Source organism: Pseudarthrobacter sp. H2 (genome assembly GCF_050157045.1).
Lineage (GTDB): Bacteria > Actinomycetota > Actinomycetes > Actinomycetales > Micrococcaceae > Arthrobacter.
In genome coordinates this window covers 677890-907120 of the sequence record NZ_CP189594.1, presented here as the reverse complement: position 1 = coordinate 907120, position 229231 = coordinate 677890, and the positions used below count along the sequence as shown (strand labels likewise).

The 229231-nt window shown below is 68.0% G+C and carries 197 protein-coding genes, 2 tRNA genes, 1 other RNA gene, 1 pseudogene and 2 riboswitches (2 of these 203 running past the window's edge); of the genes and pseudogenes, 81 read left to right on the top strand and 120 right to left on the bottom strand.

The genetic code is table 11. The features are described 5' to 3' along the window. From aroA to crcB, 10 genes are all read left to right on the top strand, one after another. Positions 1–1242, top strand: the 3' portion of a protein-coding gene (gene aroA / locus ACQCSZ_RS04235; RefSeq protein ID WP_427006836.1) for a 3-phosphoshikimate 1-carboxyvinyltransferase. Its footprint begins 183 nt before the window's first position; only the last 1242 of its 1425 coding nucleotides appear in the window; the start codon falls outside the window, past its left edge; it ends in the stop codon at positions 1240–1242. Further along, positions 1226–2341, top strand: a complete 1116-nt coding sequence (gene rsgA, locus ACQCSZ_RS04230; protein WP_427006835.1) for a ribosome small subunit-dependent GTPase A — start codon at positions 1226–1228, stop codon at positions 2339–2341. Before aroA ends, rsgA begins: the two co-directional genes overlap by 17 nt. Positions 2342–2407: 66 nt before the next feature. Further along, entirely contained in the window at positions 2408–3220 is an 813-nt protein-coding gene (gene hisN / locus ACQCSZ_RS04225) for a histidinol-phosphatase (protein WP_211878496.1), read from the top strand. Positions 3221–3452: 232 nt separating this feature from the next. Continuing rightward, positions 3453–4817: a glutamyl-tRNA reductase gene (locus ACQCSZ_RS04220; RefSeq protein WP_427006834.1), complete on the top strand. Its 1365-nt coding sequence runs from the start codon at positions 3453–3455 to the stop codon at positions 4815–4817. A 77-nt stretch (positions 4818–4894) separates the two neighbouring features. Next, a riboswitch (SAM riboswitch) is annotated at positions 4895–5008 on the top strand. 35 nt (positions 5009–5043) lie between these two features. Beyond that, positions 5044–6513 (top strand): aminotransferase class V-fold PLP-dependent enzyme, encoded by a 1470-nt coding sequence (locus ACQCSZ_RS04215; protein WP_427006833.1) that lies wholly within the window; start codon positions 5044–5046, stop codon positions 6511–6513. Positions 6514–6619: 106 nt separating this feature from the next. After that, entirely contained in the window at positions 6620–7378 is a 759-nt protein-coding gene (locus tag ACQCSZ_RS04210; RefSeq protein ID WP_427006832.1) for a class I SAM-dependent methyltransferase, read from the top strand. Positions 7379–7564: 186 nt separating this feature from the next. Then, a complete protein-coding gene (locus tag ACQCSZ_RS04205; RefSeq protein WP_427008250.1) occupies positions 7565–8824 on the top strand; it encodes an Nramp family divalent metal transporter in 1260 nt (419 codons plus the stop codon). A gap of 10 nt (positions 8825–8834) precedes the next feature. Continuing rightward, the gene (locus tag ACQCSZ_RS04200) at positions 8835–9548 is read left to right on the top strand and encodes a metal-dependent transcriptional regulator (protein WP_427006831.1); all 714 of its coding nucleotides are present in this window, start codon (positions 8835–8837) and stop codon (positions 9546–9548) included. Positions 9549–9562: 14 nt separating this feature from the next. Further along, positions 9563–10012 carry a fluoride efflux transporter FluC gene (locus ACQCSZ_RS04195; protein WP_427006830.1) on the top strand — a complete coding sequence of 150 codons (450 nt, stop codon included), beginning with the start codon at positions 9563–9565 and terminating at the stop codon, positions 10010–10012. Further along, a complete protein-coding gene (gene crcB, locus ACQCSZ_RS04190; RefSeq protein WP_427008249.1) occupies positions 10012–10380 on the top strand; it encodes a fluoride efflux transporter CrcB in 369 nt (122 codons plus the stop codon). Before ACQCSZ_RS04195 ends, crcB begins: the two co-directional genes overlap by 1 nt. Here crcB and ACQCSZ_RS04185 read toward each other — a convergent pair. After that, entirely contained in the window at positions 10283–11764 is a 1482-nt protein-coding gene (locus ACQCSZ_RS04185) for an MFS transporter (protein WP_427006829.1), read from the bottom strand. The two genes, crcB and ACQCSZ_RS04185, sit on opposite strands and share 98 nt — an antisense overlap. Positions 11765–11912: 148 nt before the next feature. Between ACQCSZ_RS04185 and ACQCSZ_RS04180 the strand changes: the two genes are divergently transcribed. Both ACQCSZ_RS04180 and ACQCSZ_RS04175 read left to right on the top strand, forming a co-directional pair. Next, a complete protein-coding gene (locus tag ACQCSZ_RS04180; RefSeq protein WP_427006828.1) occupies positions 11913–12284 on the top strand; it encodes a hypothetical protein in 372 nt (123 codons plus the stop codon). Positions 12285–12333: 49 nt separating this feature from the next. Then, positions 12334–12471 (top strand): hypothetical protein, encoded by a 138-nt coding sequence (locus ACQCSZ_RS04175; protein WP_211878526.1) that lies wholly within the window; start codon positions 12334–12336, stop codon positions 12469–12471. A gap of 364 nt (positions 12472–12835) precedes the next feature. On the opposite strand, the gene ACQCSZ_RS04170 is transcribed toward ACQCSZ_RS04175, so the two are convergent. From ACQCSZ_RS04170 to ACQCSZ_RS04100, 15 genes are all read right to left on the bottom strand, one after another. Next, complete coding sequence (locus tag ACQCSZ_RS04170) at positions 12836–13102, bottom strand: type II toxin-antitoxin system RelE family toxin (RefSeq protein ID WP_427006827.1); 267 nt, start codon at positions 13100–13102, stop codon at positions 12836–12838. Positions 13103–13108: 6 nt separating this feature from the next. Beyond that, positions 13109–13390 (bottom strand): type II toxin-antitoxin system Phd/YefM family antitoxin, encoded by a 282-nt coding sequence (locus ACQCSZ_RS04165; RefSeq protein ID WP_427006826.1) that lies wholly within the window; start codon positions 13388–13390, stop codon positions 13109–13111. 307 nt (positions 13391–13697) lie between these two features. Next, positions 13698–14066: a transfer-messenger RNA gene (gene ssrA / locus ACQCSZ_RS04160) on the bottom strand. Between the two features lie 127 nt (positions 14067–14193). Then, positions 14194–14664 (bottom strand): SsrA-binding protein SmpB, encoded by a 471-nt coding sequence (gene smpB, locus ACQCSZ_RS04155; protein WP_427006825.1) that lies wholly within the window; start codon positions 14662–14664, stop codon positions 14194–14196. 63 nt (positions 14665–14727) lie between these two features. Then, positions 14728–16062, bottom strand: a complete 1335-nt coding sequence (locus ACQCSZ_RS04150; protein ID WP_427006824.1) for a peptidoglycan DD-metalloendopeptidase family protein — start codon at positions 16060–16062, stop codon at positions 14728–14730. A 110-nt stretch (positions 16063–16172) separates the two neighbouring features. Beyond that, positions 16173–17087: a permease-like cell division protein FtsX gene (gene ftsX, locus ACQCSZ_RS04145; protein WP_427006823.1), complete on the bottom strand. Its 915-nt coding sequence runs from the start codon at positions 17085–17087 to the stop codon at positions 16173–16175. After that, positions 17084–17899: a cell division ATP-binding protein FtsE gene (ftsE, locus tag ACQCSZ_RS04140; RefSeq protein WP_427006822.1), complete on the bottom strand. Its 816-nt coding sequence runs from the start codon at positions 17897–17899 to the stop codon at positions 17084–17086. The genes ftsX and ftsE overlap by 4 nt, the downstream gene beginning before the upstream one ends. 182 nt (positions 17900–18081) lie before the next feature. Then, positions 18082–19197: a peptide chain release factor 2 gene (gene prfB, locus ACQCSZ_RS04135; protein WP_427006821.1), complete on the bottom strand. Its 1116-nt coding sequence runs from the start codon at positions 19195–19197 to the stop codon at positions 18082–18084. 127 nt (positions 19198–19324) lie between these two features. Further along, complete coding sequence (locus ACQCSZ_RS04130) at positions 19325–19738, bottom strand: pilus assembly protein TadG-related protein (protein ID WP_427006820.1); 414 nt, start codon at positions 19736–19738, stop codon at positions 19325–19327. 86 nt (positions 19739–19824) lie between these two features. After that, positions 19825–20274: a hypothetical protein gene (locus ACQCSZ_RS04125; protein WP_427006819.1), complete on the bottom strand. Its 450-nt coding sequence runs from the start codon at positions 20272–20274 to the stop codon at positions 19825–19827. Then, entirely contained in the window at positions 20255–20722 is a 468-nt protein-coding gene (locus ACQCSZ_RS04120) for a TadE family protein (protein WP_427006818.1), read from the bottom strand. The genes ACQCSZ_RS04125 and ACQCSZ_RS04120 overlap by 20 nt, the downstream gene beginning before the upstream one ends. Before the next feature lie 3 nt (positions 20723–20725). Next, a complete protein-coding gene (locus tag ACQCSZ_RS04115) occupies positions 20726–20992 on the bottom strand; it encodes a hypothetical protein (RefSeq protein WP_427008484.1) in 267 nt (88 codons plus the stop codon). Between the two features lie 134 nt (positions 20993–21126). Then, positions 21127–22068: a type II secretion system F family protein gene (locus ACQCSZ_RS04110; protein WP_427006817.1), complete on the bottom strand. Its 942-nt coding sequence runs from the start codon at positions 22066–22068 to the stop codon at positions 21127–21129. Then, a complete protein-coding gene (locus ACQCSZ_RS04105; RefSeq protein ID WP_427006816.1) occupies positions 22065–22919 on the bottom strand; it encodes a type II secretion system F family protein in 855 nt (284 codons plus the stop codon). The genes ACQCSZ_RS04110 and ACQCSZ_RS04105 overlap by 4 nt, the downstream gene beginning before the upstream one ends. Continuing rightward, a complete protein-coding gene (locus ACQCSZ_RS04100; RefSeq protein ID WP_427006815.1) occupies positions 22919–24142 on the bottom strand; it encodes a CpaF family protein in 1224 nt (407 codons plus the stop codon). Before ACQCSZ_RS04100 ends, ACQCSZ_RS04105 begins: the two co-directional genes overlap by 1 nt. A 520-nt stretch (positions 24143–24662) precedes the next feature. Between ACQCSZ_RS04100 and ACQCSZ_RS04095 the strand changes: the two genes are divergently transcribed. From ACQCSZ_RS04095 to ACQCSZ_RS04075, 5 genes are all read left to right on the top strand, one after another. After that, on the top strand, positions 24663–26774 hold the full coding sequence (locus ACQCSZ_RS04095) for a GH25 family lysozyme (RefSeq protein WP_427006814.1): 2112 nt from the start codon (positions 24663–24665) through the stop codon (positions 26772–26774). Between the two features lie 490 nt (positions 26775–27264). Continuing rightward, positions 27265–29136 carry an LGFP repeat-containing protein gene (locus ACQCSZ_RS04090; RefSeq protein ID WP_427006813.1) on the top strand — a complete coding sequence of 624 codons (1872 nt, stop codon included), beginning with the start codon at positions 27265–27267 and terminating at the stop codon, positions 29134–29136. Next, entirely contained in the window at positions 29123–29752 is a 630-nt protein-coding gene (locus tag ACQCSZ_RS04085; protein ID WP_427006812.1) for a hypothetical protein, read from the top strand. The genes ACQCSZ_RS04090 and ACQCSZ_RS04085 overlap by 14 nt, the downstream gene beginning before the upstream one ends. 64 nt (positions 29753–29816) lie before the next feature. After that, positions 29817–32996: a hypothetical protein gene (locus ACQCSZ_RS04080; protein WP_427006811.1), complete on the top strand. Its 3180-nt coding sequence runs from the start codon at positions 29817–29819 to the stop codon at positions 32994–32996. Between the two features lie 193 nt (positions 32997–33189). Then, positions 33190–34461, top strand: coding sequence for a hypothetical protein (locus ACQCSZ_RS04075; protein ID WP_427006810.1), 1272 nt, complete (start codon positions 33190–33192; stop codon positions 34459–34461). A 19-nt stretch (positions 34462–34480) separates the two neighbouring features. Here the strand turns inward: ACQCSZ_RS04075 and ACQCSZ_RS04070 are convergent, their stop codons facing one another. Both ACQCSZ_RS04070 and ACQCSZ_RS04065 read right to left on the bottom strand, forming a co-directional pair. Next, positions 34481–35713 carry a glycosyltransferase family 4 protein gene (locus tag ACQCSZ_RS04070; protein ID WP_427006809.1) on the bottom strand — a complete coding sequence of 411 codons (1233 nt, stop codon included), beginning with the start codon at positions 35711–35713 and terminating at the stop codon, positions 34481–34483. A gap of 2 nt (positions 35714–35715) precedes the next feature. After that, positions 35716–36741 (bottom strand): polysaccharide biosynthesis protein, encoded by a 1026-nt coding sequence (locus ACQCSZ_RS04065; protein ID WP_427006808.1) that lies wholly within the window; start codon positions 36739–36741, stop codon positions 35716–35718. Positions 36742–36902: 161 nt separating this feature from the next. Here ACQCSZ_RS04065 and ACQCSZ_RS04060 point away from each other — a divergent pair, with 161 nt between their 5' ends. Genes ACQCSZ_RS04060 through ACQCSZ_RS04050 form a run of 3 tightly spaced genes read left to right on the top strand, consistent with a single transcriptional unit; the run spans position 36903 to position 40141 of the window. Further along, positions 36903–37643, top strand: coding sequence for a glycosyltransferase family 2 protein (locus tag ACQCSZ_RS04060; protein ID WP_427006807.1), 741 nt, complete (start codon positions 36903–36905; stop codon positions 37641–37643). Then, a complete protein-coding gene (locus tag ACQCSZ_RS04055) occupies positions 37643–38074 on the top strand; it encodes a DUF2304 domain-containing protein (protein ID WP_427006806.1) in 432 nt (143 codons plus the stop codon). Before ACQCSZ_RS04060 ends, ACQCSZ_RS04055 begins: the two co-directional genes overlap by 1 nt. A gap of 45 nt (positions 38075–38119) precedes the next feature. Continuing rightward, on the top strand, positions 38120–40141 hold the full coding sequence (locus tag ACQCSZ_RS04050) for a hypothetical protein (RefSeq protein ID WP_427006805.1): 2022 nt from the start codon (positions 38120–38122) through the stop codon (positions 40139–40141). Between the two features lie 90 nt (positions 40142–40231). Here ACQCSZ_RS04050 and wecB read toward each other — a convergent pair whose 3' ends face one another. From wecB to glf, 8 genes are all read right to left on the bottom strand, one after another. Beyond that, a complete protein-coding gene (wecB, locus tag ACQCSZ_RS04045; protein ID WP_427006804.1) occupies positions 40232–41383 on the bottom strand; it encodes a non-hydrolyzing UDP-N-acetylglucosamine 2-epimerase in 1152 nt (383 codons plus the stop codon). Further along, on the bottom strand, positions 41380–42471 hold the full coding sequence (locus tag ACQCSZ_RS04040) for an NAD-dependent epimerase/dehydratase family protein (protein WP_427006803.1): 1092 nt from the start codon (positions 42469–42471) through the stop codon (positions 41380–41382). The genes wecB and ACQCSZ_RS04040 overlap by 4 nt, the downstream gene beginning before the upstream one ends. 28 nt (positions 42472–42499) lie before the next feature. After that, positions 42500–44449: a DUF6541 family protein gene (locus ACQCSZ_RS04035; RefSeq protein WP_427008248.1), complete on the bottom strand. Its 1950-nt coding sequence runs from the start codon at positions 44447–44449 to the stop codon at positions 42500–42502. 132 nt (positions 44450–44581) lie between these two features. Next, positions 44582–46702 (bottom strand): acyltransferase family protein, encoded by a 2121-nt coding sequence (locus ACQCSZ_RS04030; RefSeq protein WP_427006802.1) that lies wholly within the window; start codon positions 46700–46702, stop codon positions 44582–44584. A 57-nt stretch (positions 46703–46759) separates the two neighbouring features. Continuing rightward, positions 46760–47485, bottom strand: a complete 726-nt coding sequence (locus tag ACQCSZ_RS04025) for an ABC transporter ATP-binding protein (RefSeq protein WP_427006801.1) — start codon at positions 47483–47485, stop codon at positions 46760–46762. Further along, the gene (locus ACQCSZ_RS04020; RefSeq protein ID WP_427006800.1) at positions 47486–48367 is read right to left on the bottom strand and encodes an ABC transporter permease; all 882 of its coding nucleotides are present in this window, start codon (positions 48365–48367) and stop codon (positions 47486–47488) included. Next, positions 48364–50385, bottom strand: a complete 2022-nt coding sequence (locus ACQCSZ_RS04015; protein ID WP_427006799.1) for a glycosyltransferase — start codon at positions 50383–50385, stop codon at positions 48364–48366. Before ACQCSZ_RS04015 ends, ACQCSZ_RS04020 begins: the two co-directional genes overlap by 4 nt. Continuing rightward, the gene (glf, locus tag ACQCSZ_RS04010; RefSeq protein WP_427006798.1) at positions 50382–51569 is read right to left on the bottom strand and encodes a UDP-galactopyranose mutase; all 1188 of its coding nucleotides are present in this window, start codon (positions 51567–51569) and stop codon (positions 50382–50384) included. Before glf ends, ACQCSZ_RS04015 begins: the two co-directional genes overlap by 4 nt. A gap of 228 nt (positions 51570–51797) precedes the next feature. Here glf and ACQCSZ_RS04005 point away from each other — a divergent pair, with 228 nt between their 5' ends. Further along, positions 51798–55475: an FtsK/SpoIIIE domain-containing protein gene (locus ACQCSZ_RS04005; protein WP_427006797.1), complete on the top strand. Its 3678-nt coding sequence runs from the start codon at positions 51798–51800 to the stop codon at positions 55473–55475. Further along, a complete protein-coding gene (locus ACQCSZ_RS04000) occupies positions 55384–55986 on the top strand; it encodes a hypothetical protein (protein ID WP_427006796.1) in 603 nt (200 codons plus the stop codon). Before ACQCSZ_RS04005 ends, ACQCSZ_RS04000 begins: the two co-directional genes overlap by 92 nt. A 40-nt stretch (positions 55987–56026) precedes the next feature. Here the strand turns inward: ACQCSZ_RS04000 and ACQCSZ_RS03995 are convergent, their stop codons facing one another. After that, entirely contained in the window at positions 56027–56404 is a 378-nt protein-coding gene (locus ACQCSZ_RS03995) for a hypothetical protein (RefSeq protein WP_427008247.1), read from the bottom strand. Positions 56405–56817: 413 nt separating this feature from the next. Between ACQCSZ_RS03995 and ACQCSZ_RS03990 the strand changes: the two genes are divergently transcribed. Together ACQCSZ_RS03990 and ACQCSZ_RS03985 are read left to right on the top strand one after the other, a co-directional pair. Continuing rightward, on the top strand, positions 56818–57066 hold the full coding sequence (locus tag ACQCSZ_RS03990) for a WhiB family transcriptional regulator (protein ID WP_207614664.1): 249 nt from the start codon (positions 56818–56820) through the stop codon (positions 57064–57066). Between the two features lie 197 nt (positions 57067–57263). Further along, positions 57264–58940 (top strand): DUF222 domain-containing protein, encoded by a 1677-nt coding sequence (locus ACQCSZ_RS03985; protein WP_427006795.1) that lies wholly within the window; start codon positions 57264–57266, stop codon positions 58938–58940. 233 nt (positions 58941–59173) lie between these two features. On the opposite strand, the gene ACQCSZ_RS03980 is transcribed toward ACQCSZ_RS03985, so the two are convergent. Genes ACQCSZ_RS03980 through ACQCSZ_RS03965 form a run of 4 tightly spaced genes read right to left on the bottom strand, consistent with a single transcriptional unit; the run spans position 59174 to position 67607 of the window. Next, positions 59174–60643, bottom strand: coding sequence for a sensor histidine kinase (locus ACQCSZ_RS03980; RefSeq protein ID WP_427006794.1), 1470 nt, complete (start codon positions 60641–60643; stop codon positions 59174–59176). A 43-nt stretch (positions 60644–60686) separates the two neighbouring features. Further along, positions 60687–65552 carry an NAD-glutamate dehydrogenase gene (locus ACQCSZ_RS03975; protein WP_427006793.1) on the bottom strand — a complete coding sequence of 1622 codons (4866 nt, stop codon included), beginning with the start codon at positions 65550–65552 and terminating at the stop codon, positions 60687–60689. A gap of 58 nt (positions 65553–65610) precedes the next feature. Further along, the gene (locus ACQCSZ_RS03970; RefSeq protein ID WP_427006792.1) at positions 65611–66966 is read right to left on the bottom strand and encodes an AAA family ATPase; all 1356 of its coding nucleotides are present in this window, start codon (positions 66964–66966) and stop codon (positions 65611–65613) included. Next, complete coding sequence (locus ACQCSZ_RS03965; protein WP_427006791.1) at positions 66963–67607, bottom strand: hypothetical protein; 645 nt, start codon at positions 67605–67607, stop codon at positions 66963–66965. Before ACQCSZ_RS03965 ends, ACQCSZ_RS03970 begins: the two co-directional genes overlap by 4 nt. A gap of 155 nt (positions 67608–67762) precedes the next feature. On the opposite strand from ACQCSZ_RS03965, the gene ACQCSZ_RS03960 reads away from it, so the two are divergent. Next, the gene (locus tag ACQCSZ_RS03960; RefSeq protein ID WP_211877695.1) at positions 67763–67978 is read left to right on the top strand and encodes a helix-turn-helix domain-containing protein; all 216 of its coding nucleotides are present in this window, start codon (positions 67763–67765) and stop codon (positions 67976–67978) included. Between the two features lie 108 nt (positions 67979–68086). Here ACQCSZ_RS03960 and ACQCSZ_RS03955 read toward each other — a convergent pair whose 3' ends face one another. Further along, entirely contained in the window at positions 68087–68707 is a 621-nt protein-coding gene (locus ACQCSZ_RS03955) for a hypothetical protein (protein ID WP_427006790.1), read from the bottom strand. 119 nt (positions 68708–68826) lie between these two features. Here ACQCSZ_RS03955 and ACQCSZ_RS03950 point away from each other — a divergent pair, with 119 nt between their 5' ends. Further along, positions 68827–69654 (top strand): LysM peptidoglycan-binding domain-containing protein, encoded by an 828-nt coding sequence (locus ACQCSZ_RS03950; protein ID WP_427006789.1) that lies wholly within the window; start codon positions 68827–68829, stop codon positions 69652–69654. 64 nt (positions 69655–69718) lie between these two features. Next, positions 69719–70162, top strand: a complete 444-nt coding sequence (locus ACQCSZ_RS03945; protein ID WP_427006788.1) for an Rv3235 family protein — start codon at positions 69719–69721, stop codon at positions 70160–70162. 203 nt (positions 70163–70365) lie between these two features. Here the strand turns inward: ACQCSZ_RS03945 and secA are convergent, their stop codons facing one another. The 7 genes from secA to mtrA form a co-directional block, all read right to left on the bottom strand. Further along, the gene (gene secA / locus ACQCSZ_RS03940) at positions 70366–73104 is read right to left on the bottom strand and encodes a preprotein translocase subunit SecA (protein ID WP_427006787.1); all 2739 of its coding nucleotides are present in this window, start codon (positions 73102–73104) and stop codon (positions 70366–70368) included. 84 nt (positions 73105–73188) lie between these two features. After that, complete coding sequence (locus ACQCSZ_RS03935; RefSeq protein ID WP_427006786.1) at positions 73189–74493, bottom strand: winged helix-turn-helix domain-containing protein; 1305 nt, start codon at positions 74491–74493, stop codon at positions 73189–73191. Positions 74494–74525: 32 nt separating this feature from the next. Next, positions 74526–75251 carry a ribosome hibernation-promoting factor, HPF/YfiA family gene (gene hpf, locus ACQCSZ_RS03930; protein WP_427006785.1) on the bottom strand — a complete coding sequence of 242 codons (726 nt, stop codon included), beginning with the start codon at positions 75249–75251 and terminating at the stop codon, positions 74526–74528. A 143-nt stretch (positions 75252–75394) separates the two neighbouring features. Continuing rightward, entirely contained in the window at positions 75395–76456 is a 1062-nt protein-coding gene (locus tag ACQCSZ_RS03925) for a ComF family protein (protein WP_427006784.1), read from the bottom strand. 88 nt (positions 76457–76544) lie between these two features. Beyond that, positions 76545–78263, bottom strand: a complete 1719-nt coding sequence (locus ACQCSZ_RS03920) for an LpqB family beta-propeller domain-containing protein (protein WP_427006783.1) — start codon at positions 78261–78263, stop codon at positions 76545–76547. Continuing rightward, positions 78260–80203 carry an MtrAB system histidine kinase MtrB gene (gene mtrB, locus ACQCSZ_RS03915; protein WP_427006782.1) on the bottom strand — a complete coding sequence of 648 codons (1944 nt, stop codon included), beginning with the start codon at positions 80201–80203 and terminating at the stop codon, positions 78260–78262. The genes ACQCSZ_RS03920 and mtrB overlap by 4 nt, the downstream gene beginning before the upstream one ends. Then, positions 80175–80849, bottom strand: coding sequence for an MtrAB system response regulator MtrA (gene mtrA, locus ACQCSZ_RS03910; RefSeq protein ID WP_211877710.1), 675 nt, complete (start codon positions 80847–80849; stop codon positions 80175–80177). The genes mtrB and mtrA overlap by 29 nt, the downstream gene beginning before the upstream one ends. Positions 80850–81065: 216 nt before the next feature. On the opposite strand from mtrA, the gene ACQCSZ_RS03905 reads away from it, so the two are divergent. Next, positions 81066–81779, top strand: a complete 714-nt coding sequence (locus ACQCSZ_RS03905) for a DUF4166 domain-containing protein (RefSeq protein ID WP_427006781.1) — start codon at positions 81066–81068, stop codon at positions 81777–81779. An 87-nt stretch (positions 81780–81866) separates the two neighbouring features. Here ACQCSZ_RS03905 and ACQCSZ_RS03900 read toward each other — a convergent pair whose 3' ends face one another. After that, entirely contained in the window at positions 81867–82940 is a 1074-nt protein-coding gene (locus ACQCSZ_RS03900; protein WP_427006780.1) for a hypothetical protein, read from the bottom strand. Between the two features lie 2 nt (positions 82941–82942). Continuing rightward, positions 82943–83431 (bottom strand): chorismate mutase, encoded by a 489-nt coding sequence (locus ACQCSZ_RS03895; protein WP_427006779.1) that lies wholly within the window; start codon positions 83429–83431, stop codon positions 82943–82945. Positions 83432–83579: 148 nt separating this feature from the next. On the opposite strand from ACQCSZ_RS03895, the pseudogene ACQCSZ_RS03890 reads away from it, so the two are divergent. After that, positions 83580–85345 (top strand): annotated as a pseudogene (locus ACQCSZ_RS03890) (IS1634 family transposase). A gap of 77 nt (positions 85346–85422) precedes the next feature. Here ACQCSZ_RS03890 and ACQCSZ_RS03885 read toward each other — a convergent pair. The 6 genes from ACQCSZ_RS03885 to mnmA form a co-directional block, all read right to left on the bottom strand. Continuing rightward, positions 85423–86628 (bottom strand): IS30 family transposase, encoded by a 1206-nt coding sequence (locus ACQCSZ_RS03885; protein ID WP_427008246.1) that lies wholly within the window; start codon positions 86626–86628, stop codon positions 85423–85425. A gap of 848 nt (positions 86629–87476) precedes the next feature. Next, positions 87477–89180 (bottom strand): ABC transporter ATP-binding protein, encoded by a 1704-nt coding sequence (locus tag ACQCSZ_RS03880; RefSeq protein WP_427006778.1) that lies wholly within the window; start codon positions 89178–89180, stop codon positions 87477–87479. Next, positions 89177–90196 (bottom strand): ABC transporter permease, encoded by a 1020-nt coding sequence (locus ACQCSZ_RS03875; RefSeq protein WP_427006777.1) that lies wholly within the window; start codon positions 90194–90196, stop codon positions 89177–89179. The genes ACQCSZ_RS03880 and ACQCSZ_RS03875 overlap by 4 nt, the downstream gene beginning before the upstream one ends. 2 nt (positions 90197–90198) lie before the next feature. Further along, positions 90199–91290: an ABC transporter permease gene (locus ACQCSZ_RS03870; RefSeq protein ID WP_427006776.1), complete on the bottom strand. Its 1092-nt coding sequence runs from the start codon at positions 91288–91290 to the stop codon at positions 90199–90201. Between the two features lie 132 nt (positions 91291–91422). Beyond that, on the bottom strand, positions 91423–93051 hold the full coding sequence (locus ACQCSZ_RS03865) for an ABC transporter substrate-binding protein (RefSeq protein ID WP_427006775.1): 1629 nt from the start codon (positions 93049–93051) through the stop codon (positions 91423–91425). A gap of 217 nt (positions 93052–93268) precedes the next feature. After that, the gene (gene mnmA, locus ACQCSZ_RS03860) at positions 93269–94381 is read right to left on the bottom strand and encodes a tRNA 2-thiouridine(34) synthase MnmA (protein WP_427006774.1); all 1113 of its coding nucleotides are present in this window, start codon (positions 94379–94381) and stop codon (positions 93269–93271) included. A 265-nt stretch (positions 94382–94646) separates the two neighbouring features. Between mnmA and ACQCSZ_RS03855 the strand changes: the two genes are divergently transcribed. Further along, positions 94647–95897 carry an NAD(P)/FAD-dependent oxidoreductase gene (locus ACQCSZ_RS03855; protein WP_427006773.1) on the top strand — a complete coding sequence of 417 codons (1251 nt, stop codon included), beginning with the start codon at positions 94647–94649 and terminating at the stop codon, positions 95895–95897. Positions 95898–95909: 12 nt separating this feature from the next. Here ACQCSZ_RS03855 and ACQCSZ_RS03850 read toward each other — a convergent pair whose 3' ends face one another. Then, positions 95910–97139 (bottom strand): cysteine desulfurase family protein, encoded by a 1230-nt coding sequence (locus tag ACQCSZ_RS03850; RefSeq protein WP_427006772.1) that lies wholly within the window; start codon positions 97137–97139, stop codon positions 95910–95912. 49 nt (positions 97140–97188) lie between these two features. Then, a complete protein-coding gene (locus ACQCSZ_RS03845) occupies positions 97189–97917 on the bottom strand; it encodes a helix-turn-helix transcriptional regulator (protein ID WP_427006771.1) in 729 nt (242 codons plus the stop codon). An 89-nt stretch (positions 97918–98006) separates the two neighbouring features. Between ACQCSZ_RS03845 and ACQCSZ_RS03840 the strand changes: the two genes are divergently transcribed. The 5 genes from ACQCSZ_RS03840 to ACQCSZ_RS03820 all read left to right on the top strand — a co-directional run bounded on the left by ACQCSZ_RS03840 (position 98007) and on the right by ACQCSZ_RS03820 (position 102002). Continuing rightward, complete coding sequence (locus ACQCSZ_RS03840) at positions 98007–98417, top strand: hypothetical protein (RefSeq protein WP_427006770.1); 411 nt, start codon at positions 98007–98009, stop codon at positions 98415–98417. A gap of 228 nt (positions 98418–98645) precedes the next feature. Next, positions 98646–99629, top strand: a complete 984-nt coding sequence (locus ACQCSZ_RS03835) for a J domain-containing protein (RefSeq protein ID WP_427006769.1) — start codon at positions 98646–98648, stop codon at positions 99627–99629. 79 nt (positions 99630–99708) lie between these two features. After that, on the top strand, positions 99709–100176 hold the full coding sequence (locus tag ACQCSZ_RS03830) for a tRNA (cytidine(34)-2'-O)-methyltransferase (RefSeq protein ID WP_427006768.1): 468 nt from the start codon (positions 99709–99711) through the stop codon (positions 100174–100176). A 322-nt stretch (positions 100177–100498) separates the two neighbouring features. After that, complete coding sequence (gene sigK, locus ACQCSZ_RS03825; RefSeq protein WP_427006767.1) at positions 100499–101104, top strand: ECF RNA polymerase sigma factor SigK; 606 nt, start codon at positions 100499–100501, stop codon at positions 101102–101104. Position 101105: 1 nt separating this feature from the next. After that, a complete protein-coding gene (locus ACQCSZ_RS03820; protein WP_427006766.1) occupies positions 101106–102002 on the top strand; it encodes an anti-sigma factor in 897 nt (298 codons plus the stop codon). A 112-nt stretch (positions 102003–102114) separates the two neighbouring features. Here ACQCSZ_RS03820 and ACQCSZ_RS03815 read toward each other — a convergent pair whose 3' ends face one another. From ACQCSZ_RS03815 to ACQCSZ_RS03790, 6 genes are all read right to left on the bottom strand, one after another. Beyond that, entirely contained in the window at positions 102115–103527 is a 1413-nt protein-coding gene (locus tag ACQCSZ_RS03815) for a gluconate:H+ symporter (protein WP_427006765.1), read from the bottom strand. Further along, positions 103524–104090 (bottom strand): gluconokinase, encoded by a 567-nt coding sequence (locus tag ACQCSZ_RS03810; protein ID WP_427006764.1) that lies wholly within the window; start codon positions 104088–104090, stop codon positions 103524–103526. Before ACQCSZ_RS03810 ends, ACQCSZ_RS03815 begins: the two co-directional genes overlap by 4 nt. A gap of 81 nt (positions 104091–104171) precedes the next feature. Then, positions 104172–104951, bottom strand: a complete 780-nt coding sequence (locus ACQCSZ_RS03805) for a PIG-L deacetylase family protein (protein ID WP_427006763.1) — start codon at positions 104949–104951, stop codon at positions 104172–104174. A gap of 4 nt (positions 104952–104955) precedes the next feature. Then, positions 104956–105909 carry an electron transfer flavoprotein subunit alpha/FixB family protein gene (locus ACQCSZ_RS03800; RefSeq protein WP_427006762.1) on the bottom strand — a complete coding sequence of 318 codons (954 nt, stop codon included), beginning with the start codon at positions 105907–105909 and terminating at the stop codon, positions 104956–104958. Between the two features lie 16 nt (positions 105910–105925). Then, the gene (locus ACQCSZ_RS03795) at positions 105926–106726 is read right to left on the bottom strand and encodes an electron transfer flavoprotein subunit beta/FixA family protein (protein WP_427008245.1); all 801 of its coding nucleotides are present in this window, start codon (positions 106724–106726) and stop codon (positions 105926–105928) included. 275 nt (positions 106727–107001) lie between these two features. Further along, positions 107002–108741 carry a trypsin-like peptidase domain-containing protein gene (locus ACQCSZ_RS03790; RefSeq protein WP_427006761.1) on the bottom strand — a complete coding sequence of 580 codons (1740 nt, stop codon included), beginning with the start codon at positions 108739–108741 and terminating at the stop codon, positions 107002–107004. Between the two features lie 295 nt (positions 108742–109036). On the opposite strand from ACQCSZ_RS03790, the gene ACQCSZ_RS03785 reads away from it, so the two are divergent. The 5 genes from ACQCSZ_RS03785 (at position 109037) to ACQCSZ_RS03765 (ending at position 115235) form a co-directional block, all read left to right on the top strand. After that, complete coding sequence (locus ACQCSZ_RS03785; protein ID WP_427006760.1) at positions 109037–111106, top strand: TPM domain-containing protein; 2070 nt, start codon at positions 109037–109039, stop codon at positions 111104–111106. A gap of 108 nt (positions 111107–111214) precedes the next feature. Further along, positions 111215–112000 carry a PspA/IM30 family protein gene (locus ACQCSZ_RS03780; RefSeq protein ID WP_427006759.1) on the top strand — a complete coding sequence of 262 codons (786 nt, stop codon included), beginning with the start codon at positions 111215–111217 and terminating at the stop codon, positions 111998–112000. 113 nt (positions 112001–112113) lie between these two features. After that, positions 112114–113553: a cryptochrome/photolyase family protein gene (locus ACQCSZ_RS03775; RefSeq protein ID WP_427006758.1), complete on the top strand. Its 1440-nt coding sequence runs from the start codon at positions 112114–112116 to the stop codon at positions 113551–113553. Positions 113554–113895: 342 nt separating this feature from the next. After that, positions 113896–114435: an SRPBCC family protein gene (locus ACQCSZ_RS03770; RefSeq protein ID WP_427006757.1), complete on the top strand. Its 540-nt coding sequence runs from the start codon at positions 113896–113898 to the stop codon at positions 114433–114435. Positions 114436–114467: 32 nt separating this feature from the next. Then, a complete protein-coding gene (locus ACQCSZ_RS03765; RefSeq protein ID WP_427006756.1) occupies positions 114468–115235 on the top strand; it encodes a spherulation-specific family 4 protein in 768 nt (255 codons plus the stop codon). Positions 115236–115465: 230 nt separating this feature from the next. Here the strand turns inward: ACQCSZ_RS03765 and ACQCSZ_RS03760 are convergent. The 4 genes from ACQCSZ_RS03760 to ACQCSZ_RS03745 form a co-directional block, all read right to left on the bottom strand. Then, positions 115466–115542, bottom strand: a tRNA-Met gene (locus ACQCSZ_RS03760). Positions 115543–115694: 152 nt separating this feature from the next. Beyond that, a tRNA-Met gene (locus ACQCSZ_RS03755) sits at positions 115695–115768 on the bottom strand. Positions 115769–115976: 208 nt separating this feature from the next. Continuing rightward, the gene (locus ACQCSZ_RS03750; protein WP_427006755.1) at positions 115977–118991 is read right to left on the bottom strand and encodes a UPF0182 family protein; all 3015 of its coding nucleotides are present in this window, start codon (positions 118989–118991) and stop codon (positions 115977–115979) included. Positions 118992–119180: 189 nt separating this feature from the next. Further along, entirely contained in the window at positions 119181–120209 is a 1029-nt protein-coding gene (locus ACQCSZ_RS03745; protein WP_427008244.1) for a YlbL family protein, read from the bottom strand. Between the two features lie 368 nt (positions 120210–120577). Between ACQCSZ_RS03745 and ACQCSZ_RS03740 the strand changes: the two genes are divergently transcribed. Further along, positions 120578–122101, top strand: a complete 1524-nt coding sequence (locus ACQCSZ_RS03740; RefSeq protein ID WP_427006754.1) for a zinc-dependent metalloprotease — start codon at positions 120578–120580, stop codon at positions 122099–122101. A gap of 10 nt (positions 122102–122111) precedes the next feature. On the opposite strand, the gene ACQCSZ_RS03735 is transcribed toward ACQCSZ_RS03740, so the two are convergent. From ACQCSZ_RS03735 to nudC, 3 genes are all read right to left on the bottom strand, one after another. Further along, positions 122112–122795, bottom strand: a complete 684-nt coding sequence (locus ACQCSZ_RS03735) for a M48 family metallopeptidase (RefSeq protein WP_427006753.1) — start codon at positions 122793–122795, stop codon at positions 122112–122114. Further along, positions 122795–124885, bottom strand: coding sequence for an ATP-dependent DNA helicase UvrD2 (locus ACQCSZ_RS03730; protein WP_427008243.1), 2091 nt, complete (start codon positions 124883–124885; stop codon positions 122795–122797). The genes ACQCSZ_RS03735 and ACQCSZ_RS03730 overlap by 1 nt, the downstream gene beginning before the upstream one ends. Positions 124886–125066: 181 nt before the next feature. Further along, a complete protein-coding gene (nudC, locus tag ACQCSZ_RS03725; RefSeq protein WP_427006752.1) occupies positions 125067–126038 on the bottom strand; it encodes an NAD(+) diphosphatase in 972 nt (323 codons plus the stop codon). A gap of 318 nt (positions 126039–126356) precedes the next feature. Between nudC and ACQCSZ_RS03720 the strand changes: the two genes are divergently transcribed. Further along, positions 126357–127733, top strand: a complete 1377-nt coding sequence (locus tag ACQCSZ_RS03720; RefSeq protein ID WP_427006751.1) for a macrolide 2'-phosphotransferase — start codon at positions 126357–126359, stop codon at positions 127731–127733. 97 nt (positions 127734–127830) lie between these two features. On the opposite strand, the gene ACQCSZ_RS03715 is transcribed toward ACQCSZ_RS03720, so the two are convergent. Further along, positions 127831–128874, bottom strand: coding sequence for an IS110 family transposase (locus ACQCSZ_RS03715; RefSeq protein ID WP_427008242.1), 1044 nt, complete (start codon positions 128872–128874; stop codon positions 127831–127833). Between the two features lie 297 nt (positions 128875–129171). Here ACQCSZ_RS03715 and ACQCSZ_RS03710 point away from each other — a divergent pair, with 297 nt between their 5' ends. Next, a complete protein-coding gene (locus ACQCSZ_RS03710) occupies positions 129172–129333 on the top strand; it encodes a hypothetical protein (RefSeq protein ID WP_427006750.1) in 162 nt (53 codons plus the stop codon). Positions 129334–129348: 15 nt separating this feature from the next. Then, positions 129349–130026 (top strand): hypothetical protein, encoded by a 678-nt coding sequence (locus ACQCSZ_RS03705; protein WP_427006749.1) that lies wholly within the window; start codon positions 129349–129351, stop codon positions 130024–130026. Here the strand turns inward: ACQCSZ_RS03705 and ACQCSZ_RS03700 are convergent. The 4 genes from ACQCSZ_RS03700 to ACQCSZ_RS03685 form a co-directional block, all read right to left on the bottom strand. Beyond that, on the bottom strand, positions 130023–131267 hold the full coding sequence (locus ACQCSZ_RS03700; protein WP_427006748.1) for a hypothetical protein: 1245 nt from the start codon (positions 131265–131267) through the stop codon (positions 130023–130025). The genes ACQCSZ_RS03705 and ACQCSZ_RS03700 overlap by 4 nt on opposite strands. 410 nt (positions 131268–131677) lie before the next feature. Continuing rightward, complete coding sequence (locus ACQCSZ_RS03695) at positions 131678–135211, bottom strand: ATP-dependent helicase (RefSeq protein WP_427006747.1); 3534 nt, start codon at positions 135209–135211, stop codon at positions 131678–131680. Beyond that, positions 135208–138546, bottom strand: coding sequence for an ATP-dependent helicase (locus ACQCSZ_RS03690; RefSeq protein WP_427008241.1), 3339 nt, complete (start codon positions 138544–138546; stop codon positions 135208–135210). Before ACQCSZ_RS03690 ends, ACQCSZ_RS03695 begins: the two co-directional genes overlap by 4 nt. Before the next feature lie 74 nt (positions 138547–138620). Further along, positions 138621–139037, bottom strand: coding sequence for an MGMT family protein (locus ACQCSZ_RS03685; RefSeq protein ID WP_427006746.1), 417 nt, complete (start codon positions 139035–139037; stop codon positions 138621–138623). Between the two features lie 131 nt (positions 139038–139168). Between ACQCSZ_RS03685 and ACQCSZ_RS03680 the strand changes: the two genes are divergently transcribed. The 4 genes from ACQCSZ_RS03680 (at position 139169) to ACQCSZ_RS03665 (ending at position 142719) form a co-directional block, all read left to right on the top strand. Next, positions 139169–139879: a 3'-5' exonuclease gene (locus ACQCSZ_RS03680; protein ID WP_427006745.1), complete on the top strand. Its 711-nt coding sequence runs from the start codon at positions 139169–139171 to the stop codon at positions 139877–139879. 369 nt (positions 139880–140248) lie between these two features. Beyond that, positions 140249–141199, top strand: coding sequence for a substrate-binding periplasmic protein (locus ACQCSZ_RS03675; RefSeq protein WP_427008240.1), 951 nt, complete (start codon positions 140249–140251; stop codon positions 141197–141199). 21 nt (positions 141200–141220) lie between these two features. Next, entirely contained in the window at positions 141221–141985 is a 765-nt protein-coding gene (locus tag ACQCSZ_RS03670; protein WP_427008239.1) for an amino acid ABC transporter permease, read from the top strand. Continuing rightward, entirely contained in the window at positions 141982–142719 is a 738-nt protein-coding gene (locus ACQCSZ_RS03665; protein ID WP_427006744.1) for an amino acid ABC transporter ATP-binding protein, read from the top strand. The genes ACQCSZ_RS03670 and ACQCSZ_RS03665 overlap by 4 nt, the downstream gene beginning before the upstream one ends. A gap of 93 nt (positions 142720–142812) precedes the next feature. Here ACQCSZ_RS03665 and hemL read toward each other — a convergent pair whose 3' ends face one another. The 10 genes from hemL to hemE all read right to left on the bottom strand — a co-directional run bounded on the left by hemL (position 142813) and on the right by hemE (position 154082). Then, positions 142813–144144 carry a glutamate-1-semialdehyde 2,1-aminomutase gene (gene hemL, locus ACQCSZ_RS03660; RefSeq protein ID WP_427006743.1) on the bottom strand — a complete coding sequence of 444 codons (1332 nt, stop codon included), beginning with the start codon at positions 144142–144144 and terminating at the stop codon, positions 142813–142815. A gap of 23 nt (positions 144145–144167) precedes the next feature. Further along, positions 144168–145277 carry an LLM class flavin-dependent oxidoreductase gene (locus ACQCSZ_RS03655; RefSeq protein ID WP_427006742.1) on the bottom strand — a complete coding sequence of 370 codons (1110 nt, stop codon included), beginning with the start codon at positions 145275–145277 and terminating at the stop codon, positions 144168–144170. Then, positions 145277–146257 carry a porphobilinogen synthase gene (gene hemB, locus ACQCSZ_RS03650; RefSeq protein WP_427006741.1) on the bottom strand — a complete coding sequence of 327 codons (981 nt, stop codon included), beginning with the start codon at positions 146255–146257 and terminating at the stop codon, positions 145277–145279. Before hemB ends, ACQCSZ_RS03655 begins: the two co-directional genes overlap by 1 nt. Next, entirely contained in the window at positions 146254–147279 is a 1026-nt protein-coding gene (locus ACQCSZ_RS03645) for a uroporphyrinogen-III synthase (protein WP_427006740.1), read from the bottom strand. Before ACQCSZ_RS03645 ends, hemB begins: the two co-directional genes overlap by 4 nt. A 19-nt stretch (positions 147280–147298) precedes the next feature. Then, positions 147299–148297: a hydroxymethylbilane synthase gene (gene hemC / locus ACQCSZ_RS03640; RefSeq protein WP_427006739.1), complete on the bottom strand. Its 999-nt coding sequence runs from the start codon at positions 148295–148297 to the stop codon at positions 147299–147301. Further along, positions 148294–149598 carry a ferrochelatase gene (locus ACQCSZ_RS03635; RefSeq protein WP_427006738.1) on the bottom strand — a complete coding sequence of 435 codons (1305 nt, stop codon included), beginning with the start codon at positions 149596–149598 and terminating at the stop codon, positions 148294–148296. The genes hemC and ACQCSZ_RS03635 overlap by 4 nt, the downstream gene beginning before the upstream one ends. Then, a complete protein-coding gene (gene hemQ / locus ACQCSZ_RS03630; protein ID WP_427006737.1) occupies positions 149595–150308 on the bottom strand; it encodes a hydrogen peroxide-dependent heme synthase in 714 nt (237 codons plus the stop codon). Before hemQ ends, ACQCSZ_RS03635 begins: the two co-directional genes overlap by 4 nt. Before the next feature lie 117 nt (positions 150309–150425). Continuing rightward, a complete protein-coding gene (locus ACQCSZ_RS03625; RefSeq protein WP_427006736.1) occupies positions 150426–151253 on the bottom strand; it encodes a hypothetical protein in 828 nt (275 codons plus the stop codon). 116 nt (positions 151254–151369) lie between these two features. After that, a complete protein-coding gene (gene hemG / locus ACQCSZ_RS03620; RefSeq protein WP_427006735.1) occupies positions 151370–152917 on the bottom strand; it encodes a protoporphyrinogen oxidase in 1548 nt (515 codons plus the stop codon). 4 nt (positions 152918–152921) lie between these two features. After that, entirely contained in the window at positions 152922–154082 is a 1161-nt protein-coding gene (gene hemE, locus ACQCSZ_RS03615) for a uroporphyrinogen decarboxylase (protein ID WP_427006734.1), read from the bottom strand. A gap of 157 nt (positions 154083–154239) precedes the next feature. Between hemE and ACQCSZ_RS03610 the strand changes: the two genes are divergently transcribed. Continuing rightward, on the top strand, positions 154240–155610 hold the full coding sequence (locus ACQCSZ_RS03610) for a glutamyl-tRNA reductase (RefSeq protein WP_427006733.1): 1371 nt from the start codon (positions 154240–154242) through the stop codon (positions 155608–155610). Between the two features lie 69 nt (positions 155611–155679). Here ACQCSZ_RS03610 and moeB read toward each other — a convergent pair whose 3' ends face one another. Continuing rightward, positions 155680–156879, bottom strand: coding sequence for a molybdopterin-synthase adenylyltransferase MoeB (moeB, locus tag ACQCSZ_RS03605; RefSeq protein ID WP_427006732.1), 1200 nt, complete (start codon positions 156877–156879; stop codon positions 155680–155682). Between the two features lie 85 nt (positions 156880–156964). On the opposite strand from moeB, the gene ACQCSZ_RS03600 reads away from it, so the two are divergent. The 3 genes from ACQCSZ_RS03600 to ACQCSZ_RS03590 all read left to right on the top strand — a co-directional run bounded on the left by ACQCSZ_RS03600 (position 156965) and on the right by ACQCSZ_RS03590 (position 158284). Further along, positions 156965–157633, top strand: coding sequence for a TetR/AcrR family transcriptional regulator (locus ACQCSZ_RS03600; RefSeq protein ID WP_427006731.1), 669 nt, complete (start codon positions 156965–156967; stop codon positions 157631–157633). Positions 157634–157695: 62 nt separating this feature from the next. Beyond that, positions 157696–157920 carry a DUF3107 domain-containing protein gene (locus ACQCSZ_RS03595; protein ID WP_211877792.1) on the top strand — a complete coding sequence of 75 codons (225 nt, stop codon included), beginning with the start codon at positions 157696–157698 and terminating at the stop codon, positions 157918–157920. A gap of 61 nt (positions 157921–157981) precedes the next feature. After that, entirely contained in the window at positions 157982–158284 is a 303-nt protein-coding gene (locus ACQCSZ_RS03590) for a hypothetical protein (protein WP_427006730.1), read from the top strand. Positions 158285–158326: 42 nt separating this feature from the next. Here the strand turns inward: ACQCSZ_RS03590 and ACQCSZ_RS03585 are convergent, their stop codons facing one another. The 4 genes from ACQCSZ_RS03585 to thiO all read right to left on the bottom strand — a co-directional run bounded on the left by ACQCSZ_RS03585 (position 158327) and on the right by thiO (position 161521). Beyond that, positions 158327–159013: a 4a-hydroxytetrahydrobiopterin dehydratase gene (locus ACQCSZ_RS03585; protein ID WP_427006729.1), complete on the bottom strand. Its 687-nt coding sequence runs from the start codon at positions 159011–159013 to the stop codon at positions 158327–158329. Between the two features lie 86 nt (positions 159014–159099). Next, positions 159100–159927 carry a thiazole synthase gene (locus tag ACQCSZ_RS03580; RefSeq protein ID WP_427006728.1) on the bottom strand — a complete coding sequence of 276 codons (828 nt, stop codon included), beginning with the start codon at positions 159925–159927 and terminating at the stop codon, positions 159100–159102. A gap of 5 nt (positions 159928–159932) precedes the next feature. After that, entirely contained in the window at positions 159933–160169 is a 237-nt protein-coding gene (gene thiS / locus ACQCSZ_RS03575; RefSeq protein WP_427006727.1) for a sulfur carrier protein ThiS, read from the bottom strand. Continuing rightward, complete coding sequence (gene thiO, locus ACQCSZ_RS03570) at positions 160166–161521, bottom strand: glycine oxidase ThiO (RefSeq protein ID WP_427006726.1); 1356 nt, start codon at positions 161519–161521, stop codon at positions 160166–160168. The genes thiS and thiO overlap by 4 nt, the downstream gene beginning before the upstream one ends. Beyond that, a riboswitch (TPP riboswitch) is annotated at positions 161515–161647 on the bottom strand. Its footprint overlaps the gene before it by 7 nt. 26 nt (positions 161648–161673) lie before the next feature. Between thiO and thiE the strand changes: the two genes are divergently transcribed. Continuing rightward, on the top strand, positions 161674–162372 hold the full coding sequence (gene thiE / locus ACQCSZ_RS03565; RefSeq protein ID WP_427006725.1) for a thiamine phosphate synthase: 699 nt from the start codon (positions 161674–161676) through the stop codon (positions 162370–162372). 49 nt (positions 162373–162421) lie between these two features. Here the strand turns inward: thiE and ACQCSZ_RS03560 are convergent, their stop codons facing one another. Beyond that, positions 162422–163093, bottom strand: a complete 672-nt coding sequence (locus tag ACQCSZ_RS03560) for a ferritin-like fold-containing protein (RefSeq protein ID WP_427006724.1) — start codon at positions 163091–163093, stop codon at positions 162422–162424. Between the two features lie 41 nt (positions 163094–163134). On the opposite strand from ACQCSZ_RS03560, the gene ACQCSZ_RS03555 reads away from it, so the two are divergent. The 3 genes from ACQCSZ_RS03555 (at position 163135) to ACQCSZ_RS03545 (ending at position 167635) form a co-directional block, all read left to right on the top strand. Further along, positions 163135–164655 (top strand): RNB domain-containing ribonuclease, encoded by a 1521-nt coding sequence (locus tag ACQCSZ_RS03555; RefSeq protein WP_427006723.1) that lies wholly within the window; start codon positions 163135–163137, stop codon positions 164653–164655. Between the two features lie 344 nt (positions 164656–164999). Then, positions 165000–166754 carry a DEAD/DEAH box helicase gene (locus ACQCSZ_RS03550; RefSeq protein WP_427006722.1) on the top strand — a complete coding sequence of 585 codons (1755 nt, stop codon included), beginning with the start codon at positions 165000–165002 and terminating at the stop codon, positions 166752–166754. Positions 166755–166762: 8 nt separating this feature from the next. Beyond that, positions 166763–167635, top strand: coding sequence for a DNA-methyltransferase (locus ACQCSZ_RS03545; protein ID WP_427006721.1), 873 nt, complete (start codon positions 166763–166765; stop codon positions 167633–167635). A gap of 113 nt (positions 167636–167748) precedes the next feature. On the opposite strand, the gene ACQCSZ_RS03540 is transcribed toward ACQCSZ_RS03545, so the two are convergent. Beyond that, positions 167749–168594, bottom strand: coding sequence for a PHP domain-containing protein (locus tag ACQCSZ_RS03540; protein WP_427006720.1), 846 nt, complete (start codon positions 168592–168594; stop codon positions 167749–167751). 70 nt (positions 168595–168664) lie between these two features. On the opposite strand from ACQCSZ_RS03540, the gene ACQCSZ_RS03535 reads away from it, so the two are divergent. From ACQCSZ_RS03535 to ACQCSZ_RS03510, 6 genes are read left to right on the top strand one after another with little or no spacing between them, the layout of a single operon-like run. Continuing rightward, positions 168665–170248 carry an aminopeptidase P family protein gene (locus ACQCSZ_RS03535; RefSeq protein ID WP_427006719.1) on the top strand — a complete coding sequence of 528 codons (1584 nt, stop codon included), beginning with the start codon at positions 168665–168667 and terminating at the stop codon, positions 170246–170248. An 11-nt stretch (positions 170249–170259) separates the two neighbouring features. After that, positions 170260–171534, top strand: a complete 1275-nt coding sequence (locus ACQCSZ_RS03530; RefSeq protein WP_427006718.1) for an APC family permease — start codon at positions 170260–170262, stop codon at positions 171532–171534. Positions 171535–171575: 41 nt separating this feature from the next. Next, positions 171576–171914: a YnfA family protein gene (locus ACQCSZ_RS03525; RefSeq protein ID WP_427006717.1), complete on the top strand. Its 339-nt coding sequence runs from the start codon at positions 171576–171578 to the stop codon at positions 171912–171914. Between the two features lie 55 nt (positions 171915–171969). Then, complete coding sequence (locus ACQCSZ_RS03520) at positions 171970–172296, top strand: ArsR/SmtB family transcription factor (RefSeq protein ID WP_211881677.1); 327 nt, start codon at positions 171970–171972, stop codon at positions 172294–172296. Continuing rightward, positions 172293–172991 (top strand): cation transporter, encoded by a 699-nt coding sequence (locus ACQCSZ_RS03515; RefSeq protein ID WP_427006716.1) that lies wholly within the window; start codon positions 172293–172295, stop codon positions 172989–172991. Before ACQCSZ_RS03520 ends, ACQCSZ_RS03515 begins: the two co-directional genes overlap by 4 nt. Before the next feature lie 3 nt (positions 172992–172994). Continuing rightward, positions 172995–173309 carry a hypothetical protein gene (locus ACQCSZ_RS03510; RefSeq protein ID WP_427006715.1) on the top strand — a complete coding sequence of 105 codons (315 nt, stop codon included), beginning with the start codon at positions 172995–172997 and terminating at the stop codon, positions 173307–173309. A 10-nt stretch (positions 173310–173319) separates the two neighbouring features. On the opposite strand, the gene ACQCSZ_RS03505 is transcribed toward ACQCSZ_RS03510, so the two are convergent. Next, positions 173320–174219 (bottom strand): general stress protein, encoded by a 900-nt coding sequence (locus ACQCSZ_RS03505; protein WP_427006714.1) that lies wholly within the window; start codon positions 174217–174219, stop codon positions 173320–173322. A 77-nt stretch (positions 174220–174296) separates the two neighbouring features. Between ACQCSZ_RS03505 and ACQCSZ_RS03500 the strand changes: the two genes are divergently transcribed. The 3 genes from ACQCSZ_RS03500 (at position 174297) to ACQCSZ_RS03490 (ending at position 177488) form a co-directional block, all read left to right on the top strand. Continuing rightward, complete coding sequence (locus tag ACQCSZ_RS03500; RefSeq protein ID WP_427006713.1) at positions 174297–175580, top strand: magnesium transporter MgtE N-terminal domain-containing protein; 1284 nt, start codon at positions 174297–174299, stop codon at positions 175578–175580. After that, positions 175561–176286 carry a DUF1003 domain-containing protein gene (locus ACQCSZ_RS03495; RefSeq protein WP_427006712.1) on the top strand — a complete coding sequence of 242 codons (726 nt, stop codon included), beginning with the start codon at positions 175561–175563 and terminating at the stop codon, positions 176284–176286. Before ACQCSZ_RS03500 ends, ACQCSZ_RS03495 begins: the two co-directional genes overlap by 20 nt. 74 nt (positions 176287–176360) lie before the next feature. Continuing rightward, on the top strand, positions 176361–177488 hold the full coding sequence (locus tag ACQCSZ_RS03490) for an Mrp/NBP35 family ATP-binding protein (protein ID WP_427008480.1): 1128 nt from the start codon (positions 176361–176363) through the stop codon (positions 177486–177488). 58 nt (positions 177489–177546) lie between these two features. Here ACQCSZ_RS03490 and ACQCSZ_RS03485 read toward each other — a convergent pair whose 3' ends face one another. The 3 genes from ACQCSZ_RS03485 to sigE all read right to left on the bottom strand — a co-directional run bounded on the left by ACQCSZ_RS03485 (position 177547) and on the right by sigE (position 179789). Beyond that, entirely contained in the window at positions 177547–177942 is a 396-nt protein-coding gene (locus ACQCSZ_RS03485; protein ID WP_427006711.1) for a twin-arginine translocase TatA/TatE family subunit, read from the bottom strand. A gap of 81 nt (positions 177943–178023) precedes the next feature. Then, positions 178024–179130 (bottom strand): anti-sigma factor family protein, encoded by a 1107-nt coding sequence (locus tag ACQCSZ_RS03480; protein WP_427006710.1) that lies wholly within the window; start codon positions 179128–179130, stop codon positions 178024–178026. 26 nt (positions 179131–179156) lie between these two features. Further along, complete coding sequence (gene sigE / locus ACQCSZ_RS03475; RefSeq protein ID WP_427006709.1) at positions 179157–179789, bottom strand: RNA polymerase sigma factor SigE; 633 nt, start codon at positions 179787–179789, stop codon at positions 179157–179159. 378 nt (positions 179790–180167) lie between these two features. On the opposite strand from sigE, the gene ACQCSZ_RS03470 reads away from it, so the two are divergent. Then, on the top strand, positions 180168–180800 hold the full coding sequence (locus ACQCSZ_RS03470) for an O-methyltransferase (RefSeq protein WP_427006708.1): 633 nt from the start codon (positions 180168–180170) through the stop codon (positions 180798–180800). 143 nt (positions 180801–180943) lie between these two features. Here the strand turns inward: ACQCSZ_RS03470 and ACQCSZ_RS03465 are convergent, their stop codons facing one another. The 4 genes from ACQCSZ_RS03465 to ACQCSZ_RS03450 form a co-directional block, all read right to left on the bottom strand. Continuing rightward, entirely contained in the window at positions 180944–181111 is a 168-nt protein-coding gene (locus ACQCSZ_RS03465; protein WP_079550332.1) for a DUF3117 domain-containing protein, read from the bottom strand. Positions 181112–181277: 166 nt separating this feature from the next. Then, complete coding sequence (locus ACQCSZ_RS03460; RefSeq protein WP_427008479.1) at positions 181278–182459, bottom strand: hypothetical protein; 1182 nt, start codon at positions 182457–182459, stop codon at positions 181278–181280. A gap of 197 nt (positions 182460–182656) precedes the next feature. Next, a complete protein-coding gene (locus tag ACQCSZ_RS03455) occupies positions 182657–183007 on the bottom strand; it encodes a DivIVA domain-containing protein (protein WP_427006707.1) in 351 nt (116 codons plus the stop codon). A gap of 43 nt (positions 183008–183050) precedes the next feature. Then, on the bottom strand, positions 183051–183770 hold the full coding sequence (locus tag ACQCSZ_RS03450; RefSeq protein WP_427008478.1) for a TIGR00730 family Rossman fold protein: 720 nt from the start codon (positions 183768–183770) through the stop codon (positions 183051–183053). 308 nt (positions 183771–184078) lie between these two features. On the opposite strand from ACQCSZ_RS03450, the gene ACQCSZ_RS03445 reads away from it, so the two are divergent. From ACQCSZ_RS03445 to ACQCSZ_RS03430, 4 genes are all read left to right on the top strand, one after another. Beyond that, positions 184079–184834 carry an amino acid ABC transporter ATP-binding protein gene (locus ACQCSZ_RS03445; RefSeq protein ID WP_427006706.1) on the top strand — a complete coding sequence of 252 codons (756 nt, stop codon included), beginning with the start codon at positions 184079–184081 and terminating at the stop codon, positions 184832–184834. A gap of 58 nt (positions 184835–184892) precedes the next feature. After that, on the top strand, positions 184893–185774 hold the full coding sequence (locus tag ACQCSZ_RS03440; RefSeq protein WP_427006705.1) for a glutamate ABC transporter substrate-binding protein: 882 nt from the start codon (positions 184893–184895) through the stop codon (positions 185772–185774). Between the two features lie 97 nt (positions 185775–185871). Further along, complete coding sequence (locus ACQCSZ_RS03435; protein ID WP_427006704.1) at positions 185872–186522, top strand: amino acid ABC transporter permease; 651 nt, start codon at positions 185872–185874, stop codon at positions 186520–186522. After that, entirely contained in the window at positions 186519–187358 is an 840-nt protein-coding gene (locus ACQCSZ_RS03430; protein WP_427006703.1) for an amino acid ABC transporter permease, read from the top strand. The genes ACQCSZ_RS03435 and ACQCSZ_RS03430 overlap by 4 nt, the downstream gene beginning before the upstream one ends. A 98-nt stretch (positions 187359–187456) precedes the next feature. On the opposite strand, the gene dapE is transcribed toward ACQCSZ_RS03430, so the two are convergent. Further along, on the bottom strand, positions 187457–188611 hold the full coding sequence (dapE, locus tag ACQCSZ_RS03425) for a succinyl-diaminopimelate desuccinylase (protein WP_427006702.1): 1155 nt from the start codon (positions 188609–188611) through the stop codon (positions 187457–187459). A gap of 148 nt (positions 188612–188759) precedes the next feature. Here dapE and dapD point away from each other — a divergent pair, with 148 nt between their 5' ends. Then, positions 188760–189794 (top strand): 2,3,4,5-tetrahydropyridine-2,6-dicarboxylate N-succinyltransferase, encoded by a 1035-nt coding sequence (gene dapD / locus ACQCSZ_RS03420; RefSeq protein ID WP_427006701.1) that lies wholly within the window; start codon positions 188760–188762, stop codon positions 189792–189794. 92 nt (positions 189795–189886) lie between these two features. Then, the gene (locus tag ACQCSZ_RS03415; protein WP_427006700.1) at positions 189887–190738 is read left to right on the top strand and encodes a hypothetical protein; all 852 of its coding nucleotides are present in this window, start codon (positions 189887–189889) and stop codon (positions 190736–190738) included. A 55-nt stretch (positions 190739–190793) separates the two neighbouring features. On the opposite strand, the gene ACQCSZ_RS03410 is transcribed toward ACQCSZ_RS03415, so the two are convergent. After that, the gene (locus ACQCSZ_RS03410) at positions 190794–191405 is read right to left on the bottom strand and encodes a hypothetical protein (protein ID WP_427006699.1); all 612 of its coding nucleotides are present in this window, start codon (positions 191403–191405) and stop codon (positions 190794–190796) included. A gap of 162 nt (positions 191406–191567) precedes the next feature. On the opposite strand from ACQCSZ_RS03410, the gene galE reads away from it, so the two are divergent. After that, positions 191568–192581 carry a UDP-glucose 4-epimerase GalE gene (gene galE / locus ACQCSZ_RS03405; protein WP_427006698.1) on the top strand — a complete coding sequence of 338 codons (1014 nt, stop codon included), beginning with the start codon at positions 191568–191570 and terminating at the stop codon, positions 192579–192581. A gap of 153 nt (positions 192582–192734) precedes the next feature. Here the strand turns inward: galE and ACQCSZ_RS03400 are convergent, their stop codons facing one another. The 3 genes from ACQCSZ_RS03400 to fdxA form a co-directional block, all read right to left on the bottom strand. Next, positions 192735–194018 carry a citrate synthase gene (locus ACQCSZ_RS03400; RefSeq protein WP_427006697.1) on the bottom strand — a complete coding sequence of 428 codons (1284 nt, stop codon included), beginning with the start codon at positions 194016–194018 and terminating at the stop codon, positions 192735–192737. A gap of 231 nt (positions 194019–194249) precedes the next feature. Beyond that, entirely contained in the window at positions 194250–195398 is a 1149-nt protein-coding gene (gene dapC, locus ACQCSZ_RS03395; protein ID WP_427006696.1) for a succinyldiaminopimelate transaminase, read from the bottom strand. 13 nt (positions 195399–195411) lie between these two features. Next, a complete protein-coding gene (fdxA, locus tag ACQCSZ_RS03390) occupies positions 195412–195738 on the bottom strand; it encodes a ferredoxin (RefSeq protein ID WP_211880778.1) in 327 nt (108 codons plus the stop codon). 148 nt (positions 195739–195886) lie between these two features. Here fdxA and ACQCSZ_RS03385 point away from each other — a divergent pair, with 148 nt between their 5' ends. Continuing rightward, positions 195887–196135, top strand: coding sequence for a hypothetical protein (locus ACQCSZ_RS03385; RefSeq protein ID WP_427006695.1), 249 nt, complete (start codon positions 195887–195889; stop codon positions 196133–196135). Positions 196136–196442: 307 nt separating this feature from the next. Here the strand turns inward: ACQCSZ_RS03385 and ACQCSZ_RS03380 are convergent, their stop codons facing one another. The 3 genes from ACQCSZ_RS03380 to typA form a co-directional block, all read right to left on the bottom strand. Further along, on the bottom strand, positions 196443–197252 hold the full coding sequence (locus ACQCSZ_RS03380) for a type IV toxin-antitoxin system AbiEi family antitoxin domain-containing protein (protein ID WP_427006694.1): 810 nt from the start codon (positions 197250–197252) through the stop codon (positions 196443–196445). A gap of 253 nt (positions 197253–197505) precedes the next feature. Beyond that, positions 197506–197883, bottom strand: coding sequence for a hypothetical protein (locus ACQCSZ_RS03375; RefSeq protein ID WP_427006693.1), 378 nt, complete (start codon positions 197881–197883; stop codon positions 197506–197508). Between the two features lie 34 nt (positions 197884–197917). Next, positions 197918–199846, bottom strand: coding sequence for a translational GTPase TypA (gene typA, locus ACQCSZ_RS03370; RefSeq protein WP_427006692.1), 1929 nt, complete (start codon positions 199844–199846; stop codon positions 197918–197920). Between the two features lie 280 nt (positions 199847–200126). On the opposite strand from typA, the gene ACQCSZ_RS03365 reads away from it, so the two are divergent. After that, the gene (locus tag ACQCSZ_RS03365; RefSeq protein ID WP_427006691.1) at positions 200127–201038 is read left to right on the top strand and encodes an SGNH/GDSL hydrolase family protein; all 912 of its coding nucleotides are present in this window, start codon (positions 200127–200129) and stop codon (positions 201036–201038) included. Between the two features lie 96 nt (positions 201039–201134). Here the strand turns inward: ACQCSZ_RS03365 and ACQCSZ_RS03360 are convergent, their stop codons facing one another. The 8 genes from ACQCSZ_RS03360 to ychF form a co-directional block, all read right to left on the bottom strand. After that, complete coding sequence (locus ACQCSZ_RS03360; RefSeq protein ID WP_427006690.1) at positions 201135–202850, bottom strand: dipeptide ABC transporter ATP-binding protein; 1716 nt, start codon at positions 202848–202850, stop codon at positions 201135–201137. A gap of 11 nt (positions 202851–202861) precedes the next feature. Then, positions 202862–203857 carry an ABC transporter permease gene (locus ACQCSZ_RS03355; protein ID WP_427006689.1) on the bottom strand — a complete coding sequence of 332 codons (996 nt, stop codon included), beginning with the start codon at positions 203855–203857 and terminating at the stop codon, positions 202862–202864. After that, positions 203847–204776, bottom strand: a complete 930-nt coding sequence (locus ACQCSZ_RS03350) for an ABC transporter permease (protein WP_211880772.1) — start codon at positions 204774–204776, stop codon at positions 203847–203849. Before ACQCSZ_RS03350 ends, ACQCSZ_RS03355 begins: the two co-directional genes overlap by 11 nt. A gap of 214 nt (positions 204777–204990) precedes the next feature. After that, entirely contained in the window at positions 204991–206631 is a 1641-nt protein-coding gene (locus ACQCSZ_RS03345) for a peptide ABC transporter substrate-binding protein (RefSeq protein WP_427006688.1), read from the bottom strand. Between the two features lie 355 nt (positions 206632–206986). Further along, positions 206987–208765, bottom strand: coding sequence for an ABC transporter family substrate-binding protein (locus ACQCSZ_RS03340; RefSeq protein WP_427006687.1), 1779 nt, complete (start codon positions 208763–208765; stop codon positions 206987–206989). 553 nt (positions 208766–209318) lie between these two features. After that, a complete protein-coding gene (locus ACQCSZ_RS03335; protein ID WP_427006686.1) occupies positions 209319–209690 on the bottom strand; it encodes a type II toxin-antitoxin system VapC family toxin in 372 nt (123 codons plus the stop codon). Next, positions 209687–209884, bottom strand: coding sequence for a type II toxin-antitoxin system VapB family antitoxin (locus tag ACQCSZ_RS03330; RefSeq protein WP_427006685.1), 198 nt, complete (start codon positions 209882–209884; stop codon positions 209687–209689). The genes ACQCSZ_RS03335 and ACQCSZ_RS03330 overlap by 4 nt, the downstream gene beginning before the upstream one ends. 124 nt (positions 209885–210008) lie before the next feature. Next, on the bottom strand, positions 210009–211094 hold the full coding sequence (gene ychF / locus ACQCSZ_RS03325) for a redox-regulated ATPase YchF (RefSeq protein WP_427006684.1): 1086 nt from the start codon (positions 211092–211094) through the stop codon (positions 210009–210011). A gap of 129 nt (positions 211095–211223) precedes the next feature. Between ychF and ACQCSZ_RS03320 the strand changes: the two genes are divergently transcribed. Continuing rightward, positions 211224–212474 carry a DNA recombination protein RmuC gene (locus tag ACQCSZ_RS03320; RefSeq protein WP_427006683.1) on the top strand — a complete coding sequence of 417 codons (1251 nt, stop codon included), beginning with the start codon at positions 211224–211226 and terminating at the stop codon, positions 212472–212474. On the opposite strand, the gene ACQCSZ_RS03315 is transcribed toward ACQCSZ_RS03320, so the two are convergent. Next, complete coding sequence (locus ACQCSZ_RS03315; RefSeq protein ID WP_427006682.1) at positions 212471–213562, bottom strand: 4-hydroxy-3-methylbut-2-enyl diphosphate reductase; 1092 nt, start codon at positions 213560–213562, stop codon at positions 212471–212473. The two genes, ACQCSZ_RS03320 and ACQCSZ_RS03315, sit on opposite strands and share 4 nt — an antisense overlap. Before the next feature lie 136 nt (positions 213563–213698). Next, the gene (locus tag ACQCSZ_RS03310; RefSeq protein WP_427006681.1) at positions 213699–214541 is read right to left on the bottom strand and encodes a hypothetical protein; all 843 of its coding nucleotides are present in this window, start codon (positions 214539–214541) and stop codon (positions 213699–213701) included. 234 nt (positions 214542–214775) lie between these two features. On the opposite strand from ACQCSZ_RS03310, the gene xseA reads away from it, so the two are divergent. Both xseA and ACQCSZ_RS03300 read left to right on the top strand, forming a co-directional pair. Beyond that, positions 214776–216065 carry an exodeoxyribonuclease VII large subunit gene (gene xseA / locus ACQCSZ_RS03305; RefSeq protein ID WP_427006680.1) on the top strand — a complete coding sequence of 430 codons (1290 nt, stop codon included), beginning with the start codon at positions 214776–214778 and terminating at the stop codon, positions 216063–216065. 90 nt (positions 216066–216155) lie between these two features. Beyond that, positions 216156–216386 (top strand): exodeoxyribonuclease VII small subunit, encoded by a 231-nt coding sequence (locus ACQCSZ_RS03300; RefSeq protein ID WP_211880762.1) that lies wholly within the window; start codon positions 216156–216158, stop codon positions 216384–216386. 64 nt (positions 216387–216450) lie between these two features. On the opposite strand, the gene ACQCSZ_RS03295 is transcribed toward ACQCSZ_RS03300, so the two are convergent. The 8 genes from ACQCSZ_RS03295 to ACQCSZ_RS03260 all read right to left on the bottom strand — a co-directional run bounded on the left by ACQCSZ_RS03295 (position 216451) and on the right by ACQCSZ_RS03260 (position 223836). Continuing rightward, on the bottom strand, positions 216451–217305 hold the full coding sequence (locus ACQCSZ_RS03295) for a PPK2 family polyphosphate kinase (protein WP_427006679.1): 855 nt from the start codon (positions 217303–217305) through the stop codon (positions 216451–216453). Between the two features lie 102 nt (positions 217306–217407). Then, positions 217408–218628, bottom strand: coding sequence for a pyridoxal phosphate-dependent aminotransferase (locus tag ACQCSZ_RS03290; RefSeq protein ID WP_427006678.1), 1221 nt, complete (start codon positions 218626–218628; stop codon positions 217408–217410). Between the two features lie 117 nt (positions 218629–218745). Next, positions 218746–219708: an ABC transporter substrate-binding protein gene (locus tag ACQCSZ_RS03285; protein WP_427006677.1), complete on the bottom strand. Its 963-nt coding sequence runs from the start codon at positions 219706–219708 to the stop codon at positions 218746–218748. Continuing rightward, entirely contained in the window at positions 219705–220451 is a 747-nt protein-coding gene (locus tag ACQCSZ_RS03280; protein WP_427006676.1) for an ABC transporter permease, read from the bottom strand. The genes ACQCSZ_RS03285 and ACQCSZ_RS03280 overlap by 4 nt, the downstream gene beginning before the upstream one ends. Further along, the gene (locus ACQCSZ_RS03275) at positions 220448–221233 is read right to left on the bottom strand and encodes an ABC transporter permease (protein WP_427006675.1); all 786 of its coding nucleotides are present in this window, start codon (positions 221231–221233) and stop codon (positions 220448–220450) included. Before ACQCSZ_RS03275 ends, ACQCSZ_RS03280 begins: the two co-directional genes overlap by 4 nt. Further along, on the bottom strand, positions 221233–222354 hold the full coding sequence (locus ACQCSZ_RS03270) for an ABC transporter ATP-binding protein (protein WP_427006674.1): 1122 nt from the start codon (positions 222352–222354) through the stop codon (positions 221233–221235). Before ACQCSZ_RS03270 ends, ACQCSZ_RS03275 begins: the two co-directional genes overlap by 1 nt. Before the next feature lie 99 nt (positions 222355–222453). Next, entirely contained in the window at positions 222454–222906 is a 453-nt protein-coding gene (locus tag ACQCSZ_RS03265) for an NUDIX hydrolase (RefSeq protein ID WP_427006673.1), read from the bottom strand. A 21-nt stretch (positions 222907–222927) separates the two neighbouring features. Next, entirely contained in the window at positions 222928–223836 is a 909-nt protein-coding gene (locus tag ACQCSZ_RS03260; protein WP_427008477.1) for an N-acetylglucosamine kinase, read from the bottom strand. Positions 223837–223983: 147 nt separating this feature from the next. On the opposite strand from ACQCSZ_RS03260, the gene ACQCSZ_RS03255 reads away from it, so the two are divergent. Beyond that, positions 223984–225030, top strand: coding sequence for a nitronate monooxygenase (locus tag ACQCSZ_RS03255; protein WP_427006672.1), 1047 nt, complete (start codon positions 223984–223986; stop codon positions 225028–225030). 158 nt (positions 225031–225188) lie between these two features. Here ACQCSZ_RS03255 and ACQCSZ_RS03250 read toward each other — a convergent pair whose 3' ends face one another. After that, positions 225189–226172, bottom strand: coding sequence for a LysR family transcriptional regulator (locus tag ACQCSZ_RS03250; protein ID WP_427008476.1), 984 nt, complete (start codon positions 226170–226172; stop codon positions 225189–225191). Positions 226173–226297: 125 nt separating this feature from the next. On the opposite strand from ACQCSZ_RS03250, the gene ACQCSZ_RS03245 reads away from it, so the two are divergent. Beyond that, complete coding sequence (locus ACQCSZ_RS03245; protein ID WP_427006671.1) at positions 226298–227566, top strand: MFS transporter; 1269 nt, start codon at positions 226298–226300, stop codon at positions 227564–227566. Here ACQCSZ_RS03245 and ACQCSZ_RS03240 read toward each other — a convergent pair. After that, positions 227563–228726 (bottom strand): trans-sulfuration enzyme family protein, encoded by a 1164-nt coding sequence (locus ACQCSZ_RS03240; RefSeq protein ID WP_427006670.1) that lies wholly within the window; start codon positions 228724–228726, stop codon positions 227563–227565. The genes ACQCSZ_RS03245 and ACQCSZ_RS03240 overlap by 4 nt on opposite strands. Positions 228727–228858: 132 nt before the next feature. Between ACQCSZ_RS03240 and ACQCSZ_RS03235 the strand changes: the two genes are divergently transcribed. Next, positions 228859–229231, top strand: partial view of an Lrp/AsnC family transcriptional regulator gene (locus tag ACQCSZ_RS03235; protein WP_211880745.1) — the 5' portion only. It continues 131 nt past the right edge of the window; only the first 373 of its 504 coding nucleotides appear in the window; it begins with the start codon at positions 228859–228861; its stop codon lies beyond the right edge, outside the window.

The following is a 229231-nucleotide window of genomic DNA, read 5'->3' as shown; positions in this document are numbered from 1 at the left end:
CCCCTGCACTCCCGTGATTCGGCCCTGATGATCGGGGCACTCCGCCAGCTCGGTGCCACCATCACCGAGGTCCCCGGCGACGGCGCCTTCGGCCCCGACCTTCACGTCACCCCCATCCCCCTGGGCACGATCCCCCCGGATGCGCCCGGGGCCGGCGCCGCGATCGACTGCGGCCTGGCCGGCACCGTCATGCGGTTCGTTCCCCCGGTCGCTGCCCTGCGCCGGGGCGCGACCCTGTTCGACGGCGACCCCCACGCCCGGAACCGTCCGATGGGAACGATCATTGAGGCCCTGGGCGGGCTCGGCGTCACTGTCGGCGCCCCCGACGGCGGCACGGCGGCCTCGCTGCCCTTCACCGTGCAGGGCACGGGCGAGGTCCGCGGCGGCCACCTCGTCATCGATGCCAGCGCGTCGTCGCAGTTTGTCTCCGCGCTGCTGCTGGCGGGGGCACGCTTCACGGACGGGCTGCACCTGGAGCATGTGGGCGGCCCGGTCCCCAGCCTTGACCACATCAACATGACCGTGGCCGTGCTGCGCGGCGTCGGCGTGGCCGTGGACGATTCACGCCCGGACCACTGGATCGTCGCGCCCGGCAGGATCCGGGCCTTCGACCACCGGATCGAGCAGGACCTCTCCAACGCCGGCCCGTTCCTGGCCGCGGCGCTGGCCACCCACGGCACCGTGCGGATCCCGGACTGGCCTGCCGGCACCACCCAGGTCGGCGACCTCTGGCGCAGCATCCTCGCCACCATGGGCGCCACCGTGACGCTGGAGGACGGCACCCTGACCGTGACCGGCGGCCCGGAGATCAAGGGCGCGGACTTCAACGAAACTTCCGAGCTCGCCCCGACCGTCGCCGCGCTCTGCGCGCTGGCCACGGGCCCCTCGCGCCTGAGCGGCATCGCCCACCTCAGGGGGCACGAAACGGACCGGCTGGCCGCCCTCGTGGCGGAGATCAACCGCCTCGGCGGCGACGCCGAGGAAACCCCCGACGGCCTGGTCATCCGGCCCGCCCCGCTGCACGGCGGCGTCGTCCACAGTTACGCGGACCACCGCATGGCAACCGCGGGCGCCATCCTGGGGCTGGCCGTGCGCGGCGTCGAGGTCGAGGACATCGCGACCACGGCGAAGACCATGCCGGGATTCCCCGAGCTGTGGGCCGCCATGCTGGGCCAGGGCCCCGCCGGCGAAACCCGGCCGGACCCGGCAGACAAGGACGCCAGCGGTGGCACGCAGCACTGACTCCTGGGACGAATCCGACGCCCGGATCCGCCCCAACAAGAAGGGCTCCCGCCCGCGCACGAAGGACCGGCCCAGCCACGACGACGCCGTGACCGGGCGCATCGTCACCGTCGACCGGGGCCGCTACACCGCCGTCGTCGGCGAAGGCACTTCGGACGAACGCAAGATCATCGCCGCCCGGGCCAGGGAACTGCGCCGCAACCCCGTCGTGGCCGGGGACTTCGTCTCCCTCGTCGGGGACGTCAGCGGGGAATCGGACACCCTGGCCCGGCTCGTGAAAATCCAGGACCGCAGGACCCTCCTGCGGCGCAGCGCCGACGACACGGACCCGATCGAACGCGCCGTCGTCGCCAACGCCGACCAGCTCGTGATCGTGGTCGCCGCCGCCAACCCCGAGCCGCGGACCGGCTTCATCGACCGCGCCCTGGTGGCCGCGTACGACGCCGGCATCGAGCCGCTGCTGCTCGTCACCAAAGCCGATGTCAAGGATCCAGCCGAGCTGCTGTCCAACTACCGGCACCTCGATTTCCCCGTCATCATCTCCAGGACGGCGGACTCGGCCGCCTCCGGGATCGATGCCCGCTCGGACGACGGGCTGTCCGCCCGGCTGGACCGGGACGCGGTATCCGCGCTGCGCGGCTACCTCGACAGCAAGGTCACCGTCATGCTGGGCCATTCCGGCGTCGGGAAGTCCACCATGGTCAACGCCCTGACCGGCGCCGAGCGCGCCACCGGCGGGGTCAACGCCGTGACCGGCCGGGGACGCCACACCTCCTCCTCGGCCCTGGCCCTCAAGGTCAACGACGCCCCGGCCGGGAGCTGGATCATCGACACCCCCGGCATCCGGTCCTTCGGCCTGGCCCATGTGGACCCGGACCGGATCCTGCACTCCTTCCCGGACCTCGAGCCGGGCACCGACGACTGCGAGCGGGGCTGCAAGCACGACTCGACCGCCGTCAACTGCGGCGTCGACGCCTGGGTGGCGGGCGGCCATGCGGGGCCCTCGGGGCCGGCCCGGCTGGCCTCGCTGCGACGCCTGCTCGGCACGGACCCGCGGATGGAAGCCCAGGAAACCAAGGAACTGGGCAGCGTCTCCTAGCCGCCGCACCGTGCCCTGCACCGTGCCCTGCCCCCCGGGCGTCCCCTTTGGCGGTAGTTTGGAACCATGAGTCAACCCGCTTCAAGCTACAACGATGACCTGCGCCTTGCCCATGTACTGGCAGATTCCGTCGATTCCCAGACCATGAGCCGCTTCAAGGCGCTCGACCTCCGGATCGAAACGAAGCCGGACCTGACACCGGTCACCGATGCCGACAAGTCCGCGGAGGAAGCCATCCGCGGCCAGCTGTCCCGCTCCCGTCCGCGCGATGCCGTCCTCGGCGAGGAATTCGGCAGCTCCGGCCACGGCTCCCGCCGCTGGATCATCGACCCCATCGACGGGACGAAGAACTTCGTCCGCGGCGTCCCGGTCTGGGCCACCCTGATTGCGCTCGTCGACGAGGGCGAGCCTGTCGTCGGCGTCGTCAGCGCCCCGGCGCTGGGCAAACGCTGGTGGGCGGCCAAGGGTGCGGGCGCCTACACCGGCCGCTCGCTGGCCGCCGCGACCCGGCTGAAGGTCTCCAACGTGTCCCGGCTTGCGGACGCGTCCCTGTCCTACTCGAGCCTGGGCGGCTGGAAGCAGCGCGGCAACCTTGACGAGTTCCTGGGCCTTACCGAGGAAGTCTGGCGGACCCGCGCCTTCGGCGATTTCTGGTCCTACTGCCTGCTCGCGGAGGGCGCGGTGGACATCGCCTGCGAGCCCGAACTGAACCTCTATGACATGGCCGCCCTGGTGCCGATCGTCACCGAGGCCGGCGGCCGCTTCACCTCCCTGGAGGGGGAAGACGGCCCGTTCGGCGGCAACGCCCTCGCCACCAACTCGATCCTGCACTCGGAAGTCCTCAAGCGCCTCAACCCGGGCCTGGACGACCTGCTCTGACAGACGTCCGCAGCCAGGAAACACGCGACGGCGGATGCCCCCTTGAGTTCTAGCGGCGGGGGCGTCCGCCGTCGTTCTTGTCTGGGGCGTGGTCTTCCGGGCGGTCCTGCGGCTCAAGGATTCCCAAGGGCCTCTGCACGATCCTGTCCACAGCGGCGGTCTCCGCTGTGGACACGACGTGGTGCGGACATCTGTTGGGAGGCAAGCGGCCTTGTCTGGAACATTTCAGCATGTGGATCCCGGATCCTGTGACTCCGGGGGCAGCCCGGTCCTGCTGGTGCTCGTTGCGAAGTACCGTGATCTCGACATTGAATCTGCCGCCCGGCTGCACTCCGTTTCCTCGCGGCTGGCCCGGCACATCCTGGCCGGCAGTTCCGCCGTTTCCGGATCCGTGGTCTTGTCCACGTGCAGTCGCTTTGAAATCTACTGCGAGGTCTCACCTGCGGGGGACGTTGATACCGCCTGTTCCGATGCCCTGGACTCTGTCGGCCTCTGCACGGGCCTGGCCGCCGCCCTGCTCGCGTCACTGTTCGAGCACACGCATGGGGAATCGGCGACGAAGCATCTTTTCGCCGTCGTGACCGGCCTCGATTCGGTTGTTGTCGGTGAGCGCGAAGTCGCCGGCCAGGCCCGCCGTGCCCTCGCTGAAGCGCAGGCTGCGGGTACCGCGAGCGGGCGTTTGATCCGGCTGTTCCAGGCGGCCTCCCGCACGGGGAAGGAGGTGGGGGCCCGGACCGCGCTCAGCAGCACGAGCAGGTCCATAGCCTCTGTGGCCCTTGACCTTGCCGCCGCCGGATCGGGGCAGCCGGCCCTGGACGATGTGTCCGTGGTCCTCTTCGGCACCGGAGCGTACGCGGCCTGCGTTGCGGAGATACTCAGAAGCAGGCGGTGTTCAGCCACTTATGTTTTTTCCCAGTCCGGCCGTGCGGACGCCTTTGCGGCGGCCAGGGGAGGAACGGCGCTGACGGCCCGGGAACTGCCCGCAGCCGTTGCCCGGGCAGACATCATCATTGGCTGCAGCGGCACCGAAACGCGCATCGGCGCGGCCCAACTGGCAGCCTGGAGGGACGAAGCTGCCCATCCCCTCACCGTCATCGATCTCGCCCCCAGCCATGATTTCGACCCTCACGTGGCGGATCTTCCGGGCATTGAACTGATCACCCTCGAATCGGTCCGGCTGGCGGCTCCCCCGGCGGACGCGGAGGCGCTCCGCGTTGCCGGTGCCCTGGTCCGGCAGGCAGCGCGCCGCTTCGAGGAACAAGAGGCAATCCGCATGGTCGACACGGCCATCGTTGCCCTGCGCCTGCACATCCATCAAGTCCTCGAGGCTGAAATGGAGCGCGTCACGAAACAACACGGGTGCGGCGCCACGGCTGAAGAAGTGAACTCCGCTCTGCGCCGCATCGTCCGGCGCCTGCTCCACATCCCGACGGTCCGCGCCAGGGAACTGGCCACGGCCGGCCGCCAGGACGATTACGCGGCAGCCCTGGAAGCCCTCTTCGGCCTCAACGTCCAGCTCACCATCCCGCGGATACCCGGCACGATGAGCTCCGTGGAAAGCGTCCCGGCCGCTCCGGCCGCTGCGGCTGCTCTCTAGCTACATGGCGTAACAAACCGCTTCACATTGGAGCGTGGCCTTTTCCCCGGCGGCGTGGTTGTCCTAGGCTCGATGCAGGTCACGAGTGCCAGCGCTAAACCCCGGTTTGCTGGCCGGCAACCCTCCATTCGCGGTGGGGTGCCCCGGGTGACGACCTGGCCGGTCCGGAGTGGACCCGGCAAGCGCGGATCCCCGGAGCGTGGGGTCCTGTTCGAATGAGGTCCTTTTGACAACCGCCATTTTCCCCGCCGCCACTGCGATTGACTCCACTGCGCTTGACTCCACTGCGCTTGACTCCACTGCGCTTGACTCCACTGAAGGTGGGGACCCGGACGCACGGTTCGCCGTCGCGGGCCGCCCGCTCTCCGCGGTGACCGGGGCCGAGATCCAGGCCCCCCTCATCCAGGGCGGCCACGTCCGCTACGCCAACCTGGACTACGGCGCCTCGGCACCGGCCCTGTCCGTGGTGTCCGCCTACCTGAACGAGATCCTTCCGTTCTACGCGAGCGTCCACCGCGGCGCCGGCTACGCCTCCCAGATCAGCACGTCCGTCTACGAGAACGCCCGCAGCATTGTGCGCGGCTTCGTGGGCGGCCGGGCAGACGATGCGGTCATCTTCACCCGGAACACCACCGATTCCCTCAACCTGCTCGCCGGTTGCCTGCCCGTGCGCGGCGGCAAGCACACCGGCGAGGTCCTCTACCTCGACATCGAGCACCACGCCAATCTGCTGCCGTGGCAGAAGGTGCCGCACCGCAGCGTCGTCGCCGCCCCCACCCTGGCGGCCACCCTGGAGCGGCTGCGCGGGGAACTGGCGCACGGCGGGATCAGCCTGCTCGCCGTCACCGGAGCCTCCAACGTCACCGGGGAAATCCTGCCGATCCGGGCCCTGGCCGCCCTGGCCCACGAGTACGGCGCCCGGATCGTCGTCGACGCCGCCCAGCTCGCCCCGCACCGGCGCATCAACATCGCCGCGGACGACGTCGACTATCTCGCCTTCTCCGGCCACAAGCTTTACGCACCGTTCGGCGCCGGCGTGCTGGTGGGGCGCCCGGACTGGCTCGACGCCGGCACCCCGCACCTCGCCGGCGGCGGCGCGGTCCTGGACGCCAGGCTCGACACCGTCAGCTGGACCACCGGCCCGGCACGGCACGAGGGCGGCTCCCCCAACGTCCTGGGTGCCGCCACGCTGGCCCGCGCCACCGAGGTGATCGCGGCGCTGGACGAGGAGCAATGGCACGCCCATGAGAACGCCATCCGGTCCTTCCTCGTCGAGGGGCTCCAGCGCATCGACGGCGTGAGCGTGCACCAGATCTTCTCCGACACGGAACAGGGCGCCGGGACCATCGGCGTCGTGAATTTCTCGGTTGCAGGCTACGACGCAGGCCTGGTGGCGGCCTACCTTTCGGCCGAACACGGTATCGGCCTGCGGGACGGCCGTTTCTGCGCCCATCCCCTGCTCCGCCGGCTCGGGCTGCCTTCCGGTTCCCTGCGGGCAAGCTTCGGCCTCGGCTCGCGGCTGGAGGATGCGCAGCGGCTGCTCGCCGGAATCCAGGAGCTGCGGCAGACCGGCCTCGGCTGGGATTACGTGGTGGATGCCGGCCGCTGGGTCCCGTCCAACGATTCCCGCAGCTACCCGCACTGGGCACCGAACACGCCGGGCACCGCGGGCGCAGCCCCCTGCTCCCTGGATTAGGCGGCAGCCGTCCGGGGCCGGGCGTCCGGCACCGGGGACCGGCGCCCGCTGCCGCATGCGGTAAATTCGGAGGATACCCAACCGGATCTGCCGAAGGAGATCGCACGTGGCACGCGGCGGCCCCAAACTCCACCATGAGCGACGCCAGCAGCTGGGGCAGAGCTTCCAGGACGGCGGCGAGCACTATGAAAGGGTCCGCCCCGGCTACCCTGAAGAATCGGCCGGCTGGCTGATCCCACCGGGCGCGCAGGACGCCGCGGACATCGGCGCGGGGACCGGAAAGTTCACGGCACTGCTGGTCGGGCGCGGCCTGCGCACCGTGGCGGTGGATCCTTCGGCGGACATGCTGGAGCAGCTGCGCCGGACCCTGCCCGGCGTCGCCGCCGTCGAGGGCACCGCCGAGAACACCGGCCTCGAGCCGGAAGCCTTTGACCTCGTCACGGTCGCCCAGGCGTGGCACTGGTGCGATCCTCTCCTGGCGAGCACCGAAATCGCCCGGATCCTCCGGCCGCACGGCGTCCTGGGCCTGGTCTGGAACCAGCTGGACACCTCGGTTCCCTGGGTGCACCGGCTCTCCCGCATCATGCACGCCGGCGACGTCCTCAAGCCCCATTTCAGGCCCGCGGTGGGCCCGGAGTTCACCGGGCTGCAGAGCCACCTGACCCGCTGGGAGGATCGGGTGACTACCGAGGACATCATGGACCTGGCGAAATCCCGCAGCTATTACCTGGCAGCCCCGGAGGCCACCCGGACCAAAGTCCTGGACAACCTCGACTGGTACCTGCACGGGCATCTGGGCCATAACCCCGGCGGGATCCTCAGGCTCCCCTACCTGACGCAGACCTGGCGGGCCTTCCGGGGCTGACTGTTACCTGCCGCATTGCACGGGACCCCCGAGGGGCCTATTGTTTCGGTATGCCTAATAATTATTGGTAGGCATACAAAACTTCGTCCCGGCTGCCCATCAGCCCGGGACCACCGCGTCAATGCGGACGCGCCGACATCACGGGAGCTTGCAGTGCTGGAAGCAACAGGACGGGAACCACGTTCCATGGATGCGCCGGGCCGGAAAAAGCGCGGGGCGCGCCGGGCGCTGCTCGGGCTGCTCGGACCGGCCTTCGTGGCCTCGATTGCCTACGTGGATCCGGGGAATGTCGCCGCCAACCTGACCGCCGGCGCGCAATACGGCTACCTGCTGGTCTGGGTCCTGGTCGCCGCGAACATCATGGCCGTGCTGGTCCAGTACCAGTCCGCGAAGCTCGGCATCGTGACGGGCAAGAGCCTGCCGGAGATCCTGGGCGAGCGGCTCAAGCCGTTCTGGCGGCGCGCCTTCTGGGTCCAGGCCGAGATCGTCGCCGCGGCCACCGACCTCGCGGAGGTCGTCGGCGGGGCGATCGCCCTCTACCTGCTCTTCGGCCTCCCCCTGCCCCTCGGCGCCGTGATCGTCGGCGGCGTATCGATGCTGCTCCTCGCGGTGCAGGCCAGGAACAAGCAGCGGCCCTTCGAGTTCGTCATCATCTTCCTGCTGGGCATCATCACCATCGGCTTCCTGGCCGGACTGTTCATCAGCCCGCCCGACGCCGGCGGGGTCCTGGCCGGACTCATGCCCGGCTTCCAGGGCCCGGACACCGTCCTCCTGGCCGCCAGCATGCTCGGGGCCACCGTGATGCCGCACGCCATCTACGTCCACTCGGCACTCTCCCGTGACCGGCACCGCCCGAACCCGCACCTCCACGTTCCCGTGCCTGCCATGGCCCGACTGGTCAGGGCCACCCGGCTCGACGTCGTCGTGGCCCTTGCCGTCGCCGGGGTGGTCAACATCGGCATGCTGCTGCTGGCGGCGTCGACCCTCGGCGGGGTGGACGGGACCGACACCATCGAGGGGGCGCACGCCGCGATCACGGCCAGCCTGGGCCCGGTCGTCGGCGTCGTCTTCGCCGTCGGACTGCTGGCCTCCGGCCTGGCCTCCACCTCGGTGGGCTGCTACGCCGGCGGCACCATCATGCAGGGCCTGCTCAAAATCCGGATCCCGCTGATGGCACGCCGCGTCGTGACCCTGATCCCGGCCGTTGTGCTGCTCTCCGTCGGGTTCGACCCCACCTGGGGGCTGGTCCTCAGCCAGGTGGTCCTGAGCTTCGGCATCCCCTTCGTCCTTGTCCCGCTGGTCGTCCTGACCAGCAGCAAAGCACTCATGGGCCGGTTCGCGGACGGCCTGGCCCTGCGCGTCGCCGCCATCATCAGCGTGGTGCTGGTGGTGGCCCTGAACCTGGTCCTGCTGTGGCTGACGTTCTCCGGCGCCGGCGGACGGTAGGCTTGGGTCTGTGAAGACCGGTACGCCCTCCTCCTCGATCGAGGACTACGTCAAGGTCATCTACTCTTTCACGGAGTGGCAGGACAAACCCATCAGCTCCACGCAGCTCGCGCAGCGGCTGGGCGTCGCCAACTCCTCCGTCTCCGAAATGGTCCGCAAGCTCAAGGACCAGGGCCTCGTGGACCACCAGCCGTACAGCGCCATCACCCTGACGGGGGACGGCGTCCGGCTGGCGGTGTCCATGGTCCGGCGGCACCGGCTGATCGAAACCTTCCTCGTCGAGGAGCTCGGCTACCGCTGGGACGAGGTCCATGACGAGGCCGAACTGCTCGAACACGCCGTCTCCGACACCTTCATTGAACGGATGGCCGCCAAACTGGGGAACCCGGTGCGGGACCCGCATGGCGATCCGATCCCGGCGGCCGACGGATCCGTCCGGATGCCTGCCGCCCACCGGATGAACGAACTCGACGCCGGCCACACGGGCCGGATCACCCGGATCAGCGACGAGAACCCCGAGCTGCTCCGCTACCTTGCCGCCGAGGAGATCGACCTGGACGCCGAGGTTGAGGTGCTCGGCCGCAGGCCGTTCGGGGGCCCGCTCGTGGTGCGGATCGGCTCCGGCGGGACCCCGCGCGAATTCGACCTCGCCGAGGAGGTCGCGTCCGCCCTCTGGGTGCACAGCGAGGACGCCCACGCCGGCTGCAGTGTCTCCGGTCCCTGAATGCCGGACCCTGAATGCCGGACCCGGCGTCCGGGGGCCGTGCCGTGACACGCCCCGGCCTTCCGGGCTGGCGGGCCTGGGCGGCCGTCGCCGCCGGCGCGCTGCTCGGCACCGAACTGCGCTACGCCGCCGGCCAGCTCTTTCCCGAGCCGGCAGGTGCCGTGCCGTGGACGACCCTGGCGATCAACGTCGTGGGGAGTTTCGCCCTGGCCACCCTGACCACCATCTGGATCGCACGGCCCAGGACCGCCTTCTGGCTCCGGGCCGGGCTCGGTCCGGGCCTGCTGGGCTCCTTCACCACGTTTTCGGCGCTCGTGATCTCGATCGACCAGCAGCTCCGCGCCGGCTTCCATGCGACCTGGCTGGCCTACCTTGGGCTCTCGCTCGTGCTGGGGCTGGGGGCCGCGGCCGCCGGCTGGAAGACCGGCAAGGCCATCGCTGACCGGCGCGGGGACGCCTCATGATGACGGCGCTGCTGGTGGGGATCTTCGGTGTGGCCGGCGCCTTGCTGCGCTTCGCCGTCGACTCCTGGTTTGCCCACCGCCCCGGACCCCACCCGCACTGGCCCTGGGCCACGCTCACCGTGAACCTCGCCGGGTCCTTCATCATCGGCCTGTCCATCGGCGTGACCGGCCGGCTGGATCTCGGCCCCGACTGGCACGCCGTTGTCGCCACGGGCCTGGCCGGGGGCCTGACGACGTTCAGCTCGTGGACCACCGCGACGGTCCGCCTGGTCAGCGAGGGGCGGTACCGGGCCGCGGCCCTGAATGTGGCCGTGAATCTCCTCGCGGGCCTCGCGGCGGCCGCGCTCGGCGTCGCCCTGGCCGGCTAGGGCGCCGGCCGTCGACGTCCGGGTTCCGGATGCCGACAGCGGAGGTCAGCGCCCCGACGACGAACAGTGCCGCGGTTACCGCGACGGTGTTGTGCAGGCCCGACGTCGTGATCACCGGCCCGGTGATCAGCCCGGCGGCGGCGATTCCCACGAGTCCTGCGATGCGCGCGACGGCGTTGTTGACGGCCGAGCCGATACCGGCCTCCGCCGGATCCACCGCCCCCAGGATGGCGGACGTCAGCGGCGCCACGGTCACGGCCAGGCCCACCCCGAAGACCACCAGCCCGGGCAGGACCTGCCCGACGTAATCCAGCGGCAAACCCACCCTCAGCAGCAGCAGGAAGCCGGCCGCGCACAGCAGCGGTCCGGCCGTCATGAACCAGCGGGGGCCGGAACGGCCGGCGAGGGCGCCCATCCGGGCCGACAGGATGAGCAGGATGAGGGTCGAGGGCAGCAGGGCGAAGCCTGCGGCCGTGGCACGCAGGCCGGCCACCTGCTGGAGGAAGAGGCCCAGGACGAAAAAGCCCAGGGACAGCGCCCCGTAGATCGCCGTCGTCGCGAGGTTTCCCCAGCCGAAATTGCGCACGGCGAAGAGCCGCAGCGGCATCATCGGGGCCGGGGTCCTGGCCTCGTGGAGGATGAACGCGGCGAGGACCGCGGCGCCGGCGGCCAGGGGCAGCCAGACCTGCGGGGCGCCCCAGCCCAGGCTGCCGCGTTCGATGAAGGCGTAGACGATGCCGCCGAGCCCGACAACCGCCAGGATCGTTCCTGCGACATCGATCCTGCTGCCGGGGGGCCGCTCCAGCTCCAGTCCGCGCAGCCGGCGCAGCGCCGGCAACACCGCAACTGCCGGCACGATGTTGAGGAAGAAGATCACCCGCCAGGTCAGGAGGTCCACGGAGAGTCCGCCGAGCACGGGCGCCGCGACGATGGCTCCGGAGGTCCAGGCCGACCATTTGCCGATCGCCACGGACTGGGCGGGGCCGCTGAACACTGTCACGATCAGGGCGAGGGAGCTGGGCACCAGCAGGGCCCCGGCGACGCCCTGCAGGGCACGGGCCACAACCAGTGCCTCTCCGTTCCAGGCGAGGCCGCAGAGCAGCGACGTAACCGTGAAGCCGACGAGACCCCACCGCAGGACCCGCACCCGGCCGAACTGGTCCGACAGGGAACCCGCAACGAGGATGAGTGCCCCCAGGGTCAGCAGGTACCCGTCCACGACCCATTGCTGGACCACCAGTCCGCCGCCGAGTTCCCGTCCGATCGCCGGCAGGGCAAGGTTGACCACCGAACTGTCCAGAAAGGCCATGAACGACGCGACGATCGCGACGTACAGTACGCGTTTCTCGACGGCGGTCATGGCTGTGGCGGGGATTCCGGACATGGCTGCTGCCTTCCAAGCTGCCTTCCTCGCTGCCTCCCGCACTGCCTTACTCTGCCGGGCGGCACCGGGTCTGTGATGAGCCTAACACCGGGCCGCCGGGGCTGGTCCCCGGCCCTGCCGCGGCCCGGCCATCCCGTATCGTTGAAGGATGGTTACCCGACGTGAAGCAGCCCAGATCCTCGACATTCCGCTGGAAATGGCACACCGTCACGGCATCCCGTCCCGCCTTTCCGACGCCGAACTCGGCGAGCTGCTCGACAACCCGCCGGCGTGGCTGGTCCAGTCCAAGGCGAACCGGACGGGCAAACGCCCGGTCTGGGTCCAGCTGACGTGCGCCGTTTGCGGTTTCTCCGAGGCGGCCCGGCCGAAGAAGTGGTGGCCGGAGTTCACCTATGTCTGCTGCGCCGACCACGCCCCGTACGAGGTCCCGGAAGCAGCCGCGGGTCTGGTGCGCAGCGAGTACGAGGGCGTGGGGAGCCGATTCGTCGGCATCGTGGACGTCGCGGTGCCCGAGGCGTAACTTAAAAGCACGGGGCCATTCCGGGCCCCACGCCGTTAGGGAGTGGACCATGCCTGACAAATCGCCGCACAAGAGCCTGGGCAAGAAACCGGTGAAGACCATCAAGGAAAAACGCGCCGAGAAGAAGACCAAGAACGTCGCGGAGATCCACGCGGACCCGGTGGCACACATCAAGAAGCGCGGATAGCCAAGGGCCGGCCATCCGGGGCCGGCCGGCAACACAAAAGCCGTTAACCAAGGTGCCGTTAAAACCAAAAGGCCGGAAGCATCCGCTTCCGGCCTTTTGTACTGTACTACGGGGTGGAGCTCCGTCTCCGGCGCTCCCATGGTGGAGATGGGGGGAATTGAAACCGTCAAAACGGCCGAAAAGCTCCCCTCGTGAAGCAGGAACCCCCGGAAAATCAAGGGTGCTGGGTCACAAATCCGGGATCAGGCCTGTTGCACCGAACCCGACGAAGGCGAAGAACGCGGCCATGACCCACCCGCGCAGGGCGGGCACCATTCCGATGATCTTCCTCATGCTTTCTCGTCCTTTCATCAGGGCGTCGGGACTACCTGGGCCGGTACACATCGGCGCGGTGATCGATTCGCAGGACGCTGATGCTGCCATGTTCCTCATCAATGGAGTACAGGATGCGGTAGGGGCCGCGCCTGGCCGAATGGAAGCCGGCCAGGTCCCGCTCCAGGGCTTTGCCTACCCGTTGCGGGTTTCTGGACAGGTCGCCGTAGGCGAATTCGATGATGGCCGTCACGATCCGGGGAGGCACCGACTGCAAGTCCCGGCGTGCCGTGGGCGAGAAAATGACCTCATACGCCACCGGCGCTCAGCGCTGGTGCTTGGGGACGCCGAACTCTGCCCTGATCTGTTCCTCGGCGAGGCCTTTGCCCTCCGCTATGTCCTTCTGGGCCCGGGCAAGGTCTTCCCGGATGTTGGGCTGGGAGAGCCAGAACAGGGTTTCCTGCAGCGCCTCCCATTCGTCGGTTCCGATGATCACGGCCGCGGGAACACCGTTCTTGGTGATGACCACCTGGTCATGGGTCACGGATGCGGCGTCCACGAGCTCGGAGAGCCTGGCCTTCACGGCGGAAAGCGGTAGAGTTTGCATGAGTTAAGTGTAGTCTGAATTCTGGTCATAACAAGACTGGAATTTCACTGAGCGCGGACGTCATGTCGAGTAACTCGTCGTGAAACCTGAGTGATTCCTGCTTTCCATAGGTTCTCGAGCGGCCGTCTTCGGGCGTAGAACTCTTCGGCGGTTTCGCCCGTGTGTACATGAGTTCGCTCTGTACCGTTCTGTCCTCGTTCGCTTCCATGCCTGTCCCGTATCGGTGCCATTTCTCGCCAACAAAATCGGGCCTTCCGCCAACAGGCAAAAGAAAACCCCTAGATCACAAGGATCTAGGGGTTATCTTATGTGGAGATGGGGGGAATTGAACCCCCGTCCGATGTCGTGTTGTCAGGGCTTCTCCGGGCGCAGTTTGCGTCGGATTTTCTCGGCCCCGGCCATGCTGCAAACAGCTGGCTGATCCGGGCCCAGTCATCTAAGAGTCCCGTTCACCCCGATGACGGAGGTAAACAGCAGTGGCTATCTAAATGACGCCAGGATCCGGGGCAATAGCAACCTCGGGCTGACGGACTGTCTTACTGCTTAGGCAGCGAGAGCGAAGTCAGTGCGTTTTGATTCGGCACTTATTGGTTTGCAGACAGCGTTTACGAGATAATTCTGCATCCTCGGCCCGCTTCACCTGTCGCGACTAACATCGTCGAAACCGATCATCCCCGTATTTTTTTATCAAACCCGTTGGGAACCTCACGGATCCTTCCCGGACTACCAAGCATAACGCATACCCGGCCGGGATCATTCCCTGCCCCTGTTTCTGCCCTGTTGCTGCCCCCGCGGGGCTGGCACTATTTGCGGTTCCGCTCGCGCATGACCCTAAGGGCTTCGCGCTTGTCCTGCTGTTCGCGCAGCGTCTGGCGCTTGTCGTATTCCTTCTTGCCGCGTGCGACGCCGATTTCCACCTTGGCCCGGCCGTCCAGGAAGTAGAGCTGGAGCGGGACGATCGTGAAGCCCGATTCGCGGATCTTGTGCGAGATCTTGGTCAGCTGGTCCCGGTGCAGCAGCAGCTTGCGGCGCCGGCGCGCGGCGTGGTTGGTCCAGCTCCCCTGGTTGTACTCCGGGATGTGGATGCCCTCCATCCACAGCTCGTCGTTGTAGAAGGTGCAGAAGCCGTCGACCATCGAGGCATGGCCCTCGCGCAGGGACTTCACCTCGGTGCCCATCAGGGCGATCCCGGCCTCGTAGGTGTCAAGGATGTGGTAGTCGTGCCGGGCCTTGCGGTTGGTGGCCACTACCTTACGGCCACTTTCTTTGGGCACGGTAGAACTCCTCGGATCTTTCGGTGGCTCACTCCGGCCGGGGTGGCGCGGAGTCCTTCCAGTTTAGAGCAGGTTCATCGGGTCCACGGCGCGGCCGTTGAGCCAGGTCTCGAAGTGCGAGTGGCAGCCGGTGGAGTTGCCGGTGGTGCCGGAGTAGGCGATGAGCTGGCCCTGGCTGACCTGCTGGCCCGGCGAGACCGTGACGGAGGTGTTGTGGTAATAGATCGTGGTCAACGAGTTGCCCTGCACGACGCCGTGCGAGATCTTCACGTTGTTGCCGCCGCCGTCGTTGGCCCAGCCGGCCGAGTACACGGTGCCGGCCGCCGCGGCGTAGACGGGGGTGCCGCAGGCGGCACCGAAGTCGATGCCGGTGTGCATGTACCCGCCCTGGCCGTAGAAGTCGATGGTTCCGGCCGGCGTCGCGCGCCAGCCGAACCCGGAGGTGATCGGGATATTGCCCGGAAACGGGTGTTGCAGGCCGAAGGCCGACGGCGAACCCTGGGGCGGCGCGACGTACGGCTGCGTGGCCTGGCCCCTGGCGCGCGCTGCCGCGGCGGCCGCTTCGGCGATGCGCCGCTGCTCGGCTTCCCAGGCTTCGCGGAGCTTCCGGTCCCGTTCGGCGATGTCCGCCGCGACGGCGTCCTGCTGGGACTTGACCTGGGCCAGCTGGGTCTGGATGCCGGGCTTGGCTGCCTGCAGCTCGGCGTCGAGCCTGGTGGTGTCGGCGATGAGCTTGTCCACCTGTGCCTTCTTGGCTTCGGCTTCGTCCCGGGCGGTCTTCTCGCGCGCCAGCGCGGCGTCGGCCTTCGCCTTAAGGTCCGTGATTTCCGCTTCCACGGCCTCGAGACGGGCCTGGGAGTTGACGTTGGTGGCGTTCTGCTGGGTGAGCTTGTCCATCGCGGAGTTCTGGCTGCGCATCGCCTGGTCGGCCAGGTCGATGCTGTCCGTCAGGCTTCCGCCCTTGTTCGAACCGAAGAACAGCGACAGGTTGGAGGGCACGCCGCCGGACTTGTAGGCCTGGCTGGCGATCTGTCCGATCAGCTTCCTGGTGTCGGAGATCTTCTGCTTGTCGGTCTCCAGCTGCTGGGTGATCTTGGCCTTGTTCTGCTGCGCGAGATCAACCCGCGCCGCCAGGGCCTCCACTTCCTTGACGGCACCGGCCACCCTGCCCTGGGCGTCAAGGAGGGCCTGCTGCGCGCCGGGCAGCTGCCCCTGGTACAGGACCAGGTCCCCCGCGGCCTGGGCGATCTTGGAATCCACGAATTCGAGGGAATGCTGGACCCGCGCCGCCTCGTCCCGGAGTGCGGCCTGCTGGTCCTCGAGGTTGTCGGCGAACGCCACCGGGGTTGAGGCGCCCATGCTCGCCGCCAGGAGCAGCGCCAGGGCGGCGCTGACCATGCGGCTGCGACGTCCGGCAGGGACGGGCCCTGCGAGACAAGGGCGCGGACCGGGCCGTGGGGCCGGGCGAACCATCGGTGTCATAAGCATTCCCTTTTCGTTGCGCACTGCTAGACCCTCAAGTACCGGCGGAGGGTCAGCAGAGATGATGTTCCGGCCAGCAGCACGCCCAGGCCGATCAGGGCCGGGGCCAGGAGCAGCGTCTGGGCAGGTGAAATGAAGGCGGTGTCGGGATACTGCTTGGCGAGGTACTCGCCGAGGAAGAAGTGCGCCGCTGCCCACAGCGTGCCCGAGGCCAGGGCCGCACCGATGACGGCCGCGATCACACCCTCCAGGATGAACGGCAGCTGGATGACCGCCTTGGAGGCACCCACGAGGCGCATGATCCCGGTTTCGCGGCGGCGGCTGAATGCGGAGAGCCGGATCGTCGTCGCGATCAGCAGGATGGCGCAGACAATCATCACGCCGGCGACGCTCACCGCCACGAGGGACGCCGCGTTCATCACGGAGAAGAGCCGTTCGAGGAGCTGGCGCTGGTCGATCACGGATTCCACGCCGGCCTGGGAGGAGAAGGTCTCGCTGATGATCTGGTACTTTTCCGGATCCTTCAGGTTGATCCGGAACGACGCCGGCAGCTGGTCCGGCGTCACCGATTCCACGATCGGGGAATTGGAGAACTGTTCCTTGAAGTGCCTGTAGGCATCGTCCTGGGACTCGAACGCGAAGTCGTTGACGTACTGGTGGACCGCGGACGACTCGAGGAGCGTGCGCAGGTTGGCCTGCTGTTCGGCCGTGACCGGGCCGGTGGCGCAGCCGGCCGCCGTCGACCCGTCGCTGCACAGGAAGATGGCCACCTGGACTTTGTCGTACCAGTAGCCCTTCATCTGGTTGATCTGCAGCTGCAGCATCCCGGCGGCGCCGACGAAGGTCAGGGACACGAAGGTCACCAGGATGACGGAGACCACCATGGACACGTTGCGTCGCAGGCCGCTGCCGATCTCGCCGAGGACGAACGCAAGCCTCACAGCGTGCCCTCCGCCGCGGCGCGCGCTTCGGCGCGTGTTCCGCTGCGCGGGGACGCGGCCACCGGCTCCGGCCCGGGGTCCCGGCCGCTGGCATCCTTGAGCCGGCGCGACTGGCCGACCACCGGAATCATGGAGGTGTAGAGGGCCCGGGCCTCGTCGCGGATCACGACGCCGTTCTTCAGCTCCACGACGCGCTTGCGCATCTCGTTGACGATGTCGTCGTCGTGGGTGGCCATCACGACGGTGGTGCCGTTCTGGTTGATCTTGTCCAGCACGCCCATGATGCCCATGGAGGTGGTCGGGTCCAGGTTTCCGGTGGGCTCGTCGGCCAGCAGGATGCCGGGCCGGTTGACGACGGCGCGGGCGATCGCCACGCGCTGCTGCTCGCCGCCGGAGAGTTCGTGGGGCAGGCGGTTCTCCTTGCCCTCCAGGCCGACGGTCTTGAGGACCTCCGGGACGGTGTCGCGGATGACGCTGCGGCTCTTGCCGATGACCTGCATCGCGAAGGCGACGTTGGCGAACACGGTCTTCTGGGGCAGCAGCCGGAAGTCCTGGAAGACGACGCCGATGCCGCGGCGGAGCCGCGGGACGCGCCAGCTGGAAATGTTCGCCACGTTCTGGCCGGCCACGTAGACGGCGCCGGAGGAGGCGCGGTCCTCCTTGAGGACCAGGCGCAGGAAGGTCGACTTGCCGGAGCCGGAGGCGCCGACCAGGAAGGCGAATTCACCACGGTCGATCTCGAGGTTGATCGAGTCCAGCGCCGGACGCGCGGTCTGGTCGTAGACCTTGGTGACATTTTCGAAGCGGATCATGGCCCTAAATGCCCTGCAGGCACGGCCTTGCGGCCCAGTTCTGCCGCCGGGGCGCGGGCTTTCGTTTAGGGGAAGTAGGGCTCCGGCTCCTTGACTATACGCACGGGCACCGGCGCGGCGGCCGGAGCCGTGGGGGCGTGTCGCGGGATTGTCAGGGACCTCCCAGCCGAGGCGCCCCGGGCCTACCTGTCCGCGTTGCGGTTGTCGGTCCGCCAGCGGATGCCCGCGTCGATGAAGTCGTCGATCTCGCCGTCGAACACCGCCGAGGTGTTTCCGACCTCGTGCTCGGTGCGGAGGTCCTTGACCATCTGGTACGGATTGAGCACGTAGGAGCGCATCTGGTCGCCCCACGAGGCCTTCACGTCACCGGCGAAGGCCTTCTTTTCGGCGTCCTCCTGCTCCTTCTTGAGCAGGAGGAGGCGGGACTGCAGCACGCGCAGGGCCGCCGCACGGTTCTGCAGCTGCGACTTCTCGTTCTGCATGGAGACCACGGTCCCGGTGGGGATGTGGGTCAGGCGCACGGCGGAGTCGGTGGTGTTGACCGACTGGCCGCCCGGACCGGAGGAGCGGAAGACGTCGACGCGGATCTCGTTGTCCGGGATGTCGATGGAGTCCGTCTGCTCGATCAGCGGGATCACTTCCACGGCGGCGAAGGAGGTCTGGCGGCGGCCCTGGTTGTCGAAGGGGCTGATCCGGACCAGGCGGTGGGTGCCGGCCTCGACGCTCAGCGTGCCGTAGGCGTAGGGCGCCTTGACCTCGAACGTGGCGGATTTCAGCCCGGCCTCTTCGGCGTAGGAGGTGTCCATGATGGTGGTCGGGTAGCCGTGGCGTTCGGCCCAGCGCAGGTACATCCGCATGAGCATCTCGGCGAAGTCCGCCGCGTCCACGCCGCCGGCCCCGGCCCGGATGGTGACCACGGCTTCACGCTCGTCGAACTCGCCGGACAGCAGGGTGACCACTTCGAGGTCCTTCAGGGCTTTCCGGATCGATTCCAGCTCGGTGGCGGCTTCGCCCATGGAGGCGGCGTCATCCTCATCCTGGCCCAGCTCGACCAGGACTTCGAGGTCGTCGATCCGCGAGACGAGCGAATCCAGGCGTGCCAGTTCGGACTGGCGGTGCGAGAGCCGCGAGGTGATCACCTGGGCGGCCGCTGGATCGTCCCAGAGGTTGGGCTCACCGGCGCGCTCGCTCAGTTCAGCGATGTCTTCCTTCAGCGCCTCGACATTCGAAACGTTTTCGATGGAGGCGTAGGTGGCGCGCAGCGCGCGGATTTCTGCTGGAAAATCAATGTTAGCCATGGTTTTTTAACCCTACGCTATCCGTGCGAGCCGCCCGTCCGGCCCGATGCCCTATCACTTGGGGTTGCCTAAGGGCCGTGTTGGCAGCCTCTACTGATAGGGCAACCAGACTGATGGGCTTTCGGGGCTAGCGCGTGAGCCGGGAGCGCGCCGTCGAGCTCGCCTCGATCCTGATGCCGTCCGGGACCAGGAAGTTGACCACCGGCGGGTGGACGGCGGCGGTCAGGACCACGACGGCGGTGGAACCGTCCGGGCTCCCGGTGCCCGGCGCGACGGCCAGGCCGGTGAACCGCGTGAAGGAACCGTTGCGGGCCAGATGGTCGACGGCGGCGCTGCGCACCCGGCTGCCGCTGAGGACAGCGGTGGGGCTGCCGCCGGCGCTTTCGAGCTGTCCCAGCGTGAAGCTGTCCGCCGCGGCCACCGAGGCGCCGTCCGCCAGCGAGAGGAGCTTTTTGTGCTCGATGTAGACGCTGGACACGCCCGTCACGACCGTCGCGGCGAGCAGGGCCAGCAGGACGTAGCCGATGATCAGCACGCTCATCTGGCCGGCTTCGCGTTGACCCCGTGGGGGCACGGCGTGGCGGCTCCGGCGCGGGGCCGGACTCGTGCCCGGACGGCGCGAGGGCTTCATCTGAAGCGTCCGACCGTCTGGGTGGCGGAGGCGGTGAGGTGGCCCGCGGTGAGGCGGAGCGCATCGCTGAATGGCACAAACGGCAGCGGCACCGCCAGGTGGACGGTGACGGTCACGGCCGAGCCGGCGGCCGCGCAGTCCGACGGTTCGCAGCTGGTGTCCATGCTGGCGTTCTCCGCCGCTTGCCCGTAATCGGCGAGCGCCAGAAGGACGGCCTGCTCCGCGGCTGCCCGGCCGCTCGCCGCATCGGGCTGGGAGACATAGATCTTGGCGGCCTGGTCCGCGGCGCCGACGACGGCGAACGATCCGCCCTGGAGCTGTCCCACGGTGATGATGAAGTAGACGAGCGGGACCATCAGCAGCAGGGAGAGGAAGGTGAACTCGACCACCGCACTCCCCCGTTCCGCGCCGTCAGGCGCTTCCGGTTCATCGCTGGATGGCGGCATGTCCTGACACCTCCAGCAGCGCACGGGGACCAATCAGCCCGATCACCGGCAGCGGGGCACGGACGGTCACCTGCAGGGTGCGGATGCCCTGGTACGTGGATTCAGAGGTGCTGACGTCCGTGGCGAAGTCGGGATTGAGGGCCATCCCGATCAGCTGTGCCGTCCGGGCACGGGCATCCTCGGAGTTGCGGTCAGCGAGCGTACCGTAGCGGGCGCCCGAGGCCGCAGCGTCAATGAGCGTATTCCGGATATGAAGGACCAGGGTGAGCTGGATGATGGCAAGAAAGAACATCGTCAGCAGCCCGCCGACCAGGACGAAGTCCACGACCGCCGAGCCGCGCTCGCGGGCGCCGCCGCAGCCGGGGGCCACGACCGGGCAGGCCGGGGGTTCGCGCCGCCTCCGGTTCCGATAACGCCGGCGGCCCCAGCCGCCGCCCGGTGCGCCCATTGGCTACTGACCGACCTTGTTCATGGCCTGGTTGAAGAGCGCCTCGAGCGCCGGGCCCGCGAGCGCCAGGAGGGCTGCGACCAGCACGGCCGACATTAACGTAATCATCACCCAGCCCGGCACGTCCCCGCGTTCGGGATGGTCCATGCCGCTGGCAGGATGTCCGGCCCCGCTACGCTTAGCAGTCGCGCTCCCCGGGGCGGAGGGCCGCCGGAGCAGCAGACTGATGGTGCAGATCAACAATGCAATGCGGATACCGGTGTTCTTCACTGGGTCCCCTTCTTCTGTTGGTTCAAACTTTGTGTTCGCCTGCTGCGGCGCTCCCTGTCTTGTTCCGTCGCCGGTGCTGTCCATAGCTCCTGCGCTGCCCGCCTCCATGCCGGTGCTCCGGCTGCCCGCCGCCGTTACAGCCCGAGGCTGATGGCAGCCAAGCCCGGAAACACGGCGAATACCACCGTGAGCGGAAGCACCCCGAAGACGAGCGGCACCATCATCCCGATTTCTTTCTTCCCGGCGGACTCCATCAGCTCACGCTTCGCCGTGTCCCGCACATCCTGGGCCTGGGCCCGCAGCACGTCCGCGAGGGGCGTCCCGCGCTCGACTGCCACGATCATTCCGTCCACGAAGCGGACCAGGGGGCCCAGCTCGGTCCGGGACGAGAACTCCTGCAACGCTTCCACCAGGGGCTTTCCGGCCCGGGTTTCGGCGAGCACGCGCGTGAATTCCCTTGACAGTTCGCCTCTGGCACTGCGGCAAACCCGGTCCAGTGCGCCCGTGGCACTTTCCCCGGCGCTGACCGCAAGGGCCATCAGCTCCGCCATGCTCGGGAACTCCGCCATCATGCGGGCTTCGCGCCTCCTGATCCGGGCACCCAGCAGGTAGTCGCTGAGCAGGAATCCGCCAATGGCGCTGCCGAGGACAGCCACGACGGCGATGAACGGGCTGAACCGTCCGGCGGCTCCGGCGAGCAGCACCACGGCGAGGGCCAGGACAAATCCCCCAACGGCCCAAAGGAGCTGTTCAGCCCGGAAATCCACTGCCGTTCTGGCAGTGCCTGCGCGGGCAAGACGCCGGTTCAGGGCCGCAGAGCCGAGGTTGAGCCTGCCGAGTGACGCGAGTCCGTCACGGAGCACGGGGCGAAGAATACGTTCGAGCGGGCCAAAGGGTGTGATGTTCTTCGGCGCGGCGCGCAGGAGCCCGGATTCCAGGTTGTGGGACCTGAGTTGGGGATGGAGGCGGTCGACGAAAGTGATCGGTCGCATGAACGGAAGCCTGACCAGCATCAGCCAGAGGCCACTGCCGAGGACTATTCCGCACGCCGTGGCGCTCGCCATGAGCCCTGTCACCGGAGGACCCTCGCGTCTTCCGGAAGGGCCCCGATGCGCAGCATGATGGCGTACGAGATCAGCGATACAGCGAGTCCGCCGAGCAGTACGGCGGCTCCGGCCGGCGTGTTGTAGGCCGCCACCGCTTCGGGCCGGCTCGCCAGCAGCACCAGGACAATCCAGGGTGCGGCGACTGCGAGCCGTGCTGCGTTGACCGTCCACGATTGCCGGGCCTCCAGTTCGCTTCTGGTGCGGGCCCCTTCCCGCAGGAATTCGCCGAGCGTGCCCAGCAGCCGGCCCAGGTCCGAGCCGCCTACCTCCCGGGTCAGGCGGAGGGCTTCGACGATCCGGTCGGCGACAGGATCAGCCAGGCGGTCCTTCAGCCGCGTGAGGGAAGGGTCAAACTGGCCGCCCGAGCGGTAATCGGAGCCGAAGTCCAGGAACACGTGACGGAGCTCCGACGGCCCCTTGTCCGCCAGCTGGATGAGGGCCTCCGGCAACGACAGGCCCGCCCTGATGGCCGAGCGGAGGTGGTCGACGACGTCGGGCCAGACCTGGCGCAGGACGGCCGCGCGCTTCCGGGCACGCCATCGCACGACGGCCATGGGCAGCCAGCCGCCGAACAGCCCGAAACATCCCGAGATCGGCCACGAGTGGGTCCCGGCGAAGAAGACGATGGTGGTAAAGGCCCCCACGCCGAGGCAGGTGGCCAGCAGCCCCGTCGCACTGACCTTTTCTATTCCTGCCGTGCGCAGCAGATCCTCCAGCCTGCTGGTCCGGGGAGCGGCCTTGGCGCCTTGCGGTTGCTCCCACGCGGACCACCAGACCAGCAGGAGCCCGGTGCCGGCCAGAACCCCGAGGAGCGGGGCCATCAGCGAGGCTCCAGCAGCGCCGCGACGTCGTACCCGGACCGCGCAAACTTCTCCGCAGCCGGCATCGAATTGGCCTTTGGCTGCAGCTGGCCATCGATCATCGCGAAAACCATGGACGATTCGATGATGCCGTTTTCGACTCTGCGTCCCAGCGACAGAATCTCCGTCACCTGTCTGCGCCCGTTTGCGTGCCTGCTGCAATGAACCACAAGGTCGATGCAGGAAGCCACGGTGGGGACAACGAAGGCACTGGAGATGTTCTCGCCCGCGAGCAGGGGCAGCGTGCAGATCTTCGTCACCGCATCATGCGACGAGTTCGCGTGGACGGTGCACATCCCGGGCAGGCCGGAATTAAGCGCGATCAGCATATCCAGGCTCTCGGCCTCCCTGACCTCACCCGCCACCAGCCGGTCCGGGCGCATGCGCAGCGCCTCCTTGACCAGCCGGCGCAGCGGGATCTCCCCCTCGCCCTCGAGGTTCGCCTGGCGGCACTGCAGCCCCACCACGTCCCGGAGGGGAAACTGTAGCTCGAAGATTTCCTCCACGGTGATGACCCGCTCGCGGGTGCCGATGCTCGCGGCAAGGCAGTTCAGCATGGTGGTCTTGCCCGCCTGGGTCGCACCGGACACCAGGATGTTGAGTCCGCTGGCCACGGCTGCGCCGAGAAACCGGGCCGACTGCGGCGTGAGTGTGCCCAGTTCCACCAGATGCTCCAGCCTGCTGGCCTTGACCCCGAACTTGCGGATGTTGATGGCCCAGTGGCGCCGGGTCACGTCCGGGATGACCACGTGGAGCCGGGATCCGTCCGGAAGGGCAGCATCGACAAAAGGGGATGACATGTCCAGGCGGCGGCCGGAGCTCTTGAGCATCCGCTCCACCACGTCCTTGACCTGCTGGTCCGTGAGGGACACAGAGGTCAGTTCCGATTCGCCGTTGCGTGCCACATAGATTTCGCTGGGCGCGTTCAGCCAGATTTCCTCGATCGCCGGGTCGTCCAGCAGGGGCTGCAGCGCCCCGAAGCCGGCGACGGCGTCGTAGACAAATCTGCGGGCCGTCTCCAGCGGGCCGATGGGAGGCAACGGGGCCAGGAGGGCCCGCTCGTCGTAGTCGCTGACCGCCGCCTCCACGAGGCGCCGGACTTCGCCGGCCTGCCGGAGGGGATCCAGGCCCCGGCGCCGGATCAGCTCGCGGACCTCATCCTCGACAATGCGCACAGCCTCCATGCGGCCCCCAATATGACGGCCGCCCGGGATAGGCGGCGGTGCAATTGGGTTAAAGCTAGGTTCCGGCGGCCACCCCGGCAAGGCTTCTGCGGGGTGCCTGTGGATAACCGCATGGCCTGCGGCAGAACAATTTTCCCATCCGTAACACCAGAAACAGTGGTTTCAGCTTTGTCCCGGTGTTAGGGTGGGCGCGACAAGTCAGACATTCTCGGACCCGGACCGCTTTCCCTGGCATTCACCGGGACCAGACCCACATGACGCGGCTCCGCGAGCGTGTCGTTGTTCCGGAGCGAAAATGAAGCGGACCCTGTTCCCCCCCAATAATCATCGCGGCCGCCGGTTCGGGGCTGTCCTCCTGGCCGCCTCGCTTCTTGCCGGGCCGGGGCTGGCGACGCCGGCAGCCGCCGTCGAGCCGTCACCCGCGCCGTCCGCTTCCGCGACATCGTCTTCCGCAACGTCGACTACCACCACAAGTGCCCCTGTTACCCCGGACCGCACGACGGCAGGCTACCGCGCAGCCATGGCCGCAGCGACCGCTGGAGGCGGAGCAGACATGGGCCAGGGGCTTCAGACTGGCCCGTCGTTGTTGACGGGCGGCAGGGCCAGGACTCTGACAACCCAGGGGACGTGGACTCCGACCTTCGGCGTGCAGGGCCTGGACGTCAGCGAACACCAACCCTCAGTCAACTGGCAGCAGCAGTGGAACATGGGTGCCAGATTTGCCTACATCAAGGCGACCGAGGGGAACTACTATACGAATCCGATCTTCGGTGCCCAGTACGACGGGTCCGCTGGCGTGGGAATGATCCGGGGCGCGTACCACTATGCAAACCCGGCGGCGTCGTCAGGGGCGGACCAGGCCCGGATCTTCGTGCAGAGCGGCGGCGGCTGGTCCGGCGACGGCTACACGATGCCGCCGGTCCTGGACTTTGAAGGCAACCCGTACGCAGGCCAGACGATCAACGGTTTCTACCAGGGCAACATTTGCTACGACATGTCCCCCGGTGATCTGACGGCCTGGGCCCGCGACTTCAGCAACACCATGCAGGGGCTGACGGGACGGGTCCCCGTCATCTACACCGGTTACTACTGGTGGAGGGATTGCGTAGGTAACCCTCCCGGCTTCGGTGACTCCCCGCTGTGGATCCCTTCATACCCCATTTCCGCCTCCAACAACGCCGGCCCGCTTCCCAGCAGCTGGAGCAACTACAGCATCTGGCAGTACAGCAGCACGGGACCGTTTGCCGGCGATTCCAATGTCTGGAATGGCGATCTGGCCAGCCTGAAGCGGTTTGCCACGGGCGTGCCGGGCGCGGCGAGCCAGTCAATTGCCGCTGCGGCTTCTTCGGCGACGTCGCTCGGAGCTCCGGTTTCGGGGATAGTGTGCGGCCAGCCGCAAGGAGGCTGCTACCAGGACTACCAGGGCGGGGCGATCATCTGGAGTCCCGCCACGGGCGCCCGCCCATCATCCGGCGACGTGCGCGCGGCCTGGGCCCGAACCGGATTCCTCGACGGCCCGCTGGGCTACCCGACGTCGGACGTTAACTGCGGCCAGCCGCAAGGAGGCTGCTACCAGGACTACCAGGGCGGGGCGATCATCTGGAGCCCGGCCACGGGCGCCCGCCCGTCATCCGGCGACGTGCGCGCGGCCTGGGCCCGAACCGGTTTCCTTGGAGGCCCGCTGGGGTACCCGACGTCGGACGTTATTTGCGGCCAGCCCTCCGGCGGCTGCTACCAGGACTACCAGGGCGGGGCGATCATCTGGTCCCCCCGCACGGGCGCCCACCCAACCTCCGGCGACGTACGCGCGGCCTGGGCCCGAACCGGATTCCTCGGAGGCCCCCTGGGATACCCGACGTCGGACGTTAACTGCGGCCTCCCGCAGGGCGGCTGCTACCAGGACTACCAGGGCGGGGCGATCATCTGGTCCCCCCGCACGGGCGCCCACGCCTCCACCGGCCCGACCCGGGCCGCCTGGGCAACGATGAACTTCGTGGCCGGCACGATGGGCTACCCCACGGGCGACCTGAGCTGCGGGCTCCCGCAGGGAGGCTGCTACCAGGACTACCAGGGCGGGGCGATCATCTGGTCCCCCGCCACCGGCGCCCGTCCCACCTACGGGGCGATCAGGGCCCGCTGGGCAACGATGAACTTCGTGGCCGGGCCGATGGGCTACCCCACCGGGGACGTCACCTGCGGCCAGCCCTCCGGCGGCTGCTACCAGGACTACCAGGGCGGGGCCATCATCTGGTCCCCCGGCACCGGAGCCCACGCCTCCACCGGGCCGACCCGCGCCGCCTGGGCCGCCACCGGATTCCTCGCAGGCCCCCTCGGCTACCCCACGGGCGACCTGACCTGCGGCCTGCCGCAGTCCGGCTGCTACCAGGACTACAAGGGCGGCGCCATCATCTGGTCCCCCGGCACCGGAGCCCGCGTTTCGACCGGGCCCATCCGCACAGCCTGGGCCGCCACCGGCTTCGTCGACGGGCCCCTGCGCTACCCCACCGGTGACGTGACCTGCGGGCAGCCCGGCGGCGGCTGCAAACAGGATTACCAGGGCGGTGTCATCTCCTGGTCTCCGACGCTCGGTGCGAGCGTCAAGCTCACACCGCTGGCGGCCGCCAAACCGTAGGCCTGTGGCGGTCACTGCGCCGCCTGCGGAGGTAAGAGTCCCTTAGTAGGACCGCACGCGAAGGCGCTCGGCGGGGCATCCATCGGTTAGGCAGGAGGTCTCAAGCCAGGTTCCCGTGTCCGCCAGAAATGCGGATTCCCGCTAACCGCACGCCCCATAATATCGGGGATAAAGTGTCGGCGTTTTGGATTAATTTCTGGTGAACGTGCCCATTGCGACGCAAAGAATGGCGACGAACGGCTGCCGACAGAAACGCCGCTTCCCGCGCCACCGACGTCGCCGTCTCCGCTATCGCGACGTCGAATGGAGCCTGCTGGCGGAATTATTTTCCGGCAGATGATTCAATTTGGGCATGTCCGGCACTAACAGGCTTCCCCGTGCAGAATTTGCCGCTAGTCTGGTTCCGGTCAAAGGCAGCTAATTGGGGGAACAAATGAACAAGATAAGACGACACCACCGAGCGGCGTGGGCCATTATAGGATCCATTTCGTTGATTGTTGCCTTTGGCTCGCCGGCCATTGCCGAGTCCGCGCCGGCCCCCGCGCCGCTCCCGTCGGCCACCGCCACGGTGACGCCGGGCAACTCGACCGCAACGCCGTCCGCCGGTCCGAGCGACCCGGCCCACGTCACCCCTGCGCCGACGGACACCGCGCCCCCGCAACCCGGACCCGCCACCCCGGCCGTTCCCAGCGAGCCAGCCGGATCCCCCGCCCGGGCCGAAGTTGCCGCCGAAGCGAACGCGGCCCTGTCCGCAGGGGCCCAGGCAATCCAGGACCGCTGGCAGGGTCTTGGTGCCGCGACCGGCACCCTCGGTGCCGCCAAGGCGCCAGCCACCTGCGGGCTGAAGGATGGCGGCTGCCTCCAGGACTTTGCCAACGGCACCATAGCCTGGACAGCCACCACGGGCACCCAGCCTGTCAAGGGCAACATCCTGGCCCGCTGGTCCGCCCTGAACGGCGTCGACGGCAAAATGGGCTACCCCACCAACCCCGAAACCTGTGGACTCCCCCAGGGCGGCTGCTACCAGGACTACCAGGGCGGCGCCATCATCTGGTCCCCCGCCACAGGAGCCCAGCCCACGTGGGGCCCCACCAGGGCCCGCTGGGGGACCCTCAACTTCGTTGACGGCCCCATGCGCTATCCCACGGGGGACGTGACCTGTGGCCTGCCCAAGGGCGGCTGTTACCAGGACTACCAGGGCGGCGCCATCATCTGGTCCCCCGCGACCGGAGCCCAGCCGTCGTGGGGCGCTACCCGGATGCGGTGGGCAACACTGAACTTCGTGAACGGTCCCATGGGCTACCCCACCAACGCCGAAACGTGCGGCCTGCCCCGGGGCGGCTGCTACCAGGACTACGAAGGCGGCGCCATCATCTGGAGCCCGGCCTCCGGAGCCCACCCGACGTGGGGGGCCATCCGGACGCGCTGGGCAGCACTCAACTTCGTCGACGGCCCCATGGGCTACCCCACCGGCGCGGAAACCTGCGGGCTCACGCAGGGCGGCTGCTACCAGGACTACCAGGGCGGCGCCATCATCTGGAGCCCGTCCACCGGCGCCCACCCGACCTGGGGCGCCACCCGAAGGGAGTGGGGAGCACGAAACTTCGACCGTGGTTCCCTTGGTTTCCCGACCGGAAGCGAAACCTGCAGCGGGGATCAATGCGTACAGTTCTACCAGTACGGAAAGCTCAGCTGGTCGCCGCAGACCGGCATTGGTTACTCCCTTTATCCGTCTAGCTACTGTGAGTCACTGAACCGCGGAGCCACACGATACCCCGGCGGAACGTCCCGCGTTTCCTTCGCCGTCGCCGAAAACTACCCCTCAACCCGGATCTCGTTCGTCAATTGCCTCCGGCAGAACGGCAGCTACGTCACCGAATGGAGCACCACCGGTTTCGACGGCGAAAGCGGATTCGCCCGCCCCGGCGTGGCATCCGGCCCAACGAGCAACAAATACTCCCCCACGGGCTCCTTCACGGTCACCGATGCTTTCGGATTGGGCAACCCGGGAACGGCGCTCAATTACCTCACGCTGAACCCGTACTCGCGCTGGGGCGGACGCCTGAATTCGAACTACAACAAGTACTTCGAGTCCAGTTCCGACATCTTCCCGGATGAGAACATGTGGTATTACGCCACCCGCCGATCGGGCGATTACAGGCAGGGCGCCGTTATCAACTACAACCGGGCCCCCGACTCACCGATCACCATGAATGCCGGTTTCGCGATTTTCCTCCACGCGAATCCCGTCCCCACCTGGGGGTGCATTTCGCTCAGTGAAAGCGACGTCGTGCGCTACCTCCGGACCGCCGCCCCCGGCGATCGGCTCATCATGGGCGTAGGCTCCGATGTCTTCCTCTAAGCGTCTTACCGGCGGATTCGCGGCATTGCTGATCCTGAGTGCCGCCACCGCGTGCACCTCGGGTGGCCCTGCACCCAGTCCCGCACCGGGCAGCTCCACCGTGGAGGCTTCGCCCACGAACGGCCCCACGGCCCCGATCACCGCGCGGGACGGCCGGACGGTCCTGCCGACGTCGGAATCCAACGCTTGCTCGCTCTTGAGCGAGGCGGCCATTCGGGACGCCTTGGGATCAGTCGCCCAAACTCTTCAGGCGCCCCAGCCGAGCGCGGACAGGCTCCCGGACGGGACGACCCAGGACTTTTGTCTATACCCCTTCGAAAATGGTGGCCCTACAACCAACGCCGTCCTCGTGGAAGTGCGCAATTATCCGACACCGCAGGCAGCGGCAGGTTCTGATCCGTTTGCACTCCTGATGAATGCCGAAGACCTCCCGGGGCTTCGGCAGCCGGCCAAGTACGCGGTCAACAGCCTGAGTGAATCGACAGAGTTCGTCGCGGCATCCCTTGAGGGGTCGCGCGTCGTCCGACTGGTTGCAGCGCTTCCGCCGGCGAAGGCCTGGGACCGGGCTGCCGGCAGGGAGCACATGAAAAAGCTCGCGACGGCGGCAGGGCTTTAGCCCGACGGGCGGCCAAGTGATCGGGCAGCATTCTACAAAGGAAAAAATGAAGCATTTACGGACAATGGCAGCACTCCTCACAGCGTTGCTGTTTTCGGTGGCAGTTGTCACTTCGGGGCCGCTTGCCCCGGCGAATGCCGAATCCGCCCCACCCGCGCCCGCTGAGGAGCACCCTGACGGCACTCCGACATCCGTCCACACTTTTGAAACTCCTCCCCCCGCGCGGGGGAAGGGAGACGTCCCCGCCGCCGGCATCGCCACAGAGGCGTTTTCCCTCGCCCGCACAGGAGATATCAAGGTCTCCCTCGTGACCGTGCAGCTCTCGGATAAATCCGAGGCCCAGACCAACTCGATTTCCCTGGCTGCCGCCAACGCCGCCATCGGGGTGGCGAGCGGCTACTGGAAAACCATGTCAAACAACCGGCTCTCGATCTCCGTGGCCAGCACCCGCACGGGCGTCAAGTCCTCGGCTGCTTCCTGGCAGTCCTACACCCAGATCATGGAAACCGTCACGCGTGAGCTCGGCTGGGTCAGCAATCCTTACACCGCCCTGGTCGTGTTTGTCGCTTCTCCGATGCTTTCATCGGGCGCTTATGGCGCCGGCTTCAGCACGGACGGCATCAGCGGCCGAGTGCTGATGCCGCTTCCCGGCAGCCTGACCAACAGCGTGATTACCCACGAATTCGGGCACGTCCTGGGCCTCATGCACTCCGATAGCCTGCAGTGCACGAGCGGGGCAACTGACGTGGCCACCCGGGCTGACGGCACATTCGCCGACTCCAGCTGCAGCATCCGCGAATACGGCAACACCATGGATCTGATGGGCGCGTCCCAGACGAGTCAGCCGACCATCAGCTCCAGCCTGTGGCAGTTCGGCGGATTCGGTCGCGGCGACGAGATTTTCGACGCCGGCACGGTGGGAGACCGGCGAAGCTTTACCCTGACAGCGTGGGCGGGAACTGCCGCCAACCGCGCCGTCAAGTTCAGGGATGCGATCAGCGGAGAGGTCTACTACCTGGAGCTGAGACTGCCGGTCGGCTACGACACGGCTACCGCCGTCGGCGGCAACCGCGGGGTGAATATCGTTCAGAACGGCGGCCGTACGGCAGCCAGCTCGGTCATCCTCATGCCAAGCTCCAAACCGTTTGCCGGCTACTACAGTCCGCAACACGCCTGGCAGGCCGGCCAGGTCTTCACCACCCATGCCGGCACAAGGGTCTCCATCGACTGGATTTCCAGCTCGGCCGCCGGCGTGACGATCGAATCGAATTACGCTGCCGCGAGCCAGGCGATTGCGGCCGTCGGTTCCTCGGCAGGGGTGCTTGGTGCCGCGACCTCGAAGGTGATCTGCGGGCTGCGCAACGGCGGCTGCTACCAGGACTACCAGGGCGGGGCGGTTATCTGGTCTGCGGCCACGGGGGCCCAGCCCACGTACGGCGCCATCAGGGCAAGTTGGGGGTCCCTGAACTTCGTGGACGGCCCCATGGGGTACCCGACGTCGGCCGAAATCTGCGGCCTGCCCCAGGGCGGCTGCTACCAGGACTACCAGGGCGGGGCCATCATCTGGTCCCCGGCGACCGGAGCCCAACCCACATCGGGTGCAATCCGGGGCAGGTGGGCGGCCCTGAACTTCGTGGACGGCCCCCTGGGATATCCAGCCAGCGGCGTGAACTGCGGCCAGCCTGGCGGCGGCTGCTACCAGGACTACCAGGGCGGGGCCATTGTATGGTCCGCTGCGACGGGCGCCCACGCCTCGACCGGTCCCATCCGGCAGGCCTGGGCAGGCACCGGATTTCTTGCCGGCCCGCTGGGATACCCCACCGGCGAGACAACCTGTGGCCTGCCGCAGGGCGGCTGCTACCAGGACTACCAGGGCGGGGCCATCATCTCCTCCCCCGCGACGGGAGCCCGCGTTTCGACCGGGCCGATCCGCGCCCGGTGGGCGGCTCTGAATTTCGTGGACGGACCCCTGGGATACCCCACCGGAGACGTGAACTGCGGGCTGCCGCAGGGCGGCTGCTACCAGGACTACAAGGGCGGAGCGATCATCTGGTCGCCCGCGACGGGCGCCCACGCCTCGACCGGACCGATCCGGCAGGCCTGGGCAGGCACCGGATTCCTTGACGGCGCGATGGGTTACCCCACCGGCGAGGTAACCTGCGGCCTCCCGCAGGGCGGCTGCTACCAGGACTACCAGGGCGGGGCCATCATCGCCTCCCCCGGCACCGGAGCCCGCGTTTCGAGCGGGCCCATCCGCGCCCGCTGGGCGGCTCTGAACTTCGTGGACGGACCTTTGGGATACCCTGCCGGAGACGTGACCTGCGGCCAGCCCGGAGGCGGCTGCTACCAGAAGTACAACGGCGGGGTCATCTCGTGGTCCGCGGGCACCGGGGCCCACGCCTCGAGCGGCCCGATCCGCACCGCCTGGGACAATACCGGGTTCCTTGGCGGCCCGATGGGGTACGCCACAGGTGAGGTCACCTGCGGCCTGCCCCAGGGCGGCTGCTATCAGGACTTCCAGGGCGGCGCGATCATCTGGTCCCCCGGCACGGGAACCCGCGTTTCGACCGGACCGATCCGCAGCGCCTGGGCAGCCACCGGCTTCCTCGACGGCCCCCTCGGCTACCCCACCGGTGAGGTCGCCTGCGGCCAGCCCGGAGGCGGCTGCAAGCAGGACTACCAGGGTGGCGTTATCTCCTGGTCCGCGGGTACCGGAGCCCACGCCTCCACCGGCCCGATCCGCGCCGCCTGGGCCGCTGCCGGATCCCTCACCGGCACCCTCGGCTACCCCACCGGGGACCTCACCTGCGGCCAGCCCTCCGGCGGCTGCTACCAGGACTACCAGGGCGGGGCCATCATCTGGTCCCCCGGCACCGGAGCCCACGCCTCCACCGGGCCGACCCGCGCCGCCTGGGCCGCCACCGGATTCCTCGCAGGCCCCCTCGGCTACCCCACGGGCGACCTGACCTGCGGCCTGCCGCAGTCCGGCTGCTACCAGGACTACAAGGGCGGCGCCATCATCTGGTCCCCCGGCACCGGAGCCCGCGTTTCGACCGGGCCCATCCGCACAGCCTGGGCCGCCACCGGCTTCGTCGACGGGCCCCTGCGCTACCCCACCGGTGACGTGACCTGCGGGCAGCCCGGCGGCGGCTGCAAACAGGATTACCAGGGCGGTGTCATCTCCTGGTCTCCGACGCTCGGTGCCAGCGTCAAGCTCACACCCCTGGCGGCCGCCAAACCGTAGGCCTGTGGCGGTCACTGCACCGCCTGGGGAGGTAAGAGCCCCTTAGTAGCACTGCACGCGAAGGCGCCCGGCGGGGGGATCCCGGCCGGGCGCTTTTGCGCGGGCGGGCAATGTACTCTTGACTCTAGAAATCCACCAGGCTGTAGAAACGGAAGACCACCCAAAGCGTATGGCGGCACCAAAAGAGATCTCGATGAGCCCCAAACAAACTACGGGAGGCCGCCCCGCCTCAGCTGTAGGCATTGGTTCCGCTGTTTCGGCCGGTACGGGCATACTGATCCTGTTTATCGCGAGCCACGCGTTGACGAAGGAAGAGAACTCCGAGTTCTTGTCGTTCTGGGCTGCACTGTTCTTCGTTTATGGAGTGATGGGCGGCGTCCAAACAGAGTCCACCCGGGCGGCGTCCGTGGTCGCCCTCAAAGGCATCACCAAAGGGCAGCGCCACCCCAGGCTGATCACGGCCGGATTAATCGGCGGGGCCATAGTCGCGGCGGTGATAGCCGCCCTGTCCCCTGTCCTGACGGCTTTCGAGTTCTTCCACCATTCGGAAATCATCTCGCTGGGTCTCGTCCTCACTGCCATCCTCTACGCAGGACACAGTGCCTTGGCCGGCACCCTTCAGGGAAGTGGCCACTGGTCCGTATATGGCCGGTTCCTCATTCTGGACGGCCTGCTTCGGCTCGTTTGCATCGGCGCCGCAGCCGCGTGGTCGCTGGGGCTCCTGGGCTTGGAGATCGCGTGCTTTTGCGCCTTGGGTGCATGGCTCCTGCTGCTGGCCTTCTCAAGAGTCGCCCGCCAGTCGCTGCAGGTCCGCGCTGACGTGCCACTTAGGAAGCTGCTGGCCCAGATCTTCCATGCAGTGGTGTCGTCGATCTCGTCCGCGGCCCTGATAGTCGCCTTTCCGCTCCTGCTCAAACTGACCACCCCCGCTGCTGTTTTCGAACAGTCGGCCCCCCTCCTGCTGGCCATTTCCATGACCCGGGCGCCCATCATGGTGCCCTTGCAGGCTTTCCAGGGCGTGGCAATCGCACACGTCGTGAGGGCGGGATCGGAGGGATGGCGGGCCCTCCACCGGCCTATCCTCATCCTCCTGGCGGTGGGAGGCCTGGGAGCGGTCCTGGCGTTCGTGGTTGGGCCGAGCTTGATGCTGCTGTTTGGATCGGGCTACGGCGTGAGCGGCATGACGCTTGCCCTGTTGACTCTGGCATCACTGGTCATGGCCGTCCTGACTCTCACCGGGACGGCGACGCTGTCCACGGGCCACCACCGGGCGTTTTCTTCCGGGTGGGCCTCAGCGACAGCAGTTGCCATCGCCATCCTGTTGCTCCCGCTGTCCCTCGAGGTCCGGTGCATCCTGTCCCTGACCATCGGGCCGGCTGTCGGCATCCTGGTCCATCTGCTCGCCCTGCGGAGACCGCCCGCGCCATCCGGCTCCAAGCCTGTACCGTCCGGACCTGCAACCTAGGGCCCCGGCGGTCGTAGAACTATCCGTGCAGGACGAACTCTTTCAGGCGCTCCAGCACGATGCTTCTCTCCAGATTGGCGAAGTGGTAGGCCTGGCCCCGCGCTCCAAACTCCCGACGCCGGTCAGCGGACATCCGGTACATGGCCCGGATGTTGTCTGCCAGGGCCACGGCATCGGCTGCTGGTCCGACGAAGCCGCACTTGGCGTCGTCTTCCACCAGGGTACGGACCTCGCCGTCCATTGCGAGTACCAGGGGGCGCCCCGACGCGATGTAGGACATCACCTTGGCAGGAACCGTGGCCTCCAGCAGTTCACTTTTCACCAGGCAGCCCACCAGGACGTCCGCCAGGGTCGTGTACTTGGGGATGTCACCGACGGGATGGTGTCCTTCGAAGCGGAACACCTCGCGCAGGCCGCGTCGCCCGACGTCGTTCTCGACGTCGCCGCGGCTCATGCCGTCCCCCACGATGACCCAGGAGATGTCCGTCAGTCCTTCGGACCTGAGGATCTCCGCCGCTTCAATCATGGTTTCAAAAGACTGTGCAGGACTGATGTTGCCGGTAAAAAGGACCTTGAACCCGTCGCCAAGCTGCTCAGCCAGCACCGGATCATGGATCTCCTGCTCGTAAAGACTCTCGCAGGCCTGCGGCACGACGGTGATCTTGTCATCCGGGAGACCCGTAATGTCCTTGATCCGGGCGCGCATCTGTTCAGAGAGGACAACAATCTTGTCAGGTTGCCGATAGTGCCAATGGGAAATCTTCTCGGCTATCCGGCGAAAAAACTTGTTCCGGACATTCAGGACCGAGAACAGGTTCTCGGGCCACAGGTCGAGCACGTACATGGTCGATTCAATCCCGCGCAACCTGGACAGGATTATTCCGGAGATCGACATCATCACCGGGGACAGTTGATAGAGGAAGATCTTATCGTACTTGCCGAACATGAGTCGAGGCAGGTGGAAAAGACTGGCGAAAGGGAAGGAGACGTAGTTCAGGAAAATCCTCAGGCTCGAATTATCACCGCGAGGTAGTTCTGGAGCGCGGTAAATCACCACCCCGTCGTGCTCTTCCTTATACGGGCCCCTCAGGGAATAACCCGGGAAGAACTCACCTTTGGGGTAGTTCGGCAGGCCGCAAAGAACCTCCACGTCCACGCCGCCGGCTACGAAGTAGTCGCAGATGTCGTTGATCCGAAACCCCTCGGGCCAGAAGTGCTGGCCCACGACCAGGACCTTGGGTGTGTGGCCCACTGCTATGAAGCCGCCTTGATCGAAGGCAACAGATCCTGGATATAGTCAGTGGTCTTGATCTTTTCGATGATCTGATCCACGGTCAGCTGCTGCGTGTTGTGGGACGTGTACTCCTCCAGCGTTTCGCTCACGTCGTCGCCGGCGTCGAAGAACTTCTCGTAGTTGAGGTCCCTCGTGTCAGCAGGCACACGGAAGTAGTCTCCCAGGTCCTCGGATTTCGCCCGCTCTTCCCGTGTCAGCAGGGTCTCGTGCGCCTTCTCTCCGTGGCGCGTACCGATGACGTTGATTTCAGAGTCAGATTTGAACAGGATCTTCATCGCCGTGGCGAGGTCGCCTACGGACGACGCGTCCGCCTTCTGCACAAACAGGTCACCCTGGTTTGCGTGCTCGAAGGCAAAAAGGACCAGTTTGACTGCTTCGTCGAGGTTCATCAGGAAGCGGGTCATGTGGGGATCCGTCACGGTCAACGGCTTGCCGGCAAGGATCTGGTCCGCGAACAACGGGATGACGGAGCCACGTGAAGCCATCACGTTGCCGTACCTGGTGCAGGCGATCAGCGTTTCGCTGGCTTCGACGTTGCGGGACTTGGCGATGACGACTTTCTCCATCATGGCTTTGGACGTTCCCATCGCGTTGATCGGATAGGCCGCCTTGTCGGTGGACAGGCAGACAACCTTCTTCACCCCCGCGTCGATGGCGGCCGTGAGGACGTTGTCGGTGCCGAGCACGTTCGTCCGCACTGCCTCCATGGGGAAGAATTCGCAGGACGGTACCTGCTTGAGGGCTGCGGCATGGAAGATATAGTCCACACCGCGCACCGCTTCCCGGACGCTCTCAATGTTGCGGACGTCGCCGATGTAGAACTTGAGCTTGTCGTTGCTGTAAGCCTTACGCATGTCATCCTGCTTCTTCTCATCGCGGGAGAAGATGCGGATCTCGCCGATGTCTGTGTGCAGGAAGTGCTTCAGAACAGTGTTGCCAAAGGAGCCAGTGCCTCCGGTAATCAAAAGTGTCTTGTCCTTGAACAACGTGTCTCCTTGGTCGGAAGATGGTGAGGCTGCGATCGTGGCTGCAACCGTTAGATGATATCAGCGGCATGCTTCCCGGCACCCCGGAGGGACAGCGGCCGGGCAAGGAACGGGGCCCGGCCAAATTCGGCCTGTCCGCGTTTCAGCGTAGAATCGCAATCATGCTTAGCCCAGAAACCCGCCGCGTGCTCGTAATCATGCCGGCTTGGAATGAAGGCGAAACCGTGGGAACCACGGTTGCCGAAGTCCTCAATCTGAACGAGGGATACGACGTCATGGTGGTCGACGACGGATCGAAGGACGCCACGGCGTCGGTCGCCGCAGCCGCCGGCGCCACCGTCCTCCGGCTGCCCTTCAATATGGGCGTGGGCGGAGCCATGCGGGCCGGGTTTAAGTACGCCGCCCGCTACAACTACGACGCCGTCATCCAGGTGGATGCGGACGGCCAACACAACCCCAGTGAAATTGCGGCGGTGCTCAAGGGGCTGGAAACAGCAGACATTTCCATCGGCGCGCGTTTTGCAGCCAAGGGCGACTACAAAGTTTCGGGCCCCCGGCGATGGGCCATGGTGTTCCTGGCAGCCGTCATCTCCGGATTGGCGCACACGAAGCTGACGGACGTGACCTCGGGATTCCGGGCAGGCAACAGGCGCGCCATCGCCCAGTACCTGGATCACTATCCGGCGGAGTATTTGGGGGACACCATCGACTCCCTCGTGGTCGCGGTTAAGTCCGGCTGCAAAGTGACCCAAATACCGGTGGCCATGCGGGCCCGCCAGGGCGGGACCCCCAGCCACAATCCTGCCAAGTCGGCTATTTACCTCCTCCGGTCTGTGTTCGCCTTGCTGTTTGCCGTCACCCGAAGCCGGTCCAGAATCGTCGTACAGGAAGGGCCTGCCTGATGGGAAGTACTGTGGCGGCATTCATTTTTGCTCTGGTAGTGGTGGGGATTGTGCTCGAACTCGTCCGGCGCAAGATCTTCCGGGAAAAATACGCGGCACTATGGCTGATCATCGGGGTGAGCGCACTCGTCCTGGCAGGGTGGCCCGGACTGCTGTCTGACGTCAGCAAATTCCTGGGTGTCCAGGTGGCATCAAACCTGCTCTTTGCCCTCTGCATTATTCTGCTGCTCGGGGTTTGCCTCCACCTGTCGTGGGAACTCTCGGTGGTGGAGGATGAAAACCGCACCTTGGCTGAAGAGGTCGCCATTCTGAGGACCGCAGTGGAACGGCTTGAACACGACTTCAGCAACATTGAACGGCGTCCGGCGGCGCCCGACAAGCCTGCCTGGTTTCCGCGGGAGCAGTCCACCACAGGAGCAGCCGAAGACTGACCTTGTGGTCATGACCGCCTGCTGGCCACAGTCACCAAGGAAACCGTGCCCCACCTCAAGCTAGATGCAGTAAACAATGCCGGTCCCCGGGCGCTGAAGGGCACGGATGTTCTGTCGAATCCCGGAGCCGTCAGCCCTGCCATGCTATGGATCGCCGTGGTGCTCGCCTCCTTTGCTGCCTTCGCTGCTGTCGTCGCGGCCAGGGCCGCCGGAGGTCTCACCGGGTGGCACTCCCTCCTGGCCTTGGGCCTGGTGATGGTACTGACACCGACTGCCCGGAACCTGTCCCAGCGGATACTCTTCGCGGTTGTTGGACTCGCCGGAACCGCCCCCTTCATGTGGTGGTTCAGCGCCGACATCCCCCACCTCGACCGTGGAACAGCTGTGCTCGCACTCGGGGCCGCTGCCCTGGTTGGTTCCTTGACCTATACGGGCGTCCGCAGGCTGCCGTTCCGCCGCTTCCTGCCCCGGTTCCGTGCCGTCGACTCGCTCCCGCTCATAGCTGTGGTCCCCGCGGCCTGGGCTGTACAGAATTTCCTGTTCACAAGAACCTTCGAATCGACGCTTGTCGTACTGACGAACTCCTGGGACTTCGCCCCGCACTTCAACATGTTCAACATGATCCGCAACCACGGGTCAATCATTGCGTTGCTTCCTTCTGCGCCGGACGGCAGCACATGGACTGCGGCCTCCTATCCGCAGGGCTTTCACGCTCTGCTGGCTTCCCTGGCCGAGATCGTCGCCGGCCCCGAAGCGGGCGACGTCGGCCGCGAATCCATGCTTTTCCTCAGGCTCGCCGGAGTTGTCACCGTCCTCGGAACCCTCCTCGTCGTCGCCGGCCTCACCTCCCTCCCGGTGTTCCGCCGAAATTTTCTGGTCACTCTGCCCTTTGTGACGATTGCCGCCACCGCCTGGATCGTCGGCCCGGGGGCCATTCCCGTGTTCGGAGCGTTTCCCAATTTTGCTTTGGGGGTGGCACTCTGCATCGCCTGCATCGTGATCGTGGAGAAACGACGGATAACCCCTCCTGCCGTCTCGACCGCTGCCCTCATCCTTACGGTGACCGCCGTAGCCCATGGCTGGATACTGTTGCTGGTCCTTTGCCTTCCCAGCGTTGTGGTCTATGGCTTGTTTCTCCTGTGGCACCGACGGGAAGTTGGCGGGGCCCTCCTGCTTGTCCAGTCCGCGCTTGCCTCGGTGGGTGCGGCCGGCGTCATCGGCGCGCTGTGGCAACTCCGGCAGTTGTCGGCCGGCGAGGTGCTGACCACAACCGGAGGGATAGCCCTGGCGGACCCGGGGGTGGCGGTCCTGTGCATCGTCGCCAATGCGCTGGTCGCCCTGGCATTCTATTCCCGCCGAAAGGTCGGCCCGGCCGATATCCGCCGCGGAACCCTCACTTCCCTCCATGTCCTGGCGACGCCCTTGTTTGCCGCCGTTCTGCTCGTTGCCCTGGCCGTTTTTCAACTGACGCAGGCGTCCAAGGTCAGCTACTATTTCCACAAGTCTTTCCTCGCCGTCGAACTCCTGGCCATCTTCTGCACGGTCGTGGCCGCGGCAGAACTTTGGTCGCCGCTGCTGGCGCGGCACGGACGCCGGAAGACCTTCGTGGCCGCATCCTTGCTGACGGCCCTCGGCGCCACACACTTCTTCGGGCTGCCGTTCACGGGGCTCAGCGAACAGGGTTTGAAGCCGACAGCGCCCGGGGCCACGGGGGTCCTGGGGCAGGCGGAACTCCTCTCCAAACCGGCGCCGCGGCTGATCCGGAAGTTGGTCGGCATGGCCGCCATTAAGAACACGCGGCCCTTCGTCTATGTGGGCTTCGACGACGGCTTCGACCCACAGCTGGCAGCCCAATGGTCGCTGGCCCTCCAAGGCAAATGGACAGAATCCAACCACCTCGCAATTCCGATGGTCCGGCCGATGTATGACGGGCCCGCCCACGTGCCGGAAGCAATCGAGGACATCCTCCGGTCCCTGCCGGGCCTCGACGTCGTCGTTGACCCCGAGCTGGTTCCGGAGCTGCGGGCCTGGCGTCCGCAGTACGCCTCGAGGATCATCACGTACTAGGCCTGCCGCCACGGGCACCCTGGCGGGCAGAGCACCGGACACAAAAAGAGGCCACCTCCCGGTCACGGGAGGTGGCCTCTTGAGCGCCGGCTAGCGGTCGGTATCGACGGCGATTCCTGCCCGCTGGTGGTGGGTGTGGGCCGTCGATCGAATGAAGTTGACGACTCGACGCGAGGTATCGCTTATTTGGTAGTCCGCGGGAATTACGGGCGGGCCGTCCGTCTCAAACTGATCCAGAACGATCGCGATGGCGTCGACGATCGCGTCGGCCTTGACTCCGGTCGTGATGATAGCGGCGGTATCCAGTGACTCAGGCCGTTCAATGGCGTCCCGCAGGGTCACGGCGGGGAACCCCAGCAGCGAGGACTCCTCGCTGATCGTGCCGCTGTCGGAGAGGACCAGTCTGGCCTCCCGCTGCAACCGGACGTAGTCGTTGAAGCCGAACGGCGGGTGAAAACGCAGTCCCTGCTTGAGCTCTTCGGGCTGATCCTCCAGGCGCTTCCGCGTCCTCGGGTGGGTTGAGATAAGCACGGGAAGTTCGTACCGCTCGCTGACGGTCTGGAGGGCCTTGAGGATCTCGGCCAGACGCCTGGGACTGTCGACGTTTTCTTCACGGTGCACGCTGACCATGAAGTATCCCCCGGGGCTCAGGGCCTGGCGTTCGAGGACATCACTGGCAGCGATGGCGTCCGCATTCGCCAGCAGCACCTCCTTCATCGGGGAGCCTGTGAGGAGGATGCGGGAAGGGTGCAGCCCTTCCGCCAGCAAATTGCGACGGGCATGCTCGGTGTACACGAGGTTGTAGTCGGCAACATGGTCCACGAGTTTGCGATTCGTTTCCTCGGGGACGTTTTCATCGAAGCACCGGTTGCCGGCCTCCATGTGGTAGACCGGGATTTTCAGCCGCTTGGCCATCAGCGCGGAGATGCAGCTGTTGGTATCGCCCAGGACCACCATGGCGTCGGGCTTCTCCTGAAGGAGTACCTGCTCCGTCTTCGCCAGGATCGATCCGAGGACGGTTCCCAACGACGACGTGTCCGCCGCCAGGAAGTGGTCAGGCTTCCGGAGTCCGAGGTCCTCGAAGAAGACTTCGTTCAATTCGTAGTCGTAGTTTTGGCCGGTGTGCACCAGAACATGCTCGGTGCTTCTGTCCAGACGGCGGATTGTGGCAGCCAGCCGAATGATTTCGGGCCTGGTGCCAACAATTGTCAAAACTTTTAGCCTGCGGCCAGCGTCGGTCATACTTCCTCCGGGAAAGTGTCGGGAGAGGCTGGATCAAAGATTTCGTTGATCCAGAACATCGTGTAGAGCTTATCCGCTCCGGTATTTGTGATCTCGTGCGACCACATGGTCGGCATATCCACGGCGACCGGTTCCTGGCCGCTGACGCGGTACGTCACAATTTCATCGGTGAACAGTTTCCGCATCGAAATTTCTGCGGTTCCGGACAGCACGGTGAACCGCTCGATTTTACGGCGATGGTAATGCTGCCCCCGGGTCACACCGGGCACCGTCGTTGAAAACGATGACTGTCCTTCTCCCCCGGCGCTGCGGACCACTTCAAAGAAGGCGCCTCGAGCGTCTTCCTTCCGGTCCAGCGCGATGGGGAGCCGGTCGCCGACCAGGAAGGAGCGGTAGGTGTTGAAGATATCGCGCTCAAAAGAGCCGGCAATATCGGGAATCGTTCCCCTGGAGTAAGTATCGGCGGTCGCCTGGATCAAGGCCGCAACCTCGCTCACCAGCTTGGTTGTCGCCAGTCTTTGCGCGTCCTCCGGCTCGTGGAGTCCCAGGAGTACCTCCGCGGCGGTCTGTGCGTGGAGCAGCAGGAGTTCCTTGTCGTCCTGAACCTGAAGCGGCTCCCCGTTGGCTGCGAGGTGGCAGAACGTGGCGACGACAGAGTTGTAGAAGGGCATCCCGTGCTCGCCGAAAAGGTTGGGCAGCTTGACGTCGATGAAGCGGGATCCTGCCTTCTCCGCGGCGGCCCGCAGAATCTCGCCGGCCTGCTGCTTTCCGGCACCGTAAGGCGTGCCGTTGCCGGCCTGGATCGAATTCGCGAACACGATAGTCGAAGGCTTCACCGCCGCCGCGTCCAGCGCCAGGGCGAGTTGCCGGGCGAACTCCGCGTTGCCGTTCCTGACGGCTTCCTCGTCGCCGCGGTTGACGCCGGCAATGTGTACCAGCGTCGTGGAACGCTCGAGCGCTGCGATCGCCGCTGCGCGATCAAACTTCCCGCCTAAGGCTATGGCCTCGGTTTCTTCCCCCAGGGAATGGGCCAGGACGCGGGTGTGCCACCCAAGGAAGCCATTGCTCCCGGTAACCGCGATCGTCATTAATATGGTCCTTCCACTTTTGCTGCCATCACTGCCCGCAGGCCGTCAGTTTGTACAGTTTTGCCTGGCCCTGGGAGTCCACCAGCGTTGCGACACCCGATGCCTCGAGGTTGTCCAAACCCTTGAATCCGTTGTCCCCGCCATGAACTTCCCGATGGCCGAAGTCGAGCACATAGTCCACGTTCAGCCGCCGCACCGCCGGACAGACGCTCGGATCGGAGTTGGCCGCGTTGAGGTGCGTGAACACCTGCTCTGCCCCATCGGGCAAGGCGCTGAGGAGGTGGAACTGCAGGAGCTTCCGCCCGGTAAAAGCATAAGCAAGAGCGCTGCCATTCCACGGGTTTCCGGCCATGGTCGCGCCTTCCGGAACCTCCTGCGGGAGCCTGCTGATCAGGGCCATCTCGTCCGAGGAGATCAGCGGAGAGTCGTTGGTCATGCGATATCCGGCCGAGGCGGATATCGCTGCCTCGCGGACATTGGCCTGTTGCGTGCCCCCGACCAGCAGCCCGGCCAGCAAGAGGCCCACGACGCCCACGGTGAGGGCGGCCGGGCCCACCGGCCACCGTGCGGGCACGACGTTCTTCCCGAGGGGATATTTCGCCGCCAGGGGAAGGATCCACGTGTCCCAGCAGCGAACCGCGCCTACGGCGGCGAGCGGCAGAATCACCACGGGAAGCAACGAGGCCAAGCGGGGCGGGTCGTTGTACCAGACACCGGTGAAGAACGTGCGGACCGGCCCAAACGGAAATGAGGTTACTGCGACGAAGAGGCCGGCCATTACGAGGTACATACCGACGGCCCAGAGCTGCGTGCGACGCACAAGCAATGAGACCAGGCCTGCGATCGACAAAGCCATGATCGCCCAGGCGACGGGACGGCCGATGCCTGAGGCAGTCAAGACCTCTCCGATGGCCTGGCCGGTCGTTTCGACCGGTGGCCAAAAGGCGGCTACCTCCGGCGGGCGGATCGTTTTCCAGGCGACGGCCAGACCGGCCACACCCAAGGCCAGCAGCGCCACCATGCCCCCCAGCCGTGCCCACCGACGGCGGGTTCCGCGGACGATCTTTGCCGTTGCCCTGGCCCAGACCAACACGAGCGGCGGGACCATCAACGCGAGCAGCGCCATTGTACTGCTCGGGTGCGCCAACGTGATTCCAGGGAGGACCGCAAACAGCAGGAGGCAGTCAATCCACCTGGATCTGGATTCCTGGTGCGCCAGGCCGAGTGCCTGAATGCCCAGCCCGAGCGCCGTCGGCAACAGCGCGTTGCCCAGGAAATTCGGATAAAGAACACCAAAGTCGAGCAGGAGTATCGGGAAAGCACCGAAGCCGGCAGCCAGGATGCCTGCCGCAACACTGACGACGACCCGGTTTCCGAGGAGCTTGTGGGCCAGGAACATGCATCCCAGGGGCCACGCCAGGGAACCCACAACGAGATTGGTGACGTTGACGGCCACCGGGATGCTGGCACCGGTAAGGCCTGCCAGCAGGGCCACGACGTCGTGCCAGGCCGACGGGTAGAATCCTCCCCCGGTCATGGAGCTGACAGTGAACGAAGACCCCGATCCCGTGTCCTGGATATAGCGGACTGCGTTGAGGTGGAAGACATTGTCAAACGTTTGGGAGAACGCCTCAGGCCTGCCAAAAGCCCCAATGAGCCGCCGGCTGATGAGGACGGCGGCAGCAATGACAGCGGCGGCATGTCCGGCACCGGCCCACCAGTTGACGGGCCGGGGTTCACGGCCAGCATCCTTCTTCAGAAGCCAGGTGCCCGCCGCGAAAGCGACGGCCGCGACCAGGATGGTGACGACGGCGACCGGCAGAAGCGACCACCTGACATTGGCGACCGGCGCGAGCAGGGCAGAAACAGCCACGATCGAAACGGTAATAGCCGGAGCCATCGCAAAGAGGGCCATCCCGCGGACTCGACTCGTCCAGGCGACTATCGCTCCCGGGATGAAAAACAAGCCGATTGCCACGAGGGCAAGCGGGATTACAGACCACCAGGACAAAAGAATCCTCCAAAAAGCGATTTCGAACTACAGGAACAGATCGTGGGGTCCCGCCCGCCCTCAAGAATCTTACTCGACTGGGCTCCGCCGGCGGCCCAGCTAAAGCCCGAGCCTGCCTGCCAGCACCGGCGCCAGCGTCTTGGCGAACGTATTGGTCATGTGATTGTCCCGATAAACCAAGACGTTGCCGATGACGGCCGGGCAGGACCCTTGCCGGCAGAAATGCGAGGAAAGATCAATGACTTCGACACCGGGCACCTGCGCTGCGGCGAGCTTGAGCGGATCAGCAGCTTTGCCTGCCGCCGGTTGCCCGATCTGGCATTGCGTTGAATCAGCGCCGTTGATGTGGACACAATCCGGCGCCGAGAAGCTGGGGTAGGGGTTGTCCAACACCACCGCCACACGTAAGCCCGCTTGCCTCAGTGGCTTCAAGAGCTCGACGTACCCTCCTACCAGGGCATCGGGTGTGTCCCAGCCCCACTTGAGCGCCTGCCTGTAGCCATCCGGGGTCATGCCCGAGATGACGACCAGGCCTGGCCGTAGGGCGATGATCCTCTGCAACGAAACCTGGTTCTGCGCCGAGCAATTGTGGTAAACCGTCGTAGCGTCGCCGGGCGGCACAGCACTGAATGGACACCCGTTGCGGACCATCGCCCGCACCTTCCAACCGGAAGGAGTGCCGGCGAGAACGAGAGGGTCGACATACTGCGCCGCATGGGAGTCTCCGACAACGACCATGCTCTTGGCGGCGTCCGCAGCGCCGTACACGCATTCATCGTCACCCATGGCAGCGGGATCAAAAACACCGCATTCGTCTTTCCCTGTCAGCGGGACGTCTTTAAGTGCCACAGCCGGATCGGGCTGAAAGGGGTGGTCCCGCGGCACGGGAGCGGGGTGGTCCCGATCGAATGCCATCGCCCCGGGATACTCCCGCATGTTCAGCAAGCCGTTCAGTTCCTGGGACTTCGCTTCGACGATCCCCCACGGAACCAAGGCTGATGCGGAAGTCGCCACCAACAGGCCCAGTGCCATCACGAACACGCCCCGGAAGCGCGGTTGTCCGGGCATCAAAACGGCAGTCTTCAGGGACGGCTGGCTCCCGTGTCTGAACTTCTGCTCCACGAAATAGTAGGAAGCCGTCGCCAGCACCAGGCTGAGCCCTGCGATGACAGCCCCCTGGATGAGGCTCGGCGGCCGGCCCAGGTGGAAGACGTAGAAAACGACGACTGGCCAGTGCCAGAGATAGAGGGAGTACGAAATGTCGCCGATAAAGGTGGCTGGCCGGACACTGAGGAGGGCTGCGGCCGAAAATCGGTCGTTGGAGGCGGCCGAAGGCGAAGAAGCCGAGGCGAGGATCATCACCGTGGCCAGAACCGGCAACAGCGCCAGATAACCGGGAAACGACAAGGCCGTCGAGAAGCTCAGCGCCGAATAGAAAACGCCGGCGAGCCCGGCCCACCCCGCGAGATGCCGTACCGCCGCCCCCAGCGGGAACCTGGGCAGGAGTAACGCCCCGATCCCCCCGGCCCCAAGCTCCCAGATGCGCGTGCTGGTCGCAAAGTAAGCCACGTCGTGGTCTGACGCGGAAAAGGTCACGCTATGAATGAGCGACGCAATCGACACAACCGTCAGGAGGACCAGGGAAACGGTGGCGGCGTCGAACCCTCGCTTCCGGATGGCTGCCACCCCGGCGATGAGAAGGAGCGGAATCAGGATGTAGAACTGTTCTTCGACGGCCAGGGACCAATAGTGCTGCACCGGCGAGACCAGGGCAGTCGCTCCCTCGTAGCTATGGGCGCTGAAAGCCTGGTTCCAGTTCTGGACCTGCAGACCCGACATTATGATATCGATGCTGATGGATTGCCACCGGCTCTGCGGGAGCAGAACCACCATCCCGACCAACGTGGCGACCAACACAACGCTGGCCGCGGGAAGCAGACGCCTCATCCGCTTTCCGTAGAAGGAAAGAAGATTTATGGTCCCTTTTTCGGCCAGCTCCCGAACGAGCGATCCCACGATGAGGAATCCGGAAATGACGAAGAAAACGTCAACCCCAACGAATCCGCCCGGGAGGACAGTGGGCCAAATATGGTAAATAATGACCAGGCCCACCGCGACGGTCCGCAGCCCCTGGATGTCCGGCCGCAGGGAACGTCGCCTACCCGCCACCGGACCGACCCGGACGTGGCGCCCCTGGGGGGCCTGAATCGTGGGCCCCATAGACGCACAGCTCTCTTTCTGTTGGACTCGGGGGTCTGGATCTGGTCGCTGCGGGCACTAAGCCCGCAGCAGGGCCACGGCCTCTTCGATAGGTCCGTCGAACATCACGTTGCCATGCTCGAGCAGCACGCCACGCGAACAAATGCGTGCGACGAGGTCCAGGTCGTGGCTGACGACGACGAGCGTCTTGCCGTTCGCTGCAAGCTCCTGGATCTTGTCGATGCATTTGCGCTGGAACGGCTCGTCGCCGACCGCCAGGATCTCGTCAATGAGGAATACCTCGGGATCCGTATGGACGGCCACGGAGAAGGCCAACCTCAGATACATTCCCGAGGAATAGAACTTCACCTCGGTGTCAATGAACTGGCCGATCTCGGAAAACTCAACGATGTCCTCGAAGCGGTCATTCACCTGTTGTTCCGTCATGCCCATGATTGCCCCATTGAGGTAGACATTGTCACGGCCGGACAAGTCAGGATGGAAACCGGCTCCCACTTCAATCAGGCCGGCCACGCGTCCGCGAGTGCGGACGCTGCCTGAATCCGGCAGCATCACTCCCGAAATGTGTTTCAGCAGCGTGGATTTACCGGAGCCGTTGAGGCCCAGGAGTGCTACGGTTTCGCCCGTTTCAATCTCCACGGAGACGTTCTTTAGCGCATGAAACTTCTGTGACAGGTCGCCTTTGCGGCCTTTAGCAAGCCAGACGATGGCTTCCTTGATGGACCGCGTATGGCGCAGCACAAACTGCTTGCTGATATCGGAGACTTCTATTGCGTTAGCCACTCACAACTCCTGCGCGAAGCGGCCTTCAAGCCGTCGAAATGTCAGCTGGCCCAAAGCGAGGACCAACAGGGCGACCACCAGGCCCACGGGCACCCAGAGGCTAAACAAGTGCGGCGGCATGGCCGCGGAACCGTCCGTCGTCGGGAACCAGAAGGCGTAGTGAAACAGCTCGACGCCGATCGTGACGGGATTTGCCTGGTAAACGGAGAAGGCCACGGTGCCGAGCTTCTCCTGAACCATGGGCCACGCATACATTACGGGCGACGCCCAGGTGGCCACCATCAGCAGCATGTCAACGAAATTCTCGGAGTCCCGGAAATACACGTTGGCGGCGCCGAACAACAGCCCCAGCCCGGTCGCCAGCAGACCCACGATGAGGAATCCGGCGACGGCGGCCGCGAGCTGGAACAGATCCGGATGCCAGCCGGCGAAAAGGCACCCGGCTACAAGGACGACAAGCTGGGGGAAAAAGTGGACCGCCGAGACCCAGACGGAAGCCACGGGGAACAACTCGCGGGGAAGGTAGATCTTTTTGATCAGGTTGCCGTTGTTCACGATGGACCGCGCGGCGTTGCCCAAAGCCTCCGAGAAAAAGTTGATCAGCACAATGCCCGAAAACAGGTAGACCGCGTAGTTCGCCAGCCCGTCAGGATTTCTGGGACTCCGTTCGAGGCCAAGGAAAACGCCAAGAGCCACGTAGAAGACAATGAACTGGACGCCCGGCTTCACATAGGACCACAACAAGCCAAGCACCGAACCCCGGTAACGCACCTTGAGTTCCTTGCGTACCAGCAGCTTCAGCAGAAAGCGGGACTGCCGGATGTCCCGGAGGCCGCCTCCCAGGCCGGGCGTCCTGAGTTCCGTTAGGCCAACGTCGCTCACTTGATCTCGTTCTGGGTGTGCTGCTCGAACGTCTTCCTCCAAGACTCTATCGAGGTGAGCTCGGGCAGGGCGGCCTTGTACTCTTCGCTCAGGCGGCGCCAGTCCTTCAGCAGGCGGGCATGCAGGCGGCTGCTCTCGGCGAGCATCTCCCTGAGCTGCTTCGGATCCCGCTTGTACCACGAGGCACCCGTACCCTCGGCATTCGAGACTACGGCGCTGTCGTACTGCGCCATCCTCCACCAACGGTTGTCCTGGTGGGCAACTGTCGCCTGTGGCCGATCAACGCTCGATGCCTTGACGGGGCGGACAAGCTGCCTGAGGACGGTCTTTGCCGCCCACGGCAACAGCGAGATCGTGGAGGGCTGCGAGATTCCGTGCCCGCGACGTGGCGGCTTGTCCATCTTGGCCGCAGGGAATTCGTCCTGGTCCGGGCGGAACACGGAATCAGAATACTTTGCCATCATCTGCCGGATTTCGGGCAGCTTTGACGGCAGCAACTCCGGCAGCGCCTTGGGGCCGTTGAGGATGTCCTCCAGCGCCCATTGCCGCCCGTGCGCCGTGGCATACTGCATCGAGACGAGGTGCTTGACGTCCATGTACTGGGACTCCCGGACCACGCGGCCGCCATATTCATAGGGGCTGTGGAGCAGCGCCGCGACCACGCGGTTGCGGGCATGGAAGTACGCCTGCCAGCCGACCAGGTCGTCCTTGTCGATCCAGGAAACGTGCCACACGGCCGATCCCGGCAGGGAGACCGTGTTGAATCCGTGCTTCTTGGCGCGGAGCCCGTACTCGGAATCATCCCACTTGATGAACAGCGGCAATGACAGGCCGATTTCGCGGATGACCTTCGTCGGAATCAGGCACATCCACCACCCGTTGTAATCCACGTCGCACCTGCGGTGGAGCCACGACGTCTGGCGGAGGTTGGAAGACATGAAGTCATGTCCCAGGATCATGTCGTCGCTGGGAAGCGAAGGCTGGAAGCGGTAAGGGTTTACCACCTCGCCGAAGGTATGCAGAACGGTCCGGTTATAGAGGTCGAACATATGTCCGCCCACGATGGTGGGCGTCTTGCAGCGGTCAGCAAAAGTCAGCAGCCGGGTAATGCTTTCAGGTTCGACGACGACGTCGTCATCCATCAGCAGGACGTAGTCGCTGCCGTTCTCGACGGCCTCGAACATTCCGCGGGCAAAACCCCCGGAGCCGCCGAGGTTGGACTGGTTGATAATCCGCAGCTTCCCCTTGAGGGAGTCCCGGACCTCGGGAAAACCGTCGTCGTCGGCGACTTTCTGCGTGCCCTGGTCGACGAGGAGGATTTCCTGGACGTGATCCAACGCTTCGGGGTTCTCGGCGAGGATGCGAAGGTTATTGAGGCAGAAATCCGTCTTGTTCAGCGTGGTGATCTGCAGCGTGACGGACCCGGGCTGGGCGTCCTGGGCCGGACCCTGCCACTCCGCATCCAGCATGACCAGGGGTTCGGAGCCTGCCACCAGGTCGAACCAGTACCAGCCGCCGTCGCCGAACGGGGCCAGGGACAACTCGAAGAAGTTTTCCCGGACGCCTTCCACCCGGCGGGTGTCTACCCGCTGAAGTGATCCGCGCGCATTGGACTTGTATACAATGACGGACCCGGTCCCCTGGGTACGCACCTGCAGCCGGACACGGCCAACAGTGGTCCAACGGCGCCAATAGCTCGCCGGGAACGCATTGAAGTAGCTTCCGAAGGAGACTCTTTCCCCGGACCTGACGGACGTGGACCGGCGGGACAGAAAGTCCTCGGTGTGGGCTTCCTTCGTTGCACTGCTGATGGTCTGCGGCTTGGCCTGCTTGCCGTCGCGGTCACCGGCTGTCGGAAGTTGAATGCCGGTGGCCGTGCCCATGTCCAAGTAGAGCGGCACGGTATCCATTTGCGTCGGGCTCGGCAGAATGACGCGCTGCAAGGTGTCCCAGCGCTGCCCGCCATCGTTGAGCGCCTCCGGTTCAGTAACTGTGTAGCTCTTGCTCGAAGCGCTCATGCGTCCACTCCTCCGCTTTCGATCTTGGCGCCGCTTTCGAAATGCGGGCGGATCCTGTTGTCGAACATGGCCAGGGCCGAGCCGATGGCCATGTGCATGTCCAGGTACTTGTAGGTGCCCAGCCGTCCGCCGAAGAGCACGTCCTGCTCGCCGGCCGCGAGGTCACGGTACTTGAGCAGGCGTTCGCGGTCCGCGGCGGTGTTGATCGGGTAGTAGGGCTCGTCGCCCTTCTCCGCGGCGCGTGAGAACTCGCGCATGATGACGGTCTTCTCCGTCTGGTAGTCGCGCTCCGGGTGGAAGTGGCGGGGCTCGATGATGCGGGTGTAGGGCACATCGGCGTCGTTGTAGTTCACGACGGACGTTCCCTGGAAATCCTCGACGTCGAGGACTTCTTCTTCGAAGTCGATGGTGCGCCAGGAGAGGTCGCCCTCGACGTAGTCAAAGTAGCGGTCGACGGGGCCGGTGTAGATGACCGGGATCTTTCCGACCACCTTGTTCTTGCTGTACTCGTGCGACTCGTCGAAGAAGTCGGTGTTGAGCCTGACTTCGATGTTCGGGTGGTCCGCCATCCTCTCGATCCAGGCCGTGTAGCCGTTCGTCGGAAGGCCTTCGTACTTGTCGTTGAAGTACCGGTTGTCGTAGTTGTAGCGGACCGGAAGGCGGGAGATGATCCCGGCGGGCAGGTCCTTGGGATCCGTCTGCCACTGCTTGCCGGTGTAGTGCTTGATGAACGCCTCGTAGAGCGGCCGTCCGATGAGCTGGATGCCCTTGTCGTTGAGGTTCTGCGGGTCGGTGCCGGCAAGCTCGCCGGACTGTTCCTTGATCAGCTCCTGCGCCTGTCCCGGGGTGAGGTTGGCCCTGAAGAACTGGTTGATCGTCGCGAGGTTGATCGGCAGGGAGTAGACCTCGCCCTTGTGCACGCCGTAGACCTTGTGGACGTAGTTGGTGAACGTCGTGAACCGGTTCACGTACTCCCACACGCGTTCGTTGGAGGTGTGGAAGAGGTGGGCACCGTAGCGGTGGACCTCGATGCCGGTCTGCTCATCCTTTTCGCTGTAGGCGTTGCCGCCGATGTGGTGGCGGCGGTCGATGACGACGACCTTCAAGCCCAGCTCTGTGGCGGCCTGTTCTGCGATTGTCAGGCCGAAAAAGCCCGACCCTACGATGACGAGGTCAGCGGTCACAAAATCTCCTGGTTCGAATGGGGGCAGCCCAATGGTGTGCAGTGTCTGCTGCTCTAGACTACCGAGGCAGGGTATGAACCGGCGAATCGCGGCCCTCCGCAGGACCAGCCCGGCCGGCGGCAGGCGCCGTTGACGCCGTTATCCACATGGCCGGATTTCCGGGGGGCAGCTGCCCGCCGCCGCCCCTACCGTGGGACCTAGCCGACGCCGCCGGAAAGGATCCCCCCGATGATGTTCCACTGCACCCTGGTGCCGGCGCCCGGCTCGGCGCTCACCGGAAATCCGGTGGAGCTTGCCATGGCCGTTCCGGCGGATTGCGCCGGCCTGGCCCTTCAGGAAGCGGTGTCCCGGCGCTACGGGACCGGCGGGCTGTCCGTGGACGGGCTCCCGCTCACGGCCCTGACCGTCGGCACCGCCCCGCTGGTCCACGGAGCAGTCCTGGTCGACGGGCTTCCCCCCTCCTCGCCCGGATCCGGGGCCCGGGATCCGGCGGCTGCGGCGCTGGTGCTCGCCGTCCACAGCGGGCCCGGCGCCGGCACGGTCGTTCCCCTGCGGCGCGGCCGTTTCCGGATCGGGCGCAGCGGGACGGAGATCACCATCCCGGATGCCGAGCTGTCCCGCGAACACGCACGGCTGGACGTATCGGATGCTGCCGTCCGCATCGTGGACCTGAACAGCGCCAACGGGACCACCATCGACGGCAGGAGAGTGCGGGAGGGCGCGGTGACAACCGGCTCGCTGATCCGTTGCGGCAGCTCCACGATGTCCCTCATCTTCGACGGCGCATCGCCGCCATCCGGCGCCGCCGATTTAGGGATGGCGGCGGGATCCAGCGTCGCCGAGGCCCTTGTCGTCAGCAACACCGCGGCCGTCAGCAACCGGACGGCCCTGGTCCTGGCCGCGGGCCTGCCTTTGGTGATCGGAATCGGGCTGGCACTCCTGACGGGGATGTGGATGTTCCTGGCCTTCACCGCCGTCTCCGCGGTGACACTCCTCGCGCCGGTCGCCTCCGGACGCCGGCAGCGCCGGGAGCTGAAGAGCGCTGTCGCGGCGGCAGCGGAACAGGACGCGGAACGACGACGGCGGGCGGCGCCGTCCGCCGCAGGCCTCGTCCTCCACGGTGCCTTTATGCAGGCCGCCACCCCGCATCCTGCAAACGAAGGCGCGCCGGCATGGCTGCGGCTCGGTTTGGCCGAGCAGGCAGCGAATATCCGGCTGGAACCGGCCGCTCCCGGCTTCCTGGCGCCCCCGCTGGGCCTGATGCCCCTGATGCTGGACCCCTCCATCGCCGTCACCACCATCCGCGGCCCGGAACCGGCGGTGGCGGGGCTGGTCCGGTCCTTCATCATCCAGCTCGCCTGCTATCCGCTCGCCCGGCACACCCGGGTCCTCATCCACGGCTCACCGGAGTCGGAACCCCTCGCCGCCCGGTTTCTGCCCGGCGTGACACTGTCAGGCCATGCGCCTGCCGTGGCAGCCTGCCTGAACGCCGGTCCCGGCGAGGGCTACGACCGGGGGCTGCTGATCATCCTCGACGGTGCCGGGGCAATGCCGGCTACCGGGAGCGCGGCTGCCCGCGCCTCCCTGCGCGCATCGGCCGCCTCCCATGGCTGGCAGGTGATCGATTGTTCAGCGGGAGCGCGCCCCGCGGGAACGCACCCCGTGCCGGACGCGAGCATCGTTCTTGACGGGCGCACCGCCCGGCTCTCCACCGGCCGCGACGAGTCCAGCTTCGTTCCTGACCTGGTCCCCCCGCTGGTCTTTGACCGCTGCTGCCGCCGGCTCGGATCAGCCGGGCGCGCCGTCGACGCTCCCCCGCCGGCCATCCCCGGCGCCTGCGCCCTGGGCGAAGTCCTTCCGCTCTCGGCTGCCGGCATTTCCCGCCGCTGGGCAAACGCCCGCCGCACACCCGGGCTTCCTGTTCCTGTCGGCACCGGCCGATCAGGACCCCTGATCATCGACCTCCAGACGGACGGTCCCCATATCCTGGTTGCCGGCACCACCGGCTCCGGGAAATCGGAATTCCTGCGGACGCTCACGGCAGGCCTGGCCGCCAGCTACCCGCCGGACCGCATCAACCTGCTCTTCATCGATTTCAAGGGCGGCTCGGGCCTCGGGCCGTTGACCGGGCTGCCGCACTGCGTCGGGATGCTCACGGATCTGGGAACGGATGAGGTGGAACGTACCCTGGTCTCCCTGCGCGCCGAAATGCGGCGCCGCGAGGAGCAGCTCGCCGCCGCACAGGCCCCCGACCTCACGGCGTACGAGGCCGTGGATCCCCCGCTGCCCGCCCTCCCCCACCTCATCCTGGTCATCGACGAATTCAGGATGCTGGTCGAGGAAGCGCCGGCCGCATTGTCCGAACTCATGAGGGTAGCGGCGATCGGGCGCTCATTGGGGATACACCTGATCATGGCGACCCAGCGCCCGCAGGGTTCGATCACCGCCGATATCCGGGCCAATGTCACCAGCCGCGTCGCCCTGAGAGTCCAGTCAGACCTCGAATCCCTGGACATCATGGATTCCAGGCTCGCCGCAGCCATCCCCAGAGCCAGACCCGGCCGCGCCTTCCTGGTCCGGGGTACAGAGGCGCCGGAGGAGTTTCAGACGGCCACGCTCGCCCCCGCCCCGCCGCGCCCGGACGGAGGCACGGTGAGGGTATTCCCGGTCCGGGAATACCTCGCGCATCCGCAGACCGGCGCGGTGGCCGATGAGGACACCCCGGGCGCCGAGGACGCCACGCCGGCTCCGGCGCACGCGGCTGCGCCGCTGGTCGAGGAGCTGTCCCTGCTGTGGGCGGCGCTGGACGGCATCCCGCCACGCCGTCCGGTGGCGGACCCGCTCCCCCCAGTGCTGCCGTTTCCCCCGGCCGCCTCGGACTCGGACGCCGCGCTCCCGGACGCGCCCGCCGGGACTGCAGGCCACGGTGCGGCCCGGCAGGGTACAGTCCGGCCGGGTGCGCCCCGGCAGGGTGCGGTCCGGCAGGGTGCGGTCCGGCTCGGATGGGTGGATATTCCGGAAGAACAACGGGTCGCCGAGCTGCGCTGGCATCCGGCCGGACACGGACACCTTGGCCTGATCGGCGGCGCCGCAGGAACTGGCGACGCCGCCGTGGCGCTGGCAGTGGATCAGCTGCTGGCCGGGGAGGACGGCCCCCACCTCTATCTCCTCGACGCCGGCGGTGCCTTCAGCGCGGCAGCAACCTCGGCGAGAGTGGGAGCTGTAGCAGGCCTGCACGAACTCCGCCGGGCAGCGCGGGTGCTGGAACGCATTGCGGAAGAAGTGACCCGGAGACTGGGCACCCCCGCACCCGATGACCCGCCGCCCCTGGTCCTCGTCATCAGCGGCTGGGGATCGTGGGCGTCAGCAATCCGCTCCGGCCCCCAGGCCTGGGCCGAGGACCTTCTCCACGACATCGTCCGGGACGGCCCGAAGGCCGGGGTCACTGTCCTCGTCTCCGGCGAGCGCGAACTGGCGACCGCCCGGTTTTTCGGGGCCATCCCCAACCGGGTCTACTTCCCCGCCGGCACCACCGAAGAAAGCCGGCTGGCGTGGCCGCGGCTGCCGGCGCTGGAGGCCGGTTCCCGGCCGCGTTGCCGTTTTCGGCGCCTTCGTGACGGACCGTTTGTCCGGGGGCCACGGCTGCCAGCTGTTCGAACGGCCCGCGCCGGCCGGCCGGAACGTCACCGGACCGTCCACAGACGGCAGCGCCCTGTCCAGCCGGCCTTTCCGGGTCGAAGCCCTGCCCCCGCTGGTTACCGTCACCGAGGTCCTCGCCCGGCTCAAGCCGGACCCCGGACCCAGCCGTCGTGCGTTGCGCACGGGCCGCTCAGTAGCACCGGGAGGCGACCCTCCCGCGCGGTATGCCGCAAACATACCGCTGCGCATCGGGGTCGGCGGAGATGAACTGCAGCCATTCACCGTTCCCCTGCCCGGTGGCTGCGTCCTTGCCGTCCTCGGCGGGCCGGCCTCGGGCAAGAGCACCCTGCTGGCAGCCCTCCCCGGCCTTAATCCGTCCCCCCGGGACTGGCTGGCGCCGGGCCTGGGGTCAGACCCGGCCACGTTCTGGGCGGACACCCTGGCCCGGGCCCTGGCCGGCGAGGTAGCCCGGGACGCGATCCTCATGGCCGATGATGTTGACCTGCAGCCGGCCGAAACCAACAGGCGGCTGCACGAACTGAACGGCCTGGGCTGGACCGTGATCATGACGGCGGGCTTCGGTCCGGCCCTTCAGCAGCGGGTGCCCCTCGCGCTCGGCGCCCGCAGCCTGGGAAAGGGGATCCTGATTTGTCCGCGCAGCCTCACGGACGGAGACCTCTTCGGAGTACGGTTCGAACCGGAGCACGGCCCTCCGCCGGGGCGTGCCGTCGTGATCTCGGACGGTCGCGCCGCAGCGGTTCAACTGGCGTCGGCGTAGGCGTCCGGAACCTCTGCCCGGCGGGCCTTCGATGACTCCGCTACAGGGCCGGCGGCGCGCCGCCAGCCCTGGAAGCGAAGGCAATGACGCGTTTGTCGAACAGCAGCACTATCGCCGCGGCGGCCGGCAGGAGCATGGCCAGCCCCGCCAGGGGGTACCCGCCGGTCAGGGTCGGGAAGCCGATCGTGAGTGCGAAGAGTTGGGCCACGAGGGCGCCGGCCCTGGGCCAGCGGTAGCCCCGGAAGAGGAAGCGGGCCACGGCGATGAGCCAGGCGGCAAACGCCAGCAGCAGCCCCAAAGTGAAAACGGCGCCCCAGAACGAGAGCACCGGAGCCCCTGTCAGGAGCTGGATTCCGTACCAGAGAGCCGCGGCCAGCAGTGCTGCTGCTTCAAGGGAAACAATGATGGAAATGACCAGGACGCCGGCGGGCCGGGCGGCTCCCTCGGCGGGCGGACCGCCGCCGGGTACTCCCGCCGGCACGCCGGGGGGCACATCTGCCGCTTTGTCCCCGGGCACACCGGGGGCCCCGTCCGCGGAATCGCCGGCGGAATCATCGGCAGGATCGGAGGCGCTCACCGGGGGTCTTGACACACTGGCACCCTACCGGACATAGTCGACTAAATGTGCGGCCGCGGCCACTCAATGTGATGCATCGCTCACGATCCCACGGCATCTTGCAGTCAATTACCCCTTGTTTACGAGGCGTTAACATGACACGCTTAATCCAGATGACCGAGGGGGCCCGAAGGCCCCCTTTCTTATGAAGCCTTTAGTGAATAATTTCACAAAGGCATTTAACGCGTTCCCACGAAATGGAGTGACACATCAGCATGGATTGGCGTAACCGCGCAGCGTGCCTTGACAAGGACCCGGAGCTGTTTTTCCCCGTAGGCAACACCGGTCCCGCGCTCCTGCAGATCGAAGAAGCAAAAAGCGTCTGCCGGCGCTGCCCCGTCATTGACACGTGCCTCCAATGGGCCCTCGAATCCGGCCAGGACGCCGGCGTCTGGGGCGGCATGAGCGAGGACGAGCGCCGTGCGCTCAAGCGCCGCGCAGCACGGGCCCGCCGCGCCTCCTGATCCTCTCGGGGACAAGGCTCGAGCGGCCAACGCCCGTTCGGCTTCGGCAGTATGCAGCAATGGCCGCAGACCATCTGGTCCGCGGCCATTGCCCGTTAATAAGACAAACCCCCTCCTGGCGTCAGCCGGTGCCCGAGTCGCGCGGCATCACCGACCAGCTTCATCATATTGTCGGTGCCTCCTGATGTACTGAGTGTGTGGACAGCAGAACAGCGTGGAGTGCCGGAAGCAGGGAGGCCCTGGCGGCCGTCGCCGCGTCCGCTGCTGTGCTTGCCGCCTTCGCCGGCGCGGACCGCCCGGCTCCGCCCGGCGCAGACCCCCTCCGGAACGCCGACCCGCTGCGGGATCTGGCGGACGATTGCCTGGACGGACTCGCCACTGTGGCCCGGCTGGAAGCCCGGACCGCGGCGCTGAAGGTGAGGCTGGCCGCGGAATACGTGCAGGCGGCCAGGGCCCTGGCCTCCCCGGCGGCGTCCCCGCAGGAACGCACCGCCCAGGAGATGGCCGTGGTCGCCGAGGTCGCCTGCGTCCTGACCGTCAGCGAACGGACCGCCGGAGCCCTCCTGTCCGAATGCCGGGCACTGACCACGGCGCTGCCGCCGACCCTGACGGCCCTTCAGGCCGGGACGATCTCCTGGCAGCACGCCCGGATCATCGTCGAGGAAACCACCAGCCTGGATCCCGCCGGAACGGCCGCGCTGGAATCCCACTTCCTGGACCCCGACGCCTCGAACCCCGCCCGCGGGTGCCAGGCCGGGGAACTCGTCCCGTCCCGGTTCCGGGCCAAGGCACGCACCTGGCGGGAACGCCACCACCCGGTCAGCATCGAAAAACGCCACACCAAAAGCGCCGAGGACCGCCGGGTCGACTACACCCCGGACCGGGACGGCATGGCCTGGCTCTCCGCCTACCTCCCGGCCGACACCGCCACAGGGATCCGGGAACGGACCACCGCCGCCGCCCGCGCCCTCCAAGGCCCCCACGAGGCCCGGACCCTCACCCAACTCCGCGCCGACATCACCGCCACCTGGCTCCTCACCAGCCACACCACCGGCACCGGCACCACCGGCGGAACGGCCGACGGCGGCACCGGCGCCGGCGGGTGCACGGCCGAGGGTGTCCCGTCCCCGAGGGCGCAGGTCCTGATCACCGTCCCGGTCCTGTCCCTCCTGGGCGCCACCGACGAACCAGCCACCCTGGACGGGTACGGGCCGATCCCGCCGTCCATGGCCCGCCGCCTGATCACCGACGGCGCCGACTCCTTTTACCGCGTCCTGACAGACCCCCGCGACGGCGCCCCGCTGGAAATCGGACGGAGCAGCTACCGCCTCACGAAAGCCCAGCGTCAATGGCTGCGCCTCCGCGACGGCAGATGCCCCTTCCCCGGCTGCAACAACCACTCCCTGGACAACGACGCAGACCACCTCCTGGCCTGGGCCGACGGAGGCACCACCGGCATCTCCAACCTCGGCCAACCCTGCCCCAGACACCACCGCCTCAAACACAACTCCGCCTGGAAACCAACCGGAGCCAGCAAGGACAACCCACCAGGGTGGACCTCCCCGTCAAGACGGCACTACCCCAGCGAACGCCAGGACTGGGAACCACCCCACTGGCCACACCACATCCTGACCACAGACACAGGCCCGGACCAAGGCCCGCCCGCAGACCCAGGACATTATCCGGACCCGCCGCCAACCGGGCACCCCTGCCAGGACCCCGGCCAGGATCCCGGACCGGAACTGCCCCCCGACCCCTTCCCCGAATGGCACTCCTTCACCGACTGGCACCAATTCCCCACCGCAGACACGGACGATCCGGGCCGGCCAGCGCCCCTCCACGACCCCTTCCCGGAATGCTGCCTGTTCCAATGAGACCGACCGGCCAGTTGGGGGCCGTTTCAGCGCGGTTATCCAACCAAGTTGGTGGCATGCTTCCTGCCGTTTGAGCGCTGGGCCGCGGAGGACAGGATCAACCGGGCCGCGAAAGCATCCGGTCATTGGGCTGGAATTTAGCTGTCCATACAAAAGGGTCGGCCCACTCGAAAGACTTGTTAATTCATGGTGTTAATTCATGGCCGTCTAACCACCGGCCGGAGAACGCCCGTTCAGCGGGTGGCCAGGCTCAGGACAATCTGGACTGCGGTTCCGTTGCCCTCCCGGGCCTTCCACGCAATGGTCCCGCCCAGCTCGCTGGTCACCAGCGTGCGGACAATCTGCAGCCCCAGCCCCTCCGTGTAGGGCGTTTCGGGGAGGCCCACGCCGTCGTCCTCCACCGTCACCGTGAGCAGCTCCTCGCCGGTTTCGCTTTCAGAGCGGTCGGCAATCAGCCAGACCGTGCCGGTCCGCCCTTCCAGCCCATGCTCGACGGCGTTGGTCACCAGTTCGTTGATGACCAGGGCCAGCGGGGTCGCGAAGTCGCTCGGCAGTTCGCCGAACAGCCCCGAGCGCTGCGTCTTGACCTGCTGCGAGGGCGAGGCAACTTCGGCTGAGAGCCGGAACTGCCGCCCGATCAGCTCGTCGAAGTCGACGCTCTGCGCCAGCCCCTGGGACAGCGTCTCGTGCACCAGCGCGATGGTCGCCACGCGCCGCATGGCCTGCTCGAGCCCCTGCTTCGCCTCGTCGCTGACCATGCGGCGTGACTGCATGCGCAGCAGGGCCGCGACGGTCTGCAGGTTGTTCTTGACGCGGTGGTGGATCTCGCGGATCGTGGCGTCCTTCGTGACAAGTTCCATTTCCCGGCGCCGCAGCTCGGAGACGTCGCGGCAGAGGACAAGCGCCCCGAACCGCTGCTGCTCGTCGCGCAAGGGAATCGCCCGCAGGGACAGACTGACCCCGCGGGATTCGATCTCGCTCCGCCACGGCATCCGGCCGGTGACCACGAGGGGCAGCGTTTCGTCCACCATGCGCCGGTCCTTCAGGAGCCCGGCGGTCACTTCGGCCAGGGACCTGCCCTCGAGGGACTCGCCGTCGCCGAGGCGGCGGAAGGCAGAAACGCCGTTGGGGCTCGCATACTGGACGATCCCCTCGGCGTCGAGCCTGATCAGGCCGTCACCCACGCGCGGCGCGCCGCGGCGCGACCCCGTGGGCGAGGCGAAGTCGGGCCACAGCCCGAGCGTGCCCATGCGCAGCAGATCATAGGCACACTGCCGGTAGGTGAGCTCGAGCCGTGACGGCATCCGCGAGCTGGAGAGATCCATGTGGGAGGTCACGATTGCGAGCGTCCGGCCGTTGCGGACCATCGGCACGGCCTCCACCCGCAGGGCCATGTCGCTGCTCCAGTTGGTCTCGTTGGAGCGCTCGATCATGCGGCTCCCCCATGCCTTCTCGACCAGCGGCAACAGGTCCGACCTGATCCCCTCCCCCACGAAGTCGGCGTGGAACACCGTATGCGTGGTGGAGGGGCGGACGTGGGCCAGCGCCACGTAACCGAGCTCAGGGTGCGGAAACCACAGCGCCAGGTCGGCGAAGGCAAGGTCGGCGACCATCTGCCAGTCGCCGACCAGCAGGTGCAGCCACTCGGCATCCCCCGGCCCGAAATCAGCATGCTCCCTGATAGGGTCCGTAAAGATAGCCACAGCACCTCCATTTGCGACGCACGGCGGGCAGCGGGATGCCACCCTAGCGTCGGACGATTGACCTCAAGAGCCTCAATGCTACCGACAGCGAGGCCATGTCATCCGCTTCGAGGGCGTTGACCTCGTCGAACATGCTCTGGGCCCGGCCCAGCTGCTCGATGTTCTGGCCCTCCCACGCCAGCAGCCGTTCTTCGGCAGGCGACCCCGCGGGGGTCGACTCCAGCACCGCCGTCGTCATGTCCAGGACAGTGGAGTACAGGTCATCGCGGAGGGCCGCACGGGCCAGGGCCTGCCAGCGGTCCTTCCTCGGCAGCTTCGTGATGCGTTCGAGCAGGGAATCGGCATGGAAGCGGTTGAACACCGTGTAGTAGACATGGGCGATGTCTTCCACGGGCTCGGGGCTGACGCGGACGATCTTGGCGATATCCAGCAGCACGAAACTCTCGAACAGCTCCGCCCACCGGTGTGCCAGGTCTTCCGGCAGTTCCCAGCCCCGCGCCTTCTCGAGCCATGCGGCCACCCTGGCATGGTCGTCGCCACGCAGATAGTCCAGCAGCCGGGCCCGCATGGGGTCCATCAGCGGCTTGAACTCCGCCACGATCTCGGCGATCGGACGGGCGGTGTTGCCCTGGCTGAGCAGCCAGCGGACTGCCCGGTCCAGGAGCCGGCGGATGTCCAGGTGGACGGTGCTCCAGTGTTCGGTCGGGAACGACGCCGGCAGCTCGTTCAGTTCCGCGACCATGATGTCCAGCTCGTAGACCTCGCGGAGCGCCACGAAGGCCTTGGCGACGGCGGCCTCGGTGGCCGAGGTCTCCTCCATGGCCCGGAATGCGAAGGTGATGCCGCCCAGGTTGATCATGTCGTTGGCCACGACGGTCGCGATGATTTCCCGGCGCAGCGGGTGGGTGTCCAGCTCGGCGTCGAACCGTTCCCGCAGCTGCTTCGGGAAATAGTCCCGGAGCGTCGCGCGGAACCATGGGTCCTCGGCAAGGTCGCTGTCCCGCAGCGCGGTGGCAAGTTCGATCTTGGCGTAGGCCGCCAGCACCGACAGCTCGGGTGACGTCAGGCCCTGGCCCTGGTCCAGGCGCTCACGCAGCGTCTCGGTGCTGGGCAGCGCCTCGAGATCCCGCTTCAGGTCGGCTGACTTTTCCAGCCAGTCCATGAGCCGCTCATAGCTGGGGCTCCACTCGGATACGCGCATCCGGTCGTTGAGCAGCAGGATGTTCTGGTCGATGTTGTCCTCCAGCACCAGCCGGCCGACTTCGTCGGTCATCGATGCCAGGAAGTCCGCACGCTCGGCCGGGCCCAGTTTGCCCGCCGCCACCATCCGGTCGACGAAGATCTTGATGTTGACCTCATGGTCGGAGCAGTCCACGCCGGCCGAGTTGTCGATCGCATCGGTGTTGAGGATGACGCCCTGCAGCGCAGCCTCGATGCGCCCGCGCTGCGTCATGCCGAGGTTTCCGCCTTCACCGACGACCTTGACCCGGAGCTGGCGCCCGTCGACGCGGATGGAGTCATTGGCCTTGTCGCCGACCTCGGCATTGGATTCGGTGCCGGCCTTCACATAGGTGCCGATGCCGCCGTTGTAGAGCAGGTCGGCCGGGGCCAGCAGAATCGCGCGCAGCAGTTCGGGCGGGCTGAGCTGGGTGGTGCCGTCCGGCAGTCCCAGGGCAGCCCTGACCTGCTCCGAGACGGGGATGGTCTTCGCCTGGCGCGCGTACACGCCGCCGCCCGCGCTGATCAGTGACTTGTCGTAGTCATCCCAGGATGACCGGGGCAGCTCGAAGAGCCGCCGGCGCTCCGCGAAGGACACGGCCTCGTCCGGGGCCGGGTCGAGGAAGATGTGCCGGTGGTCGAACGCGGCCAGCAGGCGGATGTGCCTGGAGAGCAGCATGCCGTTGCCGAAGACGTCGCCGGACATGTCGCCGACCCCCACCACCGTGAACGGTTCCGACTGCGTGTCCAGGTCCAGCTCGCTGAAGTGCCGCTTGACCGATTCCCAGGCGCCGCGTGCGGTGATGCCCATGGCCTTGTGGTCATAGCCCACCGACCCGCCGGAGGCGAAGGCGTCGCCGAGCCAGAAGCCGTATTCCGCGGCCAGCCCGTTGGCGATGTCGGAGAAGGACGCCGTTCCCTTGTCGGCCGCGACGACGAGGTAGGAATCGTCGCCGTCGTGCCGGACGACGCCGGCCGGCGGCACGACCGTCTCGCCCTCCGCCGTCGTGACGAGGTTGTCGGTGATGTCCAGGAGCCCGCGGATGAAGGTCTTGTAGCAATCGACGCCCTCGGCCATCCACGCGGCCCGGTCCGCTGCCGGGTCCGGGAGCTGCTTCGCGAAGAAGCCGCCCTTGGCCCCAGTGGGAACGATCACGGCGTTCTTGACGGTCTGCGCCTTGACCAGGCCGAGGATCTCGGTGCGGAAATCCTCGCGCCGGTCCGACCAGCGCAGCCCGCCGCGGGCCACCTTGCCGAAGCGCAGGTGAACGCCCTCGACCCGGGGCGCGTAGACCCAGATCTCGAACATGGGCCGCGGGAACGGCAGCCCCTCGATGAGGGCGGGATTGAGCTTGAAGCTGACGTGCGTCTTGTTCTGGAAGTAGTTGGTCCGCAGCGTCGCCTGGATGAGGTTCCTGAAGGTGCGCAGCACCCGGTCGGCGTCGAGGGTTGCGACCTGTTCGATGGCGGCGTCCAGTCCGGCCCGGGCCTCGTCCTGCTTGAGCGCGCGCTCGGCGTCGTCCAGCGCGGGATCGAAGCGGGCCGCGAACAGGGCCGTCAGCCCGCGCGTCACATCGGGGTTCGCCAGCAGGGTGTCCGACATGAACCCGAAGGAGTTGGTGTTGCCCATCTGGCGCATGTACTTGGCGTAGGCGCGCAGCACGATCACCTGGCGCCAGTGCATCCCCTCACGCAGCACCAGCCGGTCGAAGCTGTCCGACTCCACGACACCGGACACGGCTGCCCCGAAGGAATCCCCGAGCAGCTGCCCGGTGCCCAGGGGGTCCACCCCGGCCGGGTATTTCAGGCCGAGATCGTAGAGGAAGAAGTCACGGTCGTCCGAGGTTTCGATCTCGAAGGGACGCTCGTCGAGGACCTCGAGGCCGAGGTTGTGGAAATAGGGCAGGATCTGGCTCAGGCTCTTGGGCTCCAGCATGTAGAGCTTGACGCGCGCGTCCTCCTCGAGCGTTGCGCCGGCACCTTCCGGAAGGTACACGTGGACGCCGGGCTTCTCCTTGACGGTTTCCCCGGCCCGTTCGGCCGCCGCGCCGTATTTCTCGAAGCGCGCAATGTCCTCCAGGGCGTCTTCCACTTCGTAGCCGACGCGGTAGCTTTCCGGGAAGGCTTCGGCCCAGATGGTTGCGAGTTCCTTGGCATCCTCGGCACCGCCGTTCTCGGCCCGCGCGCGCAGGACCTCGGCGATGCCCTCGCTCCAGGAGCGTGCGGCCCGGACCAGCCGCTTCTCCAGTTCGTCGCTGTTGACGTTGCTGACGTCCGCGTCCTTGGGCAGCCGGATCCGGAAGAACAGCCGGGCGAGCGCGGATTCGGTCATCCGGGCCTCGTAGTCGATGGACACGGCGTTGAAGGTTTCCCGCAGTTCCTGCTCGATGCGCAGGCGAACATTCGTGGTGTAGCGGTCGCGGGGCAGATAGACGACGGCCGACATGAATCTGCCGTAAATATCGGGCCGGAGGAACAGGCGGGTCCGGCGGCGTTCCTGCAGCCGCTGGATGCCGGTGGTGGTGGCCTCGAGGTCGGGAATCTCGATCTGGAACAGCTCGTCGCGGGGGTAGGTCTCGAGGATGCCCAGCAGATCCTTGCCCGAGTGCGAATCCGGCGGGAAGCCGGCGTCGTTCAGCACTGTGGCGACCTTTTCGCGGACCACGGGGATATCGCGGACGGAGCCGGCGTAGGCGCTCGTGGCGAACAGGCCGATGAAGCGGCGCTCACCGTTGACGTTGCCGGCGGCGTCGAAGCTCTTGACCCCGACATAGTCCAGGTACGCCGGCCGGTGCACCGTGGAGCGGGAGTTGGCCTTCGTGATCACGAGCGCACGCTTCTCGCGGGCCTTTTTCCGGCCTGCCGAGGTGAGGTGCTGAAATTGGTGCGGCGTGCCGGTGCCGCCGCGGAGCAGGCCGAGGCCGCTGTCATCCCGGGGTTCCAGCACGTCCTCGCCGGCCACGTTGACGAGGTCGTATTCGCGGTAGCCGAGGAAGGTGAAGTTTCCATCGTCCAGCCAGCGCAGCAGGTCCTGGGCCTGGCGCAGTTCGGCGATCTGCGCCGGATTGGATACCTTGTCCAGGTCCGCGGCGATCTCGAGCGCCTTGGTGCGCATCCTGGGCCAGTCCTCGACGGCGGCGCGGACGTTGCTGAGCACATGCCGGATACCGTCAAGCAGCCTGGCGCGCTTGCCCTCGTCGACGCGGTCGATTTCGACGGCGATCCAGGACTCCATGTGGGAGGCGTTGTCGCCCTGGGCGATCAGGTGGGAGAGGTTGGGCATCGCCGCGGTGTCTCCGCTGGAGATGCCCAGATGGGAGGGCACGCGCGAGACCTTGACCAGTCCGCCGCCCTCACGGTTGCGCGCCACCACGAACAGCGGGTGCAGCACCAGGTGGATGGGCGCCTGCTGCCGGACCAGTTCCGCGTTGACCGAGTCCACCAGGAAGGGCATGTCATCGGTGACCACGTAAACGACGCTGCAGTCGCCCTCATCGATGATGGAAATATTGGCAATTCCCGGGAGCCGTTTGGCGGCGACCCGGAGGTGGGCCTGCGCCCTTGCGGCCAGGGCTTCCTGGGCATAGCCCCGGGAATCCTCTTCCGGGAGGTGCTCGTAATAATCCTGGAGGTAACCCTCACCGGCACTGATCAAAACGGGGTGATCCTCCACGCTGGACCCAGACGACATCGACAAACGCCTCCATAAAAGCAGTAGATGGCCGCCTCATTGCGACCTTAAATCGACCCTAACCCTTTGCCCGGCGCTTTGCTCTGGAAGTAAAGACAGAGGATTCACGATTTCGCTGTGCGGGTGCACAAACCAGTTTTGCGATGGCTTTCCGGAGGGCCGATTCCGGGGCCGACTCCAGCAGCAGGGAGCCGGAGAGCAAGGCCGCGTCGCTCGCCGCGGGGTCTGCCGGAAGGAAGGCGGAAAGCGCCGGCCCCGGGCCGTACCGTTCCCACGCATCCCGCAGTTGTCGCTCCGGGGACCGTCCCACCGCGGAGGCCCGGACCTTGTTCAGCACGACTGTCGGGGACGCCTGCGGGACCGCGGTTTCCAGCTCGGCCAGCCCCCGGACGAGCCTGGGCACGCCGAGGGAATCGGCCGATCCCACGGCGAAAACGGTATCCGCCATTTCCAGGCTCCTCAGCGTTGCGGCGTTCCGGCGCGGCGCCACCGTGTCAAAGCTCAGCTCTTCATCGGCCTCCAGGCAGAAACCGGTGTCCACCACCGTCACGTCCGCGATCTCCCGCGCCCGCTCCAGCACGAGCGAGAGTGCGGCGGCCCGGAGTTCGGTCCACCGGTCCGCCCGGGTGATGCCGGTCAGCACCCGGAAGGTCCCCGACCTCGTGGCCACGGGCGCGGCGATCCTGAGCAGTGCGTCGCCGTCGAGCAGTCCCTGGTCCGCCAGCCGGCAGGCCTGGGCCAACCCCGCCGCCTCATCCAGCAGCCCCAGCATGGCTGCCACACTGGCGCCGTAGCTGTCGGCGTCGACCAGCAGCACCGATTTGCCCTCCGCGGCCAGCTCCCCGGCGATGTTCGCCGCCACCAGGGTCCTGCCCGGCGAACCAGCAGGGCCCCAGACAGCGATGATCTGCCCCTTCCCGGCGCGGGCAGGCGTGCCGCCCGTGCCGCCGTCGGCACCGTCCGCCGCAGGCCGGGTTCCCTCCCCGGGCACCGGGAAGGCGGTGTCCCTGAAGGCGCTGTCCGGGCTGGCACTGTCCGCTGCCGGCCACGGCCGCGGCCCGGCTCCGCTCAGCTGGGCCACGGCCCCCGAGATGCGGGCGGCAAGTGCCGCGGCAGGGACCCCCGGCAACTCGGTGGCGACGCCTATCCCGCGGAGCCGGGCCATCTCCCTGGGGTCCTCCGTCAGGGCCACGACAACTACTCCGACGGCGGAGAGCCGGTCAACCAGTGACGCCGTCAGTTCCTCGCTGCCCGCCGCGACGACGGCGGCGCGGGCCAGCCCGCTTTGGCAGGCTGCGAGCAGCTCCGCGAGTTCGCTGCATCTGCGGACCACGGACACCGGTCCGTGGAGGCGTTCAAGTCCACCGACCAGGTCCTCGCGGGTGTGGCCGACGGTCACCACCGGGATGCTCATCGCGACACACCTCCCGGATTCCAGACGACGGAGATCTTGGCCTTGTTCGCCTGTGCCCCCAGCAGGTTCGGCATCTGGCTGTCCGGAACGAGCACCATGACAACGGTGGACCGGGAGGAGCCCAGGGCGGTGCTGCCCGGGGTGAGCTGCGCGATCTCCGCCCCCGGCAGCAGCAGCGCCGGCTGGCCGAAGCCGTTCCGCGTATCCGGGAGGGCGACCCAGACGTCCACCCGCGAACCCGGCACGGCCTGGGCCGGCAGGCTTTCGTCAATGGTGACCGCCACGGGTTTGCGGCCGAGCCCGTCGGCCTGTCCCAGGCTCTCTCGCGGGAGCAACTGGTCCTTGCCGATCCGCTGGACAGCGACAAGCCCCTCGCCCAGTCCGGTCTCCGGCGTCAGATAGTGCTCCTCGACGTCGTCGAGGCGGACCTTGACCCGGTGCAGCTTGTCCGTGGTCAGCCTCTCGCCGACGGCGATCGGTTCCCTCGCGGCGTAGGCCTCGGTGGTCTGGTCCGCTGCGCCCACGAGCGAGATGACGCCGGCCACCGAGGCGAGAACGAGCAGAATCCCGACGAGGAGACGGGGGTCTTTCCACGATGGCTTCCTCAGCCGGGCCCCGTCCGCCACCGCGTTCACGCTCATGCGCCCTGCTCCCCCTGTAGTCGCCGCCCGGGCCGTCGGTGCCGGGCTCCCTCATTGTTGCCGCCACGCGGCCCGAACGGAAGATGTCTGCGGGTCATCCCCCGCAAATTGTGGATAACCCCTCCGGAGGACGCCAACGGTGGCAAAATGGTGTCATGCCCCGATTCCTGACCCTCGCAGACGTTGCCGAGCAGCTCCAGATCAACTCTCCCGCTGCTTACGCGCTGGTACGCAGCGGGGAGCTCAAGGCGATCCAGGTGGGCGGACGCGGCCAGTGGCGCGTTGAGGAGACCATGCTGGAGCAGTACATCCAGGAGCGCTACGCCGAGGCGAGCCGGATGATCGAAGAGGCCAAGTCCAAGTCCGGCTGAGCGGCAGGGGCACCGCACCCACGCGGCCCGGGCCCCGGATTTCCTCGTGGTCCCGGCCGCGCGGCCCTGAACCCCGACGAACCAGCGACGGATTACCGACAATGACCATTAGCTGTCTGCGCCGCGGGAGGACCTGAGGCCGGCCAGGGCCGCGAACGGTATGGTGGCCGTCTGGCGGACATTGGCCGCACGGCGGTCCTCGCCCGCGTGGGTCAGGGCCAGATCCAGGAAATCCTGCCCGACCCGGTCGATCACGCCGTGGAGCACCGACTCGGCCGGACCCCGGGCAACCAGCACGGTCAGGCTGGCCCGGTCCCTGGACAATGCGCGCAACGAACTGGCCAGGCCGAGGCGCTGACGGACCGCGGCATGCTCCGTCACGGCGAGCCGGGAGAGCCCGGAATACCGCACCGCCGATGCCTGGGGAATGAGCACCTGGTGCCGTGGCTCGTCGAGCACCATCGACTGGCTTCCGACGTGGCTCAGGACCCCCTCGAACAGGGTCCCGGACGCGAGGTGGATGCCGATCCTCAGTCCCAATGAACCGCGGAGCCGGTCCGCCAGTTCCACTGCAGCCGCGTCCGCCCGCGTCCTCTCCGCCACTTCCGCGTCAAAGTCCAGCCGCTCGCCGGCGGCCAGCTGTGCCTCCATGTCCTCAAACAGGGCGTCCCAACGCATGCCGCCAGCGTAGGCCCGGGTGCCGGGGCGGTCAATCCCGCTGCTTTCCATCCCCGTCCAGTTCCTCCCTAGAAAAAACCTATTCGATGCGGTCAAATTAGCTCAAACAGCATCAAACAACATCAAACGGCATCACGTGCCGTTCGAGATCCGATGGTGGAGGCAGCCTCATGGTCACAACGGAACCCCTGGAAACCGGGCCGAGGGGCCTCCTGCGGGCGGACGCGGCGATGGCCGCCGTGATCCTGCTGCTGGGCTTCTTCCTGGCAGCCACCGGAAACAGCCTCGTGCAGCGCTGGCGGTCCTCTTCGGCGCGGCAGCAGTCCCTGTCCTTTGAAGACCAGCTCGGAATCGTTTCCACCCTGTCGGGCCTCATCGTCATCACCTGGTGGGTGATGACGTTGATGATCGCCTTCGCGGCGGCCCTGCTGGAGCGCGGCGGAAAGACCCGGGCCGCCGCAACTGCCGGCCGGTTCAGCCCCGGCTTCATGCGCCGCCTGGCCCTGGCCGCCGTCGGGCTCCAGCTCATCACCGCACAGCTGGCCACCGCGGCAGCACCGCCGAGCCTGCCCGGCACCGGCTCGTCCCCGGGGACCGCGGTTTCCGCGGCATGGACCCCGACGCCGGTCGAATGGTTCGCGGAACACGCCGAACCGGCACCGGCCGTCCCGGCACCGGCGGTCCCCGGACCGCCACCCATTGCCGGCGGTCCGGTGGCGGATCCGCAATGGAAGCCGCTGCGCCCCGTCGTCGAGCCCGGTCCGCTCGCGTCCCGCCAGCTTCGGCCCCAGGAGCCCGCGGCGGCCCACGGGGAAGTCGCCGTCCGGGCCGGGGATTCGCTGTGGAGCCTTTCGGCCGCGGCGCTGGGAGCGTACGCGTCCGACGTCGACATCGCCGCCGAATGGCCGCGGCTGTACCAGGCCAACCGGGCCGTCATCGGCGAGAACCCCGATGTCCTGTTTCCGGGACAGGTCCTGCGGCTCCCGCCCAGCACCTGACCGCGTCCGGGAAAACCACGACATGCACGAGCAACCACAACCACAACCAGGCAAAGGAAGCACCATGAGCGCAATGACAGGGATCCGCGCAGGCGCGGCTGCCCCCGTTTCACCGGATCCGGTTTCGGCGGTCCGGCCCCCGCGCCTGCGGGTGGTTGATGAGGGCCGCGAAATCTGCGCCATCTCCCGCAGCACCGTGCAGGCCGCGATCGAAGTCCTGGCCGGGACCCGGCCGGCGCAGCAGCTTGCCCGGCGCCTTGACCAGCGGTGCCTGGTGGCCTTGCAGCATCGGGCCGCCCTGACCCGCAGGGTGGCGTCCGGAAGTTCGCCGGCTGCCGGACGGCTGCACCGAAACCCCTCCGTCCGCTCGGTCCGGGCCTGCCAGGTGTCCCCGGACGTTTACGAGGCCAGCGCCGTCGTCGTCGATGAATGGCGGGTCCGGGCGGTCGCCCTGCGGCTTGAGCGCAGCAGGCTGGTCTGGCGCATCACCGTCCTGGAGATCGGCTAAGGGCCGGTCCGCCGGCGCCGCTGGTCAAGCGCCGCTGGTCAAGGCGCGTGGTCACAGCGCGCCGGAACCCGTGCTGGGGGAACAGCAGGGCCCGGCTGGGGCCCTGGGGAAGCAGGGAAGGAGGCAGGTGCATGACGGAGGACCGGAACAAAGCGTTCCGGTCCTCCGTCATGGCAGCCGCGCGGGCAGGAGTCAGCCGCGGCTCAGCGCCGCTTCTTCCTGGCACTGCGGCGGGTGGTGTCCTGCGCTGCAGCCTTCGCCGGGTTGCCGGAGCGTCCCTGGTTCTTCGTCTCGATGCGGGTCTCGGCCGCGCCGTCCTCGCCGGGGGCGGTGTATTGCAGCTGGGCGGGCTTCTCGGGGGCCTCGAGTCCGGAGGCATGGATCTGCGGCTCGTGGTGCTCCGTATGCTGGCCTGCGGCGTCTGCGAAGACCACGTCCTCGGCCGGGGTCACCTCGACCTCCAGGTTGAACAGGAAGCCGACGCTTTCCTCGCGGATGGCCTCCATCATCGCCTGGAACATGATGAAGCCTTCGCGCTGGTACTCCACGAGCGGATCACGCTGGGCCATCGCCCGCAGGCCGATGCCTTCCTTCAGGTAGTCCATCTCATAGAGGTGTTCCTGCCACTTGCGGCCGATCACGGACAGGACGACCCTGCGCTCGAGCTCGCGCATGCTCTCGGAGCCGATCGCCTCTTCGCGTGCCTGGTAGACCAGGCGGGCGTCGGAGAGGATCTCTTCCTTGAGGAATTCAACGGTGATCCGGGACTTCCCGCCGGCCTCGTCGATCACGTCGCGCGGCGTGAAACTCACCGGGTACAGGGTCTTGAGGTTGGACCACAGCAGGTTGAAGTCCCAGTCGTCGCCGGTGCCCTCCGCGGTGGCCTCGTCGATGAAGGCGCTGATGGTGTCTTCCAGGAAGTACTGGACCTTCTCGTGGAGGTCGTCGCCTTCGAGGATGCGGCGGCGGTCGCCGTAGATGGCTTCGCGCTGGCGGTTGAGGACGTCGTCGTACTTGAGGACGTTCTTGCGCTGTTCGGCGTTGCGGCCCTCCACCTGGCCCTGCGCCGAGGCGATGGCGCGTGAGACGAGCTTGGATTCGAGCGCGACGTCGTCCGGTACGGAGCTGTTCATGAGCCGCTCCGCGGCGCCGGAGTTGAACAGGCGCATCAGGTCGTCGGTCAGGGACAGGTAGAACCGGGACTCGCCGGGATCGCCCTGGCGGCCGGAGCGGCCGCGGAGCTGGTTGTCGATGCGGCGGGACTCATGCCGTTCCGTACCCAGGACGTACAGGCCGCCGAGGTTGAGGACTTCCTCGTGTTCGTCCTTGACCGCCTGCTTGGCGGCCTCGAAGGCGGCGGGCCAGGCGGCCTCGTAGTCTTCGGAGTTTTCCTCCGGGTCCAGTCCGCGCTTTGCCAGTTCCGCGACGGCGGTGAATTCGGCGTTGCCGCCGAGCATGATGTCGGTACCGCGGCCCGCCATGTTGGTGGCGACAGTCACTGCGGCCTTGCGGCCGGCCTGGGCCACGATGGCCGCTTCACGGGCGTGGTTCTTGGCGTTCAGGACCTCGTGCCGGACGCCTTCCTTGGCCAGCAGCCGGGACAGGTACTCGCTCTTCTCGACGCTCGTGGTGCCCACAAGGACCGGCTGGCCCTTTTCGTGCCGTTCGGCAATGTCCCGGACCACGGCCTCGAACTTGACGGCCTCGTTCTTGTAGACAAGGTCGGCCTGGTCGATGCGCGTCATGTCCTTGTTGGTGGGGATCGCGACGACGCCGAGCTTGTAGGTGCTCATGAACTCGGCGGCCTCGGTCTCGGCCGTGCCGGTCATGCCCGCGAGCTTGCCGTACATGCGGAAGTAGTTCTGCAGGGTCACGGTGGCGAGGGTCTGGTTTTCGGCCTTGATCTCGACGGCTTCCTTGGCCTCGATGGCCTGGTGCATGCCTTCGTTGTAGCGCCGGCCGGCAAGGATGCGTCCGGTGTGCTCGTCGACGATCAGCACCTCGCCGTCGAGGATGACGTAGTCCTTGTCGCGCTTGAACAGTTCCTTGGCCTTGATGGCGTTGTTCAGGAAGCCGATCAGCGGCGTGTTGGCGGACTCGTACAGGTTGTGGATGCCGAGGTAGTCCTCGACTTTTTCGATGCCGCCTTCCAGCACACCGACGGTCCGCTTCTTCTCGTCGACCTCATAGTCGGTCTCCGGCTCCAGGCGCGTGACCACCTTGGCGAATTCGCTGTACCAGCGGTTCGTGTCGCCCTGGGCGGGGCCGGAAATGATGAGCGGCGTGCGGGCCTCGTCGATGAGGATCGAGTCCACTTCATCGACGATGGCGAAGTGGTGGCCGCGCTGGACGAGCTCGGACTTGTCCCACGCCATGTTGTCGCGCAGGTAATCGAAGCCGAATTCGTTGTTGGTGCCGTAGGTGATGTCCGCGGCGTACTGCTCGCGGCGCAGTGCCGGGTCCTGGTTGGACAGGATGCACCCGCTGCTCAGGCCCAGGAAGCGGTAGACGCGGCCCATGAGGTCGGACTGGTATTCGGCGAGGTAGTCATTGACGGTGATGACGTGCACGCCTTTGCCGGCGAGGGCATTGAGGTAGGCCGGAGCGGTGGCCACGAGGGTCTTGCCTTCACCGGTCTTCATCTCGGCGATGTTTCCCAGGTGCAGGGCGGCGCCGCCCATCAGCTGGACATCGAAGTGGCGCAGGCCGAGGGTGCGGGAGGACGCTTCACGGACGGCGGCAAACGCCTCCGGCAGGAGATCGTCCAGTTTCTCCCCGTCCACGTGCCGCTCGCGGAGGCGGTCCGTCTCTTCGCGCAGCTCGGCGTCGGTGAAGGTCTTGAACGAGGCTTCCAGGGCATTGATGGAATCGGCATAGTTCCGCAGCTGCCTCAGGGTTTTTTTGTCACCCGTGCGGAGAAGTTTTTCGAAAAGTGATGCCACGTGAAGTTGCTCCCAGTCTCAAGCTGCCGAATTCTGGCGTGTTCAGTCTACGGGAGAGACACCGGGCCGGTGGCCGCTGTTCCCTCAGAGCGGATACGCCGCCGCGGTCCCCGCGACAGTCCCCGCGACAGCCCCCGCGACGGCCTCGGCGAGCGCGGGTGCCAGGTCACCTGCCGGGGAGACGGCGACGCGGTCCAGTCCCAGCCACTCCGCCATGAGCTGCAGTTCGGCGGCGAGTTCGACGGCGGTGTCCGCCGGCGCGCCGGGCTCGGCATGGGCGGCCCTCGCCAGGAGCGTGCCGCCGGCCCGGTCGGCCTTCAGATCCACCCGTGCCACGATCCCGTCCCGCAGCAGGAACGGCAGCACGTAATAACCGAAGCGGCGCTTCGCCTCCGGTGTGTAGATCTCGATCCGGTAGTGGAAGCCGAACAGCTCCTCGAGCCGGCGGCGCTCAAAGACCAGGGAGTCGAACGGACTGAGCAGGGCCCGCCCGGTGGCCGCGCGCGGGAGCTTTGCCTCGACATGCCGGTACAGCGCCCTGTCCCAGCCGGCGACGGCGACCGGCCGGAGCCTGCCTGCCTCGACAAGGTGCCCCACGGAAACGGCGGCTGCCCCCATCGGCGTCCGGAAGTAGTCCGCAAAGCAGCGCACGGTCCCGATCCCGTGGGCCTGCGCGGCGGCGTCGATCAGCCGGTCCATGGCGGCGGCCGGATCCGGCTCCCGGCCCGCAGCTGGCCCGGCTGTGCCGGGAAGGAGCGTGCCGGGAAGGAGCGTGCCGGGAAGGAGCGTGCCGGGCAGGACCCTGGCGGTCAGGGTGTAGCGGCGTTCGAAGGATTCGGTCCGGGAGTCGGCGGAGACGAGGCCCTCCTCGAAGAGGTGTTCCAGGACCCGCTTGACGGCATTCCAGTTCCAGCCCCAGTTGTCCCGCAGCCGGTCCTCCACGTGGCCGAGCCGCACCGTCAGTTCCGCGGCCGTCATCGGCCGTCCGGTTGACAGGGCTTCCCGCACCGCGGCGGCGACGGCGTCCCGGACGTCCGGGTCCATCGCGGAGGCGCCGACCCACTTCCGGTTTTGCCACAGTACGAGGTCCTGGAAATGGTCCGGCCGGATGAAGCTGGCCTCGTGCGCCCAGTACTCCATCATCCGGCGCGGCGGGCGTGCTGCCATCCGGGCCAGGATGCTGCGGTCGTAGTTTCCGAGCCGGGAGAAAAACGGCAGGAAGTGGCTCCGGGACAGCACATTGACCGAGTCGATCTGGACCAGGTGCAGCCGGGCAAAGGTACGGCCCACCGCCCGTGCGCTCACGGGCCCGGCGGGCCGTGCCTTGTCCAGTCCTTGGGCTGCCAATGCGATCCGCCGTGCCTGGTCGAGGCTCAGCGGTGCCGGCATATCACTCCCTGCACCGGACGGTCTGCACCAGCTTAGGCACTGGCAGGCTCATCCTCGGAACGGTAGGCGTGGATCTGCGCGTCCTGCGGGACTTGTCCCGGTTCGCAGGTCTGGTCCAGGGAGATCACCCCGTAGGTCCATCCCTCGCGGCGGTAGACCACGGAGGGTGCTTTGGTCTCCTTGTCCACGAAGAGGTAGAAGTCGTGGCCGACCAGTTCCATGTTGTCGACGGCGTCGTCCAGTGACAGGGAGGCGGCGGTAAAAACCTTGCGGCGGATCAGCACCGGCGAGTCGCCGGCCGGAATATCGTTCTCGACGTCATACGGGGACTTCTCTGCCGCCGGCGCCTGGGGTTCCCCGGCGCGGCCCACCGCGGCATAGAGGGGCTCGGACGGACTTGCCGGCTCAAGGGTTGCCGTCGCCTCGGTGACGGACTTGGGGGTGTGCCTGCCGTGATGGACCTTGCTGCGGTCCTTGGCCCTGCGCAGGCGTTCAAGAAGTTTGTTGTAGGCGAGATCGAAAGCCGCGAACTTGTCGGCGGCGCTGGCTTCTGCACGGATCACGGGGCCGCGGCCCAGGACTGTCAGCTCAACCGTGAGCATCTCGTCGGCCTGGCGGGCCTTGGTCTCCTTGGAGACCTTTGCGTCCACCCGCTGGACCTTGTCGCCGAGCGAGGCGATCTTTGAGACCTTCTCGTCGGCGTACTCGCGGAAGCGGTCTGAGACCGTCAAATTACGTCCGCTGATCATGAACTCCATGGTGCCCTCCAAATGACTTCGGTGACACGACGGCGGCACTTCCCGGGGCCGATCTGACTGACAGTCGAGCCCCTTTCCGAGCCGCTATCGACAGGTACATCTGTTCTTGGTACCCATCTTCGACGTTAGTTCATAGCCTTCTGTTATTCATCCTTTTCCGGTTTATTTTTTTGCTCGTCACATACCGGCGCTGCCGGCAGGCCGCCGGCAGCGCCGGCAACGGACATGACCGGCGGGCGTGTCGCGGCGAGGACGACGGCGCCCCGCACCACTGCGCCTGCCTCGCGCAGGGCACGGGCGGCTTCGGCGAGCGTCGCGCCCGTGGTGAGCACGTCGTCGACGATGATGCATGGATGTCCCCTGATGTCCGGGGCCCGCGGCCCGGACCTGGCCCGCATCGACCCGCGGACGCGCTGCGCCCGGTCCCCGCGGGCCAGCCCCTTCTGGCCGCCGCGCAGGGCGCCGGGGCCAGCGGCCAGGACGGGACGCCGGGCCTTCCGCAGGGCATCGACGACGCGGAGGCCGGGAAAATCCCGGCGGCTGAGCCTGGCGAGCAGGAGATGGACCGGGCTGAAGCCCCTCCTCCGGAAGGCTCCGCTGCTGGTGGGTACCGGAACCAGGCAGAGCGGCTGTCCGCCGCCCACCGCGGCATCGAGGGCGCGGGCCAGGCCCTTCGCCAGGACGACCCCGAGCCGGCCCTGGCCATGTCTCTTGAAGGACAGCACCGCCTGCGCCAGCTCGCCGCGGTAGGCCCCGGCGGCCACCACCGGAAGGATCACGGAGCCGTCCATGTCCATCAGGGCAGGGGCCTGCCCCTCCGCCCGGAAGGGGTCCAGTGTCAGCAGGCGGACCTGCCGCTCGCAGGCCCCGCAGAGGGCGATGTCCTCCGCGCCGCAACAGACGCAGTCCACGGGGACTGCAAGTGCCAGCAGCTCGATCCCGGCCGCTGCAGCGCGGTCCGCAAACCTGGGCAGCGGGCGGATGTAGTCGCCGCGGTGCCTGGCGGCCGTGGGCGCCACCGGAGCCAGGTCCGGGTCGGCGGCGCCCGGCGGGGGCAGCCGGGGACGCGGTCCGCCGCCGCCGCGCGCATTCCCGGCGTGTTCACTGCCGGCGTCTTCACTGCCGGCGTCTTCACTGCCGGCGTCTTCACTGCCGGCGTCTTCACTGCGGGCGTCTTCACTGCGGCGGGGCGGCCATCGGGTCATGCTGCAAGCCTGGACCGTCAGGGGGCGCCGCGGAAGCCGCTGCTCCCGCTATGTGGACAAGCACCGGTGGAGGGCCGGCGGCGCAGGATCAGCCGGGGAAGGACGGGTCCTGGAGGCCCTTGAGCTGGGGTGACCAGCCGTTGCCCAGCCGCTGGAAGACACCTTCCGCTGACTGACCGAAGATCTCTTCCGGGCCGTTGCCCGCGCTGAGGGCGGTGAGACCCGGCCACGGTGCCAGTTGCTGCGGTTGCGCCGAAGCGAGGGAGAGAAGCTCCGGGGTCACGCTCTCGGCCGCCGAGCCCTTCATGACGGCCACCGTGGTGTCGTCGACCCACGCTCCCTGGTCAGGGTCGCGGCTGGTCGGCAGGGTCATCGGCGCGGTCAGATCACGGGGGGTGCCGTCCGCTGTCCTGATGATCCCCGTGACCTGGACCCTGGTCTTGCCGTTCTGTTCCGAAATCACGAGGGCCCGCGCGCCTTCCCTGGACATCCTGAACTCCTTGACCGTCCATCCGGCGAGCCAGGTCGGCGTCAGGGTCACGGCGGGCACGCTGGAACCCTGGGCCACGCCGACGGGCCGGTAGGCGAGGACCTCGGTGGCACCGTCGCCCCCCGGTCCGGCCGTCCAGGTCCAGTCGTACCGGTCGAACGACGGACGGGACACGGCGGCCCGTGTGGTCAGCACCCTGGCGGGCTGGCCGGGCACCACCGAGTACAGGGTGTCGCGGCCGGGGTTGAGGAATGCGGCGGACTGCGAGACGGGAGATTCCGCCGGGGCACGGGGCGAAAGGGCGGCGACGGGCGCGATGTCAGGAAGCGGCGAGAGCCTGTTGTTCTCGTACCGGACCAGCTCATTGTGGCTCACGGCGATCTGATGGGCCGGGACGCTCATGTTCCGTACCGGACGCCGGACCGTGCCGTTGTCTTCAACGCGCACCAGGTCCTGGTTGGCCCGGAGCTCGACGTTGATGACATCGGGCTGGCTGCGGAATGTCAGGGCCAGCTGGGTCTGCATCCGCAGCCTGTCCTCGTTGGAGGCGTCCACGAGATCCTTCGCCGTGAGATCCACCTGGGCCGCGCCGGAGACAACCGGCACCGATTCGCGGGCCAGCTTAATGCCTGAAGGGAAGGCGCTGACGACGGCGCCCTTGAGATAGGCGGCGGGGCCGCCGAGGAGGGCGCTCGTCATGGCCTTGACCGTCTTCTTCTTGATGAACCACCGGAGATCCGGCACGGCATAAGTGAAGGTGGGGTCATAGAAGTAGATCGGATACGCGCCGTAGATGACCTTGAAGGTCTCCTCCGGGATGGCCGTGCCGTCCGGGATCGCGGCGATCCTCCACTGCCCGTCCACCTGGGCCAGCGTGGCCGGAATGTTCTCCTTCGTGCCCTCGGGCAGCCGCGTGGCAACCCCGTCGGCATCCACAGAGTAGGCGAGGTCGAGTTCATAGTCGAAGACGTTCTCGACGCCGGTGGGCACCACCCTCGCGGACCGGAACACCAGCGCGCGCTGGTCCGGTTTCCAGGTGACGGACGAGGCCTGCGTGAGGTACTGGCGGGCGACGGCGTAGTCGTCCTCGTAACCGCTGCCGGCGCTGTAGAAGTCTTCGATCACCGACTCCGGGCCTGCACCTTCCCGGGGCGCGGCCGGGAAGAAGACCGGGGCGTTGGGGTTGCCGGCGCTCGCGTCCGTGCTCTTGCCCACAGGACCCGACCGCGGGATCTGCGCGCACGAGGCCAGGAGGAGCAGGACCAGCGCGAGCACCGCTGCGCCGGCCCTGGTGATGTTGCTGGAGGAACCCCTCATGACCCGTCCTTCATTCCGGCTCCCGTTTCGGCTCCCGTTTCGGCTCCCGTTTCGGCTCCGCCTGGTTCTGCCGCCGGGGCCCCGGTCCTGTTGCCCACAGTGCCAGGGACAGCGGACGGCTCCAGCAGCAGCATGGTCCGTTCGCGCCCGGCACCGGGGACGCCGACGTCGGCCGGTTCCAGCTGGAGCGGTGACTTCACGATATCCTCGCCCTGGCGCAGCGGCAGGGTCAGCCGGAAGCTGGCACCGCTCCCCTTCTTGCCCCAGGCCTGGAGCGAGCCGTTGTGGAGTTTGGTGTCCTCGGCGGCGATGGAAAGCCCGAGGCCGCTGCCGCCCGTGGTCCGGGCACGGGCGGGATCGGCACGCCAGAAGCGGTCGAAGACGCGCGCCGCCTCGGCCGGGCTCATGCCGATGCCGTGGTCCCGGACAGACACCGCAACCGCGGTGCGGTTGGCGGCGACGGAAATGTTCACGGGCCTGCCTTCGCCGTGTTCCAGGGCATTCAGGACCAGGTTGCGCAGGATGCGGTCGATCCGCCGGTCGTCCATCTCCACGATGATGCTGCCTGCGGGAGCGTTGAGGGTGACCTCCGAGCCGTACTCCGCGGCCACGGGGCCGACGCCTTCCATCACGTGGGAGATGAGCTGGACGATGTCCGTCGGCTCGGCGTCGAGAATGGCCGCGCCCGCATCAAAACGGGAGATTTCAAGAAGATCGGCCAGCAGCGACTGGAACCGCTCCACCTGGTGGTAGAGCAGTTCCGCGGAGCGCTTGTTGATGGGATCGAAGTCCCCGCGGGCGTCATAGAGCACTTCCGCCGCCATCCGCACGGTGGTGAGCGGGGTGCGGAGCTCGTGGGAGACATCGGAGACGAACCGCTGCTGCATCTGCGAAAGGGTGGCCAGCTGCGTGATCTGCTCCTGAAGGCTCGCCGCCATATGGTTGAACGACGCCCCGAGCCGGGCCACCTCGTCCTCGCCCTTGACCACCATGCGTTCCTGCAGCTGGCCCGCGGCGAGCTTTTCGGAGACCAGGGCCGCATGGCTGACCGGGCTCACGACGTTGCGGGTGACGTACCACGCCACGGCGCCGATCAACAGCAGCAGCACCGCCGCGCCGGCGAGCAGGACGTTCTGGATCTCGTTGAGGGTTTTCTGCGCCGTATTGAGGTCATAGATCAGGTAGAGCTCGTAGACCGTGCCGTTGAAGGTGACCTTGTTGCCGACGGCGATCCCGGGGCGGTCCTCGGTCCCCACCGGGAACTGCGTTGACGCCCAGAACTGGTCCTTCCCCGAATCCTGCACGGCCTTGCGCAGGTCCGGCGGGATCACGCTGATGGTGAGCTGGTCCGAGGCCCGCGATTCGACCCATCTGTTGCGGGGCTTGGTCTGTTCCGGCATCGCCTCAAAGACATAGCGGCGCTGGATCACGGAGCCCCGTCCCTCGACGGCATTCAGGGTGTCGTAGACCAGGGTGATGACGCTGGACTGGTCGGTGACCTGCGCGCCGTCGAACGTGTCCTGGACCTGCTTGACGTTGTAGCGCGTCTCGGACTCGGCCTGGGCGAGACGCTCCTGGAAGAGGTTATTGGCGATCTGGTTGGACAGGTAGGCTCCCACGACGGCGAAGGAACCGATGGCGAGCAGCAGCGTGGTCAGGACGGTCCGGAACTGCAGGGACCGCCGCCACCGCCGGTGGACGGCGCGCAGGAGGTACCGGAGGCCCGGCAGCAGCCCGACGGTGCCGGTCCGCACCAGCCGCGCGACCCGCACGCCGACAATCCAGCCGCGGCGCACCCAGATCCGGGTGCCGAACCGCAGCGCCCGCCACGCGGCGGCCGGACCGGCCGGATGCCTTGGCGCGGCGTTCCCGGGAGTGGCGTTCTCCGGGACTGCGCTGCCGTCTTCAGGCTCAGGAACCTGCTTTGTAGCCGACACCACGGACCGTCAATACTACTTCGGGGGCTTCCGGGTCACGTTCGATCTTGGACCTCAGCCGCTGGACATGGACGTTGACCAGCCGGGTGTCGGCAGCATGGCGGTAGCCCCAGACCTGTTCCAGGAGCAGTTCCCGGGTGAAGACCTGCCACGGCTTGCGGGCCAGCGCGACGAGCAGATCGAATTCCAGCGGGGTCAGCGAGATCCGGTCGCTCCCCCGGCTGACCAGGTGGCCGGCGACGTCGATGGTCACGTCGGCGATGCGCAGGGTTTCCGGCGCCTTCTGGTCGCCGGGCCTCAGGCGCGCCCGGACGCGGGCCACGAGCTCGGCCGGCTTGAACGGCTTGGGGACATAGTCGTCGGCGCCGGACTCGAGGCCGCGGACCACATCCGAGGTGTCCGCCTTGGCGGTGAGCATCACAATCGGCACGTCGGAGTCGGCGCGGATCAGGCGGCAGACCTCGATGCCGTCCATGCCGGGAAGCATGAGGTCCAGCAGCACGAGGTCCGGCTTCGAGGAACGGAAGACCTCCAGCGCCTGTCCGCCGTCAGCGCAGAAGACGGGTTCGAAGCCATCGTTGCGCAGCACAATACCGATCATCTCGGCCAGTGCCTCGTCATCGTCCACTACCAGAATGCGTGCCTTCATAATTACATATTCCCCTATTGAAATGGCTTTGTCGTATCGGGCGGATCCTCGGCATGGCGCGGGCCCTCACCAGCAGGCCGGTACAAACCTCGTCCCGGGTCCCTTCCCGCGCTTTCTGCCCGGAGGAAACCCTGCGCGTGCTGGAACATTCAGTGTCCGGTACTGCATGCTGGGGACCAGCCCCATCAGCCTGCCAGGACCACCAGGAGGTTTCCAGTGAACACCCCGATCTACCGGCTTGCCCTCGGCCACGACTTCGCCCGGCTGCAGCCGGAGCTCCAGGACTACTTCTCGCTCGCCCCGGGTTCCGGCCACTACGGCGTCGGCGAGGGCGTGTTCGACGTCGTCGGCTGCCGGCAGCCCTGGCTGCGCCCCCTGCTGCGGCTCGCCACCGGCGAGCAGGCGTTCTTCCCCGAATACGGCGAGGGCATCCCGTTCCGGATCGAGAACCATGCCCACCTGGATCCGTTCGGCCGGTCCAGCCTGACGGCGCGCCGTGAAATTTTCTTCCCCGGCACCACCCGGCTCTTCCATGACACCACCAGCTTCGATGACTCCGGCAGCCGGGCCGGGCTGGTGGACTACGTCGGCCGGTACCGGCGGCTCGTCACGGACCTCAACCTCAGCGTCACCGCGGAGGGCCGGCTGCGCGGCGTCTCTGCGGCGTCGCGGCTGTTCCTCGGGCCGCTGCGGATCCCGCTGCCGGAAGCCCTCGATGCCAGGGCCTACGCCGAACAGTGGTGGGAGCCGGCAGAGGGCGGCCAGGGGCAGCACCGGATCCAGGTCAAGGTGGTCCAGCCCCAGATCGGCCTGGTGCTGGTCTACGCCGGGCACTTCGACTACCGGCTGGAACCCTACCCCGGCGGGATCACGGCGCCGGGGTACCTTCCCCCGACCGCCCGCCCGGACCGCTGGAACAGCCGCCTCTGACCGGTGCGGGCGCCCCGGCCGGCGCTGCTGGGCCCACGCCGCCAAGGTTCCCTGGCCGAGCTTGCGAGGCTAGGGCGGCGGTGGGGACTAGCCGAGGGCCAGCTGGTTGAGGCCGTCGGCCACCTGGGTCAGCCGGGTCAGTACCGCCGTCGCGGACGACGGCGAGTGATGCGCCAGCCCGTCCGAAGGGGTGATCCGCAGCGCCCCCAGCGTGGACGCGGGAAGCCCCAGCTGCCGCCACGGCCGCCAGACGTTTTCCACGACGTCGCCGACGCGGGGCAGCCTCGCGGCCGGATCAGCCACGTCCAGCGCTCCGGCCCAGAGGCGCTTTCCAGCCTCCACGGCGCCCGCGAGCTGTTCCCATTGGCGGGAGGTGAGCGCCCGGAGCGGCACCGCGATCCCGTCGGCGCCGGCGGCCAGGATCCGGTCAAACGGGGCCTCGACTTCCGCGACGGACACCACGATTTCGGCGGCGCCGGCGGCCCGCAGCGCGTCAATGACCAGCCGCCAGGAGTCGGTGATTTCCTGGCCGGGAATGGAGCGCAGGGTGCGGTAGCCGCTGGAGGTCGGAATGGTGCCGGCCAGCACGGACGCGATCTCGGGTTCATCGATCTGCACCACGATGCGGGCCCCGGGTGCCGCTATGGCAACCCTGGACAGATAGCCGTCGACGCCGGCGGCCAGGGACGCGGCGATATCGCGCCGGGCGCCGTAGTCGATCAGGGCACGTTCCCCGTGATGCAGATGCAGGCCGGCGGCGAGGCTGAGCGGGCCGCGCAGCTGCACCTTGATGTCCGCCGCCGGGGTATCCTCGGCGCCGATCAAGTCCGCCAGGATATTGATGTCGGTGGAGAGGGCCGACCGTGCCCGCATCAGGTCCTTGCCGGGCCGGTCCACGATCCTCCAGCCGTAGGGCTGGACATCCACGGACATGTCCACCAGCAGCGACGCGGTCCGGCCGAGGGCGTCCGAGCCGACGCCGCGGTCAGGCAGCTCGGCGAGGAACGGCAGATGGGGGCTGCCGAGTTCGCCGCGGACGGTCCGCGTGGCCTCGACCGGGTCCTCCCCGGGCCAGGGGCCCGCGGCCGTCGCGGTGACTTCGGCGGGTTCCTGCGGTGTCTGGGCCTGCGATGCCTGGGTGGGCGCTGTCCGGGCGGCCATGGCTAGGCGTCTGCGGCGACGGAAGGAGCCGGGGATCCGGCTGCCCGTGCGGCGCCGCCACCGGCGGCGTCCTTGGCCCCGGCCTCCAGGGCCTCGGCATCCCGGGCTGCTGCCTGGTGGTCTTCGGCGATGGCTTCATGGTGCCGGATGACCTCGCCGATGATGAAGTTCAGGAACTTCTCGGCGAAGGCCGGGTCCAGGTGGGCTTCGGCGGCGAGGTGGCGCAGGCGTGCAATCTGGGCCGTCTCCCGGCCCGGGTCCCCGGCGGGAAGCTGGTGCGCGGCCTTCAGGAAGCCGACCTTCTGGGTGGCCTTGAACCGCTCGGCGAGGAGGAACACGAGGGTGGCATCGATGTTGTCGATGCTGGAGCGGATCGACAACAGTTCCGCCATCACCGCCGGATCCACCTGACCGGCCAGGGAACTGGCCGCGGGGTCGTAGGAATCGGCGTCAGGATCGGCATGGGGAAGACTGTGGTTCTGCTCGGTCATTGACCCAGTCTAGGCGGAAGTTACGTGGGTCTCTCGCCCGGATTCGTTGAGTTTCCGGGCGGGGGGCCCGTTTTATACGGTTTCGCGTAGTCAGAATAGTTGTCGTGTCTTTCCCGAATGTGAGGGAAAAGCACTCTAAAATGTTGTTATGATGAAGCGAGGCGGCGCGGTTCATGTAGTCAGAGTTGTGAAGTCCCATACGGACAAGCATGGCCAGGAGCGCGTATACCGGTCGGCGTACCTGCGCCGGACCTACCGCGAGGGCGGGAAGGTCCGCAACGAAACGGTCGCGAACCTTTCGGCCCTGCCCGGGCATGTGGTCGACTTCATCGACGCCGGGCTCAAGGGCCGGCACCTGGTGCCCGCGGACGCCGTGGCCACCATCACCCGGTCCCTGCCGCACGGCCACGTCGCCGCGGTCTTCGCCCAGGCCAAAGCCCTCGGCATTCCCGCTCTGCTCGGCCCGGCCTGCGGGCAGCGGGACCTGGCCCTGGCCCTGGTGATCGCCCGGGTCTGCAGACCCGGTTCGAAGCTGGCGACCACCCGCTGGTGGGCCGACACAACCCTCGCCGAAGACCTCGGAGTCGCCGGCGCCACGACCGATGAGGTCTACGCCGCGATGGACTGGCTCGCAGGCCGGCAGGAAACCATCGAGAAGGCGCTGGCGAAAAGGCATCTGTCCCCGGAGGCCAACCCGGACCGGCTCGCGTTGTTCGACCTGTCCTCGTCCTGGGTCACCGGGCACAAGTGCCCGCTCGCGGCCCGCGGCTACTCCCGCGACGGGAAGAAAGGTCTGGAGCAGATCGAGTACGGTCTGCTCACCGACCCCGAGGGCCGGCCGGTCTCGGTGCGTGTCGTGCCCGGGAACACCGCGGACCCGGCCGCGTTCGAGGCCCTCGCCAAGGACTTCAAAACCCGCTACGGCCTGGCGGACATGGTGATGGTCGGAGACCGCGGCATGATCACCTCCGCCCGGATCGAACAGCTCAAGGAACTCGGCGGACTGGGCTGGGTCACCGCGCTGCGCGCCCCGCCATCCAGGCCCTGGCCGCCGACGACGGGCCCCTGCAGATGAGCCTGTTCGACGAGCAGGACCTGGCCGAGATCGCCCACCCGGACTACCCGGGCGAACGCCTCATCGCCTGCCGCAACCCGCTCCTGGCCGCCGAACGGGCCCGCAAACGCACCGCACTGCTCGCAGCCACCGACACGGAGCTGGCCAAAATCACCGCCGCCGCCGAAGCCGGGCGGCTCAAAGACGCCGGGAAGATCGGCGTGCGCGCCGGCAAGGTCGTCGGCAGATACAAGATGGAAAAGCACTACACCCTGACCATCGGCGACACCTCGTTCGCGTACGCCCGCAACGAGGAACAAATCGCCGCCGAGGCGGCCCTGGACGGAATCTACATCATCCGCACCACCATCCAGGACACCCACATGGACGCCGGACAAGTCGTCGCGACCTACAAGTCCCTGGCCAACGTCGAACGCGACTTCCGCTCCATCAAGGCCATCGACCTGGACCTGCGCCCGATCCACCACCACACCGAAACCCGGGTCCGCGCCCACGTATTCATCTGCATGCTCGCCGCCTACCTCACCTGGCACCTCCGCCGGGCCTGGGCACCCCTGACGTTCACCGACGAAAACCGCCCCGAACCGGAGAACCCCGTCGCCCCCGCAAAACGATCGGCCGCAGCGCAGACCAAAGCAAGCCGGCGCACCACCCCAGACGGACACCCCGCCCACAGCTTCCGGTCCCTGCTGGACCACCTGGGAACCCTGACCCGCAACGAGATCCGCTACGGCGCCGAGGAGACCGCGCCCCTGATCCCCACCCTGGCCGTGCCCACCCCCATCCAACACAAGGCCTTCGACCTGATCGGCCAAAGCTTCCCGCTGACCCTGAAGTAGACAGAAGGAGGAACCCCGGAAACAGCGGAATCCCCGCCAACGGCGAATTCTGGGGATCGTTGCAACACCTGTGGTGGTTAGGTGGTTACCAGTAGATCACGAAGGCGCTCGGCGGGGGTATCCCAGTCGAGCGTTTTGCGTGGGCGGGCGTTGAGTTCCTGGGCGACGTGTTCGAGGTCTTCGGGCCCGTAGGCGTTCAGGTCGGTTCCCTTGGGGAAGTACTGGCGCAGCAGCCCGTTGGTGTTCTCGTTGGACCCGCGCTGCCAGGGGCTTCCCGGATCGCAGAAGTAGACATCCATGTCCGTGGCGATGCCAAAGGCCTTGTGCAGGGCCATCTCCGCGCCCTGGTCCCAAGTGAGCGAGCCGCGCAGGTGTGCAGGCAGGTCGCTCATGGTCTCGATGAGCCCGTCACGCACGGATTCGGCGTTGTGGTCGGTGGGCAGGTGCACCAGCATCACGTACCGTGTGGTGCGTTCCACGAGAGTCGCGATCGCCGACTGGTTGTAGGCGCCGGTGATCAAATCCCCCTCCCAGTGGCCCGGGACCGCACGGTCTTCGACCTCGGGCGGGCGTTCGGAAATATTGATCATCGGGTCCCGGAAGCGGCTGGTGCGTTCCTCCGGGTTCTTGTGGGCCTTGCGGCGGGTGCGCCCGGTGCGCAGGGCGTCCTTGACCTCGCGCTTGAGCCCGCCACGGGCCTGGAGATAGAGGGCCTGGTAGATCGTTTCGTGGCTCACGCGCATCTGCTCGTCATCGGGGAAATCCTTGATCAGCAAGTGGGAGATCTGTTCGGGCGAGCACCGGGTGAGCAGCTTGCCCTTCACGAAATCCCGCAGCCGCCGGTTGCCGCTCAGCTTACTGGTTTTGGGCCGCGACCGGCGCGCCACGGCGGCCCGCTGGGCGCCGTAGGGCTGGTAGCCGAGCACCGGGTGGCTGTTGCGGGAAACCTCGCGGCTGATCGAGGACGGGGAGCGCCCCAGGGCCGCTGCCACGGCCCTGATGGAGGAGCCCTGGGACTTCATGTCCCGGATCCTCTCGCGGTCCCGCAGCGACAGGTACCGGGGATCGATCACCTTCTCCAGTGCCGTTTGGGGAATCGAAACATTCGTTGTTCCGCCGGTGGCCTCGGGAGGCGCAATCGCAGTAGTCACCTCCCGTTTATAGTCGACGGCAGCGGGCTCAGGGTAAACAAGTTTCCCCTTGGCCTGGACTATGCCGTTATCCCACATGAAGGCCGTTTTACGGTCAACACCGACGGCCGCTGTTGCTTCACGCCGGCCCACCCCGGCTGCGCGCAGGCGGAAGAACTCCTCGCGTTTTCCCACCGTCACGCGGACACTGCGGATGCCGGCGGCCTTGGCCCAGTTATGACACGTATCTTTGCTCAGGCCGAGCTGCCTGGCCGCTTCGGTGACGCTGCCGACACTATCCAGGACAGTGAAGAATTCGGCTTTCTGGGCCTGCGAGTATTTCCGGTTGGGCCCCTTGATCTTCCTTGCCCGTTTAGGCAATGCTCCGGTCTCGTGGACCCAGGCGTAGCAGGCGGCGGTGCTCAGCCCCAGCTCTGAAGCCGCAGCCGAGACGTTCCCGAGGCGGTCCAGGAGCGTGAAGAACTCGTCCTTCTGAGCCTGCGTATACTCCCGGCGGGGTTCCGAACCCTTCACACCCGACTTGAGGTGGATCCCTGCTTGCCGGACCCACTTGCGGCACGTTGCCGCCTTGAATCCGAGCTCTCTGGCCGCCGCGGCGGCACACTCCAGCCGCTCCAGCACAGCGAAGAATTCATCCTTCTCGGCCTGCGAGTACCGCCTGTAGGTGTTCTTCTGTGACGGCGTGGGCGGAGGACCCGATTTTCCCTTTAAAGAAGATTCTTGATTTGAAGACGGCAAGGTCGTTGCAACTCCCGAAAATCTGGGGTGTTGCAACGACCGCTAGAACTGAAGAACGCGGGGATTCCGCACGTCATGCCAGACGTAACTTCGGTCTAGGGGCACGGCGGCCAATCACTTCTGCTGTTAAGCGCCGTTGCAGCTCCCCCGCCGGGACTCCCGGGCGGGCATGCCCACCGTTCGATGCGAACGGTGGGCATGTCCTCCCGGAGGGCGCCAAGGCACCGCCGAGCGTCCCGCGGTCAGCCGTGGAGCACGGCGCGGAATTCCTCGCGGCGCCGGGCCTGCTCGTCAGGGTCCGGGACGGGCAAAGACGCGATGAGCTTGCGCGTGTAGTCGTGCTGCGGGTTGCCCATCACCTGGTTCCCGAGCCCCTGCTCCACCATCTTGCCCTTGTAGAGCACGCCCACCCAGTGGGAAAGCATGTCCACCACGGCAAGGTCATGGCTGATGAACAGCGCTGCGAATCCGAACTCCCGCTGGATCTCCTTGAACAGCTCCAGGACCACGGCCTGCACCGAAACATCCAGGGCCGACGTCGGCTCATCGGCGATGAGCAGCTTCGGGTTCAGGATGAGCGCCCGCGCCAGGGAGGCGCGCTGGCGCTGGCCGCCGGACAGCTCGTGCGGGAACCGGTCAGCGTACGACGCCGGCAGCTGCACCGACTCGAGAAACTCACCGACGCGCTTGCGCGCTTCGGCCGGGGTCGGGTTGGAGTGGATGATCAGCGGTTCGGCCACACAGTCACCGATGGTCAGCTGCGGGTTGAAGGATGCCGCCGGGTCCTGGAACACGAAGCCGATCTCCTTCCGGAGCGGCTTGAAGCTGCGCTCCTTGAAGTTCAGCATCTCGTAGCCCAGCACCTTCAGGCTGCCGCCGGTGGTGCGGTTCAGTCCGGCGATGGCGCGCCCGATGGTGGTTTTGCCGGAGCCAGACTCCCCCACAAGGCCGAAGACTTCGCCTTCGGACACGGTGAAGCTGACGCCGTCCACGGCCTTGAAGGCCGGGCTGCCCAGCCTTCCGGGGTACTCGATCGTCAGGTCCTTCGCCTCAATGAGCACCTTGCCGCCCTGGTGGGCGCGTTGCGTCATGCCTTCGGAGGCGGAGTTGCGGCCCAGGTGCGGCACGGCGGCGAGCAGCTTCTTGGTGTAGTCGTCCCTGGGCTGGGCGAACAGGACCCGTGCGGGAGCTTCCTCCACCACGTCGCCCTGATACATGACCACCACGCGGTCCGCGAGGTCGGCGACCACGCCCATGTTGTGGGTGATCAGCACGATGGACGTCCCGTACTTGTCCCGCAGGTCCCGGAGCAGGTCCAGGATCTCAGCCTGGACGGTGACGTCCAGGGCGGTGGTGGGCTCGTCGGCCACGATCAGTCCGGGGTTCAGGGCCAGGGCCGCGGCAATCACGACGCGCTGTTTCTGGCCGCCGGAGAACTGGTGCGGATAGTAGTTGACCCGGGTTTCGGGGTCCGGGATGCCCACCTTGCGGAGGGCCTCGATGGCCCTCGATTTGGCCTCCTTGCCGGAGATACGGTGGCCGGTGCCGGTGTCGGCATGGGCCCGGATGCCCTCGGCAATCTGCCAGCCGACGGTGAAGACCGGGTTTAGCGCGGTGGACGGTTCCTGGAACACCATGGCGACGTCGCGGCCGCGGATCTGCCGGAGCTTCGCCGCGCTGACGCTGACGACATTGTTGCCGTTGATCAGGACGGCCCCGGAGCTGAGGGCCGTCTCGGGCAGGAGCCCCAGGATGGTCTTGGCCGTGACGGTCTTGCCCGAGCCCGATTCACCCACGATCGCCACCACCTCGCCCGGGTTGACCTCGAGGCTGACGTCCTTGACGGCGTACACGTCCCCGGCGTCGGTGGCGAAGGTGACTTTGAGGTGGTCGATGTCCAGGACGGGGCCGGAGCCGGAGCCCGGCCGGTCGAGGTTGATGGTCATAGCGTTCTCGCTTCTGCTTCAAGGGCGGCCTGCGCGCCGGCGGTGGAGTCCGGGCCTCCGGCGGGCGTCTTGCCGCCAGCCCGTTTGCGGCCCCTGAGCCGTGGGTCGTTGAGGTCGTTAATGCTTTCGCCGACCAGGGTCAGCCCGAGCACGGTCAGGACGATGGCCGTACCGGGGAAGACACCCGTCCACCAGATCCCCGAGGAGGCATCAGCCATGGCCTTGTTGAGGTCGAAGCCCCACTCGGCGGCGGAGGACGGTTCGATGCCGAACCCCAGGAAGCCCAGTCCCGCAAGGGTCAGGATTGCCTCGGAGGCATTCAGCGTGAAAATCAGCGGCAGCGTGCGGGTTGCGTTCTTGAAGATGTGGCGTCCCATGATGCGGGCGCTGGAAGCCCCCACCACCTTGGCGGATTCGACGAAGGGCTCGGCCTTGAGCCGGATGGTCTCGGCCCGGATCACGCGGAAGTACTGCGGGACAAACACCACGGAAATGGCGAACGCGCAGGCAAGGATGCCGCCCCAGAAACTTGACTGGCCGCGGTTGATCACGATCGACATCACGATGGCCAGCAGCAGCGACGGGAAAGCGTAGATGGCGTCGGCGATGACCACCAGTATCCGGTCCAGCCAACCCCCGAAGTAGCCGCTGACCAAGCCCAGCGCGACGCCCAGGAAGATCGACATGGCCACCGCGACGATGATCACGACCATTGCAGTCTGGGATCCCCAGATGACGCGGGAGAATACGTCGTAGCCACCCACCGTGGTGCCCAGGATATGGCGTCCGCCCGGTGCCTGCTGGGCGGGGAAGGTGCCGGACGCGTCACTGAGCTGCGCGTAGCCGTAGGGCGCGATGACCGGCGCCAGCACCGTCGTCAGCAGGAACAGCACGGTCAGCACAAGGCCGGTGACGAGCATCCCGCGCTGCAGCCCGACGCTCTTCCTGAAATGCGAGATCACCGGAAGCCGGTAAACCAAGGGCTGTTTGCGCCCGCTTACTGTGGTTGTGTTCATGGCTAGTACCTCACCCGGGGGTCGATCAGGGCCGCGACGACGTCGACGACAAAGTTGGTGACGGCGACGATGACCGCCAGCAGCACCACGATGCCCTGGACGGCGACGAAGTCGCGGGCATTCAGGTACTGGACCAATTGATAGCCGAGCCCCTTCCACTCGAAGGTGGTCTCGGTGAGGACGGCGCCGCCGAGCAGGAGGGCAATCTGCAGCCCCATCACCGTGATGATCGGGATGAGCGCCGGCTTGTAGGCGTGCTTGGTCACGAGCCGGAATTCACTCACGCCGCGGGACCGGCCGGCCTCGACGTAGTCCTTGCCGAGCGTTCCGATTACGTTGGTGCGGACCAGACGGAGGAAGACACCGGCCGTCAGCAGCCCGAGGGCCAGTGCCGGGAGGACTGCGTGGGCCATCACATCGCTGAACGCCGCCATGTTGCCGCTGCGCAACGCGTCCAGCCAATAGATCCGGGTGGGCGCTGCCAGGCTTCCCATGGCCAGTTCGGTCCTCGTTGAAGCCCGGCCTGCGACAGGGAGCCAGCCGAGCCAGACCGAGAAGGTCAGCTTCAGCAGGAGGCCCGCGAAGAACACGGGAGTGGCGTAGCAAAGAATGGCGAAGAAGCGCAGGACGGCGTCCGGTGCCTTGTCACGCCGGTGGGCTGCGAGCAGGCCCAGCGGAATGCCCACCAGCAACGCCACGATCACGGCGTTGATGGCCAGTTCGAGGGTTGCCGTGCCGAACGTCGCCAGCATTTCAACAACGGGCCGGCGGTCGGTGATCGTCGTTCCGAAGTTGCCGGTCGCCACCTGGCCCAGGTATTCGAAGTACTGCACCATGATCGGGCGGTCGTACCCGGCGTCGTGAATGCGCTGGGCCAGGACATCAGGGGGAAGCCTGCCGCCCTGGGCCGCAGTGATGGGGTCTCCGATGACCCGCATCAGGAAGAAGACCATGGTCACCAGGATGAACATGGTCGGGAGGATCAGGATCAACCGGACCAGGATGTAGGTCCCCAGCCCCCCGCCCGATGATTTTTTCTTCGACGGGAGGAGCCCGTCGGCGTCGCTTGGCGGCGCCTCTATCAGTGTTGTCATTGGTACCTAAGATTGTGCTTTCGCGGCCATGGGCCGGCCCCGTGAACTGCGGATGCTGCGATGACCGGCAAAAGCGGGGCGCCTCGAGGGCGCCCCGCCTCCCAGGCTGGTCAGAACCGCAGCGATGCAGCCTTACTTGGAAACGGTTCCCAACCGGAACTTGAAGGAAGGGTCGAGGGTCGAATCGACACCTTTGACCCCTGTGCCGGAAATGGCAACCTGCGCGCCCTGGAGCAACGGAAGCGTCGAGATGTCCTTGGCCAGGGCATTCTGTGCATCCTTGATGGTGGACTCGCGCGCGCCCTTGTCCACGGTGGTGGTCTGCTTCTGGATCAGCTCCGTGACCTGGGGGTTGGTGTAATGGTTCTTCAGGAAACTGTTTTCCAGGAAGAACGGCGTGAGGTAGTTGTCGGCGTCGCTGAAGTCCGGGTACCAGCCGAACTGGTACACGGGATATTCATCGGCCCGGCTGGCCTTGCTGTACGTGACCCATTCCGTTGACTGCAGGTTGACCTTGAACAGGCCGGACTTTTCCAGCTGGTCCTTGATCATGGCGTATTCGTCGCCTGAGGACTTGCCGTAGTGGTCCGGGTTGTACTGGAGGTTCAGTGTTACCGGGGTGGTCACGCCGGCATCGGCGAGGACCTTCTTGGCCTTGTCCAGGCTGGGCTTGCCGGCGTCGCCGTAGGCGTCCTTGAAGGATTGGTCGGCGCCGAGGAAGCCGCTGGGGACGTTGGAGTACAGGGGAAGGTAGGTGCCCTTGTACACCTGGTCCGCGATCGCCTGGCGGTCCACGAGGTTGGCTACGCCCTGACGGACGGCGAGCGCCTTGGCCGGATCTGCCTCCGGAGTCTTGGCGCCGAACGGCATCGTGTCAAAGTTGAACGTGATGTAGCGGATTTCGCCGCCGGGACCGACATTGACCTTGACCTTGGAATCCTTCTTCAGGTCGTCGATGTCGGTGGCGCTCAGGGTCCGGTTGGCGACGTCGATATTGCCCTGCTGGATGTCCAGCTTCAAGTTGGTCGCGTCCGCGTAGTACTTGATCGTGGCGGCATCGTTGGCCGGCTTGCCCAGGAGGCCCTTGTAGTCGGCGTAGGCCTTGAAGCTGATCAGCTCGTTCTTCTTGTACGTGTCGATCGTGTACTGGCCGTCGAAGGCCTTCGCCTTGATGATGGAGTCGTCGTCGAGCACTTTGTCGGCCGGGAAGACTTCGTCGTCGACGATCGGCGCGGCGGGGCTGCTGAGGATCTGGCCAAAGGTCTGATCATTGGCCAGCTTGAGTGTGAACACCACAGTGTTGGCATCCGGAGTGGTGATGCTGTTCACATTGGACAGCAAACTTGCGGGGCCGGCGGGATCGTTGATCTTGGTCTGCCGGTCAAAGGAGAACTTGACGTCCTTGGAGTCCAGCGTGTGCCCGTTGGCCCAGGTGAGCCCGGGCTTGAGCTTGACCGTGTACTCGGTCGGCGTCGTGAAGGAGGCCGACTCTGCCAGATCGGGCACGGGATCTGCGGTGCCCGGCTTCGAGTTGAGCAGGAAGGAGTAGATCTGGTTCATCACCATGAACGAACCGTTGTCGTACGAGCCCGCTGGGTCCAGGGCCGTGACCTTATCCGTGGTGCCGTAGGCGATCGGGCCGGTGGTCGCGGCCGATGACCCGCCTCCGCCACCGGACGGGCCCGTGCAGGCAGTCAGTGCGAGGGCGGAAACGCCCGCAAGCGCGATCGCGCCCTGCAAGGCCTTCTTGTTCATTGCCATCTGTGAACTTTCTGTTCGATGGGAACTGGCGCGGCCGAGGAAGGATAATTCCGCGGGCAGCACCGTGCTGATTCCTTGATTCAACCAGAAGCTGGCGTGGTGAATCGTTGCATCGTGTGAGACGAGACACAAAATTTATCCGGATCGAAGAAACTCGGCGTTTTCGGCCTGTTTGCCTGAGGATCTTCGGAGGGCCCGTCCGCTCGCCGGCCCGCGCCTACAGTGCGGCTCGCTGCAGCGAGCGTGCGGCGTCAATGGTTGCCTGTCCCAGCACGCGGGTTCCCTGGTAGAGGACCACCGTCTGGCCCGGGGCAACCCCGCGCAGCGGCTCGGTCAGGGTCACCACGAGGTTCCCCTGCTCCATTTGTGCTCGTGCCGGGACGGGATCCCCGTGCGCGCGGACCTGGGCGTAGCAGTCGAACTCCTCGCCGGTGTGCACCTCGGCGATCGGCAGCCCCGCCCAGGAGACCTTGATGCCGCGGATCTCGTCGATGGCCAGCAGGGCCTCGGGCCCCACGACGACCTTGTTTTCCTTGGGCCGGATTTCCAGCACGAACCGCGGCTTGCCGTCCGCGGCGGGGGTTCCCAGCTTCAGGCCGCGGCGCTGGCCGACGGTGAAGGCGTTGGCGCCGGGATGCTCTCCAACCTTCGCGCCGGACTCATCCACGATGTCGCCCGTGGTCATGTCGATCTTCTCGGCCAGCCAGCCGGCGGTATCGCCGTCGGGAATGAAGCAGATGTCGTGGCTGTCCGGCTTGTTGGCCACGGACAGGCCGCGGCGCTCGGCTTCGGCGCGGACCTCGGCCTTGGACGGAGTGTCCGCCAGCGGGAACATGGAGTGCTTGAGCTGCTCGTGGGTGAGGACGCCGAGCACATAGCTCTGGTCCTTGGCCCAGTCGGCGGCGCGGTGCAGTTCGGGATTGCCCCCGGCGTCGTTGATCACCTTGGCGTAATGGCCGGTGCAGACGGCGTCGAACCCGAGCGCGATGGCCTTCTCCAGCAGGGCGGCGAACTTGATGCGTTCGTTGCAGCGCATGCAGGGGTTGGGCGTGCGTCCGGCGGCGTATTCGTCGATGAAATCCTGGACGACGTCTTCCTTGAAGCGCTCGGAGAAATCCCAGACGTAGTACGGGATGCCGAGCACGTCGCAGGCCCGCCACGCGTCGCGGGAATCCTCGATCGTGCAGCAGCCGCGGCTGCCGGTGCGCAGGGTGCCGGGCATCCGGGACAGCGCCAGGTGGACTCCGACGACGTCGTGTCCCGCCTCGACGGCGCGGGCGGCGGCGACGGCGGAATCAACCCCGCCGCTCATGGCTGCAAGAACTCGCATACTGGCTTTCTGTAGGTGTCCGGGGGCGCCGGCATCGGCGGCCGCCTGGTGGACAGCGGGGAAACAACTGCTGGCGGCTAACACAATGACTGCGGGTCCATTCTATCGCCACGCCGAATCATGGCCCAAAGACCCTTGACTACGCCGCATCCCCCTTCTAACGTCAAACACACTGCTTTTAGAATTCTTCGGCGGCGACCATGTCGCCGGCGGGGACTGGGACCAATGCATCCTGGCAGCGCCAGGCCGCAGGAATCGAGCGCAGGTGGCTGTAGAGGACATCGTGATTGTGGGCGGCGGACTGGCCGGTGCCACCGCCGCGAAGACACTCCGCGCGGAGGGCTTCACCGGCCGGGTTGTCCTGGTGTCCGCCGAAGCGCACCATCCGTACCTGCGGCCGCCGTTGTCGAAGGAGTACCTGCTCGGCAAGGCCGCCGAGGAGGCCCTGCCCGTGGTGCCGGCGCAGTGGTACGGGGAGAACGACGTCGAGCTCCGGCTGGGCGTTTCGGTCACCGGGATCGATCCGGCCGCCCGCACCGTGGGCCTGGGCGACGGCGGCCGGCTGGAGTACGGCTCGCTGCTGCTCGCCACCGGGTCAAGCCCGCGTTCCATTCCCTTGCCGGGAGGCGGGCTGGAGGGCGTCACGACTTTCCGGACCGTGGATGACAGCCGCCGCCTGCGCGCCAGCCTCGCCGAGGGCGGCCGGAACGTGGTGATGATCGGCTCGGGCTGGATCGGAATGGAACTGGCAGCCGCCGCCAGCACCTACGGCAACACCGTCACCCTGCTGGGGCACGAGGAGGTGCCGCTGGGGGCCGCGATCGGCCCCGAACTGGGCGGATTCTTCCGCTCGCTGCACGAGACCCAGGGCGTGCGCTTCCGGCTTCCGGCTTCGGCCGCGGAGATCACGGGGCAGTCCGGGCGCGTGACCGGCGTCGTCACCGACTCCGGCGAGGTCCTCCCGGCGGATCTGGTGGTCATTGCCGTGGGCGTGGCCCCTGGGGTCTCCCTCGCTGCGGCCGCGGGCATCGGGCTGCGGAACGGTATCCTCACCGACGCCTCGCTGCGGACGGACGCGCCCGGTGTCTACGCAGCCGGCGACGTCGCCAACGCCCTGCATCCCTTCACCGGGGAACACCACCGCAGCGAACACTGGTCCAATGCCCTGAACGGCGGAAAGGTCGCGGCCGAAGCCATGCTGGGCCAGGACGCCGTCCTGGACACGGTCCCGTATTTCTACACGGACCAGTTCGACGTCAGCATGGAGTATTCAGGATTCCCGACGCTCATCACCGGCCAGCCGGCCATCCGCGGCTCGCTCGAGGCACACGAATTCATCGCGTTCTGGCAGCGCGAGGGCCGGGTGGTCGCGGGAATGAGCGTCAACTGGCCACGGTCCAGCCGGCCGGGAGCGCAGAAGACCATCAAGGCCCTGATTTCGGCGCGGACTCCGGTGAGCGCTGAGGCCCTGACGGATCCTGCGGTGCCGCTGGCCGAACTCCTGCCGGCCCCGTAGCCTGCCGTATGTTCAGCCGCGGCCGGACGCCTGGCGGGCCACGGTCCCCGCGGTCTGGATGGTCGACTCGTGCCCTGCCATGCCGGCTTGGCGGGCGCGCGCCCAGGCCCCCGGCAGGGCCGCCAGCAGGGCGTCGACGTCGGCCTCGGTGGAGGAATGCCCCAGCGTGAACCGCTGGGCGCCCCTGGCCGTCTCCTCGTCCAGCCCCATGGCCAGGAGCACATGGGAGGGCCGCGGAACCCCCGCCGTGCAGGCCGATCCGGTGGACGACTCCACTCCTGCCAGATCCAGCAGGAAGAGCAGCGAATCGCCTTCGCAGCCGGGGAAGGTGAAGTGCGCGTTGCCGGGCAGCCGTCCGGCCGCCGGGGCACCGCGCAGCACCGCCCCGGGAACGGCCCCGCGGACGCCGTCGATCAGCCGGTCCCGCAGGCCTGCGATCCGGGAGGCTTCCTCGGGGAGCCTCGCGGTGGCGGCCTCGGCTGCCGCGGCGAAAGCCGCGATCGAGGGGGTGTCCAGGGTTCCGGACCGGACATCGCGCTCCTGTCCCCCGCCATGCTGCACCGGGGTCAGCTTCACCGCGCGTCCCAGGATCAGGGCGCCCACGCCCACGGGGCCGCCGATCTTGTGCCCGGAGACGGACATGGCGTCCAGGCCGGTGCCGCGGAAGTCCACGGGAACGGAGCCGAAGGCCTGGACGGCATCGGAGTGTACCGGAACTCCGGCACGGTGGGCCAGCCCGACAATCTCGGCGATCGGCTGGATGGTGCCGACTTCGTTGTTGGCCCACATCACGGTGACCAGGGCAATCGATTCGGGGTCGCGGGACAGTTCGGATTCCAGCACGGCCAGGTCCAGCACGCCGTTGGCGTCCACGGGCAGCCAGCGGACGTCGGCGCCTTCATGCCGTTCGAGCCACTCCACGGTATCCAGCACGGCGTGGTGCTCGACGGCGGAACACAGGATGCGCGTCCGCTTGGGGTCCTCGGCGTGCCGGGACCAGTAGAGGCCCTTGACCGCGAGGTTGTCCGCTTCGGTGCCGCCGGAGGTGAAGATCACTTCCGAGGGGTGGGCGCCTGCGGACGCCGCGAGCGCTTCCCTCGCGTCTTCCACGGCCCGCCGGGCACGGCGGCCCGAGGCGTGCAGCGAGGAGGGGTTCCCGGTCCGGGACAACTCGCGGGTCAGCGCGGCCAGCGCCTCCGGGGCGAGGGAAGTGGTGGCGGCATGATCGAGGTAGGCGGGCACAGGCCAATTCTACCCGCGGCCCGGATGCGGCACTGGTGGCGGGCATGGCTCAAAGTGGCTTGATCCGCGCGCAACACTGTCCCCGTTGCGCCGCTCCGCCCGCCCTCAGGTCCTCCAGGTCGAGCGCCTCGATCCGGTCCGGCGGCATTCCGCAGCCGGCGGCGGCGCCATTCAGGAAGGCTCCATTCATGGCGCACACGACCCCGGCATGGCCTGCGGCAAGGCGGTGGAAGGGGCAGTTCAGCAGCACCAGGCCGCCCGCGCCGTCGCTCTCCGGCCGGTACCCCTCAGCCACGAGGAGCCCGGCGAAGTTTTCCGCAGCCGCCCGGGCGGCCTCGCCTGCCGCGTGGCCTGCCGTCTCGCCTGCAGCCTCGCCCCGGGCATAGGCACTCCGGAGCAGCGCCTCGCGGGCCGGAACGCCGTCGGCGACCGACGCTTCGATGGCGGCGAGCAGCAGCTCGGCGGCAAGATCGTAATTCCGGTCCGGGACCGAGGCGGCCACCTCCTGGACTGCGGCCCGGTAGAGCTTGGCCGGACGTCCGGAACCGGGGCCTTCCCTGCCCCCGAGCTTCCGGAACTCCACGGCCAGCAGCCCGTCCTGCACCAGCCGGTCCAGGTGGAATGACGCGGTGCTCCTGGCCAGCCCGAGGGCGCCCGCGGCATGGTCTCGGCCGACGGCGTCCTCCGCCGCCGCGACGAAGTCGAAAAGCTTCCGGCGGGTCTCATCGCCCAGGGAAGCGAGGGCCGCAATCCTGCGGATCCACGGAACGCGGTTCATAAAACCAGCCTAACTCTAAAAACAAGATCCATTGCTTAATCTGATGCTTCATTCTAAAATCAATTTATCTACTTTTAGAAGGAGTTGCCATGAAGTCTTCCTCAGCCCTCGCGACACGACCCTCCATGCTCGCGGCTGCACCGGAGCGGCAGGCCTTCCTGCTGCTCCGGACGGTGTTCACCGTGGCGCCGATCATCTTCGGCCTGGACAAATTCACCAACCTGTTGACCGACTGGACCATGTATCTCGCACCCGTCGCCACGTCCGTGGTCCCGCTGCCGGCCCAGACCATCATGTACATCGTCGGCGTGGTTGAGATCATCGCCGGCCTGGCCGTGGCGTTCAGGCCACGCTTCGGATCGTTGCTGGTGGCAGTCTGGCTGCTGGGCATCATCATCAACCTCATCGTCCTGGGCAACTTCTACGACGTGGCCCTTCGCGACTTCGGCCTGCTGGTGGGTGCCCTGGCGCTGAACAGGCTGTCGCCCAAGGGCCGCTGAAAGAGGGCCCCCGGCCGGTCACCAGCCATTTGCCGAAGAAGGCCGCTATCCCGATCCGGATAGCGGCCTTCTTCGGCAAATGGCCCCGGGAAACCGGTTCCGCCCAGGGGAACGGGGGCAACCGGCAGGAACCAACGGGGCGCATACGGACGTTAGTCCTCCAGCCGGTTAAACTGGCCAGGCCGGCTGTCCAGGACGGGCCGGCAGCCTCAACAGAAGGATTCTCGCTTGACCCAGGGCAACAGCTCGCACTACCAGGTCCTCCGGATCCCCGTGACGGCGACGGACAAGGAGATCAAGGTGGCCTACCGCAGGGCTGCACGCTTGTCGCATCCGGATCACGGCGGCGATCCCGCAGCCTTCCGGCGCGTGACCCTGGCTTATGAGACCCTGATCGATGCAAAGCGGCGCGCCGACTACGACCGGTCCTACGGCGGCGGACCCCGCGGCGCCTATTCCGCCGCCGGCGACGAAGGGGCCCACTTTGACGCCCCGGCGGCGGGCAGCCACGCTTCCGCCAACGTGCGCCGCCCCAACACGCCGCGGAACACCGCGGCGGATGCCCCGGTCTACGTTCCGCCGTTCGAGCAGTTCGCCCAAGGCGGCGAAGTGCCGCTGATCCCGGAGGACGTGGCGCGGCAACAGGTCCATGGCCTGCCCCGCAAGCGCGGAATCTTCGGCGCCGAGGCGAGGATCCAGCGGGAAATGCGGACGGTCCAGCTCATCAGCCGGCAGATCCTTCCCGCCATCCCGGCCGCGCGCCTTATCAACGGCCTGCAGTCACCGGCGGACAACAGCCACATCGACCACGCGTTGCTCGCCGGCTACCGGATGGCGATCATCGGATCCATGCTGCTGCCTCCCGGCGCCTACGCCTGGAACGGCAGCGCGCTGACCCACGGCGGACGGTCCATCGCCCCGCCGCAGCTGGCCGGTGTGGTGCGCAGGATGCAGGACATCTTCCCGGAGCTGAATGTCACCGGCTGGACTGTGGTCCACAGCACGGACGGCAACCTCCACCAGCCGGTCATCGACCGGCACCGCCGGTCGTCCGCAGGGCAAGACAACCACCGCGGCGACAGCCAGGACACCATCCAGGTGGTCAACGCCGCCGGCCTGGCCCGCGGGCTCAAGCAGTTCCTGGGCTCCGGCCCCGCACCGAACACCGTCAACGTTTCCGTGCTCGCCCGGCTGCTGCGCGGCATGCACTAGCGAGGGCAGGCGCTCGCAGCGGCAGGCGTGCGCAGCGAAGGTGGCAGGACCGGGGACGGCCGATCGCTAGGATGGAAGCGTGTTCCGCATCCTCTTTCATACTCCCGAAATCCCAGGCAATACCGGCAATGCCATCCGGCTGGCCGCCATCACGGGCGCCGAGCTGCATCTGGTGGAGCCCCTGGGCTTTGATTTTTCCGACGCCAAGCTTCGGCGGGCCGGGCTGGACTACCACGACCTCGCCGTCGTGACCGTCCACCCGGACATCGACGCCGCCTGGGCGGCACTGCGGCCGGAGCGGGTCTTCGCGTTCACCTCCGATGGCGAAGCCTCCTATACGGAGATCAGCTACCGTCCCGGTGACGTGCTGCTCTTTGGCCGGGAGTCCGTGGGGCTGCCGGAGGAGCTCAAACACGACCCGCATGTGACCTCCCGCGTTCGCCTGCCGATGCTGCCGGCCCTCCGCTCCTTGAACCTTGCGAACGCGGCGTCCATTGCCGTCTACGAGGCGTGGCGGCAGAACGGGTTCGCCGGCGCGAAACTCTGAAACCCGGCCCTACACAACGTCGCTACACCACAGCCCGGACACGGCCCGGGCGGCATCTCCGGAACACGGCCCGGGAGTCTTCCGGCTCTGCGGGCCCATCCGATTGCCGTGCCGTGCCGAATCACCTCTGAAGACCCACCAAATCATGGGCGGGACGGCAGGCCGGATCACGGGCAGCCCCAGCGGGGAAGGGAGCGAGGAGCGGCAGGTGACCACAATGCAGATGGACAGACGCCCGGGCCGGCCGGTTGCGGGGGGCTACACCCCGGGCGGCGCTCATCCTGGCCCGGAATCGGCGGCAGGCACCTTATGCTTGAAGGTGATGGACACTCCCAACGCCCCGAACCCCGAGGCCGCCGCTCCCCTTGGCACCGCAACCGACGTGAACCGCCGGCTCGTGACGCTGCTTGAACGGATTGCCCAGGGTGACCAGTCGGCCTTTGCGGAGTTCTATGGGCTCACCTCCCGGCGCGTTTTCGGCATGGCCCGCAGGGTCCTGATCGACGCGGAGCTCAGCGAGGACACGACGCAGGAGGTGTTCCTCCAGGTCTGGCAGAACGCGTCCAAGTTCAACCCCGAGGCGGGCAGCCCGCTCGCGTGGCTCATGACCATCTCGCACCGCCGCGCCGTGGACAAGGTGCGCTCCTCCCAGTCCTCCACCGACCGGGAAGCGAAATATGGCGCCAGCAGCCAGGAGATCGACCACGATTCGGTCTCCGACGAGGTCGGCAGCCGGCTGGAGGCCGAGGCCGTCGTGCGCTGCCTGGCGACGCTGACCGCCACGCAACAGGAATCCGTGCGGCTGGCCTACTACGGCGGCCTCACGTACCGGGAAGTCGCAGAGAAGCTCAATGCTGCCGTTCCCACCATCAAGTCCCGCATCCGCGACGGACTGATCCGGCTGAAGACCTGTCTGGGGGTGAGTTGAGATGACCGACATGAATGCACAGAACAACGGCCGCGTCCCCGGCGGCTTCGCAGCCGATATCGCCACCGACCTCACCTCGGGCCGCGTGGTTGACCTGGCGGAGGTCTATGCGCTGGACGCCCTCGACGACGCCGAACGCGACGCCGTCGAGCACTACATCGAGACAGCGCAGCAGGCCGAGCGCAGCGCCTTTTACCAACGCGTGCGCCAGGCCCGGGAAACCCTTGCCACCAGTTTCACCGCCGAGGAGGAACCACCGGCGGGCCTCCTGGACCGCATCGTGGCTGCCCTTCCGGCGCAGCCTGCGGCTCTGTTGGCCGACGGCGGCCCTGCTGCCGGCCGGCCCGATCAGGCGGCGCCACCGTTGGTGGCACAACCCGTCCGGGAGCAGGCCGGACGGCCCGTCACCGACGAGCTCGGTGCCGCCCGCCAGCGCCGGGAACAACGGCGCCGGCCCCAGGGCATGCGCAACTGGCTCGTGGGCGTCGCCGCCGCCGCCGCGATCGCCCTTGGCGGTGTCGGCGTGGGTGCCTACGTGGCGAACCAGAACGATCCGCTCAACCAGGTGCTTCAGGCCGGCGACAAACGGCAGGCAACGGTCGAGGTCAGCGGCGGCGGCACGGCCACCGTGACCATCTCCTCGTCGAAGGACGCCGTCGTGGTCAGGATGAACGGGGTCCCGGCACCGCCGGCCGGCAAGGTCTACCAGATGTGGCTGATCCCGAAGGACGGCTCCGCTCCCGTCTCACAGGGCCTGATGGATGCCGAAGCCCTCTCCAAGCCGGCAGTGGTCAAGGGCATCGCCTCCGCCGCGGCACTGGGAATCACCCTGGAACCGGCCGGCGGCTCAGCCCGCCCGACCCTGCCGACCGTGGCCGCCGCACCGCTCGGAGCATAGCTCCGGGCGCCAGCGCCGGGTACGAGCGAAAGCACAACAAAGCCGCGCAGGCCGTGATCCCTTCCAATTGAAAGGATCACGGACTGCGCGGCTTGGTCATTTGGCGTGAGCGCTAGATAATCAGCGAGAGCAGCATAATGAAGCCGAAGCCGACCAACGAGATCAGCGTCTCCATCACGGACCAGGTCTTGAAGGTCTGGCCGACGGTGAGCCCGAACAGCTCCTTGACCAGCCAGAATCCGGCGTCGTTGACGTGCGAGAGGAACAGCGAGCCGGCGCCGATGGCCAGGGCGAGCAGTGCCGCGTGCGTGGGCGTGAGCGAGCTGGCCAGCGGCGCCACGATCCCGGCCGCCGTCACGGTGGCCACCGTGGCCGAGCCGGTCGCGAGCCGCAGCGCGACGGCCACCATGAAGCCCAGCACCAGGACCGACATGTTGGTGCCCTCGGCCCATTTCTTGACGGCGTCCCCGACGCCGGCGCCGATCAGGGTCTGCTTGAAGCCTCCGCCGGCGCCCACGATCAGCAGGATTGCGGCGATCGGTCCGAGGCTGGCGCCGATCTTGGAGGTGATCCTGTTGCCGGTGAAGCCCACGGCGTAGCCGAAGGTTACGGTGGCCAGCAGCACGGCCAGGGTCATGGCGACGAGCGGTTGTCCGACGAAATCGAAGAAGGTCCGGATCGCCGGCGCGGTCGCGGGGTCGGCCCAGATGATGTCCATGACCGCCTTGAGCAGCATGAGCACCACCGGGAAGATGATGGTCAGCAGTGTGACGAGGAAGCTCGGCTGGCGCTTGACGCCTTCCATGTCCGCCCCGTGTTCGGTGTCGATGCCGCCCGCGACGGCGGGGGCGCCCACCGGGACCCACCGGGCGGCGAGCCGGGAGAACAGCGGGCCGCAGATGATGACGGTAGGGATGGCCACGAGGAGGCCCAGCGCCAGCGTCGTGCCGAGCTCGGCTTTGACGGCGCTGATCGCGATCAGGGGTCCGGGGTGCGGCGGCACGAGGCCGTGCAGCACGGACAGGCCGGCCAGGGCCGGGATGGCAATGCGCATCAGCGGCATCTTTGAGCGTTGGGTGACCAGGACGATCACCGGCAACAGCAGGACGAGCCCGATCTCAAAGAACATCGGCAGGCCGATGATCACGGCGACGAGCGTAATGGACCACGCCAGTTTGTTCCCCGTGGCCTTGGCCAGCAGGGTGTCCACCACACGGTTGGCTCCGCCGGAGTCGGCGAGCAGCTTGCCCAGCATCGCGCCGAGGGCGATGAGCAGCCCGACTTCCTTCAGGACGCCGCCGACTCCGTCCTCGAAGTTGGTGATGACCTTGGCCAGCTCCACGCCGGAGGCGAGGCCTACGAACGCGGAGCCGAGGACGAGCGCGAGGAAGGGGTGGAGCTTGAACTTGGCAATGAGCACCACGATGAGCGCGATGCCTATTGCTGCTACTACCAGCAGCTGGGTGTCGTGGCCGGTCCAGGCCTCGACGGCGGCCGGAAGCTGCGTTGCTATCTGAAAATTCAAAGTGTGTTCCTAAGTGCGGATTGCGGTGTTGACGGCGTTGCGGCGTCTGCCGCTTCCAGATGGAGCCGGTCGATGATTTCCTGCGCCTCCTCGGAGGGCAGGGCCGAGACGCACAAGGAGATAAAGTCTTCGTCCTCGGTGGGCGCTTCCAGCGCCTCGAACTGCGATTCGAGCAGGGCCGGAGGCATGAAATGCCCGTGCCGCGAAGCCAGGCGGTCCGAGATCTTGTCCTTGCTTCCCTGCAGGAAGACAAACACCACGCCCTCGCCGCGGAGGGCGTCACGATACACCTTCTTCAGTGCCGAGCAGGTGATCACACCCGGCGTCCCGTCCTGGGCGTGGGCCCGGATCCATTCGGCGATGGATTCCAGCCACGGCCATCTGTCCTCATCGGTCAGCGGCTCACCGGCCTGCATCTTGGCAACGTTCGACGCCGGGTGCAGGTCATCGCCTTCTGCAAGATCCCATCCGAGCTTGCCGGCCACGAGGCCGGCCACGGTTGATTTTCCGGATCCCGAGACGCCCATGATCACCAGGACGGGGTGCTGCGCAGTCTTCGCCATCAAAGTCTGCCTTCCATTTCATCAAAATAAATATGATTTAAACAGAGGCAAGCATATGGCAGGGGTCACGTTCCGGCAACCCTAGAAGCCGGCGATGGTCCCCGGACCGTTGACTGATACGACGTGGAAGGCCTCGGCGCTGCGCCCGGCCGGCAGGCCCGCCCGGCGGCCGGTGTCCTGCAGCAGGGCCCGGACGGTGCGGTCCATGGCCTCCACGTCGGGATGCTGGCTGGTGTGGACGTGGATGGCGGCGAGCTTGCTTTTCACGTGGTCCGTGACCTCGACAAAATGGTTTTCACGCGCCTCCGGCCCGGCGAAGAGCCACAGCCAGGGCAGCTTGTAGGCCTCGAGGCCGGCCGCGGCCAGCTCCGGGTAGGCGAAGGGGTTTTCCAGCGCCGGGTACACGGCCCGGGTCACCGCCTCCCCCACGGCCAGATGGTCCGGGTGGCTCTTCTGGATCCGGTTCCAGTCACGTTCGGGGTGCATGGCGAGCACGACGTCGGGCCGGAGTTGGCGGATCAGCCGCACCACGTCCCGCATCACCTCGTGGGAGGGTTCAAGGAAGCCGTCGCGCTGGTGCAGGTAGTGGATGTCCGTGACGCCGACGAGGGCGGCGGCGCGTTGCTGCTCCGCGGTGCGCAGCCGGACGATTTCGTCGCGTTGTTCCGGGTCGAAGCCGCCGGCGTCGCCGTCGGTCATGATGCAGTAGCTGACCTCGACCCCCGCGGCGGTCCAGGCGGCAATGGTGCCGGCGGCGCCGAAGTCGATGTCATCGGGGTGCGCGCTGAAACACAGCACCCGTTCGACCCGGTGCTTTTCCGGATCGAACGGGCCGGGCGCCGGAACGGCGTTGCTGCCCAAGGAATCAGCCCCTGCGCTTCTTGAGTTCCTCGGTGGCCTGCGGCAGGACCTTGAACAGGTCCCCGACGACGCCGAAGTCGGCGATTTCGAAGATCGGCGACTCCGCGTCCTTGTTCACCGCGACGATCACCTTGGCGGTCTGCATCCCGGCCTTCTGCTGGATGGCGCCCGAGATGCCGGCCGAGATGTACAGCTGCGGCGAGACAGTCTTGCCGGTCTGGCCGACCTGCGCGTCGTGGCCGATCCAGCCGGCGTCGGTCGCGGCGCGGGAGGCGCCGATGGCGGCGCCGAGCACGTCGGCGAGCTCTTCCAGCGGGCCGAAGTTGCCGTCGACGCCGCGGCCGCCGGCCACGACGATGCGCGCCTCGGACAGGTCCGGGCGGCCGCTGGCAGCCTTCTCGTTGCGGGCGGTGACCCGGGCCGAGGAGGCGGTGGCGGTCTCCGGCAGCTCCACGGTGACGGGCTGCGGCGCGGTACCCGTGGCGGCCGGCTCGGGCGTGATGCTGTTGGCCTTGACGGTGAGCACGGAAACGGGCGTCGTGGCCTTCGCCGTGGTCATGTAGGAGCCGGCGAGCACGGACTTGTGGGCCGTCCCGTCCGGATCCACGGCCACGACGTCGGTGATGACGCCGGCACCGAGCTTGATGCCCAGCCGGCCCGCGATTTCCCTGCCCTCGGCCGAGTTCTCGGTCAGGACCACGGTGGCCCCTGAGGCCTGCACCGCTGCGGCGAGGTAGGAGGCCTTGGGCCCCACGAGGTAGTCGTCCAGGTCTGCGGTTGACGGGACGTAGAGCGCCTGGGCGCCGTACTCACCCACGGCGGCCGCAACGTCGTCGTGCAGTTCGCCGTTGAAGGCGACTGCCGGCTCCCCCAGGGAACGGGCGATGGTCAGCAGCTCCAGGCTGGCCTTCTTCAGCGCCGGGCCGGGGTTGTCAATGAATACAAGAACTTTTGCCATGTTCGGAAATTCCCCTTTAGAGCAGCTTCTGGGCGGCCAGGAACTCGACCAGCTTGATGCCGGCGTCGCCTTCGTCGGTAATGATGGTGCCGGCCGTCCGCGGCGGACGTGCCTCGGCAGCCTCGACGGCGGTCCAGGAACCGGAAAATCCGACCTGCGCCGGATCCACGCCGATGTCGGCCAGGGTCAGCGTGGTGATGGTCTTCTTCTTGGCCGCCATGATGCCCTTGAAGTTCGGGTAGCGGGGTTCGTTGATCTGGTCCGTGACCGAGACGACGGCGGGCAGTTCGGCCTCGATGGTGTCCGCGTGGGAGTCGCCGTCGCGGCGGGCGGTGAGCTTGCCGCCGTCGAGCTCCAGGGAGGACGCGAAGGTGACCTGCGCGAGGTCCAGCCGCTCCGCGAGCTGGGCCGGCACCAGGGAGGTTTCCCCGTCCGTGGAGGCCATGCCGGTCAGGATGAGATCAACCGGCGCGTCCGCGCCCAGATGGCGGACAGCGGCGGCCAGCGCCAGGGAGGTCGCCGCGGCGTCGGAGCCGGCCAGCGCGTCGTCGCTGAGGTGCACGCCTTCGGTGGCCCCGATCTGCAGGGATTTCTTCACGGCGTTGACGGCACCGGCGGGGCCCATGCTCAGGGCGATGACCTTGTTGCCGGCCGCCGCGCCGCCGCGGGCCTCGATAAGCTGCAACGCGGCTTCGAGGGCGTATTCGTCCAGCTCGGAGAGGATGCTCTCGGAGCGGTCCGTGGTGTTGGCCCCGCCGGTCAGGTGACGGTCGAACTGCGCGTCAGGGACGTGCTTGACGAGCACGATGATCTTCAATGTCTCTTCCACTGTTGTACAGCAGCCTTCCATGCGGGCGGACGGCCGGCCGGGCGCGGCCAGGGCCGCGGAATGCCCGGGTGCCGGGGTTTCTCCTAGCTAACCATATAGCGGCGCCGCGGCGCGGGCCCGGTCCTGCATGTGTCAGGGCTGTTGCGGGAAATGCGTGCGGGCAGCGGTGCGGGACAACACGAAAAGCCGGACGGCCCCTGGGTGTGCCGTCCGGCCTCGCGGATACTGCTGGTGTCCGGTCCTGTGTTTCGCTCGTGCGGCGGTTACTGCTCTGCTGCCGTGCCGAGGGTCACGTCCAGTTCCTTCTGCTGCCCGCCCCGCAGGACTGTCACCTTGACGGTGGCGCCCGCGGGCTGCTCGCGTACCGCGGCGGTCAGCTGGTTCGGGTCGCTGATGGCGAGGTTCTGGAACTTCGTCACGACGTCGCCGGTCTTGATGCCGGCCTTGTCAGCGGCGGAGCCGGACTCGACCGTGGCGACTTCCGCGCCGACCGAGAACCCGGAGGGCGACGCGCTCCCGGACTTTGACTTGACGCTGACGCCGAACTGCCCGTGCGTGGCCTTGCCGTTGCTGATGATTTCCTGGGCGACGCGCTTGGCGTTGTTGATCGGGATGCTGAAGCCGACGCCGATATTGCCGCTGCTGCTGCTGGAGTCTCCGCCGGCCGAGGCGATCGCGACGTTCACGCCGATGATCTCGCCCTTGGTGTTGACCAGCGCGCCACCGGAGTTGCCGGGGTTGATGGCGGCGTCCGTCTGGATGACGTTGATCGAGATCGACCCCTGGTTAGCGGTGCTCTGGCCCTGCCCGCCGCCGGGAGGGGCGAACTGGAAGCCCTGGCCACCGCCCTGGGAATTGTCGGCACCGTCCTTCGGCGCCGCCGAGGACGCGACGCTGATGGTGCGGTTGAGCGTCGAAACGATGCCGTCCGTGACGGTTCCCGTCAGCCCCAGCGGCGAGCCGATGGCGACGGCGGTGTCCCCGACGTTCAGCTTGCCCGAGTCACCCAGCGTTGCCGGGACCAGCCCCGAGGCGTTGTCCATCTTGATGACGGCGAGGTCCGAGAGCGGATCTGTGCCGACGATCTGGGCCGTGGAGACCTTTCCGTCACTCGTGCGCACCTCGATGGCGGCCTTGGACGCCTTGCCGTCGAGGGTGACGACGTGCGTGTTCGTCAGGACGTGGCCGGCACCGTCGAGGATGATGCCCGATCCGGTGCCGCCGTCGCTGCCGCTGGTGGCCTTGATGGTCACGACGCTCGGCGAGGCCTTCACGGCGGCGGCGGTGATGGCGTTGACATCGTCCTTGTTGTTCACGATTACCGGCCCGGACTGGCTGGTGACGCTGCCGGAGGACGCGGTGGAGGACCGGTCCGCCAGCAGGGCACTGCTGCCCGCGACGACCCCGCCACCGATCAGACCAGCCGCGAGGATGCTGGCCACCAGGGTGGGGACGCCGAAGGCAGCCTTGCGCTTGGGTGCATGCGCAGGGTTGTTTGAATAGCCGGGACCGGACTGATACGAAGGACCCGACGCCGGCTGGTGGCCTGAATAGGGGCCTGGCTGCGAGGGGCTGTTCTGGTACTGGCCGTACGGGGTCTGGCCGTAGGGCGCCTGGCTGTACTGGGTTTGACTGTGGGGGGCCTGGCCGAATGCGCTGCCCTGGTGGGCGGGGGCGGGCGCCGTGGGGGCCTGGCCCTGCGGAGCCGGGGCCGGGTTCCCGGTGGCGTCCCCCTGGGCGTTCCCGACAGCGCCGAACTGCTGGGTCGCCGGAGCGTCCGGGTGGCCATAGCCGGGCTGGCGCGCCGGGTAGACCGGCCGCGGAGCGCCTTCGCCGGCGCCGTCCAGCCGCAGGGTGGGATTCTCCGGTGCTGGCTCCGGCGGTGCTGACTCCGGCTGTGCTGACTCCGGCGCGGGGGCGTGGGGTTGCCCTGAAGCGCCCTCATAGGGCTTCGCCGGCTCCCGGTTCTCTGGTGACGCACCCTGCACTGGGTTCTCAGTCATAAGACTTCCTTTCATCCTCGTCTGCCCTTAACTATGGACCCTCTCTCTGATACTAGAGGGGAGGTTTGCTGGGAGGTTCCTGAACGCCCGAGAAGGGTGGCCGAGGTGTTGTTTTCAGCCTTCAGCGCGTTTCGCTGGTGGCATATTCCCGCCGGTGGACGGTCAGTTGGGTGCACCATAGAATCAAATGGAATTGCCACAGCGACCTGCGGCTTTACATCTGCGTGGGGGCGCTGCTGCATTCTGGAACGACGGGTTCGGCCGAACCTGTCGCAGAAGTGCTGAAGGGTTGCACATGCGTTCTACTTTGAAACGGTTCCTCGCCATTCTCGGCGTCGCTGGATTGCTGGCGCTTCCCGCCGCTCCGGCCCTGGCCGAGGATCCGGTGGCCATCCCGACCGGACAGAATGTCGTGGACAGCGCGAACGTGCTCGGCAGCCGCAAGGCCGAGGTCCAGGACGCCATCCAGAAACTCCTCAAGGACCACAAGTACAACCTGTACGTCGTCACCGCGAAGACCTTTGAGAACCCGGCGGACGCGAAGGCGTGGGCGCAGGCCGTAGCCACAAAGAAGGGCATGGGCAAGGCCGATGTCATTCTCGCGATGTCCGACGGCGGCGGGTACTACTTTGCGCCGAACTCGGCCAGCGCCATCGCCTCCAAGACCAGCAACATCACCCAGAACGCCGTCACCGCCAACCTGGCGGGCGGCAAGAAGGACTATGCCCAGGCGGCCATTGACACCGCCGCCGCGATCGGCGATGCAGCCGGCGGCGGCAGCGGCTCGGTTCCCTCCGGAGGCGCCGGCAGCGCGGTCCTGGTGGGGGCCGGCGTCGTCGCTGCCGGAGGCGTGGGCACGTATCTCTACCTCCGCAACCGCAGGAAGAAGGCCGGCCAGGGAGGCGCTGCCGGCTACGGGCCGCAGGGCGCGGAACTGGACCCGCTGGCCGGGCTCAGTGTCGCGGAGCTGCGCCGCAAGACTGGTTCGCTGCTGATCGAGGCGGACGATGCCATTAAGTCCAGCGAGCAGGAACTCGGCTTTGCCCAGGCCCAGTACGGTGATTCCGCCGTCGGCAACTTCACCAAGGCGCTGCAGGAGGCCAAGGCGCACATGTCCGAGTCCTTCAAACTGCAGCAGCAGCTCGACGACCATATCCCGGACACCGAGGAGCAGCAGCGCAGCTGGCTCGGCGAAATCATCCGCCGGTCCGAGGCTGCCCTGACCTCCCTCCAGGAGCAAAAAGCGGACTTCGACTCGCTCCGGGAGCTGGAGAAGAACGCCCCGCAGGCCCTCGCCGCAACCGCCGCGGGCGCCGCGGAGGCCGCGGCCAGGATTGCCAGCGCGGAACAGTCCCTGACGGAACTGGGCTCCAAATACGCCGACAGCGCCCTGGTGCAGGTGGCCGACAACATCAGCCAGGCCAAGGAACGGCTGGCCTTCGTGCAGAACGCCTCCGCCACGGCCCGCGGGAAGCTCGACGCCGGCGAAGGCAGCCTCGCCGCCGTCGCCGTCCGCGCGGCGGAGGAAAGCCTGCACCAGACCAACGTCCTGATCGACGCCATCACCAAGCTGGCCGCCAGCCTCGACGAGGCACGCAGCGGCCTGGAGTCCGCCGTCGTCGACACCGCGCAGGACCTGGCCCAGGCCCGGGCCCTGATCCAGTCCGGGGCCCACCCGGAACTCACCGGCCCGGTCGCGGCGGTGGAAGCCGCCCTCGCCCGGGTCAAGACCGAGGTCCAGGGCGGCAAGATCGACCCCATCGCCACGCTGGCGCGCGTGGAGACGGCGCACCAGTCGCTGGATGCGGCCCTTACGGGGATCCGTGACCAGCAGGAACAGGCACGCCGCGCCCAGGCCTCGCTGCAGCAGAGCATCATGTCGGCCCAGGCGCAGATCAGCGCGACGTCGGACTACATCACGGCGCGCCGCGGCGGCGTCGGCACCGAGGCGCGCACGCGCCTCGCCGAGGCCCAGCGGAACCTGGATTACGCCCTGTCCATCAGCCGGACGGATCCGGTCACGGCGCTGCAGTACGCGCAGCAGGCCCACTCGCTGGCGGCGCAGGCGGCCCAGCTGGCACAGTCCGACGTCGACCAATTCGGCGGCTACGCCAACCAGGGCTACGGCCGCGGCGGCATGTTCGGCGGCAGCGGAGGCGGCGGCCTCGGCGGCGCCATCCTCGGCGGCATCCTGATCAACTCGATCCTGCATGGAGGCGGAGGCGGAGGCTGGGGCGGCGGCGGCGGCTGGGGCGGCGGCGATTCCGGCGGCGGAGACTTCGGCGGCGGAGACTTCGGCGGCGGCGGGGGTGGCGGCGATTTCGGCGGCGGAGACTTCGGCGGGGGCGACTCCGGCAGCTTCTAGACCGCGCTGACTGCCGTCGGCGGGAACATTCCGGCCGGCGGGTAGGGAAGTACAACCACTGTTCACGGAATTCAGTGGGAACCACTGAGCAGGACGAAAGGTAACACCATGAAGCAGTCCATTTTCGGCCGCATGGCGCAACTGGCAAAGGCCAACATCAACTCCTTGCTGGACCAGGCGGAAGACCCGCAGAAGATGCTGGACCAGATGGTCCGCGACTACACGAACAACATCGCGGAGGCCGAGTCGGCCGTGGCGCAGACCATCGGGAACCTGCGCATGCTGCAGGACGACTACAACGAGGATGTGAAGAACGCCCAGGACTGGGGCAACAAGGCCCTCGCAGCGTCCCGCAAGGCCGACGAGTACCGCGGGAAAGGCGACGTCGCCGACGCGGAGAAGTTCGACAACCTCGCCAAGGTGGCCCTGCAGCGCCAGATCGCGTCGGAGAATGAGGCCAAGGCCGCGCAGCCCAGCATCGCGTCCCAGAGCGACGTGGTGGACAAGCTCAAGCATGGCCTGGACCAGATGAAGGGCAAGCTCAACGAACTCACCAGCAAGCGCAACGAGCTTGTGGCCCGGTCCAAGACCGTCGCAGCGCAGAGCCAGGTCCACGACGCCCTCAAGAGCATCGACTTCATGGATCCCACGTCCGAGGTGGGCCGCTTCGAAGAGAAGATCCGCCGGGAGGAGGCCAAGGTCCGCGGCCAGCAGGAACTCGCCTCCTCCAGCCTGGACGCGCAGTTCAACTCGCTCGAGGACCTCGGCGAGCAGACGGAGATCGAGGCGCGGCTGGCAGCGCTGAAGTCCGGCGGGTCTCCCGCCGCGATCGGCGCCGGCGAGGGCCGCTCTGCCGGGTCAACGGTCGACGAAGCCGACTTCGACAAGCTCTAGGCAGGCTCTCCCCCGGCCGTCCCCGGCGGCTGCCGCCGGATCCAGCGGCCGGGTCCCCCAGGGGCCCGGCCGCTTCCGTGCCATGCCTGCGGCTCCGCATGTACCGTGGATCCATGTCTTCGGGATCCACGTCTTCGACCCTTGTCTGGCTCCGCGATGACCTCCGGCTGGATGACAATCCGGCACTGGCGCACGCAGTGTCGCTGGGAAACCCGCTGACCGTCATCTATGTGCTCGATGAAGCCTCTCCCGGCTTCCGGGCCCTCGGGGGCGCCGCGAAGTGGTGGCTCCACCATTCCCTGACGCACCTCGCCGCGGACCTCGAAGCCGCGGGCTCCCGGCTGCTGCTCCGTCGTGGATCCGCCGCGGGGATCATCCGCCGGCTGGCCGGGGAAACTGGGGCCACGGCGCTCCTGTGGAACCGCCGGTATGGCGGTCCCGAACGTGCGGTCGACGCCGGGGTCAAGAGCTGGGCCGCAGACCAGGGCATCAGCGCCGCAAGCTTCCAGGCCAACCTCATGTTCGAGCCGTGGACCGTGCGCACCGGCGCTGGCGGACCGTACAAGGTTTGTACGCCTTTCTGGAAGGCCTGCCTCGATGCACCTGAGCCCCGGCTGCCCCTCGATGCGCCGGAGAGCCTGCCGTCACCTGCCCGGGACTCAGCGGGCCACCTGCCAGCCGGCTACGACCTCGCCGGCTGGGGGCTGCTCCCCCGCCGGCCGGACTGGAGCGCCGGACTCGCCACGACCTGGGCCCCGGGGGAATCCGGGGCACACCGGCGGCTCCAGGATTTCCTCGACGGCCCGGCGGACGCGTACGGAACCGGCAGGGACGTTCCCGGTGTCGAGGGCACCAGCCGGCTCTCCCCGCACCTCCGCTTCGGTGAAATCAGCCCGTTCCGGATCTGGCACGCCCTGCGGGAGCGCTTCCCGCAGGGCGGCCCGGCCGACGTCGGGACCTTCCGTTCCGAACTCGGCTGGCGGGAATTCTGCTGGCAACTGCTGTATGAGAACCCCCAGCTGGCCACCCGGAACTACCGGCCCGAGTTTGACCGTTTCGCCTGGCAGACGCCCTCGGACGCCGAACTGGAGGCCTGGCAACAGGGCCGCACCGGGTATCCGATGGTCGACGCCGGCATGCGCCAGCTCCGGCAGACCGGCTGGATGCACAACCGTGTCCGGATGGCGGCCGCATCGTTCCTGGTCAAGAACCTGCTGGCCGACTGGAGGCTGGGCGAGGCCTGGTTCTGGGACACCCTCGTGGACGCCGACGCGGCGAGCAATCCGGCCAACTGGCAGTGGGTTGCGGGCTCCGGTGCCGATGCCTCCCCGTATTTCCGGATCTTCAACCCGGTCACGCAAAGCAAGAAGTTCGACGCCGACGGCCGGTACCTGCGCGCGTACCTCCCCGAGCTCGCCGGGCTGGACGGAAAGATGGTCCATGAACCGTGGAAGGCCGAGGGGGCGGCCCCGGGCTACCCGGCGCCGGTAGTCGGGCTTCCGGAGTCCCGTGCCCGGGCGCTCGAGGCCTACCGGCGTCTCAAGGACGGCTGACCCTGCCGCCGCCGGGCTGCCGGCCGTCACCCGGGCTGGCCGGGACAAAGGAAAGGCCCGGATCATCAGATCCGGGCCTTGCCTTCATGCCACGGTTGCCCTATCGAGGTCCGACTTAAAAAAATGCAGATACTCCTGGCGGACCTCCGTACGCTGCCGCCTGGGGACGATCCCGTAGATCTGCCCGATGTAGTACCTGTGAGCGCTCCCCGCCAGCACCTACTAGGTCTGGGTTCTCAAGCGGGTTGGCGAGGCGCCCGCAGCGCGACGGAACCAATGCTGGAATGATCCTTGCTCCGGGAGCAGAATTGGTGCACGATGCCCATCCGGTGAGGACCAGCCATGGCTAAGAGCTCCGACTACGAATTGCAGACCACTTGGCGCGTCCCCGGGACCGCCGCGGAGGTCAAAGAGATCCTGGGCGGCCCGAGGCTGGATTCCTGGTGGCCAGCTGTCTATCTGGATGTTCAGGTCATCAGGGAAGCCGGACCGGATGGTGTCGGGCGTGCGGTTGCCCTCTACACGAAGGGCTGGCTGCCCTACACGCTGCGGTGGACCATGACCGTCACCGAGCCGATCACGGAGAAGGGCTTCGCCCTCACTGCTGAAGGGGACCTGAACGGGACGGGGCGGTGGACATTCGAGCCGGACGGCCCCGAGGTGGTCATCACGTACGACTGGCGGGTCAGCACCGCCAAGCCGCTGCTGCGCCGGCTCAGCTGGCTGTTCAAACCCGTGTTCGCAGCCAACCACCGCTGGGCCATGGCCGCAGGCGAGGATAGCCTGAAGCTGGAGCTGCGCCGCCGGAGGGCGGCCAGCAAGGCTGACCGGGCAACGGTTCCGCCCCCGCCCGGCCCCACATTCCGCCGAAGCCGTGCGTGATCAAGGGCGCCAAAGCGAACAGGGAGTCGATTGTGGAACATTCATCAAACATGCCTGCCGAGACCAGCAGCATCACTGCTCACGAGTCTGCCGCGGTCAACCAGCGGCAGCTGGTCCCCGCCTACTTCTACCCCGCATGGAGTGCCCCCGTGAACCATTGGGCCGAGGTGAACACCATGAAAAGCGGGTCCATAGCCATCATGAATCCCGGCAGCGGCCCCGGAGCGTCAGCGAATCCGGACTACACCAGGGCCGTCTCCGAATGCCACACCCGGCGTCACAGGGTCATCGGGTACGTCTCGACCAGTTACGGCTCCCGCCCCTTGGCCGCCGTCCAGGCGGACCTCGCTTCCTATCGGCTCTGGTATCCGGCCCTGGATGGAATCTTCTTCGATGAAATGCCGAACGACCCGGCCTTGGCCGCCGCCGGAGGCTTGTCGGTGCTGGCCTACTACAAGAAGCTCTACGCCTATGCCAAGGGGACCGCAGAGAACAGGATCGTGGCGGGCAATCCCGGGAACGCCGCCGCTACTGCCTGGCAGGTCGTCACACCGGTGGCTGATGTGCTGGTCACTTTCGAAGGCACTGCCGCCACCTACGAAACCTGGGTACAGCCGCCCTGGATTGCCAAGTACCCCGCGCATCGCTTCGGACACCTGATCTACGCCGCTGATGCCGCGAGCACGGCGCACGTGATCTCGCTGGCCAGGTCCCGTAACGCGGGCTGGGTCTACGTCACCGACCAGAGCGACGGCGTGATGTGGACTCGGCTGCCGGTGCCCTGGCCGAACCCGGTCTGACGATCACACGGAAGTCGATCGGTACTCTGATAACCAGGAGTCGTCAGGATCAGTACGGCATCGTCTGCGGCTTGCTTCCAGATCGGAGAGTCCTTGCGAAGCGGTTCAAAGTGGGAAAACAAAAGAGCCCGCCCTCTCGGGCGGACTCTCTCGCGTATTCACCAACTTGGGTCGATCACTAAGCGAATCCGAAGGGTTTTTTCAACCCCAAGGTTTTAGTAACAGACTCTTGGTTGCGGGGACAGGATTTGAACCTGTGACCTCTGGGTTATGAGCCCAGCGAGCTACCGAACTGCTCCACCCCGCGTCGCAAGATCAAGCCTACCCTAGTTTTGGCGCCGCCCCGACCACACCGGCCGGCACCCAAGCAGGGCGCTCATGGGCGGCCGGTTAGAGCAGGGTCGGTTAAAGCGGAAGGCCCGGAACACTGTTTCCAGTATTCCGGGCCTTCTGCGTCAGTTGCGGGGACAGGATTTGAACCTGTGACCTCTGGGTTATGAGCCCAGCGAGCTACCGAACTGCTCCACCCCGCGTCGCAAGAACAACTCTACCTGCCGGTGAACTTCAGGCCAAATCGGGGTGGCGTGATGTGGGTCTCGGGCCGCGTTGCGGTGCCGCCGGGCGCCGTCCCCAGGCGCCCGGCGGAAGGCTGGACCGGCCGGCTGAACGACGGGAAGGCCGGGTTCCCCGCCCCATCGGAGCGGAAAACCCGGCCTTCCCGGTTGCGGACTACTTGCCGGCTTACTTGCCGGCTGCCGGCGTCGCGGTGCCGGAGGGCGTCGCAGCCGCTGACGGTGTGGCCGACGGCGCCGGCGTGGCCGCCGTACCGAGCTTGCCCTCGGCGTCGATCGCCTTCTGCAGCGCTGCGGCGAGCTTCTTCTGCTGCTCGCCGTAGGCGGCAAAGTCACCCTTGGCGAGCGCGTCCTGGCCTGCCCTGATGGCAGCGTTCGCTTCGTCCAGGGCCGCCTTCAGGTCCGCCTTGGCATCCACGGGGCCTGTTCCCGGCGTCGTACCGGGCGTGGCCGGGGTACCAGGAGTCTGGCCCTTGTTGGCCGAGTCGCCGGCGGCGGCACCGGAGTTGCCACCGAACAGCTGGTTGAGCGCCTCGTCCAGGGTGGGTGCGAACCCGATCTTGTCGCCGAAGGCCACGAGCACGCGCTGGAGGGTGGGGTACGAGGTTTCGCCCGTGGACTTGAGATAGACCGGCTGCACGTAGAGCATGCCGCCGCCGACAGGCAGCGTCAGCAGGTTCCCGTTGAGGACCGCCGAGGCGCCCTGGCGCAGCAGGTTCAGGGCCTGGGACACGGTGGGGTCCGAGTTGAACTTGTTCTGCGCCTGGCCCGGACCGGGGACCTGGGTCTCCGGCGGTATCTGCAGGAGCCTGAGCTGGCCGTAGCTGTCCGCCTTCACGCCCTTCTGGTTGCCGGCGTCGGAATCCGCGGCGAGGAAGCCGTACATCACGTTGCGGGCCGCGGTTCCACTGACCACCTGGGGAATGAAGGAGGACGTCAGCTGGAACGCCGGCTTCTCCTGGTCAGGCATCTTGAGCGACATGTAGAACGGCGGCTGCTTGACGTCGTCCTTGGCGGTGGGATCGTTCGGCACGGACCAGGCGTCGTTGTTGGTGTAGAAGCTGTCCGCCTGGGTGACGTGGTAGCGGCCCAGGAGCTCGCGCTGGACCTTGAAGAGGTCCTCCGGGTAGCGGACGTGGCTCATGAGCGCCCCGGACATTTCCGAGAAGGGCTTCAGCGACGTCGGGAAGATGCTCTGCCAGGCTTTCAGTACCGGATCCTGGTCATCCCAGGCATACAGCGTCACCGAGCCGTCGTAGGCGTCCACGGTGGCCTTGACGGAGTTGCGGATGTAGTTGACCGAGCTGTTCGGCAGCGCAACCGTGCGGCCCGCCGTCGTTTGCGAGTCGGCGGTGGCCGCGGAGAGCTGCTCCTGCTGGGAATACGGGTAGTACTGGCTGGTGGTGTAGCCGTCCACGATCCACTTCACCCGGCCGTCGACCACCGCAGGGTAGGCGTTGCCGTCCACGGTCAGGTAGGGTGCGACCTTTTCCACGCGGTCACGGGGATTGCGGTCGTAGAGGATCTGCGACGACGGGTTCACGCCGTCCGACAGCAGCATGTCCGAGGACTGGAACTTGATCGCATACAGGATCTTGTTGAAGAAGCTGCCCACATTCGGGCCGCCGTTGCCGGTGAACGTGTACTGCGTTTCGCCGTCGCCTTCCTTGGCGGCCGGGCGGTCCTGCTCGCGGTGCACTGCACCGTCGGGGGCGCCCACGATGGAGTATTCGGGTGAATTCTCACCGAAGTAGATCCGGGGCTGGTAGGTCGTGTCATTGCCCAGCACCCCGGTGGACGGGATGCCGGCCTGCAGGAAGTCCGGCTTGCCGTCCACGGTGAACTTGTTGCCCTTGGCGGCGACAACGCCGTAACCGTGCGTGTAGACCACGTGCCGGTTCAGCCAGGACTGCTGGTTGGTGCTCAGGCCGTTGGGGTTCAGTTCACGGACCGCGATGACGGTGTCCTGGATCTTGCCGTCCACTTCGTAGCGGTCCACGTTGAGCGCACTGGGGAACTGGTAGTACGGCCTGAACTGCTCGAGCTGCGAGAACGCGTCCGAAATCAGGTTGGGGTCCAGCAGGCGGATGTTCGCGGTGGTCTGCGCGTCCGGGGCGAGGGCGCCCGTGGTGGCCGTGGTGGTCGCGTTGTAGCGCTTCTCCTGGACCTTGTCCAGGCCGTAGGCGGCACGCGTCATGCTGATGTTGCGCTTGATGAATTCGTTTTCCAGGGTCTGCTCCGAGGGCCGGACCTGGAACTGCTGGATGACCCAGGGGTAGACACCGCCGGCCAGGATCGAGGTGATGACGAGCATGGCGGTCCCGATGACGGGCAGCCGCCATTTGCCGATCACGGCGGCGACGATGAAGAGCACCGCGACGAGGCCCGCGGCCACGGCCAGGATGGACTTGGTGGGGATCACGGCGTTCACATCCGTGTACAGCGCGCCGGCCCAGCGGCCGCCGCTGTTCTGTACCGACGAGTAACGGTCCAGCCAGAAATTGACGCCGAGCAGCAGCAGGAAGGCCGCGCCGGTGACGGCCAGATGGATCTGGGCGGCGCGGCTCGTGAAGATGCCCCGCTCCATGATCCGGATGCTGCCGTAGAGGTAGTGCGTGAGGATGCCCGCGATGCCGGCCACGATGGCGACGCTGATCAGGAAACCGGTGACAAAGCCAAGGAACGGCAGGGTCATCAGGTAAAAGCTGATGTCCAGGCCGAACAGCGGATCGTTCTGGCCGAAGGGCTGCTGGTGCAGGAACAGCAGGACCTTCTGCCACTGGCTGGCCGCCGCGCTGCCGGCGAAGAGCCCGAACAGGATGGGCAGGCCGATCATGACCACCCGGCGCACGGGTTCGAGCTGGACCTGGTACCGGTTCAGGTTGTCCCTGACGTCCGAGTCAGGGGCGTAGACCGGACGTGCGTGGTAGGCAATCCGGATGGCGAAGAACACCGCGCTGAACATGATGGCGAAGCCGGCGACGAAGATGGCGATCCGCGAGAGGTTCTCGGTCAGGAAGACTTCGAAGAAACCCAGTTGCTGGTACCAGAGGACGTCCGTCCAGACATTGGCGAAGAAGATGAAGCCGACCACAATCAGGGCGACGACAATCAACGTCGGCGTCAGGGCGCCTCGTCGTGTCGGGGGTCTTCCGGGCGGGACAGGGCTGGCGGGACGGGACAAACTCGGTACCTCATAGCTGGTCGTCGAATACTGGTTGGTAGTTCTCAGTCAGGTGCGCTGGTTCAGTGCAGGTGGTGCGGTTTTGATGCATTGTATTGACTGCCGGCGCCGCCCCGGCGGGAGATCCCGGCTGGGCAGCGGCCGTCACAAGTGCCACGAGTGGCGGCAGAGCTTAGTTCCGCGGTCAGTCTAGTTGCTGGTGCAGACAGGAAGCCCCGATGTGTCGGCACCTGACGCGGCCAGTTCGACGGCCTTCCGTGCCCCGTCGAGAGTCTCCACCTTGACCACCTGCAGACCGTCCGGGATGTGGCCCAGCACGTCGTCGCAGTTTGCCGCCGGGGCCAGGAACAGGGTGGCCCCGCCGGACCTGGCGCCGAGCATCTTCTGGGCGATCCCGCCGATGGGGCCCACGGCGCCGTCGGGGGTGATGGTTCCTGTTCCGGCGATGTGCTTGCCGCCGGTCAGGTCGCCCGGCGTGACCGTGTCCACGATCCCGAGGGCGAACATCATCCCGGCGCTGGGGCCGCCGACCTTGTCGAGGGAGATCTTCACCTCGAACGGGAACGTGAACTTGTACTGCAGGATCACGCCGAGGACGAAGCGCCCGGCGGAGGTCTTCGCCGGGGTGATGGTGGCCGACACCATGCTGCCGCCGCGGTCCACGACGACGGTGACGGGCGTTCCGTTGCCCGCGGCGAGTTCCGCCTGGACGACGCCGAGGGCGGTAATCGGCTTATCATTGATGGAGACCAGGATGTCCCCGCCCTGGAGCAGTCCTTTCGACGCCGACCCTTCCGGGAGGCTCGCGACCTCCATTTTCTGCCCGAACCCGATGTTGAGTTCCCTGAGGGCGGCAGCGACGGCGTTTTCCTGCGAGGTCTCCATGGCGACGGCGCCCTCCTGCTGGGACTGCTCCTTCGTCACGCCTTTGGGGAAGATGAGTTCCTCGGGGTAGACGGCCTTGTTGCCGTCCAGCCATCCCGAGAACGCCTCGAAGACGCTGACGGGGCCGTTGGGGCCGCCGTCGACGTAGACCGTGGTGAGGTCTAGGTTGCCCTTCGCGGGAAAGGCCTCGTGTCCCGTGACGGAAATGACCGGCTTGCCCTTGTCTTCGCCCAGGGTATTGAACGTCGGGCCGGGCGATTCGACCACGTAGGGAACGGGGAGGCTCAGCGCGGTGATCCCGAGGGCCAGCGCGAGCAGGCCCGAGACCAGCATGGCCGAGGACCTGCTGTCCGGTTTCTTCGTCTCACGGGCTCCGGAGAACAGGGCCCTCAGGCCCCGGGCCCGGCCTGCCGACGGCTCGCCGGAGGGCTGCTCGCCTTGGGTGTCGCCCTGGGTAATCGTCAATGAAGGACCTCTCCGTGCCGGCGCGGGCCGGCCCCGGGACCCGTGGACAGCGCGCTCCGGCCACCGCCCGAACCTGGGCCGTGGCCAGCAAATATTCCAGCCTCCAACACTACGCGTTCGGCAGCCCGGACCGCTCTTTGCCTACAGCGAACGGGGCACCGTTTCGGCAGACAGCCCCTCTTGCCGCGGGGTACCGTGAAAGTTGAGAAACAGCCACACCGACGAACGGCGGGATCATGACCTCCAACCCACTCAATCCGTCCAATGGTGACGAGGAACCCAAGGATCCACTGGCAGAAATGCTGAAGAACCTGATGGGCGGCCAGGGCATGGGCGACATCGATCCCGCCGAACTCGCCAAGGCCGCCGGGCTTCCCGACGATCCGAACCTCCTGGCCCAGATGTTCTCCCAGGTCCAGGCGATGATGAGCGCCTCCCCCGAGGGACCCGTCAACTGGCAGCTGGCGCACGAGAACGCCCGGCGGGTGGCCGCGAGCGGTTCCGACCCGTCAGTCACCGCGCAGCAGTCCCGCGACGTCGACGAGGCGCTCCGGCTCGCGGAGCTCTGGCTCGACCAGGTCACCGGGCTCCCGGCCACCGGCCTGATCGGCCGGGCCTGGTCCCGCGCCGAATGGGTGGAGGAGACCCTGGGCACCTGGAAGCGGCTGACCGAACCGGTCGCCAACAGCATCGCCAATGCGCTCTCCGCGGCAATGACCGAGCAGATGCCCGAGGAAATGAAGTCCATGATGGGCGGCGCGTCCTCGATGCTGCAGAACGTGGGCGGCGCGATCTTCGGAATGCAGCTGGGCCAGGCCATCGGCGCCCTCTCGGCCGAGGTTGTCAGCTCCACGGACATCGGCGTGCCGCTGGCCGACCTGGAAATGGCGCTGCTGCCCGCCAACGTGGCGAAATTCGGCGAAGGCCTCAGCCTCCCGGAAGGCGACGTGCGGCTGTTCCTCGCGGTCCGTGAGGCGGCGCACGCCCGGCTCTTCGTCCAGGTTCCGTGGCTGCGCGGGCATCTGCTCGGCGCGATCGAGGCCTACGCCCGGGGCATCCACATCGACACCTCGAAGATCGAGGAACTCGCCAGGGAGCTGGATCCGAGCAACCCCGAAGGCATCCAGGCGGCCCTGTCCCAGGGCGTGTTCATGCCGCAGCGCACCCCCGCGCAGGATCAGGCCCTCGAAAAGCTGGAGACGGCACTCGCCCTCGTGGAGGGCTGGGTTGATGAACTGACCTGGGCTGCGACAGAGAAGCTGCTGCCCTCCGCCGCTGCCCTGCGTGAGACGGTCCGCCGCCGCCGCGCAACGGGGGGCCCGGCCGAACACGCATTCTCGTCCCTCGTGGGACTGGAACTGCGGCCGCGCCGCCTCCGGGAGGCCGCCACGCTCTGGGCCTCGCTCAAGACCGAGCGCGGGACCGAGGGCCGCGACGCCATCTGGCAGCACCCTGACCTGCTCCCCACGGCCGAGGACCTGGACAATCCGGCGGGCTTCAGCGAACGCCGGAAGCTTGCCGAGGCCAGCGACACCGAGGTTGACGATGCCCTGGCGAAGCTGCTCAACGGCGGCTTCGATCAGCCTGCCGCGGCTGAGGACGCAGCGCCGGAAAGCGCGGCCGGGAGCGGAGAAGCCGACACCGGCGACGGCACGACCGGCGAAGCCGGCACCGGCGAAGCCGGCACCGGCGAAGCCGGCACCGGCGAAGCCGGCACCGACGAGGCCGGCACGGACGAGGGCGGCACGCCCAAGGCCTAGCGCGCGAGGCTCAGAAAAGCTGGCCGGACCCGGCTGGAACTTCGGTTCCGTCCGGGGCTTCCTCTCGTCCGGCGTCGCCCGCGTCGTAGGCGTCATCCGCGTCATCGGCGGCCAACCCGCGGGAGGTGGCGAATGTGACGCCCTCCAGGAAGGCCTTGGCGCGCTGGGTGTCCGGGTAGGCCTCCAGCAGCCGCCAGAACGCGGCATTGTGGTTGGCCACCAGCAGGTGTGCCAGCTCGTGAAGCAGGACGTAGTCGATCACCCATTGCGGCATCGGCTGGAGCTTGTCGGAGAGCCGGATGGTTCCGTCCGACGGCGTCGCCGAACCCCAGCGCGAATTCTGGTTGCCCACCCAGCGGACCGAGGACGGCACGGCGCGCCCGCCGAAGTATTTTTCGGAGAGCGCCGCGGCGTGGTCCGCCAGGGCGGCATCGCTGCGGGGACGCCGCCGGCCGGCGCCGCCCGCGCCCCGGGCGCCCTGGAGCCGGAGCTTCTCCAGCATCCGGTGCACCCATTCGCGTTCCTGGGCGCGGCTGAAGGAGGCCGGAATGGCGACCACCGCGGTGCCGTTTTCCCAGAAGGCGGCGACCGTGCGGCGCCGTCGGGCCGAGCGGCGGACCTCGACGGGGGCGCCGTCGGCGGTGACCAGCGGAACGGCCGCCGGGGTGGCGGGGGTCCTGGCGGGCCCGGGCATCAGAGGACGGTGCTTTCAGCCAGCACGGCGAGGACCGCTTCGCCGTATTTCTCCAGCTTGGACGGGCCCACCCCGGGGAGCTTGGCCAGCTGTTCCAGGGACGCCGGCACGGCCTCGGCGATCGCGATGAGGGTGGCGTCGGTGAACACCACATACGCGGGGACGTCAGCGGCGAGCGCCACCTCCTTGCGCCATTGCCGGAGCGCGTCAAACGTCTGTTCCTCGTAGCTGGGCGGGCACTGGCTGCAGCGCCCCACCTTGCGTTCGGCGCCGGAGGAGAGCATGGTCCCGCAGACCCGGCACGACGCCGGAACGGCGGCCTTCCGGCGCGGTGCCGGGCCTTTGCCGCGGAGCGAGGAGCTGGCGACCGAATCCGGGCGCAGGCCGTCCAGGAAGCGCGAGGGCTTGCGGTTTGCCCGGCCGCCGGGCGTCCTGGCGGTGGACCAGGACAGGAAGAGGTGCTCGCGGGCACGGGTGATCCCGACATACAGCAGCCGCCGTTCCTCGTCCACGGATTCGGGCGAATCGGCGAATGAAATCGGCATCAGCCCTTCGCTGAGCCCGACGAGGAACACGGCGTCCCATTCCAGGCCCTTGGCTGCGTGCAGCGAGGCGAGGGTCACGCCCTGGACGGTGGGCGCGTGCTGGGCGAGGGACCGCTCCTGGAGCTCGTTGACCAAACCGGAGAGGGTGAACTGCTCGCCGCGGCTGATCACGAGCTCGTCGGCCAGGGCCACGAGCGCGGCGAGTGACTCCCAGCGTTCCCGGAGGGCACCGCCGCTGTGCGGCGCCGCCTCCGTGTATCCCAGAGAGGCCAGGATGTCCCGGACCAGCTGGCCGAGCGGTTCGGGATTGGAGGTCTCCGCGATCGCACGGGTGGCGGCCCGGAGCTGGAGGATGGCGTCGCGGACTTCCTTGCGGGCGAAGAAGCGCTCACCGCCGCGCAGCTGGTAGCCGATGCCCGCGGAGGCGAGCGCCTGTTCATATGCCTCGGACTGGCCGTTGGTGCGGAACAGCACGGCAATCTGGCTCGCCTGGGCGCCGGCATCGAGTAATCCGCGGATCTTGCCGGCCACCGTGGCGGCCTCGGCCTCGTCATCGGAGCATTCCGTGAACTGCGGCACCGGACCGGCAGGCCGCTGCGCCACCAGCTGGAGCGGCGTGGCCCAGGCGGCGTCCGCGGCGGGGCCGCCGCTGCGGCGCCCGGACAGGAGGTCGTTGGCCAGCTTCACCACCTGCGGGGTGGAACGGTAGTCGCGGATCAGCTTGACCACATTGGCCTCCGGGTACATCGCCTTGAAGCCGAGCAGGTGCTTCGGCGAGGCGCCCGTGAACGAGTAGATGGTCTGGCTGGCGTCGCCCACCACACACAGCTCGTCGCGGCCGCCGAGCCACAGTTCGAGCAGCCGCTGCTGGAGCGGCGACACGTCCTGGTACTCGTCCACGACGAAATGCCGGTATTGCTCGCGGACCGTCGCGGCCACCTTGGGGTCCTCCTGCAGGATGCCCACGGTGATCAGCAGCACGTCCTCGAAGTCGATCACGTTCCGGTCGGTCTTTACGTCCTCATAGGACTGGAAGACCCGTGCGACGGCGGTCAGGTCGAAGCCGCCGGGGTTTCCGCGGCCGTGCGCGTTTTCCAGGTAGTTGGCCGGCGTCAGCATGGACACCTTGGCCCACTCGATTTCGGAGGCCAGGTCACGGATGGAGGCCCGGTCCGTGCTGAGCCGGAGCCTGCGGGCGGCCTCGGCGATCATCTGCGCCTTGTGGTCCAGCAGGTTGGGCAGGGCGCCGCCCACGGCCTGCGGCCAGAAGAACTGCAGCTGCCGCAGTGCCGCGGCGTGGAAGGTGCGGGCCTGCACGTTTCCGACGCCCAGATCGCGGAGCCTGCTGCGCATTTCGGCGGCGGCCCGCGACGTGAAGGTCACGGCGAGGAGCCGCTGCGGGTTGTACTGTCCCGAGTGCACGCCGTAGGCGATCCGGTGGGTGATGGCCCGGGTCTTGCCGGTTCCGGCGCCCGCCAGGACACACATCGGCCCGTGCAGGGTGCTGGCAACTTCGCGCTGTTCGGCGTCGAGGCCGCCGAGGATGCGTTCCTCGAGCGAGCGGTTGTCCGCGGCCGGCGGGCCGGCGTCGGATTGGCCGACGTCGGATTGGGCGGCGTCGGCGGACGGGCTGCCGGGAAATGCGAAGTTCAGGTTTTCTGTGGTCACTTTTTATTGCTCAGTCACTATTGTTGCTCGGTCATTTGCAGTTTTCTTACTCCGGTTCTTACTCCGGCCGGTCCTGGATCACGCCGCCGTACCAGTGCTCGATGAGGGACCGCGCGATGGACAGCCTGCTGGAGATGACGATCTCGCCGCTGAGGACCGCTTCCTGCAGCTCGCGCCGGCTGAACCAGCGCGCCCGGGTGACCTCGACGCCGTCGGGCCTGGCCTCCGTGTCCGAGGTCGTGGCGGTGAACCCGAGCATGAGCGAGGCAGGGAAGGGCCAGGACTGGGATCCCAGATACTGGGTCGCGGTGACGCGTACCCCGACCTCCTCGCCGATCTCGCGGACCACAGCCTGTTCGAGCGACTCCCCCGGTTCGACGAAGCCCGCCAGCGTGGAATAGTTCCTGGCGTCGAGGGGACCGCCGCCGCCGAGCAGCAGGCGGCCGTCCGGGCCGACGACGGTGACGATGATGGCGGGATCGGTGCGCGGGTAGTGTTCGGAGCCGTCGGCCGGGCACCGGCGGACCCAGCCGCCGGCTTCGGGCTGCGTGGCCGTGCCGCAGCGCGGACAGTGGGTATGGCTGGCATGCCAGTTGGCGATGGCGCTGGCCTCGATGAACAGCGCGGTGTCCGTCGGGTTCAGCCGGGCGGCAACATCACGAAAGCCGGCCCACTGCGCGCCGTCGGGGATGCCGGCAACATGCGGTTCGAACTCCTCGGTGCGGACCTCGAACTGCTGCGGAAGCAGGAACAGGACAAGGGGGGTGCCTGCGTCAAGGGCTGAGCCGGGCAGGGCCGAGCCAAGGTAGACCAGCTGGTCGGGCGCGTAGGCGGTGTCACGGAGGTGCCCGGCGAGCTCCGCCGCGTCCAGGAGCACGAGGCTGTCGCCGCCGACCAGGGCCTGCCGGCCGGAAAGCACGATGGCCCGCGCCGCGCCGGAACGGAGCAGGTCCTCCAGCATTCCGGGCTTCATCCGCGCGGCGGATCCGCGGTCGATCAGCGCAGGGCGCACCGGAAGGACTGTGTCCATCAGGTGGTTCGCCGGCACGCTGCGCAGAAATGAAGTGGCTGGGGGTGCTTCGGTCGGCGCTGATCTGTACACTGCGGCCTCATTCTCCGATGATTTAACCGGCGATGACGGTGGCTCAGCAAGACTCATGTACCCACCGTACTGACTCGGGCCGACAATTGACATTTTCCCCGGCAGGCCGCGGGCGCGGAAACGGGCGCCGGAGGACGGCCGGCACGGGTCCCGCCGGAACGCGATCCCCGGCGCTATTTATTCCCGATCTCGAGACTCGCCGTGGTGTATCGCCGACTTGGGCGCCGCTCAATCTACCGTGGAACCGTGAGAAGAAAACCAATCGAACTGGCAGCTGTAGCAACCGCGGCGGTCCCCGGCCTGACCCCGACCGCCGTTAGCTCTGCGCCCGACGATCCGGCGGACTTCGACTCGGCACTTCTCCTGGATTCCGAAGGCAAACACTGGCGCGTCCGCTCACCCCGGCACGCCGAAGCCAGCGCACGCCTCGAGACGGAATTCCTGGTGCTGCGTGCCTTCGTGCCCGCCATCCGGGCGGAGCTCCCCTTCCTCATGCCGACGGTCGCCGGGACCGTCCGGCAGGGCGAGCTGAGCACCTTTGTGTACTCGCACCTCGCGGGGGCCACCCGCTCCATCGAGGAACTGAGCAACGGATCGGCCGCGCTGGCCCGGGAAATCGGCGCAGCCCTGGCCGCGATCCACGACCTGCCCCGGTCCCTCGTCAGCAATGCCGACCTGCCCAGCTATACCCCCAACGAGTTCCGGCAGCGCCGGCTCAACGAACTCGACCAGGCCGCGACGACCGGCAAGATCCCCCCGCTGCTGCTGCGGCGCTGGGAACACGCGATGGAAGACGTTTCGCTGTGGCGTTTCCACCCGTGCGTGGTCCACGGCGACCTGCATGAAGACAACCTCCTCGTCGACGGCGACCGCGTGACCGCCGTGACCGGGTGGACCGATCTGCGCATCGGCGACCCGGCCGACGACATGGCCTGGCTAGTTGCTTCGAACGAGCAGGCGTTCGTGGACTCGGTGCTGGAGCACTACACCGCCAGCCGCCGGGACGCGCCCGACGCACACCTCCTGCGCCGTGCTGCCCTGTCCGCCGAATTCGCGCTCGCGCAGTACCTGGTCAAGGGCCTCGCCGCCGGGGACCAGGACATGATCCGGGAGGCCGAGTCCATGCTCACCGCCCTGGCCGAGGACGTCGCGGAGTACGGTGGGCAGCCCATCAGCGTGGAACCGCTCCCCCAGCCGGTCGCGCCCGCTGTTCCAGACAACCCGCATGATTCCGACGGTCCCGCGGCGCCCGGCGCCCCGGCCGTCAGCAAGGTGACCCTGCTCCCGCCGGATCCGGTGACCGGACCGGGTGAGGTTCCCGTAGGCGGCGCGGAGCCCGCTGCGCCGGTGGCGCCCCCATTGCGCCTCACGCCCGCTGTGCACGTCACACCGATCCCGCCTGACACGGGCACGGAAGGCGTCGAGGACGACGGCGGCCCGCAGGAGGTGCCCGGCGGCGGCGCTGCCGACAACCCGGCCGACGACGCTGCCGAAGCCGACAACCCGGCCGACGACGAGGACGACGATGAGGACTCGACCCAGTCGATCGCCGTGGTCCAGGCGAACCCGGCCGATGACACCTCGACAACCACGATTACCGTGGTCGAAGCGACTTCACCCTAGGGACTGCGTGTCTCCTTATTGGCGTAGCCAGATAAGGACCGAGCAGACGGCGGCCCCTGACCGGTAGGTGATGGCGAGCTTGATGCCCCTATGGATGTCAAGGGGTGACTTGCTGCTCCTCGCGCGTGGCTGCCGGCCTGGTGACCCGGATGAAGTCGAAGAGCTCGCGGGCGACGTAGCGTTTGAGGCACCGGATGGCCTCGCGCCGTGTCTTCCCCTGGCTGAGACGTGTCTGCATGTATTCCTTTGTCCGCGGGTCCCACCTCAGCCGGCTTAGGACGATCCGGTATAGGGCCGCGTTCGCTTGTCGGTCGCCTCCTCTGTTCAGGCGCCGTCGCTGGGTTTGGCCGGAGGACGCCTCGACGGGGCTGGTCCCACACAGTGCGGCGTAGGAGGCTTCGTTGGCGAGGCGCTCGGGGTTGTCGCCGCCGGCGATGAGGAGCGCGGCGGCGCTGTCCGGGCCGACTCCCTGAACGTCGAGGATCCCTGGTGCACATTCTTCGACGGCGGCCGCGATATGTTTGTTCAGATCGTCAATTTCCGTGGTGAGGTTCTGGATTCTACGGGCGAGTAGGCGAAGTGTGTGGCGGGCAGCGCCGGCTGGTCCCGGATGCTTGGTCTCAGTCAGGCGCGCGCAGTGTCGGATCAGCCGGGCGTTACTCAACCCGGCCAGCGACTCGCGCAAGGCTCCGTCCGCGGTAACAATGACGGCTTTGAGCTGATTGATCGCTTGAGAGCGGGACTTGATCGCTGAGTTCTTCGCCATCTTGAACAACCGCAGCATCTCCACCGCCCCGTCGCCCGTTTTGGCCGCCGAGGTCGCCCGCCCCGACAACACGGCCCGGGCTGCAGCTTCGGCGTCGACCATGTCGCTTTTGCCGTGGCGTCGACGCAAGGCCTTGTCCGGTTGGTTGACCTCAACCACCTCGACGCCGTGAGACTGGAGGTGGCGGGAGAGACCGGCCCCGTAGGATCCTGTGCATTCAACCCCAGCCCTCCGCAGGGTCCCGAATGATCGTGCCCAGGCCAGCATTAGCCCGTAGCCAGCCGTCGTCGCAGGGAAACTGCGGGTGTCGATGAGACCTCCGATCATGGTGATCACTGCGGCGACGTGAACGTCCTTATGGGTGTCGACACCCATAAGGATGTCCTCGGCCGCGTGTGAAGTTGGGTGCAAAGCCACGGGTTGAACGATGCTGGTAGACATGGTCGCCCTATCTCTTGGAAACGATGGCCGTCGCTGGTTGAGAGCTGGTCAAGACTGTGATGGTGCCTGGTGCGAAAGCCCCTATTGGGACACATCCTCACAGCCAGTGACAGCACGAACGGGCCGTTCCGGGTGCCGGTCGACTGATCAAACTCAAGGCACGAAGCCAGTCGTAGCGCGAGTCAGACCGCCTCCCGGAACGGTGTTAAACCATCCTCACAGTCGTAGCGTGTGGCGACCGAAGTGGAGCGCCTGACGTTCCTGATCTCCCCAGTCAAGCCCTACCCCGGCGTCCGGATCGCCGACTACGGCCAGGGCAGCCAGCAGAACCTCTCCGGGGTCCGGGTCGACGGCGGCATCGTCGTCATCATGACGGAGGAACGGGACTGGTAGCGGCTCGAGGATAGGGTGGTCATATTCACCAAATTCACCCTGCGGACCAAATTCACCAAATTCACCTATATTCACCCAGAAGAGGGCGGACCGCATGACCACCATGGAGAACCCGTTCCGTCCAACGGCCGGAGCCACCCCGCCGGAGGTCATCGGCCGCGCCGGGCTGCTCGCGTCGCAACCTTCCTCCGGCGGGCCGACAAGATCGACCTCCACTCAACTGCGATCCGCGACGTCGAGGCGTCCTTCACCAAGACGTTCGAAGCCTCAGGAATCGCGATCGCCCCGGACCTCATCCACCGGGCAGCTGCGGCAACCGGAGGCTACCCCTTCCTGATCCAGCTGGTCGGCTACTTTCTCTGGGGGGAAGCCGAGAAGCATCAGGCCTCGCTCTCCTCCGCTGCTGTCGACCGGGCCATCGCTGCAGCCATCCGGCGCAACGAGCGCGTGGTCATCGAAGCTGCACTCGCCACGGTTTCCGGCAAGGATCTCGAATTCCTTCATGCCATGGCTGTCGATGACGGCACCTCGACCGCCGCCGACATTGGTCAGAGGACCGCTTCGGGGCGGACGCTCGTGGCCAAGTACCGGACACGGCTCCTGGCCGCCGGGATCATCGAATCAGCCGGTCACGGCAAGGTCGACTTCGCCATCCCCGGCCTCCGGCAGTACCTGCGGAAGCACCGTTCCTAGTTAGTACGAATTGGGTTCGTACTTGCTCCCCGGACGGTCCTGGGAGCCGCACACCTTCTGGTTCCTGGCGGGCCGGGACGGTTCGTGACCGTCGGGCGGGCCAGGCCTGTGAGGGGTGCGGTGCCGGGCGGTGCCGTACCGGGCCTGGGACTGGGCTGGCCCGCGCTCGTCCTCTGTCGGGTGCGGGGTCCGTCCTCCCGTCGCCTGATACGGAAACCGGCGGCACGCCGTCCGATAGCGACGGCCGCGCCGTGGTGGCCGGTGACGGTGCTGTCGGTCGTTTGTTGGAGTGGTTGGCGCCAGTGCCGGGCGCCCCACTGTGAGGTGTACGCCGGGTCAACGACGATGATGTGGAGGCCGCGGTTGGCGGCCATGGACACGAGCCGGTCCCGGAATCTTGCGGTGGGGATGCCCGCGACGGTGCGGCGGAAGGTTTTGCCGCGGGTGCCGTGTCCCATGGTTTCGCGGCCGGTGGCGCGGGCGTCCTGGAAATTCAGGTTCTCGATGGCGACGGCCGCGCAGCCCGCATCCCTGGCGGCGTCCAGCAGCGCGGTGACCGCTGCGCGGAGCCTGCCGTCCCGGGTGGTTGCCGGGAGGTCTTTCAGGTCCAGCGGGATGCTCAGGGGCGCCCCGGCGGGGTTGCCGGAGGGGTCGATGACGCAACCGGCCAGATGATCGGCGTTCAGATCAACGCCGAGCCCGGACGAGCCGTGCAGGCTGTCCGGGGACGGTACCGGCAGGTCCCGGTATCCCCAGGACGCGTCGATGTACCAGCGCCCGGTCCCGGGGTCGTGGCTGATGTCGTAGCGGATATTCCTGTTGGACGCGGCACGGTCGCGCCATTCGCCGGCGCGGTGATGGAACAGGACCGGGGCTGCGAGGTGCAACCGCGCACCATGCTCCGCGGTCATCACGGCGGGGACTGTCAGGGACAGGTGCCCGCCGGTGTCGATGCGGATGGTCTCGTTGCCGCACCGCTTCCCCGATTCCCCGTCGGCGGTCAGGAACAGCCGGGAGGCCGCCCATCGGGCCTCCCACCCGGCGGGCGTGAGGCCTGCCGCTTGAAGGTTGTTCCGGGCGCGCCACAGCCGGCCGCCGCCGGCAACGATGCCGGGCTTCCCGGCCGCGAGCCGTGCCGTGGCGTCCACGAGCCGGTCCTGCAGGGCCGCGAGGCGCCGGGTCTTCCGCTGCCGCTCCCCGCCGGCGAGCCCTTGTTCTCGACCTCGAAGCCGACGGACCACCAGGTCTGAATGGCGCTGACCGGGATCCGGAGACGGAAGCGTCGGCGATGCTGAGTGACAGGGCGTCGGCGTCCGACTGGTAGCCCAGGGCGGACATGAACGGTCGCAGGTGGTCCCCCATCAGCTTGGAGCGTTCCTCCTTGTTCCCGTTCATTTTGCGGCCCTCGGGGGTCCTCATTACCTGGCGCACGGAGTCGCGGTACGTGGCCCGCGGGGGCATGATCAAAAGGCCTCAGCGAGCGAGCACTGTGATGAGCCGCGATCCCTGCGGGGGTCGGGCAACCTTCTGATCAAGTCACCGAGGTGGGGCGGATCGGCGCCGGCCACCCCGAACACTAGGCGAAGGTTAGGGGAACACACCGCCAGGAGCCTTCCGGGCGCCTGCCGCACGGGATCCACCGGGCGGATCACTAGGCGCCCGCCACTGCCGCGCTTTGTCCCAGGGCTGCGGCCACGATCTCCTCGAGCCGCTCGGCCGTTCCGAGGTCGTGCGGGCGGACCACCTGATCGTCAGCGACGTAGTAGAACGCGGCCCGGACGTCCTCCAGCGGGACCCCCTTGAGTCTGGACCAGGCCAGGCGGTACACGGCCAGCTGGACGGCCTTGACCTTCAACTGGGCGGCGGAAGGGCGGCGGCCGGTCTTCCAGTCCACGAGGTCCCAGCCGCCGTCGGCGTCCCGGAAGACGGCGTCGATCCGGCCGCGGACCACCACGCCGCCGATCCGGGTCTCCACCGGGACCTCGACGTGGGCGGGGGCCCGGTCGGCCCACTCGGACCGGCGGAAGGTTTCCACCATGGAGTCCAGCCCGTACGCCGCATCGATGTGGTTGTCCGACCCGGCCGCCTCGTCCAGGTCCAGCATCCCGGCGGCGCCGAAATACTCTTCGACCCAGGTGTGGAAGGCGGTGCCCTTGCGGGCCGACATCCCGGGTTCGCGCGGAACGGGGCGCCGCAGCCGGGCGACCACCGAGCGCGCGTCGTCCTCGAGGTCCACCAGCGTGGAGGCGGAAATGTGCCCCGGAAGGTGGACATCATGCAGGGCGGTCCGCCGGGTGCGGCGCTCCAGCAGCGTCGCGGCCTCCCGCGCCCAGCCGGCGGCGGGGCCGCGCAGGTGCCGCCGGTGCCCGGCGTCGTCCGCGGGGTCATCCAAGGCGCCCGGCAGGGTCTCCGGCCCTTCGGATCCTAGGTGCCGGAGCACCCGGGCCGCCGCGGATTCCATGGCCGCGCGGCGGCCCGGCAGGAGCCTCAGGCGTGCACCCGTGCGCGGATCACGGGGCCCTTCCAGCGGGTCGTAAGGCCACTCGGCGACTTCGAGTTCGGAGGTCAACGGGCTCTCCTCCGGCAGCGATTCCTCATCCACGGACAGGGGGTGGATCTCCGCGGCGCCTTCGCCGGAGAGGACCTGCAGTTCCGCCAGGAACGGCGACATCTCCGCCATGCCTGCCCGGGAGCCCACCCACGCCGCACTGGACGTCCAGAGAACGTGCTTGGCCCGGGTGTAGGCCACATAGGCCAGGCGCCGTTCCTCCGCTTCCCCATGCGTCTGGACGGCGGACTTGAACTCCTTTTCGGCGTCGAGCCAGCCTTTCTGGTCCGGCTGCTCAAGGTCCCACTGCGGAAGGTCCGCCCGGTCACCGCGCAGGGGCCAGGGCAGGGCCGCGCTGCCGCTGCTCCAGCGTGAATCGCGGCTGCTCGGGAAGGCCCCGGCATTGAGTCCGGGAACGAACACGACGTCCCATTCCAGGCCCTTGGAGGCGTGCACGGTCAGGAGCTGGACGGCCTCATGGTTCACGTCCTGCGTGGCGGCGTCGAGGCCGTTCTCCTCGGCGGCCGCGGCCTCAAGCCAGGCGAGGAAGGCGAGCACATCAACCCGCTGGGAGGTGTGCAGGAATCCGGCCGCAGCGTCCTGGAAGGCGTCGAGGTTCCGCCGTGCCTGGTGGATGCTGGTCCCCGGCCGTGCGGCCACTTCGATGTCCAGGAGCATGGCGCGCTCCACCTCGCCGAGCAGGGTGGTCAGGTCATCGCCCATGTAGCTGCGGAGCTGCCTGAGCTCCGCCGACAGCCGCTGGAGCCGGTCCAGGGCCTCGGGGCTCAGCCCGCGGCCGTGCGAGGAGATCCAGCCTTCGCGGGGCAGCCAGTCCAGCGCTTCGACGAGGCTGGCGGCGTCCGTGAGGTCACCCTCAATCACGGCGTCGTCGCCGGTATCAGCGTCAGTATCGTCGGCGTCGGAGCTGCCGGGGCGTCCGCGGCGCCGGGCGAGGAAGCCGGACCAGTCACGGAACGCCATCAGGTCCGCGGGGCCGATCCGCCACCGAGCCCCGGCCAGCAGCCGCATCAGGGAGTCGGAGCGGCCGGGATCGGACAGGACCCGGAGCGTGGCGACCAGGTCGATGATTTCGGGGGTGTCCAGCAGGCCGCCGAGGCCGACGATCTCGTAGGGAATGCCACGCAACTCGAACTCGCGCCGGATGCATTCCATCTGGGCCCTGCGCCGGCACAGCACGGCCATGGCCGGCGGGATGGAATCCGCCGACGGCGTGGCGTCGAAGTCGGTCACCCGGAACTTCAGGACATCGCCGGCGATCGCCGCGGCCTCGTCCTCATCCGTGCCGAACCGCCCCATCACGACCCTGCCCTGCACCGCGGCCGGGCTCGGCTGCAGCGGCGGGACCTTGACGGTCTGGGCGGTGTCCCGGGCGCCGGCGGCACCGGCATGGGCCGCGGCCTTGCTGAGCGGGGCCGAGATGACGTTGGCGGCGGCGAGGATGTTGCGGCCATTGCGCCAGGCCGTGGTCAGGTACGACGTCGGCGCCACGGCAAATTTCCGTACGGCAGGGGATTCCCCTGTGTCTTCCCCTGCGGCGGCGCGGACCGGGAATTCGCGGACAAAGTGGAAGAGCTGCCCCGCGGACGCGCCGCGGAAGCCGTAGATGGACTGGTTCGGGTCCCCCACCGCGGTCACGGCGTGGCCGTCGCCGAAGAGCCGGGAGAAGAGCACGAGCTGGGCGTGCGAGGTGTCCTGGAACTCGTCCAGGAGCACCACCTTGTAGCGCTGGCGCTCCGTTTCCGCCGCGACCGGGATCTCGTTGGCCACCCGCGCCGCCAGGGCCACGAGGTCGCCGAAGTCCAGCGCTCCCCTGGCGCGTTTCGCCGCGGAGTACCGCCCCACCATGTCCGCGACGCTTGCCCGGGTGCGGAGCATCCCGCTGAGCTCCCCCGCGGCCTGGCTGGGATTCTTCTTCGCGGCAGCAACGTACGGCAACGCCTCGAACCCGGCGATCCGCTCCAGCAGCCAGCCGCGTACCTCGGCAGGGTCGCGGAGGTGCTCCGAACATTCACCGGCGAGCTGGATCACGGCCTTGACGAGGGTGGACTTCGCGGACCGGAAGTGCTCGTAGTCGCCGTCGTAGGCCTCCACGACCTCGCTGGCGAGCTGGAAGGACTGCGCGCCGCCGAGCAGCACCACGTCCCGTTCCACGCCGAGCCGCAGGCCGTAGTCGGACACGATCCCGCTCGCGTAGGAGTGGTACGTGGAGACCTTCGGCTCGGGCGCGTCGGCACCGAGCAGGCCGGCGGGGAACAGCTTGTGTTGTTCTTGGTTTTGCGCGTCGGCGGCGGCGATGCGCTGCAGTGCGGCCAGCTTGGCGCGGATCCGGCTGGCGAGTTCTCCTGCCGCCTTGCGCGTAAACGTCACGCCGAGCACTTCTTCGGGCCGGACCCAGCCGTTGGCCACGAGCCACACCACCCGGTCCGCCATGGTGGCGGTCTTTCCCGAGCCGGCACCGGCAATGACGAGCCGTGGCGTCAGGGGTGAGGAAATGATCAGGGACTGTTCGGCCGTGGGGCTGTTCTTCTCCCCCAGCATGGCGGACAGTTCTTCCGGGCTGAACCGCGGTACGGGAAGCGGTGCGGGACGGGCTGTCGGCTCTGCGGTGGGGGTCATTCGGTAACCTGCTTTCCTCGGGCGCACAGCGGACAGACCTCGGGCAGCCGGCAGCCGTGCCCGCCGTGACCGCCCTTGGAAGGATCATGGCGGGCTTCGAAGGTGCTCCCGGACATCACCCGGGCGGCACCGTTCACCATCTCCAGCGCCCAGTTCTCCGCCGGGTCCAGCGCGGCCTGCGCCTGCACGCCGGGGCTCTTGGTGGTGGTGCCGAGCTGGGCCAGGACGGCTCCGCCCGGCCGCGGCGCCGGGCCGTCGTCGGGCCCGGCAAAACCTCCCGCCAGCACGGCCGCCTGGTAGGCGCCCAGCTGAGGGTGGCGTTCGAGTTCGGCTTTTCCGGGCTGCCGCTTGCCCGTCTTGAGGTCCACGATGACCAGCCGGCCCTCGGCGTCGATCTCCAGCCGGTCCACCTGCCCGCGCAGCACGGCGGACCGGGCGGGCCAGGGCTCGTCCGCGGGCCCGTCGGCGTCCCCGGCCGCCTCGGCGTCGGGGGTGATGTCCTGTAGCTTCACCTCGAAGTCCTGTTCGACGCCGACCAGGCTGCGGCCTTCGCTGCGCATGACCAGCACGTACTGGGCGAGCTTCCGGACCATGGATTCGGCGCGCTGGAAGTCCAGCTTCCCTTCCCAGTTGTCCTTCATCCCGAGCGCCGGCCAGCGGCGGGTCAGTTCGGCGAGGTATTCGCCGCCCGAGGCGTCCGGGAGGTCCTGGGCGATGGCGTGGACCAGGGTTCCCAGGCTGCGGGCGAAATCGGTCGCCGCCTCGCCGCCCGCGGCCTGGACGAACCAGTCAAGGGGGGATTTCTGCACGGTCTCGACCTTCGAGGGTGAGACGTATACCGTGCCGCCCGGCGGGACCACGGGGTCCCCGGAGGACAGCGGCGCCAGGCCCCACCAGCTGGCCGGGTGCGCCCCCGGAACCGGGGGCTCGGCGGCGGCCAGGGCGCCGAGCACAGCGGTTGCTTCCGCTGATTCGGCGGCCGTGGCGTCCAGCTGGGCGTACTGCCGCAGTTCGGCCACGAGGGCGCGCAGGGTCAGCGGCCGCTCCACGGGGGTGAAGCCGCGCCGTTCCTGGTCCGGGTGCAGCGGTGCCACATAGTCCAGGAACGAGGACGGCTGTTCATCCTCGGAGGAGACGGCCGTGCAGATCAGGACCTCCCGGGCCCGGGAGACGGCGGTGGAGAAGCTCCGCAGCTCGTCGTAGCGGATTTCCCGCAGCCGGCTGAGCGGGTCCAGCTGCAGGGCGTACTCCACGCCGTGTTCGACGGCGTCGGCAAACAGGGTGCTGCCGAGCAGCTCGCCGCGGAGCCTGGTGTTGGGCCACACGCCTTCCTGCAGCCCCGGGACGATCACCACCGGCCATTCCCGTCCGGCGGCGCTGGCGGGTGTCATGAGCTCCACGGCGTCCTCGAGCTGGGCCCGCGCGGCGAGGGTGTCCATCGGGAGTTCCTGGTTGAGCAGGTACTCGAGGAACTGTTCCGGCCCGGAACCCGGCAGCTGGTCCACGAAGCGTTCCGCGGTGTGGAACAACGCCATCATGGCGTCGAGGTCGCGGTCCGCGCGGGCCCCGGCCGAACCGCCGGCCAGGGCGGCGTCGGTCCAGCGGGCGGCGAGTCCGGTGGAGTTCCAGAGCGCCCACAGCACCGTTTCGGCGTTGCCGCCGGGCGCCAGGGCGGCTTCCCGGCCGGCCTGGATCATCCTCGCGATCCGCCGGGCGGAGTGCCCCTCGATGCCGAGCGTGGCGAGGGCTCCCGGTTCCAGCAGGGCCTCCACCAGGAGTGCGTCGCTGGTGCGGCCGCCGCCGCCCAGGAGCTCCTCCCGGCGCAGCGACTGGCGCAGCCGCCGGAGCTCGATCGACGTGGCGCCGCCGATCCGCGAGGTGAGCAGGGCGACGGCCGACTCTGGGGTAAGGACGGACGGGTCCAGGACCACCGCGTAGGCGTCCAGCAGCGGCCTGATGGCAACTTCGTCCCGGACGGCGGATTCGGCGACGGGAATCCGGACCGGGATCCCCTGGCCGGCTAGGTACCGCTGCAGCTGGCTGAGCTGGCCGCCGTTGCGCACGATCACGGCGATGTCACCGAGTTCGCGGCCGTCGTTGAGCTGGGCTTCGAGGATCCGCTGCGCGACATAGCGCAGTTCGTGGACCGGGGACGGCAGCAGATGCGCCTCGACGCTGCCGGCGGGGCGCTCGGCGGGGCGCCCGGCAGGACCATCAGCCCCCTCGGCGGCGCGCTGCTCGAGCCGGCGCGCGGACTGCCCGCCGGCGCGGCGGGAAATGCGCCCGGCGACCGAGAGCCACGCCTCGGCCACGGCGGGGGTGTGGCGGTGGGCGAACCACAGCGGACGCTCCAGCACCGTGCCGCCGGCGGGGGCCAGCAGCCGGGGCAGCTCGGCCACGAGGTCCGGACGGGCCCCGCGGAAGCCCTGGACCACGGTGTCCGGCGAGGAGGTGATGATGGCGTCCTTGCCGGCCGCGATGTCCGCGAGCAGCTCGAACACCGCCGGATTGGCTTCCTGGATGTCATCTACCAGGATCAGCTGCAGCCTGCCCCGCTCGGCCGCCAGGAAGTCCGGGGCGTCCTGGAAGATCTGGCGGGCGGCCGTGATGATGCCGGCCGGGTCGAAGGCCTCGGGCATGCGCAGGTCCAGGACGTCGCGGTATTCGGAGTACAGGGCGGCGGCGGGCACCCAGTCGGGCCGGCGGCACCGGCGGGCCAGGACGACGAGGTCCTCCGCGGTCCGGCCGGACTCGATGATCCGGTCAAAGAGCTGGCGGACCTCCTGCCGGAAACCGCGGGTCTGCAGGGCTGCCCCGAGGTCCTCCGGCCACTCGAGCCCGAGGCCGGGCAGCGCGTGACCTTCGAGCAGTTCCTTGATGATCAGGTCCTGCTCGGGCCCGGACAGGAGTTTCGGCGGGCGCGGCAACGGCAGGATGCCTTCCGCCTTGGCCCGCCGGATCAGATCGAACGCGTACGACGCCCAGGTGCGCGCCGGCGTCGTACTCAGGCTCCGGTCCAGCCGTGCGGTGAAGCGGTCCCGGAGGGAATCCGCGGCGAGCCGCCCGGGAGCAAGGATCAGCATCCGCTCGGGGTCCAGGCCGTCCCGTTGTGCCCGGCGGACTGCGGCCTCCACCAGGACGGTTGATTTTCCGGTCCCCGGCGCCCCGGGCACCAGGACGGGGCCCGCGCCGTGCGGGACGTCGACGGCGGCGAGCTGGTCTGCGGAGAGCACCGGGACGGCGGTATGCGGCTTCCGCGGCGGGAGCAGCCGGAGCTCCGCGCCGGAGGCCCGGGTACGGGATCCCGCGGAGGCGGTCAGCGGGTATGCCGGCAGATCAGGAGCTGGCGGATCACCAACAGGCAGCTCAAGAACAGGCAGCTCAATAACAGGGGCCGGGCCGGGGGTAGTCACACAGTCATTCCATCATCAGGGGCCGACAATTTATGCAATGCCCGTTCCAGGCGCTCGGCGATGGCGTCGATCCGGTCGAAGTCGTCCTCGGATGGCGCCCACCGGGCCGCGGTCAGGTCCACCCGCCAGCGTCCCTCGCCGGTACGGAGATAGTCCAGGTAGCTGCCGTGCAGCGGGGTGCCCTCCTGGAGGTACCGGGCCAGGGCGGCATGCTCATGTCCCGGCGGTGCCTCCCCGTTTGATTTGAGGACCCGCCACCACGGGACGGCGCTGCCGTGGTGGCTCATCACGGACCCGACCTGCCGGGGGCCGCCGCCGCCCAGGAGTTCTGCGACGTCACCGTAGGCCAGTGCGGTGCCCGCGGGGATCAAGGCCACCAGTTCCAGCACCGCCTCCACATACTCCGCCCGCATCGATCCAGACTAGCCGCAACGCGGGGTCACCTACGGCCCATTCCGCCGGGCAGGATGGGCTGTAAGTGACCCCGCGTTCTGTTCAGGGTGCGGAGTCAAGAACTGTCGGAGGCAGAAGGTAGCGTGGAGGCATGAGCACCTGGAACTCCCTCCCCCGCGCAGCCTTTGACCTCGAGACCACCGGCCGTAACTCCCGTGCCGCGAGGATCGTCACCGCCTCGGTCACCGTGGTGGACTCCGACGGCGGGATCATCACGGAGCATGAGTGGCTCGCGGATCCCGGCGTGGAGATCCCCACGGAGGCCAGCGATATCCACGGGATCACCACCGAGCAGGCGCGCCGCGAGGGCCGTCCGGCCGCTGACGTGACGCGGGAACTTTCGGTAGTCCTCCAGGAGCTGTTCGATGCCCACGTGCCGGTCATTGCCTTCAACGCCAGCTACGATTTCACCGTCCTGGCCGCCGAATCGGCGCGCTACGGCGTCCCCCAGCTGAGCCGCTTTCCGGTGCTGGACCCGTACATCATGAACAAGCAGGTGGACCGCTACCGCAAGGGCAAGCGCACGCTCACGGCCCTATGCGAGGAGTACGGCGTCAGCCTGGACAACGCGCACACCTCGGCCGCCGATGCACTGGCGACCCTGCGCATGCTCGATGCCATGGCCGGGAAGTTTCCCAAGCTCAGCATGCCGGCCGCCCATCTCCACCAGCTCCAGGTCGAGTGGGCCTCGTCCCAGGCCGCGGACTTCCAGAGCTACCTGCGCAAGACCAAGCCTGCCGCCGTGATCGAGGGCGACTGGCCGGTGCTGCCGCCCGAGGACGCCGGCCGCGGCGAGTTCTGAGCCCGTCGCGGCACCCCGGCGTACGCCGGCGGATCCGGGCCCCTGTAAATAAGCGTCTGTAGACCCAGACACCAGCGGTTGAGACGCAACTCACAGACATGTTTCCACCGCGACCCGGAGCACGGACGAGTCATTCCTTCCGCGGGACGTCGCTCGCCGCTCCGATATCACCGGCCCGTGGCGTCCGCCACTGAAGATGATTCGATCTGAGCTGCCGAAAACTTTCAGCCGTTCGATTTCAATGTGACTCCGGGGCAAGTGAGACAATATTGTTCGCGGACTGGGCTCGTTTGCTGATCCACAGGCCCGCAGCCGGGGCATCTCATCGCCCCCAGGCCCCAGCGAATTCCCAATGAAAGTGATTGCGTGATGAAAATCAAAGCCTTGAAGTGGCTGACAACTGTTCCTGTGGCGGTCGCACTCGCGGCGTCCCTGGCGGCGTGCGGCGGCGGGGCTGCGCAACCGACCGCGTCCCCCAGCGACGCCCTCGCGGGCAGCGACAAGACCTCACTGGACAAGTACACCACCGCGGAGGTCACTCCGCTGGACAAGATCGACAAGTCCAAGCTCGGCCTGACCACCGACGGCACCCTGCGCGTGGGCACGCTCTCGGATGCCCCGCCGAACATCTTCATTGACCCCTCGGGCAAGTTCACGGGCTACGACAACGAGCTCCTGCGTGCCATTGGCGCCAAGCTGGGCCTCAAGGTCGAGTTCGCCTCCACCGACTTCTCTGCGCTGCTCTCCCAGGTCAAGAACAAGCAGTTCGACGTCGGGTCCTCCTCGATCTCCACGACGGACAAGCGCCGTGAGACCGTCGGCTTCACCAATGGCTACGACTTCGGCTACATGGCTGTCGTGACCAAGAACGACGCCAAGGTCAAGGGCTTCGCGGACCTCAAGGCCGGCGTGCGCATGGGCGTTGTCCAGGGCACCGTCCAGGACGACTACGTCACCAATACCCTCAAGCTCGAGCCGGTCCGCTTCCCGGACTACAACACGGTCTACGCCAACGTGAAGAACGGCCAGGTGGACGCCTGGGTCGCCCCGTCCCAGCAGGCCACGGGCCAGGTGAAGGAAGGCGACAACACCAAGATCGCCGAGAAGGTTGTCAACACCCAGAACTTCACCGCCTACGCCGTGAACAAGGACAACCAGGCCCTCATCGATGCCCTCAACTCCGGTCTTGACGCCGTGATCGCCGACGGTACGTGGACCAAGCTCACGGCCGAGTGGTACACGGACCGCCCGACCGCCGCTGAGCAGACCCCGCAGGGCTGGAAGCCGGGCAGCAAGGCCATCCAGATCCCCGCCAAGTAAACCGGGCGTTCCATGGATCTCCTGGATATCCTCAAACAACTCGGTGAGACCTTCCTCGACTGGAAGGCGATGGGGGCAGTCATCCCCATGATGTTCGCTGTCGGCCTGCCGAATACGCTCGTCCTGGCCGTCACGTCAGGCATCATCGGAACGCTGCTCGGCATGGTGCTCGCCCTCATGGGGATTTCCCGGAACGCAGCCGTGCGGTGGATTGCCCGCGTGTACACGGATATCCTCCGTGGACTCCCGCCGGTACTGACCATCCTGGTGATCGGCCTTGGCTTCGGCCCGATCATCCGGCAGTTTACGGGCTCAACGAGCCCGTACCCGATGGCGATCGCGGCGCTTTCCCTGATGTCGGCCGCGTACATCGGCGAGATCTTCCGCTCCGGTATCCAGAGCGTGGACAAGGGACAGCTCGAGGCGTCGCGCGCCCTGGGGTTCGGCTACGGCCCTTCCATGCGCCTGGTGGTCGTACCCCAGGGCATCCGCAGGGTCCTGCCGGCGCTCGTCAACCAGTTCATCGCCCTGATCAAGGAGTCCTCGCTGGTCTTCCTGCTGGGCCTGCTGGCCACGGAACGGGAGATCTTCCAGATCGGCAAGGACGCAGCGTCCACCAGCGGGAACCTGTCCCCGTATGTCGCCGCGGCAATCTTCTATCTGATCCTCACCGTCCCGCTCACGCACTTCGTGAACTGGATAGACGCCCGCCTGCGCTCGGGCGGGCCGGAGAAGAAGGAACCGGACGAAGCGGCCGCCAAGGTCGGAAAGGGGGCCCAGGCATGAGCGAGTTCACCTCAGGGTCGCTGACAGCGAAGAACATCCATCTCTCGTTCGGGTCCAACCATGTCCTCCGGGGCATCGACCTGCATGTCGGGCAGGGCACCACGGCCTCCGTCATCGGACCCTCCGGCTCCGGCAAGTCGACCCTCCTGCGGGTGATGAACCGGCTGATCGAGCCCGACCAGGGTGACATCCTGCTGGACGGCAGGTCCGTGCTCAAGGACAACCCGGATGAGCTGCGCCGGCGGATCGGGATGGTCTTCCAGCAGTTCAACCTGTTCCCGCACAAGACCGTGGCAGAAAACGTCTCGCTCGCACTGCGCAAGCTGCGCGGCATGTCCAACGAACAGGCCCGCGGAGAAGCAATGGCACAGCTGGAGCTGGTGGGACTCAAGCACAAAGCTGACGCCCGGCCTGCAAACCTGTCCGGCGGGCAGCAGCAGCGTGTGGCGATCGCGCGGGCACTGGCCATGAAGCCGGAGGTGATGTTCTTCGATGAGGCAACGTCGGCCCTGGACCCGGAACTGGTCAAGGGCGTCCTCTCCCTGATGGCCGACCTGGCCAGCAACGGCATGACCATGGTGGTGGTCACCCACGAGATGGGCTTCTCCCGCAACGTCTCGGACACCGTGACTTTCATGGACGCCGGCGTGGTGGTGGAGTCCGGCTCGCCGGAGCAGCTCTTCGACGATCCGCAGACCGAACGGCTGCAGGGGTTCCTCTCCGACGTCCTCTGAGGCCTGCCGCAACCGCGGCCTTAAATGACTTTGGCACCCGCCGCGGCGGGTGCCAAAGTCATTTAAGGCCGACGGCGGTGCCCGCCGCCGGGGTCAGGCCTTCGCGGCGGCGGCGGCCTTGGCTGCGGCCGGCAGGGCGTCGAAGATCCGGTTCATCGCGGCGTCGTCGTGCGCGGCGGACAGGAACCAGGCCTCGAAGACCGACGGCGGCAGGTAGACCCCGGAGTCCAGCATCGAGTGGAAGAACGGCGCATACCGGAAGACTTCCTGGCCCTGGGCGTCGTCGTAGTTGTGGACGCCGTGCGCGGACGTGCCGAACGCCACCGAGAACAGGTTCCCCGCGCGCTGGATCGAATGGTCCACGCCGGCCGCATCGAGCGCGGAGGACAGCGCCGCGGACAGCTCCAGCGAGCGGGCGTCCACGAAGGAGTAGACCTCCGGGGTGGCGTGGGTGAGGGTCGCGACGCCGGCGGCCATGGCCACCGGGTTCCCGGACAGCGTGCCGGCCTGGTAGACCGGGCCCAGCGGGGCGAGGTAGTCCATGACCTCCGCACGTCCGCCGAGGGCCGCCGTCGGCATGCCGCCGCCGATGACCTTGCCGAAGGTCAGCAGGTCCGGGGTCCAGGGCTCGACGGCGCCGGCCGCCCCGCCGGTGAGGCCCCAGTAGCCGGCGTAGCCGGTCCGGAAGCCGGTGAGGACCTCGTCGAGGATCAGCAGGGCACCGTGGTCGCGGGTGATCCGGGAGAGCCCGGCGTTGAAGCCGTCCCCCGGGGTGACCACGCCCATGTTGGCGGGGGCGGCCTCGGTGATGACGGCGGCGATGTTGGGCCCGTGCTTGGCGAACGCGGCCTCGACGGCGCCGAGGTCGTTGTAGGGCAGCACCAGGGTCTCGGCGGCCGTGGCGGCGGTGACGCCGGCGGAGCCCGGCAGCGCCAGCGTGGCGACGCCGGAGCCGGCGGCGGCGAGGAGCCCGTCGAGGTGGCCGTGGTAGCAGCCGGCGAACTTGATGATGAGGTCGCGGCCGGTGAAGCCGCGGGCCAGCCGGACCGCCGTCATGGTCGCCTCGGTGCCGGTGGACACCATCCGGACGCGCTCGGCGGCGGGGACCCGTTCCTTGACGATCGCGGCGAGGTTGGCCTCATCCGGCGTCGAGGCGCCGAAGGACAGCCCGCGGTCGACGGCGGCGTGCACCGCCGCGAGGACCGCCGGGTGGGCATGTCCCAGCAGGGCCGGGCCCCAGGAGCAGACCAGGTCGACGTACTCGGCGCCGTCGGCGTCGGTCAGGTACGGGCCCCGGGCGGAGACCATGAAGCGCGGTGTCCCGCCCACGGAGCCGAAGGCGCGGACGGGCGAGTTGACGCCGCCGGGCATCAGCTGGCGGGCGCGGTCGAAGAGTTCCTCGTTGCGAGGATGGCTGGAAGTCATGGTTCCTATTCTTTCAGTCGCTTTCAATTCAGCGGAGAAGCCTTGGCCAGCAGGGCCGCCACGCGGGGCGCCACCTCGGTGCCGTACAACTCGATGGAGCGCATCATGGCGGCGTGCGGCAGGGTGCCGTTGCTGTACTTGAGGTCGAAGCGGTCCACGCCGAGGTTCTTCTTCAGCAGGGCGATCTTCGCGGCGACGGTTTCCGGCGAGCCGACATAGAGGGCACCCTCGGGGGTGCACATGGCGTCAAACTCGCCGCGGCTGCCCGGACCCCAGCCGCGCTCGGCGCCCAGCCGGTTGCGCATGGCGATCCAGTGCGGGAAGAGCTCCTCGCGCGCCTCCTCGTCGGTGGCCGCGATGTGGCCCGGTGAATGCGTGGCGAGCTGCTGCATGGGGTGGCCGTACTTGGCCATGGCCTCCCGGTACAGGTCCGCGAGCGGGGCGAACGAGCGCGGCTGGCCGCCGATGATCGCCAGGATGAGGGGGTAGCCGTACTCGGCGCAGCGCAGCACCGACTCGGGGGTGCCGCCGACGCCGATCCAGACCGGCAGCAGGTGGTGCTCGAGCGGCGGATAGACGCTGAGCCCCTTGATGGCAGGGCGGGTGCGGCCCTCCCAATGGACGGGTTCCTGGGCCCGGACCTTGTCGAAGAGTTCGAGTTTTTCCTCGAACAGCACCTCGTAGTCGGCCAGGTCGAAGCCGAACAGCGGGAAGGACTCGATGAAGGATCCGCGGCCCAGCATGACCTCGGCGCGGCCGTTGGAGATGGCGTCCACCGTGGCGAAGCGTTCGAAGACCCGGATGGGGTCGTCCGAGCTGAGCACCGTCACGGCCGAGCCGAGCCGGATGTTCTTCGTCCGGGCCGCGGCAGCCGCGAGGAAGACCTCGGGTGCGGACACGGCGAAGTCGCGGCGGTGGTGCTCACCCGCGCCGAAGGCGTGGAGACCGACCTCGTCAGCGAGCTCCGCCTGCTCGAGCAGCTGGCGGAGCACCTCGGCGTGCGGGACGGGGTGCCCGTCCGGGAAGACCCCGACGTCGCCGAAGCTGTTCAGGCCCAGCAGGATCCGGTCCGGTCCCACCGGGGCGGTCGGATTCACGCCGGCGGGACCGGCTGCGGCGGGTGGGTTGGTCATCAGGACTCCTTCAGCCAGCCGGCGAGTTCGCAGGCCCAGTAGGTGAGCACCATGTTGGCCCCGGCGCGTTTGATGCCCAGGACGGATTCGGTGATGGCGGCCCGGCGGTCGATCCAGCCGTTGGCGGCGGCCGCCTCGATCATTGAGTATTCGCCGGAAATCTGGTAGGCGGCCACGGGAACGGGGCTCATCGCGGCGACGTCGGCCAGGATGTCGAGGTAGCTCATGGCGGGTTTCACCATGACCAGGTCGGCGCCTTCGGCCAGGTCCAGCTCCACCTCAAGGAGCGCTTCGCGCCGGTTGGCGGCGTCCATCTGGTAGCTGCGGCGGTCGCCGGTCAGCTGCGAGTCGACGGCTTCACGGAACGGGCCGTAGAACGCGGAGGCGTACTTCGCGGCGTAGGCCAGGACGGGGATGTTGGCGTGCCCGGCATCCTCGAGCGCCTGCCTGATCACGCCGACCTGGCCGTCCATCATGCCGGAGGGGCCCAGCATGTGCGCGCCGGCCTCGGCCTGCGCCACAGCCATCCGGCCGTAGATCTCCAGGGTCGCGTCGTTGTCCACGTAGCCGTTTGCGTCGAGCACGCCGCAGTGGCCGTGGTCGGTGAATTCGTCCAGGCAGACATCGCTCATGATCACGAGGTCGTCGCCCACCTCGGCCCGGATGTCGCGGATGCCCTTGTTGAGCACGCCGTCCGGGTCCAGGGAGGCGCTGCCGGTGGCGTCGCGGACCGCCGGCACGCCGAACAGCATGATCCCGCCGACCCCCAGCTGCACGGCCTCGGCGGCGGCACGCTTGAGCGAATCGGAGGTGTGCTGCTGCACGCCGGGCATCGAGGCGATGGGGTTGGGCTCCGTGAGGCCCTCACGGATGAACGCGGGCAGGATGAGCTCCGCGGCCGAGAGCCGGTGTTCTGCGGTCAGCCGGCGCATGGCCGGGGTGGTCCGCAGCCGGCGGGGACGGTGGATCGGGAAGCTCATGTTCTGTCCTTCGGTAGGTGCTCGGCTGGTGACGGATCGGGCGCCGGCGGGGACTGCGGTGACGGCGAGTGGCCGGGCGCCAGTGCCCGGATCACCGCTGCCACGAGGCCTGAGGCGGTGGGCTCCTCGGCGACGGCGGCGACGGCGAGCCCGAGCGACGCAGCCTGCACCGCCGTCGAACGCCCGATCGCCACGAAGCGGCAGCCGCCCAGGGGCGCGAGATCGGCGTGGATGCGGCGGGCCGCGCTCGGCGAGGCAGCGACGACGGCCTGCAGCCCGCCGGCACCGATTTCGGTTTTCGCCTGGGCGGCCGTGAGCACTGCCGCCGCGTTGCCGGCGGCGTTGGAGGGTGCCATGCGGGGGGCGTGCCCCGGGGATGCCTGCTGGAAGGCGGACAGGCTCCGGCCCGGATCCGCCGGGTAATCCACGGTGTGGTACGCCGTGATGGCCTGGACGGACGCGCCGCGCGCCTCGAGGCCCCGGCATAGCCGGGGGTCGGCGATGTCGGCCTGCGGCAGGAGCACGCTGCCCTGGCCCTCGGGCCAGATGTCGAGCAGGCCCGCCCCGGACTGGGGTCCCGCGGGTGCGAGGTCGACGGCGATGCCCCGGGCTTCAAGGAAGCGGCGCGTGGCGGGGCCGATCGTGGCGATCTGGAGACTACCGGGAAGCCACGCGCTGAGCTCCACGCCCCGCTCGGCGGCCTTGGCCTCGAGCGCCTGGACGGTGGTCACGCTGCTGATCACGAGCCAGGTGTAGGCCCCGGCGCCGAGGGCATCGAAGGCAACGTCCAGGGAATGCTGGTCGCGGGCCACCTCGAAATCGATGAGGGGCAGCAGCAGCGGCTCGGCCCCGACCGCGCGGAGGGCCGTCACAAGGTCCCCGGCGCGGTCCGGGCTGCGGGCCACCAAAACCCGTGCACCGGCGAGCACTGCGCCGTCCAGCACTGCGCCGTCCAGCACTGCGCCGTCCAGCACTGCGCCGTCCAGCACAGGCTTCTCAGGCCCGCCGCGCCATCCCGTCATCTGCTGGTGTCCGCCGGGTTCAGGACGCGGCCAGGTCCGCAATGCCGGCAGCGCCGCGGGCCAGCAGGACCTCCGCGAGCTCGATCCCGAGCAGGGTCGCGCCGACTTCGGTGAGGCCGTCGGTGGCTTTCTTGTCGCGGACGCTCGCCGTTCCGTCGACGGCGCAGACGACGGCTTCGAGGTGCAGCAGGCTTCCCTTGCGGTAGGCGTACGCGCCCACCGGGGCCGCGCAGCCTGCCTCGAGCCGGGCCAGCAGCGCACGCTCGGCCGTGACGGCCAGCCGGGTGTCCGGATCGTCGAGCGCGGCCAGGGCCTGCGCCAGCGCGCCCTGGGAGCCTTCGGTGGATCCGGCCTTGCGGGGCGCGTCGGCGGTGCGGCATTCGATGGCCAGGGACCCCTGCCCGGCGGCGGGCAGCATGACGTCGGTTTCGAGGTACTCGCTGACCGCGTCCAGCCGTCCGATCCGGTGCAGGCCGGCGGCGGCCAGCACGACGGCGTCGAGGTCGCAGGATTTGCCGTCCACCACGGCGTCGGTGGTGTTGCCCGGGAGGCCGGGAACGCGGCCCAGCCGGGTGTCGACGTTGCCGCGGATGTCGCGGATGTCCAGGTCCGGACGCGCGGCGCGCAGCTGCGCGGCGCGGCGCGGCGAGCCGGTGCCGACAGTGGCCCCGGCCGGCAGGTCCGCGAGTTTGAGCCCGTCCCGGGCGCAGAGGACGTCCCGGACGTCGACGCGCTTCGGCGTGGCCGCCAGGGTCAGGCCGAGGGCCGGCCCGGTGGGGAGGTCCTTGAGTGAATGGACCGCGACGTCGCACTTGTCCTGCAGCAGCGCATCGCGCAGCGCGGCGACGAAGACGCCGGTGCCGCCCAGCTGGGACAGCGAGCCCTTGAGCACGTCGCCTTCCGTGCGGATGTGGACGAGCTCCACCGGGAACCCGCCGACGGCGGCCAGCTGGTCCGCGGTCTGCTGGGTCTGGGTGAGGGCGAGCTTGCTGGCGCGGGTGCCGATCCGGACGGTCATCGGGTCACCCGATCCGCCGCCGGCGCAGCTGTGCCCCCGGCCCTGCCCGAAGCCACAGGTGCGGCCGGGTAGGGATCGTGTCCGGTGCCGGTGGCACTGTCCGCTCCTGCAATCGTAGGCTTCTCGCCGCGGAAGTTGGCGCAGCAGCCCGGGCGGCAGACGTCGTACCAGGGGCCGAGTCCGGTCAGGTGCGGCCGCTCGGCGATGTTGTTCGCGGCGGTCCGCTCGCAGACCAGGTCGACGACGCCGGCGACGAACTTGCGGTGCGTCCCGGGCGTCGGGACGCGGGTCGCGGCGAGGCCGAGCCTGCGGCAGGTTTCCAGCGCCTCGGTGTCGAGGTCCCAGACCACCTCCATGTGGTCGCTGACGAAGCCCAGGGGAACGATCACGATGCCCTTGACGCCCTGGCCTGCGAGGTCCTCGATGGCGTCGTTGATGTCGGGTTCGAGCCACGGCACGTGCGGCGCGCCGGAGCGGGACTGGTAGACGAGCGACCACGGGGCGGTGAGCCCGGTTTCGGCCTCCACCCGGCGGATGACTTCGGTGCCGGTGGACAGGTGCTGCGCGACGTAGGCGGAGCCTTCCTCGAACCGGCGCGGCTCGCTTTCGGAGCGTCCGGCGGCTTCGGCGTCGCGGGTGGGGATGGAGTGCGTGGCGAACAGGATGTGCAGCGGCGCGTCGGGGGTGCCGGCGGCGGCGAGTTGGGCGCGGACGTCGGCGAGCCCGGCGGCGGTGCCTTCGATGAACGGCTCGACGAAGCCGGGGTGGTCGAAGTACTGGCGCACCTTGTCGACCTCGAGCCTGCCGTCCAGTCCGGTCTCGGTCAGCGCGATGCCGATGTCCTCGCGGTACTGGCGGCAGCTGGAGTAACAGGAGTAGGCGCTGGTGGTGACCATCAGGACCTTGCGGTGGCCGGCGTCGTACATGTCCTGGAGCGTCTGCGGGAGGTAGGGGGCCCAGTTGCGGTTGCCCCAGAACACCGGCAGTCCGATCCCCCGGGCGGCCAGTTCCGCCTCGATGCCGGCCTTCAGCTCGCGGTTCTGCTGGTTGATCGGGCTGATCCCGCCGTTGGCGCGGTAGTGGTGCGAGACGGCTTCGAGCCGCTCGTCCGGGATGCCGCGGCCGCGGGTGACGTTGCGGAGGAACGGGATGACGTCCTCCTGGCCTTCAGGGCCGCCGAAGGAGGCCAGGAGCACGGCGTCGTACTCCTTGGGGGCCATCCGGCCCGCCTCGGTGACGGTGTTTACTGCGGTGGCCGCGGTTGCCCCGGTTCCGGGGCCCTGCGGATCCGGCGTGCTCATCCAAGGACCTCGGCGATCTCCGTTGCGGTGACCCGGCGGCCGGTGTAGAAGGGGATCTCTTCGCGGACGTGGTGGCGGGCTTCGGTGGCGCGCAGGTGGCGCATCAGGTCCACGAGGTCCACGAGCTCGGGCGCTTCCAGGCCGAGGATCCATTCCCAGTCGCCGAGCGCGAAGGAGGACACGGTGTTGGAGATGACCTGGGGGAACTCGCGGCCCAGCATGCCGTGGTCACGCAGCATCTTGCCGCGTTCGGCGTCGGGCAGCAGGTACCACTCGTAGGAGCGTACGAACGGGTAGACGCAGAGCCACTGCGCCGGTTCGACGCCGCGGGAGTAGGCGGGCGTGTGGTTCTTGGCGAACTCCGCCTCGCGGTGCACGCCCATGGCGGACCAGGCGATCTCGGTGCCGGTGAAGAGCTTGCTGCGCCTGATGTCGCGGACCGCGCGCTGGAGCGCCTCCGGCGCGGGGCCGTGCAGCCAGATCATGACGTCGGCGTCGGCGCGCATCCCGGACACGTCGTAGCTGCCGCGGTGGACCACGCCGGCCTCGGCCAGGCGGCCGAGGAGGGCCTCGAAGTCGCCGACGGCCTCGGCGCTGCGCGTAACGTCGGCGGAACGCTTGAACACCGTCCAGAGAGTGAAGAACTGCTCGGCTGATTCTTCGGCTACTTTTTCGGTTTTGGTGACAGATTCGGCAGAAGTGTGGCTCATGGTTACCAGTTTGCCCCTTCCCCGCGGCTAAGTCGAAATGGGGAAGTTCTACAACACGTAGAAGTGGGGCATTTCACATTCGTGGCGCCGCGGCCGGCGCGGTCAGGGGGCCGGCCGTCAGATTTTGCGCAGGCTGCGCATCCGGACGACGACGACGCCGGATGCCAGCGACAGTGCGACCAGGCCGATGCCCCAGCCGAGCAGCGGGGACGGGCCGGCGGGCCCGACGGCCGCGGTGGCCTCGAGCGAGGTGCTGCCGGAATGGCCCTTGGCGGCCGGCGCAGGTGCGGATGCCGGTGCGGGCGCGGAAGCTGGAGCGCCAGACGGCGTCTGCGGCGCGGTGGTTCCCGCGGACGGCGTTCCGTACGGGGCGGTGCCGGTCGAACCGGGTTCGGCCAGCGTTCCGGACGGGGCGGTCCCGGACGGCGCTGCCGGCGCTTGGACATCCGCGGCGGGAACCGGCTCGTTGCCGGCTGCCGGCGGGGGCGCTACTGCCGGGCCGACGGCGGCCGGCGGGGCGGTGGTCCCGCCGGGGGCTGGAGCGGCGGGCAGGGCGGGGCTCTGCACGGGCGCACCCGGCGCCTCGGGCTGCGGAGTGCTGCTGCGGGTCGGGGAATGCCGTGGCGTGCTCGGTGCCGGTTCCGTCGGTGCCTGCTCCGTGGGCGCAGGGGTTCCGGAGGAGGTCGGCCGTGGCGTGGGAGTGGGCTGCTGCAAGGGGGCGAGCAGGCCGCCCAGCAAGTCCTCGAGGCCGAGGGACTGCGATCCCGGCGAGGCAGTTGTAACGGCGGCTGAAACCGTTGAGCCGGTTGCGGCGTGCGAGGCAGGAACCCCTGCCGTGAGAACCAGTACCGCTCCGAGCGCGGCAGTTGCTGCGCCGCGCCGGAGTCCCCGCTGGTGGCCGGTCTGCGTCTCGTGAACGTTGGGCCTGTGAATAACCATGGTCATCGAGCCTAGCCGCCACGCGGCGGGCGGGAAAATTTGCCGATCGCCCCCTTTTAGGGGTATTCCCGCGCAACCCCGGGCGCGGGGAAGCGGCCACGAGAGGAGCCGCGAAATCGAATTCAGGCGAGCAGCGCGCGTACCTGCCGGGGGGTGTCGGCTACGATCGCCGCCAGGCCGTTCCCGGAGAGCCAGCCGCCCACCACGGCCAGCGTGCCGTCCGCCGCGCAGATGCTCCGGATCTCGGCGACGCGGCCCTTGTGTCCGAGGGACGCGAACGGCAACGCTCCGGACCAGCGCACCACGTCCCAGTCCACGACGTCCGCCGCGGTGACGGGGACGCACAGCAGCGCGGAGGCGTCCGTCAGGGCGGCCTGGAACAGCTCATCGTCGGAGCGGGGCGGCGCGGCAGCCGGCCCGGCACTGCCGGAAGCATGCCGGGAAGCGCGCTTTGCCGCTTGCCCGCGCGCGGGGTCCTCGCCGCGCCCGTAGGAGAGCCGGAGCACGTGGGTGCCGGGGCCGGTCCGGGCGGCCAGCCAGCCCCATTTGGCGGTGGCGTGCGTGAGGGCCTTGGCCTGGATTCCCGGGCTCTGCGGGGCAACCAGGACTCCGGTGCCGCGCGGGGCGGCATCCAGCTGCGGCTGGTCCACCACGAGCGTGACCAGGCTGACGTCCGGCCCGGCGTCGGGGCGGCGGCCCGCGAGCTCCGGCAGGGTGTCCGCGAGCAGCCCGACGGCGGCCGGGCCGTCCACCGCAATGGCGAGCAGCCCGGCGTCGTACGCGGTGCCGCCCGAGGTGACGCGCCAGCCCTCCGCCGTGCGCTCCACCGCATCGGCAGGGGTGGCGCTGAGCAGCGTGACGCCGTTCTCGCGCAGCTCGGCCAGCAGGGCGGATATGAGCGTGTGCATCCCGCCGCGCAGTCCGGCGACGGCGGAGCCGGCCTTCTGCAGGCCGGCCTTCTGCGGGCCGGCCTTCTGCGGGCCGGTAGTGGGAGCGCCGGCCCCTCCCCTGCGCTGGGCGGCGACGGCGGCGGCGAGGGAGCCGTGCCGGCGGATCTCGGCGCGCAGCCCGGGTGCCACCAGATCGACGTCGAGCAGGGCGGGATCCGCCGAGTGGACGCCGCCGACCACGGGCGCGACGAGCCGCTCCAGGACGCGCTTGCCCATCCGGGTCCGGACCAGCGCCGAGACGCTCGTGACCTCGGCTGTGGTCCCCAGCGAAGCGGGCAGCAGGGCATCGAGGGAGGCCCGCAGGGAACCGGACAGGCCCAGGGAGCGCCGGACCTCCGGGTCCCACGGATTGGCCGGAATGCCCAGCACCCCGGTCTTCGGCAGCTCGCGGGGCCCGTCGGGCAGCTGGACCCAGGCGCCGCCGGGGTTGGGCGCCACGATGTCCCGCGCCAGGCCCAGTCCGGCGGCGAGGTCGGCAACGGCGGAGGACCGGGTGGCGAAGGACTCGGCGCCGCTGTCCAGGGTCAGGCCGGCCACGACGTGGCTGCCCACGCAGCCGCCCCAGGCCCCGGTGGCTTCCAGGACCGTGGTGCGGACGCCGGACCGGGCGAGTTCCCGGGCGGCGAGCAGGCCGGAGATCCCGCCGCCCACCACGACGGCGGTCCTGCCAACGGCGGTCTTCCCGGCGGCGGCGTCGCCCGCGCCGGGTCCAGCGGTCACGGGGCTACTCCGGGGAGATCGAGTGGATGAGTTCGACGACGCGCGTCAGCACCGTCGGGTCGGTCTCGGGGGGAACGCCGTGGCCGAGGTTCAGGACGTGGCCCGGGGCCGCGGCGCCGGCGGCGATCACCGCGCGGACGTGGGCTTCCAGGACGTCCCAGGGAGCGGAGAGGAGGGCCGGGTCGATGTTGCCCTGCAGCGGCACGGTCCCGCCGAGGCGCCGGTTGGCTTCGTCCAGCGGCAGCCGGTAGTCCACGCCGACGACGTCGACGCCGACGTCGCGCATGGCGACGAGCAGTTCCGAGGTGCCGGTGCCGAAGTGGATCAGCGGTGCGCCGAGGTGCCGGACATGGTCCAGGGCGCGGGAGGATGCGGGGGCAACAAAGCGCTCGTAGTCGGCCAGCCCCAGCGATCCGGCCCAGGAGTCGAAGAGCTGGGCGGCGGAGGCGCCGGCTTCCAGCTGCGCCCGGAGGAACATGCCGGAGGCGTCGGCCGCCCAGTTCGCCAGGGCGGTCCAGGTTTCGGGGTCGGCGTGCATCATGGTGCGCGGGCCGAGGTGGTCGCGGGAGGGCTTGCCTTCCACCATGTAGGCCGCGAGGGTGAAGGGTGCGCCCGCGAAGCCGATCAGCGGGGTGCTGCCCAGCTGGGCCACGGTGAGCCGGACGGCTTCCCGGATCGGCTCCAGTGCTTCCCAGGTCAGTTGCGGGAGGGCGGCGACGTCGGCGGCCGTGCGGACGGGCTTGTCCAGGACCGGGCCCACACCGGGGACAATGTCCACGCCGACGCCGGCCAGCTTGAGCGGGATCACGATGTCGGAGAAGAAGATGGCGGCGTCGACGTCGTGGCGGCGTACCGGCTGGAGGGTGATCTCGGAGGCCAGCTCGGGGCGCAGGCAGGATTCCAGCATGCCCACGCCTTCGCGCACCTTGAGGTATTCGGGCAGCGAGCGGCCGGCCTGCCGCATGAACCAGACGGGGCGGCGGGAGGGCTTGCCGCCGCGGTAGGCGGTGATCAGCGGGGAGCCGGCGGTGCGGCCGTCCATCAGCGGATGTCCGGCGTCGAGCGTTCCAGGTGCCGTGCCGTTACTTGCCGTGCCGTTACTTGCCGTGCCGGCAGGTGTGCCGTTGAGTGCCGTGCCGTTCATTGCCGCCGCGCTAGGAGTCATGCCTTCGATTGTGCCCAAAACCGGGCCTAAAAGATAACGACAGCCTGTCAGCGGGCCACCGCGGGCGCCGGTATGACGGGAATCACCGATGGTCGTGCGCCGTCCCACGCCGGATAGTTGTTCTACACGGCGGCGAAAAAGCTATGATGGTCCTGCTGTGGTTCTTTTCTCATTGGTGGCTACACACGCCGACATCGACCTCGAGACCGTTGCTCAACTGAGCACCGGCGCTTCAGAGCTCGCCACATCCGCCCTCGCCGGATCGCCGGCAGTGGCGGGTGCGATTGTGCTTGCCACCTGCAACCGCTTCGAGATTTACGGTGAAGCCCCCCATCCCGGCGACGTCGACGCTGCCCGCGCGGCCCTTATCGCCCGGATCAGCGGGGCCAGCGGCCTCAACGACCAGCTCGTCTCCAGCTCCTTCAGCACCCGTACAGGTCCGGAGGTCAGCCGGCATCTTTTCTCGGTCAGTTCCGGGCTGGATTCCGCCGTCGTCGGGGAACGCGAAATCGCCGGACAGGTCCGCCGGGCCCTGATCACCGCCCAGGCTGAAGGCACGGCAAGTTCGGGGCTGGTGCGGCTGTTCCAGGCGGCCTCCAAGACCGCCAAGGATGTCGGCGCGCAGACGGCGCTCGGCGCCCGCGGCCTGTCGGTCGTGTCCGTTGCCCTCGACCTCGCCACCGACCTGTCCGAGGACCCGAACTGGTCCACCAAGAAAGCCGTCGTCTTCGGCACCGGCGCCTATGCCGGGGCCACGATGGCGCTGCTGCGCGAGCGCGGCTGCGCGGATGTCTCCGTTTACTCCTCCTCCGGGCGCGCGGCCGGCTTCGTCGCCACCCGCGGGGGCACGGCCCTGGACAGCGACACCCTTCCCGCCGCCGTCGCCGCGGCCGACATCATGATCGGCTGCAGCGGCTCGGACACGCGCGTCGAAGCGGCCGAGCTCGCCCGGGTCCGGGCCGGATCACCGCAGCCGCTGATCGCCATCGATCTGGCCCTCACCCATGACTTCGACCCGGCGGTCGGCGAGCTCGACGGCGTGGAGCTGCTGACGCTTGAGTCCGTCCGGCTCGCGGCCCCCCAGGAACAGACCGAGTCGCTGTCGCAGGCCAGCACCATCGTTGCCGGGGCTGCCAGCGCCTTCGAGCAGGAACGCGAGGCACGGTCCGTGGATTCCGCGATCGTCGCGCTGCGCCGCCACACCATGAATGTGCTCGATACCGAGATGGAGAAGGTGCGCGCCCGCCATGGCTGCACCGCGGCAGCCGAGGAAGTGGAATTCGCCCTCCGCCGGATGGTCAAGCAGCTGCTGCACATCCCCACCGTCCGGGCCCGCGAACTCGCCGCCAGCGGGCAGCAGGACGACTACGTCGCCGCCCTCGAGGCCCTGTACGGCATCACGGTGGACCAGCCGGCAGCAGCGCCCGCGTCCCCGCCTGCGGCGGCCGGGGCGGAGTGCCCGGCCGGGCATGGCGCCGGCAACGAATCCCCCGGCACCGAAGCCCAAGACCAGCGCCACACCGCCTAACCGCAACGCGGGGTCAGATACGGCCCATCCCCTACCCCGGGATGGGCCGTATCTGACCCCGCGTTGCCTTTAGTAGACGGGCTTCCCGGGCTCCACATCCCGGACCCAGGCGAGGATTCCGCCGTCGAGGTGGCTGACGCGTTCGTAGCCGGCCGCACGGGCGGCGGCCAGCACGGCGGCCGACCGCGTGCCGGCCTTGCAGTGGAAGACGATGTCCGTGTCCTGCGGCAACTCGCCCCAGGCCTCCCCGGCAAGGATCCTGCCCTGCGGGATCAGCACGGCCCCGTCGATCCGCACAATCTCGTATTCCCCGCTCTCGCGCACGTCCACGAGCTGGAAGTCCTTGAGCCCTGCCTTGCGGGACGCCAGCATGGTGGCCAGCTGCGTGGCCGTGACGGTGTGCTCGGTCCCGGCCTCGGCCGGGGGTGCGATCCCGCAGAAGGCCTCGTAGTCGGTGAGTGCCGTGACCCGTTCCGCCGCCGGATCCCGCGCCACCTTGATCTCGCGCCAGGTGCCGCCGAGGGCGTCGTAGAGCGCCACCCGGCCGAGCAGGGAACGCCCGACGCCGGTGATCAGCTTGACGGCCTCCGTCACCATCAGCGCTCCGACGGCGGCGCACAGCATGCCGAACACTCCCCCCTCCCCGCACGAGGGCACGGATCCGGCGGGGGGCGCCTCCGGGTAGAGGTCCCGGTACGTGGGCCCGTGCTGCTCCCAGAAGACACTGACCTGCCCGTCGAAGCGGAAGATCGAGCCCCAGACGTAGGGCTTGCCGAGGATCGCGGCGGCGTCGTTCACGAGGTACCGGGTGGCGAAGTTGTCGGCGCCGTCCAGGATGAGGTCGTAGTCCGCGAAGAGCTCGAGGGCGTTGGAGGCGTCGAGGCGGACGTTGTGAAGGCGGACGTCCACGAGCGGGTTCAGGGCCGCAATTCCGTCTCGGGCGGACTCGATCTTGGGCCGGCCGACGTCCGCGACGCCGTGGATCACCTGGCGCTGGAGGTTGCTCAGTTCCACGTCGTCGTCGTCGACAATGCCGAGGGTGCCGACGCCCGCGGCGGCCAGGTACAGCAGCGCGGGAGAACCCAGCCCGCCGGCCCCGATCACGAGGACCCTGGCGTTCTTGAGGCGGCGCTGTCCGATCGCCCCGATCTCGGGAATGATCAGGTGCCGGGAGTAGCGCTGGACCTCTTCCGGACTCAGGCCGTCGGCCGGTTCCACCAGCGGTCGGGGGGTGGAGGGGGCGGCGTTTGCGGTCAACTTGGAAACCATACTTCAATCTATGCCCGAAGATACCGCCAGGTCATATTACCCACGCGTAAAGTATGTACAAACAGCAAGGGAAAGTAGGCCGACAGTGATTCATCAGGCTCCGGTGGGGGGGGACAGTGCCGCAAAGGTACCGTCCGGGGCGGCACGGAACGGCGGGCAGCGCTCTGCGCGGCTCCCCCGCGACGAACGGCGGGCACAACTGCTGGCGGCTGCGCATGAAGTCTTTGTCGCCAATGGCTACCACGGGGCCGCCATGGATGAAATAGCGGACACCGCGCATGTGAGCAAACCCGTGCTGTACCAGCATTTTCCGTCCAAGCGCGAGCTGTACCTGGCCCTGCTGGACAGCCACCTGAGCAAGCTCACCGGGCTCCTGCTCGGCGCCCTGAATTCCACCACGGACAATGACCAGCGCGTCCAGGCCGTCATGCGCGCCTATTACCGGTTCATCGCCAGCGACGACCAGGCCCACCGCCTCGTGTTCGAATCGGACCTGATCAATGACGAAGATGTGAGCGCGCGGCTGGAGGCTTTCAACAAGACCTTCGCCGACGCCGTCGCCGGCGTCATCGCCGAAGACACCAGGCTGCCCGAGCTCGAAGCCCAGTTGCTGGGCCGAGCCCTGGCCGGGATGGCGCAGGTCAGCGCACGGTACTGGCTGGAAACCGACGGGAACCTTGACCTCGATGTGGCCAGTGACCTGATCTATCGTTTAGCTTGGCGCGGAATCTCCCGCTTCCCCAAGGAGACCTAGACTACAAATAGACATGACCCTTTGATATTTAATTGGACTTTGATTGGCTGGGAGGCCTTGCTGTGGAAGTAAAGATCGGCATTCAGAACATCGGCCGCGAAATTGTGCTGGAATCGGCGCAGGACGCGGACGCCGTGGCCAAGGTGGTCGGAGAGGCCATCTCCAAGGGAGCCGAACTCCGCCTGACGGATGAAAAGGGCCGCCTGGTCATCATTCCCGCCAACGCGCTGGGCTACGTTGAAATCGGTGCCGAAGAGGCCCGCCGCGTCGGCTTCGGCGCCCTCTAGCCCGCCCCGTGCCCGCAGCAGCTGTCCAGGCAACTGTCCCTACGAAACTAAGGTGTCCTGAATGCTTTCCCTGATTGTGGTCGCCATGGTGACCGTCGCCGCGGGTTTCGTGGTCTGGGCCAATGACAAGCGGCACGCCAAATACGGCATCTCCGTGCCGGCCGGCATCGCCGTCACCGTCGGGATGCTGAGCTGGATCATCTTCATGGCGGCCGGGCTCGGCTACCAGCCGGGCCTGACCTGGATCCCGTGGATCCTGCCCGTCGTCCTGGGTGCCGCCGCCGCCGTGGCGGCAGTCCTGTACCTGGGCCGGCACCGCACCCGCCGGGACACGTCCCGGCTCACCGCCATCCTGCGGCTCTAACCGGCCCAGGCGGCGTTGGCGGTCCCGCTGTTATCCCTCCTGCTATCCCTCCTGCTTTCCCTGCGGGACGGCGGGCCCGTGGCCTTCCTCGGTGCACAGGCACAGCCGGTTCCCCTGCGCATCCGTGACCACCACCCAGTCGGGTGCGTGGTCGCGGTTCATTAAGGCTCCCGTGGCTGCCGTTTTGTCGAGCACGGGACCGGATTCGGTCTGGCTCCGGTGGATGTCCAGGTGGAGCCGGTTGGCGTTGGGCGTGTCGGTTTCCTGGAACCAGAGCGAAGGTCCGCGCCCGTAGGGGTCCGCGAGGTCGCCCGACCTGCCCTTGCGGTAGCCGAGGGCCACCCGCCAGACCTCGGAGACCGCCCCCGGGTCCTCCGAATCGATGCCCACTTCCACGGTCCGGTACAGCCCGGGTTCCGCGGTGGCGGCGACGGCGGCGGCCGCCGCGCTGGCCGCCGTCGCCGCCTTTACGTCCCGCGGCGTCACCTCGGTGCCGGCGTCGTGGGAGCTGTAGCGGAGAAAGACCCGGGTGTAGCGCCAGTCCAGGTCCGGGTGGTGGTTCTGCTCTTCGGCCAGGCGCCCGACGGCGGCGATCAGCTCGAGCGCCGCGGCCGGCGTGGGCGCCTTGTACACGGTCACCAGCCCGCCGAGACGGTACCGCCAGTCCGGCAGGCCCGCCAGGGCTTCAGCGACCTGGGGTCCGGTGAGGATGTCGTCCGTGGCTGCCATTGCGGGCTCCCTGCTCGTCGATGGGCTCTTGGGTGATGCGGCTGGCTGACCGGCAGGACCGGCTGCAAACCCAGGAGCGGCCGGACTCAGAGGAATTCGGCCCGGCCTTCCATGGCGGAGGACGCCAGGGCATGCTCGCGGCGCGGAATCCTGCCGGCCGCTTTCGCCAGCCTACCGGCGATGACCGCGTGTTTGAAGGCCTCCCCCATCAGCGCCGGATGCTGCGCCCGGGTCACGGCCGTGGCCAGCAGCACGGCGTCGCAGCCGAGCTCCATCGCCAGGGCGGCGTCCGAGGCCGTGCCGATTCCGGCGTCGAGGACCACCGGCACCGACGCCCGCGAGACGATCAGCGCGATGTTGTGCGGGTTCAGGATGCCCAGGCCGGTGCCGATCGGCGCGCCCAGCGGCATCACCGCGGTGGCGCCGAGGTTTTCCAGCCGCAGGGCCAGCACCGGGTCATCGTTGGTGTAGGCGAAGACCTTGAAGCCGCGGCCCACGAGCTGCTCGGTGGCATCCAGGAGCTCCACGGCGTCCGGCAGCAGGGTGTGCTCATCGGCGATGACTTCCAGCTTGACCCAGTCCGTTTCGAGGGCTTCACGGGCCAGCTCGGCGGTCAGCACGGCGTCCCTGGCGGTGAAGCAGCCCGCGGTGTTGGGCAGCACCCTGATGTTGTGGTCCACGAGCAACTGGAACAGCGAGCCCGTTTCCGCGGGCGAGTAGCGGCGCATGGCCACCGTGGTCAGTTCGGTTCCGGACGCGAGGAGGGCCGCGCCCAGCCCGTCCAGGCTCGGCGCCCCTCCGGTGCCCATGATCAGGCGCGATCCCAGCCGGACGCCGTCGACGATGAACGGATCGGGATCGGCAATGGCGGGGTTCAGCTGAATGGCCGCTGCTGCGGGTGCGGTGTTTTTCATGCCGTTCATCCTCCCTGTACTGCCGTGACCAGTTCGACGTCGTCGCCCTCGGCGAGCGCGGTGCCGTGCCACTGGCTGCGGGGCACCACCTCGGCGTTGCGGGCCACGGCGACGCCGAGCTTCCGGCCGTCGGCGGACCGGCCGTCCGGCGCAAGCATCCGGCCGGTGAGCTGGCTGACCAGCGTGCTGACGGAGGCGCCGTCGGCGACGGCGTGCTCCGCCCCGTTCAATGTGATGTTCATACTGCTTCCTTGCTGCGTTCGGTTTCCTGGGGGTGGTCGGTTTCCTGGGGGTGGTCGGTTTCCTGGCTGTGGTGGTCCGGTCCGGGGAGGTGGGAGAAACGGTCCGGCCGGAAACCGGCCCAGCGCGGGTCGGCCATGCCGTCCAGCAGCTGCCGGCAGATGGCCGCGGCGGCGGGGGTGAGCAGGACGCCGTGCCGGAAGAATCCGGTGGCGATGATCAGGCCCGGGATCTGCTCCCCGGCCCCGTTTCCGGCGGCGGGGAGCGCCACGCGGCCCAGCAGCGGCGCGTTGTCGGGCGTGCCCGGGCGGGCCCGGGCCGTGGCCTCGAGCAGTTCCAGCTCGGCCACCGCGGGCAGCAGCTGCTGGGCATCCCGGAGCAGCTGGTAGACGCCGCCGGCGGAGACCGCCGAAGGGTCCGAGGGAGCGTCTTCGCGCTGGGTCGCCCCGATCACCACGGTGCCATCCTGCCGCGGGACGATGTACACCGGAACGCCGCGGACCAGCCCGCGCAGGGTTGACGTGAGCAGCGGCTGCAGGTGGCCCGGCACGCGCAGCCGGAGGATGTCCCCGTAGACCGGCCGCAGCGGCAGCGTGAGCCCCGCCGGCAGGCCGCCGAGACCGGCGGCACCGAGCCCGTTCGCCACGATGGTCTCCTTCGCGCGGACGGTGCCGCCGCCGGCGAGGCTGACCCCGGCCACCCGTCCGTCCTCCCACAGCAGGGCGGCGGCGCGGCGCGCAACGGCACGGCTCCGGCTCTGGGTTCCCAGCAGGGCCGCCATCCGGGCGAGCAGCCGGCGCGGGTCCACCTGGTGGTCCGCCGGAATGTCGAAGGCGCAGGAAATCCCCGGGCTCAGCAGCGGCTCCCGGCCGCGCGCCTCCCGCACGGTCAGGGGCTCCACCGCGAGGCCGGCGGCCAGCTGGACGGCCCGGAGGTCCGCGAGCGCCCGGCGGTCCGCGGCGTCGGCCCCGACGGCGAGGGTCGGCGTCGTGAGGTAACCGGTTCCGGCATCGAGTTCAGTGTCCAGTCCCCTGTCCAGCCCCGCGGCGAAGGCCGGCCACAGGCGGGAGGATTCGATCATGAGCTCCAGGAGTGCTTCCTCCTGGTAGTGCAGTTCGCTGACCGGGGCGAGCATGCCGGCGGCGGCCCAGCTGGCGCCGCTGCCGGGGGCGTCGTCGATCAGGGCGACGGAGCGTCCCGACCGGATTGCCTCCCAGGCGATGCCGTGGCCGATCACCCCGCCGCCGATTACCGCGGCGTCGTAACAAACGCCGGACGTTGCGTCATCAGCCGCAGCGTCTTCACGCACGGTCGTATCACGCAGTGCCTTATCACGAAGTGATGGTGTGCCCATGCAGGATTCCTTCCCTACGCCGGTACTAGCCGGATCAGGTCAAGCGGTCGGCTCAACGCCCTCTCAGCCCGCCTGTGCCGAACGCCAGTGGCGTACCGGCCGCAGCGGGCTCCCGCGGTATGGGCCCAGTTTAGGGGAACTAGGCTGGTGTCATGAGCAAGGATGCCCTCCACACCACCGCCCGCCTGTACCTGTGCACCGACGCCCGCAAGGACCGCGGCGACTTCGAGGACTTCCTCGACGCCGCCTTCGCTGGCGGAGTCGATATCATTCAGCTGCGCGACAAGACCCTGGAAGCGGCCGAGGAACTCGAACTCCTCGAGATCCTGCACGCCGCCGCCCGCCGCCACGGGCGGCTGTGGGCAGTCAATGACCGGGCGGACATCGCCTCGCTGTCGGCGGCACCGGTGTTCCACATCGGCCAGAAGGACCTCCCGCTGGCGGCGGCGCGGACCTTCCTCGGCAAGGACACCGTGATCGGGCTGTCCACGCACAGCCCGGAACAGGTCGACGCCGCCATCGCGGCCTCGCCGGGCCGCAGCGGACTGGACTATTTCTGCGTGGGACCCGTCTGGGCCACCCCGACCAAGCCGGGGCGCTCCGCCGTCGGGCTCGACCTGGTGCGGCACGCCGCGCAGGCCCTCCGGACCACCCGCGCCGGGGCGGCCGGCAAGGACATGGTGCCGTGGTTTGCGATCGGCGGGATCGACCTCGGAAATGTCGAGCAGGTGCTCGAGGCCGGCGCGCGGAGGATCGTCGTGGTGCGGGCCATCACCGACGCCGATGATCCCGCCGACGCCGCACGCGCCCTGCTCAGCGCCCTCGACGCCGCCGACGCCGCGGACGCCTGAGCGGCAGCGGGGTCAACGGGGCAACGGGACTAACACGACAGCAGCCGGCTCAGCCGGTCAGTCCCAGTTGCGTCATCCGGCGCGAGTGGCTGGCCACGAGTCCGGCCGTCATTTCGCCGGCCGGTTCCCCGGACCGGCCCTCGTCCGCTCCCGTCAGGCCGGCGGGGAACGCGTGCTCAAAGCTCACCCGCTGGGCCTGCGTGAGGGCCTCGCCCAGCAGGCGCCTGGCCCACAGCGACAGCCGTGAGGCCAGCCGCGGGTCGGCCGCCAGGGCGGTCCTGAGGAGTTCCCGCAGGACCGCCGTGGACTCGTCGTCCGAGTGGATCCGCTCCACCAGCTCCCGCGTTCCGGCGTCGGCATGGCGGGCGACGGCGCGGTAGAAATCGGCGGACACCGTGTCGATCACGTAGGCCTTCATCAGCGATTCGTACCAGTCCGCCGGGCGCGTGCGCTCGTGGAAATGGTCCACGGCGGGCTGGAACGGCAGCATCGCCGCCTCGGCGTCGAGACCCATTTCCTCGAGCCTGGCGCGGAGCAGTTCATAGTGCTGGAATTCGATGACGGCGATGCCGGCCAGCACCGCGCGGTCGTGCAGGGTGGGCGAATAGCGGGCGTCGGATGAGAGCCGTTCGAAGGCCGAAAGCTCCCCATAGGCCATCACGCCGAGCAGATCCCTGAGGAAGCTGTTGTAGCGGGCAGGATCGGCCGGGGATGTGCTCATGATCCAAGACTAATGGCGCAAATCGGGCTAATCTGATTTTCGTGTCCCACCATCGTCTGACCCCCAGCGTCTACCAGCAACAGAACCAACTTTCCGCGGCGCTGCGCGCGCTGCGCACCACGCTGGAACTGCCGGGACCGTTCCCCGAGGATGTGCTCCGGGAGGCCGAGGAGGCCGTGGCCGGGCACAAACTGCCGGAGCTGGACCTGACGCGGATCGAGTTTGTGACCATCGATCCGGCCGGCTCCACGGACCTGGACCAGGCCCTGTTCATCGGCCGCTCCGGCGAGGGGTACAAGGTGTTCTACGCCATCGCCGATGTCCCGTCGTTCGTGGCCCCCGGCGGCGCGCTCGACGCCGAAACCCGCCGCCGCGGCCAGACGTTCTACACCCCGGACGGCCGGATCCCGCTGCACCCGGAGGCCATCAGCGAAGGCGCCGGCAGCCTGCTGGCCGGGCAGCTGTGCGCAGCGTTCGTCTGGGAGTTCGAGCTCAATGCCGCCGCGGAGGTGTCCTCCGTGCTCGTGCGCCGGGCCCGGGTCCGCAGCCGGGCCAAGCTCAGCTACCGGGGCGTGCAGGCCGAGCTCGACGCCGGCACCGCGTCCCCGGTGCTGCGCCTGCTCAAGGAAGTGGGCATCAAGCGGGTCGAGCTGGAGCGGCTCCGCGGCGGGGCGAGCCTGAACATGCCCGACCAGGAGATCGCACAGCTGCCCGACGGCGGCTACCGGATCGTCGCGGCCCCGCCGCTCCCGGTCGAGGACTGGAACGCCCAGATTTCGCTCATGACCGGGATGGCCGCGGCCGAGCTGATGCTCAAGGGCAAGGTCGGGATCCTGCGCACCATGCCCGCCCCGGATGAGGGCTCGCTGGCGCACTTCCACCGCCAGACGCACGCCCTGGGCAAGCCCTGGGACGGGACGATGAGCTACGGGGAGTACCTGCGCACCCTTGACCCCACCGATCCCCGCCAGCTGGCGATCGTGCACTCGGCGGGCCTGCTGTTCCGCGGCGCCGGGTACACGCCGTTCGACGGGAGCGTGCCCGGGGATGCGCTGCAGTCCGCCATCGGTGCCGCCTACGCGCACGCGACCGCCCCGCTGCGGCGGCTGGTCGACCGTTTCGTGCTGGTCATCTGCGAGGCGCTCAGCAACGGCACGGACGTTCCGGCGTGGGCCCGTGAGGCGCTGCCCTCCCTGCCGGCGATCATGGCGTCCTCGGACCAACTGGCCGCCAGGCTCGAGCGGCTCTCCCTGGACACCGTCGAGGCGGCCCTGCTGATCAACCATATCGGCCAGGAGTTCGACGCCGTCGTCATCTCCGGTTCGAAACCGGCCAGGAACGGCAACGGCAAGCCGACCGTCGACGACGGCAGGAACAGCGACGGCCGGAACGGCAACGGCAAGAACAGCAACGGCAACGGCCCCTCCGGGATTGTCCAGATTGCCGAGCCCGCGGTGACCGCACGGTGCCCCGGCGAACTGGAATCCGGCACGCAGGTCCGGGTCCGGGTGGTGTCCTCCGATATCGCCATCCCGGAGGTCCGGCTGGAGCTCGTGGGCTGAGCGCCCGCGGCATCCCTGCGCCCGCCGGCGCCGCCAAGGCCGCCATCGCCGGGCCCGCCGGCGCCGCCGCGGCCGGGCCAGTCGAGGTTCCGGGCCGCGTGCAGTTAGACTGGAGAGGTAGAAATGGATGCCCGGTCGTTGATTTCCTTGATTTTTGAATTCAACAAGCCCGCCCCTACGCGATCTTGAGACACACCCGCTGGTCCCCAGTGCCAGCATTTAGATAGCCCGCGATCGGCTTCCACTGGAATTGCTTGCGCGCCTGAGCGTGCTCCGGAACGGCCAGCCGGCCGGCCCCGTAGAGCAAGCGGCGCCAATGCCCAAATGAATAAGGAAACTCCCCAGTGAGTGAATTGCACACGCACCAACTTCTGATCGACGAATCCGGCACAGAAATCATTGAGCCGGAAGAGACCATTATCTCGGACGAAAAGCCGCACGAGATTGCCGAGAAGACCTTCGCCGACTACAACGTCCGGGCGGATATTGTCGAGTCGCTGGCCGACGCCGGTATCACCCATCCCTTCCCGATCCAGGCCATGACGCTGCCCGTCGCCCTGGCCGGCCACGACATCATCGGCCAGGCCAAGACCGGCACCGGCAAGACCCTCGGCTTCGGCATCCCCGCGCTGCAGCGCGTGGTCGGACCGGACGACGCCGGCTATGAATTGCTGCCGGCCCCGGGCGCACCCCAGGCCCTCGTGATCGTGCCGACCCGCGAGCTCGCCGTACAGGTCGCCAATGACCTGCAGAACGCCGCCCGGAAGCGCAACGCCCGGATCGCCACGATCTACGGCGGCCGCGCCTACGAGCCCCAGGTCGAGGCCCTCCAGAAGGGCGTCGAGGTCGTCGTCGGCACGCCCGGCCGGCTCATCGACCTGTACAAGCAGAAGCACCTCGTCCTGAAGAACGTCAAGATGGTCATCCTTGACGAGGCCGATGAAATGCTGGACCTCGGCTTCCTGCCGGACGTCGAGACCCTCATCGCCGGCACCCCTGCCGTCCGCCAGACCCTCCTGTTCTCGGCCACCATGCCCGGCCCGGTCGTCGCGATGGCCCGCCGCTACATGACCCAGCCGACCCACATCCGTGCGGCCGACCCGGATGACGAGGGCCTGACCAAGCGGGACATCCGCCAGCTGATCTACCGTGCGCACAGCATGGACAAGATCGAGGTTGTGGCCCGCATCCTGCAGGCCCGGGGACGTGGCCGCACCATCATCTTCACCAAGACCAAGCGCACCGCCGCCAAGGTTGCCGAGGAACTCGTGGACCGCGGCTTCGCCGCAGCAGCCATCCACGGCGACCTGGGCCAGGGCGCCCGCGAGCAGGCGCTGCGCGCCTTCCGCAACAACAAGGTGGACGTCCTCGTGGCCACCGATGTCGCCGCCCGCGGCATCGACGTCGACGACGTCACGCACGTGATCAACTACCAGTGCGTCGAAGACGAAAAGATCTACCTGCACCGCGTGGGCCGCACCGGCCGGGCCGGCAACAAGGGCACGGCCGTGACCTTTGTGGACTGGGACGACATGCCCCGCTGGGGCCTGATCAACAAGGCCCTGGGCCTGAGCGTGCCCGAACCGGTGGAAACCTATTCCTCCTCGCCGCACCTCTACGAGGAACTCGACATCCCCGCGGGCACCAAGGGCCGTCTTCCCCGGAACAAGCGCGTGCTGGCCGGAGTCGACGCCGAGGTCCTGGAGGACCTCGGCGAGACCGGCAAGAAGAACACGCGCTCCAGCGCACAAAACAGCAGCGGCAGCCGCGGAGCCGGGCGCGACGCCGCCCGCGGCGCGGGCCGTGACAGCACCACTGCCGGCGGCCGCAGCAGCCGCCGCAGCGGCGATGCCAGCGGCGGAAAGGACGGCGCACGCGCCGGGGACCGCCGTCGTCGTCCCGCCGAGGCCGAGGCCGCAACCGTGCAGGCTCCGGCAGCAGCGGCAACGGCAACCGCCAAGGCCCCCGCCGCCGCACCGGTGGAGGTCGACCGGGCCACCCGCGCCCGCCGGCGGACCCGCACCCGCCGCCGCAACGGCGAAGTGGTGACCGGCGACGCGCAGAACCTCGCCCCCCAGCCGAGCAACGCCGAGGCCTAAACACCTCCATGACTGACACCGTCTGGGCGCCGGACGGCAGCAACCTGGTGGTACACGCGGACAACGCGGAGTACCTGCCGACGCTGCCGGACGGCGCCTTCACACTCATTTACGTCGACCCGCCCTTCAACACCGGGCGGGTGCAGCGGCGCCAGGAAACCAAAATGGTCCGCAACGCCGGCGGCGACGGTGACCGGGTCGGCTTCAAGGGCCGGTCGTACGACACCATCAAGGGCGCCCTGCACAGCTACGACGACGCGTTCAGCGACTACTGGTCCTTCCTGGAGCCGCGGCTCGTGGAGGCCTGGCGGCTGCTGGCCGACGACGGCACCCTGTACCTGCACCTGGACTACCGGGAGGTGCATTACGCGAAGGTCATGCTGGACGCGATCTTCGGCCGCGAATGCTTCCTGAACGAGATCATCTGGGCCTACGACTACGGCGCGCGGGCCAAGTACCGCTGGCCCACCAAGCACGACAACATCCTCGTGTACGTCAAGAATCCGGCCCGGTACCACTTTGACAGCGCCGAGGTGGACCGGGAGCCGTACATGGCGCCCGGGCTCGTCACGCCGGCCAAACGCGAGCTCGGCAAGCTGCCCACCGACGTCTGGTGGCACACCATCGTCTCCCCCACCGGCAAGGAGAAGACCGGCTACCCGACGCAGAAACCCGAGGGACTGATCCGGCGCGTGGTGGCGGCGTCGAGCCGCCCGGGTGACTGGTGCCTGGACTTCTTCGCCGGCTCCGGAACGCTCGGCGCCGTGGCCGCGAAACTCGAGCGGAAGTTCGTCTGCGTTGACGAGAACCAGCCGGCCATCGACGTCATGGCCAAGCGCCTCGCCGCCCACGCGACGTTCACCGCGTTCCCGCCGGTCTGACTCCCGCCCCTGACCCCCACCTCCCTGTTGCGCTATCACTTATGGCTGCTATTCAAGCGCCAGAGCGACGTTTACTGATAGCGCAGCGGGCAGGGTGAGGCTGGTTCCCCGGGTCAGCGCACGACGGCGGTTCCGGTGCCCAGTTCCTCGATCCGGGCAAAGACCTCGGGCGAGGTGAGGTTTTCGCCGAGCAGGTTCGGCTTCCCGGCGCCGTGGTAGTCCGAGGAGCCCGTCACGAGCAGGCCGTGCCGCCGGGCGAGGCCGCGCAGGAACTCCCGGCCCTCCTCGGGGTTGTCGCGGTGGTAGATCTCCAGCCCGGCCAGGCCGGCGTCGATCATCTCCCGGTAGGTCTTCTCCCCCACGATCCGGCCGCGGGCGGACGCCACGGGATGGGCGAACACCGGGACGCCGCCGGCTGCACGGACCAGTTCGACGGCGAGCGCCGGGTCCGGGGCGTAGTGCTGCACGTAGTAGCGCGAGCGCGAGGTCAGGATCGAACTGAAAGCCTCGGACCGGTCCCCGACCACGCCCGCGGCCACGAGCGCATCGGCAATGTGCGGCCGGCCCAGGGTGGCCCCGGGCGCCACATGGTGGATGACGTCATCCCAGGTCAGCGGATAGTCCTCGGCCAGCAGGGCCACCATGCGTTCGGCCCGGGTGTGCCGGGCGTCCTTGGCTTTGGTGATTTCCTCGAGCAGTCCGGGGTGGGCCGGGTCATGCAGGTAGCTGAGCAGGTGGACGCTGATGCCTTCCTCCGTGCGGCAGGAGACTTCCATGCCCGGCACTAGGGCGATGCCGTGTTCCCGGGCCGCCAGGGACGCTTCCGCCCAGCCGCCGGTGGAGTCATGATCGGTCAGGGCGACAACGTCGAGCCCGGCCTCCACGGCGGAAACGATGACGTCCGCCGGCGCCTGGGTACCGTCGGACACATTGGAGTGGGCATGCAGGTCAATCCTCACCCCACCAGCCTAGTAGATGTGCAGCGGCACCCGTTGGCCTAAGCCTCGCCGCTGGTGAGACGATGGGACGGTGAACGATGCAGATAACCCCCAGGCCTCCGCTTCCCAGCCCCTCGACGAGCGCGTCAACAACCGCTCGCAGCGTCCCAGCTCCGACGCCTTCAAGGCCTTCATGGCCAGCAACTGGGCGCCGTCCGGGCAGCAGCTGCCCGAACGGGACGCGGTCGCGGGCCACGCCGCCGCCCGGCGCCGGGCCGTTTCACTGCAGTTCAAGGGCGAACGCCTCGTCATCCCGGCCGGCCCGCTGAAGGTCCGCTCGAACGACTGCGACTACCGCTTCCGCCCGCACTCCGGCTTCGCGCACCTCACCGGCCTGGGCGTGGACCATGAGCCCGACGCCGTCCTGATCCTGGAACCCGTGGCGGAAGGCACGGGCGACGACGGCGGGAACCACCGCGCGACGCTGTACTTCCGTCCGCTGGCCGGCCGGGACACCGAGCAGTTCTACGCGGACTCACGCTCCGGGGAGTTCTGGGTCGGCGCCCGCCCCACCCTGGCCGAGTTCAAGGCCCGGCTCGGCCTGGAGACCGCGGATATCGGCGGGCTCGAACTGGCGATCACCAAGAACGTCGGCGCCCCCGAGATCGGCGGCATCTCCATCCGGCTGGTGCGCAAGGTCGACGAGAACATCGATGCCCTCGTGGACACAGCCCGCTACAACACGGCCAAGGATCCCGAGAACCTGGACCTGGGCGTCCTCGACGCCCTCGACGACAAGCTCACCGAGGCCCTCTCCGAGCTGCGCCTGCTCAAGGACGAGTGGGAAATCGGGCAGCTGAAAACCGCCGTCGCCGCGACGGTGCAGGGCTTCACCGAAGTCGTCAAGGCCCTGCCGCGGGCGCTGACCCATCCCCGCGGCGAACGCGTCGTGGAGGGCGCGTTCTTCGCCCGGGCCCGGGAGGAGGGCAACGAGCTCGGCTACGACACCATCGCCGCGGCCGGCAACAACGCCACCGTGCTGCACTGGACCCGGAACACCGGCAGGATCAACGCCGGCGAACTGCTGCTCCTGGACGCCGGCGTCGAGGCCGACTCGCTGTACACCGCGGACATCACCCGCACCCTGCCGGCGAACGGCACCTTCACCGGGGTCCAGCGCAAGGTCTACGAGGCAGTGCTCGACGCCGCCGACGCCGGCTTTGCCGCCGCGCAGCCCGGCACCAGGTTCCGCGACATCCACACCGCCGCGACCACCGTGCTGGCCGAACGCCTTGCCGAGTGGGGCCTGCTGCCGGTCTCCGTCGAGGAGGCCATCAGCGCCGAGGGCCAGCAGCACCGCCGCTGGATGCCGCACGGCACCAGCCACCACCTGGGCCTGGACGTCCACGACTGCGCCCAGGCCAAGCGTGAGCTGTACCTGGAGGGCGTCCTCGCGGCGGGCATGGTGTTCACGATCGAGCCCGGCCTGTACTTCAAGAACGAGGACCTCGCCATCCCCGAGGAATACCGGGGCATCGGCGTCCGCATCGAGGACGACATCCTGATGACGGCCGAGGGCCCGGTCAACCTCAGCGCCGCGCTGCCCCGCAAGGCGGACGACGTCGAGTCCTGGATGGCGGGCATCTACCAGGAAGTCGACAACCAGCCGGCGTAGCCTCACCGCCGTTGGGCAACCATCCAGTCCTGGCCCGCAGGCTGAACACCGGTGATGCGGTCGTCATCGGCCTCGGGTCCATGATCGGCGCCGGGGTCTTCGCCGCGTTCACCCCCGCGGCCCAGGCCGCCGGGTCCGGGCTGCTGATCGGTCTCCTGGTTGCGGCCGTGGTGGCGTACTGCAACGCCACGGCCTCGGCCCAGCTCGCCGCCGAATATCCGGTCTCCGGCGGCACCTATGTCTACGGGCGGGAGCGGCTCGGTCCCTGGCCGGGCTTCCTGGCCGGGTGGGGCTTCGTGATCGGCAAGACGGCCAGCAGCGCGGCCATGGCACTGACCTTTGCCGCCTACGCTGCGCCTGCCGGCTGGGAACGCCCCGTCGCGATCGCGGCGGTGATCCTGCTGGCCGCCATAAACTACCGGGGCGTGACACGCACCGCGGCACTGGCCCGGATCATCGTCGCCGCTGTCCTGGCGGCCCTGGCGATCGTCGTGGCCGCCTGCTGGGGGTCGGGTGCCGCCGATCCGCTGAGGCTGGTCGACGGCGGACTTCTGTCGCACGGCTGGTATGGGATCCTGCAGTCCGCCGGCCTGCTGTTCTTTGCCTTCGCCGGCTATGCCCGCATCGCCACCCTGGGCGAAGAGGTCATCAACCCGCGCAAGACCATCCCGCGGGCCATCGTGATCGCACTGGGTGTCGCCGTCGGCGTCTACGCCATCATCGCAGTGAGCATCCTCGCGGTCCTCGGCCCGGACGGCATCGCCGGCACCCCGGCCCCGCTGGCCGCCGCCCTGGGCGCCGGTTCCTGGAACTGGGCAGCGCCGATCGTCAGAATCGGCGCAGCGCTCGCCGCGCTCGGGGCGCTGCTGGCCCTGATTGCGGGCCTGGGCCGGACCAGCCTGGCGATGGCGCGGGAAGCGGACCTGCCGCGCTGGCTGGCCGCGGTCCATCCGCGCTTCAAGGTCCCCCACCGGGCCGAACTGGTCCTGGCGGCGGCCATCTGCCTCATCATCAGCGTGGCCGACCTCCGGGGAGCCATCGGCTTTTCTTCGTTCGGCGTCCTGATCTACTACCTTGTCGCCAACCTCGCCGCGTACACCCAGACCGGAGAACACCGCCGCTACCCCAAGGCGCTTCAGCTCGCCGGCGCCGCCGCCTGCGCGGTCCTGGTGGCCACCCTGCCCGTCGGCTCCGTGCTCGCGGGACTGGTCATGTTCGCCGCCGGGATCCTCTACCGCGGCGTGCGCCTGCGCCTCGGGAGGGATAACGGCACCACGGGCAGCTGAACGGTTGCGCAGCTGCCGCGAACGTCGGGAAAGATGAAGCCATGACCATTGCCAAATCCATCGTACTCTTCGTCCTGGCCGCAGCAGCTGAAATCGGCGGCGCCTGGCTCGTCTGGCAGTCGGTCCGCGAGGGCAAGGAGTGGTGGTGGGCCGGGCTCGGAGTAGTCGCCCTGGGCCTCTACGGCTTCGCCGCGACCCTGCAGCCGGACGCGCACTTCGGCCGGATCCTCGCCGCCTACGGGGGCGTCTTCGTGGCCGGATCCCTGGCCTGGGGCATGATCTTCGACGGCTTCCGGCCGGACCGCTGGGACGTGACCGGTTCCGTGGTCTGCCTGCTCGGGGTGGCGGTCATCATGTTCGCACCCCGCAACGCCGGCTGACAGCCCGCCTCACTACACAATTGCGTGAATACAGGGGCCGCTGTACTTTGGTTTTATGGAAACCCTCACGCACGCCCCGGTGCTGGCACGGTTCGGCTACGCGGTCTCTGATCCGACCAGGGCCCGGATCCTGCTGGCACTGTCCGGGGCGCCGGCCTACCCGTCCGATCTGGCCGACTCCCTCGGGGTGTCACGGCAGAGCATGTCCAACCATCTGACGTGCCTGCGCGGCTGCGGACTCGTCGTGGCTGTCCCGGACGGACGGCGGAGCCGGTACGAGCTCGCCGATGCGCGGCTGGGCCACGCGATCCGGGACCTGATCGGCGTCGTCCTGGCCGTGGACCCGGCCTGCTGCGCACCCGACGGGACGTGCCTGGCATGACCGCCCTCCGGCTGGGACCCAACCCCGTCCGCCGTGCCGTGCTGAGCCGCCGCATCCGGCTGTTCGCCGCCGCGGCCATCAGCTACAACATCGTGGAAGCCGTCGTGTCGCTCTGGACCGGGGGCGTCGCCGACTCCTCGGCCCTGATCGGCTTCGGCCTGGACTCTGTGATCGAGGTCGCGTCCGCCGTCGCCCTGTCCTGGCAGTTTTCCGCCAGGGACCCGGAACGGCGCGAACACCTGACCCTGCGGATCATCGCGATCTCGTTCTTCGCCCTCGCCGCGTTCGTCACCGCCGGTTCCGTCCGGTCCCTGGCCGGCGGCGGCGAGGCCCGGCATTCCACCCCGGGCATCGTGATCGCCGGGCTGAGCCTGGCCGTCATGCCCGTGCTGTCCTGGCTGCAGCGCCGCGCCGGCCGGGAACTCGGCTCCCGGACAGCCGTCGCCGATTCCAAACAGACCCTGCTGTGCACCTACCTGTCCGCCGTCCTGCTCGTCGGGCTGGTGCTGAACAGCACCCTGGGCTGGTGGTGGGCGGACGCCGGAGCCGCGCTGGTCATCGCCGCCATCGCCGTCCGTGAAGGCATCAGCGTCTGGAAAGGCGACGTCTGCTGCACCGTCCCGCACCCCGCAGCCGCACCCGACGCCGAAGCGGACGGCTGCTGCCCGGCGCCTAATGGCCGAAGGGACGGCTGAGCCTTGGATTTCGAACTGCGCACCATCCGGGACTGCCCGAACAGTGGCCCGGCCCTGGAGCTTTTCCGCAAGGCCCTGGCCGCAGAAGAAAAAGAGACGCAATACCTGACCGTCCGCCTGATCGTCTCCGAAAGCGACGCGGAGGACCTGCAGTTCCACGGCTCGCCGTCCTTCATCGCGGACGGACGTGACCTGTTTCCGGCGGAGACCGCACCGGCGCTGAGCTGCCGGCTTTACCGTTCCGGGCACGGCGTGGCAGGGCTTCCCTCCGAAGAGTCATTGCGCGCCGCGGTGCGCAGCCTCGGCTCCGGCGCATGAATCCGGTGCCCTACTGCTGGGCGCCGTCCTGGTGCTGGGTCTCGTCATTGGCCTGTTGCGCCTTCTGCACATCAGCTGCCCGGAGGCCGTACTGGGGCCTGCCGTCCGGCAGGTCCGGGTAGGTGACGCCGGAGACGCGCGCTGCCGGCTCCTGGGACTGCTCCGCATCGGCAGCCTGGCTTCCCTGGCCCGGCTGTGCCGAAGCCCCGGGGCCGTACTGACCTGCCGGCTGGCCGCCCGTCTCCGGCGTCCGCTGGCCGTACGGGTCGTTCCAGCCCGCGGGGCGTTCCGGAGCATGGCCCTGCTGGCCGGGCAGGGGCGGCTGGTTCTGGTAGTCGCGCTCCGGGTAGCCGGCGGCTCCCGCCGTGCCCGCAGCGCCGGCGGCAGACCCCGACGCGTCAAGCCGGGTCATGGGCAGCTGGTGCAGCAGGCGGCGTGCCTCGTTCGCCGCCTCGAAGGACACCACGACGTCGTAGCTGGTCGCCACAACCTGGTTCGTCGAGGTGAAGTCACGCTTGCCGCGCTGCATGGCGTAGGTGACGATGCCAAACAGCATGAAGAACGCGGCCCCCATCAGCACGGACGTCACAATCGAGAAGTACCCCGGCGTTGTCGAGAAGAAGGACAGCATGACGCCGACGAACAGGCCGAACCACATGCCGCTGAGCGCACCGGAGAGGGCCACGCGCGGATAGGTGAGCCTGCCGGTCACCCGCTCGACCATCTTCAGGTCATTGCCCACGATCGAGACCAGCTGCACCGGAAACTGCTGGTCCGCCAGATAGTCCACTGCCTTCTGGGCATCCAGGTAGGAGGTATAGGAACCGACGGTGTCCCCCTTGGGGACGCTGCGGGCATCGTCCGGGCCGCTGGGGGCACCGGCCCTGGGAGCACCAAAAATGTTTGACATATGCCCATTCTCGCCTATCCGGCTGGTGATCGCCTGCAAATTCAGCTAAAAGAGAGCAGACTCGGTAGCCTGTACACGTGAGCACAAATATTTCGCGGGTGTTTGTCGCGCGCCTCCTCGGACTGGATGTCTTCGACCCGCTGGGCGACCGTCTGGGCCGGCTGCGCGACGTCGTCGTGCTCTCACGCGGAACCCGGGGCGCCCCTCACGTGGTCGGCATCGTCGTCGAGGTCCCGGGCAAGAAACGCGTCTTCGTGCCGATGACGCGGATCACCTCGATCGACCAGACGCAGGTCATCTGCACGGGCCTGGTGAACCTGCGCCGCTTCGAACAGCGCGGGGCGGAGACCCTCGTGGTGGCCGAGATGTTCGACCGCCGGGTGACCCTCGCGGACGGCAGCGGCGACGCCACCATCGAGGACATCGCGATGGACCGGCACCGCTCCGGGGACTGGTTCGTCAGCAAGCTCTTCGTCCGCCGCGGCCATTCCCTGTCCCCGCTGAGCAGGCTGCGCCGCAACGAGACCATGATCATCGGCTGGGCCGACGCACAGCAGGGTGCCAAAACCGAGCCGCAGGCGGCCACGCAGTTCGTCGCGACGCACGAGGACCTGAAGCCGGCCGACTTCGCCGAGGCACTCCAGGAGATGAGCGACAAACGCCGCTTCGAAGTCGCCAGCGAGTTGCAGGATGAACGGCTGGCCGACGTCCTGCAGGAGATGCGGGAAGGCGATCAGGTGGAGATTCTCTCCGCCCTGGACGTGCACCGCGCCGCGGACGTGCTGGAGGAAATGGACCCTGACGACGCCGCCGACCTCCTGGCCGAGCTCCCCAGCGCCCAGGCCGAAGAGCTGCTCCAGCTGATGGAGCCCGAAGGCGCCGAAGACGTCCGCCGCCTGCTCGAATACGACGAGGACACCGCCGGCGGCCTGATGACCCCGGTCCCGGTCATCCTGCCCCCGGAAGCAACCGTCGCCGAGGCGCTCGCACACGTCCGCCGCGAGGAGCTGTCCCCCGCGCTGGCGTCGTCGATCTTCATCGCACGGCCCCCGCTGGAGACGCCCACGGGCCGGTTCCTCGGCGTCGTGCACATCCAGCAACTGCTGCGTTTCCCCCCGCCCGAGCCGCTGGGCAACCTGGTGGACAAGACCCTGGAGCCCGTCTCCGACCACGCCCACATCAGCGAGGTGGCCCGCACGCTGGCCACCTACAACCTCAATTCGCTCCCCGTCGTGAACAGCGACGGACGGCTTGTGGGGGCGGTGACTGTTGATGACGTGCTGGATCATCTGTTGCCCGATGACTGGCGCGCCCACGAGGACGATGCCCCGATAAGGAAGCTTGGAGGCCGCATTGGCTGACAACAGCACACCAAGAACCTCCACCGTCCGGCCGGGCAGCCAATCCACCGGGAAGGGCGGCCTCGATACCCCCTTGAGCGGCCGTGCGCGGATCCTGCCCAAGTTCTCCCCCAACCCGGATGCCTTCGGGCAGACGACCGAAGGCTTTGCCAGGTTCATGGGCACGCCGCAGTTCCTGGTCTACATGACCGTTTTCTGCGTCTTCTGGCTGGTCTGGAACACTTTTGCGCCGCAGGAGTGGCAGTTCGACTCCCGGGATCTCGGCTACACCCTGCTGACCCTGATGCTGTCGCTCCAGGCCTCGTACGCCGCCCCGCTGCTGCTGCTCGCCCAGAACCGCCAGGACGACCGGGACCGCGTCTCGCTCCAGCAGGACCGGCAGCGCGCGGAGCGCAACCTCTCGGACACCGAATACCTGACCCGCGAACTGGCGTCCCTGCGGATCGCCCTGCGTGAGGTCGCCACCCGCGACTACGTGCGGGCCGAGCTGCGCAGCCTGCTGGAGGACATGCTGGAGGCGCAGGAGGAACTGCGCAGCCACGACCCGTCGGCCGGAATCCATGAGACCCCGAAGGACAAGTCCAAGGACAAGCCGAAGCGCGACAAGCAACGCGGCCCCCGGACCCAGCAGGTCCCCAAAGTAACGCCGGACACCACGGCCGAAAGCCCGGGCATTCCCGCACACCGCACCTTCCCCGAAAGCTGAGCATTCACCGCATGTACACCCCGCCGGACAGCACCCCTCCGGACTCCCGTCAGGACTCCCCGCTGGGCTCACCACTGCACTCCCCGCTGGGCAGTGCAGTGCAGGCCGCCCTCGCCACCGTGATCGACCCCGAGCTGCGCCGCCCCATCACCGAGCTGGGGATGGTCGAGTCGGTGGACGTCTCCGACGGCGGCCGCGCGCGGATCACGGTGCTCCTGACCATTGCGGGCTGCCCGTTGCGCGGCACCATCACGGCCGACTGCGAGGCGGCACTGTCCGCCGTGCCGGGGGTGACCGCCGTCGAGGTTGAGCTGAAGGTCATGACGCAGGACCAGCGCAATGCCCTCAAGGAACAGCTGCGGGGCGCCGGCGGGCAGCGCGGGATCCCGTTCAACGCGCCCGGTTCGCTGACCAAGGTGTACGCCGTGGCGAGCGGCAAGGGCGGCGTGGGAAAATCGTCGGTGACCGTGAACCTGGCCTGCAGCCTCGCCGCACAGGGTCTCCGGGTGGGGATCGTGGACGCGGATGTGCACGGCTTCTCGGTCCCGGCGCTGATGGGCATCACGCAGTCCCCCACCCGGGTGGATGACATGATCCTGCCGCCGGTGGCCTACGGTGTGAAGGTCATCTCCATCGGCATGTTCGTCACCGGAAACCAGCCGGTCGCCTGGCGGGGTCCGATGCTGCACCGGGCCCTCGAACAGTTCCTCACCGACGTTTACTTCGGCGACCTCGATGCCCTCTTCCTGGACCTGCCGCCCGGCACCGGGGACATCGCCATCTCGGTGGCCCAGCTGCTCCCGAAGGCGCAGATCATCGTGGTGACCACCCCGCAGGCTGCCGCGGCCGATGTGGCCGAGCGCGCCGGTGCCATCGCCACCCAGACCGGCCAGACCGTGGCCGGCGTGGTGGAGAACATGTCCTACCTGGAGCTGCCCGACGGCGGCCGGATGGAACTGTTCGGCAGCGGCGGCGGCGCCGTGCTCGCCGGGCGGCTCTCGGACCTGGTGGGTGCCGAGGTGCCGCTGCTGGGGCAGATCCCGCTGGACATCCTGCTGCGCGAGGGCGGGGATGCCGGGGTCCCGCTGGTGCTGGGACGGCCGGAGACCCCGGCGGCTGTGGCGTTGACGGGGATCGCGGGGAAGCTCGCGTCGGCCCCGCGCGGGCTGAAGGGCCTGTCCCTGGGCCTCCAGCCGCGGTGATCGAGCCGGCCCGGTGATCGAACCGGCCCGGTGATCGAACCTGTCGAGATCCCCGGGTCTAGGTGGCCTCTGAATCGAACGGGGCGGGCTCGCCCTCCGGCAGCCGCTCGGCGGCCCGGTCCGGGCGGTGATCCGCGACGGCCGCGGCGGCGAAGGCGGCTGTGGCGGCGGCGGGGGCTCCGGAGCTGACCGGTTTGGTGTCGTCGTCGAGCAGCGCTTCCTTGATGATCCTGCGCGGGTCGTATTGCCGGGGATCGTACTTCTTCCAGTCGACGTCATCGATATCGATGCCGACTTCTTCCTTGATCTGTTCCCGGGCGCCGGACGCCATCCGGCGGACTTCCTTGACGATGTTGGCAAGTTTCTGGGTGTACTCGGGCAGCCTGCTGGGGCCGATCACCAGGAGTCCGATGATCAGCAGAAGGAGAAACTCCGGTCCGTTGATTCCAAGCACTTTAGGAAGATTACCCTCTCGATCGGCCTGGCGACGATTCCGGGCGGTCCGGGCAGCGGCGGCAGGCTGCCGGTCCGCCCGTCATGGTGCCAGGAGCTCCAGGATCCTGCCCAGTCCCCGCTCCATCCGCTCGGGGACCCCGCCCGGCCCCCCGGCCGGGATGCTGGCGCCGGGCCGGGTGCCGGCGCCGGCCGCCAGGAGGGCGGCCACGCCGTCGTGGGCCTGCTCCGCGGGCAGGTCCGCAACGTAGGTGAAGGTGGCACCGTAGACCTGGTAGATGGCCCGGAACGGGGCCGCCGCGTTGATCCAGAGCGTGCCGCTGCCGGGTCCCGGGCTGCGGGTCAATCCACCCAGCCCGGCGGCGGTGAAACCGTCCGCGGTGGCGGGGTGTCCGGTCAGGACGTTGACCGGAGCGCCGGGCTGCTGCGCGCCGGCCGCTCCGTCCGCCGGGAGCAGGGATCCATGCTGTTCGAGGACCGTGACAAAGTGCCGGCCGTCCGTGAGCCGCAGCTCCAGGACGTTCCCCCCGGCCGCCACGTCGCCCCGCGCCCAGATCAGGTGGAAGCCGAGTTCGCGCAGTTCGGGACATGCCCATCCCTGTGCGCGCAGGGTCGACAGCTGCTCCGCGCTGAGCGCACCGGCGGGGGTGAAGTCCGGCGCGCCGGTCAGGGTCCAGCCCGCGCCGCCCCCGGCTGCGGCGGCCCTTCCGAGGTCCCCGGCCGCCGCGGAACCGGCGGTGTCGTGCCGCAGGAAAGCGGCAGCGTCCGCGCCGTCCGCCAGCGGGACCGCCGCGCCACCCATCAGGTAGGCCGCCCCGGCCATCAGGGCCATGGCCGCGGCTGCCCCGCCGGCAACAAGCGCCGGAATCCGCACCCGCGGGCGACGCAGGCCCTGCGGCAACGGCGGCAGGGCGGACGGGTCAATGTCGTGCCGTTCCGCGGCGAGCTCCTGCGTCCTGGCCAGCAGGCGCGCGGTCAGGTCATCGCTGGCCTCGGGCACAGCCGCGCCGCGGAGGCGCTCCAGATACTGGCGTTCCCGCTGCTGCCGCGCGCGGCACTCCGGGCAGGACTGCAGATGCCGGTGGCTTGCGCCCCCGCGCCGGCTGGGATTCCAGCGCCGGCCGGGATTCCCGAGCCGGCCGGGATTCCCGAGCCGGCCGGAGTTCCCGCACCCGGGGCCCCCCAGCAATCGTTTCAGCAGACCCATCGCCAGGTTCAGAGGAGGCCGGCGATGCGCGGCATCTTGAGCCGCGGCTTGAGGGACTGCTTGGCGGCCTGCTTCGGGCGGGGGGCACGGTGCGCGAGCTTCTCCCGGAGCATTGTCCGGCCCCGGTGAATACGCGACCTCACCGTTCCGAGTTTGATGCCCAGCGCGGCGGCGACCTCGTCGTAGGAGAGCCCTTCGAGGTCACAGAGGACGACGGCGGCCCGGAAGTCCGGGGGCAGTTCCTCCAGGGCGGCCTGCACGTCCAGGTCCAGGTTGTTGAATTCGAAGCTTTGTTCCGGGCCCGGCTCACGGCCCGGAAGCCTGGATTCGGCATCGTCCGCGAGGGCATCGAAACGGATGCGGCTCTTGCGCCGGGCCTGGTCCAGGAAAAGGTTGGTGGTGATCCGGTGCAGCCAGCCATCCAGGGTTCCGGGCTTGAAATTCTCCAGCGAACGGAAGACTCGGACGAAGACCTCCTGGGTGAGGTCCTCGGCGTCGAACTTGTTGCCGGTCAGCCGGTACGCGAGGCGGTAGACCTTGGCGGAGTGGTTGGTCACCACTTCTTCCCAGGTCGGCCGGACCCACTCGGCTTCCGCGGGCTGGGACTCTTCAGTTGCAGGGACAGCTGTCGGATTCGACATCGTCCGCTCCCCTCATGGATGATACCTAGGCTTGGGCGGTTCCTGCTGCTGCAGGCTCCCGCACCTATGATTCGACACCGATCACCACGCGGATGAGCGGATTCCCATCATGTCAAAATAAGCTGGGAATTTCCTGATCCGGGCAGGCCTTCCGCCCTCGGCGCAACGCCCCGGGCAACGCCCCGCGCAGCGGCCAGCGGGACTCCGCGAAGACGCCGTGAAGTCCCCGTGAAGTCCCTGTGGAGACTGCGCGCAGCTGCGCCGCGGCACACCGCCGCTGCGCCATCGCGGCCGCCGCGAGGCTGCCTCCCGTGTGCGTCCCGCCGGACACAGTACGCTGTAGGGAACACTCCCCTGCCGCCCAGAAAGCGATAACCCATGAGCGCCGATAAGTCCACGAGCTGGTCCTACGCAGAAGATCTGCCTGCCGAGGATGAGGTCCTGTTGCACGCGCGCGAACGGTCCTTCGAGCTGGGCGTCACTCCGATCGGCCCCGGCGTGGGGGCAGTGCTGACCGTGCTCGCCGCCGCTTCCAAGGCGCAGACCGCCGTGGAGATCGGAACCGGCGCCGGTGTCTCCGGCGTGTGCATCCTGCGGGGCCTGGGCCCGCAGGCGGTCCTGACCACCATCGACGTCGACGTCGAGCACCTGAAAGCGGCACGGGAAGCGTTCCAGGAAGCCGGCAGCCCGGCCAACCGCACCCGCACGATTTCCGGCCGGGCCGGGGACGTCCTCCCCCGGCTGACCGACGGCGCCTACGATCTGGTGTTCATCGATGCCGACAAGCCCAGTTACCCCGGCTACGTGGAACAGGCCGTCCGGCTGCTCAAATCCGGCGGCCTGCTGATCGTCAACGACGCCCTGGACAAGGACCGCGTGGCGAATCCGGCGGCGCGCGAGGCCACCACTGTCGTGCTCCGCCATGTGGGCAAGGCCATCCGCGACGACGACCGGCTCGCTTCGGCCATGCTGCCCACCGGCGACGGCCTGCTGGTCGCCGTCAAGAAGTAGCCGTCAGGGAGTCTCAATGACGGACGGCCAGACGTCCCGACGGACAGCAAAGGGGCGGGGCCCGCAAGCAACAGCTTGCGGGCCCCGCCCCTTTGCGAAATCAATTTTTGCGGGATCAATCGCAGAAGTCCCGCCGCGCGAAGCTATTCGGTGACGCCGACGAGACATTCCTTCAGGTTGGTCGCTTCGGCAGCATTGAGTTCGACCACAAGTCGTCCCCCGCCTTCGAGCGGAACACGCATGATCAGGCTTCGTCCCTCTTTGGTTACTTCCATTGGGCCGTCGCCGGTGCGTGGTTTCATTGCCGCCATAAGGAATATCCCCTCCATTAGTCCCGTGACTTACCAGCCCGGCCGGGCTGGTCCGCTACCCTCCATTATCCCGTAATCCGGCGCCCGGAGCTAATCGTTGGACTTTCCACGCCACCCTGCAAGCCGTGCTGCCAAGCCGTGCTGCCGGCCGGGAACGTGCGGCGGGTCACGGCGGATAGTCGCCGCCGCCGGGCAACGGGGCCCAGGCCCAGAGCCAGACTATCCAGACGATCTGCAGCAGCACGAACATGATGGCCACGGTCCCCCGGTAGGCCCGGGACCTGGAGACCAGGGCCGCGCCCAAGGCCAGCGGGAACAGCGGAAGCAGCATCCTGAAGGTGCTGGTCTGGGGATGCAGGAACACCAGCAGATAGCCCATGTAGCAGCAGCACCACAGCCTCAACTCCGTACCCAGGGCCGCCACGGGGCGGGACATCATGAACATGGCGAAGGCCGCCACGAAAACGAACGGCGCCAGGACTCCCAGCACCGGGCCGAAGAGCATGATTCCGGTGTCAAACCACGGCTTGAAGGGCACCAGGTCGTGTCCCCGCCAGACGGTTTCGGTCTTGGTGTAGGCCGCAATGTCCCCGGTCACGGCCCAGGCGATGGCGGGCCACAGCAAGGCCGAGATTCCGCTGACCGCCGCCAGCCCGGCCAGGGGCCAGAGCTGCGGGGCCGGATCGGCAGGTTCCTGCCGCCGTCGGGCCGGACGCCAGCGCTGCCACCCGCGGCAGACCAGCAGCAGCCCCACCATCGCTGCAAACGGCACGCCGGTGGGGCGCGACAGGCCCATCAGCAGCACCACGGGCATGGCCCACAGGTACCGGCGCTGCAGCACGAGCAGCAGGGCGGCGCCGAGCAGCAGCAGGTTCAGTGACTCCGCGTACGGCACCTGCAGCACCGGGGACACGGGAAAAGTGGAGAAAAACACCGTCCCCCACAACGCCGTGCGGTGCGTAGCCAGGTGCCGGAAGATGCAGTAGGCCACGAGCGCCGCGCCCAGCCCGCACACCATCGCGATGAGCGTCAGCGACCCTGCCGGGCCCATCCCGGTCAGGCCCGAGACAACCCTTCCCAGCAGGGGAAACAGGGCGTAGAAGGCCCACGCGTTTTCCTGGACGTTGCCGGCCGCGTCCGTAGGCAGGACAGCCGGGTAACCGTTGCGCAGGGCTTCGCCGTACCAGCGGGCATCCCAGATGTTGATGAAATTCCAGTAGTCCGGCTTGGCGGGAAACCACGGGTTCACGCCCTGGTGCAGGGCTGCGGCCATGAAGATGCAGGCGCTGACCAGCCTCGCCGCGACGTAGATTGCGCCCACCTGGATCCACCAGGGCCACCGCGCCAGGCGGGAGCCGGCGGCCGCCAGCCGCCCCCATGCCGCGGCGTTCGGCCCGGTGCCGGACGGCCCGGGCTCACCTGCTTCCGGCTCCGGCTCCGGCTCCGTGCCGGGGGTACCAGCGGGCGTGGGGGTACCCGCGGGCGTGGGGGTACCCGCGGGCGTGGGGATGTTCAAGGCCTCACGGACGTGCGCGGATTCCCTGCTCACGGCCGCTGCTCCGCCGCGGCACGCAGGCGCCCCAGTTCCGCTACGAGTTCGGCGATCTTCCGGTCCTTGGCAGCGATCTGGTCGCGCAGCTCGTCCAGCACCTGGTCCACCTGATCCATCCGGTAGCCGCGGAGGCCGACGGCGAAGCGGAGGCGGTCGACGTCGGACGGTCCGGCATTCTCCGGGAGGAGCACCGGCGGCAGCGAGGCCACGGGCTCATCGAAGCCGTCCGCGCAGGGCTGCCCGCCGCCGCGGACGCTGCGGAAGATTTTCGGTGCCAGGCCGGTGGCAAGGAGGACGGCGACGCCGATCAGCACGATCGCCAGGAAAATCAGGAAAAAGCTCACAGCTCCATCGTGCCAGACGGCGGCGCCGCCGGCGGCCCGTTGTTCAGCCCCGCATGCCGCCGCCGGCGCCGTTCCCGGTGTTGCCGGTGGGGTTCCGGTGGCGGGACGCCCCTTCGACGACGAGCGCGACCGCTTGCGCGGGATCATCCACCACCTGCACCAGCTCAAGGTCCTCGACCGCCACCATGCCTTCGGACACCAGGGTGCTCCGGATCCAGTCGATCATCGGGCTCCAGAAGGCGGTGCCCAACAGGACGATCGGGAAGGATGTCACCTTGCGGGTCTGGACCAGGACCATCGCCTCGAAGAGCTCGTCCAGGGTTCCGAGCCCGCCGGGCAGCACGATGAAGCCCTGGGCGTACTTGACGAACATGGTCTTGCGGGCGAAGAAGTAGCGGAAGTTGACGCCCAGGTCCACCCACTGGTTCATGGCCTGCTCGAAGGGCAGTTCGATTCCGAGTCCCACGGACACGCCGTTGCCCTGGACCGCGCCCTTGTTGGCCGCTTCCATGGAGCCGGGGCCGCCGCCGGTGATGACGGCGAGGCCTGCTTCGGCCAGCCTCCGGCCTATCTCGACGGCGAGTTCGTAATTGGCGCTGCCGGGCAGGGTGCGGGCGGAGCCGAAGACGCTCACGGCCGGGCCGAGGTCCGCAAGCGCGCCGAAGCCTTCCACGAACTCGCTCTGGATCCGCAGGACACGCCAGGGGTCGGTATGGACAAACTGCCCGGGGCCCTTCGTGTCGAGCAGGGTCTGGTCCGACATCGTGACCTTCGCCTGTTTGTGCCGCAACTCCAGCGGACCCTTGTGCCGGATGCCGTTTCCCGGTGGCGTGTCGCGCGTTTCGGGCGCCGGCTTTCCGGCGGGGTTCTGGTCCTGATTTTGGTCCTGGTCATGCTGCCGATCGGTACTCATGCCCATAGGCTAGCGCGGAACACGCTCCCCGGCAGCCCGCGGGGCGTGCCCGGGGCTGCGCTCCGGCGGCCTGACGTGCAGGTATCTCTTGAATCACGATCTGAACCAAGTGGGAGTGATTGCGGTCATAGGGCGCTGATGTTCGCTAGATTCGTCTTATGACTACTCAAGTGCCCGGCGATGCGCTCGTCACCCTGGATGCCGTCAACAAGCACTACGGCCCGCTGCACGTCTTGAAGGACATCAATCTGAACGTCCGCAAGGGTGAGGTTGTCGTTGTTATCGGACCGTCGGGTTCCGGAAAGTCAACGCTGTGCCGCGCCATCAACCGTCTCGAGACGATCGACGACGGCGTCATCAGGATCGACGGCAAGGAACTCCCCGAAGAAGGCAAGGAACTGGCAAAGCTGCGGGCCGACGTCGGCATGGTCTTCCAGTCCTTCAACCTGTTCGCGCACAAGACGATCCTGGAAAACGTCACTCTCGGCCCCATCAAGGTCAAGGGCGTTGCCAAGGCCCAGGCGGACAAGGATGCGATGGCCTTGCTGGAACGCGTCGGCGTCGGGCAGCAGGCTCCCAAGCTTCCGGCGCAGCTTTCGGGCGGCCAGCAGCAACGCGTGGCCATCGCCCGGGCACTGGCGATGAAGCCGAAGGTGATGCTCTTCGATGAGCCCACCTCTGCCCTGGACCCGGAAATGATCAACGAAGTCCTCGACGTCATGATCCAGCTGGCAAAGGAGGGCATGACCATGATCGTGGTCACCCACGAGATGGGCTTCGCGCGCAAGGCCGCCAACCGTGTCGTGTTCATGGACGACGGCAAGATCGTCGAGGACGCGACTCCCGAAGAATTCTTCACCAACCCCAAGAGCAGCCGGGCCAAGGACTTCCTGTCCAAGCTGCTCACCCACTGAGTCCACTCGATTTCGCACCCGGGCCGCCGCACGGCGGCCGTCCAATGAAAGGAATGTCATGAAGGCATTTTTGTCCCGGAGGAAATCCCTTCTGGTTGCTGCCTCCGCGGCCCTGGCACTGAGCCTCAGCGCCTGCGGCGGCGGTTCCTCCACCTCCAACCCGCCTGTCGCCGAGAAGCCGAGCTTCGCCGCCGACACGACCATGGCCAAGCTTTCATCCGCAGGAAAGATCACCATCGGCACCAAGTTCGACCAGCCTCTGTTCGGCCAGAAGGGCCTCGACGGCAAGCCGATTGGCTTTGACGTCGAGATCGGCAAGCTGATTGCCGCCAAGCTCGGGATCGCTGCTGACAAGATCGAGTGGGTTGAAACTGTCTCCGCCAACCGCGAGCCGTTCATCCAGCAGGGCCGGGTGGACATCATTGTCGCCACCTACACCATCAACGACAAGCGCAAAGAAGTGGTTGGCTTCGCTGGCCCGTACTACGAGGCGGGCCAGGCACTGATGGTGAACAAGGACAACACCTCCATCACCAAGCCGGAGGACGTCAAGGGCAAAAACGTCTGTTCCGTCACCGGCTCCACCCCTGCCGCCACCATCGTGGAAAAGTACGGAGCCATCCTCGTTCCGGCCGCGACGTACTCCGCCTGCCTGGAGCCGCTCCGCAACAAGCAGGTCGAAGCGATCACCACGGACAACGTGATCCTTGCCGGCTTCGTGGACAAGGAACCCGGTGCCTTCAAGCTGGCGTCGGAGCAAACGTTCACCAAGGAGCCGTACGGCATCGGCCTGAAGAAGGAGGACACGGTCTTCCGCAACTGGATCAACGACCAGCTGGAGGCATTCGCCAAGGACGGTACCTACAAGAAGGCCTGGGAAGCCACGGCAGGCTCGGTCATCAAGACCGCCCCGGAACTTCCCGCGCTGAACCGCTACTGACCCTGGACTGGCGGTTGCCGGAGCCCGCTCCTGCCGGGCGCCGGCAACCGCCATTCCCCGGTCCGTTCCAATCCCCCGATCGCAGTTGAAGGATCCCATGGACGTCATTATCGAGAACCTGCCGCTGTACTGGAACGGCTTTCTCAGAACACTTTTCCTGTCCGCTGTGTCCGGGGTGATCGCCCTGTTTGTGGGAACCCTCCTTGCGGCGGCCAGGGTTTCGCCCGTTGCGGCCCTGCGGGGATTCAGCATGGCGTACGTGGAGATTGTCCGGAACACTCCGCTGACTATTGCCTTCTTTTTTGCGGCCATTGTGCTCCCCCGGCTGGGCGTGACCTTCCAGCAGTTTGAAGTCGCTGCCATCATTGCCCTCAGCATCTACACCTCGGCCTTCATCGCCGAAGCCGTGCGGTCCGGGGTGAACAGTGTTCCCGTCGGCCAGGCCGAAGCGGCGCGCAGCATCGGAATGAAATTCAGCCAGGTTCTGTCGCTGATCATCCTTCCCCAGGCCCTGCGGACAGTGATTCCACCGCTGATCAACATTCTGATCGCGCTGGTCAAGAACTCGTCCGTGGCCGGCGCATTCTTCGTGCTCGAACTCTTCGGCTACGGCCGCCAGCTCGCTAACGCCCACGGCGACCAGGTCATGTGGGTGCTGATCGGCGTCGCGTTCTTCTACCTGCTCATGACTGTTCCGCTGGGCGTCCTGGCCAGCACCGTCGAACGAAAGGTGGCGATCGCGCGATGAGTTCGGTTCTCTACGACGTCCCGGGGCCCAAGGCCCGCCGCGTATCGCTGGTCGGCTCCATCGTCGGCATCATCCTCATTGCCGGCCTGCTGGCGTGGGCCATCTCGATCCTGGCCCAGCAGGGAATCTTCCAGGCCCAGAGGTGGGCCGTCTTTGGAATTCCCGATGTCTGGGCCCTGATCGGAAGCGGCATCCTCGCCACCCTCAGCGCCGCAGCCGTCGCAGCCGTCATCGCTTTTCCCCTGGGCCTGCTGCTCTGCCTCCTGCGCATCTCGGAGGTCGCCTGGATCAGGGTCCCCACCCGGATCGTGCTGGAATTCCTGCGCGGCATGCCGGTGGTCCTGATGATGTTCTTCGTGCTCCTGGTCTTCGCCACCAATCCGTTCATCGCCGTCGTGGCGGGACTCGTGCTGTACAACTCCGCCGTCTTCGCGGAAATCATCCGCGCCGGCATCCAGTCGCTGCCCAAAGGCCAGCGCGAAGCCGGCCTTACCGTTGGTTTGACCAGCTTCCAGTCCCGCCTGATCATCGAACTGCCCCAGGCCATCCGGCGGATGATGCCCTCACTTGTGGCGCAATTGGTGGTCCTGCTCAAGGACACCTCGCTCGGCTACATCGTGTCCTACGAGGAACTGCTCCGGAAGGTCCAGCTCATGGCGGACGTCCTGGGCTTCCAGTACCTCTTCCCGGTGTTCTTCGTCGCCGCGGCCATCTACATCACCATCAACTTCTCGGTGTCACGGCTGGCGATCTGGATTGAGCGGCGCGGCTCCACGAAGGCAGCCGGCGGTGTGGCAAAAGCCGAACCGGCAAACGTCGAGGCTGCTGCCAAGTAGTTCCGGAACAACGTGATGGGCCCGGATCCGCTGTTGCGGATCCGGGCCCATCACTTTGCTTCTTGGGCGCGCCCGTTTTGCCTTCCGGCGGGAGCCGCTTAGCCCAGCCAGGTCCGCAGCGCCCGCAGGCATTCGCGGATCGCGTCGGCCTCGACATGCTCGTTGTCCTTGTGCGCCAGCAATGCGTCGCCCGGACCGAAGTTCACCGCCGGGATCCCCAGCTCGCTGAAGCGCGCGACGTCGGTCCAGCCGTATTTGGGCTTCGGCTCCGCTCCGACGGCGGCGACGAAGGACGCGGCGGCCGGGTGCGTCAGTCCGGGACGCGCGCCGGCGGCGCTGTCGGTGCGCACGACGTCGAACCCTGCCAGCAGTTCGCGCACATGCGCTTCCGCCTGGTCCGGGGTCTTGTCCGGGGCGAAGCGGTAGTTGATCTCCACGACGCAGCGGTCCGGGATGACGTTGCCGGCGGTGCCGCCGTTGATCTTCACGGCGTTGAGGCTTTCGCGGTACTGGAGCCCGTCCACGTCGACGGTCAGGGGCTGGTAGGCGGCCAGCCGGGCCAGGATCGGGGCCGCCGCGTGGATGGCGTTGCTGCCCATCCAGGCCCGGGCCGAGTGGGCCGCTTCCCCGGACGTGGTCGCTTCGAAGCGGATGGTGCCGTTGCAGCCGCCCTCCACCGTCCCGTCCGTGGGCTCGAGCAGGATCGCGAAATCCCCGCCCAGCAGGGCCCCGTGGTTGCGCACGAGGCGGCCGAGCCCGCTCTTGGCGGCCTCGACTTCCTCATGGTCGTAGAAGACGAAGGTGACGTCCCTGTCCGGCCCGGTGCCGCCGTCGAACAGGGTCGCGGCCAGGGCAAGCTGCACCGCGACTCCGCCCTTCATGTCCGTGGCGCCGCGGCCGCAGAGGATGCCTTCGCCGGGCGCCCCGGAGGGCCAGAAGGCGGGCACGGTCCCCAGCGACCCGTCCGTGGCCGGCAGCGGTACGGTGTCCAGATGCCCGGCCAGGATGACCCGCTCGCGCCGGCCCAGGCTGGTGCGGGCGATGATCGAATCCCCGTCGCGGACCAGCTCCAGTTCCGGGATGGTGCGGAGGGCCTGCTCGACGGCGTCGGCCAGCTCCCTTTCGTTGCCGGAGACACTGTTGATGTCGATCAGGTCGGCGGTGAGGAGGGCAACATCCTGGCGCAGGTCCAGGCGGGGGCGGGCGTGCGAGGGAAGGGCATGGGCCGGGGCAGGAGCGTCCGAGTCAGTCACGGTTCCACCTTATCCGCTGCCCTGCCCTCACTTCATATCGTCTGGCCCGCAATAGTTGTCGTTCAGGGGCGGCAAAACGACAACTTCTGCCAGTCACTTGGGCGACGCCGGTTTCAGCCACCCCGGGCGCTCTCGATAGACTTGGGACATGACTGAAACCGCTGCTTCCGCCGTGCCCGCCGACTCCCGCTCCGACGCCCGCTCCGGGGCCCGCGCTGCCTACGGCTATGGAGTGGCCACCGTCTCGACCCGCAACGGTGAAGCCACCGTCCTGGACGTCTGGTTTCCGGCGCCGGCCCTCGGAACCGCGGCGGAAAACCTGCGCGGCGTCGAAAACGCGGACCAGTCCCTGACCGACATTGCCGCCAGCGGCGCGGACCAGGACCGCGGCACCGAGCAGAAGGTCGTCTTCGTCCAGATCCACCTCGACGAAGCCCCCGCGGACACGGCCGACGCCTACCTGCGCCTGCACCTGCTCTCGCACCGCCTGGTCCGGCCAAACACCATCAACCTCGACGGCATCTTCGGCAAGCTCCCCAACGTGGTGTGGACCAACTTCGGCCCCGCCGCCGTCGAGGACTTCGAACTGACCCGTGCACGCCTGCGCCGGCGCGGCGCCGTCACCGTCTTCGGTGTGGATAAGTTCCCGCGGATGGTGGACTACGTAGTCCCTTCCGGCGTCCGGATCGCCGACGCCGACCGCGTCCGGCTCGGTGCGCACCTGGCCGAGGGCACCACGGTCATGCACGAGGGCTTCGTGAACTTCAACGCCGGTACGCTCGGCGCCTCCATGGTCGAGGGCCGCATCTCGGCCGGCGTCGTCACCGGTGACGGGTCCGACGTCGGCGGCGGCGCGTCGATCATGGGCACCCTGTCCGGCGGCGGCAAGGAAAAAATCGCCTTGGGCGAGCGCGTCCTGCTCGGCGCCAACTCCGGCGTCGGCATCAGCATCGGCGACGACTCCGTCGTGGAGGCGGGCCTCTACGTGACGGCCGGAACGCGCGTCCGGGTCACCGGGGCCAAGGACGCCGACGGGGAGGACATCACCCGGATCGTCAAGGCCGTGGAACTCTCCGGTGTTCCCAACCTGCTCTTCCGCCGCAACTCCACCACCGGCGCCGTGGAGGCCATCCCCCGCAAGGGGCAGACCGTTGAGCTCAACGAGGACCTGCACGCCAACTAAGGCTGATGCCGGATACCCGGCGCGGACAAGCCGCCTGCGGATGACGCGGCGTGGAAATGGAACGGCCCGGAGGGGCCCGAGGGAGTAATTTCGTGGCACGAAGAGGCAGTTGGCGCCGTCGGATGGTGCTCCTGCTGACCCTTGCGATGGTCGCAGGCGGCATCTACACCGCGGTGGCGTTCCTGCAGCGCTCGGAAACCCTGATAGACGAACGCTGCACGGCCGTCGGCGACGGGGGCGACGCACTCGCCACCGACCAGGCCGCGAACGCCGGCCTGATCACCGCTGTCGCTGTGCAGCGGGGGCTGCCGCCCCGGGCAGCCAGCATCGCGCTCGCCACGGCCATGCAGGAATCCAAACTGCGCAATATCGGCCACGGCGACCAGGCCGGTCCCGACTCCCGCGGCCTGTTCCAGCAGCGGCCGTCCCAGGGCTGGGGCACAGCGGAGCAGGTGATGGACCCCTATCACGCGAGCAACGCCTTCTACGATGCACTGATGAAGGTCTCGGGCTACCAGTCGCTGGAGATCACCGACGCCGCGCAAAGGGTCCAGCGCTCCGCATACCCGGGCGCCTACGCCCAGCACGAGGCGATGGCCAAGGCGTTCGCCTCCGCGCTGAGCGGCCAGAGCGCCGCAGGACTTGACTGCACGCTGCGTTCCCCCGACGCTGCCGGTGATCCGGCCGTGGTGCAGGCGGAACTGGCCGCGGCTTTCGGGGCTGTTCCGGCGTCTTCGGACGGCAGGACGCTGCTGGTGGAAGCCGGGGGCACCCAGGCCTGGGCCGTGGCGCAATGGGCCGTGGCGAATGCCAAGTCGCTCGGCATCACCGAGGTGCAGACGGACGGGCACAGCTGGAGCCGGGAGGCGCGCAACGGCTGGCAGGCTTCAGGGGCGCAGGCCGGGCAGATCAGTGTGACGGTCGCAGGGGCTCCCGAGCAGTAGCTCCCGCCTGGTAGCGGGTCCCTGCGTGGGGCCGGCAGCGGCGCCGGCATTTCCGTCAGATCAGGAGCTCCACCACGGGCTGCACATAACTGCGGAACAGCTCGGGCTGGGACAGCAGCTCGTGGCTCATGATCATCTTGTCCGGCTCCAGATACCAGGCCCGGGGCTCCGCCAGCGGCAGCTCGATAATGGTGAGGTCGAAATCGTTGGAGGCCCGGCCCACCTCCAGCAGCCGGTCGTCCACCATGTCTGCCAGCACCTGCGCCGCGCCGCTGGCTTCTCGCTCCGCCTCCAGTGCCCCGTACTCGCCCCGGCGCTCCCTGGCCCAGGTCAGCGCAGCGCCGAAGTGCGCCTGCAACACCCGCCGGAGTGCCGGTGAATTGCTGAAGGCCCGGAAAGCCGGCGGGGCCAGCTCCGGGGACATCTCCGGGTAGGCCTTCAGGAGCTGCTCCCACCAGGCCTCCCATTCGGTTTTGAGCGCACTGAAACCGCCCACGTCGGCGATCAGGTGCGAGTGGTCCGCGGGGCGGATTTTGGGTGCCGCGTGGCTGAGGGCAGGATGCCCGGCAGTCACCAGGCCGGCGGCGTCTCGAACGTAAAGTGCAATGAGCATAGGACCCGAAGTGTCCATGGTGATCCGCCAGCCAGATCCGCCTGCATGGTGCATCCGATTGCCTCCCTTGGCAAGACGTATATTCCCAGTGTATTCCTGAAGCTACAGCACGTTAATGGCTGGCCGCGCGGCTTCACGCACGGCTCGCCGCACGGCATGCATGGCGGGCCTGCCGGGATTGAAAGACGGGCGCAGGTTTTGGGATAGCGTAATGCCATGAGAATTCTGGTTACTGGCGGGACCGGCTACATCGGTTCGCACACTGTCCTGTCGCTGCAGGAGGCCGGCCATGAGGTCGTGGCCATCGACAACCTGGTGAACTCCAGCGAGGAATCGCTGCGGCGGGTCGCCGGGCTCAGCGGGAAGGCCGCCGTCTTCCACCGCGTGGACCTCGTGGACGAGTCCGCCATCGACGCCGTCTTCGCCGCGCACCCGATCGACGCCGTCATCCACTTCGCCGGGCTCAAGGCCGTCGGCGAATCCGTCCGCGAGCCCCTGAGGTACTACCACAACAACCTCACCGGCACCCTGAACCTGCTCCGCGTGATGGACCGGCACGGCGTCCGCTCCATCGTGTTCAGCTCCTCCGCGACGGTCTACGGCGAGCACAACCCCAGCCCGTACCTGGAGAAGATGGAGATCGGCGCCAACAACCCCTATGGCCGGACCAAGGAACAGATCGAGGACATCCTGACCGACCTCGGCGCCGCCGATTCCCGCTGGCGCATCGCCCTGCTGCGCTACTTCAACCCGGTGGGCGCCCACCCCTCCGGCCTGATCGGGGAGGACCCGCAGGGCATCCCCAACAACCTGGTGCCCTTCATCGCCCAGGTCGCCGTCGGCCGGCGCGAGAAGCTCATGGTCTTCGGCGGCGACTACGACACCCCGGACGGAACCTGCCAGCGCGACTACATCCACGTCGTCGACCTCGCGCAGGGCCACGTCGCGGCCCTGGACTTCGTCGCGGAGAAGCCCGGGGTGTTCCGCTGGAACCTCGGCTCGGGGAAGGGCTCCTCGGTGCTGGAGGTGCTGCGCTCCTTCGAGAAGGCCGTGGGCCGCCCGCTGCCCTACGAGGTCACCGGACGCCGGCCCGGGGACCTGCCCGCCTTCTGGGCCGACGCCTCCCTGGCCCTGGCGGACCTGGGCTGGTCCACCACCAGGACGGTGGACCAGATGTGCGAGGACCACTGGCGCTGGCAGAAAAACAACCCGCACGGCTACAACACCTAAACAACGCGGGGTCACATACCGCCCATTTCGGTCGCTGGGATGGGCCGCATGTGACCCCGCGTTGTCTTCTACGGAGGCGAGTACGACGGCGGCCCCGCACCTCAACCGAGGTGCGGGGCCGCCGTCGTACTGCTGGCCGTTAGTTTGGAACCCCTAGACCGAGGGGTAGTTGCGTTCCGGCTCACCGATGTACAGCTGGCGCGGCCGGCCGATCTTGGTGGTCGGGTCGCTGATCATTTCGCGCCACTGGGCAATCCAGCCCGGCAGGCGTCCGATCGCGAACAGCACCGTGAACATCTTCTCCGGGAAGCCCATGGCCTTGTAGATCAGGCCGGTGTAGAAGTCCACGTTCGGGTAGAGCTTGCGCTGGATGAAGTAGTCGTCGCTCAGGGCCTTCTCTTCGAGGCGCATCGCGATGTCCAGGAGCTCGTCGTTGCCGCCGATCTTGCTCAGGATCTCGTGGGCCGTGGCCTTGACGATCTTGGCGCGCGGATCGTAGTTCTTGTAGACGCGGTGCCCGAAGCCCATCAGACGGACGCCGTCTTCCTTGTTCTTGACCTTCTCCATGTAGTCCTCGGGCTTCGTGCCGTCGGCCTGGATCTGGCGGAGCATCTTGAGCACAGCCTCGTTGGCGCCGCCGTGGGCGGGCCCGAAGAGGGCGTTGATGCCGGCCGACACGGACGCGAACAGGTTCGCGTTCGAGGAGCCAACCAGCCGGACCGTGGAGGTGGAGCAGTTCTGCTCGTGGTCAGCGTGCAGGATCAGGAGCAGGTCCAGGGCCTTGGCGATCACCGGATCCATCTCGTACTGCTCCGCGGGCAGGCCGAAGCTCAGGCGCAGGAAGTTCTCCACGAGGTTCATGGAGTTGTCCGGGTAGAGCATCGGCTGGCCGATGCTCTTCTTCAGGGCGTAGGCGGCGATGACCGGCATCTTCGCCATCAGGCGGATGGTGGACAGCTCCACCTGCTCCGCGTTGAACGGGTCCAGCGAGTCCTGGTAGAAGGTGGACAGCGCGGACACTGCCGAGGACAGCACCGGCATCGGGTGGGCGTCCCGCGGGAAGCCGCCGAAGAAGCCCTTGAGCTCCTCGTGCAGCAGCGTGTGGTGGCGGATGTTCTGGTCGAACGCGTCCAGCTCGGTCGGGGTGGGCAGGTTGCCGTAGATCAGCAGGTAGGAAACTTCCAGGAAGCTGGAGTGCTGGGCGAGCTGCTCGATCGGGTACCCGCGGTAGCGCAGGATTCCTGCGTCACCGTCGATGTAGGTGATGGCGGAAGTGGTGGCCGCGGTGTTCATAAAACCGGGGTCAAAGACAACGGCGCCGGTCTGCTTGAGCAGCTTGGAAACGTCGTAACCTTCGTTTCCTTCGACAACCTTGATGCGCGGGAGTTCAAGCTCGCCGCCGGCATAGCGCAAGGTTGCGCTGGTGTTCTCAGTCATGGAGTCTCCTCATGAGGCGTCGGGGCCTCTGTGTAGAAAGCTGGTCCAACCTCTGGTGAATCGGCCTGTGGAACCTGTTTCGGACAGGTATTCCAAAGGCTGCGCTGCCTTCTTGTGGAAAGCCACCATTGATAGTCAGTTAAAAAGTACCGGCACTTCGCGGGTGGCACTAATCCGCGGCCCCTTCCAAGGGCCTAAAACGTGCCACTTGTGGCACGTGTCACAGCATTGTTACGGTCCCGCGGTGAGCCGTGCCACGGCAGTATCGATGCGTTCATCGGTTGCCGTCAGCGCGACCCGGATGAACCCGTTGCCGGCGTCCCCGTAAAAAACGCCGGGGCCGACGACGATCCCGCGGTCCGCGAGCCTGCCCACGGTGTCCCAGGTGGCTTCGCCTGCGGTAGCCCACAGGTAGAGGCCGGCCTTGGATTCGTGGATCGTCAGCCCGAAGCGTTCCAGCGCCGGCACGATCCGCTGGCGCCGGCCGCGGTAGAGGTCCTTCTGCGCCACGACGTGGGAATCGTCGCCGAGGGCAACGCGCATGGCCTCCTGGACCGGATAGGGCACGATCATTCCCGCGTGCTTGCGGCTGTTGACCAGGTTGGCCATGAGGGCCGGATCCCCGGCAACGAAGGCGGCCCGGTAGCCGGCCACGTTGGACTGCTTGCTCAGGGAGTAGACGGCCAGCAGGCCCTCATGGGACCCGTCGGCGACCTCGGGATCGAGGATGCTTGGCACCGGGGTGCCGCCGCGCTGGACATCCCATTCTCCCCAGCCGAGCTCGGCGTAGCACTCGTCCGATGCCACCACGGCGCCGAGCTGACGGGCCTGGCCGACGATGTGGCGCAGCGAGGGGATGTCCCGGACGCTGCCGGTGGGGTTGGCCGGGGAATTCACCCAGACCAGCCGCACCCGGGCCCGGGTGTCGGCGTCGAGCTCGTCGAGGTCGTCCGCGGCCACCTGCTCCGCGCCGGCGAACGTCGCGCCGATGTCGTAGGTGGGGTATGCCACCGTGGGACGGACGACGACGTCGCCCGCCTTCAGGCCCAGCAGGAACGGCAGCCAGGCCACGAGCTCCTTCGAGCCGACGGTGGGCATCACGTGGTGCGGATCCAGGCCGGGCACACCGCGGCGGCGCTCGAACCACCCGGCGATGGCTTCCCGGAGCGCCGGGGTGCCGTGGACCGTGGGGTAGCCGGGGGCGTTGGCCGCGGCGCGCAGCGCGTCCTGCAGCAGGACCGGCGTGGGGTCCACCGGCGTGCCGATGGAGAGGTTGGCGACTCCCCCGGGGTGTGCGGCCGCGCGGGCCAGATACGGCGCCATCGCCTCCCACGGGTAGTCGGGCAGGCTGAGGCCGAAGCTGCGCAGCGCAGATGTCACCGGAGCGTCCGCCTTAGTTGTCTTGGTTCTGCGGCGGCAGGGCAGAGATCATCGGGTGGTCGGTGTGGGTGTTGCCGATCTTCGCGGCGCCGCCCGGGGACCCGAGATCGTCAAAGAACTCGACGTTGGCCTTGTAGTAGTCGGCCCATTCCTCGGGGGTGTCATCCTCGTAGTAGATGGCCTCCACGGGGCAGACGGGCTCGCAGGCGCCGCAGTCCACGCATTCGTCCGGGTGGATATACAGGGAACGCTCACCCTCGTAGATGCAATCGACGGGGCACTCCTCAATACATGCCTTGTCCTTGACATCTACACACGGCTGCGCGATTACGTACGTCACGTCCCTTGCCTCTCCACGTTGGTTCCGGCGACCGGCCGGATGATGTCCCGGCCTGGGCGCCGGGCTGACTACTGAGCCTATTATCCCCCAGCCGGTTCACGCGAACCTAGCCGGACGCGTCACATGGCGCCGCGGCTAGGATGAACGGGTGAGTTCGCCTTCGTCTGTGCCGCAGCAGTTCCTTGAGGACGCCCCGCTCGGCACCCGCGTGGTGGTCAGATACCGCATTGAGGGCGGCCTGACGGATGCGCTCGGCGAGCTGGTGGGCAAGTCCGACGGCGAGTGCACCGTCCGCACCCGGCGCTCCGACGTCGTCATTGCGCTGGCGCTCGTGGCCGCCGCCAAGGAAGTGCCGCCTGCCCCGCCCCGCCGCACCCCGCGCCCGCCCGCGGCCTGAGCCGGCACACGCTGCCCGCCACTGGACATGCCCTCCCCTAGCGCTCCCTTGCCACGTCCACCACTGGACACGCCCTCCCCTAGCGCTCCCTTGCCACGTCCACCACTGGACACGCCCTCCCCTAGCGCTCCCTTGCCACGTCCACCACTGGACACGCCCTCCCCTAGCGCTCCCTTGCCACGTCCACCACTGGACATGCCCTCCCCCGGGTCCTGCCGATGGACATTTCAGCCATATGTCCAGTCGCGGCCATCAGAGGGGGGCATGTCCAGTGGTGGCACAGCCGCTGTGTGGGACATGTCCACTGTTACGCCGCGGCGGAGAGAGTGTTCAGCGCATCACGGACCATGGCAACGAATTCCTGGGGTCGGCTCTTGAGCAGCGGGTAGCTCACCACCAGGGTCGGGATTCCGAGCCGGGTGGTGACGTTCCACCGCCGTCGGTCCTCTTCGAAGCTTGTCTTGTCCATATGGAAGCCGGCGCCGTCCGTCTCGATGCCGAGCTTGCCGTCGACCATGAGGTCCAGATGGCCCATTCCGGGGATATTGACCTGCGATTCGACATGGAAGCCGGCCCGCCGCAGGAGAAACCTGGCCATGCACTCGATGATTGACTGCGATTGTGGGACGATCCCGGCCACGATCCGGCGTTCCCTGACGTCGTTCCGGCCGTCCAGCCGGCCGCGCAGCCCGGACAGCGGGAGGCCTTTGAGCACGACGGCGGATTCGGCGATGACGAGGCCGTCAAGCTCCGGCAGACATCGCAGGCTTTGGACCACCGAGTCCATGAGGGTCGGGGGTGCGGCCGATCTGTGGCAGACGAATCCCGGGTAGTTCCGGCTGTGGGTCAGCGCAACGTGGGGCTGGAGCGGGGCGTTAAGAACCCAGAGCCCGCGGAAGTGTGCAGCGCTGACGCAGGCCGGCTCGGCCGGAAGAGAGCGGATGGAAACAAGCTGCGCATCGGCACCGGGCAGCGCATAGACGCCCCGGGAAACCCGGGCAACGTCTCCGCGGGCCATGGCAGCCTTGAGCTGGAAGTCCGAGACTCCCGCCGCGGCAAGATATTTGGCACGGGCGACGCCGTCGTACCGTGAGAGCACTTCAATGATGTTGACCATCCGGCCATGGTGCCGCCGCCGGACGCGGCATGAACAGGCGGACCAGGCGCTATGTGCACAAGTGCATGTCCAGGCGGCGAGGCCTGGAAAGGGCATGTCCCGCGGACATGCCTGGACATGCCCGCTGCAAGGCGCCAGGGATGGACATGATGCCACTAAGCCCACCCGCCGGGCCGAAAAATGGGCATGTCCCAAGGAGGGTGTGGGGCGGGGCTGGGCATGTCCCAAGGAGGGGGCGGGGTGGGGGTGGAAGCTAGTCCCGCGGCGGCCGGTAGCGCCTGCACCAGGCGAGCATGGCAACTGTGACGACTGCCATGCCGAAGATCCAGAGATTCCCCGCCGTGTCGGCGATGATAAGCCGCTTGCCGGTCTCCAGGGTGCTCCACCAGCCCGTCAGTGCGTAACAGAGGATCCCGCAGGCCGCCGCCGGAAGGACCGAGCGGAACGCCGCCCCCAGCCACAGTTCGACGGAGCCGAGAAGCAGCAACGCGGCCACGGCGCCCCAGGGAAGCCCGACGCCGGCCAGCAGCACGTCCTGCCGGTGCAGGGCGGTGCCGGCAGCGGCAACAAAAAGAGCTGCCGGCGCGGCGGCGGCGATGCCGCCTGCCGTACCGGCAGCTCCCTTATTCACAAATGATCCGTTGTTTCAGCGAGGATCGCCGGAACTAGGACTTGGCGCGGGCCCGGTTGGACTTGGCACGCTGGTTGACGTCCAGGATGAGCTTCCGGATGCGGATGCTTTCCGGGGTGACCTCGACGCACTCGTCTTCGCGAGCGAATTCGAGGGACTCTTCGAGGGTCAGATCGCGCGGCGGCGTCAGGTTCTCGAAGGTGTCGGAGGAAGCGGCACGCATGTTGGTGAGCTTCTTTTCCTTGGTGATGTTCACGTCCATGTCATCGGCGCGGGAGTTCTCGCCGACGATCTGGCCCTCGTAGACCTCGGAGGTGGGCCGGACGAAGAAGGAGCCGCGTTCCTGCAGGTTGATCATGGCGAACGGCGTCACGACACCGGCGCGGTCGGCGATCATCGAACCGTTGGTGCGGTACTCGATCGGACCGGCCCAGGGCTCGTAGCCCTCGGAGATGGAGGCTGCGATGCCGGCACCGCGGGTGTCCGTGAGGAACTTGGTGCGGAAACCGATCAGGCCACGCGCCGGAACGATGAACTCCATGCGGCACCAGCCGGTGCCGTGGTTGGCCATGTTGGTCATGCGGCCCTTCCGGGCGGCCATGAGCTGCGTGACGGCGCCGAGGTATTCTTCCGGCACGTCGATGGTCATGTGTTCCATCGGCTCGTGGATTTTGCCGTCGATGGTCCGGGTGACAACCTGCGGCTTGCCGACGGTCAGTTCGAAGCCTTCGCGGCGCATCTGCTCGACGAGGATGGCCAGCGCGAGCTCGCCACGGCCCTGGACTTCCCAGGCGTCAGGACGCTCGGTGGGGAGCACCTTGATGGAGACGTTACCGATCAGTTCCTTGTCCAGGCGGTCTTTGACCTGGCGAGCCGTGACCTTGGCGCCCTTGACCCGGCCGGCCAGCGGCGAGGTGTTGATACCGATGGTCATGGAGATGGCCGGATCGTCAACGGTGATCAGCGGCAGCGGCTGCGGGTTGTCGACGTCGGTCAGGGTCTCCCCGATGGTGATCTCCTCGATGCCGGCGACGGCGACGATCTCGCCGGGGCCGGCGGACTCGGTCGGAACCCGGTCCAGGGCCTTCGTGGCGAGGAGTTCTGTGATCTTGACGTTCTTCAGCTCGCCGTTGGCACGTGCCCAGGCGACGGTCTGGCCCTTGCGCAGGGTGCCATTGTAGATGCGCAGCAGCGCCAGGCGGCCCAGGAACGGGGAGGCGTCCAGGTTGGTGACGTGCGCCTGCAGGACACCGTCCGGGTTGTAGGTCGGCGCCGGGATGTGGTCGATGATGGTCTGGAACAGCGGCTCCAGGTCCTCGTTGTCCGGAGCGGAGCCGTCGGCGGGCTGCTCGAGGGAGGCGCGGCCGACCTTGGCGGCGGCGTAGACCACGGGAACGTTGAGGATCTTGTCCAGGTCGAGGTCCGGAACTTCGTCGGCGAGGTCGGAGGCCAGGCCCAGGAGGAGGTCCATGGACTCGTGGACAACTTCTTCGATCCGCGCGTCGGGGCGGTCGGTCTTGTTGACCAGCAGGATGACCGGCAGGTGCGCGGCCAGGGCCTTGCGCAGCACGAAGCGGGTCTGGGGCAGCGGGCCCTCAGACGCGTCGACGAGGAGGACGACGCCGTCGACCATGGACAGGCCGCGCTCCACCTCGCCACCGAAGTCGGCGTGGCCCGGGGTGTCGATCACGTTGATCGTGATGGTCTCGCCCTTGGAGGACGGTCCGTTGTAGGCCACGGTGGTGTTCTTGGCCAGGATGGTGATGCCCTTTTCGCGTTCCAGGTCACCGGAGTCCATGACGCGGTCTTCGAGGTGGTTGTGGGCGGCAAAGGAGTTGGTCTGCTTGAGCATGGCGTCGACCAGGGTGGTCTTGCCGTGGTCAACGTGGGCCACGATCGCGACGTTGCGCAGGTCACTGCGCGATGCAGTGTTTGCGGTTGTTTTGGTGGTGGTTTCAGACATGCGTTATTGCTCGATTCAGTGGTGACGTCAGCTGTTGTATCGCGACATTTCCAACCGGAACGCACGACGGATAAGCCCTTTTGGCACAGGGCACCTTCTAAGAGTCTAAACGATTGGGCATTTATTGGCCTAAAATCGCCAGCCCAACCCCAACCGCCAGTGCCGGGCGCAGGGGACGGGGCGCGAAATCCGCTGGTTAACCGTGAGTAAAGTCACTGGTTTTTCGGGCGTTCATGCACCATCATTGCTCAGGTAGCAGCAAGCCAGTCCGGAGACATCAATGCGCAACGCCTCGGCCCTGTTCCGCTTGGCCGCACCGTTGTTCGCCGTTGGCGTCCTTCTGGGCGGCTGCGGACAGGCTCCGCTTTCCCAGAACCCCGACGCCGTCCCTGGCTCCCGCACCGGATCGGGTCACGGCATCCAGGGGACGCCTTTCCTTGCGCCCGGCGGCGCTCCCGGCGAACCGGCCGGTGCCGGAGCGGCGGCCGGGACCGGGACCGTGACCGGGACCGGGAGCAAGAGTCTCGCGAGGGCCGGCACGGATCCCGCCACGCTGCCGGCCGGCTCGGCCTACCGGAATCCCGCGAACGGCCGCGACGAGGTCATCGTTGAGGATATCCGGCACACGGCCGTGCTGATCGGCGACTCCCAGTCCGAGCCGCCCAACGCGTGGCCCCGGCAGGCCCTCGCCGCCCTGGGCTACAAGCCGTTCTTCTGCGGCCTGGGCGGCACCGGTTTCGTGGCCGCGAACGGCAAGACGGGCAACTACCTCACCGCCCTGCAGCGCGGCGATTGGAAACTGCCCTACGGTGATCCGTCCCTTGTAGTCATCCAGGGCGGGGGGAATGATGCGGCAAAAGGGGCAACCGATGCCCAGATCGTCGCCAATGCGGAGCAACTGATCAGCGTCCTCCAGCAGCGTTACCCCGCGAGCCGGTTCGCCATGATCGGCACGCTCGCCCGCGGCGCAAACTACGGCGGCGGCCGCCGCACCCAGGTCGACACCCTGCTGGGAACGATCGCGGAGAAGAACGGGATTCCTTTCGTCAGCGTCGGGGACTGGCTGACCCGGTACAACCTGAGCAAACTCCTGGCCGACGGCGTCCACATGAATGCGACCGGCCACGACATCCTCGGAGGGCTGCTGGGCACGAGGCTGAAGGCACTGGGGCTCGGGGCCAAGGAATCCTGACCTTAAGGTCTTGACCTTAACGGCAGGAGCGGGTGCCCGCCGCGAGGGCGGACACCGGCTCCTGCCCAATGGAAGGCCCGGTGGAATCAGCCCGCCTCAGGCAACTTCCGGCGGCAGCATGAGGCGTGCGCCCGGGATGGCGTTGAGCAGGGCCTTGGTGTAGTCCCGCTGCGGCGAATCGAAGACGTCGTCGGTGGAACCCGTCTCCACCAGCTTGCCCTTTTCCATCACACACACGTGGTCGGCGATCTGGCGGACCACCGCCAGGTCGTGGGTGATGAACAGGTAGGTCAGGCCCAACCGTGACTGCAGCTCGGCGAGCAGGTTCAGCACCTGGGCCTGCACCAGCACGTCCAGTGCGGACACGGCCTCGTCACAGATGATCACCTCCGGATCCAGGGCCAGGGCCCGCGCGATCGCGACGCGCTGCCGCTGGCCGCCGGAGAGCTCATTCGGGTACCGCTGCATGGCCGACTGCGGCAGGGCCACCTGGTCCAGGAGTTCGCGGACCTTCTTTTCCCGGCTGGCCTTGTCCCCGATCCTGTGGGTCCGCAGCGGTTCCTCGATGGTCCTGAAGATGTTGTACATCGGGTCCAGGGAGCCGTACGGGTCCTGGAAGATCGGCTGCACGCGGCGGCGGAAGGCGAAGATCTGCTTGGTGTTCAGCGTGGACGTGTCCACGCCGTCGAAGATGATTTTCCCCGACGTCGGCGCCAGGAGGTTCAGGACCATCTGCGCCACGGTGGACTTGCCGGAACCCGACTCCCCCACGATCGCCGTCGTCGTGCCGCGCCTTACGCCGAAGGAAACGTCGTCCACGGCGGTGAAGTCCGTCGAACGGCCGAAGCCGGAGCGCAGTTTGAAGACCTTGCTCAGGTTCTCGATCTGCAGGACCTCTTCGGGCAGGGACGGCTCAACCACGACGTCCTCGCCCGGTGCGAGCAGTTCGTCCGATTCGACGCCGAGTTCCTTGGCCACCTGGATACGCCGGGACGCCAGCGACGGCGCCGATGCCACCAGCCGCTGGGTGTACGGGTGCCGCGGGTTCTGCAGCAGCTCCAGCGACGGCCCGGATTCGACAACCTGCCCGCGGTACATGACCACGACCTTGTCCGCGCGCTCGGCGGCCAGGCCGAGGTCGTGGGTGATCAGCAGTACCGCCGTTCCCAGTTCCGAGGTCATCTTGTCCAGATGGTCCAGGATCTGGCGCTGCACCGTCACGTCCAGGGCGGACGTCGGCTCGTCGGCGATCAGCAGGCGTGGCTGGCAGGAGAGCCCGATGGCGATCAGCGCGCGCTGGCGCATGCCGCCGGAAAACTCGTGCGGATACTGTTTGGCCCGCCGTGCGGCGTCCGGCAGCCCGGCCTCGGACAGTACCTTGGCCACATCCCCGGGGCCGCTGGGCAGCCCGTTCGCCTTCAACGTCTCGCGGACCTGGAAGCCGATCTTCCACACCGGGTTGAGGTTGGACATGGGGTCCTGGGGGACCATGCCGATGCTGTTTCCGCGGAGTTCGATCATCCGTTTTTCGCCGGCGTTCGAGATGTCCTCGCCGTCGAACAGGATCCGGCCGGCGGAGACGCGGCCGTTGCCCGGCAGCAGGCCGATGGCGGCCAGCGCCGTCGTCGATTTGCCGGACCCGGACTCGCCCACAATGGCCACGGTCTCGCCGGGCATGATGGTCAGGTGCGCGTTCCGCACGGCCTGGACCTCGCCGTTGCTGGTAGTGAAGCTGATCGCCAGGTCCTGGATTTCCAGGAGCGGTCGCTCGACGTCGTACCCTGCTTCAAGGATTTCCACGGAGGTGTTCATGGCGTCCCCTTTCATCGCTTGCGCGCTTTGGGATCGAGGGCATCACGCAGGGCGTCGCCCAGCATGATGAAGCTCAGGACCGTGATGGACAGCGCGATGGCCGGGTAGAGCAGCGGCATCGGGTTGGACCGGAGCGATGACTGGGCGGCCTGGATGTCGTTGCCCCACGACATGACGCTCGGCGGCAGCCCGATGCCGAGGAAGGACAGGGTGGATTCGGCAACGATGAACGTGCCCAGTGAAATCGTGGCGACGACGATGATCGGCGCCAGCGCGTTCGGCAGGACGTGGCGCAGGAGCGCGCCGACCCTGGACACGCCCAGCGAGCGGGCCGCCATGACGAAGTCGGCGTTGCGGACCTCCAGCACGGCTCCGCGGGTGATGCGGGCGAGCTGCGGCCAGCCGAAGGTGGCCAGGATGACCACGAGGGTCCAGGCCGTCCGGTTCGCCCGGAACATCGGCAGCTGCATGACGACGATGGCGCCGAGGATCAGCGGCAGGGCGAAGAAGATGTCGTTGATGCGGGCCAGGATGGCGTCCACCCAGCCGCCGTAGTAGCCGGCGAGGGCACCGATGATGCCGCCGACCAGGAGGACAGCGAGGGTGGTGAACAGGCCCACCGTCACCGAGGAGCGGGTGCCGAAGATGACCCGTGCGTACACGTCGCAGCCCTGCTGGGTGTACCCCAGGGGGTGGCCGGCAGCCGGGCCGCCGTCGGAATTGGCCAGCTGGCAGGCCTCGGAGGACGGGTCGATCGGGGAGAAGAGACCCGGAAACAGGGACACAGCCATGACGACGAGGATGAGGAAGGCCGCAATCAGGAACAGCGGCTGCCGGCGCAGGTTCCGCCAGGCCTCGCCCCAGAGACTCAGCGGGGCGTTGTCCTCCCTGACCTTGTCGGTTGCCTGCAGCGGCGTCTCCGCCACGTCGGCGACGAAGTGTTCCATCTGGCGGCGTGCACGGACGGCGGGGGCGCCGTGCCTTGGGGTGTTGTTCTCAGGCGTCATAGCGGATCCTAGGGTCAAGCCACGCGTACAGCAGGTCAACGAGGAGGTTGGAGAGGCAGTAGATGAGGACCAGCACTGTGACGATGGAGACCACCGTGGGGCCTTCTCCCGTCAGCACGGCCCGGTAGAGCCGGTTGCCGACGCCGGGCACGTTGAAGATGCCTTCCGTCACGATGGCGCCGCCCATCAGGGTTCCCAGGTCCGCACCGAGGAAGGTGATGACGGGGATCAGCGAGTTGCGGAGGATGTGCACGCGGACGACGCGGAACCGGGACAGGCCCTTGGCTGACGCCGTGCGGACGTAGTCGGCGTTCATGTTCTCGAGGACGCTGGTGCGGGTCAGGCGCAGGACGTAGGCGAAGGAGGCCAGGCCGAGCACGATGGCCGGCAGGATCAGATCCTGGACCGTCGCGGCCGAGCTCACGGTCGGCTTGGCCCAGCCGAGCTGGACGCCGATGGTGAACTGCAGCAGGAAGCCGAGGACGAAGATCGGGATGCTGATGACGACCAGGGATGCCACCAGGACCGTGGCGTCGAAGAACCTGCCCTTGCGGAGGCCGGCGATGAGGCCGAAGACGATGCCGAAGACGGCTTCAAAGATCAGCGCCATGACGGCCAGGCGGGCCGTGACCGGGAAGACTTCGGCCAGCACCGCGGCGATGGGGCGCCCGGAGAAGTCCTGGCCCAGGTCAAAGGTGAAGATGCTCTTCAGATAGAGCAGGTATTGCATGAAGAACGGCTGGTCCAGGTGGTACTGGACCCTCAGCTTCGCCGCGACGGCCTCGTTGACCGGCTTGTCCCCGAAGAGCGCCGCGATGGGATCGCCGGGGAGGCTGAAGACCAGGAAGTAGACCAGCAGCGTGGCGCCGAGGAAAACGGGGATCAGTTGGAGGAAACGCTTGAGAATGTAGGTCGCCATCAGCGAAGCACACTCCCGTGGGCAGGCATCCTGTCCGGGGATGCGGTGGAGTTGTTCATCGAAGAACCTTTTCACTATGGGTGCAGGCCGACGCCGGTTCACTCACGGCGTGCGGCTTGCGAAAGTACACCCGGGGCCCGGGCCATGAGGAAAATGCGGAAGCAGGACGACGGCGGAGGCCCCGGACCGGGCAACCCCCGCCGTCGTCCGGTTGTTACTTGCCGGTGATGTTGTAGTACAGCGGAACGCCGTCCCAGCCGTAGTCAACGTTGGTCACCTTGTCGCTCCAGCCGCCCTGGGCGACCTGGTACCACAGGGGGATCGCCGGAAGATCCGTCAGGAGGATCTCCTGGGCCTTGTTCATGGCCTTGTTGCCGTCGCTGACGGACGAGGCGTTCAAACCGTCCGCGATGGTCTTGTCGAACACCGGGTTGGCGTACTTGGCGTCGTTGGCGCCGGCATCGGTCTTGTAGATCGGACCCAGGAAGTTGTACAGCGACGGGTAGTCCGCCTGCCAGCCGGAGCGGATGGCACCGGTGAGGGTCTTGGCGGTTGCGTCGTCGCGGGATTCCTTGAAGGTCGCGTACGGCTTGCCTTCGACCTTGATGCCGAGGGTGTTCTTGAGCTGGTTGACGACGGCTTCGACCCAGGCCTTGTGTCCGCCCTTGTCGGCGTTGTAGGCGATGGTGAACGTCTTGTCGGCGTCCCACTTCTGGATCGCGTCGGCCTTGGCCCAGGCGTCCTTGGCCTTGGCCGCATCGAACACCAGGTTCTCCGAGCCCGGGATCGAGGCGCTGTAGCCGTCAAGCACGGGAGCCGTGAAGTCCTTGGCGGGCTGGCGCGCGCCGCTGAAGATCACCTTGGTGATCTCGTCGCGGTTGATCGCCATCGAGATGGCCTGGCGGCGGAGCTTGCCTGCCTCGCCGCTCCACTCCGGCAGGTATTCCGGGATCGCGATGGTCTGGTTGCCGGCGTACGGCTTGTTGATGGTGCGGTCGCCGAGGTCAGACTTGAAGTTCTTCAGGGCGCTGGTGGGGATTACCTGCAGGACGTCCAGGTTGTTGGACAGCAGGTCCTGGTAGGCGGCGTCGTCGTTCTGGAAGATCTTGAACGTCACGCCGGCATTCTTGGGCTTGCGGGGACCGTTGTAGTCCGGGTTCGGAACGAGCTGGATCTGCACGTTGTGCTGCCAGCCGCCGTCGGCCATCTTGTACGGGCCGTTGCCGACAGGCTTCTCGCCGAAGGCCTTCGGGTCCTTGAGCGCACCGGAAGGGACCGGCACGAAGGCGGTGTAGCCAAGGCGCAACGGCCAGTCGGATTCCGGCTGCTTCAGCGCGACGGTGAAGGTCTGGTCGTCAACCACCTCCAGGCCTGACATGGTCTCGACGGTCGAGCCTTCCGCACTGGCCTCGTCGTAGCCCTTGATGCTCTCGAAGAAGCTGCCGCTGAGCTGCGCGTTCTTGGCGGCCGCGCCGAAGTTCCAGGAGTCGACGAACGTCTTGGCGGTGATAGCCTCGCCGTTGGTGAACTTCTGGTCCTTCTTGATCTTGATGGTGAAGTTCTGCCCGTCCTTGCCTTCAATGGATTCCGCCAGTTCATTGACGGGCTTGCCGCTGGGATCGTAGCTGACGAGGCCCGCGAACATCATCTGCATGACTTTGCCGCCGCCGACCTCGTTGGTGTCGGCCGGCATCAGCGGACGCTGCGGCTCGGAACCGTCCACAAGGATTACCTTGCTGGTGTCGCCGCCGGTGCTGCCGCCGCCGGCAGCCGGGGCGCCGGCACCGCATCCGGTCAGGGCAAGAGCGGCGATGGCCGCCATGCCCAGTGCTTTGGAAGTGCGCGAAAAACGCATTCCGCCTCCTGTGAGTTGTGGGAGTTCGTCAGGGAAAAACTCGTGTTCCGGGCAGGCCCGGCACAGGGATTTCCTGTGACGTGGCCTACATGTTGAAGTAGCCTAGCCGCAAAATGTCCGAATAGTGGAACTCTGTTGCCAAACCGTGATGCGATAAGGGCGTGAGCGTGAAGGCGGCCGGAAATGTATTTCACATCACATGCTACCCGCTGGTAGTATGCGCCGCGCGGGCCGTCCCCGTTATGACCCGTTAACTGGAAATGGCCCCTGGCAGGGGTCGGCCGCGGGGTCTAAGGGCGGGGTCCGCCGCCGGGCTTGGGGCCCTTTCGGGCAACGTGTTCCTTGCGGCCCGCGGTTACGTCCGGGCCCACTCCCAGAAGTTCCACCAGACACCGGTCTGGTTCGGCATGTACTTCACGCCGGTGATGCGGCTGCTGTACGCGTCGACGCCGACGCTCGCGTACAGCGGGAGGCCGTACGCGGAATCCCAGACCTTTTTGTCGATCTCCGTCAGGATCCCGTCCTGTTTGCTGCGGTCGGTGGTGACAACGAGTTCGTCCAGCAGCCGGTCGGTTTCCTGGTCGCTGAACCGGTTGTAGTTGGAGTCGCTGCCCGACCTGAAGACCTGCGGAACTCCGGAGACGCCGACGCCTGCGTTGCTCCAGCCGAACAGGGCGGCATCGTAGCCGCCCTTGCCCAGCGCGGCGCCCCAGTCGGATTTGCCGAGGCCGCCGTCGATGACCGTGAAGCCTGCCTTGGTGGCGGACTCCCGGATCAGCGAGTAGGCGTCGACGTTGTTGGGATTCTCCTTGTTGTACATGATGCGGACCGCCGGCGCGGCACCGTTCAGGAGCTTCCTGGCGCCCTCGATGTCCGTGTCCTGGTAGGCCGAGGAACCGTTGTTCCGGGCTGAGTCCTGGTATGCAGCCTGGTCCGGCAGGAAGAGCTGGGAGTCAAGCGGCTTCGCGTTAGGATCCAGCTTCCTGACGATCTTGTCGACGATGTCCTTGCGCGGGACGGCCTTCATGAATGCCTCGCGGACATCCTTGTCGGCAAACGGACCGCTGTAGTTCAGGTCGAGGTGTTCGTAGGCGAGCCGGCTGCCGCGGTCCAGCGTGACGCCCTGGCTTTCCAGCGCCTTGAGCTGCTCCACCGTTTCGGCGGAGGCCTGCGGCGCGATGATGTCCGCCCCGCCGTTCCTGAGCGCCTGGACCTGGGCCGCAGCGGAGCCGATGTAGCGGACGGTGATTTCGTCCAGTTTGGCTTCCGGACCCCAGTTGTAGTCCTTGTTCTTCACCATGGTCAACGACTCGTCCTGGTTGATGCTCCTGACGATGAACGGGCCGTTGGACAGGTACAGGCTCGGGTCAGCCGGCAGCGTCTTGGCATCAAAACCGGTGTTCCACAGCCCGGACAGGGCCTGCAGCCGGGCGTCGGCCGGCCTCGGCGCCTTGGAATCGCCGCGCGGGATGCCTTTGAGGAGCTCGATGAATGCCTTGGTGTCCCGCAGGCCGGCCTTCGCAGCGAGGACGTGGGCCGGGATGTCGATCCCTGGTCCGCCGAGCGCCGTTTCCCAGTCGGTAAAGGGGCGGGAGTACTTCACGGTCATGGACCGTCCGTCCGAGCCGAGTTCCGGGAAGCCGGTCAGAGCAAGGCCGGTCGGGCCGCCGGCGTAGGAGAAGTACGACGTTCCGGTCTTGGCTACCGGATCGGCGTCGTCGTAGTAGCCGGAGAAGGCGGCCCACTGCAGCAGGAGGTCGGCTGCGGTCACGGGGGTGCCGTCGGACCATTTGACGCCCTCATTGACCGTGTACCTGACGGTGAGCGGGTTGTCCGAGGTCTTCTCCATCCTGCCGAACTTGTCGTTGCGGACGATGTTCAGCTTGCTGTCGAGGTAGAAGAAGCCGGAGTGCGTGGCGTAGCTGACCTTAGAGTTGACGTCGACATTGCCTGCGGCCGTGTTGGGGTTGAACGTGCTGAAGGCGTTCACCTCCGCGACGGTCGCCGATCCGCCTGCCTTGCCTGCCGGGGCGCTCGTCGGGGTCGGGCCGCTGCTGCCGCCCGCGCAGCCGCTGAGGGCGAGGACGGCCGCTACTACCACGCCCACTGCTTTGGTGATACGACCCGAACGCATTCCGCCTCCATGTTTCTGTCAGGGGGAGAGGCCCGGGACCGTCAGCACCGGACAGTTGCCCACACTCCCCTGGCGGCAGCATGGCCCGTCTCATCTGGGATGAAGCGTAGCCGCAAACAGCCGGTTCACGAAGAAAGCCGAACCCGGGAGGGCCCCGGTTCAGAAAACCGGGGCCCTCGGGTGGATCCTTACAGGGTCAACTATTGGTCTGAATCGCGGGGCAATTCACACGTTGAAGCGGAACTCCACCGCGTTCCGTAGCGGAAAAACCTTAGGAAACTCGCCACAGGCTGGGGAACGCGTTGCGCGACGACGGCTCGGCGACTGAGCCGATTTGCGAGATCCCCGGCTGAGTGCCGACAGGAGCAAGGCTGACCGCCCTGCGGTGTATCCGCTGCTGGGATGCTCCGAGCGAATGCCCGGCCGGATGAATCGACCCACATTACGACGCACCGTGAACCCTGCCGGGACAGTTCCAGCCGTGTGATCAACGTCGACTCAGACTGCGGAGGCGGCAGGAGATCGCCATGCTCCACAATCGACGAGGGCAACCTTACGGCTCGTCGACGTAGCCAACACCGACGTCGCGGCATGCCGCGATCAATCGCTTGTCGCGCGTCCAAAGCCGAGCCCCGGCGACCAACGCGACCGCGCCCAGGAGATGCCCGTCCACTGCACTGAGACCGCGTCCCCAGAGTCGCCGACCGCTGACAAGCGTCATCACTTCCGCATGGCTCAGGACCGGGAACTGGCCCAGGCTTTCCAGGAGGTCCAGCACAACCTCGCGCTGCTTGATCGACCCGAGCGCCAACTCCTCGATCACGTATGGATGGCACCCAACCTCGTCGTCATCTAGGAGCGTGATGAGTCCGGGCTCGGATGCGCGCAGGTGGTCGATCCAGATCGAAGTGTCGACCAGGATCACGCGGCACCCTCTCGGCGTCGCGGCGCCGAGCTCGCGGAGCCGTCGGAGCCGCCCAGGGCTGCGAGCCGCCTGGCGCTCTCGACACGGATCAAAGTCGTCAGTCCGACGCGCAGGAGAGCTGATTTCTCGGTGATGCCCGTCAGTTCACTTGCCCGGGCCAGGAGCTCGTCGTCGATGTTCACCGTCGTCCTCATCAGAACCTCCTTCTAGCATCAAGAGTATCATCATATGATGCCGAAACAGATGATCAACGAGCCTCTGCCGCCAACGAAAACCACCCAGTTTTGCCAGGCTGCGTGACGCCCGAACGGAGCGGGATTACACGTTGAAGCGGAACTCCACGACGTCGCCGTCGGCCATGACGTATTCCTTGCCTTCGATCCGGACCTTGCCGCGGGCCTTCGCCTCCGCCATTGAGCCGGCATCGATCAGATCGTCGAAGGAGACGACTTCGGCCTTGATGAATCCGCGCTGGAAATCTGAGTGGATCACACCGGCCGCCTGCGGGGCGGTGTCCCCTCGGTGGATGGTCCACGCGCGGGTTTCCTTGGGGCCAGCCGTGAGGTAGGTCTGGAGTCCCAGGGTGTGGAATCCGACGCGGGCCAGCTGGTCCAGGCCTGATTCGTCCTGGCCGTTCATTTCCAGCATCTCGCGGGCTTCTTCCTCGTCCAGTTCAACAAGGTCGGATTCGAGCTTGGCATCCAGGAAGATGGCGTCCGCCGGGGCAACCATGGCCCGCAGTTCCTCCTGCTTTTCCGGGCTGCCCAGGATTCCCTCGTCGGCGTTGAAGACATAGATGAAGGGCTTGGCCGTCAGGAGGCTGAGCTCCTTGAGGTGCTCCATCTCCAGCTTGTCGCTCTTGACCGAGGAGAAGATCGTGTCGCCGCGCTCCAGCACGGCCTGTGCGGCCTTGATGGCCGCCAGCTCGGCAGCCTCGCGCTTCTTGATCTTGACTTCTTTTTCGATCCGGGGAATGGCATTTTCGATGGTCTGAAGGTCGGCCAGGATCAGCTCGGTGTTGATGGTCTCCATGTCCGAGCGGGGATCGACCTTGCCGTCGACATGGATGACGTCAGGGTCATCGAACACGCGGACAACCTGGGCGATGGCCTCGGCCTCACGGATGTTGGCCAGGAACTTGTTGCCCAGGCCTTCACCCTCCGACGCGCCTTTCACGATCCCGGCGATGTCCACGAAGGACACAGGGGCGGGCAGCAGCCGGGCGGAGCCGAAGATGCCGGCGAGCTTTGCAAGCCGGGGGTCGGGCAGGTTCACGACGCCGATGTTGGGCTCGATCGTGGCGAACGGATAGTTCGCCGCGAGCACCTGGTTCCGGGTCAGTGCATTGAAAAGAGTTGATTTGCCGACGTTGGGCAGTCCGACGATGCCAATAGTAAGAGCCACGGACATACATTCTACCCGCACGGGCCGGGAGCCCTGCCCTGCGGGCCGGGTCGCCTGTTGGGGCCGCAGTTGGGGAGGCCGTTGGGGCGGCAGCGCAAAACTGTCACAGGGGCATGCCAGAGTGAACTCATGGACGCTTTTGGACTTATTCTTGCCCTGCTCATGCTGCTCGTGGGCGCCATTGCCGGCGCCGCCGTCGCCTATCTGTTGCTCCGGCGCCGCTATCTGGCCGTGGAGCAGGACTTCGACGGCGTTTCGGCCCGGCTTTCCGAGGTCAGCGCCCAGTTTGCCGCGGCCGACGCCGAGCGGCGCCTTTTGGCGGCGCAGAACCGCGAGCTGGGCGAATCACGGAGCCAGGACGGCAGCGTGCTGCGTGCGCTGGCGCCGGTAGCGGAGAAGCTCACCGCCGTGCAGCAGCAGGTTTCGCTGCTGGAGCGGGACCGGCTGGAGCAGTACGGCCAGCTGGCCCAGCAGCTGCAGGAGGCGCGGCTGTCCGATGAGCAGCTCCTGCGCTCAACGCATGCCCTGGAATCGGCACTCCGTTCCAACAGCGCACGCGGCCAGTGGGGCGAGGTCCAGCTGCGGCGGGTGGTGGAAGCGGCCGGGATGCTGCGGCACGTCGATTTCCATGAGCAGGTGCAGAGCAGGCAGCTGCAGGGATCCGCCACGGAGAACAGCGTCCGGCCCGACCTCGTGGTGCAGCTGCCCGGGGACAAGCTGCTGGTTGTCGATGCGAAGGTCCCGCTGGCCTCCTATCTTGCGGCGCAGGAGCTGGGCTCGTCTGTCGACAGCCAGCAGGGCGGCCTGCAGCTCGGGCAGACGGCCAGCGGGCAGCAGGCGCACCTGGCTGCCCATGCGAAGGCCCTGAAGGCCCATGTGGATGCCTTGAGCACCAAGAAGTACTGGGACATCCCCGGCAACTCCCCCGAACTCGTGGTCTGCTTCCTGCCGGCGGAATCCATCCTCGCCGCCGCGCTGGCGGCGGACCCGGCCCTGCTGGACTACTCGCTGTCCAAGAATGTGGTCCTGGCCTCGCCCGGGACCTTGCTCGCGGTGCTGAAGTCGGTCGCCTTCACCTGGCGGCAGGATGTGCTGACCGACAGCGCCCGGGAGCTCTTTGAACTCGCCCGGCAGCTCTACGAGCGGATGGGCACGCTCGGCGAAAACGTGACCAAGCTCGGGTCCTCGCTGAAGACCTCGGTGGACCGCTACAACTCCCTGGTCGGCACGCTCGAGGCCCGGGTACTGCCGACGGCAAGGAAGCTCAATGCCCTCGAGTCCGCCGGGCTCATCACGCCCGCCTCCATCGAGGTGACGCCGCGTTCGGTGGCGGCCCCGGAGCTGCAGCCAGGGCACGACGCCGCGGAGTCCGCCGCTTAAGCGTGCTCGGCCGGGCGGGTTCCGCGGCCGCCGAGGGCCCGCGTGACGTCCCCGGCCTGCTTGAGGGTGGCCCGGAGCTCCTTGGGCAGGGAGAAGAGCAGGTCCTCCTCGGCCGTGACGACTTCCTCCACGGCGCCGTAACCGTAGTCGGCAAGGAGCCGCAGCACGTCCTTGACCAGAACCTCCGGGACGGAGGCTCCGGACGTCACGCCGACGGTGGCGACGCCCTCGAACCAGGCCTCGTCCACCTCGTTGGCGAAGTCGACACGGTAGGACGCCTTCGCCCCGTACTCCAGCGCCACCTCGACGAGGCGGACGGAGTTGGAGGAGTTGGCCGAACCCACCACGATCACGAGGTCCGCCTGCGGCGAGATCTTCTTGATGGCGACCTGGCGGTTGGTGGTGGCGTAACAGATGTCGTCGCTGGGCGGGTCCTGCAGGGTGGGGAAGCGTTCCTTCAGGAGCCTGACGGTCTCCATGGTCTCGTCCACGCTGAGGGTGGTCTGGGAAAGCCAGATGACCTTCTCGGGGTCCCGGACCGTGACCTTGTCGACCTCGTGCGGGCCGTTGATGATCTGGATGTGCTCGGGCGCCTCGCCGGCCGTCCCTTCGACTTCCTCGTGGCCGTCGTGGCCGATCAGCAGGATGTCGAAATCGTCCTTGGCGAAGCGGACCGCCTCCTTGTGCACCTTGGTCACGAGCGGGCAGGTGGCATCGATGGTCCGCAGGCCGCGGTCCTCCGCGGACTGGACCACCGCGGGCGAGACGCCGTGGGCGGAGAAGATCACGAGGGCGCCCTCGGGGACCTCGTCCGTTTCGTCAACGAAGATCGCCCCTTTTTCTTCAAGGGAGCTGACCACATGGACGTTGTGCACGATCTGCTTGCGCACGTAGACGGGCGGACCGTAATGTTCCAGGGCTTTTTCCACCGCGATGACGGCGCGGTCCACGCCGGCGCAGTAGCCGCGCGGTGCCGCGAGCAGCACCTTCTTCGGACCGGTGACGGGCGACGCGGCCAGCACATCTTCCGGTGAACGCCGCCGGCGCGGAACGGATGGCATCGGGATGGAGACTGCGGTGGAGGTCATCCTTCAATGCTACCGGTGTTCAAAGACGCCAGTTTTTGGGCTCCCGCCGGTGTTCAAAGCCGGGGTTCCGCCGGTGTTCAAAGCCGGGGTTCCGCCGGAGTTCAAAGCCGGGGTTCCGCCGGAGTTCAGGCGGTGTTCAGGCCCGGCGGCCGCCGACGGCGCGAAGCAGCAGTCCGACGACCAGCAGGACCCCGCCTGCCAGCGCAACCGTCAGGATCCACTGCCCGAAAATGCCAGCGGACGCCGACGCAAACTCGCGCGTGAATATGTCGGCCATCTCGTTGCCGCTGGAGGTCCCGGCCAGGGCGCCGCCGCCGGCATCTGCGGCCAGCTTCCATGCCCCGGCCAGCACCAGCGCGCCCGCCCCGGTCCCCGCCAGGACGGTCCACCGGCGCCGCGCGGCGACCAGGGCCAGCAGGAAGGCGATCGCGGCTCCGATGGCCACGGCATAGCCCATCGGCGCGTACGCCGCGACCCTCTCGACGGCCTGGCGCTGGTTGGACTGCCCGATGTGGATCAGCACCTGCTCCGGTGCCGCGAGCGGCAGGTTCGTGGCGTCCGACACCTCCTTCGCGACGAGTCCGACCAGCGGTGCGACGTCGAGCGTCAGCGCGGTGGCGCCGGCGGCCTCCGGCGGCAGGGTGCCGGGATTGGCGAAGGTGAGCCGGTGGCTCCTGCGCAGCGTTTCCGCCCAGGCACCGGGGTACCCGGGCATCCCGGTCAGGGACTGGGCCGCCTTGTCCAGGATCGGCCGGGCCAGTTCGGCGACGGCTTCAGGGATCCGGTCCGCGCCGCCGAGGCTTCCGACGGCGGCGGTGGCGAGCCTGCGCTGGAAAACGGGGTCCTGGCCCAGCGGCGCGGCCAGCGCGACGAAACCGTCTTCCCGGACGATGTTCCGGTCAACCCAGATTGCGGGAACAGCGACAGCCGCCATCAGGAGCCCGATGAGCACAGCAGCGGCCGAGACAAAAGTACGCAAGACAGAGTCCTAGGAAGTCGGAGGGATACTGCCATCCTACGGGTGCTGGCCCGGCGGGCTATAACGTCCGGCCCTGGTGGTAAAGCAATGGATAGAGTTGAAACAGACAAGTTCCAGCTGTCGGCCTGTGCCCCCTCCTGAGGAAACCCTGGGAAACGTACCTGCTGGCGGCTCCGCCCCGGCAAAGGAAACCAACGCAAATGCACACCGCACCCTCCGCCACCGGGTACAGGCATGTCTGAGGACCTGGCGGCGGCCACCACGCTCCCCGCCACGGCAGCGGAAACCAGCCCGGACAACCCCTGGCCGCTGCAGCTGCTGTCCCAGAAACTCAAGATGCACATCGACCGCGCACCCTCGGCCTGGGTTGAGGGCCAGGTCATCGAGCTGAACCGGCGCGGCGGCAACGCCTACCTGACCCTGCGGGACATCGACGCGGAAATTTCGCTGCCGGCATCGGTCTGGACCAATGTGCTGGACCGCCAGCAGACCCCGCTGGAACGGGGCTCCCGCGTGGTGGCCCTGCTCAAGGCCGAGTTCTGGCTCAAGACCGGACGGCTGAGCATGTCGGTGAAGGACATCCGGCCGGTGGGCCTCGGAGATCTCCTTGCCCGGATCGAACGGCTGCGCCAGGCCCTCGCGGCGGAGGGCCTGTTCTCGGACGCCCGCAAGAAACGGCTCCCCCTGCTCCCCCACCGGATCGGCCTGATCACCGGCCGCGACTCGGACGCCAAGAAGGACGTGCTGCGCAACGCGGCCCTGCGCTGGCCCGCCGTCGAATTCGAGATCCGCGAGGTCGCGGTCCAGGGCAACACCGCCGTCGCGCAGATCATCGCCGCGCTGCAGGAGCTTGACGCCCACCCCGTCGTTGACGTCATCGTGATCACCCGCGGCGGCGGAGCCCTGGAGGACCTGCTGCCGTTCAGCAACGAGGAGCTCATCCGGGCCGTGTCCGACGCCGCCACGCCGGTGGTGAGCGCGATCGGCCATGAGGCGGACCGGCCGATCCTCGACGACGTGGCAGACCTCCGGGCTTCGACGCCCACCGACGCCGCCAAGAGGATCGTTCCGGACGTCGTGGAGGAGCTCACCCGGGTGCGGCAGGCGCGGGACCATCTCCGCCGCGGCGTCACCCGGCTCGTGGAGCGGGAAACCGACCGGCTGGCCGCGCTGCGCTCCCGTCCGGTGCTGGCCTCCCCCGAAGTCATGGTCGGCACCCGGCTCGACGACGTCGAACGGCTCAAGGGCCGCTCCCATGCGGCCATCAACACCGCGGTGGTGCGGGCCGCGGACCAGCTGGTCCATCTCCGGGCGCAGGTCCGTGCACTGTCGCCGCAGAAGACCCTCGACCGTGGTTACGCCGTCGTGCAGCTCAGCGACGGGGAGTCACCGGTCCCCGGGACGCGCCGGGAGGTTGTCCGGCACCCCTCGCAGGCGCCGGCCGGAACCCCGCTGACGGTCCGCGTGGCCGGCGGCAGGTTCACCGCACAGTCCACCGGCGGCCAGGACCCCGCCGACAGCTGAACCGGCGGAACCCCGCCTGAATATTCCACCCTGAGCTTTCCATCAGAATGACCCGTCCCCGGGATGAAGCCAATAAACAAGGAGCACCACATGGCAGCAGAAACGAAGCCGAACGCCGATATCGACGCGCTGAGCTACGAGGACGCCCGCGAACAGCTTGTCGGCATCGTGGGCAGGCTGGAAGCCGGTGGCGCCAGCCTGGAGGAGTCCCTGGCGCTGTGGGAGCGGGGCGAGGCGCTGGCCAAGCGCTGTGAACAGTGGCTGGAAGGCGCCCGGAAGCGCCTGTCCGCCGCCCGGGACCAGGCCGCGCAGGACGGCTGAACCGGCGGACGGCCGCAGCCTGGCCGGCCGTCCGCGACCTGTCCGGCGGTAGCCGGCCGGCCGGTCAGGAGCGTTCGACCAGGTCCCGCTCCAGTTCTACGTCAAGGTCCGGGGCGGGCCACTGCAGCTTGAGGCCCTCCAGCGCGTCGAGCAGCAAGTGCTGCACGGCGATGCGGGCGTACCATTTCTTGTTGGCCGGAACCACGTGCCAGGGAGCCAGCTCGGAATTCGTCTTGTCGAAGGCCTTCTGGTAGGCGTCCATGTAGTCGTCCCAGAATGCCCGTTCCTTGAGGTCGTTGCTGCTGTACTTCCAGTGCTTGGCGGGGTCATCCAGCCGGGCCAGCAGCCGCGCCTTCTGTTCCTCGCGGCTGATGTTGAGCATGACTTTGACGATCCTGGTGCCCGCCGCCGTCTGCCTGGCCTCGAATTCGTTGATGGCGGAGTACCGCCGCTCGAGTTCTTCCGGGCTGGCCCAGCGGTGGACGCGGTGGATCAGGACATCCTCGTAGTGGGAGCGGTCAAAGACCCCCACGGCGCCGGCGGGCGGCACTTCCTTTTCGATCCGCCAGAGGAAGTCGTAGGACTTTTCCTCCGGGGTGGGCGCCTTGAAAGACCTGAGTTTGACCCCCTGCGGGTTCATCGCGCCCACGACGTGCTTGATGATTCCGCCCTTGCCTGCCGTGTCCATGGCCTGCAGGATGAGCAGGATGCGCTTGGTGCCGCCATACAGGGACTGGGCGAAGAGCCTTTCCTGCAGCCCCGCGAGTTTCTCATCCAGGTCGCCGAGCAGGAGCTCGCCGTCGGACTTGCCCCCCGGATAGCCGGGCGTTTCGTCCGGATCCGCGGCCTTGAGGCTGAACCCTTTCCCCACCTTGAGGAGGTCCGAGGGACGGTCCTTGAATTTCACGTCGTCTGCCATGCACTTGCCTCTTTCCGGATCACGAAGCGCCCCGCGACGAGGACACGGGACAGCAGGACAACGGCGCGGGCAAATCTCCCGTGCCGCGCTGCTGCCCCCAGACTAGTTGCCCTTGTAGCGGCTCAGGAAGTCCGCCATGCGGCCGATTGCCTCCTCGATGTCCTTGACGAGCGGCAGGGTGACCATGCGGAAATGGTCCGGCCGGACCCAGTTGAAGGCGCGGCCGTGGGAGACCAGGATCTTCTGCTCCCGGAGCAGGTCCAGGACGAACTTCTCGTCATCGCGGATGTGGTAGACCTCGGGATCCAGCTTCGGGAACAGGTACATCGCCCCGCGGGCCTGCTGGGTGCTGACGCCCGGGATGGCGTTGAGCATGTCGTAGGCCTTGTTCCGCTGTTCCAGCAGGCGTCCGCCCGGGAGGATCAGGTCCTGGATGCTCTGGTAGCCGCCGAGGGCCGTCTGGATGGCGTGCTGCGCGGGCACGTTGGCGCACAGGCGCATGTTGGCCAGCAGGTTGATGCCTTCGAGGTAATCCGCGGCATCCTTCTTCGGCCCCGAGATGGCCATCCAGCCCGCCCGGTAGCCGCACACCCGGTAGGCCTTGGACAGGCCGCTGAAGGTCAGGCAGAGCACGTCGTCGCCGGTGAGGCTGGCCATGTTCACGTGCACGGCGTCCTCGTACAGGATCTTCTCGTAGATCTCATCGGCGAACAGCACCAGCCCGTGCTTCTCGGCCAGCGCCACGATCTTCTTCAGCGTGCTTTCCGGGTAGACCGCGCCGGTGGGATTGTTGGGGTTGATCACCACGATGCCCTTGGTGCGCGGGGTGATCTTGGCTTCCAGGTCCTCGAGGTCGGGCTGCCAGCCGGACTCCTCGTCGCACAGGTAGTGCACGGGCCTGCCGCTGGCCAGGGCCACGGAGGCGGTCCACAGCGGGTAGTCCGGGGCAGGAATCAGGACTTCGTCGCCGTCGTCGAGCAACGCCATCAGCGACATCGTGATGAGCTCGCTCACGCCGTTGCCCAGGTAGATGTCGTCGACATGGATGTTCTGGATCCCGCGCGTCTGGTAGTACTGCGAGACGGCGGTGCGGGCAGAGAATATGCCGCGGGAGTCGCTGTAGCCCTGGGCGTGCGGCAGATGGCGGATCATGTCCACCAGGATCGCGTCCGGGGCTTCGAACCCGAAAGGGGCCGGGTTGCCGATGTTCAGTTTGAGGATGCGGTGACCCTCTGCCTCCATCTGCTGGGCGGCCTGAAGAATCGGTCCACGGATGTCGTAGAGGACATTATGAAGCTTGGTGGACTGCTTGAATTCTGCCATCCATCAAATATGCCATATCGGGGATGTACTTCCGTGAGACATCACTCACAGACACGGCGACGGCGGGCCGAGCCGCGGGGGCCCGGCGCCGCCGTCGCGCATCCAGCGCCGTGGGCGCTACTTCACGAGCCCCTTGTCCTTGAGCCACGCGGCCGCGGCATCCTTGGGGTTCTGCTTCTGGGTGCCGCTGACGGCCCGGTTGAGGTTGATCAGGTCATCGGTGGTGAGGATCCTGGACACGGCGTTGAGGGCGTCCTTCGCCTTGTCCGTCATCTTGGCCTTGTTGTACAGGGGCAGGACCTGCTGGGCGATGAAGTTGTTCTTCGGGTCCTCCAGCACCACGAGGTCGTTGTCCGCAATGGACGGGGTGGTGGTGTAGATATCGGCCACCTGGACCTGGTCCGAAAGCAGTGCCTTGAGCGTGACGGCGCCGCCGCCGTCGCTGAACGGCTCAAGCTTCTTGGGCTCGCAGCCGTAGTTCTTCTTCAGTCCCGGCAGTCCGTAGGCGCGCTCGGCGAAGGTCGCCGGCGCACCCACCACGATCTGGCTGCAGACCTTGGCCAGGTCCTCGATGGACTTCAGCTGGTACTTCTCCGCGGTGGCCTTGGTGACCACCATGGCGTCCTTGTCCTCGGCCTTGGCGGCATCGAGCACGGCGAGGCCCTCGGGGAGTTTGGCCGGGAGCGCCTTGGCGATGTCCGCGGCCGAGACCTCCGTGGCGTCCTTGTTCACGTGCAGCAGCAGGTTGCCGCTGTAGTCGGGGATGACGTCCACCGACCCGTCCTGCACGGCCTTGAAGTACACCTCGCGAGAACCGATGTTGGGCTTGGTGCTGGCGGTCACGCCCGCGGCGTTCAGCGCCCCGGCATAGACCTCGGCGATGATCTGGCTCTCGGGGAAATCGGCCGAACCGACGACGAGGGCCCCGCCGGATCCGGTCGATGCACCGCCCGTGGCGGGGGCCGAGGACAGCGGATTGGATGAGCCTCCGCAGGCGGACAGGGCCAGCGCCAGTCCTACGCCGGCGGCCAGGCCACCGAATGCGCGCCTGCCAAGTGCCCGTGGGCGGGATTCCTTCATGACATACCTCCTTTAACAACAGCCTCCGCGGTCACGGGGTCTGTGAGATCAACCGCAGCCTGCTGGCTCCGGTTCGACTGGGACGAGGCCCCCGGTGACAGGAACAGCCTCTGGAAAAGTGCCAGGAGAAGGTCGACGGCGATGGCGAGGCCCGCGATGAGCAGCGAACCGCCGAGCATCTGCGGGAAGTCGGAGAGCACGAGGCCGTCGAACAGGTAACGGCCCAGGCCGCCGAGGTTGATGTAGGCCACCACCGAGACGGTGGCGATCACCTGGAGCACCCCGGTCCGGAACCCGCCGAACATCACCGGCAGCGCGTTGGGGAATTCGGCGCGGAAGAGCACCTGGAGTTCGGTCATGCCCATGGCCCGGGCGGCGTCCACGACGTTCCGGTCGACACTGGAGATTCCCGCGTAGGTGCCGGCGAGCAGGGGCGGGACGGTGAGGATCACGAGGGCCCAGATCGGCGGCATGAGCCCGATCCCGGCCAGCAGGACGAAGAGGGTGAGCAGTCCCAGGGTGGGCAGGGCGCGGAGGGCGCCCGCGAGGGCCACGACGGCGACCCTCCCGCGCCCGGTGTGCCCCACGTACAGGCCGATCGGAATGGCGATGGCGGTGGCGATCAGCATGACGAGCCCCGTGTACTGCAGGTGTTCGGCCAGCCGTGCCGGGACCCCGGCGGCGCCGGCCCAGTGGGCCGGGTCGGCGAGCCAGTCGAAGGTGTCCGTGACGACGTTGCTCATGCGCCGCCGCCTCCGGCCTGTGCGTCTGAAAACCGCGTTGCCGCGGCGGCAGGGCCGGTCCTGCCAGGGCCGGTCTTGCCGGGGCCGGCCTTGCCGGGGCTCGCGCCGGAACCTGCGTGGGGCCTTGCTGCCGCGCCGCCGGGTGCCGCGCCGGCCCGCGTCCACGGGGTCAGCAGCCGCTCCAGCAGCACCAGGACGGCGTCCATCAGGAGAGCGAGGATCAGGATGGCGATGATGCCCACCACCACCTCGGTGACGAAGTCGCGCTGCAGGCCGGAGGTGAAGAGCAGGCCGAGGTTCCCGATTCCGAGCAGCGCGGCGACGCTCACGAGCGAGATGTTGCTGACCGAGACCACCCGCAGGCCGGCAAACATCACGGGCAGGGACAGCGGGAGGTCGATCTGGAGGAAACGGGCGACGGGTTTGAACCCCATCGCGACCGCGGCCTGGCGGAGATCCTCATCCACGGAATCAAACGCATCCAGGGCCGCACGGACCAGCAGGGCGACGGCGTAGATGGTCAGTGCCACCACCACGTTGACGGGGTCCAGGATCCGCGTGCCGATGATGGTGGGCAGGATGATGAAGAGCGCCAGGGAGGGGATCGTATAGAGCAGTGAGGACGCCGTCACGACCACCGAACGCAGGGCCTTGTTCTGCCGGGCGAACTGGGCAAGCGGGATCGAGATCAGCAGGCCGAAAACCATCGGGAGGACGGCCAGCGCGAGGTGCTGGCCGGCCAGCGTGAAGACCTGCCCGCTGTTGGCCAGGAACCAGTCCATCAGAGCGCGCCCTGGCGGACACGGCGGCCGGCTTCAATCACGGCCAGCACTTCGGCGGCCTGGATCACGCCGGCCACCCTGCCCTCCGCGTCAACGGCGACGCCGAGGCCCGACGGCGAGGACAGCGCGGCGTCCAGCGCCCGCCGGAGGGTCTCACCCTTGCGGAACAGGGACCCGCCCGGAACCATCACCGGGCCGGCTCCCGTGGCGCGGCCCGGACCCGCCCAGCCAAGCGGGCGCCGCCCGGCGTCGACCACCAGCTTCCAGCCGTCGTTCCAGTTGCCGTCCGGCGGGCCGCCGTCGTGCTCGAGCTCCGCGGGGGTGAGGGTGCTGACCTCATGGATGGTGACGCCGTCGGAGGGGCTGAACGCGAGATGCCGGAACCCGCGGTCCCGGCCCACGAAGGACGCCACGAAGTCGTTGGCCGGGGCGCGCAGGATCTCCTCGGGAGTGGCGTACTGCGCCAGTTTTCCGCCGACGCCGAACACGGCCACCTTGTCCCCCAGGACCGTGGCCTCGTCAATGTCATGGGTGACGAAGACAATGGTCTTGGCCAGGTCCCGCTGCAGGCGGAGGAGTTCCTTCTGCAGTTCGTCGCGCACCACCGGGTCCACGGCGCTGAACGGCTCGTCCATGAGGAGCACGGGCGGATCTGCCGCCAGCGCCCTTGCCACTCCCACGCGCTGCTGCTGGCCGCCGGAGAGCTGGGAGGGATACCGCTTGCCGAGCGAGGGCGCCAGCCCGACGACCTCAAGCAGCTCCTGGGCGCGCCTGCGGGCGTCCGTCCTGGACACCCCGTTGAGCCGGGGGACGGTGGCGATGTTGTCCAGCACGGAACGGTGCGGCATCAACCCGGAGGACTGCATCACGTAGCCCATGGACCGCCGCAGCCTGGCCGCGGGCACCGAGGTCACGTCCTCCCCGCCCACGGTGATGGTTCCCGACGTCGGCTCGACCATGCGGTTGATCATCCGCAGCGAGGTGGTCTTTCCGCAGCCCGAGGGGCCGACGAAGACGGTGATGGCGCCCTGGTCGATGGACATGGTCAGGTCATCCACGGCAGGCTGCCCGCCCTGGTACCGCTTCGTGACGCTCTGGAACTCGATCATGGCTTCAGCCATTTCCGGCCTTACCTAACTGTTGGCGGCAACATCGGACGGTCCAGCCAACTGATCATAGGCCTGCTGATTTTTGGCTGTAAAGACAGGTAAGGGCCCGCGTCAGGAAAGTTTGCCGTCCAGCGGCCGTTCGCGGTAAAGCCGCAGGGCGGCGTCCACCAGCGAGACCCGGTTCAGTTCCGCCACCTCCGCGAGCGGGATCCAGGCCGCATGCGTGGTGCTGCCGTTCACCTCGTGGCGCAGCTCCCCGCCGGTAATCCTCGCCTCATAGACCAGGCGCAGCGACTGGAAGTCCCGCTCGCCGCCGTCGATCCGGATCTCGGCGGGCCAGTGCCCGACGTCGATGCCCAGCATGGTGCCGATTTCCGCGTGGTATCCGGTTTCCTCGTAGATCTCCCGGCGGCACCCGTCCACCGGGTGCTCGGCCAGGTCCAGGCCTCCGCCGGGGAGGGTCCAGCCCTCTTTTCCGCCCTGTTTCCAGTACGCCAGCAGGATGGAGCCGTCGCGGATGATGACGGCGTAGGCGGCCGGGCGGGTATCGAAGTTCAGGCTCATCAGACCAGCGTAGCCGGGTCCTCAGCCCTGTTCGGCCACGAGCTGGAGCACACCGAAGACGGGCTCCCGGTCCAGGACCCGGACATCGCTGATGCCCGCGGCGGCCAGTGCCGCGCGGAACGAGTCCTGCAGGCGCGGAACGTTCATACCGAGTCCGCCGCCGAGGATCACGGGGCCGTCGATGCCGAGTTGCCTGACAGTCTGCTCCGCGAGCCCGGCCAGGTCGCGGCCGGCGTGGTCCACGAGTTCCCGGCTCGCGGAGTGGCCGGCGGCGGCAGCGTCGACCACGAGCCGGGCCCGCTCGGCCCAGTACCGGCGTCCGGTGGCCGGTGAATGGAAGAGCGCGATCAGTTTGTTGGGCTCATCCACCCCGCAGGAGTCCAGCAGCGCCGTGGTCAGTTCGTCCGGTTCCAGCCCCTGGTTCATCCGGCGCAGGCTGTGGCGGACCGCCTCGCGGCCCAGCCAGTAGCCGCTGCCCTCGTCGCCCAGGAGATAGCCCCAGCCGCCGGCGCGGGCCTCCTCGCCGAGGCTGTTCCGGCCCCAGGCCGCCGATCCCGTGCCGCCGATCACGGCGACGCCGGTGCTGGCGCCCCCGGCGGCCAGCAGGAGCCGCGAATCGTGGACCACGGTGATCCGGGCGCCCGGGGCATGGGGGGCGATCAGCGCGGCGAGCGCCGCCGCGTCATCCTCGGTGTCGATGCCGCCGGCTCCGGCGTACACCCGGGACACGGCTCCCCCGCCGATCCTGGCGAACAGCTCCGCGAGGTGGCGGGCCGCCTCCTCGCGGCTGACGTTCTGGACGTTCGAGCTTCCCACCGACTCGTCGGCGGCCGGTATGCCGTCCTCGAACCGCACACCGCGGGTCTTCGTCCCGCCGATGTCCAGGCCAATCACGACGCCGGCGACTCCTCCGCCGGCGGGGCCGGGCATCGCAGCGCCGGCAGGGCCGGGCCCCGCAGCACCTGCAGGGCCGGACCCCGGCGCCGGGGTGGACGATGAGGACCGGGCAGGGCGCGCCGGCGGGATGTCAGAATGGGTCATCAGAACAGCCTACTGAATCGCCCCCAGGAGCCAGCCATGCCGCATGCCCTCTTCGGTACCCGCATCATTGCGGCCCCCATGGCCGGCGGGACGTCCACCCCGGCCTTCGTCGGCGCCGTGCACGCCGCCGGCGGCCTGGGGTTCCTCGCCGCCGGCTACAAGAGTGTCGAGGCCATGCAGGCGGAGATCCGCAGCACCCGGGCCGCCGGGGTGCGCTTCGGGATGAACCTCTTCGTCCCGGACCGGGCCCAGCTGGAGCCGTCCGCCGCCCTGAGGGCGCTGCTGGCGGAGTACAGGTCCCGGCTGCAGGCGGATGCCAAACGTTACGGTGTGGAGCTCCCGCCGATCCGGCTCGACGACGACGACGCCTGGCAGGATAAGGTCGCGGCGCTGCTGGAGGACCCGGTGGAGCTGGTCAGTTTCACGTTCGGGCTGCCGGGTCCGGACGTGGTGCGCGCGCTCCGGCGGGCCGGCTCCGCGGTGATCGCCACCGTCACCACCCCGGCCGAAGCGCTGGAGGCCGCCGGGCAGGGCGTCGACGCGCTCGTGGTCCAGCACGTGAGCGCCGGAGGCCACAGCGCGGCGTTCCAGCCGGGCGCCGGCGGTGGCGGCCCGGGTGGCGGCCAGCCGGGCACGACGGCGGAGCTGGTCGCCCGGGTGCGGTCCGCCGTCGGACTCCCCTTGGCCGCTGCCGGCGGGGTGATGGACCGGGCAGACGTGGACGCCGCAGTGGCTGCGGGAGCGCAGGCTGCCCAGCTGGGCACCGCGTTCCTCCGGACGGATGAGAGCGGCGCCCGGCAGCTGCACAAGGACGCCCTGGCCAGCCCGCACTTCTCAGAGACGCAGCTCACCGCCGCTTTCACCGGCCGGCAGGCCCGGGCACTGGTCAACGAGTTCGTCCGGGACCACGCCGATGCCCCGGAGGTCTATCCGGCCGTCCACCACCTGACCGCCCCGCTGCGTGCGGCGGCGGCGGCCGCCGGGGACCCGGAGCGGCTGAACCTCTGGGCCGGCACGGGCTGGCAGCGGGCGCAGTCCGGCCCGGTCGCCGGCATCCTGGCGGGGCTGCTGGCGGACGACTGACCGTGCGGATGACGTCCCGCCGCCGGCCCCGGGCGCACGGTGCCCCGGGCTCGCCGCCGGGCTCGCCGGAAAGCTGCGGGGTCGCCGCACGCTTCCGGCGACCCCGCAGGGTTTCCGGCGAATTGGCCGCACGGCTCCTCGCGCGGCGCCGTGGGCGGTCAGCTTCCCGAGCGTTCGCGCACGAATCCGGCCAGCAGCGCCGGCCCCTCGGTGAGCACGAGTTCCCGGAACAGGCGCAGCGCGTCAGGCTCGGCGTCGGCTCCGCCCGGGCGTTCCCGCCAGGCCACGCCGATCTCGCGGAAGGCCAGGGCTGACTCCAGCGGGATCTCCACCCAGCCCAGGTCGCCCTGCCGCTCCGCCGTGTGGCGGCCGGGCGCCAGGCCTCCGGGCGGCAGGATGCTGACGCCGAGTCCGGCCGAGACGAGGCCGCGGACCGTGTGGGTATCCTGGCTTTCGAAGGCGATGCGGGGCCGGAACCCGGCTTCCCGGAACAGGGCATCGGTCAGCGAGCGCATCCCGTAGCCGGGTCCGAGCGCCACGAACGGATCCTGCCGGACATCGGCCAGCTTCGCGCCCGCGCGTCCCGCCAGAGGATGGCGGTGATGCACGACGAGCCGCAGCGGTTCCCGGTACAGGGCTGCCGAGGCGATCCTCCGGCCGGGTGCCGCGACGGGAGCTGTCAGGGCCAGGTCGGCGGCGCCCGCGGCCAGCTCCGCGAGGCAGCCGTCCCTGGCACCCTGGCTGAGGTCGAAGGCCGTCTGCGGGTGCCGGTTCCGGAAGGCGCTGATCAGCAGCGGCAGGGTCGCCTCGCCGAACGTGTGCTGGAAGGACACGGCGATTCTGCCCCGCACCACGTCCGACTCGTGCCGGACCAGGTCAAGTCCGGCCTGGAATCCGGCCAGCGCGGCCTCGATGTGGGGCAGGAGGGCCCTGGCCGCGGGCGTCAGCCGCACCCCCCGCCCGTCCCGGACCAGCAGTTCGGTGCCCACGATGGCACTCGCACGGGAGACGGCCCGGCTGACCGTCGACTGCGGCAGTCCCAGCACCTCGGCGGTGGCCGTGACGTGCTGGGTGCGCCCGAGCTCGGCCAGCAGCGGCAGGAGCGGCAGCAGCTGCACGAGTTGTTTGTGTTCCACGTCCATGCCCCGGCCCGCCCCTCGGTCGTTGTCCATCGTCCTGCACCGTCCTGAACCGTTGCAAATTACAGATTGATTCTATGGAAATCATGCATTGGATGCATACCTCAGGAAGGATCTAGTCTGGAGGCATGCCCCGCTTTCCCAGACAGCACGGACCCGCCCCGACGTTCCAGCCCGGGGCAACCGGTTGGGCCGGACATCCGAAGGGGTCCGCGGCGTACCGGAGGATCCTTGCCGGACTGGCCTTCGCCGGCGTCGCGACGTTCGCCCAGCTGTATTCCACCCAGGCGGTGCTGCCCATCATGGCGGCGGACCTGCAGGTCACGGCGGCCGAAGCGGCGCTGACCATTTCCCTCGCGACGGTGGGACTGGCGGTGACGGTGCTGCCGTGGTCGTTCCTGGCCGACCGGATCGGCCGGGTCCGGGCCATGATGTGGGGCATCTGCGCCGCGACCGTCCTGGGGCTGCTGGTCCCGCTGGCCTCCAGCTTCCCGCTGCTCCTGGGCCTGCGGATGCTCGAGGGCATGGCGCTGGGCGGCATCCCGGCCATCGCGATCGCCTACCTCAATGAGGAGGTCAACAAGGCCCACGCCGCCATGGCCGCCGGAAGCTACGTCGCCGGCACAACCCTGGGCGGGCTCGCCGGGCGCCTCGTGGCCGGCGTCGTCGGAGAACTGTGGGGCTGGCGGGCCGCCGCCCTGGCGGTCTCCATCCTGGCCGCCGCCGCTGCTGTCCTGTTCCTGGTCCTCGTGCCGCAGGCCCGGGGATTCGCGGCAGCGTCCGCCAGCGGCTTCCGCGGGGCGCTCCGGACCCTCGCGGGGCACGCCGGGAATCCGCGGCTGCTGGCCCTGTACATCCAGGCCTTCCTGCTGATGGGCGGCTTCGTGGCCGTCTACAACTACCTGGGCTTCCGCCTTTCCGGCGAGCCTTTCAGCCTGCCGGCCACCGCCATCAGCCTGATCTTCCTGGCCTACCTCTCCGGAACGGTCTCCTCCCGCTGGGCCGGCGGGCTGACCCTCAGGTTCGGCCGGCGCACCGTCCTGATCTCCGGGACCGTCCTCATGGTGGCCGGCCTCGCCCTGACCCTGACCCAGGTGCTGGCCCTCATCCTCGCGGGCCTGCTGCTGTTCACCGGCGGCTTCTTCGCGGCGCACAGCATCGGCGCGGGCTGGACCGGAGTCATTGCCACGACGGGCCGGGCGCAGGCGGCCTCGCTCTACAACCTCGCCTACTACCTGGGCTCCAGCGTCATCGGCTGGGCCGGCGGCCTGGTCTTCCAGTCGCTTGGCTGGACCGCCCTCGCCCTCGCCGTGATCGGGCTGGCGTGCACGACGGCGGTGATCACCGCCGTCGTGCATCCCGCCGCCGGCGCCCCGAAACCGGTTCCGGGCAGCTAGCGCGTGGCCTCGATGGCCTGGACGAGATCGGCCACGATGTCAGAGGGATCCTCGAGTCCCACCGACATGCGCAGCAGGCTGGCGTTCGGCCTGGCGTCGGCCGCCACCGGGCGGTGGGTCAGCCCGGCCGGGTGCTGGATCAGGGTGTCGATACCGCCGAGCGAGACGGCGTGCGTGATCCATCCGACGGCTGAGGGGATCCGCTCGGCGTGCTCGGCGCCGGCAAGCTCGAACGCCACGAGGGAACCCGGGCCGGACATCTGTGTGCCGACCAGGCCCTGCGGATCGCACTCCGGCAGGCCCGGGTAGTAGACACGCTGCACCAGTCCATGTTCGGCCAGGGCGGCGGCGACCTTCTGCGCGCCGGCCTGCTGGGCGCGCACGCGGACGGGCAGCGTCGCCAGTCCCCGGTGCAGCAGGTACGCCGGCCACGGGGTCAGGATGCCCCCTGTGACAGCCCGGATCCGGCGCAGCCTGCTGGTCCATTCGGGGCCGGCGGCCACCACGCCGCCCATCGCGTCACCGTGCCCGCCGAGGAACTTCGTGGCACTGTGCATCACCATGGCGGCGCCATGCCTGAAGGGCTGCTGCAGGACCGGGCTGGCAAAGGTGTTGTCCACCAGCAGCGGGACGCCGTCGGCCGCAGCGGCCACCCGGGCGATGTCCACCAGCTCCAGGCTGGGGTTCGCCGGCGTTTCCAGGACCACCAGGCCGGTGTCCGGCCGCAGCGCACCATGGACGCCTTCCGGCGTCGTGAAGGTGACCTCGTTGCCCAGCACGCCCGAGGCCAGCAGATGGTCGCTGCCGCCATACAAGGGCCGCACCGCCACCACGTGTTTCCTGCCGGTCGCCACCACGGCGAGCAGCACGGCGCTGAGCGCGGCCATGCCGGTGGCAAAGGCCACCGCCTCGGGGGCGTCTTCGAGGACGGCGACGCCCTCTTCGAAGCGGGCCACGGTGGGGTTCCACAGGCGCTGGTAGACGGTGCTCTGGCCCTCCAGATGCGTTCCGCCGGCGGCCATGTGCTCGTAGGCCAGGCCGCCGTCGTGCACGGAGGACAGCGGCGCCGTGGTGGAGAGGTCGATGGGCACCGCATGTACGCCCAGTGCGGTGAGTCCGTTGCGGCCGGCGTGGACGGCCAGCGTGTCGTGAGATAGCACGTTGCTCCTTATGAATATTCGCCCTTGAATACGCCCAGTATCTGGCAATAATTCGGGATCTTACAGAGCTTGTAAATGGAACTGCCGGAATGGGGCGTTTATGATGAACTGATGACACTTCAAGGAGGATCCGTGAGCAGCAGTGCGAAGAATATTCGGCCAGCCGGCGCCGGCGAGCCGCTGGACGCCATCGATGAGCGGCTGCTCGCGGCGCTGGTGGCCGATGCGCGCATCTCGAACAAGCAACTCGCCGAGCAGGTGGGGATCGCGCCGTCCACGGCCCTGATGCGCACCAGGGCCCTCTCGGAGCGCGGGATCATCCAGGGGTTCGAGGCGAAGCTCAGCCTGTCCGCGATCGGCCGCTCGGTCCAGGCGCTGATTGCCGTCCGCCTCCGCGCCCACGACCGCGAGCAGATCGACCGCTTCACCGCCCGCGTTCCCAAGCTGCCCGCGGTGCTCTCGACCTTCCACACCTCGGGTTCGGTCGACTACCTGCTGCACATCG

What these genes read in the sequence shown, in the direction of transcription:
- ACQCSZ_RS03270 (WP_427006674.1), bottom strand. Translation starts at nt 222,354, where the DNA reads ATGGCTGAAGCCATGATCGAGTTCCAGAGCGTCACGAAGCGGTACCAG.
- ACQCSZ_RS03585 (WP_427006729.1), bottom strand. Translation starts at nt 159,013, where the DNA reads ATGGCAGCCACGGACGACATCCTCACCGGACCCCAGGTCGCTGAAGCC.
- ACQCSZ_RS04120 (WP_427006818.1), bottom strand. Translation starts at nt 20,722, where the DNA reads ATGGGCGCACCGGGCGGCGGCTGGGGCCGCCGGCGTTATCGGAACCGG.
- ACQCSZ_RS03780 (WP_427006759.1), top strand. Translation starts at nt 111,215, where the DNA reads ATGAAGCAGTCCATTTTCGGCCGCATGGCGCAACTGGCAAAGGCCAAC.
- moeB (WP_427006732.1), bottom strand. Translation starts at nt 156,879, where the DNA reads ATGGTTTCCAAGTTGACCGCAAACGCCGCCCCCTCCACCCCCCGACCG.
- ACQCSZ_RS03445 (WP_427006706.1), top strand. Translation starts at nt 184,079, where the DNA reads ATGACTACTCAAGTGCCCGGCGATGCGCTCGTCACCCTGGATGCCGTC.
- ACQCSZ_RS03925 (WP_427006784.1), bottom strand. Translation starts at nt 76,456, where the DNA reads ATGACCCGATGGCCGCCCCGCCGCAGTGAAGACGCCCGCAGTGAAGAC.
- ftsE (WP_427006822.1), bottom strand. Translation starts at nt 17,899, where the DNA reads ATGATCCGCTTCGAAAATGTCACCAAGGTCTACGACCAGACCGCGCGT.
- ACQCSZ_RS03715 (WP_427008242.1), bottom strand. Translation starts at nt 128,874, where the DNA reads ATGGGTGTCGACACCCATAAGGACGTTCACGTCGCCGCAGTGATCACC.
- ACQCSZ_RS03900 (WP_427006780.1), bottom strand. Translation starts at nt 82,940, where the DNA reads ATGGCCGCCCGGACAGCGCCCACCCAGGCATCGCAGGCCCAGACACCG.
- mnmA (WP_427006774.1), bottom strand. Translation starts at nt 94,381, where the DNA reads ATGCGAGTTCTTGCAGCCATGAGCGGCGGGGTTGATTCCGCCGTCGCC.
- ACQCSZ_RS03865 (WP_427006775.1), bottom strand. Translation starts at nt 93,051, where the DNA reads ATGGCAATGAACAAGAAGGCCTTGCAGGGCGCGATCGCGCTTGCGGGC.
- ACQCSZ_RS03945 (WP_427006788.1), top strand. Translation starts at nt 69,719, where the DNA reads ATGAGCGCAATGACAGGGATCCGCGCAGGCGCGGCTGCCCCCGTTTCA.
- ACQCSZ_RS04015 (WP_427006799.1), bottom strand. Translation starts at nt 50,385, where the DNA reads ATGAGCGCTTCGAGCAAGAGCTACACAGTTACTGAACCGGAGGCGCTC.
- hisN (WP_211878496.1), top strand. Translation starts at nt 2,408, where the DNA reads ATGAGTCAACCCGCTTCAAGCTACAACGATGACCTGCGCCTTGCCCAT.
- thiE (WP_427006725.1), top strand. Translation starts at nt 161,674, where the DNA reads ATGAGCAAGGATGCCCTCCACACCACCGCCCGCCTGTACCTGTGCACC.
- ACQCSZ_RS03770 (WP_427006757.1), top strand. Translation starts at nt 113,896, where the DNA reads ATGGCTAAGAGCTCCGACTACGAATTGCAGACCACTTGGCGCGTCCCC.
- hemQ (WP_427006737.1), bottom strand. Translation starts at nt 150,308, where the DNA reads ATGAGCCACACTTCTGCCGAATCTGTCACCAAAACCGAAAAAGTAGCC.
- dapD (WP_427006701.1), top strand. Translation starts at nt 188,760, where the DNA reads ATGACTGAAACCGCTGCTTCCGCCGTGCCCGCCGACTCCCGCTCCGAC.
- ACQCSZ_RS03635 (WP_427006738.1), bottom strand. Translation starts at nt 149,598, where the DNA reads ATGAGCACGCCGGATCCGCAGGGCCCCGGAACCGGGGCAACCGCGGCC.
- xseA (WP_427006680.1), top strand. Translation starts at nt 214,776, where the DNA reads ATGTCTGAGGACCTGGCGGCGGCCACCACGCTCCCCGCCACGGCAGCG.
- thiS (WP_427006727.1), bottom strand. Translation starts at nt 160,169, where the DNA reads ATGAACATCACATTGAACGGGGCGGAGCACGCCGTCGCCGACGGCGCC.
- hpf (WP_427006785.1), bottom strand. Translation starts at nt 75,251, where the DNA reads ATGGAGTTCATGATCAGCGGACGTAATTTGACGGTCTCAGACCGCTTC.
- ACQCSZ_RS04075 (WP_427006810.1), top strand. Translation starts at nt 33,190, where the DNA reads ATGAGCCCCAAACAAACTACGGGAGGCCGCCCCGCCTCAGCTGTAGGC.
- ACQCSZ_RS03320 (WP_427006683.1), top strand. Translation starts at nt 211,224, where the DNA reads ATGGACGCTTTTGGACTTATTCTTGCCCTGCTCATGCTGCTCGTGGGC.
- ACQCSZ_RS03785 (WP_427006760.1), top strand. Translation starts at nt 109,037, where the DNA reads ATGCGTTCTACTTTGAAACGGTTCCTCGCCATTCTCGGCGTCGCTGGA.
- ACQCSZ_RS03515 (WP_427006716.1), top strand. Translation starts at nt 172,293, where the DNA reads ATGACCGCCCTCCGGCTGGGACCCAACCCCGTCCGCCGTGCCGTGCTG.
- typA (WP_427006692.1), bottom strand. Translation starts at nt 199,846, where the DNA reads ATGTCTGAAACCACCACCAAAACAACCGCAAACACTGCATCGCGCAGT.
- ACQCSZ_RS03965 (WP_427006791.1), bottom strand. Translation starts at nt 67,607, where the DNA reads ATGAGCGTGAACGCGGTGGCGGACGGGGCCCGGCTGAGGAAGCCATCG.
- ACQCSZ_RS03410 (WP_427006699.1), bottom strand. Translation starts at nt 191,405, where the DNA reads ATGCACCATGCAGGCGGATCTGGCTGGCGGATCACCATGGACACTTCG.
- ACQCSZ_RS04150 (WP_427006824.1), bottom strand. Translation starts at nt 16,062, where the DNA reads ATGGTCAGCGCCGCCCTGGCGCTGCTCCTGGCGGCGAGCATGGGCGCC.
- ACQCSZ_RS04195 (WP_427006830.1), top strand. Translation starts at nt 9,563, where the DNA reads ATGCCGGACCCGGCGTCCGGGGGCCGTGCCGTGACACGCCCCGGCCTT.
- ACQCSZ_RS03400 (WP_427006697.1), bottom strand. Translation starts at nt 194,018, where the DNA reads ATGACTGAGAACACCAGCGCAACCTTGCGCTATGCCGGCGGCGAGCTT.
- ACQCSZ_RS03505 (WP_427006714.1), bottom strand. Translation starts at nt 174,219, where the DNA reads ATGTCAAACATTTTTGGTGCTCCCAGGGCCGGTGCCCCCAGCGGCCCG.
- ACQCSZ_RS03745 (WP_427008244.1), bottom strand. Translation starts at nt 120,209, where the DNA reads ATGCTGGTCTCGGGCCTGCTCGCGCTGGCCCTCGGGATCACCGCGCTG.
- sigK (WP_427006767.1), top strand. Translation starts at nt 100,499, where the DNA reads ATGGACACTCCCAACGCCCCGAACCCCGAGGCCGCCGCTCCCCTTGGC.
- ACQCSZ_RS03285 (WP_427006677.1), bottom strand. Translation starts at nt 219,708, where the DNA reads ATGAAGGAATCCCGCCCACGGGCACTTGGCAGGCGCGCATTCGGTGGC.
- ACQCSZ_RS03990 (WP_207614664.1), top strand. Translation starts at nt 56,818, where the DNA reads ATGGATTGGCGTAACCGCGCAGCGTGCCTTGACAAGGACCCGGAGCTG.
- ACQCSZ_RS03295 (WP_427006679.1), bottom strand. Translation starts at nt 217,305, where the DNA reads ATGGCAGACGACGTGAAATTCAAGGACCGTCCCTCGGACCTCCTCAAG.
- ACQCSZ_RS03450 (WP_427008478.1), bottom strand. Translation starts at nt 183,770, where the DNA reads ATGTCGGACCAGACCCTGCTCGACACGAAGGGCCCCGGGCAGTTTGTC.
- ACQCSZ_RS03245 (WP_427006671.1), top strand. Translation starts at nt 226,298, where the DNA reads ATGCCCCGCTTTCCCAGACAGCACGGACCCGCCCCGACGTTCCAGCCC.
- ACQCSZ_RS03790 (WP_427006761.1), bottom strand. Translation starts at nt 108,741, where the DNA reads ATGACTGAGAACCCAGTGCAGGGTGCGTCACCAGAGAACCGGGAGCCG.
- ACQCSZ_RS03365 (WP_427006691.1), top strand. Translation starts at nt 200,127, where the DNA reads ATGCGCAACGCCTCGGCCCTGTTCCGCTTGGCCGCACCGTTGTTCGCC.
- ACQCSZ_RS04030 (WP_427006802.1), bottom strand. Translation starts at nt 46,702, where the DNA reads ATGGGGCCCACGATTCAGGCCCCCCAGGGGCGCCACGTCCGGGTCGGT.
- ACQCSZ_RS03255 (WP_427006672.1), top strand. Translation starts at nt 223,984, where the DNA reads ATGCCGCATGCCCTCTTCGGTACCCGCATCATTGCGGCCCCCATGGCC.
- ACQCSZ_RS03880 (WP_427006778.1), bottom strand. Translation starts at nt 89,180, where the DNA reads ATGACCATCAACCTCGACCGGCCGGGCTCCGGCTCCGGCCCCGTCCTG.
- ACQCSZ_RS03590 (WP_427006730.1), top strand. Translation starts at nt 157,982, where the DNA reads ATGCTTTCCCTGATTGTGGTCGCCATGGTGACCGTCGCCGCGGGTTTC.
- ACQCSZ_RS03645 (WP_427006740.1), bottom strand. Translation starts at nt 147,279, where the DNA reads ATGACGGGATGGCGCGGCGGGCCTGAGAAGCCTGTGCTGGACGGCGCA.
- ACQCSZ_RS04085 (WP_427006812.1), top strand. Translation starts at nt 29,123, where the DNA reads ATGTCTTCCTCTAAGCGTCTTACCGGCGGATTCGCGGCATTGCTGATC.
- hemL (WP_427006743.1), bottom strand. Translation starts at nt 144,144, where the DNA reads ATGACTTCCAGCCATCCTCGCAACGAGGAACTCTTCGACCGCGCCCGC.
- ACQCSZ_RS04055 (WP_427006806.1), top strand. Translation starts at nt 37,643, where the DNA reads ATGGGAAGTACTGTGGCGGCATTCATTTTTGCTCTGGTAGTGGTGGGG.
- ACQCSZ_RS03380 (WP_427006694.1), bottom strand. Translation starts at nt 197,252, where the DNA reads ATGGTCAACATCATTGAAGTGCTCTCACGGTACGACGGCGTCGCCCGT.
- nudC (WP_427006752.1), bottom strand. Translation starts at nt 126,038, where the DNA reads ATGGACACAGTCCTTCCGGTGCGCCCTGCGCTGATCGACCGCGGATCC.
- ACQCSZ_RS04095 (WP_427006814.1), top strand. Translation starts at nt 24,663, where the DNA reads ATGGCCGCAGCGACCGCTGGAGGCGGAGCAGACATGGGCCAGGGGCTT.
- ACQCSZ_RS03300 (WP_211880762.1), top strand. Translation starts at nt 216,156, where the DNA reads ATGGCAGCAGAAACGAAGCCGAACGCCGATATCGACGCGCTGAGCTAC.
- ACQCSZ_RS03695 (WP_427006747.1), bottom strand. Translation starts at nt 135,211, where the DNA reads ATGACCCCCACCGCAGAGCCGACAGCCCGTCCCGCACCGCTTCCCGTA.
- hemC (WP_427006739.1), bottom strand. Translation starts at nt 148,297, where the DNA reads ATGACCGTCCGGATCGGCACCCGCGCCAGCAAGCTCGCCCTCACCCAG.
- ACQCSZ_RS03675 (WP_427008240.1), top strand. Translation starts at nt 140,249, where the DNA reads ATGAAAATCAAAGCCTTGAAGTGGCTGACAACTGTTCCTGTGGCGGTC.
- ACQCSZ_RS04125 (WP_427006819.1), bottom strand. Translation starts at nt 20,274, where the DNA reads ATGCCGCCATCCAGCGATGAACCGGAAGCGCCTGACGGCGCGGAACGG.
- thiO (WP_427006726.1), bottom strand. Translation starts at nt 161,521, where the DNA reads ATGGGCACACCATCACTTCGTGATAAGGCACTGCGTGATACGACCGTG.
- ACQCSZ_RS03955 (WP_427006790.1), bottom strand. Translation starts at nt 68,707, where the DNA reads ATGGAAAGCAGCGGGATTGACCGCCCCGGCACCCGGGCCTACGCTGGC.
- ACQCSZ_RS03950 (WP_427006789.1), top strand. Translation starts at nt 68,827, where the DNA reads ATGGTCACAACGGAACCCCTGGAAACCGGGCCGAGGGGCCTCCTGCGG.
- ACQCSZ_RS03960 (WP_211877695.1), top strand. Translation starts at nt 67,763, where the DNA reads ATGCCCCGATTCCTGACCCTCGCAGACGTTGCCGAGCAGCTCCAGATC.
- crcB (WP_427008249.1), top strand. Translation starts at nt 10,012, where the DNA reads ATGACGGCGCTGCTGGTGGGGATCTTCGGTGTGGCCGGCGCCTTGCTG.
- ACQCSZ_RS03685 (WP_427006746.1), bottom strand. Translation starts at nt 139,037, where the DNA reads ATGCGGGCGGAGTATGTGGAGGCGGTGCTGGAACTGGTGGCCTTGATC.
- sigE (WP_427006709.1), bottom strand. Translation starts at nt 179,789, where the DNA reads ATGTCGAATCCGACAGCTGTCCCTGCAACTGAAGAGTCCCAGCCCGCG.
- ACQCSZ_RS03665 (WP_427006744.1), top strand. Translation starts at nt 141,982, where the DNA reads ATGAGCGAGTTCACCTCAGGGTCGCTGACAGCGAAGAACATCCATCTC.
- ACQCSZ_RS03280 (WP_427006676.1), bottom strand. Translation starts at nt 220,451, where the DNA reads ATGAGCAACGTCGTCACGGACACCTTCGACTGGCTCGCCGACCCGGCC.
- ACQCSZ_RS03435 (WP_427006704.1), top strand. Translation starts at nt 185,872, where the DNA reads ATGGACGTCATTATCGAGAACCTGCCGCTGTACTGGAACGGCTTTCTC.
- ACQCSZ_RS03820 (WP_427006766.1), top strand. Translation starts at nt 101,106, where the DNA reads ATGACCGACATGAATGCACAGAACAACGGCCGCGTCCCCGGCGGCTTC.
- ACQCSZ_RS03625 (WP_427006736.1), bottom strand. Translation starts at nt 151,253, where the DNA reads ATGACCATGGTTATTCACAGGCCCAACGTTCACGAGACGCAGACCGGC.
- ACQCSZ_RS03250 (WP_427008476.1), bottom strand. Translation starts at nt 226,172, where the DNA reads ATGGACGTGGAACACAAACAACTCGTGCAGCTGCTGCCGCTCCTGCCG.
- ACQCSZ_RS04040 (WP_427006803.1), bottom strand. Translation starts at nt 42,471, where the DNA reads ATGACGATCGCGGTTACCGGGAGCAATGGCTTCCTTGGGTGGCACACC.
- ACQCSZ_RS04130 (WP_427006820.1), bottom strand. Translation starts at nt 19,738, where the DNA reads ATGAGCGTGCTGATCATCGGCTACGTCCTGCTGGCCCTGCTCGCCGCG.
- ACQCSZ_RS03275 (WP_427006675.1), bottom strand. Translation starts at nt 221,233, where the DNA reads ATGGACTGGTTCCTGGCCAACAGCGGGCAGGTCTTCACGCTGGCCGGC.
- prfB (WP_427006821.1), bottom strand. Translation starts at nt 19,197, where the DNA reads ATGGCTAACATTGATTTTCCAGCAGAAATCCGCGCGCTGCGCGCCACC.
- galE (WP_427006698.1), top strand. Translation starts at nt 191,568, where the DNA reads ATGAGAATTCTGGTTACTGGCGGGACCGGCTACATCGGTTCGCACACT.
- ACQCSZ_RS03290 (WP_427006678.1), bottom strand. Translation starts at nt 218,628, where the DNA reads ATGGCAGAATTCAAGCAGTCCACCAAGCTTCATAATGTCCTCTACGAC.
- ACQCSZ_RS03775 (WP_427006758.1), top strand. Translation starts at nt 112,114, where the DNA reads ATGTCTTCGGGATCCACGTCTTCGACCCTTGTCTGGCTCCGCGATGAC.
- ACQCSZ_RS03430 (WP_427006703.1), top strand. Translation starts at nt 186,519, where the DNA reads ATGAGTTCGGTTCTCTACGACGTCCCGGGGCCCAAGGCCCGCCGCGTA.
- ACQCSZ_RS03580 (WP_427006728.1), bottom strand. Translation starts at nt 159,927, where the DNA reads ATGAAAAACACCGCACCCGCAGCAGCGGCCATTCAGCTGAACCCCGCC.
- ACQCSZ_RS03560 (WP_427006724.1), bottom strand. Translation starts at nt 163,093, where the DNA reads ATGAGCACATCCCCGGCCGATCCTGCCCGCTACAACAGCTTCCTCAGG.
- ACQCSZ_RS04080 (WP_427006811.1), top strand. Translation starts at nt 29,817, where the DNA reads ATGGCAGCACTCCTCACAGCGTTGCTGTTTTCGGTGGCAGTTGTCACT.
- ACQCSZ_RS03340 (WP_427006687.1), bottom strand. Translation starts at nt 208,765, where the DNA reads ATGCGTTCGGGTCGTATCACCAAAGCAGTGGGCGTGGTAGTAGCGGCC.
- ACQCSZ_RS03970 (WP_427006792.1), bottom strand. Translation starts at nt 66,966, where the DNA reads ATGAGCATCCCGGTGGTGACCGTCGGCCACACCCGCGAGGACCTGGTC.
- ACQCSZ_RS03345 (WP_427006688.1), bottom strand. Translation starts at nt 206,631, where the DNA reads ATGCGTTTTTCGCGCACTTCCAAAGCACTGGGCATGGCGGCCATCGCC.
- wecB (WP_427006804.1), bottom strand. Translation starts at nt 41,383, where the DNA reads ATGACCGACGCTGGCCGCAGGCTAAAAGTTTTGACAATTGTTGGCACC.
- ACQCSZ_RS03360 (WP_427006690.1), bottom strand. Translation starts at nt 202,850, where the DNA reads ATGAACACCTCCGTGGAAATCCTTGAAGCAGGGTACGACGTCGAGCGA.
- ACQCSZ_RS04005 (WP_427006797.1), top strand. Translation starts at nt 51,798, where the DNA reads ATGATGTTCCACTGCACCCTGGTGCCGGCGCCCGGCTCGGCGCTCACC.
- ACQCSZ_RS03260 (WP_427008477.1), bottom strand. Translation starts at nt 223,836, where the DNA reads ATGCCCGGCCCCGCCGGCGGAGGAGTCGCCGGCGTCGTGATTGGCCTG.
- mtrA (WP_211877710.1), bottom strand. Translation starts at nt 80,849, where the DNA reads ATGAAGGCACGCATTCTGGTAGTGGACGATGACGAGGCACTGGCCGAG.
- ACQCSZ_RS03845 (WP_427006771.1), bottom strand. Translation starts at nt 97,917, where the DNA reads ATGAACCGCGTTCCGTGGATCCGCAGGATTGCGGCCCTCGCTTCCCTG.
- ACQCSZ_RS03895 (WP_427006779.1), bottom strand. Translation starts at nt 83,431, where the DNA reads ATGACCGAGCAGAACCACAGTCTTCCCCATGCCGATCCTGACGCCGAT.
- ACQCSZ_RS03315 (WP_427006682.1), bottom strand. Translation starts at nt 213,562, where the DNA reads ATGACCTCCACCGCAGTCTCCATCCCGATGCCATCCGTTCCGCGCCGG.
- ACQCSZ_RS04100 (WP_427006815.1), bottom strand. Translation starts at nt 24,142, where the DNA reads ATGGAGGCTGTGCGCATTGTCGAGGATGAGGTCCGCGAGCTGATCCGG.
- ACQCSZ_RS03355 (WP_427006689.1), bottom strand. Translation starts at nt 203,857, where the DNA reads ATGACGCCTGAGAACAACACCCCAAGGCACGGCGCCCCCGCCGTCCGT.
- ACQCSZ_RS03470 (WP_427006708.1), top strand. Translation starts at nt 180,168, where the DNA reads ATGAGCGCCGATAAGTCCACGAGCTGGTCCTACGCAGAAGATCTGCCT.
- ACQCSZ_RS03525 (WP_427006717.1), top strand. Translation starts at nt 171,576, where the DNA reads ATGACCATTGCCAAATCCATCGTACTCTTCGTCCTGGCCGCAGCAGCT.
- hemB (WP_427006741.1), bottom strand. Translation starts at nt 146,257, where the DNA reads ATGAGCTTCCCGATCCACCGTCCCCGCCGGCTGCGGACCACCCCGGCC.
- ACQCSZ_RS04165 (WP_427006826.1), bottom strand. Translation starts at nt 13,390, where the DNA reads ATGCAAACTCTACCGCTTTCCGCCGTGAAGGCCAGGCTCTCCGAGCTC.
- hemE (WP_427006734.1), bottom strand. Translation starts at nt 154,082, where the DNA reads ATGACTCCTAGCGCGGCGGCAATGAACGGCACGGCACTCAACGGCACA.
- ACQCSZ_RS03520 (WP_211881677.1), top strand. Translation starts at nt 171,970, where the DNA reads ATGGAAACCCTCACGCACGCCCCGGTGCTGGCACGGTTCGGCTACGCG.
- ACQCSZ_RS04205 (WP_427008250.1), top strand. Translation starts at nt 7,565, where the DNA reads ATGGATGCGCCGGGCCGGAAAAAGCGCGGGGCGCGCCGGGCGCTGCTC.
- ACQCSZ_RS03810 (WP_427006764.1), bottom strand. Translation starts at nt 104,090, where the DNA reads ATGGCGAAGACTGCGCAGCACCCCGTCCTGGTGATCATGGGCGTCTCG.
- ACQCSZ_RS04180 (WP_427006828.1), top strand. Translation starts at nt 11,913, where the DNA reads ATGGTTACCCGACGTGAAGCAGCCCAGATCCTCGACATTCCGCTGGAA.
- ACQCSZ_RS03870 (WP_427006776.1), bottom strand. Translation starts at nt 91,290, where the DNA reads ATGACAACACTGATAGAGGCGCCGCCAAGCGACGCCGACGGGCTCCTC.
- ACQCSZ_RS04105 (WP_427006816.1), bottom strand. Translation starts at nt 22,919, where the DNA reads ATGGCCCCGCTCCTCGGGGTTCTGGCCGGCACCGGGCTCCTGCTGGTC.
- ACQCSZ_RS03800 (WP_427006762.1), bottom strand. Translation starts at nt 105,909, where the DNA reads ATGGCAAAAGTTCTTGTATTCATTGACAACCCCGGCCCGGCGCTGAAG.
- ACQCSZ_RS03680 (WP_427006745.1), top strand. Translation starts at nt 139,169, where the DNA reads ATGAGCACCTGGAACTCCCTCCCCCGCGCAGCCTTTGACCTCGAGACC.
- ACQCSZ_RS04060 (WP_427006807.1), top strand. Translation starts at nt 36,903, where the DNA reads ATGCTTAGCCCAGAAACCCGCCGCGTGCTCGTAATCATGCCGGCTTGG.
- ACQCSZ_RS03740 (WP_427006754.1), top strand. Translation starts at nt 120,578, where the DNA reads ATGACCTCCAACCCACTCAATCCGTCCAATGGTGACGAGGAACCCAAG.
- ACQCSZ_RS03265 (WP_427006673.1), bottom strand. Translation starts at nt 222,906, where the DNA reads ATGAGCCTGAACTTCGATACCCGCCCGGCCGCCTACGCCGTCATCATC.
- ACQCSZ_RS04175 (WP_211878526.1), top strand. Translation starts at nt 12,334, where the DNA reads ATGCCTGACAAATCGCCGCACAAGAGCCTGGGCAAGAAACCGGTGAAG.
- ACQCSZ_RS03920 (WP_427006783.1), bottom strand. Translation starts at nt 78,263, where the DNA reads ATGAGGGGTTCCTCCAGCAACATCACCAGGGCCGGCGCAGCGGTGCTC.
- ACQCSZ_RS03875 (WP_427006777.1), bottom strand. Translation starts at nt 90,196, where the DNA reads ATGAACACAACCACAGTAAGCGGGCGCAAACAGCCCTTGGTTTACCGG.
- ACQCSZ_RS04185 (WP_427006829.1), bottom strand. Translation starts at nt 11,764, where the DNA reads ATGTCCGGAATCCCCGCCACAGCCATGACCGCCGTCGAGAAACGCGTA.
- ACQCSZ_RS03655 (WP_427006742.1), bottom strand. Translation starts at nt 145,277, where the DNA reads ATGACCAACCCACCCGCCGCAGCCGGTCCCGCCGGCGTGAATCCGACC.
- ACQCSZ_RS03330 (WP_427006685.1), bottom strand. Translation starts at nt 209,884, where the DNA reads ATGAGGACGACGGTGAACATCGACGACGAGCTCCTGGCCCGGGCAAGT.
- ACQCSZ_RS03935 (WP_427006786.1), bottom strand. Translation starts at nt 74,493, where the DNA reads ATGCCGGCACCGCTGAGCCTCGACCAGGCACGGCGGATCGCATTGGCA.
- ACQCSZ_RS03840 (WP_427006770.1), top strand. Translation starts at nt 98,007, where the DNA reads ATGAAGTCTTCCTCAGCCCTCGCGACACGACCCTCCATGCTCGCGGCT.
- ACQCSZ_RS03350 (WP_211880772.1), bottom strand. Translation starts at nt 204,776, where the DNA reads ATGGCGACCTACATTCTCAAGCGTTTCCTCCAACTGATCCCCGTTTTC.
- ACQCSZ_RS03545 (WP_427006721.1), top strand. Translation starts at nt 166,763, where the DNA reads ATGACTGACACCGTCTGGGCGCCGGACGGCAGCAACCTGGTGGTACAC.
- ACQCSZ_RS03465 (WP_079550332.1), bottom strand. Translation starts at nt 181,111, where the DNA reads ATGGCGGCAATGAAACCACGCACCGGCGACGGCCCAATGGAAGTAACC.
- ACQCSZ_RS03975 (WP_427006793.1), bottom strand. Translation starts at nt 65,552, where the DNA reads ATGTCGTCTGGGTCCAGCGTGGAGGATCACCCCGTTTTGATCAGTGCC.
- ACQCSZ_RS03735 (WP_427006753.1), bottom strand. Translation starts at nt 122,795, where the DNA reads ATGCCCGGGCCCGCCAGGACCCCCGCCACCCCGGCGGCCGTTCCGCTG.
- ACQCSZ_RS03440 (WP_427006705.1), top strand. Translation starts at nt 184,893, where the DNA reads ATGAAGGCATTTTTGTCCCGGAGGAAATCCCTTCTGGTTGCTGCCTCC.